General features: G+C 65.5%; 184 protein-coding genes, 3 tRNA genes and 8 pseudogenes (2 of these 195 cut by a window edge). 99 read left to right on the forward strand and 96 right to left on the reverse strand.

Annotated elements, in window-relative coordinates; translation table 11 throughout:
- Positions 1-123: the 5' end (the start) of a methyl-accepting chemotaxis protein gene (locus ACTT2I_RS15925; RefSeq protein ID WP_421098882.1), read on the reverse strand. Its footprint begins 2439 nt before the window's first position; the window shows 123 of its 2562 coding nt (coding positions 1-123); its start codon is at positions 121-123; its stop codon lies off the left edge, out of view.
- A gap of 199 nt (positions 124-322) precedes the next feature.
- The gene (locus tag ACTT2I_RS15930; protein WP_421098881.1) at positions 323-2512 is read right to left on the reverse strand and encodes a CocE/NonD family hydrolase; all 2190 of its coding nucleotides are present in this window, start codon (positions 2510-2512) and stop codon (positions 323-325) included.
- A gap of 618 nt (positions 2513-3130) precedes the next feature.
- Between ACTT2I_RS15930 and ACTT2I_RS15935 the strand changes: the two genes are divergently transcribed.
- The 3 genes from ACTT2I_RS15935 (at position 3131) to ACTT2I_RS15945 (ending at position 4114) form a co-directional block, all read left to right on the forward strand.
- Positions 3131-3274, forward strand: coding sequence for a hypothetical protein (locus ACTT2I_RS15935; protein WP_019183543.1), 144 nt, complete (start codon positions 3131-3133; stop codon positions 3272-3274).
- The gene (locus ACTT2I_RS15940) at positions 3271-3468 is read left to right on the forward strand and encodes a hypothetical protein (protein WP_421098880.1); all 198 of its coding nucleotides are present in this window, start codon (positions 3271-3273) and stop codon (positions 3466-3468) included. The genes ACTT2I_RS15935 and ACTT2I_RS15940 overlap by 4 nt, the downstream gene beginning before the upstream one ends.
- Positions 3469-3574: 106 nt before the next feature.
- Positions 3575-4114: a nuclear transport factor 2 family protein gene (locus tag ACTT2I_RS15945; protein ID WP_421098879.1), complete on the forward strand. Its 540-nt coding sequence runs from the start codon at positions 3575-3577 to the stop codon at positions 4112-4114.
- Positions 4115-4262: 148 nt separating this feature from the next.
- Here ACTT2I_RS15945 and ACTT2I_RS15950 read toward each other — a convergent pair whose 3' ends face one another.
- Positions 4263-4643, reverse strand: a complete 381-nt coding sequence (locus tag ACTT2I_RS15950; protein ID WP_088433629.1) for a winged helix-turn-helix transcriptional regulator — start codon at positions 4641-4643, stop codon at positions 4263-4265.
- Positions 4644-4726: 83 nt separating this feature from the next.
- Here ACTT2I_RS15950 and ACTT2I_RS15955 point away from each other — a divergent pair, with 83 nt between their 5' ends.
- The 6 genes from ACTT2I_RS15955 (at position 4727) to accC (ending at position 11692) form a co-directional block, all read left to right on the forward strand.
- Positions 4727-5794: an SDR family oxidoreductase gene (locus ACTT2I_RS15955; RefSeq protein ID WP_216359466.1), complete on the forward strand. Its 1068-nt coding sequence runs from the start codon at positions 4727-4729 to the stop codon at positions 5792-5794.
- Between the two features lie 169 nt (positions 5795-5963).
- A complete protein-coding gene (locus ACTT2I_RS15960) occupies positions 5964-8759 on the forward strand; it encodes a PAS domain-containing hybrid sensor histidine kinase/response regulator (protein WP_421098878.1) in 2796 nt (931 codons plus the stop codon).
- Positions 8760-8898: 139 nt separating this feature from the next.
- On the forward strand, positions 8899-9348 hold the full coding sequence (gene aroQ, locus ACTT2I_RS15965; RefSeq protein WP_286917181.1) for a type II 3-dehydroquinate dehydratase: 450 nt from the start codon (positions 8899-8901) through the stop codon (positions 9346-9348).
- On the forward strand, positions 9348-9770 hold the full coding sequence (locus ACTT2I_RS15970) for a lysozyme inhibitor LprI family protein (protein ID WP_286917184.1): 423 nt from the start codon (positions 9348-9350) through the stop codon (positions 9768-9770). The genes aroQ and ACTT2I_RS15970 overlap by 1 nt, the downstream gene beginning before the upstream one ends.
- A 55-nt stretch (positions 9771-9825) precedes the next feature.
- Entirely contained in the window at positions 9826-10314 is a 489-nt protein-coding gene (gene accB, locus ACTT2I_RS15975) for an acetyl-CoA carboxylase biotin carboxyl carrier protein (protein WP_019183531.1), read from the forward strand.
- 10 nt (positions 10315-10324) lie between these two features.
- Positions 10325-11692 carry an acetyl-CoA carboxylase biotin carboxylase subunit gene (gene accC, locus ACTT2I_RS15980; protein WP_019183530.1) on the forward strand — a complete coding sequence of 456 codons (1368 nt, stop codon included), beginning with the start codon at positions 10325-10327 and terminating at the stop codon, positions 11690-11692.
- A gap of 77 nt (positions 11693-11769) precedes the next feature.
- Here the strand turns inward: accC and ACTT2I_RS15985 are convergent, their stop codons facing one another.
- Genes ACTT2I_RS15985 through ACTT2I_RS15995 form a run of 3 tightly spaced genes read right to left on the reverse strand, consistent with a single transcriptional unit; the run spans position 11770 to position 13821 of the window.
- Complete coding sequence (locus ACTT2I_RS15985; protein ID WP_421098877.1) at positions 11770-12471, reverse strand: alpha/beta fold hydrolase; 702 nt, start codon at positions 12469-12471, stop codon at positions 11770-11772.
- Between the two features lie 19 nt (positions 12472-12490).
- Positions 12491-12862, reverse strand: a complete 372-nt coding sequence (locus ACTT2I_RS15990) for a hypothetical protein (RefSeq protein ID WP_088433623.1) — start codon at positions 12860-12862, stop codon at positions 12491-12493.
- On the reverse strand, positions 12859-13821 hold the full coding sequence (locus ACTT2I_RS15995) for a hypothetical protein (protein ID WP_088433622.1): 963 nt from the start codon (positions 13819-13821) through the stop codon (positions 12859-12861). The genes ACTT2I_RS15990 and ACTT2I_RS15995 overlap by 4 nt, the downstream gene beginning before the upstream one ends.
- Before the next feature lie 187 nt (positions 13822-14008).
- Here ACTT2I_RS15995 and prmA point away from each other — a divergent pair, with 187 nt between their 5' ends.
- The 7 genes from prmA (at position 14009) to purD (ending at position 21134) form a co-directional block, all read left to right on the forward strand.
- Positions 14009-14929: a 50S ribosomal protein L11 methyltransferase gene (gene prmA, locus ACTT2I_RS16000; RefSeq protein WP_088433621.1), complete on the forward strand. Its 921-nt coding sequence runs from the start codon at positions 14009-14011 to the stop codon at positions 14927-14929.
- Between the two features lie 30 nt (positions 14930-14959).
- Complete coding sequence (locus ACTT2I_RS16005) at positions 14960-15859, forward strand: DUF3426 domain-containing protein (RefSeq protein ID WP_421098876.1); 900 nt, start codon at positions 14960-14962, stop codon at positions 15857-15859.
- A gap of 114 nt (positions 15860-15973) precedes the next feature.
- On the forward strand, positions 15974-16249 hold the full coding sequence (gene fis, locus ACTT2I_RS16010) for a DNA-binding transcriptional regulator Fis (RefSeq protein ID WP_088433620.1): 276 nt from the start codon (positions 15974-15976) through the stop codon (positions 16247-16249).
- A 141-nt stretch (positions 16250-16390) separates the two neighbouring features.
- Positions 16391-17974 (forward strand): bifunctional phosphoribosylaminoimidazolecarboxamide formyltransferase/IMP cyclohydrolase, encoded by a 1584-nt coding sequence (gene purH / locus ACTT2I_RS16015; protein ID WP_421098875.1) that lies wholly within the window; start codon positions 16391-16393, stop codon positions 17972-17974.
- 17 nt (positions 17975-17991) lie between these two features.
- A complete protein-coding gene (locus ACTT2I_RS16020) occupies positions 17992-18846 on the forward strand; it encodes a hypothetical protein (protein ID WP_088433618.1) in 855 nt (284 codons plus the stop codon).
- Between the two features lie 122 nt (positions 18847-18968).
- Positions 18969-19754, forward strand: a complete 786-nt coding sequence (locus ACTT2I_RS16025) for a hypothetical protein (protein ID WP_421098874.1) — start codon at positions 18969-18971, stop codon at positions 19752-19754.
- A gap of 93 nt (positions 19755-19847) precedes the next feature.
- On the forward strand, positions 19848-21134 hold the full coding sequence (purD, locus tag ACTT2I_RS16030) for a phosphoribosylamine--glycine ligase (RefSeq protein ID WP_421098873.1): 1287 nt from the start codon (positions 19848-19850) through the stop codon (positions 21132-21134).
- Positions 21135-21234: 100 nt separating this feature from the next.
- On the opposite strand, the gene rpoH is transcribed toward purD, so the two are convergent.
- The 4 genes from rpoH to ACTT2I_RS16050 form a co-directional block, all read right to left on the reverse strand.
- Positions 21235-22110 (reverse strand): RNA polymerase sigma factor RpoH, encoded by an 876-nt coding sequence (gene rpoH / locus ACTT2I_RS16035; protein WP_019183519.1) that lies wholly within the window; start codon positions 22108-22110, stop codon positions 21235-21237.
- 448 nt (positions 22111-22558) lie between these two features.
- Positions 22559-26239 carry a hypothetical protein gene (locus tag ACTT2I_RS16040; protein WP_421098872.1) on the reverse strand — a complete coding sequence of 1227 codons (3681 nt, stop codon included), beginning with the start codon at positions 26237-26239 and terminating at the stop codon, positions 22559-22561.
- A 1-nt stretch (position 26240) separates the two neighbouring features.
- The gene (locus ACTT2I_RS16045; protein WP_421098871.1) at positions 26241-38570 is read right to left on the reverse strand and encodes an Ig-like domain-containing protein; all 12330 of its coding nucleotides are present in this window, start codon (positions 38568-38570) and stop codon (positions 26241-26243) included.
- A gap of 78 nt (positions 38571-38648) precedes the next feature.
- Positions 38649-40745, reverse strand: a complete 2097-nt coding sequence (locus ACTT2I_RS16050; RefSeq protein WP_421098870.1) for a hypothetical protein — start codon at positions 40743-40745, stop codon at positions 38649-38651.
- Positions 40746-41144: 399 nt separating this feature from the next.
- Here ACTT2I_RS16050 and ACTT2I_RS16055 point away from each other — a divergent pair, with 399 nt between their 5' ends.
- Positions 41145-41504: a helix-turn-helix domain-containing protein gene (locus ACTT2I_RS16055; RefSeq protein WP_088433613.1), complete on the forward strand. Its 360-nt coding sequence runs from the start codon at positions 41145-41147 to the stop codon at positions 41502-41504.
- A 15-nt stretch (positions 41505-41519) separates the two neighbouring features.
- On the opposite strand, the gene ung is transcribed toward ACTT2I_RS16055, so the two are convergent.
- The 5 genes from ung to rhlB all read right to left on the reverse strand — a co-directional run bounded on the left by ung (position 41520) and on the right by rhlB (position 46533).
- Entirely contained in the window at positions 41520-42239 is a 720-nt protein-coding gene (gene ung, locus ACTT2I_RS16060) for a uracil-DNA glycosylase (protein WP_293982546.1), read from the reverse strand.
- Positions 42236-43078, reverse strand: coding sequence for a response regulator (locus tag ACTT2I_RS16065; RefSeq protein WP_176987995.1), 843 nt, complete (start codon positions 43076-43078; stop codon positions 42236-42238). Before ACTT2I_RS16065 ends, ung begins: the two co-directional genes overlap by 4 nt.
- Before the next feature lie 7 nt (positions 43079-43085).
- The gene (ftsX, locus tag ACTT2I_RS16070; protein WP_088433610.1) at positions 43086-44036 is read right to left on the reverse strand and encodes a permease-like cell division protein FtsX; all 951 of its coding nucleotides are present in this window, start codon (positions 44034-44036) and stop codon (positions 43086-43088) included.
- A complete protein-coding gene (gene ftsE / locus ACTT2I_RS16075) occupies positions 44033-44719 on the reverse strand; it encodes a cell division ATP-binding protein FtsE (protein WP_088433609.1) in 687 nt (228 codons plus the stop codon). The genes ftsX and ftsE overlap by 4 nt, the downstream gene beginning before the upstream one ends.
- 104 nt (positions 44720-44823) lie before the next feature.
- A complete protein-coding gene (rhlB, locus tag ACTT2I_RS16080) occupies positions 44824-46533 on the reverse strand; it encodes an ATP-dependent RNA helicase RhlB (RefSeq protein ID WP_088433608.1) in 1710 nt (569 codons plus the stop codon).
- Between the two features lie 559 nt (positions 46534-47092).
- Here rhlB and trxA point away from each other — a divergent pair.
- Both trxA and rho read left to right on the forward strand, forming a co-directional pair.
- Positions 47093-47422: a thioredoxin TrxA gene (gene trxA / locus ACTT2I_RS16085; RefSeq protein ID WP_019183509.1), complete on the forward strand. Its 330-nt coding sequence runs from the start codon at positions 47093-47095 to the stop codon at positions 47420-47422.
- A gap of 222 nt (positions 47423-47644) precedes the next feature.
- On the forward strand, positions 47645-49423 hold the full coding sequence (rho, locus tag ACTT2I_RS16090) for a transcription termination factor Rho (protein WP_088433607.1): 1779 nt from the start codon (positions 47645-47647) through the stop codon (positions 49421-49423).
- An 81-nt stretch (positions 49424-49504) separates the two neighbouring features.
- On the opposite strand, the gene ACTT2I_RS16095 is transcribed toward rho, so the two are convergent.
- Positions 49505-52036 carry a glycoside hydrolase family 3 protein gene (locus ACTT2I_RS16095; protein ID WP_421098869.1) on the reverse strand — a complete coding sequence of 844 codons (2532 nt, stop codon included), beginning with the start codon at positions 52034-52036 and terminating at the stop codon, positions 49505-49507.
- Between the two features lie 386 nt (positions 52037-52422).
- On the opposite strand from ACTT2I_RS16095, the gene ACTT2I_RS16100 reads away from it, so the two are divergent.
- Positions 52423-53484, forward strand: coding sequence for a LacI family DNA-binding transcriptional regulator (locus ACTT2I_RS16100; RefSeq protein ID WP_421098868.1), 1062 nt, complete (start codon positions 52423-52425; stop codon positions 53482-53484).
- Here ACTT2I_RS16100 and ACTT2I_RS16105 read toward each other — a convergent pair.
- Entirely contained in the window at positions 53441-54718 is a 1278-nt protein-coding gene (locus ACTT2I_RS16105; RefSeq protein WP_293984669.1) for a sugar MFS transporter, read from the reverse strand. The genes ACTT2I_RS16100 and ACTT2I_RS16105 overlap by 44 nt on opposite strands.
- A gap of 421 nt (positions 54719-55139) precedes the next feature.
- Between ACTT2I_RS16105 and ACTT2I_RS16110 the strand changes: the two genes are divergently transcribed.
- From ACTT2I_RS16110 to ACTT2I_RS16120, 3 genes are all read left to right on the forward strand, one after another.
- Complete coding sequence (locus tag ACTT2I_RS16110; RefSeq protein WP_421098867.1) at positions 55140-58151, forward strand: TonB-dependent receptor; 3012 nt, start codon at positions 55140-55142, stop codon at positions 58149-58151.
- Between the two features lie 111 nt (positions 58152-58262).
- Positions 58263-59279 (forward strand): cupin-like domain-containing protein, encoded by a 1017-nt coding sequence (locus tag ACTT2I_RS16115; protein ID WP_421098866.1) that lies wholly within the window; start codon positions 58263-58265, stop codon positions 59277-59279.
- A gap of 250 nt (positions 59280-59529) precedes the next feature.
- Entirely contained in the window at positions 59530-61116 is a 1587-nt protein-coding gene (locus ACTT2I_RS16120; protein WP_293984665.1) for a sensor domain-containing diguanylate cyclase, read from the forward strand.
- 40 nt (positions 61117-61156) lie between these two features.
- On the opposite strand, the gene ACTT2I_RS16125 is transcribed toward ACTT2I_RS16120, so the two are convergent.
- From ACTT2I_RS16125 to ACTT2I_RS16155, 7 genes are all read right to left on the reverse strand, one after another.
- Complete coding sequence (locus tag ACTT2I_RS16125) at positions 61157-62011, reverse strand: hypothetical protein (RefSeq protein WP_421098865.1); 855 nt, start codon at positions 62009-62011, stop codon at positions 61157-61159.
- Positions 62012-62188: 177 nt separating this feature from the next.
- A complete protein-coding gene (aceK, locus tag ACTT2I_RS16130) occupies positions 62189-63901 on the reverse strand; it encodes a bifunctional isocitrate dehydrogenase kinase/phosphatase (protein ID WP_421098864.1) in 1713 nt (570 codons plus the stop codon).
- Between the two features lie 187 nt (positions 63902-64088).
- Positions 64089-66314 (reverse strand): NADP-dependent isocitrate dehydrogenase, encoded by a 2226-nt coding sequence (locus ACTT2I_RS16135; RefSeq protein ID WP_421098863.1) that lies wholly within the window; start codon positions 66312-66314, stop codon positions 64089-64091.
- Between the two features lie 304 nt (positions 66315-66618).
- Positions 66619-67122 (reverse strand): hypothetical protein, encoded by a 504-nt coding sequence (locus ACTT2I_RS16140; protein ID WP_019183498.1) that lies wholly within the window; start codon positions 67120-67122, stop codon positions 66619-66621.
- A 39-nt stretch (positions 67123-67161) separates the two neighbouring features.
- Positions 67162-67455 carry a LysM peptidoglycan-binding domain-containing protein gene (locus tag ACTT2I_RS16145; protein WP_070426094.1) on the reverse strand — a complete coding sequence of 98 codons (294 nt, stop codon included), beginning with the start codon at positions 67453-67455 and terminating at the stop codon, positions 67162-67164.
- 94 nt (positions 67456-67549) lie between these two features.
- Positions 67550-68368, reverse strand: a complete 819-nt coding sequence (gene queF / locus ACTT2I_RS16150; RefSeq protein WP_421098862.1) for an NADPH-dependent 7-cyano-7-deazaguanine reductase QueF — start codon at positions 68366-68368, stop codon at positions 67550-67552.
- A 169-nt stretch (positions 68369-68537) separates the two neighbouring features.
- Positions 68538-69866: a M20 family metallopeptidase gene (locus ACTT2I_RS16155; RefSeq protein ID WP_421098861.1), complete on the reverse strand. Its 1329-nt coding sequence runs from the start codon at positions 69864-69866 to the stop codon at positions 68538-68540.
- 229 nt (positions 69867-70095) lie between these two features.
- Between ACTT2I_RS16155 and ACTT2I_RS16160 the strand changes: the two genes are divergently transcribed.
- The 9 genes from ACTT2I_RS16160 to ACTT2I_RS16200 all read left to right on the forward strand — a co-directional run bounded on the left by ACTT2I_RS16160 (position 70096) and on the right by ACTT2I_RS16200 (position 86279).
- Positions 70096-71334 carry an efflux RND transporter periplasmic adaptor subunit gene (locus ACTT2I_RS16160; protein WP_019183494.1) on the forward strand — a complete coding sequence of 413 codons (1239 nt, stop codon included), beginning with the start codon at positions 70096-70098 and terminating at the stop codon, positions 71332-71334.
- A gap of 88 nt (positions 71335-71422) precedes the next feature.
- The gene (locus ACTT2I_RS16165) at positions 71423-74662 is read left to right on the forward strand and encodes an efflux RND transporter permease subunit (RefSeq protein ID WP_421098860.1); all 3240 of its coding nucleotides are present in this window, start codon (positions 71423-71425) and stop codon (positions 74660-74662) included.
- A 34-nt stretch (positions 74663-74696) separates the two neighbouring features.
- Entirely contained in the window at positions 74697-77822 is a 3126-nt protein-coding gene (locus ACTT2I_RS16170) for an efflux RND transporter permease subunit (RefSeq protein ID WP_088433595.1), read from the forward strand.
- A 241-nt stretch (positions 77823-78063) separates the two neighbouring features.
- On the forward strand, positions 78064-80172 hold the full coding sequence (locus ACTT2I_RS16175; protein WP_421098859.1) for a TonB-dependent siderophore receptor: 2109 nt from the start codon (positions 78064-78066) through the stop codon (positions 80170-80172).
- A gap of 121 nt (positions 80173-80293) precedes the next feature.
- On the forward strand, positions 80294-82471 hold the full coding sequence (gene yccS / locus ACTT2I_RS16180; RefSeq protein WP_088433594.1) for a YccS family putative transporter: 2178 nt from the start codon (positions 80294-80296) through the stop codon (positions 82469-82471).
- A gap of 143 nt (positions 82472-82614) precedes the next feature.
- Entirely contained in the window at positions 82615-83409 is a 795-nt protein-coding gene (locus ACTT2I_RS16185; protein WP_421098858.1) for an SDR family NAD(P)-dependent oxidoreductase, read from the forward strand.
- 84 nt (positions 83410-83493) lie between these two features.
- Positions 83494-85383 carry an MFS transporter gene (locus ACTT2I_RS16190; RefSeq protein ID WP_421098857.1) on the forward strand — a complete coding sequence of 630 codons (1890 nt, stop codon included), beginning with the start codon at positions 83494-83496 and terminating at the stop codon, positions 85381-85383.
- Positions 85384-85494: 111 nt separating this feature from the next.
- The gene (locus ACTT2I_RS16195; protein ID WP_088433591.1) at positions 85495-85854 is read left to right on the forward strand and encodes a CD225/dispanin family protein; all 360 of its coding nucleotides are present in this window, start codon (positions 85495-85497) and stop codon (positions 85852-85854) included.
- Positions 85854-86279, forward strand: coding sequence for a DUF2752 domain-containing protein (locus ACTT2I_RS16200; protein WP_293983297.1), 426 nt, complete (start codon positions 85854-85856; stop codon positions 86277-86279). Before ACTT2I_RS16195 ends, ACTT2I_RS16200 begins: the two co-directional genes overlap by 1 nt.
- A 4-nt stretch (positions 86280-86283) precedes the next feature.
- On the opposite strand, the gene ampE is transcribed toward ACTT2I_RS16200, so the two are convergent.
- From ampE to ACTT2I_RS16225, 5 genes are all read right to left on the reverse strand, one after another.
- Entirely contained in the window at positions 86284-87177 is an 894-nt protein-coding gene (ampE, locus tag ACTT2I_RS16205) for a regulatory signaling modulator protein AmpE (RefSeq protein WP_421098856.1), read from the reverse strand.
- 120 nt (positions 87178-87297) lie between these two features.
- Entirely contained in the window at positions 87298-88203 is a 906-nt protein-coding gene (nudC, locus tag ACTT2I_RS16210) for an NAD(+) diphosphatase (RefSeq protein ID WP_421098855.1), read from the reverse strand.
- 69 nt (positions 88204-88272) lie between these two features.
- Positions 88273-88662 (reverse strand): iron-sulfur cluster insertion protein ErpA, encoded by a 390-nt coding sequence (gene erpA / locus ACTT2I_RS16215; protein ID WP_019185327.1) that lies wholly within the window; start codon positions 88660-88662, stop codon positions 88273-88275.
- 54 nt (positions 88663-88716) lie between these two features.
- Complete coding sequence (locus ACTT2I_RS16220; RefSeq protein WP_088433587.1) at positions 88717-89178, reverse strand: bactofilin family protein; 462 nt, start codon at positions 89176-89178, stop codon at positions 88717-88719.
- Positions 89179-89182: 4 nt separating this feature from the next.
- The gene (locus ACTT2I_RS16225; protein WP_088433586.1) at positions 89183-89932 is read right to left on the reverse strand and encodes a DUF6776 family protein; all 750 of its coding nucleotides are present in this window, start codon (positions 89930-89932) and stop codon (positions 89183-89185) included.
- 145 nt (positions 89933-90077) lie between these two features.
- On the opposite strand from ACTT2I_RS16225, the gene ACTT2I_RS16230 reads away from it, so the two are divergent.
- Genes ACTT2I_RS16230 through ACTT2I_RS16240 form a run of 3 tightly spaced genes read left to right on the forward strand, consistent with a single transcriptional unit; the run spans position 90078 to position 94939 of the window.
- On the forward strand, positions 90078-90704 hold the full coding sequence (locus ACTT2I_RS16230) for a DUF4126 domain-containing protein (RefSeq protein ID WP_088433585.1): 627 nt from the start codon (positions 90078-90080) through the stop codon (positions 90702-90704).
- A 33-nt stretch (positions 90705-90737) separates the two neighbouring features.
- Positions 90738-92621, forward strand: a complete 1884-nt coding sequence (locus tag ACTT2I_RS16235; RefSeq protein ID WP_421098854.1) for an EAL domain-containing protein — start codon at positions 90738-90740, stop codon at positions 92619-92621.
- A 53-nt stretch (positions 92622-92674) separates the two neighbouring features.
- Positions 92675-94939 carry an ATP-binding protein gene (locus ACTT2I_RS16240; RefSeq protein ID WP_421099395.1) on the forward strand — a complete coding sequence of 755 codons (2265 nt, stop codon included), beginning with the start codon at positions 92675-92677 and terminating at the stop codon, positions 94937-94939.
- A gap of 1 nt (position 94940) precedes the next feature.
- On the opposite strand, the gene bfr is transcribed toward ACTT2I_RS16240, so the two are convergent.
- The 3 genes from bfr to ACTT2I_RS16255 form a co-directional block, all read right to left on the reverse strand.
- On the reverse strand, positions 94941-95411 hold the full coding sequence (bfr, locus tag ACTT2I_RS16245) for a bacterioferritin (protein WP_019185321.1): 471 nt from the start codon (positions 95409-95411) through the stop codon (positions 94941-94943).
- A gap of 124 nt (positions 95412-95535) precedes the next feature.
- The gene (locus ACTT2I_RS16250; RefSeq protein WP_088433582.1) at positions 95536-95742 is read right to left on the reverse strand and encodes a (2Fe-2S)-binding protein; all 207 of its coding nucleotides are present in this window, start codon (positions 95740-95742) and stop codon (positions 95536-95538) included.
- Between the two features lie 117 nt (positions 95743-95859).
- Positions 95860-96489 (reverse strand): RNA pyrophosphohydrolase, encoded by a 630-nt coding sequence (locus tag ACTT2I_RS16255; protein WP_088433581.1) that lies wholly within the window; start codon positions 96487-96489, stop codon positions 95860-95862.
- Between the two features lie 121 nt (positions 96490-96610).
- Here ACTT2I_RS16255 and ACTT2I_RS16260 point away from each other — a divergent pair.
- Positions 96611-96687: transfer RNA gene (locus ACTT2I_RS16260), tRNA-Met, on the forward strand.
- A gap of 49 nt (positions 96688-96736) precedes the next feature.
- Positions 96737-96811: transfer RNA gene (locus ACTT2I_RS16265), tRNA-Gln, on the forward strand.
- A 350-nt stretch (positions 96812-97161) separates the two neighbouring features.
- Here ACTT2I_RS16265 and rpsI read toward each other — a convergent pair.
- Both rpsI and rplM read right to left on the reverse strand, forming a co-directional pair.
- Positions 97162-97554 carry a 30S ribosomal protein S9 gene (rpsI, locus tag ACTT2I_RS16270; protein ID WP_019185318.1) on the reverse strand — a complete coding sequence of 131 codons (393 nt, stop codon included), beginning with the start codon at positions 97552-97554 and terminating at the stop codon, positions 97162-97164.
- A 2-nt stretch (positions 97555-97556) separates the two neighbouring features.
- Entirely contained in the window at positions 97557-97985 is a 429-nt protein-coding gene (rplM, locus tag ACTT2I_RS16275; RefSeq protein WP_017354548.1) for a 50S ribosomal protein L13, read from the reverse strand.
- Positions 97986-98166: 181 nt separating this feature from the next.
- On the opposite strand from rplM, the gene coq7 reads away from it, so the two are divergent.
- A complete protein-coding gene (gene coq7 / locus ACTT2I_RS16280) occupies positions 98167-98811 on the forward strand; it encodes a 2-polyprenyl-3-methyl-6-methoxy-1,4-benzoquinone monooxygenase (RefSeq protein ID WP_019185317.1) in 645 nt (214 codons plus the stop codon).
- Positions 98812-98928: 117 nt separating this feature from the next.
- On the opposite strand, the gene sugE is transcribed toward coq7, so the two are convergent.
- Positions 98929-99246 carry a quaternary ammonium compound efflux SMR transporter SugE gene (gene sugE / locus ACTT2I_RS16285; RefSeq protein WP_070472306.1) on the reverse strand — a complete coding sequence of 106 codons (318 nt, stop codon included), beginning with the start codon at positions 99244-99246 and terminating at the stop codon, positions 98929-98931.
- Positions 99247-99414: 168 nt separating this feature from the next.
- Entirely contained in the window at positions 99415-100209 is a 795-nt protein-coding gene (gene speD / locus ACTT2I_RS16290) for an adenosylmethionine decarboxylase (RefSeq protein WP_019185315.1), read from the reverse strand.
- A gap of 170 nt (positions 100210-100379) precedes the next feature.
- Between speD and crp the strand changes: the two genes are divergently transcribed.
- Both crp and ACTT2I_RS16300 read left to right on the forward strand, forming a co-directional pair.
- Complete coding sequence (gene crp, locus ACTT2I_RS16295) at positions 100380-101045, forward strand: cAMP-activated global transcriptional regulator CRP (RefSeq protein WP_088433580.1); 666 nt, start codon at positions 100380-100382, stop codon at positions 101043-101045.
- Between the two features lie 65 nt (positions 101046-101110).
- On the forward strand, positions 101111-101872 hold the full coding sequence (locus ACTT2I_RS16300; RefSeq protein ID WP_088433579.1) for a sulfite exporter TauE/SafE family protein: 762 nt from the start codon (positions 101111-101113) through the stop codon (positions 101870-101872).
- A gap of 49 nt (positions 101873-101921) precedes the next feature.
- On the opposite strand, the gene ACTT2I_RS16305 is transcribed toward ACTT2I_RS16300, so the two are convergent.
- From ACTT2I_RS16305 to ACTT2I_RS16345, 9 genes are all read right to left on the reverse strand, one after another.
- The gene (locus tag ACTT2I_RS16305; RefSeq protein WP_088433578.1) at positions 101922-102638 is read right to left on the reverse strand and encodes a haloacid dehalogenase-like hydrolase; all 717 of its coding nucleotides are present in this window, start codon (positions 102636-102638) and stop codon (positions 101922-101924) included.
- Entirely contained in the window at positions 102635-103429 is a 795-nt protein-coding gene (gene trpC, locus ACTT2I_RS16310) for an indole-3-glycerol phosphate synthase TrpC (RefSeq protein WP_293981251.1), read from the reverse strand. The genes ACTT2I_RS16305 and trpC overlap by 4 nt, the downstream gene beginning before the upstream one ends.
- Positions 103430-103492: 63 nt before the next feature.
- Positions 103493-104530, reverse strand: a complete 1038-nt coding sequence (gene trpD, locus ACTT2I_RS16315) for an anthranilate phosphoribosyltransferase (RefSeq protein ID WP_421098853.1) — start codon at positions 104528-104530, stop codon at positions 103493-103495.
- A gap of 32 nt (positions 104531-104562) precedes the next feature.
- A complete protein-coding gene (locus ACTT2I_RS16320; RefSeq protein ID WP_019185309.1) occupies positions 104563-105141 on the reverse strand; it encodes an anthranilate synthase component II in 579 nt (192 codons plus the stop codon).
- Positions 105142-105216: 75 nt separating this feature from the next.
- Entirely contained in the window at positions 105217-106692 is a 1476-nt protein-coding gene (trpE, locus tag ACTT2I_RS16325; protein WP_421098852.1) for an anthranilate synthase component I, read from the reverse strand.
- A gap of 167 nt (positions 106693-106859) precedes the next feature.
- Positions 106860-107792, reverse strand: coding sequence for a lipid kinase YegS (yegS, locus tag ACTT2I_RS16330; protein WP_293981816.1), 933 nt, complete (start codon positions 107790-107792; stop codon positions 106860-106862).
- A 270-nt stretch (positions 107793-108062) separates the two neighbouring features.
- Positions 108063-108545: a GNAT family N-acetyltransferase gene (locus tag ACTT2I_RS16335; RefSeq protein WP_421098851.1), complete on the reverse strand. Its 483-nt coding sequence runs from the start codon at positions 108543-108545 to the stop codon at positions 108063-108065.
- 12 nt (positions 108546-108557) lie between these two features.
- Positions 108558-109235: a ribulose-phosphate 3-epimerase gene (rpe, locus tag ACTT2I_RS16340; RefSeq protein WP_088433572.1), complete on the reverse strand. Its 678-nt coding sequence runs from the start codon at positions 109233-109235 to the stop codon at positions 108558-108560.
- 42 nt (positions 109236-109277) lie between these two features.
- Positions 109278-109607 carry a J domain-containing protein gene (locus tag ACTT2I_RS16345; protein ID WP_019185299.1) on the reverse strand — a complete coding sequence of 110 codons (330 nt, stop codon included), beginning with the start codon at positions 109605-109607 and terminating at the stop codon, positions 109278-109280.
- A gap of 143 nt (positions 109608-109750) precedes the next feature.
- On the opposite strand from ACTT2I_RS16345, the gene ACTT2I_RS16350 reads away from it, so the two are divergent.
- From ACTT2I_RS16350 to ACTT2I_RS16385, 8 genes are all read left to right on the forward strand, one after another.
- Positions 109751-110677 carry a phosphoribosylaminoimidazolesuccinocarboxamide synthase gene (locus tag ACTT2I_RS16350; RefSeq protein WP_293981808.1) on the forward strand — a complete coding sequence of 309 codons (927 nt, stop codon included), beginning with the start codon at positions 109751-109753 and terminating at the stop codon, positions 110675-110677.
- A 186-nt stretch (positions 110678-110863) separates the two neighbouring features.
- On the forward strand, positions 110864-111346 hold the full coding sequence (locus ACTT2I_RS16355) for an Mpo1 family 2-hydroxy fatty acid dioxygenase (protein ID WP_421098850.1): 483 nt from the start codon (positions 110864-110866) through the stop codon (positions 111344-111346).
- A gap of 359 nt (positions 111347-111705) precedes the next feature.
- Positions 111706-114534: a monovalent cation/H+ antiporter subunit A gene (locus ACTT2I_RS16360; RefSeq protein WP_421098849.1), complete on the forward strand. Its 2829-nt coding sequence runs from the start codon at positions 111706-111708 to the stop codon at positions 114532-114534.
- Positions 114534-114917 (forward strand): Na+/H+ antiporter subunit C, encoded by a 384-nt coding sequence (locus tag ACTT2I_RS16365; protein WP_019185295.1) that lies wholly within the window; start codon positions 114534-114536, stop codon positions 114915-114917. Before ACTT2I_RS16360 ends, ACTT2I_RS16365 begins: the two co-directional genes overlap by 1 nt.
- Positions 114914-116449 (forward strand): monovalent cation/H+ antiporter subunit D, encoded by a 1536-nt coding sequence (locus tag ACTT2I_RS16370; RefSeq protein ID WP_121040638.1) that lies wholly within the window; start codon positions 114914-114916, stop codon positions 116447-116449. The genes ACTT2I_RS16365 and ACTT2I_RS16370 overlap by 4 nt, the downstream gene beginning before the upstream one ends.
- Positions 116446-116952 (forward strand): Na+/H+ antiporter subunit E, encoded by a 507-nt coding sequence (locus ACTT2I_RS16375; RefSeq protein ID WP_088433567.1) that lies wholly within the window; start codon positions 116446-116448, stop codon positions 116950-116952. Before ACTT2I_RS16370 ends, ACTT2I_RS16375 begins: the two co-directional genes overlap by 4 nt.
- Complete coding sequence (locus tag ACTT2I_RS16380; protein ID WP_070472350.1) at positions 116949-117233, forward strand: K+/H+ antiporter subunit F; 285 nt, start codon at positions 116949-116951, stop codon at positions 117231-117233. Before ACTT2I_RS16375 ends, ACTT2I_RS16380 begins: the two co-directional genes overlap by 4 nt.
- Positions 117230-117643 (forward strand): Na+/H+ antiporter subunit G, encoded by a 414-nt coding sequence (locus tag ACTT2I_RS16385; RefSeq protein ID WP_421098846.1) that lies wholly within the window; start codon positions 117230-117232, stop codon positions 117641-117643. The genes ACTT2I_RS16380 and ACTT2I_RS16385 overlap by 4 nt, the downstream gene beginning before the upstream one ends.
- Before the next feature lie 75 nt (positions 117644-117718).
- Here ACTT2I_RS16385 and ACTT2I_RS16390 read toward each other — a convergent pair whose 3' ends face one another.
- Positions 117719-118675: a sodium:calcium antiporter gene (locus tag ACTT2I_RS16390; protein ID WP_421098845.1), complete on the reverse strand. Its 957-nt coding sequence runs from the start codon at positions 118673-118675 to the stop codon at positions 117719-117721.
- 100 nt (positions 118676-118775) lie between these two features.
- Complete coding sequence (locus ACTT2I_RS16395; RefSeq protein ID WP_421098844.1) at positions 118776-119384, reverse strand: hypothetical protein; 609 nt, start codon at positions 119382-119384, stop codon at positions 118776-118778.
- Positions 119385-119514: 130 nt separating this feature from the next.
- Here ACTT2I_RS16395 and ACTT2I_RS16400 point away from each other — a divergent pair, with 130 nt between their 5' ends.
- Positions 119515-120051, forward strand: coding sequence for a hypothetical protein (locus ACTT2I_RS16400; protein WP_421098843.1), 537 nt, complete (start codon positions 119515-119517; stop codon positions 120049-120051).
- Positions 120052-120057: 6 nt separating this feature from the next.
- Here ACTT2I_RS16400 and hmgA read toward each other — a convergent pair whose 3' ends face one another.
- Entirely contained in the window at positions 120058-121359 is a 1302-nt protein-coding gene (hmgA, locus tag ACTT2I_RS16405; RefSeq protein ID WP_421098842.1) for a homogentisate 1,2-dioxygenase, read from the reverse strand.
- 119 nt (positions 121360-121478) lie between these two features.
- On the reverse strand, positions 121479-122549 hold the full coding sequence (hppD, locus tag ACTT2I_RS16410) for a 4-hydroxyphenylpyruvate dioxygenase (protein WP_421099394.1): 1071 nt from the start codon (positions 122547-122549) through the stop codon (positions 121479-121481).
- 172 nt (positions 122550-122721) lie between these two features.
- On the opposite strand from hppD, the gene ACTT2I_RS16415 reads away from it, so the two are divergent.
- Positions 122722-123210, forward strand: a complete 489-nt coding sequence (locus ACTT2I_RS16415; RefSeq protein ID WP_088433561.1) for a MarR family winged helix-turn-helix transcriptional regulator — start codon at positions 122722-122724, stop codon at positions 123208-123210.
- 31 nt (positions 123211-123241) lie between these two features.
- On the opposite strand, the gene ACTT2I_RS16420 is transcribed toward ACTT2I_RS16415, so the two are convergent.
- The 5 genes from ACTT2I_RS16420 to ACTT2I_RS16440 form a co-directional block, all read right to left on the reverse strand.
- Positions 123242-124390: a hypothetical protein gene (locus ACTT2I_RS16420; protein WP_421098841.1), complete on the reverse strand. Its 1149-nt coding sequence runs from the start codon at positions 124388-124390 to the stop codon at positions 123242-123244.
- A gap of 120 nt (positions 124391-124510) precedes the next feature.
- Positions 124511-125119, reverse strand: a complete 609-nt coding sequence (locus ACTT2I_RS16425; protein WP_421588827.1) for a thioredoxin family protein — start codon at positions 125117-125119, stop codon at positions 124511-124513.
- Between the two features lie 8 nt (positions 125120-125127).
- Positions 125128-126630 (reverse strand): peptide MFS transporter, encoded by a 1503-nt coding sequence (locus ACTT2I_RS16430; RefSeq protein ID WP_088433558.1) that lies wholly within the window; start codon positions 126628-126630, stop codon positions 125128-125130.
- A 243-nt stretch (positions 126631-126873) separates the two neighbouring features.
- Positions 126874-127752 (reverse strand): tryptophan 2,3-dioxygenase, encoded by an 879-nt coding sequence (locus tag ACTT2I_RS16435; RefSeq protein WP_443096700.1) that lies wholly within the window; start codon positions 127750-127752, stop codon positions 126874-126876.
- Positions 127753-127823: 71 nt separating this feature from the next.
- Complete coding sequence (locus ACTT2I_RS16440; RefSeq protein WP_421098838.1) at positions 127824-128462, reverse strand: NAD-dependent dehydratase; 639 nt, start codon at positions 128460-128462, stop codon at positions 127824-127826.
- A 133-nt stretch (positions 128463-128595) separates the two neighbouring features.
- On the opposite strand from ACTT2I_RS16440, the gene ACTT2I_RS16445 reads away from it, so the two are divergent.
- The 3 genes from ACTT2I_RS16445 to ACTT2I_RS16455 are packed head-to-tail and all read left to right on the forward strand — an operon-like array spanning position 128596 to position 131404.
- Positions 128596-130158 (forward strand): diguanylate cyclase, encoded by a 1563-nt coding sequence (locus ACTT2I_RS16445; protein WP_421098837.1) that lies wholly within the window; start codon positions 128596-128598, stop codon positions 130156-130158.
- Positions 130159-130203: 45 nt separating this feature from the next.
- Entirely contained in the window at positions 130204-130734 is a 531-nt protein-coding gene (locus tag ACTT2I_RS16450) for an RNA polymerase sigma factor (protein ID WP_421098836.1), read from the forward strand.
- Positions 130735-130744: 10 nt separating this feature from the next.
- Positions 130745-131404, forward strand: a complete 660-nt coding sequence (locus ACTT2I_RS16455) for a hypothetical protein (protein WP_293979862.1) — start codon at positions 130745-130747, stop codon at positions 131402-131404.
- Positions 131405-131416: 12 nt separating this feature from the next.
- On the opposite strand, the gene ACTT2I_RS16460 is transcribed toward ACTT2I_RS16455, so the two are convergent.
- Positions 131417-132328, reverse strand: coding sequence for a DUF808 domain-containing protein (locus ACTT2I_RS16460; protein ID WP_088433552.1), 912 nt, complete (start codon positions 132326-132328; stop codon positions 131417-131419).
- Between the two features lie 181 nt (positions 132329-132509).
- Here ACTT2I_RS16460 and ACTT2I_RS16465 point away from each other — a divergent pair, with 181 nt between their 5' ends.
- Both ACTT2I_RS16465 and ACTT2I_RS16470 read left to right on the forward strand, forming a co-directional pair.
- Positions 132510-134150 carry an ABC1 kinase family protein gene (locus ACTT2I_RS16465; protein WP_172407541.1) on the forward strand — a complete coding sequence of 547 codons (1641 nt, stop codon included), beginning with the start codon at positions 132510-132512 and terminating at the stop codon, positions 134148-134150.
- Between the two features lie 284 nt (positions 134151-134434).
- On the forward strand, positions 134435-136537 hold the full coding sequence (locus ACTT2I_RS16470; protein WP_088433550.1) for a phosphoglycerol transferase I: 2103 nt from the start codon (positions 134435-134437) through the stop codon (positions 136535-136537).
- Positions 136538-136572: 35 nt separating this feature from the next.
- Here the strand turns inward: ACTT2I_RS16470 and ACTT2I_RS16475 are convergent, their stop codons facing one another.
- Both ACTT2I_RS16475 and ACTT2I_RS16480 read right to left on the reverse strand, forming a co-directional pair.
- Entirely contained in the window at positions 136573-138978 is a 2406-nt protein-coding gene (locus ACTT2I_RS16475; RefSeq protein WP_421099393.1) for a DUF3772 domain-containing protein, read from the reverse strand.
- Between the two features lie 127 nt (positions 138979-139105).
- Positions 139106-139354: a hypothetical protein gene (locus ACTT2I_RS16480; protein WP_088433844.1), complete on the reverse strand. Its 249-nt coding sequence runs from the start codon at positions 139352-139354 to the stop codon at positions 139106-139108.
- A gap of 183 nt (positions 139355-139537) precedes the next feature.
- Here ACTT2I_RS16480 and ACTT2I_RS16485 point away from each other — a divergent pair, with 183 nt between their 5' ends.
- The 3 genes from ACTT2I_RS16485 to ACTT2I_RS16495 all read left to right on the forward strand — a co-directional run bounded on the left by ACTT2I_RS16485 (position 139538) and on the right by ACTT2I_RS16495 (position 141856).
- Complete coding sequence (locus ACTT2I_RS16485) at positions 139538-140032, forward strand: lipocalin family protein (protein WP_293981496.1); 495 nt, start codon at positions 139538-139540, stop codon at positions 140030-140032.
- Between the two features lie 7 nt (positions 140033-140039).
- On the forward strand, positions 140040-141251 hold the full coding sequence (locus ACTT2I_RS16490; RefSeq protein WP_421098835.1) for an NAD(P)/FAD-dependent oxidoreductase: 1212 nt from the start codon (positions 140040-140042) through the stop codon (positions 141249-141251).
- A gap of 98 nt (positions 141252-141349) precedes the next feature.
- Positions 141350-141856 carry a hypothetical protein gene (locus tag ACTT2I_RS16495; RefSeq protein ID WP_088433546.1) on the forward strand — a complete coding sequence of 169 codons (507 nt, stop codon included), beginning with the start codon at positions 141350-141352 and terminating at the stop codon, positions 141854-141856.
- A gap of 82 nt (positions 141857-141938) precedes the next feature.
- Here ACTT2I_RS16495 and ACTT2I_RS16500 read toward each other — a convergent pair whose 3' ends face one another.
- Positions 141939-142373, reverse strand: a complete 435-nt coding sequence (locus tag ACTT2I_RS16500; protein ID WP_421098834.1) for a PepSY domain-containing protein — start codon at positions 142371-142373, stop codon at positions 141939-141941.
- 141 nt (positions 142374-142514) lie between these two features.
- On the opposite strand from ACTT2I_RS16500, the gene ACTT2I_RS16505 reads away from it, so the two are divergent.
- From ACTT2I_RS16505 to ACTT2I_RS16515, 3 genes are read left to right on the forward strand one after another with little or no spacing between them, the layout of a single operon-like run.
- Positions 142515-142814 (forward strand): PepSY domain-containing protein, encoded by a 300-nt coding sequence (locus ACTT2I_RS16505; RefSeq protein WP_088433544.1) that lies wholly within the window; start codon positions 142515-142517, stop codon positions 142812-142814.
- Positions 142814-143476, forward strand: a complete 663-nt coding sequence (locus ACTT2I_RS16510; RefSeq protein ID WP_123729931.1) for a response regulator transcription factor — start codon at positions 142814-142816, stop codon at positions 143474-143476. Before ACTT2I_RS16505 ends, ACTT2I_RS16510 begins: the two co-directional genes overlap by 1 nt.
- Positions 143473-144813, forward strand: a complete 1341-nt coding sequence (locus ACTT2I_RS16515) for a sensor histidine kinase (RefSeq protein WP_421098833.1) — start codon at positions 143473-143475, stop codon at positions 144811-144813. Before ACTT2I_RS16510 ends, ACTT2I_RS16515 begins: the two co-directional genes overlap by 4 nt.
- A gap of 94 nt (positions 144814-144907) precedes the next feature.
- Here the strand turns inward: ACTT2I_RS16515 and ACTT2I_RS16520 are convergent, their stop codons facing one another.
- Together ACTT2I_RS16520 and speA are read right to left on the reverse strand one after the other, a co-directional pair.
- Positions 144908-145231: a DUF6122 family protein gene (locus ACTT2I_RS16520; protein WP_088433541.1), complete on the reverse strand. Its 324-nt coding sequence runs from the start codon at positions 145229-145231 to the stop codon at positions 144908-144910.
- 94 nt (positions 145232-145325) lie between these two features.
- A complete protein-coding gene (gene speA / locus ACTT2I_RS16525; RefSeq protein ID WP_421098832.1) occupies positions 145326-147215 on the reverse strand; it encodes an arginine decarboxylase in 1890 nt (629 codons plus the stop codon).
- A gap of 192 nt (positions 147216-147407) precedes the next feature.
- On the opposite strand from speA, the gene speE reads away from it, so the two are divergent.
- Complete coding sequence (gene speE / locus ACTT2I_RS16530) at positions 147408-148262, forward strand: polyamine aminopropyltransferase (RefSeq protein ID WP_293981520.1); 855 nt, start codon at positions 147408-147410, stop codon at positions 148260-148262.
- 256 nt (positions 148263-148518) lie between these two features.
- On the opposite strand, the gene ACTT2I_RS16535 is transcribed toward speE, so the two are convergent.
- Complete coding sequence (locus ACTT2I_RS16535; RefSeq protein ID WP_176987925.1) at positions 148519-149424, reverse strand: aspartyl/asparaginyl beta-hydroxylase domain-containing protein; 906 nt, start codon at positions 149422-149424, stop codon at positions 148519-148521.
- Positions 149425-149977: 553 nt separating this feature from the next.
- On the opposite strand from ACTT2I_RS16535, the gene ACTT2I_RS16540 reads away from it, so the two are divergent.
- Complete coding sequence (locus tag ACTT2I_RS16540) at positions 149978-150631, forward strand: RIO1 family regulatory kinase/ATPase domain-containing protein (protein WP_070426140.1); 654 nt, start codon at positions 149978-149980, stop codon at positions 150629-150631.
- A gap of 29 nt (positions 150632-150660) precedes the next feature.
- On the opposite strand, the gene ACTT2I_RS16545 is transcribed toward ACTT2I_RS16540, so the two are convergent.
- A complete protein-coding gene (locus ACTT2I_RS16545; RefSeq protein WP_070472404.1) occupies positions 150661-150999 on the reverse strand; it encodes a P-II family nitrogen regulator in 339 nt (112 codons plus the stop codon).
- Between the two features lie 127 nt (positions 151000-151126).
- Here ACTT2I_RS16545 and ubiK point away from each other — a divergent pair, with 127 nt between their 5' ends.
- Positions 151127-151390 carry a ubiquinone biosynthesis accessory factor UbiK gene (ubiK, locus tag ACTT2I_RS16550; protein ID WP_088433538.1) on the forward strand — a complete coding sequence of 88 codons (264 nt, stop codon included), beginning with the start codon at positions 151127-151129 and terminating at the stop codon, positions 151388-151390.
- Positions 151391-151412: 22 nt separating this feature from the next.
- Here the strand turns inward: ubiK and yidA are convergent, their stop codons facing one another.
- Positions 151413-152252 carry a sugar-phosphatase gene (gene yidA, locus ACTT2I_RS16555; RefSeq protein ID WP_293982379.1) on the reverse strand — a complete coding sequence of 280 codons (840 nt, stop codon included), beginning with the start codon at positions 152250-152252 and terminating at the stop codon, positions 151413-151415.
- Between the two features lie 159 nt (positions 152253-152411).
- Between yidA and ACTT2I_RS16560 the strand changes: the two genes are divergently transcribed.
- The 4 genes and pseudogenes from ACTT2I_RS16560 (at position 152412) to ACTT2I_RS16575 (ending at position 156956) form a co-directional block, all read left to right on the forward strand.
- Positions 152412-153914, forward strand: a complete 1503-nt coding sequence (locus ACTT2I_RS16560) for a YifB family Mg chelatase-like AAA ATPase (protein ID WP_443096701.1) — start codon at positions 152412-152414, stop codon at positions 153912-153914.
- A gap of 59 nt (positions 153915-153973) precedes the next feature.
- Positions 153974-154589 (forward strand): annotated as a pseudogene (locus ACTT2I_RS16565) (ATP-binding protein); the annotation flags it as partial.
- Between the two features lie 404 nt (positions 154590-154993).
- A complete protein-coding gene (locus ACTT2I_RS16570) occupies positions 154994-156730 on the forward strand; it encodes a caspase family protein (protein ID WP_443096702.1) in 1737 nt (578 codons plus the stop codon).
- A 76-nt stretch (positions 156731-156806) separates the two neighbouring features.
- Positions 156807-156956 carry a hypothetical protein gene (locus tag ACTT2I_RS16575; RefSeq protein WP_293982466.1) on the forward strand — a complete coding sequence of 50 codons (150 nt, stop codon included), beginning with the start codon at positions 156807-156809 and terminating at the stop codon, positions 156954-156956.
- A gap of 16 nt (positions 156957-156972) precedes the next feature.
- Here the strand turns inward: ACTT2I_RS16575 and ACTT2I_RS16580 are convergent, their stop codons facing one another.
- Positions 156973-157923 (reverse strand): glutathione S-transferase family protein, encoded by a 951-nt coding sequence (locus ACTT2I_RS16580; protein WP_293982469.1) that lies wholly within the window; start codon positions 157921-157923, stop codon positions 156973-156975.
- Between the two features lie 162 nt (positions 157924-158085).
- On the opposite strand from ACTT2I_RS16580, the gene ACTT2I_RS16585 reads away from it, so the two are divergent.
- Positions 158086-158757, forward strand: coding sequence for a VOC family protein (locus ACTT2I_RS16585; protein WP_293982531.1), 672 nt, complete (start codon positions 158086-158088; stop codon positions 158755-158757).
- Between the two features lie 64 nt (positions 158758-158821).
- Here the strand turns inward: ACTT2I_RS16585 and ACTT2I_RS16590 are convergent, their stop codons facing one another.
- From ACTT2I_RS16590 to ubiA, 3 genes are all read right to left on the reverse strand, one after another.
- Positions 158822-158965: a hypothetical protein gene (locus tag ACTT2I_RS16590; protein ID WP_019185247.1), complete on the reverse strand. Its 144-nt coding sequence runs from the start codon at positions 158963-158965 to the stop codon at positions 158822-158824.
- A gap of 267 nt (positions 158966-159232) precedes the next feature.
- Positions 159233-160624 carry a short-chain fatty acid transporter gene (locus ACTT2I_RS16595; RefSeq protein WP_443096860.1) on the reverse strand — a complete coding sequence of 464 codons (1392 nt, stop codon included), beginning with the start codon at positions 160622-160624 and terminating at the stop codon, positions 159233-159235.
- 155 nt (positions 160625-160779) lie between these two features.
- Positions 160780-161673, reverse strand: a complete 894-nt coding sequence (gene ubiA / locus ACTT2I_RS16600) for a 4-hydroxybenzoate octaprenyltransferase (RefSeq protein ID WP_293982477.1) — start codon at positions 161671-161673, stop codon at positions 160780-160782.
- 158 nt (positions 161674-161831) lie between these two features.
- On the opposite strand from ubiA, the gene ACTT2I_RS16605 reads away from it, so the two are divergent.
- The 10 genes from ACTT2I_RS16605 to ACTT2I_RS16650 all read left to right on the forward strand — a co-directional run bounded on the left by ACTT2I_RS16605 (position 161832) and on the right by ACTT2I_RS16650 (position 174156).
- Positions 161832-161908 (forward strand) — tRNA-Arg (locus ACTT2I_RS16605).
- 162 nt (positions 161909-162070) lie between these two features.
- Entirely contained in the window at positions 162071-163249 is a 1179-nt protein-coding gene (locus ACTT2I_RS16610; RefSeq protein ID WP_443096703.1) for a tyrosine-type recombinase/integrase, read from the forward strand.
- Positions 163250-163321: 72 nt separating this feature from the next.
- Entirely contained in the window at positions 163322-163549 is a 228-nt protein-coding gene (locus ACTT2I_RS16615; RefSeq protein ID WP_443096704.1) for a hypothetical protein, read from the forward strand.
- A gap of 254 nt (positions 163550-163803) precedes the next feature.
- Positions 163804-164469 carry a hypothetical protein gene (locus ACTT2I_RS16620; RefSeq protein ID WP_443096705.1) on the forward strand — a complete coding sequence of 222 codons (666 nt, stop codon included), beginning with the start codon at positions 163804-163806 and terminating at the stop codon, positions 164467-164469.
- Positions 164470-164842: 373 nt separating this feature from the next.
- Positions 164843-165346 (forward strand): hypothetical protein, encoded by a 504-nt coding sequence (locus tag ACTT2I_RS16625; protein WP_443096706.1) that lies wholly within the window; start codon positions 164843-164845, stop codon positions 165344-165346.
- A 328-nt stretch (positions 165347-165674) separates the two neighbouring features.
- Positions 165675-166178, forward strand: coding sequence for a hypothetical protein (locus ACTT2I_RS16630; RefSeq protein WP_443096707.1), 504 nt, complete (start codon positions 165675-165677; stop codon positions 166176-166178).
- Positions 166179-166287: 109 nt separating this feature from the next.
- Positions 166288-166482, forward strand: coding sequence for a hypothetical protein (locus ACTT2I_RS16635; RefSeq protein WP_443096708.1), 195 nt, complete (start codon positions 166288-166290; stop codon positions 166480-166482).
- 756 nt (positions 166483-167238) lie between these two features.
- Complete coding sequence (locus ACTT2I_RS16640; protein ID WP_443096709.1) at positions 167239-172278, forward strand: hypothetical protein; 5040 nt, start codon at positions 167239-167241, stop codon at positions 172276-172278.
- Between the two features lie 430 nt (positions 172279-172708).
- Positions 172709-173665 carry a DUF932 domain-containing protein gene (locus ACTT2I_RS16645; protein WP_443096710.1) on the forward strand — a complete coding sequence of 319 codons (957 nt, stop codon included), beginning with the start codon at positions 172709-172711 and terminating at the stop codon, positions 173663-173665.
- Positions 173662-174156, forward strand: coding sequence for a JAB domain-containing protein (locus ACTT2I_RS16650; protein WP_443096711.1), 495 nt, complete (start codon positions 173662-173664; stop codon positions 174154-174156). Before ACTT2I_RS16645 ends, ACTT2I_RS16650 begins: the two co-directional genes overlap by 4 nt.
- A gap of 289 nt (positions 174157-174445) precedes the next feature.
- On the opposite strand, the gene ACTT2I_RS16655 is transcribed toward ACTT2I_RS16650, so the two are convergent.
- Positions 174446-174691, reverse strand: a complete 246-nt coding sequence (locus ACTT2I_RS16655) for a helix-turn-helix transcriptional regulator (protein ID WP_443096712.1) — start codon at positions 174689-174691, stop codon at positions 174446-174448.
- 140 nt (positions 174692-174831) lie between these two features.
- On the opposite strand from ACTT2I_RS16655, the gene ACTT2I_RS16660 reads away from it, so the two are divergent.
- The 6 genes from ACTT2I_RS16660 to ACTT2I_RS16685 all read left to right on the forward strand — a co-directional run bounded on the left by ACTT2I_RS16660 (position 174832) and on the right by ACTT2I_RS16685 (position 178776).
- Positions 174832-175518: a J domain-containing protein gene (locus ACTT2I_RS16660; protein WP_443096713.1), complete on the forward strand. Its 687-nt coding sequence runs from the start codon at positions 174832-174834 to the stop codon at positions 175516-175518.
- Positions 175519-175540: 22 nt separating this feature from the next.
- Positions 175541-175756, forward strand: coding sequence for a hypothetical protein (locus ACTT2I_RS16665; protein WP_062168854.1), 216 nt, complete (start codon positions 175541-175543; stop codon positions 175754-175756).
- A 23-nt stretch (positions 175757-175779) separates the two neighbouring features.
- Entirely contained in the window at positions 175780-176028 is a 249-nt protein-coding gene (locus tag ACTT2I_RS16670) for a hypothetical protein (RefSeq protein ID WP_239511228.1), read from the forward strand.
- A gap of 101 nt (positions 176029-176129) precedes the next feature.
- On the forward strand, positions 176130-177083 hold the full coding sequence (locus tag ACTT2I_RS16675; protein ID WP_443096714.1) for a toxin-antitoxin system YwqK family antitoxin: 954 nt from the start codon (positions 176130-176132) through the stop codon (positions 177081-177083).
- A gap of 90 nt (positions 177084-177173) precedes the next feature.
- Entirely contained in the window at positions 177174-177797 is a 624-nt protein-coding gene (locus tag ACTT2I_RS16680; protein WP_443096715.1) for a hypothetical protein, read from the forward strand.
- A 253-nt stretch (positions 177798-178050) separates the two neighbouring features.
- Positions 178051-178776, forward strand: a complete 726-nt coding sequence (locus ACTT2I_RS16685; RefSeq protein WP_443096716.1) for a MobA/MobL family protein — start codon at positions 178051-178053, stop codon at positions 178774-178776.
- A 174-nt stretch (positions 178777-178950) separates the two neighbouring features.
- On the opposite strand, the gene ACTT2I_RS16690 is transcribed toward ACTT2I_RS16685, so the two are convergent.
- The 11 genes and pseudogenes from ACTT2I_RS16690 to moaA form a co-directional block, all read right to left on the reverse strand.
- A complete protein-coding gene (locus ACTT2I_RS16690) occupies positions 178951-180417 on the reverse strand; it encodes a YfjI family protein (protein WP_443096717.1) in 1467 nt (488 codons plus the stop codon).
- A complete protein-coding gene (locus tag ACTT2I_RS16695) occupies positions 180417-180698 on the reverse strand; it encodes a hypothetical protein (protein ID WP_443096718.1) in 282 nt (93 codons plus the stop codon). Before ACTT2I_RS16695 ends, ACTT2I_RS16690 begins: the two co-directional genes overlap by 1 nt.
- Positions 180699-180802: 104 nt before the next feature.
- Entirely contained in the window at positions 180803-181036 is a 234-nt protein-coding gene (locus ACTT2I_RS16700; RefSeq protein WP_312917279.1) for a helix-turn-helix transcriptional regulator, read from the reverse strand.
- A gap of 190 nt (positions 181037-181226) precedes the next feature.
- Positions 181227-181766: a hypothetical protein gene (locus ACTT2I_RS16705; protein WP_312917282.1), complete on the reverse strand. Its 540-nt coding sequence runs from the start codon at positions 181764-181766 to the stop codon at positions 181227-181229.
- A 94-nt stretch (positions 181767-181860) separates the two neighbouring features.
- Positions 181861-183333, reverse strand: a pseudogene (locus ACTT2I_RS16710) (NAD-dependent succinate-semialdehyde dehydrogenase).
- Positions 183334-183556: 223 nt separating this feature from the next.
- Positions 183557-183826, reverse strand: coding sequence for a zinc-binding dehydrogenase (locus ACTT2I_RS16715; protein WP_443096719.1), 270 nt, complete (start codon positions 183824-183826; stop codon positions 183557-183559).
- 188 nt (positions 183827-184014) lie between these two features.
- Entirely contained in the window at positions 184015-184443 is a 429-nt protein-coding gene (gene arsN2, locus ACTT2I_RS16720; protein WP_312917336.1) for an arsenic resistance N-acetyltransferase ArsN2, read from the reverse strand.
- Positions 184444-184479: 36 nt separating this feature from the next.
- Positions 184480-184902, reverse strand: a complete 423-nt coding sequence (arsC, locus tag ACTT2I_RS16725) for an arsenate reductase (glutaredoxin) (protein ID WP_312917334.1) — start codon at positions 184900-184902, stop codon at positions 184480-184482.
- A pseudogene (locus tag ACTT2I_RS16730) lies at positions 184899-185249 on the reverse strand (arsenical resistance protein ArsH); the annotation flags it as partial. The pseudogene ACTT2I_RS16730 and the gene arsC, both read right to left, overlap by 4 nt.
- A gap of 2 nt (positions 185250-185251) precedes the next feature.
- A pseudogene (locus tag ACTT2I_RS16735) lies at positions 185252-185770 on the reverse strand (cyclic pyranopterin monophosphate synthase MoaC); the annotation flags it as partial.
- 8 nt (positions 185771-185778) lie between these two features.
- Positions 185779-186759, reverse strand: a complete 981-nt coding sequence (moaA, locus tag ACTT2I_RS16740; protein ID WP_312917365.1) for a GTP 3',8-cyclase MoaA — start codon at positions 186757-186759, stop codon at positions 185779-185781.
- 195 nt (positions 186760-186954) lie between these two features.
- Between moaA and ACTT2I_RS16745 the strand changes: the two genes are divergently transcribed.
- The gene (locus tag ACTT2I_RS16745) at positions 186955-187359 is read left to right on the forward strand and encodes a ribonucleotide reductase subunit alpha (protein WP_443096720.1); all 405 of its coding nucleotides are present in this window, start codon (positions 186955-186957) and stop codon (positions 187357-187359) included.
- Positions 187360-187403: 44 nt separating this feature from the next.
- Here the strand turns inward: ACTT2I_RS16745 and ACTT2I_RS16750 are convergent, their stop codons facing one another.
- The 11 genes from ACTT2I_RS16750 to ACTT2I_RS16800 form a co-directional block, all read right to left on the reverse strand.
- On the reverse strand, positions 187404-187730 hold the full coding sequence (locus tag ACTT2I_RS16750; protein WP_312917332.1) for a hypothetical protein: 327 nt from the start codon (positions 187728-187730) through the stop codon (positions 187404-187406).
- 363 nt (positions 187731-188093) lie between these two features.
- Entirely contained in the window at positions 188094-188882 is a 789-nt protein-coding gene (locus ACTT2I_RS16755; RefSeq protein WP_312917329.1) for a SapC family protein, read from the reverse strand.
- Positions 188883-188955: 73 nt separating this feature from the next.
- On the reverse strand, positions 188956-190680 hold the full coding sequence (locus ACTT2I_RS16760) for a putative porin (protein ID WP_443096721.1): 1725 nt from the start codon (positions 190678-190680) through the stop codon (positions 188956-188958).
- 49 nt (positions 190681-190729) lie between these two features.
- The gene (locus ACTT2I_RS16765; RefSeq protein WP_346481659.1) at positions 190730-191422 is read right to left on the reverse strand and encodes an energy transducer TonB family protein; all 693 of its coding nucleotides are present in this window, start codon (positions 191420-191422) and stop codon (positions 190730-190732) included.
- Between the two features lie 4 nt (positions 191423-191426).
- Positions 191427-191840: an ExbD/TolR family protein gene (locus tag ACTT2I_RS16770; RefSeq protein ID WP_312917322.1), complete on the reverse strand. Its 414-nt coding sequence runs from the start codon at positions 191838-191840 to the stop codon at positions 191427-191429.
- A 10-nt stretch (positions 191841-191850) separates the two neighbouring features.
- The gene (locus ACTT2I_RS16775; protein WP_312917321.1) at positions 191851-193662 is read right to left on the reverse strand and encodes a DUF2341 domain-containing protein; all 1812 of its coding nucleotides are present in this window, start codon (positions 193660-193662) and stop codon (positions 191851-191853) included.
- Positions 193663-193697: 35 nt separating this feature from the next.
- Positions 193698-195329 (reverse strand): ShlB/FhaC/HecB family hemolysin secretion/activation protein, encoded by a 1632-nt coding sequence (locus tag ACTT2I_RS16780; protein ID WP_443096722.1) that lies wholly within the window; start codon positions 195327-195329, stop codon positions 193698-193700.
- 205 nt (positions 195330-195534) lie between these two features.
- Complete coding sequence (locus ACTT2I_RS16785) at positions 195535-209037, reverse strand: filamentous haemagglutinin family protein (RefSeq protein ID WP_443096723.1); 13503 nt, start codon at positions 209035-209037, stop codon at positions 195535-195537.
- Between the two features lie 358 nt (positions 209038-209395).
- On the reverse strand, positions 209396-210418 hold the full coding sequence (locus tag ACTT2I_RS16790; RefSeq protein WP_312917313.1) for a FecR family protein: 1023 nt from the start codon (positions 210416-210418) through the stop codon (positions 209396-209398).
- Positions 210415-210954 carry an RNA polymerase sigma factor gene (locus tag ACTT2I_RS16795; RefSeq protein ID WP_312917310.1) on the reverse strand — a complete coding sequence of 180 codons (540 nt, stop codon included), beginning with the start codon at positions 210952-210954 and terminating at the stop codon, positions 210415-210417. Before ACTT2I_RS16795 ends, ACTT2I_RS16790 begins: the two co-directional genes overlap by 4 nt.
- Positions 210954-211718 carry an STN domain-containing protein gene (locus ACTT2I_RS16800; protein WP_443096724.1) on the reverse strand — a complete coding sequence of 255 codons (765 nt, stop codon included), beginning with the start codon at positions 211716-211718 and terminating at the stop codon, positions 210954-210956. The genes ACTT2I_RS16795 and ACTT2I_RS16800 overlap by 1 nt, the downstream gene beginning before the upstream one ends.
- A 191-nt stretch (positions 211719-211909) precedes the next feature.
- On the opposite strand from ACTT2I_RS16800, the gene ACTT2I_RS16805 reads away from it, so the two are divergent.
- Positions 211910-212149, forward strand: coding sequence for a hypothetical protein (locus tag ACTT2I_RS16805; protein WP_312917305.1), 240 nt, complete (start codon positions 211910-211912; stop codon positions 212147-212149).
- Between the two features lie 18 nt (positions 212150-212167).
- On the opposite strand, the gene ACTT2I_RS16810 is transcribed toward ACTT2I_RS16805, so the two are convergent.
- The gene (locus ACTT2I_RS16810; protein ID WP_312917301.1) at positions 212168-212491 is read right to left on the reverse strand and encodes a hypothetical protein; all 324 of its coding nucleotides are present in this window, start codon (positions 212489-212491) and stop codon (positions 212168-212170) included.
- A gap of 306 nt (positions 212492-212797) precedes the next feature.
- A complete protein-coding gene (locus ACTT2I_RS16815) occupies positions 212798-213418 on the reverse strand; it encodes a TetR/AcrR family transcriptional regulator (RefSeq protein ID WP_443096725.1) in 621 nt (206 codons plus the stop codon).
- 151 nt (positions 213419-213569) lie between these two features.
- On the opposite strand from ACTT2I_RS16815, the gene ACTT2I_RS16820 reads away from it, so the two are divergent.
- The 4 genes and pseudogenes from ACTT2I_RS16820 to ACTT2I_RS16835 all read left to right on the forward strand — a co-directional run bounded on the left by ACTT2I_RS16820 (position 213570) and on the right by ACTT2I_RS16835 (position 217115).
- Positions 213570-214415: a universal stress protein gene (locus ACTT2I_RS16820; RefSeq protein ID WP_312917297.1), complete on the forward strand. Its 846-nt coding sequence runs from the start codon at positions 213570-213572 to the stop codon at positions 214413-214415.
- Positions 214416-214601: 186 nt separating this feature from the next.
- Entirely contained in the window at positions 214602-215261 is a 660-nt protein-coding gene (locus ACTT2I_RS16825) for an alpha/beta fold hydrolase (protein ID WP_443096861.1), read from the forward strand.
- Positions 215262-215315: 54 nt separating this feature from the next.
- Positions 215316-216268, forward strand: a pseudogene (locus tag ACTT2I_RS16830) (alkene reductase).
- A 58-nt stretch (positions 216269-216326) separates the two neighbouring features.
- The gene (locus tag ACTT2I_RS16835; RefSeq protein ID WP_443096726.1) at positions 216327-217115 is read left to right on the forward strand and encodes an SDR family NAD(P)-dependent oxidoreductase; all 789 of its coding nucleotides are present in this window, start codon (positions 216327-216329) and stop codon (positions 217113-217115) included.
- A 75-nt stretch (positions 217116-217190) separates the two neighbouring features.
- Here ACTT2I_RS16835 and ACTT2I_RS16840 read toward each other — a convergent pair whose 3' ends face one another.
- On the reverse strand, positions 217191-217379 hold the full coding sequence (locus ACTT2I_RS16840; protein ID WP_443096727.1) for a hypothetical protein: 189 nt from the start codon (positions 217377-217379) through the stop codon (positions 217191-217193).
- Here ACTT2I_RS16840 and ACTT2I_RS16845 point away from each other — a divergent pair.
- The 8 genes and pseudogenes from ACTT2I_RS16845 to ACTT2I_RS16880 form a co-directional block, all read left to right on the forward strand.
- Entirely contained in the window at positions 217359-218051 is a 693-nt protein-coding gene (locus ACTT2I_RS16845; protein ID WP_443096728.1) for an alpha/beta fold hydrolase, read from the forward strand. The genes ACTT2I_RS16840 and ACTT2I_RS16845 overlap by 21 nt on opposite strands.
- Positions 218052-218106: 55 nt before the next feature.
- A complete protein-coding gene (locus ACTT2I_RS16850; protein WP_312917292.1) occupies positions 218107-218505 on the forward strand; it encodes a hypothetical protein in 399 nt (132 codons plus the stop codon).
- A 170-nt stretch (positions 218506-218675) separates the two neighbouring features.
- Positions 218676-219533 (forward strand): annotated as a pseudogene (locus tag ACTT2I_RS16855) (NADH:flavin oxidoreductase/NADH oxidase family protein); the annotation flags it as partial.
- Between the two features lie 36 nt (positions 219534-219569).
- Positions 219570-220412, forward strand: a pseudogene (locus ACTT2I_RS16860) (MDR family oxidoreductase); the annotation flags it as partial.
- A gap of 99 nt (positions 220413-220511) precedes the next feature.
- Positions 220512-221342: an alpha/beta fold hydrolase gene (locus ACTT2I_RS16865; RefSeq protein WP_443096729.1), complete on the forward strand. Its 831-nt coding sequence runs from the start codon at positions 220512-220514 to the stop codon at positions 221340-221342.
- 208 nt (positions 221343-221550) lie between these two features.
- A complete protein-coding gene (locus ACTT2I_RS16870) occupies positions 221551-222216 on the forward strand; it encodes an NADP-dependent oxidoreductase (protein WP_443096730.1) in 666 nt (221 codons plus the stop codon).
- 151 nt (positions 222217-222367) lie between these two features.
- Entirely contained in the window at positions 222368-223798 is a 1431-nt protein-coding gene (locus ACTT2I_RS16875) for a serine hydrolase domain-containing protein (RefSeq protein WP_443096862.1), read from the forward strand.
- Positions 223799-223892: 94 nt separating this feature from the next.
- Positions 223893-224757: pseudogene (locus tag ACTT2I_RS16880) on the forward strand (IS30 family transposase); the annotation flags it as partial.
- A 513-nt stretch (positions 224758-225270) separates the two neighbouring features.
- Here the strand turns inward: ACTT2I_RS16880 and ACTT2I_RS16885 are convergent.
- The 3 genes from ACTT2I_RS16885 to ACTT2I_RS16895 all read right to left on the reverse strand — a co-directional run.
- On the reverse strand, positions 225271-226626 hold the full coding sequence (locus tag ACTT2I_RS16885) for a Gfo/Idh/MocA family protein (protein ID WP_443096731.1): 1356 nt from the start codon (positions 226624-226626) through the stop codon (positions 225271-225273).
- A gap of 53 nt (positions 226627-226679) precedes the next feature.
- Positions 226680-229652 (reverse strand): TonB-dependent receptor plug domain-containing protein, encoded by a 2973-nt coding sequence (locus tag ACTT2I_RS16890; RefSeq protein ID WP_421098815.1) that lies wholly within the window; start codon positions 229650-229652, stop codon positions 226680-226682.
- A gap of 133 nt (positions 229653-229785) precedes the next feature.
- On the reverse strand, positions 229786-230686 hold the 3' end of the coding sequence (locus ACTT2I_RS16895) for a TIM-barrel domain-containing protein (protein ID WP_421098814.1). Its footprint extends 2459 nt past the window's final position; 901 of the gene's 3360 nt are visible here — the last part of the coding sequence; the start codon falls outside the window, past its right edge; it ends in the stop codon at positions 229786-229788.

Raw genomic sequence — 230686 nt, forward strand, 5'->3', positions numbered from 1 at the left:
GAGTTTTTGTGCCACGCTGAGACGACCGAGCCCGGCCAGCCGGGACGGCTGGGCCAGACGGAAGCGGAACCGGTCGCCCAGGCGGGCGACGAACAACGACAGGCGGCGGGGGACGGCCGACATCACGTACTCCAGGCGGAAGGACGCATCGGTATCGGCGGGTTTGGGATGAACTTTAGGGCCCATCCCAATGAGCAAACATGGCGTCGCCAGTGGCTCCCGTTGTAAGCGAGCCAGACGACGAAGTGATGACGGTCCTACGTCGAGCGCCCTGTTGCTGCATCCGTGGCTGGTCGGGGATGGGCGTGAGGCCCGGGCGGCGCTACCGCGGACTGCTTTCCGATGCGGAGGACGGGCCAGCCGCGACCCGCAATGGCACCCGGATAACGCTGTCTGAATGCCAGTCGATGCGTAGTGGTTCACCCGCATCGGCAACGGACTCGTTGCTCACGTCGCGTCCGGTCCCGTAGTTGACCTGCTGGCCCGGCCCACGTAGCACATCCACAACCACCAGCAGACGGCTTCCTGCAGCCATGCGACGCCCAGTCATGCGGGTGCGATCGAATGACAGCCGCGTCCACTTCCCGGGCGTAAGCAGTCTGCGCTTGGTCATGTCCTGCGCATAGCTTGCCCTGCCGATGTAGTAGCTCAGTTGCATGCGACGTCCATCGCGCATCACTTCATACAGCGAAATACCGAGGTCGACGTCGCGCTTGTTGATGCGGATCTTCAGATCCCCTGAAAAACTGCCGACGATGTCGGTGGCCTGCTCGAACTGCGCGCTGACAAAGCTCAGGCCGCTCTCGGCGGGCGCATCATCCTGGACGATGGGCCAAGGATAATAGCTGTGCACCGGCGCAGTGCGGTCGGAAAGATCGACCGTCTGACGGAGGTATCCAGCACGCCGGGGTGCTTGGCGAGTCAAGGGGTACCGGTCTCCCTCGCCATCGTGTGACAAATGTAGTGCCACCTGATCACCTCCCGCTTCAGCAAGCGAGTCCGCGTGCCACCACTGATCGGTGCCCATCAGCTGGTAGTTGACCCGGCCCGAAAGCAGCGCCGGAAGCGGAGCACCAGCCAGGACATGATCGAACCACTGGAAGGTGAGGGCCTGGGTATCGAACTGCGCCGAAGCATCCAACGTGTAGCCCCGCAACCGCATGGGCTTGCTCGCCGCCTGCGCGCCAAAATGATCGTACGGACCGATGAGCAGACGGTGGTCGGCTGCCGGGAGGTATCGGACATGCTCCTTGACGTACTGCAGCGCAGAGATCTGGCCGTCATCGTAGTAACCCGTGATCGACAGCGCTGGCACAGTGATACCAGCAAACTGCGCCCCGTAAGGCACCATGGCCTGCCAGTACGCGTCGTAGTCGGGATGGTGCAACCAGCGCTGGAGCCAGGGGTTGGGCATGCCATCCACTTGGTCAATCTCGCTGAAGGCACGACCGCTCTCGTACCAGGCATCGCTCAAGGCGTTCCACCGCTCGCGCTGGCCATAAATCTCCTTGTCGAGCAGTCGGTTGCTGGCGACATAGAAGGGCCATGCGTAGTTGGCGGTCAGGAAGATGTTGTTCTCCATCGGCAATCCGAGGCCTGGAATCGCGGCCACATAGGGCGCGATCGCCTTCAGTGCGGGATGCCGGTAGCTGGCCGCCGCCCACGCGGCGAACCCGGAGTAACTGCCGCCATACATCACTACGCGACCGTCATTCCAAGGCTGTCGGCTGATCCAGTCGATGGCTGCGTTCGCATCTTCGCCATCGTGTTCGTACGGGACGATTGGTCCATTGCCCAATCGTTTTCCGCGCGCGTCGACCACGACGCCAGCGTATCCCCGTGCGGCCGCCTGCACCGCCTCGTTCCGATTCTGTACTGGGTCGGCGTAGATGGTGAATACCATTGCGGCCGGCAGCGCAGCACGGGAAGTCCTGCGCGGGCGGGCCACGTGCGCGGAGAGGAACACGCCCCCGTCGGCGGCAATCATTGCTTTGTCGTCAATGAGAAACCGTCTGTCCTCGTCTTCGCGAATCAGCGCGGGCGAAAAGCGTTCGGCCATGCGGTAGGTCTTCACGAAGGCCGCCTGACGAATCAACTCGAGTGCATCCGCCCGCGCGATGGCGGCCTGCCCCGCGTGTGCCACGATGGCTTGGCGCAACCGACCATTCGCGCTGGGCAGGTCGGCAACGAACCAGTAATGCGTCTGCACGGCAGCCAGATCATCCAGCGTGGCAAACCAAGCGCGGAATGCAGCTGCATAGCTGGCACCTGCATCGCTGAAAGGCCCAGTCTCTGCTTGGGCAAACAACAGATATGGCACCCACCGCTGGGCGCGGGCTGCCTCCCCGTTCTCGACTAATGCACCCATCAGCGCGTGTATCGAGCGCGATGCGTCCGGGTAGCGCCCCGCGACCAGATGAAGTTGGCTGCGCTGTGCCTCCGTGAGTGATGCTTCCTCAGCGGGATCATCCTGCAGCAACGCGCACGCAAGCTCGGCTAGACCTGCGTCCATCCGCTCTGGCGCACCTGAGATACCCGCCGGCCAGGCCACGAGTGCGGCATCCGCCTTTGCTTGGGCAGGTCCCGCTACCAAGGCGAGAAAGAGGCAGGAGCATAGGCCCCAGGCGGAGGCGCGGCGACGCGGAGGAGGGTCGGTAATGGCAGCCAAAGCACAGTCCTTGTACGACAAGGGAACGTTGGCCAGCCGACGAGCATTGCTGACCAGCGCCGATGATCATAAGGGCATTGGCTCCCACCTGCCCCCTTCATCACCCTCTGTGGACGCCCTGCTTCGCCAGATCGAAAGATGCACACCGCGCTGCATGTCGATCCTCACAAGCCATGACCTAGCGTCGGACGCAGGAGCGGACCGGCCACCTGCCAACTTGACCCAGTCCGGCGTTGCCCGCGGGTGAAGCCACCCTTCCCGCGCGTCGTGAGAGAGTGGCGCCGCCAGCGGCCCTGCAGCGCATGAACGTGCGACAGTGAAGGAAGGGACAGCACCTTCACGGCGATTGCGCTGAACTAGCGCTGGGATCACGCCCGGGAGCTGCTGCAGGGCCGCTCGGACGCTGCCGCACCTCGGGCCGATCACGACGCACTACGCCACGCCGCACGGAGAGAGACCGCCATGAATGCCGCCTTCAAGATTTTTCTGCTCGCCGGTGCACTGCTGTACGGCCTGCCGGGGCTGGTGTGGTGGGTGAACCATCGGCGGGCCAAGCGCGCGCGGCTGGCCCAGGGCGCGATCAGCGTCGAGGTCCGCGCGCCATGAGCGGAAGCGGAAGCACCCAGCCGCGCCTGACGGACGAACAGCGGCAGATCCTGCGCGATATCAACGCCACGCGGCCGGTCAGCGACGAGGCCGCCAACTGGTCCGTCCGGGCCGGCTATGCCGCGCAGGCGGAAGATGGCGACATCGACCTGACCCAGGCCGGCCGCCAAGTGGTGGACTCCAGCACGCTGTAGCGGGCCGGGCGCACGCCCGTCATCCCGTGTCCCGGAGGTCCTCCGTCCGAATGACACTTGAAGGGCGTCCCAGCCCATGCGAAAAGTGGGGCCCGCTCTGGTCCGATTGAAGCAGGCACTGCCGATGAAACGCTTCCCCGCTGTTGTCGCCGCCATGCTCGTAGCCGCTGGCATGCTCGCGCCCCTGGCGGCATCCGCTGGCGAGGAGGCCGAAGACGCGGCCGCCCTCACCCGCACCATTACCGGGTTGGATGACCAGGTCTTCGACGCCTACAACCGCTGCGACCTGGAGACCTTTGCCGGCTACTTTTCGCCTACCGTCGAGTTCTATCACGACAGCGGCGGGGCCACCTTCGATCGCGACACGGTGGTCTCCAACACGCGCAAGTACATTTGCCACAAGGTCCGTCGCGAACGCGTTCCAGGCACGCTCAGGGTGTACCCGATCAAGAACTTCGGCGCGATCGAGGAAGGCGAGCACCGCTTCTGCGAGGTGGCGACCGGCAAGTGCGAAGGCAGCGCGAAGTTCGTGATGGTCTGGCAGCACAAGGACGGGCAATGGCAGATGACCCGGGTGCTGAGCTATGGCCATCGTGCGTTGACCGCGGCTGAAAAGGCGGCGCTGGAGACGACAGGACAAAAGTGAGGCCTGGCAGGGTCGGTCCGCACTGTCACAGCGCGCCTGAGGGCTTGCCGGTACCACACCGCACTGACCGCTGATTCTGTCAGGCCGCCACGGCATCGATCCGCTGGAGGGGAGCCGTACTCTGCCCGATCCGGCTGGCCTGCCCTGCTCAGCGCCGACGTGAGGTCGCGCGCGGCTGCAACGCGTCCAGGGCGCCAGCATTGCGGCGCGCCCAGTCGTAGATCAGTTCGATCGGTTCGACCAGTTGCCGCCCCAGCGGGGTCAATGTGTACTCCACCGAGGGCGGCACGGTGGGGTACTCGGTGCGCAGCACGATCCCCGCATGCTCCATGTCACGCAGTGTCTGGATCAGCATCTTCTTGGAGACGGCCGGCAGGCTGCGGTGCAGCGCGTTGCTGCGGGCGGTACCGTCATGCCGCACGGCCAGGGTGTGCAGCACCATCGAGGTCCACTTGGTGCTGAACAGCTCCAGCACCCGCCGGGGGGCGCAATCCTCTCGCCAGTGCTCTTCGGGAGTACCCGTTTTCATGTGTGGTTACCGTTTGGTGCCTTCTTTCGAGGCGTACCTCGATATCCTAAGGTGTGCGCCTGTAAAGCAATGAACGGGGCGACATCGTGAGGCAGAAAGCGTTGGTGGTCGGTGCAACGGGCATCGTGGGCAGTGCACTGATACAACGGCTGCTGCAGGAGGGCTGGGAAGTTCACGGCCTGGCCCGTCGGCCCGATTCGCTGCCCGCCGGCGCCCACGGCGTCTGCGCCGACCTGCACGATGCGCAGGCCACGCGCGCCGCGCTGTCCGGACTGGCACCCACGCACGTGTTCATCACCACCTGGTCCCGGCAGGCCAACGAGGCCGAGAACATCCGGGTCAACGGCGCGATGGTGCGTCACCTGCTGCAGGCCCTGGCGCCGGCTGGCACGGTGCAGCATGTGGCGCTGGTGACGGGCCTGAAGCACTACCTGGGACCGTTCGAGGCCTATGCGCAGGGCAACCTGCCGCAGACGCCTTTCCGTGAAGAACAACCGCGCCTGCCCGTGGACAACTTCTACTACGCACAGGAAGACGAGGTGTTTGCCGCCGCCGCCCGCGATGGCTTCCACTGGAGCGTGCACCGTCCGCACACGGTGATCGGCGCGGCGGTGGGCAATGCGATGAACATGGGCACGACCCTGGCCGTGCACGCGACGCTGTGCCGGCAGACCGGCCGCCCGTTCCAGTTCCCCGGTTCGCTCGCCCAATGGGAGGGGCTGACCGACATGACCGATGCCGGGCTGCTGGCGCGTCATCTGCTGTGGGCCACGCAGACACCGGCCGCCGCCAACCAGGCGTTCAACGTGGTCAACGGCGATGTGTTCCGGTGGCGCTGGATGTGGGGCCGGATCGCGGCGTGGTTCGATATCGAGGCCGTGCCCTTCAGTGGGCACGTGCGGCCGCTGGCGGCGCAGATGGCCGACGATGCCGCGCCCTGGTCCGCACTGGCCGCCACGCACGGTCTGGCAGAGCCGGATATCCATCGGCTGATCTCGCCCTGGCACACCGATGCCGATCTCGGGCGCCCGCTGGAGGTGATCACGGACATGTCCAAGAGCCGCCGGATGGGGTTCCTGGATTACCAGCCCAGCGACGATGCGTTCTTCGATCTGTTCGCCCGCCTGCGGGCGGCCCGCCTGATCCCCTGATCGAGCCGGAGCCACGGGCGACCGACGGGATTCAGCCCGGGCAGCGGGCGCGAACGGGGGGTGTTCCAAAGCGGCGCCCGGCAGCGATACCCTATCGTTGCCGCCCCGTGTCGCCTGCAGTACGGGCCCCCGGGTTCCGGAGCCGCCCCCCGCCGATCGCAGGTACCGCTTGAGTTCTTCACCTTCCCCCGGCTCCCACCGCGAGCGGGATTCCGAGCGCGTCAAGATGGCGCTGGCCGCCGGCGCGATCATCGGCACCTGGTTCTGGGACGTGGCCCGGGACAACCTCACGGTGGATGATGCCCTCGCCCTGGCCCATGGCCTGGACCCTGCCCTGGCGCGCACCGAACTGCGGCTGGAACAGGTGGTGGCCGCCGTTCACCCCGACGACCGCGCCGGTCTGGCCGATGCGATCGCCGAGGCGGTCCGCCGGGGCGGTCGCTATGCGCACCAGTACCGTACCCGCGGCCCGGACGGCGCGTACCGCTGGATCGAAGCGATCGGCCGGGTGGATCTCGATGCGCAGGGAGAGGCCATCGGCTTCCCCGGCGTGCTCATCGATATCGACGAACGCCGCCGGATCGAAGCCGAGCGGGACCAGGCACAGACCCTGCTGCGCTCCTTCGTCGAGGCAGCGCCCGGCGTGGTGTATGCCAAGGACCGCCAGGGCCGGATCCTGATCGGCAACCGCGGCACCACCGACCTCATCGGCCTGCCGCCGGAGGTGTACGTGGGCCGCACCGATGCCGAACTGCTGAACGACCCAGCCCAGGCCGCCACGGTCATGGCCACCGACGAGCGGGTCATGGCCAGCGGGCAGACCGAGCAGCTCGAAGAGGAAGTGAGCTTTCCCGACGGCCGGCGCGCCTACTGGCTGTCGACCAAGTCACCGTTGCGTGACGCCGACGGCACCGTGGTTGGCCTGGTCGGCACCTCGCTGGACATCACCGACCGCAAGGCCGCCGAGGCCCGCCACCTGGAAGTGGAGGAGCGCTATCGGCTGGCCGCCCAGGCCACCAACGATGCGATCTGGGACTGGCGGATCTCCGATGGCCATGTGATCTGGAACGAGGCGCTCACCACCCTGTTCGGCCATCCCCTGGCCGAGACCACGGCGCAGTGGTGGCTGGACCACATCCATCCCGATGACCGTGCGCGCGTCGATGCCGACATCCATGCGGTGATCGAAGGCGGCGGGACGGGCTGGAACAGCGAATACCGGTTCCGGCGCGCCGATGGCAGCTTTGCGCCGGTGCTCGACCGCGGCACCGTATTGCGTGGCGGCGTGGGTGAGCCGCTGCGGATGATCGGCGCGATGCTCGACCTGACCGTCCGCAACACCGCCGAAGCTGCGCTGGCCAAAAGCGAGGAACGCCTGCGCTTTGCCACCGAGGCCGGTGACATGGGCTTCTGGGATGTCGACCTGGTCCGCGATGAACTGATCTGGCCGGCACGGACCAAGGCGATGTTCGGCATCTCGCCCGGGGTGGCAGTGACGTTGCGCGACTTCTACGACGGCATCCATCCTGATGACAGCGAGGCAACCTTCGCGGCCTTCGCCGCTGCGGCCGACCCGGCCCGGCGCGCGCTCTACGACGTGGAGTACCGCACCGTCGGCAAGGAAGACGGTGTCGTGCGCTGGGTGGCGGCAAAGGGGCGTGGCCATTTCGAAGGCGACCGCTGCGTGCGGGTGGTCGGCGTGGCGATCGAGATCACGGCGCGCAAGCTCGCCGACGCACGCCTGCAGGAATTGAACGAACACCTCGAGAGCCGCGTGCTCGAAGAGGTCGCCGAGCGCACGCGCGTGGAAGATGCCCTGCGCCAAAGCCAGAAGATGGAGGCGGTGGGCCAGTTGACCGGCGGCATCGCGCACGACTTCAACAACATGCTCGCCACCGTGATCGGCCCGCTGGACCTGCTTGCGATGCGCATGGGCGACAGCGATCCGCGCGCCAAGCGCTACATCGACATGGCCATCGACGGCGCGACCCGGGCCGCGCAGCTGACCCAGCGCCTGCTGGCGTTTTCCCGGCAACAGCCCCTGCAGCCGGTGCCCTTGGACGTGAACCGGTTGATCGCCGGGATGTCGGACCTGCTCGTGCACTCACTGGGCAGCAACATCCGCCTGGAGACCGTGCTGGCCGCGCAGGTGTGGTGCACCTTCGCCGATGCCAATCAGCTGGAGAACGTGATCCTCAACCTGGCCGTCAACGCGCGCGACGCGCTGCCGGGCGGCGGGCGGCTGGTGGTGGAAACGGCCAACTGCCGGATCGCCTCTGCCGCAGACGCCGTGCGTGCCGACGTGCCCACCGGTGAGTACGTGCTGATCACCGTGGCCGACAACGGCGGCGGCATGCCACCGGAGGTCATCACCAAGGCCTTCGATCCGTTCTTCACCACCAAGAAGGTCGGCCAGGGCACCGGGCTGGGCCTGTCACAGGTGTACGGCTTCGTCCGCCAATCGGCCGGGCACGTGAAGATCCATTCCTCGCTCGGCAAGGGAACGACGGTGGCGCTGTATCTCCCGCGCCGGGAGGGGGAGATCGACGCGGGTCCTTCGACAGCACCCGCGGACAGTCGCCCGCTGAGCGGTGGCCGCGAGCTGGTCCTGGTCGTGGAAGACGAACCGGGCGTGCGACAGTTTTCCATCGAGGCGCTGGGCGAACTGGGCTACCGGGTCCTTGCCGCCGACGATGCGGCCGGCGCGCTCGCGCTGCTCGAGCAGCATCCGGACATCGCGCTGCTGTTCACCGATGTGGTGATGCCGGAGGTCAACGGCCGGCAACTGGCCGACGAAGCCCTCAAACGGCGGCCCGGCCTGAAAGTGCTGTTTACCACCGGCTATAGCCGCAATGCGCTGGAACACGATGGGGTGCTGGACCCCGCAGTCCACGTGATCGGCAAGCCCTTCACGCTGGAAGATCTGGCGCTGCGGGTGCGCGCGGTGCTGGCGGAGGTGCGGTGATCCCGACGCCGGCATGCCGTGCTGGGACAGGGATCGCACGCGAATTTCAAACAATCGCTTGAAACACGCATAACTTCGTCGAACTGGACACGATCCACCAGTTCCGCCAGACTCCGCCCTTTCCTGTTGTTCGGCACCCATGGCGAAACTGCTGGTCCTGCATGGCCCCAACCTCAACCTGCTCGGCACGCGCGAGCCGGGGGTCTATGGGCACACCACGCTGGCGCAGATCGACCAGGCCCTGCTGGCCCAGGCGCAGGCCGCCGGCCATGCCCTGGAGAACCTGCAGTCCAACGCCGAGCACGTGCTGGTGGACCGCGTGCAGGCGGCCCGGGACGACGGCACCGCCTTCATCCTGATCAACCCGGCCGCGTTCACCCACACCTCGGTGGCCCTGCGCGATGCGCTGGCCGCGGTGGATGTGCCCTTCATCGAGATCCACCTGTCCAACCCGCATGCGCGCGAGCCCTTCCGCCAGCACAGCTATTTCAGCGACAAGGCGGTCGGGGTGATCTGTGGGTTCGGGGCGGACAGCTATCGCTATGCAATGGATGCAGCGCTGACCCGGCTGGCGGCCACCTCCGCGTGATGACGCTGCTGCGTGTCCTCGCCAGCGTCGCGCTGTGGGGCTGCCTGTGCGGCGCCGCTATCGCCGCTGATCGCAGCGCGGAAGGCATCGACTGCGCACAGCCGAGCGGCACAATGGAATCGGACCTGTGCGCCTCGGATGTGGCCAGCGCGGCCGATACCGAATTGAACGCGGTGTACGCCCAGGCGCGCCAGCAGTTGCGCAGCCAGGCGGCCGAAGGCGCCTGCACGCACTGCGCCGATGCGGAAAAGCAGCTGATCCTGGCCCAGCGCGCGTGGATGCAGCTGCGCGATCACGATTGCGATGCGGTCTACGCCTTCAACGCCGATGGCACCTCGCGCAATGGCGCGCAGATGCACTGCCTCACCACCCTCGCGCGCGACCGTACGCGGCAGCTGCGCGATTTCTACGAACTGCTTTGACCCGAGCGCACTGCGCTTTCCCCTCTCCACTGACATCAAGACCACAGAGGCCCCTATGGATCTCCGCAAAATCAAGAAGCTGATCGACCTGCTGGAAGAGTCGAACCTCGCCGAAATCGAAATCAAGGAAGGCGAAGAGTCCGTGCGTCTGTCGCGCGCGCCCGTCTCCGGCTACGGCATGGTGCAAGCCCAGCCGCAGATGATGATGGCCCCGGCACCGGCCCAGGCCGCCGCCCCGGCGATGCCGATGCAGTCGCCGACCGAAGCCTCCACCGGTGGCACCGCCAAGGCCGGCAACGCCCTGCCCGATGGCCACGTGCTGCGCGCGCCGATGGTCGGCACCTTCTATGCCTCGTCCTCGCCGGACAAGCCGGCCTTCGTGTCGGTCGGCCAGGCCGTCAAGGCCGGTGAAACGCTGGCGATCATCGAAGCGATGAAGATGTTCAACCCGATCGAAGCCGATGTCTCCGGCACCATCGTCGCCATCCTGGGCGAAAACGGCCAGCCGGTCGAATTCGACCAGCCGCTGTTCGTGATCGGCTAAGGATTAGTCCATGCTCGACAAAGTCGTTATTGCCAACCGAGGGGAGATCGCGCTGCGCATCCTGCGCGCGTGCCATACCCTGGGCATCCGCACGGTGGCTGTGCATTCCACGGTCGACCGCAATCTCAAGCACGTGGCCATGGCCGACGAGTCGGTCTGCATCGGTCCGGCACCGTCCTCGGAGAGCTACCTCAACATCCCGGCCCTGATCGCCGCGGCGGAAGTCACCGACGCCCAGGCCATCCACCCGGGTTACGGCTTCCTCTCGGAAAACGCCGACTTCGCCGAGCGCGTGGAAGAATCCGGCTTCATCTTCATCGGCCCCAAGGCCGACACCATCCGCCTGATGGGCGACAAGGTGGAAGCGATCCGCGCGATGAAGGCCGCCGGCGTGCCGTGCGTGCCCGGCTCGGGCGGCCCGCTGACCGACGACATCGTGGCCAACACCAAGATCGCCCGTGAGATCGGCTACCCGGTCATCATCAAGGCCTCCGGTGGCGGTGGCGGCCGCGGCATGCGCGTGGTGCATGCCGAGGCTTCGCTGAAGGCGGCCATCGAGACCACCAAGTCCGAGGCCAAGGCCGCTTTCAGCAACGATCAGGTCTACATGGAGAAGTTCCTGGAGAATCCGCGCCACGTGGAAATCCAGGTGCTCGCCGACGGCCAGGGTAACGCCATCCACCTCGGTGAACGCGACTGCTCCATGCAGCGCCGCCACCAGAAAGTGGTGGAAGAAGCGCCGGCACCGGGCATCACCGCCGAGCTGCGCGATGAGATCGGCAAGGTGTGCGTGGAGGCCTGCATCCGCATCGGCTACCGCGGCGCAGGTACCTTCGAGTTCCTGTTCGAAGACGGCCGTTTCTACTTCATCGAAATGAACACCCGCGTGCAGGTGGAACATCCGGTGACGGAGATGGTGACGGGCATCGATCTGGTCTGCGAGCAGCTGCGCATCGCCGCCGGCCAGAAGCTGAGCATCAAGCAGAGCGACGTGGTGCTGACCGGCCACGCGATCGAATGCCGCATCAACGCCGAAGATGCTGAAACCTTCGTGCCGAGCCCGGGCCAGATCACCGCGTTCCATCCGCCCGGTGGCCCCGGTGTGCGCGTGGATACCCACATCTACAGTGGCTACCGCGTGCCGCCGAACTATGACTCGATGATCGGCAAGCTGATCGTGCACGGCCCGGATCGCGAGACCGCGATCGCGCGCATGCGCGTGGCGCTGAGCGAACTGGTCGTGGACGGCATCAAGACCAACGTCGCGCTGCAGCAGCGCATCATGCGCGACAAGGGCTTCCAGGCCGGTGGGCAGAACATCCACTACCTGGAAAAGCGCCTGGCCGAACGCAAGAACAAGTCGATCGCGTTGACCTGATCGCTTGTGTGGGACGCTGGACAGCAGAAAGGCGGGGATCTCCCCGCCTTTTTGTTTGTCTGCGGCTTTCGACCGCCCTACCCGAGCCCGCCCATGAACTGACGCACCACGTCGGCGGCAGCCTGTGGGTTCGCCTGCAGAAGCAGATGAGGGCCCGGCACGGTGTGCTGCTGCGCCTGCGGCAGCAAGCGTGCCCATTCGTGCTGCGCCCGCGCAGGCAGGAGGCGGTCATGCGAGGCGTGCAGACACAGCATCGGCACTGCGATGTCGGACAGGGCCGCACGCGCATCAACGTCGAGCACGGCACGCAGGCGCGCGCGCAGGACCGGAGCAGTGACCTGGGCCAGCGCCTTCCGCAGGGCGTCCCGCAACGCTGGCGTCGCCCAGCGACCCAGCAGCCACCATGACAGCGCTGGCGACGGCATGCCCCGCATCGGCACATACGGCAGCAGCGGGCGCAGCGCGCGCCCGGCGGGCCAATGCGGGCGGGCAAAGGTCGTGGAGAGGATCAGCCCCTGCAGTCGCGAAGGCGCAGCGGCGGCGATGGTCAGCGCCAACGGCCCCGAGAACGACTCCCCCAACAATACGAACGGCGCATCGCGCGGCAGCAGCGCCTGCACGAAGGGCAACAGCGCGGGGTAATCGAGAGGAACATCCCGCGGGTAGGCGATGACCGAGGTGGCCACGCCCCGCGCGGCCATCGCATCGAAGAAGGCGGTATGCAGCGTGCCGGTGGCATCCATGCCCGGCAATACGATCAGCGCAGGCAGGTCGAACACCGCTGCCCCTATCTGGCTGTCACTTGGCAGTATCCGCCGCAGTGACCTGCGAGTTCTTCACCGGCTCCACGCCCTGCGACGAGGTCGGGTCCACGATCACCATCGTTTCGGTGGAGCCATCCGGCCACACCACCTGGAAGGTGCTGCCGGTGGGCAACGAAGCGAACGGCATGCCACTCTGCGCGCGATACACCGCAGCGACCTGACTGGCACCGGCACGACGCACGTCGGCATCGGCCTTGACCGAGGTCAACTGCACCTTGGACAAGCTTCGGTAACGATCGTCGTAGGTATCGATCATCACCAAGCCCACCGCTCCGGCCGAGTACGCGACAAACAACGCGACCCAGAACCAGAATTTCGCACCGTGCAGGATTCGACGGTAATTCATCGCCCATTCCTCTGCTTGACCAGCTCTTCGACCAACACCTTCATTTTCCCCGCACCTTGCCGCGATACCGCGGCGTCATACACAAAAGTGGCAAAGTCCTGCCCACCGTCCTGCGAACAGATCCCTCCGTTCGCGCAGAAATTGTTCATCAGCACACTGTCCGGCCCGCAGGCCATGCCCAGTTCGCAAGCGGCCAGCCGCCAGGCCAGTTCACTGAACTGATCGCCGGCCACCATGCCGCTCATCGCACCATCACCGCTGGCGCGCTGGCCCATGCCCGGCGCCAGTGCCATGAAGGCTTCCGGATCACGCGAGTCCATGACCCGCTCGACCAGCCCGCGACGATAGGCCGGGGCGGTTTCCAGCGGATGACCTTCGGCAAACAGCGAAGCCTCGGCCGCCAGATTGCCGGCCTTGGCGGCCTGCAGGCGCTGGGTCAGGATCAACGAGCGGCCCAGATTGTCGCTGCTCACAAAACCGGCGCAACGTCGGGAAACCCGCTCACGCGCGGCGACCATCGACACCGAGGCTTTCATGCCCAGGCCGGTCAGTACATCGTTGTCGAGCCGGTAGCCCCCCGGATCCATCGCATACGTGGCGCAGTAGTCGTACACACGGCTGACCATCCAGCCGGCTTCCGCATTGCCGTTGGCGGCCTGCAGCTGCAGGCGCTGCGCATAGGCAAACAGATCGGTATCGCCTTCGATGTCGGCGCGCAGATCCAGCGGCAGACCGGACGCCACCGCGGTGCCACGCTCGCTGCCGAGCAGGCGCCGGGCCAGTTGCCGCGCTTCGGCCGGAACGGCGCTCGGCGCACTGGCGGCCTGCGGCTCATCCATGTGTGAAGCAGCCTGATCGGCATGCAGCACCCGGTCACCCGCGCGGTAGCCCACCACCCCCAGCAATGCCAGGGCCGGTACGACCAGCAACCAGGTTTTCAGGGTCGGCACGAGCGCCATGGGCAGGAGGTCACAGGCTGTCGGTCATGGACAGCAGAAATCCAAGTTTAGCAAGCAGCCGCAACACTGTCTGAACCGGCTGTCGGGCCGATCTTACCGGCTGGCGAGACGCCCTCACTGCGGTGGTGCCGGGACCATCGGCCCGCACTGGTCTAACATGCACGGTTTTCCGCCGGTCCCTGCCCCCATGCCCTTCCTGGAACTCACCCTGCACTGCACCGAAGCCACCCAGCCGCGCTATGAGAATGCGCTGGACGACGTGGGCGCGCTGGCGGTGACCCTGCTCGATGCCGATGCCGACACCAGCAACGAGCGCGCGATCCTGGAGCCGGGCGTGGGCGAGACCCCGCTATGGAACGACCTGGTGCTGACCGCGCTGTTCCCGGGGGACACCAACGCGCTGGCGCTGCTGGCCGCCCTGGACGCCTTCGACCCGGGCCTGGACTGGGCCAATGCCAGCTTCCGCGCCGTGGCCGACGAAGACTGGGAGCGCGCGTGGATCGACCAGTTCCAGCCGATGGCCTTCGGCGAGCGCACCTGGATCGTGCCGTGGAACCATGCGCTGCCAGACGCCGCTCAGGCCGAGGACGCCGCCGTGGTCCGCCTGGACCCGGGCCTGGCGTTCGGCTCGGGCACCCACCCGACCACCGCGCTGTGCCTGCGTTGGCTGGACGGCCTGGCCACCGAGGGTGCCCTGGCCGGCAACACCGTGCTCGATTTCGGCTGCGGCTCGGGCATCCTCGCCCTGGCGGCACTGAAGCTGGGCGCGGCCCGCGCGGTCGGCGTGGACAACGACCCGCAGGCGGTGATCGCCACCGGCGACAACGCCGAGCGCAACGGCCTGCAGGACCGTGTGCAGGTCTACCTGCCGGACGACGAGCCGCAGGCAACGTATCCGGTCGTGGTGGCGAACATCCTCGCCTCGGCGCTGGATGCCCTGGCCGATGTGCTGGCCGCGCGCGTCGCCCCGGGCGGCCGCATCGCGCTGTCGGGCATCCTGCACGGGCAGGAAGGTGAACTGCTGGAACGCTATGCCCCCGCCTTCGAGCAGCTGGCGGTGGCGCAGGACGGTGACTGGATGCGCATCACCGGCGTCCGCCGTGCTTGAATAGCCTGTCTCCTGCCCGGTCCCGTGCCCATGTCCGAGCCTCCGATGCCGCCGCGACGCCCGCTCGCCACGTTCCTGCGTCCGTCCGTGGAGGCTCCGGCCGATCCGGCTGAGCCGTCTTCCGTCGTCCATGACGAGGCGTCGGCGTTGCCGACGTCGCCCGTGCAGGATCGGATCGCACCCCTGGCGGTGGAACAGGTGATCGATGCCCAGCCGGTGCACGCGCCGCAGCGCCCGGCGCCGGCGCGGGAACTCGACCTGCCCCTCCGTTCCGGACGCGCGCCTGTTGGCGACGCTGGGCCAGCAGCCGCACTGCCTGCTGGCACAGCGACGCCATCGATGGCGTTGCCGGATGATGGGGGCGCCTCCACCGGGGACGCGGGAAGCACCGCCACGGCCGCCCTGCCGCCGGCCGAAGCGATCACCACGCCAAGTTTCCTGCGTCTGCCCGGTGCGCGCCTGCGCACGCCGCGCTGGCAATGGGGAATGGTCGCCGGGCTGGTCGCCCTGCTGCTGCTCCAGATCGCCGTGGCCGACCGTGCGCGGCTGGCTGCCGATGCCGGCACCCGCCCGTGGATTGCCGGGCTGTGCAGCGTGTTGCGCTGTTCGTTGCCGGCCTGGCGCGAGCCGGCGGCCTTCAGCATGCTCAGCCGTGATGTGCGCCCCGTGCCGGGCCAGGCCGGCGCACTGCAGGTGCAGGCGAGCATCCGCAACGACGCACGCTGGGCACAGGCCTGGCCGTCGCTGCGGCTGTCGCTGTCCGACGCCGATGGCCGCGTGATCGGCACCAATGTGTTCGCGCCGGCGGACTACCTGGAGCGCGCGACGGACCCGGCCGCCACGCTGGAACCGGGGCAAAGCGCGCAGATCGCCTTCCGTGTGCGGGAGCCTGCCGCGTCTACCGTCGCATTCACCTTTGAGTTCCTCTGAGGTGCCGCCGCAGCCGTCGGAGCGTGGCAGGCGGCCGACGCACGCGCTAGACTGACCCCATCACCATTCCGCCGTGGGCTGTTGTCCGCCCCGGCTCTTGCACCGGGAAACTCCTTGAACGCTGTCCTTTCTCGTCCTGACAACAGTCGTGGCGCGCCCAAGCCACCCCTGCGTGAACACGTGGCCCAGTCGGTCAGGCGCTACCTGCGGGACCTGGATGGCTGCGATGCGGACGATGTCTACGAGATCGTGCTGCGCGAGATGGAGATTCCGCTGTTCGTGGAAGTGCTCAATCACTGCGAAGGCAACCAGAGCCGGGCCGCGTCGATGCTGGGCATCCACCGCGCCACCCTGCGCAAGAAGTTGAAGGAATACGGCATCAGCACCTGATGCCGACCGGGCACGCGTGTCGTGCCTGGCGTGAGAAGGCCGGATCGAGCAGCCCTCGGTGCCGGCCTTCGTCGTTTCAGGGGCCATCCCCGCGCCACTGGCCTACAATATGGCCCCGCTCCGCTTCGATCTCCTGCCCCCATGAGTTCCGATCTGCTGCCCGTGCGCCGGGCCCTGCTGTCCGTTTCCGACAAAACCGGTCTGATCGACCTGGCCCGCGCCCTCGCTGCGCGCAACGTGGAGCTGCTTTCCACCGGCGGGACCGCCAAGGCGATCCGCGAGGCCGGCCTGGCAGTGAAGGACGTTGCCGACGTCACCGGTTTCCCGGAAATGATGGACGGCCGGGTCAAGACCCTGCACCCGATGGTGCACGGTGGCCTGCTCGGCCGCGCCGGGCTGGATGACGCGGTCATGGCCGAACATGGCATCGGCGCGATCGACCTGCTGGTGCTGAACCTGTACCCGTTCGAGTCGGTCACCGCCAAGGCGGACTGCACCCTCGAAGATGCCGTGGAGAACATCGACATCGGTGGCCCGGCGATGCTGCGCTCGGCGGCGAAGAACTTCGCCCGCGTGGCGGTGGCGACCGACCCGTCGCAGTACGACGAACTCCTGGCCGAATTGGACGCCAACGACGGCAAGCTGTCGGCGGCCAAGCGCTTCGCCTTCTCGGTGGCCGCGTTCAACCGCGTGGCCCAGTACGATGCGGCGATCAGCAATTATCTCTCGGCCGTGACCACCACCGACACCGCCGTGCCGGTGCGCGCGGAGTTCCCGGCGCAGATGAATTCGAGCTTCGTGAAGGTGATGGATCTGCGCTACGGCGAGAACCCGCACCAGAGCGGCGCGTTCTACCGCGACCTTTACCCGGTGCCGGGCACGCTGGCCACCTTCCAGCAGCTGCAGGGCAAGGAACTGAGCTACAACAACCTGGCCGACGCCGATGCCGCGTGGGAATGCGTGCGTCAGTTCGACGTACCGGCCTGCGTGATCGTCAAGCATGCCAATCCGTGCGGCGTGGCCGTGGGCGCTGGCAACGGCGATGCCTACGAGCTGGCCTACGCGACCGACCCGACCAGCGCCTTCGGCGGCATCATCGCCTTCAATAAGCCGCTGGACGCCGCCACCGCCAAGGTGATCCTGGACCGCCAGTTCGTCGAAGTGCTGATCGCCCCGGATTACGAGCCGGCCGCGCTGGAATACGCGACCAGGAAGGCCAACGTGCGCGTGCTGCGCATTCCGCACGGCGACGGCCGCAACAACTACGACACCAAGCGCATCGGGTCGGGCCTGCTGCTGCAGAGCGCCGACAACCGCGGCATGCGCCGCGACGAACTGACCGTGGTGAGCAAGCTGGCGCCGACCGACAAGCAGTTCGCCGATCTGCTGTTCGCCTGGAAGGTCGCCAAGTTCGTCAAATCCAACGCCATCGTCTACGCCAAGGACAACCGCACCATTGGTGTCGGTGCTGGCCAGATGAGCCGCGTGTACTCGGCGCGCATCGCCGGCATCAAGGCCGCCGATGCGAACCTGGTGGTGGAGGGCTCGGTGATGGCCTCCGATGCGTTCTTCCCGTTCCGCGACGGCATCGATGCCGCCGCGGCGGCCGGCATCAAGGCAGTGATCCAGCCGGGTGGCTCGATGCGCGACAACGAAGTGATCGCCGCGGCCGACGAACATGGCCTGGCGATGGTGTTCACCGGCGTGCGTCACTTCCGCCACTGATGCCTGGATCGACACGGATGTCGCCACTGCAACGCAACCGCCTTGCAGCGGTGGTGATCGCCACCGCTGCAGGGGTGCTGGGCTGCACCCGCACCAGTGACCCGGCGCCGCCGCCCGCGCCCGCTGCAGCGGCGACCGCCGCCCCGCTCGCTCACGTCAGCCGCACGGCGCGCCTGCAGGGCTTCCTGACCGAGCGCTACGGCAAGGCCGCCACGCTTTCGGGAAAATGGCGTGGCAGCTGGACCCAGGACGGCGACACCCGCCTCACCGATTGGCGTGTGTGTGCCGAGCAGCCGGTGGTCACGGGCGAGAGCTGGCAACAACTGGTGGCCGTCTGCGGATCACCGCTGGACGGCGCCCATCCCGACCCGGGCGCGATCGACTTCTTCGTGCTGCGCCCCGAGGCGGACCGCTTCGCCGTGGCCGCCGAGCTGACCGGGCAGAACTTCGGCAGCCAGGGTGAGCCCGGCACGGTGCAGATCGTCCGCGCCGGCAGCGACTTCTACGGTTTCCGCATCGAGCACGGCTGGTTCGGCCAGGGCTACGCGTTGATCACGCAGACGCTGGTATTGCCCGGCCCGAACGGGCTGGTGGACGCCGGCGGCGTGCGCAGCCATATCGACAACAGCGGTGCCTACGACTGCGACGATGCCGATGCCGAACCGGATTGCCAGGCACGTCTGTTCAACCTTGATTTCGCCCTGACCTTCGACAGCCGCGATCCAGCGGCGCGGCAATGGCCGCTGGTGATCGAAGAGACCGGCCTGGGCTGTGGCGGGCAGCCGGTGCGGCGCGAACATCGCTTCACCCTGGACCCGAAAACGTGGACGTATGCGTTCCCCGCGGCGCTTCAGCGCGAAGGGTGCGAGTGATGCGTTCGTGGGCACTGGCAGGTGTGGCGCTCGCGCTGCTGGCCGGCTGTGACCGCACACCAGCGGCATCGGAACCACGCAAACCGCACCGTGTGCTCAGAACCACGGTGCTGGTGGAGGACATGATCTACCTGCGCGGCGATGCCAACCAGCGCCTGCTGGCGTTTCTGCGCAAGCGCTACGGCGACGCCGCCCTGCTCGGCGCGCCATGGAAGGGCGACTGGGAGGACACCGAGGTTGAGGCACTGCGTCCGGTCACCCGCAGCGTGTGTGCGCGTGACACCGTCACCAGCGAAGGGCATGAGCAGACCCTGCTGGCGGTGTGCCAGACCCTTGATGACGCCGCCACAGTCGAACCCGGGCGGGTCGACCTGTATGTGCTGCGCCTGGGCAAGGACGATGACGAGGCGAGCCACGGCGGCGCGCTTGCCCAGCAGCTGGACAGCGACCCGCTGGTGGTCATCGCGCAGCGGCTGCAGCAACAGTACGGCCGCCACGGCGCACCCGGCACGGTCCAGATCGCGCAGCTCGGCCCGCAACGCCATGCCTTCCACATCACCCATGAGGAACACCGGCGAGGCCATCGGCGCATCTGGCGCAGTTACGTCGCCCTCCACAACGATCGCCTGCGCGATGTCGCCCAGTACCGCGACCACCTCGACAATCTTGCCCTGCACGGCTGTGGCGGCAAGCCGGCCGACTGCGGCGAGGGCGTGTTCGCGGTGGACTTCAGCACGACAGTGGGCGACAGCAACGCCGAGGATGGCTACTGGCCGCTGACGGTGCGTGCCAGCGGCCACGACTGCACGGGGCCGGCGACCGAGTACTACCACCTGATCTTCGATGCCCGGCAGCGTGCCTATCCGGTGCCGGACGATCTCCAGCGCGACGGCTGCGCGGACAGCTGAGGGCGTGGGTTGCCACGGCAACCGATCGCCCGAATGCGCCCGCCGCCCGCACCGCGTAAAATCACGTTCCTGCCCTCTTACGCGAGAACTGCATTGAAGATCCTGGTCATTGGCGCTGGCGGCCGCGAACACGCCCTGGCCTGGAAGCTGGCCCAGTCCGCGAAGGTCCGTGAGGTCATCGTCGCCCCCGGCAATGCAGGCACCGCCACCGAGCCCAAGTGCCGCAACGTGGACGTCAAGGTCACCGACCTGAACGGCCTGCTGGCGCTGGTCGGCACCGAAGGCATCGGCCTGACCGTGGTCGGCCCGGAAGTGCCGCTGGTGGCCGGTGTGGTCGATCGCTTCCGCGCCGCCGGTCACCGCATCTTTGGGCCCACCGCCGCCGCCGCGCAGCTGGAAGGCAGCAAGGCGTATGCGAAGGACTTCCTGGCCCGCCACAGGATCCCGACCGCGTTCTACGCGGTGCATACCGAGGTCGAGCCGGCGCTGGCCTACCTGCGCGAGAAGGGCGCGCCGATCGTGGTCAAGGCCGATGGCCTGGCCGCCGGCAAGGGCGTGATCGTGGCGATGACCCTCACCGAAGCCGAGGACGCGGTGCGTGACATGCTCTCCGGCAATGCCTTCGGCGATGCCGGCGCCCGCGTGGTGATCGAAGAATTCCTGGACGGCGAAGAAGCCAGCTTCATCTCGATGGTGGATGGTAAGACGGCACTGCCGATGGCGACCTCGCAGGACCACAAGCGCGTCGGCGACGGCGACACCGGCCCCAACACCGGCGGCATGGGCGCGTACTCGCCGGCCCCGGTGGTGACCGATGAAGTGCATGCGCGCGTGATGCGCGAGGTGGTCAACCCGACCGTGCAGGGCATGATCGCCGACGGCATTCCGTTCACCGGCTTCCTCTATGCCGGCCTGATGATCGATGCCAATGGCGCGCCGAAGGTGATCGAATTCAACGTGCGTTTCGGCGACCCGGAAACCCAGCCGGTGATGCTGCGCCTGCAGTCGGATCTGGTGGATCTGGTCGAAGCGGCGATCGACGAACGCCTGGACACCGTGGAGGCGCAGTGGGACCCGCGCCCGTCGCTGGGCGTGGTGATGGCAGCCTCGCCGTATCCGGAGACCCCGATCACCGGCGAGGTGATCCACGGCCTGGACGCGGTCGCCGCGACGGCCAAGGTGTTCCATGCCGGCACCACGCTGGACGCGCAGGGCCAGGTGCTCAGCGCCGGCGGCCGTGTGCTGTGCGTGGCGGCATTGGGCGGCACGGTGGGCGAAGCACAGCGCAACGCCTATGCCGGCGTCGGTGCCATCCACTGGACCCATGAGTTCCACCGGGGTGATATCGGCTGGCGGGCGATCGCACGCGAGCAGGGCTGAGCATCGAAGCGGGTCCCATCAAAGCGCTGGCGTCAGCGTCAGAAAGCAGAAAGGCCCGGCATCAGCCGGGCCTTTGTGCGTGACCGCGCCAGTCACTGCATCACGCAGTAAACAGCGCCTTCATCTTCTTCAGGGCGTTCGCCTCGACCTGGCGGATGCGCTCGGCGGACACGCCGTACTCATCGGCCAGCTCCTGCAGCGTCACCTTGCTGTCCGCGTCCAGCCAGCGACGGCGGATGATGTCGCGCGAACGCGCATCCAGCTCGGCCATGCCTTCGCGCAGCAACTGCAGCTGATTATCTTCGCTGTCCATCCGCTCGTACGCCATCGAAGGATCTTCTTCGTTGGCGCGCAGGTAGGCAGCCGGCGACGGCGGCGCATGATCGTCATCGTCATCGCTGGAGAGATCGAAACCGATATCGCGACCGGACAGGCGCGACTCCATCTCGAGCACTTCGCGCTCGGACACGTTCAAGTCCTTGGCCACCGCGCTGACTTCGGCCGCGTTCATCCAGCCCAGGCGGGTCTTGGACTTTCGCAGGTTGAAGAACAGCTTGCGCTGCGCCTTGGTCGTGGCGACCTTGACGATGCGCCAGTTCTTGAGGATGAACTCGTGCATTTCCGCACGGATCCAATGCACCGCGAACGACACCAGGCGAACGCCCATGTCCGGGTCGAAACGCTTCACCGCCTTCATCAGGCCGATGTTGCCTTCCTGGATCAGGTCGCCCAGCGCCAGGCCGTAGCCGTTGTAGCCACGGGCGACGTGCACCACGAAACGCAGGTGGGAATGGACCAGCTCGCGCGCGGCGTCCAGATCCAGCTCGTCGCGGAAGCGGCGGGCCAGATCCTGCTCGTCATCGACCGACAGCACCGGGATCTGGTGCACGGCACCGATGTAGGCGTCCAGCGAACCGAGCGCACTGGGAATCGGGAGATTGTTTGCCACAAGGGCAGTAGAGGTGTTCTGGCTCATAGCACTCATCTTAGCAGTCCCGGAATTGGACTGCTAAAGGGGAAAGAAGTTCCAGCGTTCTGTTCATGGGACGCTGGCACCGAAGACATCCCTAACGTACCGCGAAATGATGACAGTGGCGAGAGGCAGGAAATAGGAGATTTAATCCAATTAAATCAATTTGATAGAGGGATGAATTGGGCGGGCGCGCGTGTTTTCTGACTGAACAGGCCGGCGGGAAGCGCCCATTCAGCCCGGAAAGGTTGTCGGCAGTTCAGCCAGGCATGGCCTGGCTCTACCCGAAATCGCCCTTTTGCCCGGTCGTGCGATGGCGCCGCACCCGATCGCCCCACCGACGCCGACCGCCAACACCGCCATCGCCGGTAGTGCCACGCCATGCGTGGCAGGCCCAAACCGACCGAAGCCGCGCACCCACGGCCATGCGTGGCCGGCCCAACCCCACCGAAGCCTAGTAGTACCCCGCCATGTTCAGGAAGAACCCCTTCTGGTCGTACTTCAGCTCGGTCATGTCATCGCTGAACTCGGTGAAGTTGTAGCCCACCCCGACCTTGAAGTTCTCCCCGACCCGGCGGTCCACGCCCACCAGCCAACCCTTGCGCACGCCACCCTCGTGCACCTTCAACCAACGGTGCTCGGCCAGGCCTTCCCACTGTGCGAACAGGCGGTAGCGCAGCTGCAGCGCGGCGAAGTCGGCACGGCTGTCCAGCCACGCGCCCTCTCCCCGGCCCGTGCGGTAGTCGCCCCACCGCGAGGCCAGCTTGCCAGCCACTTCCCAGCGCGCGCCCAGCTGGCGGATGCCTTCAAGCGAGAGGATCTGAGAGCGCTGGTCGTACAGGTTGCCGCCCTCCTGCCCGAGCGAGGCCACATCGTAGAGATAGGTGAACTTGCCGAAGCCGGCCCAGCGGGTATTGTCGTGCGGGCGCCAGGCGAAGCCCATGTTGGTCTCCACCAGCTTGGCGTCGGCCAGGCGGTCGATGCGGTCTTCGGTATCGGCGTAGTTGGCGCGCAACGCGAAGCGCCAGTCTTCGTTGAGCTTGTACAGCAGGCGGTTGGTGGTCACCCACTGCTCGCGCTGTTCGGCGCCGCTGTCGCGGCGGTACTCCAGCTTGCTGTTCCACTGCGCCACCGCATCGGTGCGCCCGCCGCTCACGCTGTAGGCACGGCGGTCGACACGGCCCACGGTGGAATCCAGCTCACCGTCCATGATCGTAAAGCCCAGGTTCCAGCCCTGTGCGGGATTGAAATCCATACCGAAGGTATGCACGATGCCGGCGCTGTCCTGGCGACGGTCCTTCAGATACTGGCTCTCGTTGTAGACGTTGACCTGGTTGCTCAGCCGCCAGCGCTGGCCCAGCGTCCACCCGCTCTGCAGCCCGGTATCGAACAACGGATCGGTGCCGGTGCGGTCGGTGCTGTAGCTGTAACTGCCGTACAGACTGTGGTCCGGTGCCATGCGGTACTCGCCATCGACCTTGGCGCCGTGGCCGCGGCTGCCACCGCTGACTTCCGCACCGACACTGCTGCGGTCGCCGAACAGATACCGCGCGCCGAGGGTCAGCAGGTCATTCTTCTCGTAGGCACCGCCGTCATCGTCCAGCGTGACCTGGCCGGTGCCGTACACCTCCCACGAGGCCCCGAAGCGCTGGCGGTAACCGATCGCGGCCAGCAGTGCGTCCACGCTCTGCAGTTGCTGTTCTTCGCGCACGCGGCGGAGTTCGCCGGTCAGCTGGCCGTCGTTGCCCAGCCGCCACTCGGCGGTCAGCTGGCTCTGCTCCAACGCCAGGTCGCCCTGCTCGGTGCGGGTGTGGCGGCCGTACAGACTGAAATCATCGGTGAGGTAGCCCAGGAACTCGGCACCGTATTCCTGGATCGGCAGACCGGTGTCCTGGCGCGCGACCGAGAAGCCGGCATCGACATCGCGCCACCATGCGCCCAGGCTCCAATCCTGCGTGGTCCAGCCCAGCTCGCGCAGGTTGGCCCGCGCTTCCACGGCACTGGCGGTGCCCGAGCGCCGGCCTTCGTACGGGTTGCGGCGGATGAAGCTCAGGCCGCCGTTGTCCGAATAGAACACCGGGGCGGCGGTCGCATCGGTACGGGTCTGTTCCATCTTCAGATAGGTGCCGCGCCCGGCCTGCAGGGTGAGATCGGCGCCCTTCAGACTGTAGTTCTCGCCGCTGCGGTTCTCGTCGATCCAGGTACCGCCGATCGCCACGTGGTCGCCAATCCACTGCCGGCCACGCGCCCCGTAGGTCACGTCGTCGCTGCTGAAGCCGAGCGGCACGTATTCGTAGTCCACCAGCAGCAGCTGGTCGTAGCCATCGAGCGGCATGTCGCGGGTGATGCTGCGCACGTTCTCGCGGGTCAGCTGCGCCAGTGGCCGGGTCAGGATCAGCCGCCCCTGCAGATTGTCGATCTCGTAGTCCACGCCTTCCTGCAGGGTGGCGCGCGTTTCGGTGCGGCCGGTGGTACGGTCGCGCACTTCCAGCACCACCTGCTCCGAGCCGGGCAGCACATCGGTGTGGCGCAGGTAGTACAGGCTGCCGCCGGTGCCGAGGAATTCACTGTGGCCCGGCGCGGACTGCGCCTCCGAGCCGAACACCTTCAGCTGGGAGCGTGCTTCACCCAGCGGCGTGGCCTCCATCGAACGCCAGTTCAACGCGCCACCGTACAGCGAGCGAACGTACTGGCCGTACTCGGTGCCGGTGATGCCGGTGGCGTAGTTGCCCCACACGGCCTGGCTCTGGTCCCAGTCCACGCGCAGGTACAACCGCCCCTGCGTATCCACATCACGGTAGGTGGTGGAGTCATCGCCGTACACCGGGTAATACAGGTCCGGATCCAGGCGGCGGAACACGTCCTGTGCGTCGGCCTGGGTGAAATCGCGGAACAGATACTTCAACTCGCGGTCCTGGGTATCGGCCTGTGCGGTCACCAGGTATTTGCCGCGCAGCTTGCCCTTCAGATAGAACGCCAGCCGGCCTTCGCTGAGGAAGCTGTCGTTGTCGCGATCATCGGCGGCCAGGGGCTGCAGGTTGCCGCTGGCACTGTTCTTGGAGACGGTGACATCGGCGATGGCGACCACGAAGAGGTAGCGGCCGGTGACATCCACATCCAGCTGCCGCTGGGCCGATGGCGCATCGTGTGATTCCACACTGACGTCGTAACGGTGCTCACCGACCGGCTCCAGGAACTCGGCCGCGAACTTCTGCTCCAGATCGACCGGGAAGTCCTGGCCGTTGATGCGCACGCGGCTGTTGGGCTCCAGGTTGCGGCCGTACAGGCGCACGCGCGAGCCATGGATGGGAATATTCTGCAGGCGGAGCATGCTCTGCCCGTAGATGCTGTTGCTCAGTTGCAGGTCCTGCGCGCTGTCGCCATCGAGTGCCTGGCCGAGCGTCTTCTGCACGTTCTCGCGGGTGATCTGCAGGCCACGGTCGAAATCGGCCGGGGTGACCAGCTGGATGCGCTGGAGGCGCGTTTCATCGAAGGCGCCACCGGCGCCGTACGCACGCGCGACGTAGATCAGCTCATCGCCGGTGCGCAGCTTGATCTGCGGCGGCAACTCACCGCTCCATTCGGCATCGCCGACGTAATCGGCCGGCAGCTCGATGCGGGCCAACGGCGTGACCAGATCGGTATCGGTACCGCGATACAGCGTCACCTCCAGTTTCTGGATGAAGGAAGCGTAGTTGTTGTAGCTGTGGAAACGCAGCGGGCGGATCACCCGGCCGTTCTCGAATGGCACGGTGGCCGCGGCCTGCACGCTCAGGCTGGGCGGCACCATGGTCGGGTCTTCGGTCGCCCAGACCACGCCGCCGTTGGGCAGCTCGGCCATGAACTGCCCGCCGCGCGAAGCGACATCGGGCGTGACTGCCGGCGCGAGCGGCACGACGTTGGCGGCAGGAAGATCGGTGCGGCCGGGCAGCGGCAGCTCCGGTTCGCTGTCATCGCGGATGCGCAGCAGCAGCCCGTCATCATTGCGGCAGCTGTCGGCCTCGCAGCGTATTGGTGCGGGGGACGGCGCCGGTGTGACCGGCTGGGCAGCGGCCGGCAGGGCCAGCAGCAGCGCGCTGGCCAGACCGAGGCTGAGGCGGCGGGAGATCGGGCTCGGAATCAGGGTCATGTCCATGTCAGCGCCCCTCCCCGGTGGTGCGACCGGGACTGGCAGGCTCGGGGGGATCGCCCAGGCGCACGTGGTGCAGCACGCGGCCGTCGGCGCCCAGCACGTCCACCGTGGTTGCCGTGGCGATCGTGGCCGGCAACTGCGGTCCCAGCGCCTCACGCAGCGCCTGCGCACGTTGCAGTGCGAGCGCCTCGTGACCGGGAGCGGCAGTGAGTTGCAGGCGCCCGCCACCGCGTGCCACCAACGCCTGGGCGGCGGTGGCGATCACCGGCGCGCGGTCGGCATCCAGCCGCGCCGTGCCAGGGGCGAACAGTGCATCGCCCAGTTCGATCCGCGCCGGGCGCGATGCCGCAGCGACGGTCGGCGCGGACGGGCGCGATGCGCTCGTGCTCAATGCACCGTCGGGCATCCGGACACCGAAGTCAAAGCGCACCGGCAGCCCCGGGGTGATGCGGCGAACCAGCGGGTTGGGCGTGGTGAAGCGCGCGCCGGCAGGCAGCGTGGACGGGTCCACCTTGAGGATGAAGTTGCGCCCGCGCGCCTCGCCACCGGGGATGCCGACCAGGTGGTAGCGGCCGAAGGCATCGGTTTCCATCAGCAGGCCTTCCACCGCCGCGATGCGCACGCCGGGGATACCGCGCTCTCCCTCCTCCTGGATGCCATTGCCGTTGCGGTCGTCGAACACGCTGCCCACGATCAGGCTCTCATCGAGCAGCGGATCGGTGGTGATCTCCACCTCGGCCGAGGCGACGTTGCCGATCGTGCGGTTCTCGCCGTCGATGGCGGTGATGCGGTTGGTGTGCACACCGGTGCCGGTGCCCGCACCGACGCGCAGGTAGTACACCACCGTCGCCCGCTCACCGGCGGCCACATCGATGCCGTCGATGCGCAGCGGCTGTACCCCGCTGGTACGCGCATCGTTGTCGGCATCGATCACCGCAAAGCCACCGCGCACGAAGGTGAAGCCCGGCGGCAGCGTATCGAGCAGGGTGGCGCCGTTGGCATCCACTTCGCCAACGTTGTCGATGGTTACGGTGTAACGCACCAGGTCACCGATCTGCGCGCTGCGCTTGCCGGCCACCTTGGTCAGGCGCAGGACGGCCTGCTGGCCAGCGACGGTCACCGCCACGTTGGCCTCGGCACACAGTGGCGTCGGGATGGACACATCGCAGACCCGGTAACGGAAGCTGTCGGTGCCGGCGAAGTTGGCCGCCGGTGTGTACGTGCAGGTCCCGTTGGCGCACTGCACGGTGCCATGGGTGGGGGCCACGGCGACCTGCAGCGAGGCAGGATCCAGCGGCGCGGTGCGGGCACTGTCGTTGGCCAGCACGTCGATCACCAGCGGCGCCGAGGTGTCCGCCGTGACCGTGTCATCGACCAGGGTCAACACGTTCGGATCGACCACGACCGTGACCGTGGCGCTGGCGCACATCGCCGGATCGGCGACGTCGCAGACCTGGTAGTCGAAGCGCTGCTCGCCGGAGAAATTGGCCAGCGCGGCGAAGCGGATGCGGGCCCGCGGCAGCACCGTGGCCGTGCCGTACGGCGGCGGCGCGGTGATGGTCACCGTGACCGTATCCGGATCGATCGGGGTGCCATTGACGCGGTCGTTGCCGAGCACGTCGATCTCGATCACGCCGTCCTGCGGCATCTCCACCCGATCATCTTCGGCATCCACGCCCGGCTCGCCGGCGATGACGGTGACGCTCACGGTGCCGGTGTCGCAGACCGTGGGCTGGTTGAGCAGGCAGACCGTGTAGGAGGTGCTGTAGCTGCCCGGCGCCAGCCCGGCGGCGACGTCCACCCAGCCATCGGCGCTGAAGCTCAGTGCGTTGGTGGCGACCGGCGCGAAGCTCACCTGGCTCGGGTCCAGCGGCGCCGTGTTGAAGGTGTCGTTGGTGAACACATTGAGCAGCCGCGCGCGGCCAGCCGGACCGACCGGGCCGCCGCTGTCATCCACGGCCAGCAGCGCACCCACCGGCCCCTGCACACGCACCGTGGCGATCGCGGTGGTGCAGTTGGTCGGCACGCCGTCCTCGCACAGCTGGTAGGCCAGCTGCACCTGGCCGGGCTGCACGCCGGCGGCGACCATGATCTGCCCTTGGTTGTTCATCGTGTACCCGGGCGTGCTGCCGGTCAGGCTGGCCACCACGCTGCCCACCGGGGGTGGCGAGACGTTGTTGAAGCTGTCGTTCTCCAGCACCGAGCGGGCGATGGTGCCGCCCACGGCCGGATCCACCGGGGTGCCGGTGAAATCGTCGTTGACCGCCAGCACCACGTTGACCGAGCCGGCCAGCGTGAGCGTGACGCTTGCCGTACCGCATTGCGTGCCATACGGCGCAGGCAGGCACACCTGGTAGGTGAAGGTGACCGGCCCGGCGGTACCCGAGGGAGCGGTGTAGGTGAAGCTGCCATCCGCATTGAACACCAGGCCCGGCAGCGTGCCACTGGTCAGGGTGTAGAGCGCACCGGCTGCGGCATTGTCATTGAGGCCGACGTTCCCTGTAAGCGGCAGACCGGCAGGCACGCTGAAGCTGTCGTTCTGCGGTGCCGGGGTGATCACCACGGTCACGGTCGCGGTGGCGCAGTTGGCCGGCGCCGCCGCCTCACAGATCTGGTAGGTGATCGGCGTGGCGCCGGATGCCGTGCCCGCGCCGACGTTGATGATGCCGTCGGCGTTGATCGTGACCCCGGCAGGTGCGCCGACCAGGCTCAGGATCACATCGGCCGGCGCTGGCGGGCTGACCCCGTTGAGGCGGTCATTGGCCAGCACGCTGGTGGATGAGCTTGCACCCGGCAGGACATTGGTGAGCACGTCATCGCCGGCGACCAGGGTGCCATTGCTGATGTTGAGGGTGACCGTCGCCGTGCCGCAGGTGGTGGCGTACGGCGCGGGCAGGCAGGCTTGGTAGGTGAAGCTGACCGGGCTGGGGGTGCCCGCCGGCGGCGTGTAGGTGAAGCCACCATTGCTGGCTAGGGACAGACCCGCCGGCACGGGACCCTGCACGGTGTACAGCGCACCGGCGGGCATCGCGTCGTTGCTGGCCACGCTATTGCTCAGGCTCTGCCCCACCTGCACCGAGAAGGCGTCGTTCTGCGGGGCCGGACTGACCACCACCGTGACGCTGGCGGTATCGCAGTTGCCCGGCGCGGCCGCCTCGCAGATCTGGTAGGTGATCGTGGTGACCCCGGAGGTCGTGCCACTGGCCACCGTGATCGTGCCGGCCGGCGTGATGCTGAAACCGGCCGGTGCGCCGACCAGACTCAGCAGTACATCCGCCGCCGCCGGCGGCGATACGCCGTTGAGGCTGTCGTTGGCCAGCACGCTGCCACTGGAGGTGGTGCCCGGCGCGACCCCGGTGAGCGTGTCATCGCCGGCCACCAGCAGACCGTTGTTGATGTTGATGGTCAGGATCGCGCGGCCGCACAGGCTGCTGTCCGGTGCGGGCAGGCACACCTGGTAGGCAACGCTGACCGGCCCTGTCACACCGGTCGCCGGGGTATAGGTGAAGGTGCCGTCGGGGTTGAAGGTCAACCCCGTTGGCGCGGTGCCCTGCAGGGTGAACACCGCACCCGTCGGCGTGTTGTCATTGGCCGCGACGGTGTTGGCCAGGGTCTGCCCGGCCTGCACCGCAAAGGCATCGTTCTGCGGAGCCGGCGTGACCACCACGGTGACGCTGGCGGTATCGCAGTTGGACGGCGCGGCCGCTTCGCAGATCTGGTAGGTGATCGTGGTCGGGCCGGACCCCACGCCACTGCCGACGCTGATCGTGCCGTCGGGATTGAGAGTGAAGCCACCCGGTGCACCGACCAGACTCAGCACCACATCGCCCGGCGCAGGCGGCGAGACACCATTGAGGCTGTCATTGGCCAGCACACTGCCGCCCGAGGTTGCCCCGGGCAGCACGCCGGTCAGGCTGTCATCGCCCGCGCTCAGCGAACCGTTGTTGATGTTGAGGGTGACCGTGGCGGTACCACACAGGCTGCCGTTCGGCGGGGGCAGGCACGCGCGGTAGATGAAGGTCACCGGGCTGGAGGTACCGACCGGCGGCGTGTAGATGAAGCTGCCATCGGCGTTGAAGGCCAGACCCACCGGGGGCGTGCCCTGGATCGCCCAGGTAGCGCCCGCCGGCAGGCCGTCGTTGGTTGCCACGCTGTTGCTCAACGTCTGACCTGCCTGCACCGAGAAGGCATCGTTCTGCGGTGTGGGGGTGACGATGACCGTCACCGTGGCTGTCGCGCAGTTGCCCGGCGCGGCGGCTTCGCAGATCTGGTAGGTGAGCGTGGTCGAGCCTGCCGTCGTGCCGGTGGCAACGCTGATCGTACCGTTGGGCGTGATCGCAAAGCCGGCCGGGGCACCGACCAGGCTCAGCACCACGCTCGCCGACGCCGGCGGTGAAACACCATTGAGACTGTCGTTGGCCAGCACACTCGCCGCCGAAGTGGTGCCCGGAACCACGCCACTGAGGGTGTCGTTGCCGGCAAGCAGCGTGCCGTTGGCGATGTTGAGGGTGACGTTGGCGGTGGCACACAGCGACGTCGGGGCGGGCAGGCAAGCCTGGTAGGTGAAGATGACCGGGCTCGGCGTGCCGGTCGCCGGTGCGTAGGTGAACGATCCGTCCGGATTGAATACCAGGCCGGCCGGCAGCGGGCTCTGCACCGCGAAGATGGCGCCGGCCGGCATGCTGTCATTGCCGGCCACGCTGTTGCTCAGGGTCTGCCCGGCCTGCACGGTGAAGGCATCGTCCTGCGGGGTGGGGGTCACAACGACAGTGACAGTGGCGGTGTCGCAGTTGCCCGGCGCCGCTGCCTCGCAGATCTGGTAGGTCAACGTGGTGCTGCCCGATACCACGCCGGTCGCCACGGTGATGGTGCCTGCCGGGGTGATGGCAAAGCCGGCCGGTGCGCCCACCAGGCTCAGCTGCACGTCGCCCGGTGCGGGCGGGCTGACCGCGTTGAGGGTGTCGTTGGCCAGCACGCTGGCGCTGGAGGTACCGCCGGCAACGACCCCGCTGAGGGTATCGTCGGCGGCGACCAGGGTGCCGGTGTTGACGTTGAGCGTGACCGTCGCGGTGTTGCACAGCGCGGCATTCGGCGCGGGCAGGCAGGCTTGGTAGCTGAAGGTCACCGGGCCGGTGGTGCCGAGCGGCGGCGTATAGGTGAACGTGCCGTCGGCATTGAACGCCAGGCCGGCGGGCGCGGCGCCCTGCAGCGTCCACGTGGCGCCGGTGGGCAGGTTGTCGTTGGCGCCGACATTGCCGTTGCTGATCGTGCCGCCGACCTGCACCGCGTAGGCATCGTCCTGCGGGGCAGGCGCGATCACCAGCGACACCGTAGCGGTATCGCAGTTCGACGGCGCAGCGGTTTCGCAGATCTGGTAGGTCAGCGTGGCCGGACCGGAGGTGACCGTCACCGGCACGGTGATCGTGCCGTCGGCGGCGATGCTGTAACCGGCAGGTGCACCGACCAGGCTCAACTGCACGTTGCCCGGTGCGGGCGGGCTCACCGTGTTGAGCGCATCGTTGGCCAGCACGCTGGGCGTGGCTGCACCCGGGGCGATGCCGACGAAGCTGTCATCGCCGGCCACCAGTGTGCCGAGATTGACGTTCACGGTGGCCGTGGCGAGACCGCACACGCCACCATTGGGCGCGGGCAGGCAGGCCTGGTAAGTAAAGGTAACCGCGCCGGAGGTGCCTACCGGCGGGGTATAGGCAAAGCTGCCGTCGCTGTTGAACACCAGCCCGTTCGGCGGCGTGCCCTGCACGGCCCAGCTCGACCCGGGCGGCATGCTGTCATTGGTGGCAACACTGCCGTTGGCGATGCTGCTGCCCGCCTGCACGGCGAAGGCATCGTTCTGCGGCATCGGTGCGACCACGAAGCGGATCGCGGCGGTATCGCAGTTGGTCGGCGACGCCGCTTCGCACAGCTGGTAAGTCAGTGTCGTGGCCCCCGCGGTCACGCCGGCCGGCACCTGCACGGTGCCATCGTTGTTGATCACGAAGCCGGCCGGTGCACCGACCAGCAGCAGCTGTACCGCAGCGGCCGCCGGTGGACTCACGCCATTGAGCGAATCATTGGCCAGCACGCTCGGCGTCGCCGAGCCACCGCTGATCGGCGCGGCGAAGATATCGTCGGTGGCAACCACCGCATTGACCGCGATGTCCAGGGTTGCGGTCGCCGTGCCGCAGATGGCGGCATCCGGTGCCGGGAGACAGGCCTGATAACTGAAAGTGACCGGGCCGAGCGTGCCCGCCGGCGGGGTGTAGGTAAAGCTGCCGTTGCTGTTGAACACCAGGCCCTGCGGCGGCACGGCCACGCTCCAGCTGGACCCCGCCGGCATGTTGTCGTTGCCCGACACGGTGCCGCTGTTGGGTTGACCGGCCTGCACGGTGATCGTGTCGTCCACCGGCACCGGACGCACCACCAGCGCGATGGTGGCCGTGGCGCAGTTGTTCGCGGCGGCCGTTTCGCAGATCTGGTAATTCAGCGTGTTCGCCCCGGTCGGCGCGTTGCCCGCGATCGCCACCGTGCCATCGGGATTGATCGTGAAGCCGCTCGGCGCGCCCACCAGGCTCAAGGTGACACGGGCCGCGGGTGCCGGACTGACACCGTTGAGCGCATCGTTGTCCAACACGCTGGGCGTGGCAGCACCCGGTGCGATTACGCCGAAGCTGTCGTTGCCCGCGATCAGCGCGCCGTTGTTGATGTTGAGCGTGACCGCAGCGGTGCCGCAGAGGGCCGCGTTCGGGGCAGGCAAACAGGCCTGGTAGACAAAGCTGGTCGGGCTGGTGGTCCCAGCCGGCGGCGCATAGGTGAAGCTGCCATCGGCATTGAAGCTCACCCCGCCCGGCAGCGCGCCTGGCACGCTGTAGAGCGAGCCGATCGGCATGCTGTCGTTGCCGGACACGTTGCCGCTGATGGTCTGTCCCGCCTGCACCGCGAACGCATCGTTGACCGGTGCGGGCGCGACCACCAGGGTGACGCTGGCGGTATCACAGTTGGACGAGGCGGCCGCTTCGCAGAGCTGGTAGGTGAGCGTGGTGGGACCGGCCGCGGTACCGGTGGCCACGGTGATGGTGCCGTCGGCGGCGATGCTGAAGCCGGTCGGTGCGCCGACCAGTGACAGCAGCACGTCCGTCGCCACCGGCGTGCTGCCGTTGAGGGTGTCGTTGTCGAGCACGCTCGGTGACGGCACGCCCGGGGCGATCGGTGCCGCGACGCTGTCATCGACGGCGACCAGCGTGCCGCTGTTGACGTTCAGTGTCGCAGTGGCAGTCGCGCATACGCTGGCATCCGGTGCCGGCAGACAGACCTGGTAGGTGAAGCTCACCACGCCACTGAAGCCCTGCGGCGGTGCATAGGTGACGCTGCCGTCGGTACCGAGCACCAGGCCCGCTGGCGGCGCGCCGACGACCGTGAACAGCGCACCGGCCGGCGCGTTGTCGTTGGTGGCCACCGAACCGGTCACGCCCTGCCCCGCCGGCGTGGACAATGCATCGTCCACCGCCACCGGTGCGACCACCAGGCGGGCCGTGGCGGTCACGCAGTTGCCCGGCGCCGCCGCTTCGCACAGTTGGTAGGTCACGTTCTTGACCCCGGCCGGCGTTCCCGGTGCGACGGTGACCGCCCCTTCGGCGGTGATGGCCAGCCCGGCCGGCGCGGCCTGCAGCGACAACAGCACGTCGGCCATCGCAGGCGGCGTGGTGCCGTTGAGCGAGTCATTGGCCAGCACCGAGGTGGTGGCACCACCACTCACCGGGTTGATCGGCGCAGCACTGAAATCATCCGGGTTGGCGGCGAGCGTGCCGTTGCTGACGGTGATGAAGACGCGCGCGGTCGCGCACAGGGCGGCGTTCGGTGCAGGCAGGCAGACCTGGTAGGTGAAGTCGACCGGGCTGGCGGTGCCGACCGGCGGCGCGTAGGTGAAGCTGCCGTTGCCACTGAACACCAGGCCGGTCGGCACGGTGCCGATGACCGTGAACAGCGCCCCCGGCGGCACGTTGTCGTTGCTGTCGACGGTGCCGTTGAGCGTCTGTCCGGCTGGCGTGGAGAAGGTATCGTCGGTCGCCGAAGGCGAGACCACCAGGCGGATCGTGGCACTGGCGCAGTTGTTCGGCAGCACGGCCTCGCAGACCTGGTAGGTCAGCACCGTGGCGCCACCGACGGCGTTGCCCGGCACCGTCAGCAGGCCGTCGGCGTCGAGCGCGTAGCCCGCCGGGGCACCGACCAGGCTGAGCAGCACACTGCCCGCTGGCGGTGGCGTGGTGCCATCGAGCGCATCATTGGCCAGCACGCTGGTGGCCGTTGTGCTGCCCGGCGCCAGCGGCACGGCGCTGAAGTCATCGTCCCGCGCCAGCAGGGTGCCGGCATTGACGTTGATGGTGGCCGTGGCGGGACTGCACTGGGCACCGTCCGGCGCCGGCAGGCACACCTGGTAGGTGAACGTCACCGGCCCGATGAAGCCGCTGGGCGGGGTGTACTGGAAGCTGCCATCCGGGCCGAACTGCAGCCCGGCCGGCGTCGCCGTGGTCAGGCTGAACACCGCACCGGCCGGCGCGTTGTCGTTGCTGCCGACATTGCCAGCCAGCAGCTGCCCGGCCGGGGTGGAGAACACATCGGCCAGCGCCGAGGGCGCCACCAGCAACCGGATCTGCGCGGAGTCACAGTTGCCCGGCAATGCGGCTTCGCATAGCTGGTAAGTCAGCGTGACCACACCGGCAAGCACGCCGCTGCTGATCGTCACGGTGCCATCGCTGAGCAGCGTATACCCGGCTGGTGCGCCGACCAGGGTCGGCAGCACGTCCGCCGAGGCAGGCGGCGCTATGCCGTTGAGGCTGTCGTTGGTCAGTACCGAGGCGGTGCTGCCGCCGAGATCGGGAGTGATCGGCGTGCCGCGGAAGTCGTCGTCATTGGCGATCAGCGTGCCGGCGTTGACATTGATGGTGCCCGTCGCGCCCGCGCACACCGCACCGTCCGGCGCGGGCAGGCAGGCCTGGTAGGCGAATGTCACCGCGCCCTGGGTACCGGCCGGCGGCGCATAGGTGAAACCACCGTTCGGATTGAACACCAGTCCGGCCGGTGCGGTGCCGCTGAGGCTGAAGGTGGCGTTCGCCGGCACGTTGTCGTTGCCGGCCACGGTGCCGGTCAGCGCCACGCCCACGGGCGTGCTGAAGGTGTCGTTGACCGCCACCGGGGCCAGCAGCAGGCGCACTGCCGCGTTGGTGCAGTTGCTTGGCAGCGCTGCTTCGCACAGTTGGTAGGCGAGGTTGACCGCCCCGGCCGCTGCGCCACCCGGCACGGAGATCGTGCCGTTGCTGTTGAGCACATACCCGGCCGGCGCGCCGACCAGGCTCAGGATCACCTGCGCCGGTGCCGGCGGAACCGCACCGTTGATGGTGTCATTGGCCAGCACGCTGTTGGTGGTGCCGCCGGTGGCGGGATTGATGAGTGCACTGCGGAAATCATCGTCGTTGGCGACCAGCGTGCCCGCGTTGACGTTGAGGGTGACCGTGGCGGTATCGCACACGCCCGCCAGTGGCGCGGCCAGGCACGCCAGGTAGGTGAAGGTGGTGGTGCCGGTGTACTGCGCCGGCGGGGTATAGGTGAAGCTGCCATCGGTGTTGAACAGCAGCCCCGGCGGCGTCGTGCCGCTGACGGCGAAGGTGGTGCCGGTGGCGGTGTTGTCGTTCACCGCGACGTTGCCGCTGATCGGCGTCGCGACCTGCGTGGTGTACGCATCCGCCACCGCATCCGGCGCGATCACCACGGCGATGCTGGCGGTGGCGCAGTTGCTGGTTCCCGCCTGGCACAGCTGGTAGGTCAGGCTGGCCGGCCCGGCCGGGGCCCCGGCGGGCACCTGCAGTTGGCCGTTGCTGTCCAGCGTGTAGCCGGCCGGCGGTGCATTGATCAGCGACAGCGTGGCCTGTGCCGGCAGGATGGCGCTGCCGTTGAGGGTGTCATTGCCGAGCACGCTGGCGGTAAGTCCGCCGGCACTGGTCAGCGGCGCGGCAGTGAAGTCATCGTTGTTGGCGGCGATGGCGGCGGCGGCGACGTTGATCGTCACTGTGGCGGTATCGCACACGTTGCCGTTCGGCGCTGGCAGGCACACCTGGTAGCGGAAGCTGTCCGGACCGGTGAAGGCCGCCTGGGCGGTGTAGCTGAAGCTGCCATCGGCGGCGAGCGTGACGCTGCCATGCGCGGCTACCCCCAGCACGCTGAACTGCGCGCCGGCCGGGACGTTGTCGTTGGCTGCCACGGTGCCGGCCAACGCGATGCCCGCGGTGGCCGGGAACGTGTCATCGACCGCATCAGGGGCGACCACCAGCTGCACGTCGGCGGTGGCGCAGTTGGTCGGCGCAGCCTGTTCGCAGAGCTGGTAGCTGAAGCTCACCGCGCCGGCCGCCGCATCGGCCGGAACGGACACCTGCCCCGCCGCGTTGACGGTGTAGTTGGCCGGGGCACCGGTAAGCGCCAGCGTGACCGAGGCGGGCAACACCGCCGCGCCGTTGAGGGTGTCATTGCCGAGCAGGCTGACCGTGGTGGTGGTGCCTGGCTGCAGCGGTGCGGCGAACACGTCGTTGACCGCGGCGATCTGGTTGGCCTGCACGTTCACGCTGACCGTGGCGGTATCGCACGCCGTCGCGTTCGGCGCCGGCAGGCAGACCTGGTAGGTGAACGAATCCGGCCCGGTGGCGGCGCCCGTGGGCGTATACGTGAAGGTGCCATCGGCATTGACCACTGCAGTGCCGCGGGTAGGCGGGGCGCCCAGCGTGTAGGTCGACCCGCTGGCGATGTTGTCGTTGCCGGCCAGGCTGCCGGTGGCCGGTTGCCCGCCGCCAGGTGTGGTGACCGTGTCATTGACCGCGTCGGGGCGGACGATCAGGTTCGCGGTTGCCGTGGCGCAGTTGGCCGGCATCACGATTTCGCAGAAGCGGTAGGTCAGTGCCAGCGGGCCGGCGGCCGCCGTGGCGGGCACCTGGATCGTGCCATTGGCATTGATCCCGAATCCGGCCGGGGCGCCGATCAGGCCCAGCGCGACCTGCGCCTGGGGCACGGCGCCGCCATTGAAGGTGTCATTGCCGAGCACGCTCGGCGTCAGCCCGCCGGTGCCAGGCGGGAGCGCCGTGGTGAAGGTGTCATCGGCCGCCACCAGCGCGTTCGCATTGACCACGATCGCGGCGGTCGCGGTGGCGCAGACCGTGCCGTTCGGCGCCGGCAGACAGACCTGGTACTGGAACGAGGTCGCCGCGGCGATGCCACCGGCGGGTGCATAGACGAAGCTGCCATCGGCGCTGAGGGTGAGCCCGGCCGGCGGCGTGCCGATGGCGCTGAACGTTGCGCCGGTGGGGGCGTTGTCGTTGCTGGCTACATTGCCACTCAACGATGCCGCGCCACCGGTAGCGTTGAAGCTATCGTTCACGGCGGTCGGGCTGATGATCAGACTGGCCGTAGCGGTGGCGCAGTTGGTCGGCGAGGCGTTTTCGCAGATCTGATAGGTCAATGCGGTGGCACCGGCGGCGGCACCGGCAGGAACCGCGATCACACCCGCACTGTTGATGGTGAAGCCGGCCGGTGCACCCTGCAGCGCGATGATCAGAGTGGCGCCGTTCACCGGCGCGCCGTTGAGCGTGTCGTTGCCGAGCACCGTGGGCGTGTTGCCCCCGGTGGTCGAGGACACTGCCGTGGCGAACGTATCGTTGTTGGCGACCAGTGCGTTGGCCTGGACCGGCACGGCCGGTGTGGTGGCGCTGTTGTCGCCCGGGGTCGGATCGGTGGTGCCGGTGGGCAGCACCAGCGACACAGTGTTGGCCGGCACCGTGGCCGGGGTGCTGGTGGGTGCCGTGCCGTTGACCAGCAGCACCACGCTGTCGCCGACCCCGACGTTGACCTGCACGTTGATGGCATTGCCACTGCCATTGGCCTGCGCGCACGACGAGGCGGCCGTGGTGGCCTGGCAGGTCCAGCTGACGTTGGTGAGCAGCGGGGACACGGTATCGACCACGCTCACCGCCGAGGCAGCGGACGGGCCTGCGTTGTTGACCTGGATGCGGTATTGGACGGTACCGCCGGCGGCGACCGGCGTTGTGCTGAGCAGGGTCTTGGTGACGCTCAGCTGAGCCTGCAGGGCCAGTGCGTTGCTGTCGCTGGCGCTGTTGTTGCCCAGCGCAGGATCAGCGACATCGGTCGGCGCGGTGACGGTGGCGGTGTTGCTGAGCGGGTTGGGATAGCTCTGCGCCAGCAGCAGCGGCGGCGGCAGCAGCAACGCCAGCAGGGCCAACGTGCACGCGATGCGTGCCGAGGCGGTCCCTGCCCTGCTGTGTTTGCCGGTTGCTGCCATGCGCTCATCCTCGAAGCCAGTGGTCCTGTGCATCCCCGGCGCGGGTCGCCCCGCGCTATCCGCGTGCTGCACCGGGCGCTAGTACGCGCCCGGGTTGCTGCTGAAGCTGACCGGCACGCTGATCGTGGCCTGCCCGCCGTTGATCAGGTTCACGCCGACATTCACTGCGTTGCCGCCCACCGCGCCGCCACTGGCCACCGCGCAGGTACTGCCGCTGGTGGCGCTGCAGGTCCAGGCGCCACGCAGCGTGGTGCCGTTGGGCAGGCTGTCGGTGACCACGGCGTTGGTGACGGCATCCGGACCGTCATTGCGGACCAGCAGCGTGTAGGTGGCCGTTCCGCCCGGCGTGTAGCTGCCACTGCCGTCGGTCTTGGTGATCGACAGATCCGCCTGGCGCGTTCGATTGGTGATCCGGCAGACCAGCGTCACTGCGGTGGCGGTCATTGCCGGTGCCTGCAGGGTGAAGCTGCCGCCACTGCCGGAGGAAACCACCGTGTTGTTCTGGTCGGTGCACTGCCAGGTACTGGCATAGCGGGTGAGCGTGGTGCCGGCGGCAGCGGCCTCGGCCAGCGCGTAGCTGCCACCGGGGACGGTGATCACCGCGGCGGTGGCCCCGTTGTTGCCGACGTTGCTGGCCGAGCCGACCGTACTGCCGTTGTAGGTGATGGACAGATTGAACCGGCCGGTGTCGCTGGTCGGCTGCAGGTCCTTGACCAGCTGCAGCGTCGCCGCGCAGGCCTGGGTGACGCCTTCCACGGTGAAGATCGCCTGGCCGATGCGGATGCCGAGCAGGCCGAGAAGGTTGTCGACCAGCCCGCCAAGCACGGCGGTCAGCACCGGCGTGACCAGCCCGTTGACCTGCGTACGGATCGGGGTGAGCAACGCGTTGACGATGCCGTTGACCAGGTCCGCCACCGGCAGCGGCAGCGCCAGGCCGCCCAGCAGCGTGACCGTGGGATTGCCGCTGGTGACCTGGATGCTGAGCGAGTTGACCAGCGTGGAGACCATGGTCGCCGCACTGACGGTGCCGGCATTCAATGTCCGGGTCTGCGGATACGGACCGGTGAAACTCGCGCTCTGCAGCCCGGGCGTGGCGGTGGCGAAGCTGCGGATGCTCACCGTCAGCGGAATGGTGATGTCGGCCACCGGCGTGAGCAGGCCGAGAACATTGGCCGAGACCCGCACCCGCACGCTGAGCGAGGTCAGCGTGGCCGCACTCAGCGCGGTATCGGTCAGCACCGTCGTGCGGTTGAAGAACGTCGCATCGCTGATCTGGCCGACATACAGGTTCACCAGGCCCGGACGCGCCTGCAGCGTGACCGCGTTGCCGACCAGGTTGATCGTCGAGATCGCGCCTTCAGCGCGCGCGACATCGGCGTACACCTGCAGATGCAGGACATCGGCGGAGATGCTGGTGTTGGACAGGCTGACGCCGAGTAGATTGAGCCCGGTGAGCGTCGCCGAGAGCGTGCCGGTGTTCAACCCCTGCACCAGATCCAGATCCAGCTTGATGCGGATCGCCGCACTGTGGAACGCCGCACCGGCCGCACCGCAGCTGTAGACCGGCGGTTCCACCACCTGCAGCCACAGGCGCACGTTCGCCACGCCATTGAGGCCAAGCGCCGCGGTGTTGACCGTGATCGGGGTCGGCGTGGTGAGTACGTTGCGGAAGTTGTACAGCTGCACGCCACCGGTCAACAGATCCAGCACGTTCAGGCGCACGGTCGCCAGCGACCCGGTGGGCAGTGCGATCTGCAGGATATCGGCCAGGCGGATGCTGCCCCCCACACCCGCCGCGCCGAGCGGCAATGCGTTGAGGACATTGGCGGCCGCGGTCTGCCCGTCGGCCTGCAGGACCTGCACCATCGCCGCGCGCAGCTGGCCCAGCGTGATGTTCGCGTTGAGCACCTGGCTGGGATCACTGACCACCACGCCGCCGTTGAGCTGGGTCAGCAACGCGTTGAGATTGATGTTGGCCCCGGCCAGGTTGTTCCAGTCGGCCACGCTGAGATTGAGGGTAGTGCCCGGCAAGAGCGCGCCGAACAGCAGGTTGAGCAGGGGGCTCTGGGTGGAATCGATCGAGGCCAGCCGCGGGCCGGCACTCACACACGCGCCGGCGGTGCAGGCCGATTGCGCGCTGGCCGAAGAAATACCGGCAGTTAATGCGATCAGCATCACAAATAACAGCGATCCAGCCCTCAAGCTGAATCGCCGTAACGCCAACTTCACAACAGAAACTTTATCCATCGGCCATCCCCTGCGTCCGGGCCGAAGCGGTCTTTCACGGGCCGGTGGATACCGACCATGATCGACAGCGCATCGGCCTGCTTCCGATGTTTTGGATGTCCCGGCGCGTCATGGCCGGCTTGAGGGATTAAGTACGTGCACGCAGGGAAACCGTCAAACCGGCCACCTCGCGTGCAGGGGGAAGTTTCACTGTCGCCCGTGGGTTTATCGGCGGAGCGGTTGGAATGACAGGGGTCGTAAGCAGTTCTGTACAGACGGAAAAAAGAATCACTGCCCGGTAAGTATCGATAACCATCCACCGTTCAAGGAACGAGAAAGGGGAAGGCCATGTTGGCGATGTCGGATCGGATTCGCGCAGCACGCACCAGTGCAGGGATGTCACAAACGCAGTTGGCAGTGGAAACCGGGGTCAAGCGCAGCGCCGTCGCGCAATGGGAGCGCCGGGGTGGCACCCATCCGAGTGTGTCGCACCTGGCACATATCGCGGTCAGTACACGGGTGCGCTTCGAGTGGCTGGCTACCGGGCGCGGCGCGTGCAAGGCCAGCGGCGAAGAACTGACGGTGACCGCGCCCGCGCAGGACTACGTGCGCGACGATCTGGAAGGCAACATCCTGTCACTGCTGCGGCGCCTGCCACCACGCAAGCGGCAGGTCGCGCAATCCATCATCGAGATGCTGGCCGTGTAGCCCACGGCCGGGTGCCTACGCCGGCAGCTCCAGCGCGGCACGCGGTGGCAGCGACCAGTCGATGCGGTCGTGGCCACGACGTTGCAGGTACTCGTTGGTCATCGAGAAATGGCGGCAGCCCAGGAAACCGCGATGCGCCGACAACGGCGAAGGATGCGGCGCCTTGAGCACGCGGTGGCGGCCGGTATCGATGACCTTGCCCTTCTGCTGGGCGTAGCTGCCCCACAGCAGGAACACCAGGCCGTCGCGCTCGCGGTTGAGCGTGTCCACCACGTGGTCGGTGAAGCCCTCCCAGCCGCGCCGCTGGTGCGAGCCGGCATTGCCCGCTTCCACCGTCAGCACCGCGTTGAGCAGCAGCACACCACGGTGTGCCCACGGCAACAGGCAGCCATGGTCGGGCCGTGGGAGGCCCAGATCGGCTTCGATTTCTTTATAGATGTTCAGCAGCGACGGCGGCACCGGCACGCCCGGCATCACCGAGAAACTCAGGCCGTGCGCCTGGCCCTGCCCGTGATACGGATCCTGGCCGAGGATGACCACCTTGACCTGGTCGAAGGGCGTGGCATCGAAGGCGGCAAAGATCTGCGGGCCCGGTGGGAACACCTGGGCTCCGGCCGCCTTGCGCTGGCGCAGGAACGCGGAGAGTTCGCGCATGTCCGGGCGCAGCAGGTAATCGCCGATACGCGTCTTCCAGCTCGGTTCGAGCTGGATGCTGGGCACTACATCGTCATTCATCGCACTACAGGCTTGTCGTTGAGGCGGGACAGGCGCAACTGGAACAGCACCTTGGTGATGAGCAGCCGCTCTTCGATCGGCTTCTGCACCAGATCGTTGGCACCGGCCTGGAGCAGACCGGATTGGTTGTGCGGGTTGCCGTCACCGGTCATCACCAGCACCGGCAGGCGGCGCTTGCCATAACCGAAGTCCACGCGCACGCGCTGCACCACATCGCGGCCACTGAGTTCGCCCTTGAGCGTGACATCGGTGAGCACCAGATCGATGCGATGGCTGCTGCGGCCGAGCGACTCGGCGGTGAGCAGCGCGAACGCATCTTCGGCGGTCAGTACGTGCAGCACGTTCAGGCCCTGCCGTTCAAGCATGCGCTTGGTCGCCTCGGCAACGACGCGGCTGTCTTCGACATAGAGAATCGTCGCGCCCGGGATGGTCTCCGGCTGCACGTAGCCGCGGATGAAGGTGGCCAGGGCTTCATGACCGAGCGCCTTGTCGAAATAATCGGTGACGTATTCGGTGAAACGGCGCTGCTCCAGATGCTGCTGCGCGTCGCCGGAGACCACGATCACCGGCACGTAGGCCTGGCCCGCGGCGTCGCGCACGATGCGCGCCAGGTCGAGCCCGTCGCCATCGCTCAGCGTGAGCGACGTGGTGACCAGACTGACCGGGCCGGCATCCAGCGCCGCACGCGCCTCGGCGATGCTCGCACAGCCCACCACCTCCACCGCCGGCAGTTCGCGTTGCAGCACATCGGCAATCAACTTGCGGACCAGCCTGGAGCCATCGACGACCATGACGCGCGGTGCGTCGTCGGCCAGGTGCTTGAGGGCTTGCGGACGCATGCGGGCCTCAGGTTTCGGTCGGGCGGGTCTGGCGCAGGAAATGCCCGGTCACCAGCCAGGCGCCCAGCCAGCCCAGCACCACGGTGCCGAGCAGCACGAACGAGGAATGCAGCAGATCCAGGCCGTGCAGCACGAAGGGGCTGCCGTAACTCTGCGAGAGCGCGGCCAACGGCGGGCGCAGCGCCAGCCCGGCGGCGCCGATCAGTGCCAGCGCCACCGCACCGGCCCCCAGGCCGTACCACGCGCCCAGATACAGGAACGGGCGACGGATGAAGCCATCGCTGGCGCCCAGCAGCTGCAGCACGCCGATCTCATCGCGGCGGGCCTGGATGTCCAGGCGCACCGTATTGCCGACCACCAGCGCGGCACCCAGGCCGAGCAGGACCGACAGCACCTGCACCAGGCGCGTGCCAAAGCCGAGCCAGCCATCCAGGCGCTTGCGCCACAGCGCATCGTGCTGGACCAGATCGGCCTGCGGCAGGCCTTCCAGCGACTGCGCCAGGCGCGCGTCATCGGCGCCCTCGCCCGGGGTCACGATCAGCAGCGTCGGCAGCGGGTTGTCGTGCAACGCGTCGATCGCTTCGCCCAACCCGGCACTCTCGCGCAGCTCTGCCAGGCCCTGCTCGGGGGTCTGCACGGTGACCTTGGCCACATCGGCACGACCGCGCAGGGTCTCGGCGACCTGGCGGGCCGCATCGGCACCGGCGTCGGTCTTGAGGAACAGATTGATGTCGCGCGATTGCTGCACGCTGCCGGCGAAATGCTTGAGGTTGTCCAACGCGATCGACAGGCCCAGCGGCAGGGCCAGCGCCAGCGCCATGACCATCACCGTGAGCAGGGTTGCCCACGGCTTGCGCCAGGCGCGGCCGAGACTGAAGACCACGCTGTGGCCATGATGGTGCAGCCACACGCCGAAGCGCGACGGCGCGGCGGTTTCTTTGGTCACCGGAGTGTTCATTCGGCCAGGTCCTGCGGCGAGATGTCATCGACCAGGCGGCCGTGGTCCAGGATCAGCACGCGCTTGCGCATGCGCCGCAGCAGGGCCAGATCATGGCTGACCACCAGCACGCTGGTGCCGCGGTCGGGCAGCTCGGCGAACAGCGCCATGATTTCCGCTGCCAGGGTCGGATCGAGGTTGCCGGTCGGCTCATCGGCCACCAGCAGCTTGGGCTCGCCGACAATCGCACGGGCGATGCCGACGCGCTGCTGCTCACCGGCCGACAGCTGCGAGGGCAACGCTTTTTCGCGATGGCCCAGGCCCATGCGTTCCAGCACCGAGCGCACCCGCTTGCCGATCTCATTGCGGCGGGTGCCACGCAGGATCAACGGCAGGGCGACATTCTCGGCGATGCTGCGGTCCATCAGCAGGCGGTGGTCCTGGTAGACCGCACCGACCTCGCGCCGATGCCGCGGAATGCTGCCGCCGCGCACCTTCAGCAGGTTGCGCTCATTGAAGATCACCGCGCCGCGGCTGGGCCGCTCGTCGAGATGGATCAACTTGAGCAGGGTGCTCTTGCCCGCACCGGAATGACCGGTGACGAACAGCATTTCCCCGGGGGCGACATCGAAGCTGACGTCCACCAGTGCCTGGTGGCCGCCGGCATATTGTTTGCTGACATTGTCAAAACGCAGGACGCTCATCCTCTGATTATGCAGGACGAGGGTGGCGCGTAGGTAACGGCAACCTGAGGGGGGGCTGATCGGTAGCGCCGGCCAGCGGCCGGCACTACCTCAGCCGTCAGGTCTTACGAACCGGACAGCATCCGGCGGATCTTGCGGCCCAGGCGGGTCAGGAACGACGCGCCCGGATCGGCGGCCGGCGTGCCACGCATCGGCTTGGCGGTCACCTGCACCGGGGTCACCGGGCCGGTGGCTGCCGCGCCTTCGGCACCTTCGACCGGACGGCCATGGCGACGGCGACGACGCTTGCGCGGGGCGCGCTCGCCTTCCACGGCCGGGCTGCCTTCGGCAGACGGCGCGGCGCTCGGGGCCAGCTGCGGCTTGGCGGCGGCATCGGTGGCGACCACCGGCTGCTCGCCTTCCACGCGCGGCTTGCGCTCGCGGCGCGGCTTGCCGTCGGCACTGCGCTCACCCGGGGCGCGGCGCTCGCCACGACCACCGGCCGGCTTGCCGCCACGGCTGCTGCCACCGCCACGACGCTGCTCTTCAGCGGCACGCGCTTCGCGTGCCTCGCGGAAGATCTGGCCGACGCTTTCGTTCTCCTCGCCCTCGGCATCGCCCTCGCCTTCCGGCAACGGTGCACGCGGCGCGCGCGGGATCGGGGTCAGGATTTCGCTGGTGACCGGCTCGACCGGGATCTTCTGCTCGATGTACGCCTCGATATCCGGCAGACCCATCGCGTAGCGCTCGCAGGCGAAGCTGATCGCATCGCCTTCTTCGCCCAGGCGCGCGGTACGGCCGATGCGGTGCACGTAGTCTTCCGCATCGAACGGCAGATCGTAGTTGTAGACGTACTTGATGCCGTCGATGTGCAGGCCGCGGGCGGCGACATCGGTGGCCACCAGGATTTCCAGCTGACCCTTCTGGAAGCGGTTGAGCAGGCTCTCACGCTTCTTCTGCGGCACATCGCCGGACAGCACGCCGACGCGGTAACCGGCCTTTTCCAGCGAACGCGCCACGCGCTCGACGAACACCTTGGTGTTGACGAACACCATGGTGCGGGCGCCTTCGCTGCGCGAGAGCAGGCCCAGCAGCAGCGGAATCTTCTCTTCGTCGGCCGGGAAGTAGATGCGCTGGCGCACGCGTGCGGCTGTGATCGATTCGCTCTCCACCACCAGCTTCTGCGGCTCGTTCATGTGCTCGTAGGCCAGCTCCAGCACGCGGTGGCTGAGCGTGGCGCTGAACAGCAGCGTCTGGCGCGTGGTGCGCTCGGGCATGCGGCGCAGCAGGAAGCGGATGTCCTTGATGAAGCCCAGGTCGAACATGCGGTCGGCTTCGTCGAGCACGCAGATCTCGCAGGCGTGCAGCGAAACCACCTTGTGCTGCTTGACGTAGTCGATCAGGCGGCCGGGGGTGGCGATGATCACGTCCACGCCCTGCTGCAGGATCTCGCGCTGCTTGTCGTAATCCACGCCACCGTAGACCAGCGCAAAGCGCAGGCCGAGGTCGGAGCCGAACTTCACGGCGTCCTTGTGGATCTGGATCGCCAGCTCGCGGGTCGGGGCCAGGATCAGCGCGCGCGGGTCTTCCGGCTTGCGGTCGGCCAGCGCCGGGCGGGTCAGCAGGCGGTTCACCACGGCGACCAGGAAGGCCAGGGTCTTGCCGGTGCCGGTCTGGGCCTGGCCGGCGACGTCGCCGCCGGGCAGCGCGACCGGCAGGGTCAGCGCCTGGATGGGCGTGCAACGGGTGAATCCGGCTCCTTCAAGGCCGGCCTGCAGGGCCGGATGCAGCTCGAAGGAGGAGAAGGTCAAATCGGTCAGCGGTTTGTCGCTCATGAGTCCGTCTTGGTAAGGCCATCCCGGCAGAGGTGCGGGCTGGCTTGCAATCTTGGGGGGCACCGTCGCAAACGGCCCCTGCGCCGGGATTGGCGGGGCCGGACTCCAGGTCCAGGGCGCCGCACAATGCCCCAGTTTAGCGCAATGTCGGCGCCAAACCGGGCTCGCCCGTCGCACGCCGTCATGAGAACGCCCGCCCGGCGCGCCGTTGCCGTACGTAGCAGCGGCTGACATGCGCTCTGCACCCCGTATTCACCCGCCCTGCCGCCGGTTGAACGGGACCACCGGCCGGGCTGGAACCGTCGTCCCGGCCCCGCATATCAACCGGGATCGTCGCGATAACGCAGGTAGGCGATCACGGGACGCTTCTTTCCAACCAGCGTCTGTCCGCTCACGGCGATAGCGGTACACTGCGCCCCGTGAGCGTCCAGGCATCCGCCGAACGCACCGCTGGCCGCCCGCGGCCACGAGGCACCAGACGAGGGTGACGCCCGGTTGGCGTTGCCCAACTTCAACTTCCTCCGGCCCTGCCGGGTGCATTACCAGACGAGAAACCAAGATGAGCGACAAGGTTGTACATGTCGGCGACGCCGACTTTGATAGCGCAGTGCTGAATTCCAAGGAACCGGTGCTGGTCGATTTCTGGGCCGAATGGTGTGGTCCCTGCAAGATGATCGCCCCGGCGCTGGACGAACTGGCCGACGCCTACAACGGCCGCGCCAAGATCGCCAAGGTCAACGTGGACCAGAACCGCGCCCTGGCCGCCAAGTACCACGTGCGTTCGATCCCGATGCTGCTGGTGTTCAAGGACGGCGAAGTCCAGGCCCAGCAGATCGGTGCCGTCGGCAAGGCCCAGCTGGCCGGCATGCTCGACAAGGCCCTGGCCTGATCGCAGCGGGCAGCCGGCCCCGTCCGGCTGCCACGCGGGCCCGTCGCCCGCATGAATGACCCTGCCCCGCCCGGCTTGCGCGCTGCCGCGAGCCGGTGTTAGTGTCGGCACATCCGGCCGCATTCGCGCGCCGCATCTTCTGGACGCAGTTTCCTTCCAGATCCTTTCCCAACGTTCGCCGCCCTGCCGGGCGCTCGCACCTTCTAGCGAGGAATCCAGCACTTGTCCGATATCACTACTTCCGAACCCGGGAGCGCCGACGCGCCCGCCGAGAAGCGCGTGCGCAAGCCGCGCGTCGCCAAGGCCGCCGCCAACACCGCTGCCGACGCAGGTTCCCCCCCCTCACAACCCGCTCTGCCTCTGGCTGCCGCGTCTGACGCGCCGGCGCCGGCTGCTGCTCCTTCGGCAGCCCCGCAGGCATCGGCGCCGGCAGCGCCTGCCGGTGGCGACGCATCGCCCTCGCAGGGCGGTGGTCAGCAGGACACCGGCGACGGTGGCCAGCGCAACCAGAATGGCCGTCACCAGAACCAGCAGGGCGGGCAGAACCCGTACCAGCAGGGTCAGGGCCAGAACCAGGGTCAGGGCCAAGGCCAAGGCAACCGCCGCGACCGTTTCCGCAATCGCCGTGACCGCAACCGCGGTGGCGATCGCTACAACGACGACGGCATGCCGCAGGACAACGGCGAACAGCAGCCGTTCGTGCGCAGCCAGCAGGCCAACGTGCCCGAAGGCTTCCCGGTCTATTCGCTGAGCGACCTCAAGCGCATGCCGGCGCAGAAGCTGCTGGAAATCGCCGAGCAGCTGCAGATCTCCGAAGGCGTGGCCCGTGCCCGCAAGCAGGACGTGATCTTCGCCCTGCTCAAGGTGCTGACCCGCCATGGCGACGGCGTCGCCGCCGACGGCGTGCTGGAAATCCTGCCGGACGGCTTCGGCTTCCTGCGCGCGGCCGAAGCCAGCTACCTGGCCGGCCCGGACGATACCTACATTTCGCCCAGCCAGATCCGCCGCTTCAACCTGCGCACCGGCGACCACTTGTCCGGCCGCATCCGCTTCCCGAAGGACGGCGAGCGCTACTTCGCGCTGTCGATCGTGGACACCATCAATGGTGAGCCGCTGGAAGCGTCCAAGAACAAGGTGCTGTTCGAGAACCTGACCCCGCTGTTCCCGCGCAAGCGCTTCACCCTGGAACGCGGCAACGGTTCGTCCGAAGACATCACCGGCCGCATCCTCGATCTGATGGCACCGCAGGGCAAGGGTCAGCGTTCGCTGATCGTCTCCCAGCCCAAGGCCGGCAAGACGATGATGATGCAGCAGGTGGCCACTGCGATCACCACCAATCATCCGGACGTGCACCTGATCGTGCTGCTGATCGATGAGCGCCCGGAAGAAGTGACGGAAATGCAGCGCACCGTGCGCGGCGAAGTCATCAGCTCCACCTTCGACGAGCCGGCCGCTCGTCACGTGCAGGTCGCCGAAATGGTGATCGAGCGTGCCAAGCGCCTGGTCGAGCACAAGAAGGACGTGGTGATCCTGCTCGACTCGATCACCCGCCTGGCACGTGCCTACAACAACGTGGTGCCCAGCTCCGGCAAGGTGCTCACCGGTGGTGTGGATGCCAATGCCCTGCACCGTCCGAAGCGCTTCTTCGGCGCGGCGCGCAACGTGGAGGAAGGCGGCAGCCTGACCATCATCGCCACCGCGCTGGTCGATACCGGCAGCAAGATGGACGAGGTGATCTACGAAGAGTTCAAGGGCACCGGCAACAGCGAAGTGCACCTGAGCCGTCGCATCTCCGAAAAGCGCGTGTTCCCGGCAATCGACATCAACCGCTCGGGCACCCGTCGCGAAGACCTGCTGATCGAACCGGAACTGCTGCAGAAGATCTGGATCCTGCGCAAGCTGCTGCATCCGATGGATGAAATGGCCGCAATGGAATTCCTGCTCGACAAGATGAAGAACACCAAGTCCAACGACGAGTTCTTCGGTTCGATGAAGCGCTGACACGCGTTCCAGGCGAACAGAAAAAGGCCCCGCATCGCGGGGCCTTTTTCGTTGAGGGGGATGTCCGGGCAGCGCCCGGCGCTACGGGCAGCGCACCACGCCCGCCGCGTTGTCTGCATCCACCGATACGCGCACCTGGGTGAACGCCGCCGCGAACGGCTTGTCGGCGCTCACCACGAACGGCGCTTCCACCGCACCCAGGTCCACGCCCTGCTGGGCAAAGCACGCCAGCGGTACGGTCACGGTCTGCTTCTGCCCCGGCGAAAGCCTGGCCAGGACCGGCGCGATATCCACCCCTCCCTCGCAGCCGGTACCGCACTGCATGGTCACCTTCACCGGCGAGCCCGGGCGCTGCACCAGCTGCACATCGAACTGCAGCGCGCCGTGGTTGCGTGCCAGCGCGCCCAGGTTGCGCCGCGAGGAACTGCGTGCGATCAACTGCGCCGGCGCCAGCCAGGTCACTTCCTTGGCATCCTGCTGGGTATTGATCTGCACGGTGCGTACCTGCACTACCGGCGCGGCGGCCGGCCAGCGCAACGTGGCGTTGAGATCGTTGCCCAGCGGCTGGGTGGCACCGCCGGCCGCCACATGCAGCGCGAACGGCGGCGTGTCGGCCCGGTTGAAGATCGGCAGCGTGGTGACTTCGCCGCAGTTGTCCGGGTTGGCCTCGGGCAGGCGGTCGACCTTGCCCGGTGCGCGGTAGCTCAGGCCATGGCCGAGCGCGAACAGCGGCGGCTGCTTAGGGTCCGGGCGGTCGATCGGCGCGGGGCAGGGAACGCCCGGCCACGGGAAGCTCAGGCGCCCGCGGAAATCATGTGCGGGCTTGCCGTCCTTGCCAGCCACCAGCACATCGGTGATGCCCTTGCCCTCAGTGCCCGGCAGCCACGCGGCCACGAAGGCCTGCGACTGGTTGAGCAGGTCGTTGGTGTACATCGGGCGCCCGGAGAAGTAGACGGTCACCACCGGCTTGCCACTGGCCTGGGCAGCGCGCAGCACGGCCAGATCCTGCGGATACGCGCGGCTGTGGCTCACCGAATCAGAAGCCAGGATGTCGCCGTTGGTTTCGGCATAGGGCGTCTCGCCGATCACCGCCACCACGACATCGAACCGGGTGGGGTCCAGCGCCGTCGCATCGGCGCTGTAGGCAACCTGCTGGGTGCCCAGCTCGGCACGCAGCGCACCGAGCACCGAGTCGGCATGCGGGAAGTCGGCATTGCGGTTCTCGGTGCCCTGCCAGGTCAGCGACCAGCCGCCGGACTGGTCGGACAGGTTGTCGGCGCTCTTGCCGACCACCATGACCCGCGCATCGCGGCGCAGTGGCAACACCTTGGCATCGTTCTTGAGCAGCACCAGCGACTCGCGCACGGCCTGGCGTGCCAGCTCACGGTGCTGTACCGCGGCGACATCGCCGGCGTAGCGGCTGTCGGACGGCTTGTGGTCGAACAGGCCCGCGCGCAGCTTCACGCGCAGGATGCGGGTGACCGCATCATCGATGCGCGCCATCGGGATCTCCCCGCTCTCCACCTGGGCCATGGTGTTGGCGATGAACGCCTTCCAGTCGTCGGGCACCATCACCATGTCGATGCCGGCGTTGATCGCCTGCGCGCAGCTGTCGTTGCGGCACCCGGGTATCTGGGCAATACCGTTCCAGTCGGAGACGACGAAACCGTCAAAGCCCATCTTCTCTTTCAGCGCACCGGTCAGCAGGGCCTTGTTGCCGTGCATCTTGCCGTAGTCGACGCCGCCACTGCGGTCGTTCCAGCTGTTGAACGAGGCCATCACCGTCTGCACGCCTTCGCCGAGGGCGCCGTAGTAGCCCTGCCCGTGCACGTTGATCATCGTGGCCTTGTCGACCAGCGCCTCCCCCTGGTCGCGGCCGTTGTCGGTCGCGCCATCGCCGATGTAGTGCTTGGCGGTAGCGACGACATTGCCGTCGTCGCCAAAGCGCCCCTGCGCGCCCTTGACGTAGGCCTGGGCGAATGCGCGGATCACGTGCGGGTCGGAGGAGTAGCTTTCGTAGGTGCGGCCCCAACGTGGATCGTGCGCCACCGCCAGGGTCGGCGCGAACACCCAGTCGATACCCGTCGCGCGCACCGCGTGGGCGGTGGCCTGGCCGATCCGTTCGATCAGCGCGGCATCGCCGGCCGCGCCCAGCCCGATGTTGTGCGGGAACAGCGTAGCGCCGTACACGTTGTTGTGGCCGTGCACCGCATCGGTGCCCCAGATCACCGGGATCGGCGTGCGTGCATCGGTGGCCAGCGAGGCCGCGCGGTACGCATCGGCCAGCTGCAGCCACTGCGCCACCGTGGCGTGCTTGTCCATGCCCGGCCAAGAGCCGCCGCCATTGAGGACCGAGCCGATGTAGTACTGGCGGACCTCATCGGGCGTGATCATCTTGATCTCGGGCTGGGTCATCTGGCCCACCTTCTGTGCCAGCGTCATCTGCCCCACGATCTCCCGCACGCGCGCCTCCAGCGCGGCATCGGGCCCGATGGCGCTGGTCACGTGGGGCCAGTCCTGCAGGCGTTCACCGGTGGCCGGTGCGGCACCGGCCGTCGAGGCCAGCGCAGCCAACAGGCAGGTGGCGAGTATCGTCTTGTTGGAGCTGATCACTGGACATCTTCCTCTGATGAAATATGCGCGAACGGGACGGGCGTGACCGCAGCCGGGCACCGCCCGCGCCGCGATGTCGCGGGCCGGCGGGTGGCGATACCGCCTCGGTCAGCGCCCTGTCTGACAGCGCTGTCATATAAGCCCATGGCAACGCTGTCAACCGCCTGCGCACAGCGTTGCTGGCCAAGTCCCGCTGCAGCAGGGATCGCCGGCGAAGACGCTCGCCCACCGTCGCCTGAAGTGCTGCATCGCGGCATGGAAAACACGAACCCGCCACGCACGTCGCCGGCATGGCAACATCCGCCTGCATCGGCAACATCGATGTGACACACGCGCACTACCATCGGCATCTGCCCGCCCGCCCCTCCAAGAGGAACCCCCGCATCATGCGTAGTCGTATCGAGGATGTCGCCGCCGTTGCGGGGGTATCGATCAAAACGGTGTCCCGCGTGCTCAACAACGAGCCCAACGTGCGTGCGGAAACGCGTGATCGCGTGCTGGCCGCGGTGACCCGCCTCGGCTACAAGCCCAACCTCTCGGCGCGCAGCCTGGCCGGGCAGCGCTCGTACGCGCTGGCGCTGGTCTACAACAACCCCTCGCGCAATTACCTGATGGAAATCCAGAACGGGATGCTGGAGGCCTGCCACGCCAACCACTACAACCTGATCCTGGGCCCGGTCGGCACCGCGCGCCGCACGCTGCCGGACCTGGCCGCGCTGTTCGAGAATTCGCGCCCTGACGGGGTGGTGCTGATCCCGCCGCTGACCGACGACGCGGTGGTGCTGGCCTATCTGGAAGAGCACGAGATTCCGTATGCCTCCATTGCGCCGCGGCACCCCGAGGGCTGCATCGGGGTGCGCATGGACGAGACCACCGCGGTGGTCGAACTGATCGGCCATCTGGTCGCGCAGGGCCATCAACGCATCGGCCACATCAAGGGGCCGCGTGCGCATGGCGCCTGCCAGTGGCGTCACGCCGGCTATCGCCAGGCGCTGCGCCGCTACGGCATCGAGTACGACCCGGCGCTGGTGGTCAACGGCCAGTTCTCGTTCGAATCCGGCATCGACGCGGCCAACGCGCTGCTGGATCTGCCAGCGCCGCCGACGGCGATCTTCGCCGCCAACGACGACATGGCCGCCGCCGTGTTCCGCGTCGCCGGCCAACGCGGCCTGCGCATCCCGCGCGACCTGTCGGTGTGCGGCTTCGATGACACGCCGATCGCCGGGCATATCTACCCGGCACTGACCACCGTGCGCCAGCCGACCGCCTCGATGGGACGGCTGGCCACCGAGCAGTTGATCGACCGCATCCGCTCCCCGGAGGCCGGCATCATGGTCACCGTCGACCACGCGGTGCTGGTGCGCGAATCCACGCACCCCCCCGCGGCGCCGCTGAGCGCCTGCCTCAGGTGCTGTGGCGAGAACCGCGCCACGCATAGAAGGCAATGAACAGGTAGCACAGCATCGGCAGCAGGAAGGACACCTGCAGCCCGTGATGGTCGGCCAGCCAGCCCATCGCCAGCGGGATCACCGCGCCGCCCACGATCGCCATCACCAGCAGGCTCGATGCCTGCCCGGTGAGCGTGCCCAGGCGGGCGATCGCCAGCGCGAAGATGGTCGGGAACATGATCGAGTTGAACAGGCCGATGCTGACCACGCTCCACTTGGCCAGGTTGCCGCTGCCCAGCATCGTCACCGTGAGCAGCGCGATCACGATCAGCGCGAAGACTCCCAGCATGCGGCGCGGGTCCAGGCGGGTCAGCAGGGCCGCACCAAGCAGACGCCCGACCAGCGCACCGCCCCAGTACAAGGACACGTAACGCGTGGCTTCCTGCTCGGTCAGCCCCTCACCGATGCCGGGCATCGAGAGGAAATTGACCAGCACGCTGCCGATCGACACCTCCGCGCCCACGTAGAAGAAGATGGCCAGCACGCCATAGCGCAGGTGGCGGTGGCGCAACGCATCGCGCAGGCGGCCGCGGCCGGTGGCTGCCACGCCTTCCACGCCGGGAATGGCCGGCAGGCGGAACATCCAGATCGCCACCGCCAGCACGAACAGCGCCACCGCCAGGCCGAAGTACGGCAGCTGCACCGATTGCGCTTCGGCCGCGCGGTAGGCCAGCGCTTCGGCCTGCGGCAGCAGGGCCAGCTCATCGGCCGTGCGCGGCGCGGCCGAGAGGATCAGCAGACCACCGAACAACGGCGCAATGGTGGTGCCCAGCGCATTCATCGACTGCGCCAGCGTCAGCCGGCTGGAGCTGGTCTGTTCCGGCCCGAGCAGCGCCACGTAGGGATTGGCGGCGACCTGCAGCACGGTGATGCCGGTGGCCAGCACGAACAGCGCGCCGAGGAACAGGCCGTACACATGCGCCTGCGCCGCGGGCCAGAACAGCAACGCGCCCACGCCGGCAATGGCCAGGCCGGCGACGATGCCGCGCTTGTAGCCCACCGCCGCGACCAGGCGCCCGGCCGGGAGCGACATCAGGAAGTACGCACCGAAAAAGGTGAACTGGACCAGCATCGCCTGCACCCAGGTCAGCGCGAACGCCGCCTTGAGGTGCGGGATCAGGATGTCGTTGAGGCAGGTGAGAAAGCCCCACATGAAAAAGATGGCAGTGACCACGGCCAGTGCAACGCCATTGCTTTGCACGTGTTGTCCGCGGACGGCAGCAGGAGTGTCCATTGCATGTCCTTCCAGATTGGGAGTGCCGGCCAGTCGGCGGCCAGACATGGAACCTGCTTGGACTGCGATTGTCCAGCGCTGTCAGCCAACCACGCCACGGGCCGGTTACTGCGGCGGTGAACGTGCCCGAGCGACTTCGCGCAGTTTCGTTCTGCACTGCACAACGGATCAGCGTCGTCCATCGCGATGCCTACGTCCCGGCGAAATCAGGCGGCAGCGCCCGCGTTGCAGTGTTTCCGCTCCACACGGGGCCGATGCAGCTGCGATGCGGGAGGCGTGACGGGCGTCGAGGGAAGCGCACTGCGGATGACGTTTGTTGACAACGCTGTCAACCATGGCTCCAATCCGGGCCGTGCGCACTGGAACCCGCGCCGACACAACGCAGAACCGCCACGATCGAATTCCCTGGGGAGGGATCATCATGAAGACGTACAAGGCCGTACCCCGCAAGGCGATGCTCACCTCCGCACTTCTCGCTGTCCTGGCCGGTCCGGCCTGGGCACAGGATCCCGCGGCCCGAGAGACCACCACGACGGCCCCAGATGGCGTCGATCCCACCACGCTCGATACGGTGCAGGTCACCGGCATCCGTGGCAGCCTCACCTCGTCGATGAACCTCAAGCGCGACAGCCAGGGTGTGGTCGACGGCATCGTTGCCGAAGACATCGGCAAGTTCCCGGATACCAACCTGGCCGAATCGCTGCAGCGCATCAGCGGCGTCTCGATCGACCGCACCGCCAGTGGCGAGGGCTCGAAGGTGACCGTGCGCGGCATCGGCCCGGACTACAACCTGGTGCTGCTCAACGGCCGGCAGATGCCCGCCTCCAACCTCGGCGCCGGCGGCGCCGGCCTGAACAGTTCGCGCTCGTTCGATTTCGCCAACCTGGCCGCCGAGTCGGTGTCGGCGGTGGAGGTCTACAAGACCGGCCGTGCCGACAATCCGGCCGGTGGCATCGGTGCGACGATCAACATCAAGACGATGCGCCCGCTGGAGTCCGAACCGGTGATCAGCCTCGGCCTGAAGGCGGTCAACGATTCCTCCAACGACAACCTGCCGCGCACGCTGCAGGGCTCGAAAGTGACCGGTGAGCTGTCCGGCATCTTCAGCCAGACCTATGCCGATGGCCGCTTCGGCGTGGCGCTGAGCGCCAGCCACCAGGAACGCGACTCCGGCTTCAACCAGGCCACCGTGGCCGAGGGCTGGGCGACCTTCCGCGGCAACGAAGCCACCGACTGGCGGGGACTGCCGCTGCCGGGCCAGGGCTATTCGGACCGCATCACCAACCGTCCGGATCCCGACGATATCTACGGCCGCCCGCAGAACACCGCGTACAACGTCAATGGCGTACAGCGCCAGCGCACCAACGGCCAGGCTACGTTCCAGTGGAAGCCGGCCGACAACATCACCACCACGCTCGACTACACCTTCGTCGAGAACAAGGTGCAGCAGCAGCGCAGCGAGCTGTCGGTGTGGTTCAACTACGGCCCGGGCGACAGCACCTGGACCAACGGCCCGATCGCAGCACCGATCATCTACAGCGAAGACATGACCGGCTCGGACGTCTCGATGGGCGGAATGAAGCTGGCCACCAAGAACTCGATGGATTCGCTGGGCTTCAACGTCGATTGGGAAGTCAACGACGCGCTGGACCTGTCCTTCGATGTCCACAACTCCACCGCCGAATCGCAGCCGGACGGCCCCTACGGCTCGGCCGGCGTGCTCGGCGTGGCCGCCTTCGTCCGCGGCACCACCACCGTGGACTACAGCGGCGACCTGCCGATCATCCACATGGACCTGCCGCCGGGCGGTGTGCAGGCTTCCGATGCGCTGGTCACCGGCTCGGTCTTCCAGAACAGCTACAACAAGTCCAAGGTCGAGCAGTACCAGGGCCGCGGTACGTTCAAATTCGCGGACTACTCGGCGCTGGACTTCGGCGTCGGCTACACCCAGGTGGAAAACCGCTCGGCCTCGGCCATCATGCAGCGCAACAGCTGGGGCGGCCTGGGCGATCCGTCGGACTACGATGACAACATCTGGTACGCCGATAACATGAGCCGCTACTTCAAGGCGTTCTCCGGCCACAACGATCCGCGCATGACCGGCCGCTTCCTGGTCTTCGATTTCGACCGCCTGCGTGCGCAGGCGGCCGGGGTCGCCACCGATGCAGAACCGGCCTGCCCGACCTGCTATGTCGCCCCGACCGAGTACTCCGAGGACATCCGCACCACGGAGAAATCCAAGAGCGCCTACGCGCAGTACCGCACGACGTTCGACTGGTCGATGCCGCTGCACGTGGCAGCAGGCGTGCGTTACGAGCAGACCGAAGTGGAATCGCAGGCGCTGGTCCGCCTGCCGACCGGGATCAGCTGGGGCTCGGCCAACGAGTTCAATGTGACCTACGACGCCAACGGCACCTTCGTCGGCGGCACCGGCAAGTACAACTATGTGCTGCCCAACCTCGATCTGAAGCTGGACATCAACGAGGCGCTCGCGCTGCGTGGCAGCTACAGCCGCAGCATCGGCCGGCCGGGCTGGACCCAGATCCAGAGCGGCTCGCGGGTGGACGACATCGTGCGCACCCAGGGCGGCACCGGCTCGCGTGGCAACCCGGGGCTGGAGCCGCTGGTGTCGGACAACTTCGACCTGTCGCTGGAGTGGTACTACGGGGAATCCAGCTACGCCTCGGTCGGCTTCTTCCGCAAGAACATCAAGAACTTCATCAGCAACACCATCGTGCGCGAGAACACCGGCACCCTGCACACGCCGGTCGGCGGCGCGTACTGGAACGAGGCGCTGGGGTCGGGCTGCGGCGCGACCGACATGCCCTGCATCCGCGATTACATCTTCACCAACCATGCCGGCGACCCGGGCGTGACCTACACCGGCCGCAATTCGGCCGGGCAGATGACCGGTACCATCGTCGGCCAGCCGGGTGATCCGGTCGCCGGGTTCGACACCACCGTGCCGGCCAACCAGCACTCCGACCATCTGGACGGCTGGGAACTGGCGGTGCAGCACCTGTTCGGCCAATCCGGCTTCGGCCTGGCGGCCAACTACACCAAGGTGAAGTCCGGCCTGACCTTCGACAATTACAGCCTGGGCGACCAGTACCCGATGATCGGCTTGAGCGACTCGGCCAACCTCGTGGCGTTCTATGAAAAGAATGCCTGGCAGGTCCGTGCGGCCTACAACTGGCGCGACAAGTTCCTCAACGGCATCGGCGGCCAGGGCCCCAACCCGAACTACACCGAAGCCTACGGCCAGCTCGATCTCAACATCAGCTACGCGGTCAGCGACCAGCTGACGCTGAGCCTGGAGGCGATCAACCTGACCGACGAGACCATGCGCACCTACGCGCGCCATTCCAACATGCTGCGCTACGCCACCCAGACCGGCCCGCGTTACATGTTCGGCGTGCGCTACAAGTTCTGAGCCAGCCGCCCCCACCTGCAGCACCGGAAGGCCGCGCTCACCCCGCGGCCTTTCGCTTCCCTCACCCCCGCGCTACCGTGGGTGCCACCCGCCGCTGCCGCCAGGAAGCTGATGTCCACCATGCCCGGCCCGATCGAGGAACTGCGTGATCTGGATCCGGCGCAGCTGCGTGCGCAGTTGCCGGGTTGGACGACGCCGAAGGTGATCCGCGGGCTGGTGGCCGGGTGGCCGCTGGTCGCCGCAGCGACGCAGTCCGCACAGGCGGCGGTCGCGCATCTCAAACAGTTCGACCACGGCACGATGCCGGTCACCGCCACCACGGCACCGCCGGAGGCCAAGGGGCGTGTGTTCTATAACGCGGAGATGAGCGGCTTCAATTTCCGCCGCGAGCAGATCCCATTGAAGGTCGTGCTCGACACCCTGCTCAAGTACGCCCCTGCACCGGCGCCGCCGTCGATCTACGTCGCCTCGACCACGCTGGACAGTTTCCTGCCCGGCTTCCGCCAGGCCAATGCACTGGACATGGGCGTAGCCGATCCGCTGGCCAGCATCTGGATCGGCAACCGCTCGCGCATCGCCGCCCACCAGGACGTGCCGGACAACCTCGCCTGCGTGGCGGCCGGCCGCCGCCGCGTGACCCTGTTCCCGCCGGCGCAGGTGGGCAATCTGTATATCGGGCCCCTGGACTTCACGCCGGCCGGTCAGGCGGTCAGCCTGGTCGACTTCGCTGCACCGGACCTGGCCCGCTTCCCACGCTTCAGCGAGGCGCTGGCGCACGCACAGGTGGCCGAGCTGGGGCCCGGCGATGCCGTGTTCATTCCCTCGCTGTGGTGGCACCACATGGAAGGGCTGGACGCCTTCAATGTACTGGTCAATTACTGGTGGCGGCCGGTGCCGGCGTGGATGGATGCGCCGATGAACGCACTGATGCTCTCCCTGCTCGCCATCCGCGATCTGCCGCCGGCGCAGCGCGCCCACTGGCAGGCGCTGTTCCAGCATTACGTCTTCGAGGCCGATGATCACACCGCCGCGCACATCCCCGAGGCCGTGCGTGGCGTGCTCGGCCCGCTCGACCCGGCCGGCGCCGATCACCTGCGCGGCGTGCTGCGCAAGCGTCTGGAGCGCTGAGGCGCGCCCGCGGGTGCCCTTACGGGAGGCAGCGTGCCGCCACGGCGGCGCCTCACTTCACCCATGCAGGGGCGTTATCCGCAATAATCGCCGCCGCAAGAGTTGTTGACCGCCCGGGGGCGGGGTCGTCGAACGGCGAGCGCGGGACGCGCACCGGGTCGGCACTGTGTCGTGCGCTCCTGACTGCTTCGCTGCTGCCGTTCCACCCGCGTGTTCCGGTTGGTGCTGCACCCTGCTGCCCGTGACCTGCATGCGCCCGTTGTCCGCCCGCCTCAACCTCGGCACGTTGATCCTTGCCCTGGCCCTGCTCAGCGCCATCATCGCGCTGGCCAATACCCTGCATGCCAGCTACCGCGTGCAGCGCGAACAGCTGATCGGCAACACGCTGGAAGCCAACCGCGTGTATGCCAGCAAGCTTGCCGAATCGACCCAGAACTTCGTGCTGTCGGCCCAGCAGCAGGTTGCCTACAGCGCGACCCTGCTTGGTCAGCGCCGGCATGATCGCCCGGCACTGGAGGCCGAGGCTGCGCGCCTGCAGCTGCAGACCAACAGCTTCAATTCGGTTTTGATCGTCGATGCCGGCGGCACCGTGCTGGCCACCTCACCGCAGAGCCTGGCGCTGCAGGGTGTGCTGCTCAAGAGCGCCGGCAACCGCGATGCGCTCGCCCGCCGCGTGCCGTTCATCAGCGATCCGTACCAGTCGGCCACCGGCCGGCTGCTGGTGGCGATCTCGCACCCGATCTTCTCCACGCAGGGCGAGTACCAGGGCTACGTCAGCGGCACCATCTACCTGCGTCAGCGCAGCATCCTGCAGTCGCTGCTGGGCAAGCATTACTACCGTGATGGCTCCTACCTGTACGTGGTCGACCGCCACGGCCGCATCCTGTACCACATCGAGCAGGACCGGGTCGGCCAGTTCGCACTGGAGAACCCGGCCGTGCAGGCGGTCACCCAAGGCCACTCCGGCGCCCAGCAGGTACGCAACAGCCACGGCGTGCAGATGCTGGCAGGCTACGCACCGGTGCCGAGCGTCGGCTGGGGTGTGGTGGCCCAGCGGCCGACCACGGCCACGTTGGCGCCGCTGTCGCAGCTGATGTCCTCGGTGATCTGGAATGCGATCCCACTTGGCATCCTGTCGCTGCTGATCACCTGGTGGTTCGCGCGGCGCATCTCGCTGCCACTGTGGCAGCTGGCGCGCAACGTGCAGAACCGCGATACCGGCATCGCCATCCGCCACGTCACCGGCATCCGCGCCTGGTACTACGAGGTTGCCCAGCTCAAGAACGCCCTGCTGTACAGCTTCAACTTGCTGCAGGACCGGATCGGCAAGCTCAACCGCGCCAGCATGACCGATCCGTTGACCGGCCTGCAGAACCGGCGTGGCCTGCAGCAGGGGCTGGAAGACTGGCAGGCACGCGGGCAGCCGTTCGGCATCATCGCGCTGGATATCGACCGCTTCAAAACCATCAACGACCGCTTCGGCCACGCGGTCGGCGATGCCGTGATCCTGCGCATCGCGCAGCTCATGCGCGATGACGCGCGCGATACCGACCTGCTCTGCCGCAATGGCGGTGAGGAGTTCCTGATGCTGCTGCCGGGCATCGATGTCACCAACGCCGCTCGGGTTGCCGAGCGCCTGCGCGTGCAGGTGGCCGCTGAAGTCTTCGAGCAGGTTGGCACGGTTACGGTGTCGCTGGGCGTGGCGCACTACCCGACCTACCATGACGATCCGCAGCAGGCGCTGCGGCTGGCCGACAAGGCGCTGTACATGGCCAAGGAACAGGGTCGCAACCGCACCGTGGTGTATCCGCAGCCCGACAGCCCAAGCGTCGGTTGAGACGAGGATCGCGGGCAGCACGCCCGCGATCCGGTCAGGCTCAGCTGCCCAGTGGGGTGCGCAGGCGCGGGGCGTTGGGGTCACCGGCCAGCGTGGCCGAGCCGTCGCTCAGCAGATCCGGCGAGAACGCTGCGCTGTCAGCGCGGGTCGTCCAGGGAATCTGGCTGCGCGGGCCCGGCACATAGGCGCGCCAGTGCCTGAGATCATCGGTTGGCGTGCCGCCGATGGCGAAAGTCACCGGCACGCGCAGGGTGCGGTAGGGCTGATCCAGCGCCGCATCCTCGGCACTCTGCGGGAAGCGCCAGTTGCGCGCGGCATCCAGCGAGGCCTTGGCCAGGCCATTGCGGAATGCCTCCAACTGTTTCGGTGTGCCGGTACTGCGCAGATTGACCTGCTCGGCGACCCGGTCGACCACACGGCCGTCGCGATCGACCTTCAGTGCCAGATACACCGTTCCCTGGCCGCCATACCGGAACACTTCGCCGGGATAGCGCGGTGCTACCGTGCGGCCACGGCGGTCGGCGGCCCGTTCGGCATCGCTCTTGGCGGCTTCGAAGTGCGCGCTGACCAGATGCACGTTGAACGTCTCGTTCTCCCCCGGCCGGGCCACCACGCGCACGGTCATCCGCGTATCGGTCGGCACGGCAACGCCGTCACGCAGCTGCGGTTCGAACTCCCACTTCTGCACGGTGTCCCGCACCAGCGTGGCAACCGCCTCGGGAATCATGTCCTGCTTGTCGATCTCCAGCGTATTGATACGGCCGTCACTGCCAATGGCGAGGCTGCCCTCGATCCGCATGCCCATTTCCACCGGCACATCGGCGGGCGGTTTGGCCGCCTGCGCGGGCGCTGCCACCAGCGCCGCAGCCACGGCGAGTCCCTTGATGATGTCCATCCTGTTGTTTCTCCTTGTGCCATGCATCGTTATCGGTGGGAACAGCATAGCGAGCGCCGGTCACGTCACCAATCGAATCGGTGGATCCGTTGTGGTCTTGCCAGAGGCGCTGTCGCCCACGGCGACGGCGACGGCGGGTTTCCTTACAGCCTAGCCCAGCCATCTCCACGCTGCCAATCAGGCCAGCCGCAGCGATCCGGCATACGGCGGCGTGTCGGGAAACACACCGGCGGCGAATCCGGTCTGCAGCCGTTGCCACCACACCGGATCGAAAAGATGCGCGAAGTGTTCGCGCACCGCGGCCAGCTCGGGCGACGGCAGCCCCATGAACATCCAGAACCGCTCCGGAAACACATCGTGCGGACCGATCTGGAACCACGGCTCATCCGCCAGCGCTTCTTCTTCGTTGCGCGGGGTTGGCCAGGTGCGGAAGGTGCACTCCGTGACCAGACACAGCTCGTCGTAGTCATAGAACACCGCGCGCCCGTGCCGTGACACACCAAAGTTCTTCGGCAGCATGTCACCGGGAAAGATGTTGTTGCGCGCCATGTCGGTGATCGCCTGCGCGTAGTCGAGCGCGGCGATGCGACGGGCCTCGGCGGTCTGCTCGCGCAGGTAAAGATTGAGCGGACGGAATCGCCGCTGTACATAGCACAGTGCGATCACCAGCTCGTCGCCTTCCTCGTGCACGCTGCTGGCGCATTGGGTGAGCAGTTCCTCGCGCAGCGCAGCGGAGAAGCGCGCCCGAGGGAAACGCAGGTGCCGATAGGGCTGCGCATCAAGCAACCGGCCAACCCGGTCGAGATTGAACACCAACGCATACTTTTCTTCGACCTGGTGCCGGGTCAGGGTCTTGGGCCAGGCGAAACGGTCGCGGATCAGCTTGAACACCAGCGGATAGCTGGGCAGGGTGAACACCGCCATCACCATGCCGGGGGTGCCATCGGCGTGCGTCAACTGTTCGCCGGCCTGGTCCTGGAAGTGGCGGAAGAACGTGCGATAGCGCTCGGTCTTGCCCTGCTTGGCGCGCCCGAGCACGGTATAGATCTCATCCACCGGCTTGCCCGGCAGCAGGCTGCGCAGGAACACCACCGCATCGCCCACGGTCGCCAGATCCGCCTGGAAATAGCTGCGTGAGACACCGAACAGATGCGCGACATCGCGGCGCCGGCTCAGTACCGCGTCCACACGCAGGCCGCGCTCGTCATGGACCAGCGCGATGACGCAGGGCGAGAAGCGATGCTCGCCGAAGACACGCCCCACCAGATAGGCGCGGCGCTCCCGATAGAACACGGTATCGAGCAGCTCGATGCTGCGCACGGGGTAGTCGCCCCAGTGCGCCAGATCGTCCTGCAGGCGCACCGCGACCGCCGCGGCGCAGCGCAATTGGTGCGCATACGGCACGTCGAACCGATAGTCACCGAGAACGCGCATGAACGCGTCAGCAGGGCGCGTCGGTGAGAGGGTATAGCTGTGCCGTGCGACGGGATGGGTGATGGCATCGGACGGCTCCACATCCATCGCCATGAACTCGATCGCCCCGTCCACACCGCGGGTGGCGAACAACCGCCGCGCCAGCGTGTTGTAGAACGTCTTGTACAGCTCGGCATCGATCAACCCGGCCAGCAGCACGGCGTAGGCGGCGCGTATCTGCAGCCACAGCGCGCGCTCACCGATGTCGCCGGTGGCGACACGACGCAGGGCATCGACGGTCTCGGCGATGCACTGGTCGTACAGCCCGATGCGCTCCACGGCGTCCTGCCGGGCCCCTGCCCAATCGCGCTGCTCGAAGCGCAGCCGTGCGCGCCGGCTGATCGCCGCGAAGCGCGCATGGTAGTCCTCGAAGCCATCGCGGATCAGCCGCGCCAGCGCATCAGCGGGCGTGTTCATGCGATGCCCCGGACGGAGCACCACGGGCAGAACCGGCAGGAACAGCGAGCGCACATGCAGTCACTTCCAGGAAACCTGCTGCCACCATACGGCAGCGGCTGGTCGCTTGCCCAGCGGGGGCCCACAAAAAAAACCCGCGCCGAAGCGCGGGTTCTTCATAGATCACCGCCGTGGCGGGACCGCTTCGTTACAACGCAGCCAGCGCGCTGTTGAAGGTGCTGCTGGGACGCATCGCGGCGCTGGCCTTGGCCACGTCCGGACGGTAGTAACCGCCGATGTCGACCGGCTTGCCCTGCACCGCCGCCAGTTCACCGACAATGGCCTGCTCGTTGTCGGCCAGTGCCTTGGCCAGCGGCGCGAAACGGGCCTTCAGCGCGGCGTCGTCATCCTGCGCGGCCAGGGCCTGGGCCCAGTACAGCGCGATGTAGAAGTGGCTGCCGCGGTTGTCGATGCCACCGAGCTTGCGCGACGGCGACTTGTCGTTGTCCAGGAACTGGCCGTTGGCCTGGTCCAGGGTCTTGGCCAGCACGGTGGCACCAGCGTTGTCGTAGCGGTTGCCCAGGTGCTCCAGCGACGCGGCCAGGGCCAGGAACTCACCCAGCGAATCCCAGCGCAGGTAATCCTCTTCCACGAACTGCTGCACGTGCTTGGGCGCCGAACCACCGGCACCGGTCTCGAACAGGCCACCACCGGCCATCAGCGGCACGATGGAGAGCATCTTGGCGCTGGTGCCCAGTTCCATGATCGGGAACAGGTCGGTCAGGTAATCACGCAGCACGTTGCCGGTCACCGAGATGGTGTCCTCACCCTTGCGGATGCGGTCCAGCGAGAAGGCGGTCGCCTCCACCGGCGCCAGGATGCGGATGTCCAGGCCGTTGGTGTCGTGGTCCTTCAGGTAGGTCTCGACCTTGGCGATCACCTGCGCATCGTGCGCACGGTTGGCATCCAGCCAGAACACCGCCGGGGTGTTGCTCAGGCGGGCGCGGTTGACGGCCAGCTTCACCCAGTCCTGGATCGGGGCGTCCTTGGTCTGGCACATGCGCCAGATGTCACCGGTCTGCACGGCGTGCTCGAAGATCACCTTGCCGGCGTCGTCGGTGACGCGCACGGTGCCGTCGGCCGGGATCTGGAAGGTTTTGTCGTGCGAGCCGTATTCCTCGGCCTTCTGCGCCATCAGGCCGACGTTGGGCACCGAACCCATGGTGGCCGGGTCGAAGGCACCATGGGTGCGGCAATCGTCGATCACGGCTTGGTACACGCCGGCGTAGCAACGGTCGGGAATGACGGCCTTGGTGTCCTGCAGCTTGCCGTCGGCATTCCACATGCCACCGGAGTCGCGGATCATCGCCGGCATCGATGCATCGACGATCACGTCGCTGGGCACGTGCAGATTGGTGATGCCCTTGTCCGAATTGACCATGGCCAGGCCCGGGCGCTTGCCGTACTCGGCCGCCAGATCGGCCTTGATCGCTTCCTGGGTGGCTTCGGGCAGCTGCGGCAGGCGCGCGAACAGATCGCCGATGCCGTTGTTCGGATCGAAACCGGCCTGCTTGAGCACGTCGGCGTGCTTGGCCAGCACGTCCTTGTAGAACTCTTCGACGACCACGCCGAACATGATCGGGTCGGAGACCTTCATCATGGTGGCCTTCAGGTGCAGCGAGAACAGCACGCCCTTGGCCTTGGCATCGGCGATCTGCGCCTGCACGAAGCTGGCCAGCGCATTGCGGCTCATCACCGCGGCATCGACGATCTCGCCGGCTTTGACCGCGGTCTTTTCCTTGAGCACGACGCTGCTGCCATCGGCCTTGAACAGTTCGATCTTCAGGCTGCCGACATTGGCCAGCGTGGCCGACTTTTCGCTGCCGTAGAAATCACCGCCGTCCATGTGCGAGACATGCGACTTGGAGTCCTTGGACCACTTGCCCATGCGGTGCGGGTGCTTGCGGGCGTAGTTCTTGACCGACAGCGGTGCGCGGCGATCGGAGTTGCCTTCACGCAGCACCGGGTTCACCGCGCTGCCCTTGACCTTGTCGTAGCGCGCCTTGATGTCGCGCGAGACGTCATCGGTCGGCACATCCGGGTAGTTCGGCAGTGCGAAGCCCTGGTCCTGCAGTTCCTTGATCGCGGCCTTCAGCTGCGGCACCGAGGCGCTGATGTTGGGCAGCTTGATGATGTTCGCGTCCGGGGTGGTCGCCAGCTGGCCCAGTTCGGCCAGATGGTCGGCTTCCTTCTGGTCGTCCTTCAGATAATCCGGGAACAGGGCCAGGATGCGGCCGGACAGCGAGATGTCGCGGGTTTCCACGGCGATGCCGGCGGTGGCGGTGTAGGCCTCGACGATCGGCAGCAGCGACTGCGTAGCCAGGAACGGGGCTTCATCGGTGAGCGTGTAGAGAATCTTGGGCGTGTTCGACATGGGGGATCAGGGCTCTCTTGCAGATCTCGTGAATGATGGCCGACGGCAATGCCGGGCCGCGTGCAACCGTGTCGCGTGCAGGGCCTGGCACAGCGGGCCCGCACTTTCCCCGGGGACCGCGCCAACCAACGGCGCGCACGGCGGGAAACCCCCGCATTGTCGCGTTTTCAGCCCCCCGGAGCAAAGCCGTCCCATACGCAAACGTACTGGAACGCTGTGGTCCGGAAGACGCCCATAAAAAAGACGCAGCCTCGCGGCTGCGTCCATCGTGAGCCTGTTGCCGGGAGAGAGTCGGCGTCTAGGCTTACTTGACCTCGAACTCCTGCGGCGATCCAGCCGCCTTACCATCTACCGTGACTTCCGCGCGGTACTTGCCCGCCGGCCAGCCATTGGCATTCTTGAAGGAGATGTTGGTGGTTTCGGCACCGGTGGTATTGACCACCTGATTCTGCTCGCCGGCGACCTGCCCGTTCTGGAAGGTCAGCTTGGCCGCGACGTTGGCGTTGTTGGCGCTGCCGTCAGTGCGGATCGAGACGATGATGTCGTCCTTCGGCGCGAACAATGCGGCCGAGGTGACGGTCTTGTCCGCCGCGGCGGTCTTGCCGACGGTGACGGTCGAAACGGTCACGCCGGTGGCAGCGGTCATCGGCTGCGGCGCGGCTTCGGTCATCGGGGCCGGAGCGGCAGGCGCGGTCGCCGCCGGCTGCGCATTGTTATCGGCGGTGTCTTCTTTCTTCTTGCAGCCCGCCAAGGCCACGGTGGCCAGAAGCGCGGCGAGGACGGCAGTACTGATGGACGACTTCTTCATGGAGGTTGCTCCCTGTGTGATGGTGGGCAGTAAAGTGGATCAGGCTTTGGGCGGCAGTTTCAGTGTCTGGCCGGGCTGGATCTTGTCCGGGTCGTCCAGCACGTCGCGGTTGGCCTCGAAGATGCGCTTCCACGCATTGGCATCGCCCAGTTCCTGCTTGGCGATCTTCGAGAGCGAATCGCCCTTCTGCACCGTGTAGGTGCCTCCGACCTTCTCCGCGGTGGTATCCACCGAGGCGGTCACACCCGAGAAATCGACCTGATCGACTTTCTGCGCGGTGGTATCAACGCTGGCGCTGACACCGGAAAAGTCGACTTTCTTATCGGTACTCATCCATACACTCCCGTCTTGATTGACGACATGGGAGGCACGGTGTCACAGCCCTTGTTAATGCGGCATGGCGTGGATGTGAAGACGCGCGGAACGCCTACTGGCGCAGGTCGCGGACGGTACGTGCCGGGGCGGCGATGCCCGGGCTGGCCCGCCACGGGTTGATGTCCAGCCCGCCGCGGCGGGTGTACCGCGCTTCCACTTCCAGCCACTGTGGCTGGCAGCGCTGGGTGATCTCGCTGAAGATGCGCTCCACGCACTGCTCATGGAACTCGGCGTGTTCGCGGTAGCTGATCAGGTACTTCAGCAGGCCGTCGCGGTCGATCTTCGGGCCGCGGTAGCGCACGCTGACACTGGCCCAGTCCGGCTGGCCGGTGACCGGGCAGTTGGACTTGAGCAGCGCCGAACTCAATGTCTCGGTGACCACGTCATCGGCATCGGCGAACAGGAATTCCGGTGCCGGCGGGCCGTAGCGCTCGATGGCCACGTCGCGCTCGTCCAGCGATTCGCCCTCGGCCTCTTCCACCAGCGGCGGCACCCCCAACACGACCGTCACCACCGCCCCGGCGCAGGCCGACAGATCGCGGGTGATGCACAGGCGCGCGGCGGCGTCGTCGTCGAAGCGCGTGCTGTTGAGCGAGTTGAGGTACAGCTTGAACGACTTGGATTCGATCAGGTTCGGGGAGGTGCACGGCACGCTGACCGTGGCCACCGCCACGCGCGGCTTGCCGCGCCCGTCCAGCCAGCTCAGCTCATAGGCCTGCCAGCGGTCATGGCCGACGAACGGCAGCGCCGCCTCGTCCAGGCCGATCTCTTCGCGGGCGCCGCGGCGCGGGATGGGAAAAAGCAGACCGGGATCGTACTGCGACGGGTAAGCCACTTCGCGACCGAGGCTGGAGTCCTGGGGGGTATTCATGCCGCCATTTTACGCCGGTACGCAGGCGGCGTCCGGCGGCGAAACGAAAGGCCACGGCGACCGGGTGACGGCCTCCCCGGCCGGCGGGAGGATCCGAACCCTTCCGCCGGCGCCGGTTGTGGCCCCGGCCACCGGCCGGGACCTGCCGTCTGCCCGCCGTCGGCTGACGTCAGCCTGCGTCAGGCGCCGCCGCCGTCCCGTTGAGATAATCCAGGCTCACCTGCAGCAGCGCGCGCAGGCCTACGTCCAGCGCCTTCTCATCGAGCAGGAACTTCGGCGAGTGGTTGGCCGGGGCCGTGGCCGGATCGATCCCCTCGCCGGTGGAGCCGACGAAGAAGAACATGCCCGGCACCTGCTGCGCATACAGCGAGAAATCCTCGGCGCCCATCTGCAGCGGCGGCTCGTAGACATTGCCCTCGCCCACCACGGCCTGCAGGCTCGGCAGCATCCGCGCCGTCAGGGCCGGATCGTTGACCGTGGCCGGGTTGCCCTCGGACTCATAGATTTCGGTCTCTGCCTTGGCTCCGTGCGCGGCCGCGGTGTGCTCGGCCACGTTGCGCAGGTCGGCGAAGATCTGCTGGCGCATGCCTTCGTCGAAGGTGCGGATGGTGCCGACCATCTCCACTTCATCGGGAATGATGTTGTAGCGGATGCCGCCCTTGATCGCGCCGAAGGTCACCACTGCCGGCTGCTTGGACAGGTTGGCACGGCGGCTGACGATGGTCTGTGCGGTGCCGACCAGGTCGGCGGTGGCCACGATCGGGTCCACCCCGTTCCACGGGGCCGAGCCATGGGTCTGGCGGCCGATCACCTTGATCCCGAACCGGTCCGAGGCGGCCATCAGCGGGCCGCCACGCACCGCGATCTGGCCGGCCGGCACGCTGGAGAACACATGCAGGCCGAACACGGCTTCGGGCTTGAAGTCCTTGAACAGGCCTTCCTTGAGCATCAGCGCCGCACCGCCCTCTTCCGGCGGCGGTGCGCCCTCTTCGGCGGGCTGGAAGATCAGCATCACTTCGCCCGGCAGGTTCGCGCGCATCTTCACCAGCGCATCGGCCACGCCCAGCAGGGTGGCGGTGTGGGCATCGTGGCCGCAGGCGTGCATCACCCCGACGGTCTCGCCGCGGTAGGTGCTGGTGGCCTTGGAGGCGAATGGCAGGCCGGTCTGTTCGGTCACCGGCAACGCATCCATGTCCGCGCGCAGGGCGATCCGCGGGCCGGGCTTGCCGCCCTTGATGATGGCCACCACGCCGTGGTGGGCGATGCCGGTCTGCGGCTTCAGGCCCATCGCGCGCAGGCGCTCCGCCACCTTGGCCGAGGTGCGTTCTTCGCGGTTGGATAGCTCCGGGTGCTGGTGGAAGTCACGGCGCCAGTCGATCACCTGGGCCTTGAGGCGGGTCGCAGCGGCGGCCACTTCCGGGCGTTCGGCGGGGGCGGCGGCGGCCAGGCCGGGGGCGGCCAGCAGCAGGGCGGACATCAGCAGCGACAGACGGGGCATTGAAGGTCTCCACGGGTCAGAACGGCGGTCGAACCTGAATGTAGGGCATCGGCGCCGGTCGCGCTGTAACTTTCTGCCCCGGCAAACGTTCATGGATGGAACCTCACCCGTCACATCCGGTCTGATCGCCCGTCCCATCCGTCATGCATGAAAGGCCACGGGCGACGAGTATGCTTTGCGCCTAGCCAACCGGGCCCCCGCCCTCCGCCAGCCCCTCAGGAGTTATTGAATGTCGCGTTTCTGGAAGATCGTGCTGCTGGTGGTCGCAGTGCTGGTGGTTGCCGTGGTGGGTGTGCGCCTGATGGGCGGCAAGAAGGGCGACGCGGCGGGTGCGTCGGCGCAAGGGCGCCAGGGCGGGGATCCGGCCAACGCCGGGCCGGTCCCGGTCACCGTCATTGATGCGATCCGCCAGGACGTGCCGGTCTACGCCAGTGCACTGGGCACGGTCGCGGCGATGAACACCGTCACCGTGAGCCCGCAGGTCGGTGGCCAGCTGATCAGCCTGAACTTCAAGGAAGGCCAGGAAGTGAAGAAGGGCGACCTGCTTGCGCAGATCGACCCGCGCACCCTGCAGGCCAGTTACGACGAGGCCGCGGCGGCCAAGCGCCAGAACGAGGCCCAGCTCGCCACCGCCCGCTCCAACTACCAGCGCTCGAACTCGGCCGAGTACCGCCAGTACGTGGCCAAGACCGACCTGGATACCCAGCGCAACCAGGTGGCCCAGTTCGAAAGTGCCGTGGCCGCCAACGAGGCCAGCATGCGCGCCGCCCAGGTGCAGCTGCAGTACACCCGCGTGACCGCGCCGATCTCCGGCATCGCCGGTATCCGTGCGGTCGATGCCGGCAACATCGTCAGCGCGGGCACCGCGCTGGTGACGCTGACCCAGATCCATCCGATCCATGTCGTGTTCAACCTGCCCGAGCGCCAGCTGCCGGCGGTGCGCCAGGCCCAGGCCGCCGGCGCAGTGGATATCGCCGCGCTGGACCGCAACGATGCGCATGTGCTGACCGATGGCGGCAAGCTGGACGTGGTCGACAACCAGATCAGCAGCGACAGCGGCACCTTCCGCGCGCGCGCCCTGTTCGACAACGAAGACAATTCGCTGTGGCCGGGCCAGTTCGTCAACGTCCGCATGCAGCTGCGCACCATCGCCGGCGGCGTGGTGATCCCGACCCAGGCCGTGATGCGCGGCCCGGACGGCGAGTACGTCTACATCGTCAAGCCGGACAGCACCGTGGCCATGCAGACGGTCAAGAGCGGGGTGGAAGTCGGCGACAGCCAGGTGCAGATCACCGAGGGCCTCAAGGGCGGCGAGCGTGTCGTGAGCGAAGGCCAGTTCCGGCTCAAGCCGGGCGCCAAGGTCACCGCGCTCAAGCCGGGCGAGACCCCGGCCGCACCGACCGAAGCCGAGCTCAAGGCCGCCCAGCAGCAGGGTGGCGGTGGACGCCGCGGTGGCGGTCCGCGCTGATCGCGCCCGCCCCACGTTCCTGACGCCGGCCCAAGCGCCGGCGTTCGCCTGATCCAACGCAGCACGACGCACCAGCAAGGACCCGCCCGTGGGCTTTTCGACGATTTTCATCCGCCGCCCGATCGCCACCTCGCTGCTGATGGCGGGCCTGCTGCTGCTCGGCATCCTCGGTTACCGCCAGCTGCCCGTGTCGGCGCTGCCCGAGATCGATGCGCCCAGCCTGGTGGTGACCACCCAATACCCGGGCGCCAACGCGGTCACCATGGCCTCGCTGGTGACCACGCCGCTGGAGCGCCAATTCGGACAGATCTCCGGGCTGGAGATCATGACCTCCGATTCGTCGGCGGGGCTGTCCACGATCATCCTGCAGTTCTCGATGGACCGCGACATCGATATCGCCGCGCAGGATGTACAGGCCGCGATCCGCCAGGCCACCCTGCCCTCTTCGCTGCCCTACCAGCCGGTCTACAACCGGGTGAACCCGGCCGATGCGGCGATCGTCACCCTCAAGCTCACCTCCGACACGCGCCCGCTGCGCGACGTCAACAACTACGCCGACTCCATCCTCGCCCAGCGCCTGTCGCAGGTGCAGGGCGTGGGCCTGGTCTCCATCGCCGGCAACGTGCGCCCGGCCGTGCGCATCCAGGTCAACCCGGCGCAGCTGTCCAACATGGGCCTGACCCTGGAAGAGCTGCGCAGCGCGCTGACCCAGGCCAACGTCAACGCGCCCAAGGGCTCGCTCAACGGCAAGACCCAGTCCTACTCGATCGGCACCAACGACCAGCTGACCAGCGCCGCCGAGTACCGCGACACCATCATCAGTTACAAGAACGGCCGCCCGGTGCGCCTGTCCGATGTCGCCAACGTGGTCGATGGCGTGGAGAACGACCAGCTGGCCGCGTGGGCCGATGGCAAGCCGGCGGTGCTGCTGGAAGTGCGCCGCCAGCCCGGCGCCAACATCGTGCAGACCGTCGAACGCATCCGTGCGCTGCTGCCGCAGCTGCAGAGCGTGCTGCCGGCCGACGTGCACCTGGAGATCTTCAACGACCGGACCGAGACCATCCGTGCCTCGGTGCATGAAGTGCAGTTCACCCTGATCCTGACCATCGGCCTGGTGGTCGCGGTGATCTTCGTGTTCCTGCGCCGCCTGTGGGCGACCATCATTCCCTCGGTGGCGGTGCCGCTGTCGCTGGCCGGCACCTTCGGTGTGATGGCCTTCGCCGGCATGTCCCTGGACAACCTGTCGCTGATGGCGCTGGTGGTGGCCACCGGCTTCGTGGTCGACGATGCGATCGTGATGATCGAGAACATCGTGCGTTACATCGAACAGGGCAAGAGCGGCCCGGAAGCGGCCGAGATCGGCGCGCAGCAGATCGGCTTCACCGTGCTCTCGCTGACCATCTCGCTGGTGGCGGTGTTCCTGCCGCTGCTGCTGATGCCCGGTGTCACCGGCCGCCTGTTCCACGAATTCGCCTGGGTGCTGAGCATCGCGGTGACGCTGTCGATGCTGATCTCGCTGACGCTCACCCCGATGATGTGCGCCTACCTGCTCAAGCCCGACGCGCTGCCTGAAGGCGAGGATGCGCACGAGCGTGCCGCCGCCGCCGGCAAGACCACCGTGTGGTCGCGCACCGTTGGCCTGTACGAGCGCAGCCTGGACTGGGTGCTGGATCACCAGCCGCTGACCCTGGCGGTCGCCGCCGGTGCGCTGGTGCTGACCGTGGTGCTGTACATCGTGATCCCCAAGGGCCTGCTGCCCGAACAGGACACCGGCCTGATCACCGGCGTGGTGCAGGCCGACCAGAACATTGCCTTCCCGCAGATGGAGCAGCGCACCAAAGCGGTGGCCGAAGCCCTGCGCAGCGACCCGGCAGTGACCGGTGTCTCGGCCTTCATCGGCGCCGGCACCATGAACCCCACGCTCAACCAGGGCCAGCTGTCGATCGTGCTCAAGGAGCGCGGCGACCGCGACGGGCTGGATGAGATCCTGCCGCGCCTGCAGAAGGCCGTGGCGGGCATTCCCGGGGTGGCGCTGTATCTCAAGCCGGTGCAGGACGTCACCCTGGATACCCGCGTGGCCGCCACCGAGTACCAGTACTCGCTGTCGGACGTGGACAGCGCGCAGGTCGCGCTGCAGGCCACCCGCCTGACCGAAGCGCTGCGCCAGCGCCCGGAGCTGGCCGACGTGGACAACAACCTCTCCAACCAGGGGCGCGCGCTTGAGCTGACCATCGACCGCGACAAGGCCAGCGTGCTCGGCGTGCCGATGCAGACCATCGACGACACCCTGTACGACGCCTTCGGCCAGCGCCAGATCTCCACCATCTTCACCGAGCTCAATCAGTACCGCGTGGTGCTGGAAGTGGCGCCGGAGTTCCGCACCAGCACCGCGCTGATGAACCAGCTGGCGGTGGCCTCCAACGGGGCCGGTGCGCTGACCGGCAGCAATGCCACCAACTTCGGCCAGGTGACCTCGTCCAACTCGTCCACGGCCACCGGCATCGGCGCGCAGAACACCGGTATTCCGGTCGGTGCGGGCAACATCATTCCGCTGGCCGCGCTGGCCGAGGGCAAGGTCACCAGCACCCCGCTGGTGGTCAGCCACCAGCAGCAGCTGCCGGCGGTCACGGTGTCGTTCAACATCGCGCCGGGCTACTCGCTGTCCGATGCGGTCAAGGCGATCGAAGAGACCAAGGCCGGGCTGGACATGCCCTCGCAGGTGCATGCGCAGTTCATCGGCAAGGCCGCCGAGTTCACCGGCAGCCAGACCGACGTGGTGTGGCTGCTGCTGGCCTCGCTGGTGCTGATCTACATCGTGCTGGGCGTGCTGTATGAGAGCTACATCCACCCCTTCACCATCATTTCCACCCTGCCCCCGGCCGGCGTGGGCGCGCTGCTGGCGCTGATGGTGTGCGGGCTGCCGCTGTCGGTGGACGGCATCGTCGGCATCGTGCTGCTGATCGGCATCGTCAAGAAGAACGGCATCATGATGGTCGACTTCGCGATCGAGGCACGCCGCACCGGCGCCAACGCGCATGAGGCGATCCGCCGCGCCTGCCTGCTGCGCTTCCGTCCGATCATGATGACCACCGCCGCGGCCATGCTCGGCGCGCTGCCGCTGGCGCTGGGCACCGGCATCGGCTCGGAACTGCGCCGCCCGCTGGGCATCGCCATCGTCGGCGGCCTGCTGCTCTCGCAGCTGGTCACGCTGTACACCACGCCGGTGATCTACCTGTACATGGAGCGCTTCTCCGAGCGCCTGCGCCAGCGCCGCGAACAGCGCGCGATGCGTCACGGCCATGGCCCGGTGCAGGAGCCGCAGGCGTGATGATGAGCACCGCAGACTGCCGGCGGGGCGTTCGATGAACATCTCCGGCCCGTTCATCCGCCGCCCGATCGGCACCGCCCTGCTGGCCATCGGCCTGTTCGTGGTGGGGGTGATCTGCTACCTGCAGCTGGGTGTGTCGGCGCTGCCGAACATCCAGATCCCGGTGATCTTCGTGCATGCCAACCAGGCCGGCGCGGATGCCACCACGATGGCCTCCACGGTCACCGCGCCGCTGGAACGCCACCTCGGCCAGCTGCCGGGCATCGACCGCATGCGCTCGTCCAGCTCGGAAGGCAGCTCGCTGGTCTTCATGATCTTCCAGAGCGACCGCGACATCGATTCGGCGGCGCTGGACGTGCAGACCGCGATCAACTCGGCCCAGTCCGACCTGCCCGCCGGGCTGGGCACGCCGATGTTCCAGAAGGCGAACCCGAACGACGACCCGGTCATCGCGATCGCCCTGACCTCCGAAACGCAGTCCGCCGACGACCTCTACAACGTGGCCGATTCGCTGCTGGCCCAGCGCCTGCGCCAGATCACCGGGGTCTCGTCGGTGGATATCGCCGGTGCGTCCACGCCGGCGGTGCGGGTGGACGTCAACCTGCGCCTGATGAATGCCCTCGGCCTGACCGCCGATGACCTGCGCAATGCCGTGCGCGCGGCCAACGTGACCTCGCCGACCGGCTTCCTCACCGATGGCAACACCACCACCGCGATCATCGCCAACGACTCGGTGGCACGCGCCGCCGATTTCGCCCAGCTGGTGATCAAGACCGCCGACGATGGCCGGGTGATCCGCCTGCAGGACATCGCCAACGTCTACGACGGGCAGCAGGACGCCTACCAGGCCGCGTGGTTCAACCACAAACCGGCGGTGGTGATGTACGTGTTCACCCGCGCCGGCGCCAACATCGTGGAAACCGTGGACCGGGTGAAGGCGCAGATCCCGACCCTGCGCGACTACCTGGAACCGGGCACCACGCTCACCCCGTATTTCGACCGCACTCCGACCATCCGCTCCTCGCTGCATGAAGTGCAGATCACCCTGCTGATCGCGCTGGCGATGGTGGTGCTGACCATGGCGCTGTTCCTGCGCCGTCTGGCCCCGACCCTGATCGCCGCGGTGACCGTGCCGTTGTCGCTGGCCGGCGCGGCGCTGGTGATGTACGTGCTGGGCTTCACCCTCAACAACCTGAGCCTGCTGGCGCTGGTGATCGCGATCGGCTTCGTGGTCGACGATGCGATCGTGGTGATCGAGAACATCATGCGCCACCTCGACGAGGGCATGACGCGCATGCAGGCCGCCCTCACCGGTGCGCGCGAGATCGGCTTCACCATCGTCTCGATCACCGCCTCGCTGGTGGCGGTGTTCATCCCGCTGCTGTTCGCCAAGGGCATGATGGGCGCGTTCTTCCGCGAGTTCACCGTCACCCTGGTCGCGGCCATCGTGGTCTCGATGATCATCTCGCTGACCCTGACCCCGGCGCTGTGCAGCCGCTTCCTGAGTGCGCATGCCGATGCCGGTGCGCCGAGCCGCTTCGGCCGCCTGCTCGATGCCGGCCACGACCGCATGCTGCGGATCTACGTGAAGCTGCTGGACTTCTCGCTGCGCCACGCGCTGCTGCTGTCGCTGACCCCGCTGCTGCTGATCGGCGCGACGGTGTTCCTGTTCGGTGCGGTGAAGAAGGGCGCGTTCCCGCCCCAGGACACCGGCCTGATCTGGGGCCGCGCCAACTCCAGCGCCACGGTCTCCTTCGAAGACATGGTCAACCGCCAGCGCCGCATCACCGACATGCTGATGGCCGACCCGGCGGTGAAGACCGTGGGCGTGCGCCTGGGCAGTGGTCGCCAGGGCTCCAGCGCGCAGTTCAACGTTGAACTGAAGTCACGCAAGGACGGCCGCCGCGAGACCACCGCGCAGGCCCTGGCCCGCCTGAGCGCCAAGGCGGACCGCTATCCCGACCTGCAGCTGCGCCTGCGCGCCATCCAGGATCTGCCCAGCAATGACGGCGGTGGCGCCAGCCAGGGCGCGCAGTACCGCGTTTCGCTGCAGGGCAACGACCTGGCCCAGCTGCAGGAATGGCTGCCCAAGCTGCAGGCCGCGCTGAAGAAGAACCCGAAGCTGGCCGATGTCGGCACCGACGTGGACGCTGCCGGCCTGCGCCAGAACATCGTGATCGACCGCGCCAAGGCCGCCCGCCTTGGCGTGTCGGTCGGTGCCATCGACGGCGCGCTGTACGGCGCCTTCGGCCAGCGCCAGATCTCCACGATCTATTCGGACATCAACCAGTACAGCGTGGTGGTCAACGCCCTGCCCGAACAGACCGCGACACCGGGGGCGCTGGACCAGATCTACGTGCGCGCCGGCAATGGCCAGATGGTGCCGATCACCGCAGTGGCCGAGCAGGTGCCCGGGCTGGCACCGTCGCAGATCACCCATGAAAACCAGTACACCACGATGGACCTGAGCTACAACCTCGCTCCCGGCACCAGCATGGGCGAGGCCAAGGCCATCATCGACAGCACCGTCAACGGCATGCGCATGCCCGGCGACATCCGCCTGGCCGACGACGCCGGGTTCGGGTTCGATTCGGACCCGATGGCGATGCTGATCCTGGTGATGGCGGCGATCATCACCGTCTACCTGGTGCTGGGCATGCTGTATGAAAGCCTGATCCACCCGGTCACCATCCTCTCCACGCTGCCGGCGGCGGGCGTGGGCGCGTTGCTGGCGCTGTACGGCACCAATACCGAACTGTCGGTGATCTCGATGATCGCGCTGGTGCTGCTGATCGGCATCGTCAAGAAGAACGCGATCATGATGATCGACTTCGCCGTGGTGGCGCAGCGCGAACACGGCAAGACGCCGCTGGAAGCCGCACGCGAAGCCAGCATCGTGCGCTTCCGCCCGATCATGATGACCAGCATGGTGGCGATCCTGGCCGCGGTGCCGCTGGCGATCGGCCTGGGCGAAGGCTCCGAGCTGCGCCGCCCGCTGGGCATCGCGATGATCGGCGGGCTGCTGTTCTCGCAGAGCCTGACCCTGCTCAGCACGCCCGCGCTGTATGTGATCTTCTCGTGCCTGCGCGAGCGCTGGGTGGCCCGCCGCGCGCGGCGCCGTGAAAAGCGGGCGTTGAAGCGGGCCGCGGCCGCGCGGTGACGGCGGAACGCCTGCACTGAACGGGGTTCATGGAGGTAGGTGCCGACCGTTGGTCGGCACTTCGCCGGATTGACGCCTCCTGCCCAAAAGAGAACAATTCGCATCAGCCACGGTCCTGCACTGCCCCTCGCGATGCCCCGCTGCCGCTGACGCGGTACGCCTGACGACTCAGCCACCCCTCTTTTTCCGCCTTCTTCTGATCGCGGACGGTGTGCTGCTGTCCGCTGAGGACCCCCACAACATGCGCCAGTCTGTGTCTTTGCTCCCGGCCGTGGTGCCGGGCTGCCGTGCCCGTTCCCTGCGCCCGGCCCTGCTCGCCCTTTCCCTTGCCGCGGCCTGCACCGCCTACGCCCAGTCCGCACCGGATGGCGGCGCCCGGACGCGCTCGGCCACCGACCTGGATGCGATCAAGGTCACCGCCGAACGTACCCATACCGACACCGGCGCGCTGGGCGACCGTGCCGTGCGCGATACCCCGTTCGCGATCTCGGTGGTGGGCCGCGAGGACATCGAGAAGCGCCAGGTGGTCTCGCTGGGCGAGGCCTTCCTCACCGATCCGTCCGTGGTCACCCAGGTCAGCGCCTACGCCAGTGGCTGGAGCTCGCCGATCCGCAACCGCGGCATCGATCTGAGCTACGACAGCTACCGCGTCAACGGCCTGCAGGTCTCTTCGTGGGGCACCGAGTGGCCGCTGGAAGTGATGGAGCAGGTGGAACTTCTGAAGGGTCCCGGTGGGTTCATGTATGGCTTCGGCCAGCCCGGGGGCATCGTCAACTACGTGACCAAGAAGCCGACCGAGGTCACCCTGCTGTCGGCGCAGCTCGGCTGGCGCGAGGCGGGCATCGTCAGTGGTCAGGTCGATGTGGGCGGACGCTTCGGCAACGAGGATATGTTCGGTTACCGCTTCAATGCCTACCAGGAGAAAGGCGAGACCTTCAACGGTGGCGAGGTAAACCGCAAGGTCGGCGCACTGTCGCTGGATGCGCGTCTGAGCGACCGCCTCACCTGGACCTTCGACGGCGTGTTCCAGTCACGCGATCTCAGCAACGAGTCGCCGCAGTATTACTTCATCGGCTTGACCGAGCTGCCGCGCCCGCTCGCGGGCGACGTCGACAACAGCATCGAGGGCAGCTACTACGACACCCGCTCCAGCCTGCTCTCCACCGCGTTGAACTGGCAGATCAACAGTGACTGGAAAGCCAGCCTGAGCTATGGCGTGACCACCTCCTGGAACGACGTCAACAAGATCTTCGCCTATATCGACGACGTCAACGGCGATTACAACGTCAACACCTATGAGCTCGGCGGCAAGAGCGAGTGGAAGCTGGCCCAGGCGATCGTGCAGGGCCGCTTCCAGACCGGCCCGCTCTCGCACCAGGTCGTTGCCGGCGTCTCCCACCAGACCGGACTGGGTTGGGACCGCCCGTACGAATGGAACACCATCGGCCGTGGCAACCTCTATCAGCGCCCGACCCTGCGCCATGACGCGGTCGGCTCGCGCGTGCTCAGCCGCGGCAGCGAGACCGTACAGCAGGCGGTGTTCGTAAGCGACACCGTCAGCTTCGCCGATGGGTGGTCGCTGCTGGCCGGCGCGCGCTACAACGACTTCGAGAACAAGGGCGCGTACCACACCTATCCGGTCACCCCGACCTACGCCCTGATGTACAAGCCGGCCGATGCAGTGACGCTGTATGCCAGCTACGTCGAATCGCTGGAAGCCGGCAGCCGCGTGGGCAGCGATTACCTCAACGCCGGTGACGTGCTCGACCCGACCATCAGCAAGCAGTACGAGATCGGCGCCAAGATCGAGTACCCGCGCTGGAATGCCAACGCCGCCGCCTTCCGCCTTGAGCGCGGCGCCAACATCGACCTGCTCACCGCCGCCGGCAAACTGCTGGTGCAGGACGGCATCACGCTGTATGAAGGCGTGGAAGTCAGCGGCGACGTACGCCTGACCGATGCCTTCACTCTCGGTGCCGGCGTGACCTGGCTGGACCCGACCTACGACAAGCTCTCCCCCGGCAGCGTCGCCCAGGAAGGCAACCGCACCGCCGGCGCCGCCCGCTGGCAGGGCGTGCTGCACGCCGACTACAGCATCCCGCAGATCGACGGCCTGAGCGTGTACGCACTGGCCCGCTACTACGGTGACGTCTACTACGACGCCGACAACACGCTCAAGCTGCCGGACTACACCCTGGTCAACGCCGGGGTGGGCTACCGCATGCAGGCCGCCGGCCATCCCGTCACCTGGCGCGCCGGCGTGGAGAACCTGGCCAACAAGAAGTACTGGTCCAACGCAGGCGTGGGCCTGCCGCGCACCTTCGCGGTAAGCGTGCGGTTGGATATGTAACCGGCAGGCACGGGGAGTGCCGGCCGCAGGCCGGCACTCCCATCGCCGTTCCACCCTGCGCGGAGGTGTCCCCTTCACCCGCGACCCGCAATAATGGCGGCCTCTCCTGTGCCGAGCCGCCATGTCTTCGTTCGAAACCCGCGTCAGCCGCCTGTGGGCGCATGAAAAGGCCAGCTATGGCCTGCGGGTGTTCATCGCGCTGTCCGCGGCGATGGGGCTGTGCTGGTACCTGGACCAGCTGAGCGCGCTGCCCGGCGTGTTCCTGGGCATCATTGCCAGCGCGATCGCCGAGACCGACGACAACTGGTGGGGCCGGATCAAATCGGTGGCGCTGTCGCTGCTGTGCTTCGTCGCCGCTGCCGCAGCGGTGGTGCTCCTGTTCCCGCATCCGTGGTGGTTCATCACCGCATTGGCGGCGGCGACCTTCGGGCTGACCCTGCTCGGCGCGCTCGGCGAGCGCTATGCCTCCATCGCGCAGGCCACGGTGACGCTGGCCATCTACACGATGATCGGCCTGGAGCAGCACGGCGCAGCCGATCTGTCCCAGGCGATCAATGCGGTCAGCCACCTGCTGGCCGGTGCGGTCTGGTACGCCCTGCTCTCGATCCTGTGGACCGCGTTGTTCGCCAATCGCCCCGTGCGCGAGCGCGTGGCGCGCCTGTACCTGGAGCTGGGCCGCTACCTGCAGCTCAAGGCCGATCTGTTCGAACCGGTCCGCGATGCGGACGTGCAGAAGCGCCAGCTCGCCCTGGCCGAGCAGAACCGGCGCGTGGTTGAAGCCCTCAACATCGCCAAGACCGCGATCCTGGCGCGCTTTGGCCGCTCCGGCCGGCCCGGCGTGCAGTCCGGCCTGTACCTGCGCCTGTATTACATGGCCCAGGACTTCCACGAGCGCGCCAGTTCCTCGCATTACCCCTACGGCGCGCTGACCGAAGCGTTCTTCCACAGCGACGTGCTGTACCGCTGCCAGCGCCTGCTCGCGCTGCAGGGCGAAGCCTGCGCCAATCTCGGCCAGGCGATCCGGCTGCGCCAGCCCTTCCAGTACGGCGAGCGCACCAAGCAGGCCACCGCCGACCTGACCGATTCGCTGGCCTGGCTGCGCGCCCAGCACAACCCCCAGTGGCAGCGCCTGCTGGCCTCGCTGGAACTGCTGGGCCACAACCTGCAGAGCATCGAACGTCGCCTGTCCGAGGCCGAGAAGTCCGAATCCACCCTGGACAACGTCGACACCCGCCTGCGCGATACCAACCCGCACACCCTGCGCGAGATGGGCGTGCGCATCCGCCAGCAGCTCACCCCGGGCTCGGTGCTGTTCCGGCACGGCCTGCGCATGGCGCTGGCGCTGATCGTCGGTTTCGCCGCGATCCGCCTGTTCAACGCGCAGAACGGCTCGTGGGTGCTGCTCACCATCGTGTTCGTGTGCCGCCCGCACTTCGGCGCGACCCGCCAGCGGCTGGCGCAGCGGATCGCCGGCACCCTGATCGGCCTGGTGCTGACCTGGGCGTTGATGCAGCTGTTCCAGGACCTGCGCATCGAACTGCTGATCGCGCTGCTCTCGGCGCTGCTGTTCTTCTTCACCCGCAGCGATCGCTACCTGGTGGCCTCGGCGGCGATCACGGTGATGGCGCTGACCTGCTTCAACCTCATCGGCGATGGCTTCCTGCTGATCTGGCCGCGGCTGGTGGATACGCTGCTGGGCTGTGCGATCGCCGCAGCGGCCGCGTTCCTGATCCTGCCCGACTGGCAGGGCCGCCGCCTGAACCTGGTGATGGCGCGTGTGCTCGACAACTGCGCCAGGTACCTGCACGCCGTGCTCGGCCAGTACGGCAGTGGCATGCAGGATGACCTGGCCTACCGCATCGCCCGGCGCGACATGCACAACGCGGATGCGGCCCTGTCCACGGCGTTGTCGAACATGCTGCGCGAGCCCGGCCACGTACGCCGCAACCTGGATGCCGGCTTCCGCTTCCTGGCGCTCTCCAACACCCTGCTCGGCCATCTCTCCGCACTCGGGGCGCACCGCACCCAGCTGGACAGCTACGGGAAGGATCCGCTCGCCCTGTCCGGGGGGGAACGCGTCGAACAGGCGATGCAGCAGATCGCCAGCGCGCTCCAGCAGCGCCAGCCGGTGGCCGAGGATGCCAACGAGGGCGACCGCGCGCTGGCCGAACAGCTGGAGCAGATCCCGGAGGACACGCCCCCGCAGCTGCAGCTGATCCGCACCCAGATGGGGCTGATGCTGCGCCTGCTGCCCAAGCTGCGTGGGGCCGCCAACGAGGCGGCGCGTACGCTGCGCTGAGCCACCACGCCACGCACGCATGTGTTGCGGGTGTCGCACTGGTCCCCGGCCGGCATCACCCCGATCTCTGGGTCACGCCCATGGCATGGCCACGACAGACCGTCGGGCAGACTCTGGGTGCCTTCTCCACAAGGATCATCCCCATGCATCTGGATCTCACCGGACGGACCGCCCTGGTCACCGCCTCCACCGCCGGTATTGGCCACGGCATCGCCCATGGCCTCGCTGCCGCGGGCGCACGTGTTGTCGTCAACGGCCGCAGCGAGGCCTCGGTGGCCCGTGCGCTGGCCGACCTTCGCAGCGCCTTGCCGGACGCGACGCTGGACGGCATCGCTGCCGACCTGTCCGGGGCGGTCGGCGTGGACGCGCTGCTCGCGGCATTGCCGCCGATCGACATCCTGGTCAACAACGCCGGCATCTTCGGGCCGCAGGATTTCTACGAGACCGACGATGCCACCTGGGAGCAGTACTGGCAGACCAACGTGATGTCCGGGGTGCGCCTGTCACGGGCGTTGCTGCCGGGCATGGTCGCGCGGGGCTGGGGCCGGGTGCTGTTCCTGTCCTCCGAGTCCGCCCGCAACATCCCCGCCGACATGATCCACTACGGCGTCACCAAGACCGCCCTGCTCGGGCTGTCGCGCGGGCTCGCCAAGCGTGTCGCCGGCAGCGGTGTCACCGTCAACGCGGTACTGCCGGGCCCGACCCTGTCTGATGGTTTCGCGGCGATGATGGAAGACGAGCGCGCCCGCACCGGCAAATCGCTGGAGGTGCTCGGCCGCGAGTTCGTGATGGCCAATCGGCCCACCTCGGTGATCCAGCGCGCGGCAACGGTGGAGGAAGTAGCCAACATGGTCGTGTACCTGGCCTCGCCGCAGGCCTCGGCCACCTCCGGTGCCGCGCTGCGGGTGGACGGTGGCGTGGTCGACGATATCGTCTGAACGGTCGGCAGCGCCGCCCGACGGCGCTGCCATGCTCCGCCAACAGGGAGAGTGCTAGGCTGCGCCGGTTCGCAAGGAGTCTCCATGTCCGGCCATAGTCAGTTCGCTCTGCTCAGGCAACGCCGTTTCCTGCCGTTTTTCATCGTCCAGTCGCTGGGCGCGTTCAACGACAACGTCTACCGCCAGGCGATCATCGCGCTGTTGTTCTTCCTCGGCACGCCGATCGAAGAGCGCTCGCTGTACACCAACCTGGCGCCGGCGATCTTCATCCTGCCGTACTTCCTATTCTCGGCGCTGGCCGGGCAGATCGCGGAGAAGCTGGAGAAATCGCGGCTGATCGTGATCACCACGACCATGGAGATCGCGATCATGTCGCTGGCCGCGGTCGGCTTCCTGACCGAGAGCATGCCGGTGCTGCTGGTCGCGCTGTTCTGCACCGGCATGCAGTCCACCCTGTTCGGGCCGGTGAAATACTCGGTGCTGCCCTCGATCCTCAAGCCCGAGGAGCTGACCGGCGGCAATGGCCTGGTCGAGATGGGCACTTCGCTGTCGATCCTTACCGGCATGATCGCCGGCGGCCTGATCTTCGCGCTCTCCGGCAGCCATGGCCCGATCGTCGCCGCGACCGCCGTGATCGTGCTGGCCGTGGCCGGCAACCTCACCGCGCGGATGATCCCGAAGGTCGATGCCGGTGCGCCGGATCTGAAGATCAACTGGAACCCGCTGCCGGAATCGCTGGCGGTGCTGCGCATGGCCAAGAAGCAGAAGGCCGTGCGCAACGCGATTCTCGGCGTGTCCTGGTTCTGGTTCGTGGGCACCATGCTGACCTCGCAGCTGCCGACCTATGCCGAGGTCAACCTCGGTGGCGGCTCCCTGCTCTACATCTTCGCGCTGGCGCTGTTCTCGCTCGGCACCGGCACCGGCTCGCTGCTGTGCGAAAAGCTCTCCGGGCGCACCGTGGAAATCGGCCTGGTCCCGCTGGGCGCGTTCGGCATGACCGCCTTCATGCTCGACCTGTACTTCGCGCGGGTCGGTGAAGCCGCCGCCGCCGGGCTGTCGATCTGGCAGTTCGTGCAGGCCCCGGGCAGCGTGCGCATCATCATCGACCTGATCGGTATCGGCCTGTTCACCGGCTTTTTCGTGGTGCCGTTGTTCGCCCTGATCCAGAGCCGCACGGCCAAGTCGGAAATGTCGCGCGTGTTCGCCGCGCTCAACATCCAGAACTCGGGCTTCATCGTCCTGGCCGCCGGCCTGGGCCTGCTCACCCAGCGCGTGCTGGACTGGACCATCCCGCAGCTGTTCCTGGCGCTGGCGATCGCCAACGCCGTGGTGTCGATCTACATCTTCACGATCGTCCCCGAATTCCTGATGCGCTTCCTCAGCTGGGTGATGGTGCGCGCGCTGTACCGGCTGCGCCCGCACGGCATCGAAGCCAACGTGCCGGACGAGGGTGCGGCGCTGATCGTGTGCAACCACGTGAGCTACATGGACGCGCTGATCCTGTCGGCCACGATCCCGCGTCCGGTGCGCTTCGTCATGTACTACAAGATCTTCAACATCCCGGTGATGCGCTGGATCTTCCGCACCGCCAAGGCGATCCCGATCGCCGGCGCACGCGAGGATCCCGCACTGATGCAGGCCGCGTTCGATGAGGTGGACAAAGCGCTGGCCGAGGGCGAGCTGGTGTGCATCTTCCCCGAGGGCGCGTTGACCCGCGATGGGCAGATGGGGGCATTCAAATCGGGCGTGGAGAAGATTCTCGAGCGTCGCCCGGTGCCGGTGGTGCCGATGGCGCTGCGTGGGATGTGGTCGAGCATGTGGAGCCGGCGCGACACGCGCCTGGGCCGCATGCGCGTGCCCCGTCGCTTCCGCGCGCATGTCGAGGTGGTCGCCTCCGCACCGATCGCCGGCGAGGTCGCCGCGGCCGCACTGTTGGAGACGCAGGTGCGCCAGCTGCGGGGTGACCAGGCCTGAGTCCCGCCCTGCCTGCATGTAACCGTATACATGGACGCGGGCACATCGGTTAGATTACCGCCCGGGAGACCGCGCCCGTATCCACCCACCCAAGCAAATGGAGCTTCGCTGATGAATGCCACTGCCCCCCTGCCGCCCGCCCCGGGCAGCATTCCGAATCACCTGATCTGGTCGATCGTCGTCACCATCCTGGCGTTCTTCGTGTGCTGCCTGTCGTGCCTGAGCTTCCCGGGCATCGTTACCGGCGTGGTCGCGATCGTGTTCGCCAGCAAGGTCAACGGCCTGCTCAACCAGGGCGACCTGGAAGGCGCGCGTCGTGCCTCCAAGAACGCCAAGATCTGGGCGTGGGTCACCACCGGCTTCCTGATCGCCGGCGTGCTGCTGTTCGTGATCTCGCTGGCCTTCATGGGCGTGGACGGTTACATGGAACAGATGCAGCAGTTCCAGCAGCAGATCGAAAGCAACAGCTGATGATCGCGCTGCACGGCAAGCGCTGGTTGCTGGCGGCGTTGCCGCCGGCCGCCCTGGCGGCGGGCGCGGGGTTCTGGGTGCTGCGGCACTACGACCCCAACAGCGCCAGCAGTCCGTTTCCGCCGTGCAGCTTCCTGGCCGTCACCGGGTATTACTGCATCGGCTGCGGGTTGACGCGTGCGCTGCACGCGCTGGCCCACGGCGATGTGGTCACCGCGTTCTCGATGAACCCCTTGGCGATGCTGATGCTGGCCGTCGCCCCGCTGGTCATCGGCTGGGCGCTGGGCTGGCGCCCACGCGTGCTGCAGCCGTTGATCACGTTGTTGATGAAGCCCGCGTTCTGGCTGATCCTGCTGCCGGCGTACTGGATCGCACGCAACCTGCCCTGGGTACCGTTCACCTGGTTGGCACCGGGCGGGGCGTGAACCGCTAGGTCACCCAGCCGGCGATCACCAGCAACGCCAGCACCGCCATCCACAACAGCAGCATGCGCCACACCAGGCTCATCGCATCGCGCAGTTCCGGCAGCCGACGCCACACCGGCACCATGCCCGCATCACTGTAATCGTGCGCGTCCTCGCGCAGCTCGGCACTCACGCTTGCGCGTGCGACCGCGCCGAGAAAGTGCGTGGAGGCCGCCCATTGGTTGCCATGCGCCTCGCGCCACGCGTTGAAGGCCGTATCGAAATTGCCGACCAGCGCCATCGACAGCGACATCAGCTGCGCCACCGGCCATTCCAGCCAGGACAGCACCACGCGCGCGCCAGCGACCGCTTCCACGCTGGCCAGCGAGCGCATCGGGCCGACCGCCAGCAAGGCCAGCAGGCGATACAGCAGTGCGCCGACCGGCCCCAGCAGCAGGAACCAGAACAGCACCGCGAACCAGCGCCGCAGCGCGTTGAGCACAGTCGCTTCCACCAGCGAGGGCACGTCTTCGTGCAGGCTGCCGCCGGCCGATTGCAGCTGCGCGATCGCCACATGGCGTGCGTGGGCGTCATCAGCATCGATCACCGCCTCGACATCGCGGTCCAGATCGCGCGGCCCCCAGCACATCACCAGCACCAGCACGCCAAGCAGCAGTGACGGCAGGCCGTAGACCCGATCATCGAAGAGCCACTGGAGCAGGCCCAGCACCACGACGAACGGCAGCACCGCCAGCCAGGCGCCCTTGCGGCCACGCCAGACCCCGTCCTCGGCGGCATGCCGGTCCAGCCACTGCAGCCAGCGCCGGTAGAGGCCGAAGCGCCGCAACGCGACGGCCGCGCCCGGCGCGACATGGCCCAAGGCCAAGGCAACCAGCACGGCGACCAGGGTGGTGAACATGTAAGCCTCCGGCTCGGGACGTGGAACGCGCCGCTACTATGCCTTGCGGCCCGGCAATTCCCCGGGCCGTTGGTAATGTACCGCGCCGCGTGTTCAGCCTGCGGCAACGGCAGGCGACGGTCAGGCGATCTGCTGGCGGTACCAGTGCTCGATCAGGCTGCGCGAGATCGAGATCGGCGGGGACAGGCGGATGCCTTCGCCATCGTCTTCGACATCCCGGGCCAGAGCCGCGCCCACCTCTTCGGCGGTGAACCAGCGCGCATCTTCCAGCTCGCCGTTCACGGTGGGCACGTCGTCTTCGGCCGTCGCCGCAAAGCCCAGCATCAGCGCGCCGGGGAACGGCCACGGCTGGGTGCCCAGGTAGCGGCACTCGCGCACGCGCACCCGGCTTTCCTCGAAGACTTCACGGACCACGGTCTGTTCCAGCGCTTCACCGGGTTCGACAAACCCGGCCAGCACCGAATAACGGCGCGGCGCCCAGTTGGCCTGGCGGCCAAGCAGCAGCCGGCCCTGGTTCTCCACGGCGACGATCACGGCCGGATCCACGCGCGGGTAGTGTTCGGTCGCGCACTGCCCGCAACGGCCGACAAATCCCCCCCGGCTGAAGGTCACCGTGCCGCCGCACACCCCGCAGAAGCGGGTGCGCGACTGCCAGTAGGACATGCCCCGGGCATAACAGAAGGCGGTGGAATCGGCGATGGACCAGGTCGCGGCGGACTGCCGCAGGTCGACCCGCTGCGGGGCCGTCACCGACAACCCGGCGGCCTCCATCGAGAACCACGCCTGCTCACCGCGCAGGCCGAGGAAGATCGCGGTGCCGGGGCCACCGCCGAGTTCGGCGCCGGTCAGTGGCAGGGGCTGGCCATCGTTGCCGGCCAGCGCGGTGCCGTCCTGGTCGAGCACCAATACGCGCGCGTCCGGCCACAGCCGCAACAACGCATCGGCGTCATCGCGCAGGGTATCGGCGCGCTCCAACGGCTCGCTGACGAAGGCGAAACCGGAAAGCTGCGAAGGGAATCTGGACATCGCAAGAGCCTGCCCACATTCGGCGGGACTGGCAAGCGGCAACCGACCTACCGGCCGGTTGCGCGCACGTCACATGCTGAAACTGCTGCCGCAGCCGCAGGTGGTCTTCGCGTTCGGATTGCGGATCACGAACTGCGCGCCGGTCAGGCTTTCGGTGTAATCCACCTCGGCGCCCATCAGGTACTGCAGGCTCAGCGGATCGACCAGCAGCGTGACGCCCGCGGTATCCACCGCCAGATCGTCCTCGGCGCGGTTCTCATCGAACTCGAACCCGTACTGGAAGCCGGAACAGCCACCGCCTTCGATGTAGACGCGCAGGGCGAGGGCAGCATTGCCCTCATCCTGGATCAGCTCCTTGACCTTGGCCGCAGCGGCCTCGGTGAAGTTCAGCGGACGGTCCAGGGACTGGTAGTTCGGCGCGGCGGCGGGAGCGCCGGGCAGGGAAACAAGCGTGCTCATGCCCCCAGCATGGGGGTGCATGAGCACGGATTCAAGCTGTCGCGCGGGCGCGATTCAGGCCATCGCCTCGGCCAGCTTCTTGCGGGCCGCGGTGTCCTTGCCTTTGCCCTCGTCGGAGTCCCCGGACGGCGGCGGCAGGGCCATCTGCGCCGAGGTATGGATCAGGCGGCCGGTCAGCTGGGCGCCGGCGTGCATTTCCACCACCTGGTAGTGGATGTTGCCGGTGACCCGGGCGCTGGGGGTCAGTTCGACCCGCTCGGTGGCGTGCACATCCCCATCCAGGCGGCCGCTGATGACCACGACCTGGGCGCGGATCTCACCCTCGATGGCGCCGTGCTCGGCCACCGTCAGGGTGGCGTTGCTGGCGCCGTCCTGGGCGATCACCTTGCCCAGGATGGTGCCTTCCACATACAGGCCACCACTGAATTCCACGTCCCCGCGGATCACCACCTGCGCGCCGATCAGCGCGTCCACGACCAGATGTCCGTCGCGGTTGGACTTGTTGCTGCCAAACATGGGCTTACTCCCCTTCTTTTGCCGATGCCGCCGGTGCCCCGGCCTGTTTCCAATCGAATACCTGGGTGGCGCCCCCCGCGCCCGATCCCAGCGTGACCCGCACACGTTGCGGGGTGAAGCCTTGCGGCAGCATCACGCTGCCGGTGAGCTGCTGGAAGTACCGGAAGGAATAGTCCTGGCCCGGCACCTTGGTGCGCTGGTGCAGCTCATCCCAGCTGACCGAGGTCAGCTTGCCGTCCTTGACGCCTTCCACCGTGAAGCGCATCTGCCCCTGGCTGATCGCCCCGCGGTTCAGGTTCTGGGTCAGCACCACGGCGTACTGCCAGGTGCCGCCGGTCTCCGGCGAGAACTCCACCGAATGAGTATTCAGCCCCTTGCGCTGGCTGGTCGCTCCGACCAGGCGCTCATAGAAGGCCACGTCGGCGCGCAGGCCGGCGATCTCTTCGTCGCGCTCGCCCAGCGACGTCTGGACTTCGTTGTTGGCGGCGCGGCTGATGCGGTCGGAGGCCTGCAGGGTCGCCTGGCGCTGCTGGAGTTCGATGAGCTGCTGCTGGAGGCGCTCGTTGCGGGTCTCGGCGGCCTTGAGCTGGGTGCCGACGTCACCGCCGGGCGAGCCCAGCCAGGCGCCGAGCAGCACGGCGAGGATCAGCGACAGCAACCAGGCGCCGCCCAGCACCAGCAGGCGCTTGCGGTCCTGCACGGGCGGCGTGCCCGGCCGGCGGATCTGGATGCGGGAAGGTGTGGGCTTGTTCACGAAAGGCCCCTGTCTGGAACGACGGGCTAGTGTAAGTCAGGGAAAAGACCTTGTCCGCGCAGGGCCGGGATCGGGACAGTGGCGTTCATGGACGTCATCCCCGATAGTGTGCGCCTGTGCACATTCTGCAGCCGGAGCGCGTGCCATGACCGAAGCCCACCTGTTCGTGATCGGCATCCTGCTGGCCTGGCTGGCCGGCATCCGCGTGTACCTGACCGTGTTCGGCGTCGGCCTGGCCGGTCTGCTCGGCTGGGTCGACCTGCCGCCCGCGCTGCAGGCTACTGAATCGTGGTGGGTACTGGGCACCTCGGCCGCGTTGGCCATCGCCGAATTCTTCGCCGACAAGATTCCCGGGGTCGACTCCGTCTGGGATCTCGTCCAGACCCTGGCCCGGGTGCCCGCCGGTGCGTTCCTGGCCGCCGCGACGCTCTCGCCCAGCGGTGAGCTCAGCGGCACCGCACTGGTGGCCGGGGCCGGCGTCGCGCTGGCCAGCCACGGGCTCAAATCCGGCACCCGCGCCCTGCTCAACACCTCACCCGAACCCGCCAGCAACTGGATTGCCTCCGCGGCCGAGGACACCGTCGTGGTCGGCGGCCTGGCGCTCGCGCTGGCACACCCCTGGCTGGCGCTGATCCTGGTGGTGGCGTGCAGCCTGATCGGCGCGTTGATCGTGTGGATGATCTGGCGGACGCTGTGGAAAGGCATGCGCTGGCTGATGCGCCAGGCCGACAGTGGCCAGACGCAGGTCAAGCCGGGCACCCTGCCACGCTGAGGTGTGCCCCGCCTTCGGGCGTTCATCGCATAATTGCGGCGCAGACTGGGAGTACTGATGGCCGTTCATGACAACGTTGTTGCACCCGCCCGCGCCGTGCGCGCCGAAACGCCGCCGGCCGACCACTGGCAGCGCTGGCAACGCCAGGCCTCGCCCGCTCCCGTGGCGCACAGCAATGTCGTTGCGCTGAATCCAGCACCGTCCAGTCCACCGCCGTTGTTGCCGCCGGTACCCAGCGACGCCAGCGCGCTGGTGCCACCGGGCATCGATTCGCCCTACCGCGTGCTGATCGTCGAAGACGACCGCTCGCAGGCCTTGTTCGCGCAGAGCGTGCTGCACGGCGCCGGCATGCAGGCGCTGGTGCACAGTGATGCCGAAGGCGTACAGCAGGCCATCGCCGAGCATCGCCCCGACCTGATCCTGATGGACCTGCACCTGCCCGGGCTGGATGGCATGCGGCTGACCGCGCTGATCCGCCAGCAACCCGGCCAGCAGTTGCTGCCGATCGTGTTCCTCAGCGGCGACCCGGATCCGGAACGCCAGTTCGAAGTGCTCGACAGCGGCGCCGATGATTTCCTCAGCAAGCCGATCCGCCCGCGCCATCTGATCGCGGCCGTCTCCAACCGGATCCGCCGCGCCCGCGCCCAGGCCGCCTCGCAGGCGGGCAACGCGGGTGCGCCGGCGATGAACAACCCGGAGACCGGCCTGCCCACGCGCCATCACGTGATGCAGCAGCTCGCCACCTCGCTCGCGCACCGCGATCGCGGCGGCCTGTTCTTCATCGAGATCGCCAGTGCGCTGGGCCTGCGCGAGCGCTATGGCTATGCCGCCTTCGAACGGCTGATGACCCAGGCCGGTCAGCGCCTGGCCGATGCGGCCCAGCCGCACCTGCTGGCACGCCTGAACGACAACAGCTTCCTGGTGCTGGCCCGCGACGCCGACGAGGACACGCTGGATGCGATGGCGCATGCGCTGCGCGAACAGTTGTCCGCCCGCGCCTTCGTGATCCGCGATGAGGAATCGGTGCACCTGCGCGGCGTGGTCGGGCATGCCCAGCTGTCGCCGGGCTTCTCCGACGCGGGCAGCGCACTGGAAGCGGTTGAACGCACCACCCTGCAGGCGCGGCTGCTGACCGCTGGCGTGGCCGCCTACGTGCGCCGCGAGGACGTGGCCGCGCAGGAACATCTGGCGTTGCTGGAGGGGCAGCTGGAGCTGGCCTATCAGCCGATCGTCGCCGTGGCCGGTGGCAACACCGCGCAGTACCAGGTGCTGCTGCGGCTGCGCCAGGCCGATGGCAGTGTGCTGGCCGCCGGGCAGGTGATTCCGGCGGCCGAGGCGGCCGGGCGCATCGCCGATCTGGACCAGCAGGTGCTCGACCACGCACTGGGTCTGCTGGATCTGTATCGCCACGCTGCGCACCCCCTGCACCTGTTTGTCTCGCAGTCGCTGCGCACGCTGGCCCGCGATGCCTTCGGCGATTGGCTGCTGGAGTCGCTGGCGAGCCGGCAGATCGACGGCAGCGCGCTGGTCATCGATGTGCGCCTGCCCGATGCGCTGATCCACACCGTCACCCTGCAGCAGTTCTGCACGCGCATGCATGCGGCCGGCGTGCGCTTCTGCCTGAGCCAGTTCGAGCCGGGCGATGAAGCCAATGCCTTGATGGCGCAGCTGCCGTTGGCCTACGTGCGCATGGCCGCGCGCTTCTCCAACAGCCACACCAACCAGCAGACCCGCGACGAACTGCGCGCGGCGATCGATCTGGCCCACCGCGCCGGGCTGCGCATCATCGGCCAGCAGATCGAAGACCCGCAGGCTGCGGCTGCGATGTGGATCGGCGGGGTCGATTTCATCCAGGGCAACATGGTGCAGTCCGCCGGCAGCGAACTGAACTTCGACTTCCAGAACTCGGTGCTCTGAGCATGGGACGCCACGGACGGCCAGCCCCCTCCTCCACCCCGGCCTCGCTGTGGATCGCCGCGGTGGCCGCGGCGGTGTGCGCGACCGCCGGGGTGATGGCGCGGATCGGCGCCAACGGCCCGTGGATCGACATCGCCGCCGGCACCGGCGTGCTGGCGCTGCTCGCGGCGGTGCAGGCCGTACGCCGCTGGCGGCAGGCGCAGGACCAGCTCCACACCCTGCAGCAGCGCAGCGAGTCGCTGCTGCTGGAACGCGATCAGCTGCAGCAGCGCCGGCAGCAGCAGAACCAGCTGGAGCAGGAACTGCTCAGCGCCAAGCAGGCCGCCGAAGCCGCAGCGCTGGCCAAGGGTGAGTTCCTGGCCACGATGAGCCATGAGATCCGCACCCCGCTCAACGGCATCCTGCCGATGCTCGATCTGATCGCGCGCGGCCAGCTCGGCAGCGACCAGCGGCAGATGCTGCAGACCGCCGCGACCAGCTCGCAGCAACTGCTGCGCATTGTCGATGACATCCTCGATTACTCCCGGCTCGAGGCCAAGGGCCTGAACCTGGAGATCACCACATTCAACCTGCGCGAACTGCTCGAAGGGCTGGTGCAGTTGATGCAGCGCGCCGCCGATCCCAAAGGCCTGCAGCTGTCGCTGGAGCTGGACCCGGCGGTGCGGCTGTCGGTGCGTGGCGATCCGGTGCGGCTGCGCCAGGTACTGAGCAACCTGCTGGTCAACGCGATCAAGTTCACCGAGCGCGGCCAGATCCGGCTGCGCGTGCAGCGCCAGGGCGAGACCAACGCGCAGCACCAGCTGCGGTTCGAGATCGCCGACAGCGGTATCGGCATCGACGACGCCCTGCAGGCGCGCCTGTTCCAGTCCTTCAGCCAGGCCGACGCCTCCACCACACGCCTGTACGGCGGCACCGGGCTGGGCCTGGCGATCTGCAAGCGCATCATCGACCTGATGCACGGCCGCATCGGCGTGCATTCCACCGTCGGGCACGGCGCCACCTTCTGGTTCGAGATTCCGCTGCTCAAGGTGATCGGCGATCTGCCGGCTGTGGGCAACATGCGCCGCGCCCTGCTGATCACGCGTGATGCGGTGCTGGCCCAGCGTATCGAACGGGTGACCCAGCACCACGACCTGCGCCTGCACACCGTGGAGACCAGCGCCGAGGCGATCGACGCCCTGCGCGCCCCGCAGCGCCCCGGCATCGATCCGGCGCTGGCCTGGGTCATCGCAGACACCGACGGCCTGCGTCATGGCACCCAGGCGCTGCAGAAGGCGGTGGCCGGCAACGATCGGCATCCGGGCGCGCAGCTGCTGTGGCTGTATGGCGACGAGGCGCCCGCGCCGGAGTCGCTCGGCCCCGGGCCGGCGCTGTCGCGGCAGGGCGCCGACAGCGAACTGCACGCGCTGCTGCGCCCGGTGGTGCCCAGTGCGCGTCCGGCTGCGCTGCTGGCCGAGGTCGAATACGCCGGCTCACCCACGGCATTGCCGCAGTTCCCGCTGCGCGTGCTGCTGGTGGAAGACAACCGCGTCAATCTGCTGGTCGCCCAGCGTCTGCTGCAGGTGCTCGGCTGCGAGGTGGACACCGCCACGCAGGGCGAGCAGGCGCTGGAGGCGCTGCATGCCCGCCCGTTCGATGTGGTGCTGATGGATTGCCAGATGCCGGTGCTGGACGGCTACGACGCCACCCGCCGCTGGCGCGCGCACGAGGCCGCACGCGGCGCCGCGCGATTGCCGATCGTGGCGATGACCGCCAATGCGATGGCCGGCGACCGCGAACGCTGCCTGCAGGCCGGCATGGACGACTATCTGTCCAAGCCCATCAACCGCGAAACACTGCAGGCCGTGCTGGCGCGCTGGGGCAGTGCGATGAACGATGACGCGGCAGTGCAGCCACCGTCCCTGCCCGGGCAGATGCCTTCACCGCCCGCGGCAGCGTCGGCACGCGACGAGGCGCCGGCCCCGGTGCTCGATCAGGACGTGCTGGAGGAACTGCTGGAGGTCATTGGTCCCGATACCGCGCGCATCATCGGCGTGTTCCTGGATGACACGCCACCGTTGATCCGGCAACTGCAGGACGCCTCGGTCGCCGCGGATCTGGATCAGCTGCGCGCGTTGGCGCACAGCCTCAAGTCCGCCAGTGCGAATGTGGGGGCGATGGCACTGTCGGCAGCGGCCTGGCGGATCGAGCACGATGCCCGTGCCGGCACGCTGGAGCGCCCCGCCGTGGCGGTGGCGCTGTTGATCGCCGAGTTCGCGCGTGCGCGGATCGCGCTGGCCGGCTATCACGCCCGCCTGCGCGCCCCGCTGCAGGGCTGACTCAGTCTTCGATCTTGGTCAGCAGGTAGTTCGGTTCGCCGATGCGCTCGATCAGATCCAGCTGGGTTTCCAGCCAGTCGATGTGCTCTTCCTCGGACTCGAGGATCTTCACGAACAGCTGGCGGCTGACGTAGTCGCCGATCGAATCGGCATAGGCCACCGCTTCGCGCAGGGTCACCACGCCATCGCGTTCCAGACTGAGGTCGCACTGCAGGATCTCGGCCGGGTTCTCGCCGATGCGCAGCTTGCCCAGTGCCTGGAAGTTCGGCAGGCCTTCGAGGAAGAGGATGCGGTCGGACAGAATGTCCGCATGCTTCATCTCTTCGATCGATTCCTTGTACTCGTGATCGGCGAGCTCCTTCAGGCCCCAGTTCTTCAGCATCTTGGCGTGCAGGAAGTACTGGTTGATCGCGGTCAGCTCGTTGTAGAGGACCTTGTTGAGGAATTCGATGACTTTGGCGTCGCCCTTCATGAGCGTGCTCCTGCTGCGTGGAATCGCGGGCACTGTAGCGCGTCGCGTGGAAGCATGAAGGAACGCGAATCGTGCTCAGTTGCGGCCCGCCCCAGTTGCGCGCCCACGGCCAGCGTGGACGGCTTCAGGCGGCCTGCAGGCCCAGTACCGGCAGCGGCAGATCGTGGGTGGCGCTGAACTTGGCCAGCAGGTCGGCCGCCATGTCCAGGCAGGAACCGCAGGTAGCGCCGCAGCCGGTGCGCATCGTCAACTCCGACACGCTCACGACACCGCTCTGGGCGGCTTCGCGGATCTGATGGTCGGTAACCCCGTTGCAGATGCAGACGTACACGTGCGGACTCGGCAGGCAGGCCCGGATCGGCCTGCTGCTATTCCAATCGAAACGAGAATGGTTGTCAATTTCGAACCTGAATCATTCTCGATACGGTTCAGAGCCGCCGGGAATCGCTCAGACCGCGCCCGGCTCGCCCTTGGCCTTACGCGGCCAGTAACCGCCGCCACGCTTGGGTGTCGTGCGCTTGCGCGGGCGGTCGTGACCTGCCGCATTGCCCGGCATCCAGGCCTCCTGGGCGGACTTGGGCATCGATTCCACCCCGGTCCCGGCCACGCCCCGTGCCAACGGCGCCAGATGGCGCAGGGCACGCGCATAGACGCCGCGCTTGAACATCACCACGTGCTCCACGGGGTACCAGAAATCGACCCAGCGCCACTGGTCGAACTCCGGGCTGTCGGTATGGTCCAGGGTGACATGGGATTCGTCCCCGGCCAGCCGGAGCAGGAACCACACCTGCTTCTGGCCGATACAGACCTGCCGTTCATTGCGGCGGATGGCCCGTGCCGGCAGCCGATAGCGAAGCCAACCCGGCGTCGCCCCAAGCACTTCAACGTGCTCGGGCAACAACCCGGTTTCTTCCTGCAACTCGCGATACATGGCTTCGACAGGCGTCTCGTCGGTGTTCATGCCGCCCTGCGGGAACTGCCAGCCATCCCGGCGCACGCGTCGTGCCCAGAAAACCTGCCCATCCTGCCGCATCAGCACAATACCGACGTTCGGTCGATAGCCGTCCGGATCGATCACGATGCGGACTCCTAGAAAAATCTACTGATCGGGACTGTGCCACGCCCGCTGTCCACTCACAAGCGCGGTGAAAAAGTGTTGACAGATTCCAGATACATCTCCAGAATTACCGGCTCCCTGAGGCTATGTAGCTCAGCCGGTTAGAGCACAGCACTCATAATGCTGGGGTCGGTGGTTCGAGTCCACCCATAGCCACCAAGTTCGCTTGGTTTTTCAGGGAGAAAGTGCAATAATTGCACGCACATTTTGCCCCGTCGCCAAGCGGTAAGGCACCTGACTCTGACTCAGGCATTCGGTGGTTCGAATCCATCCGGGGCAGCCAAACAAACAGAAAAGGCCGATCGAAAGATCGGCCTTTTCTGTTTGTTTGGGCGTTTGTCCGGGCGCATAGCGCCCGGACCCCACACCTTGCGCAGCAAGGTGTGGGCGCCAGCCCTCCCCTGCCACATCCCCGCGCCTGACGGCGCGCCCCCTTGGACTCCAAGGGGGCTGTTCCACCAGCAAGAAGATGGGTGGCCGCCAGGTGCAACATGCAACGGGCACGCCCATCCGACGGCCAGGCCATCCGCGCAGGGGAAACCCAACCCCGGAAACGACAAAAGCCCGGCCGAAGCCGGGCTTTTGCGTACCTCCCAGGGGGATCCCGAAGGATCCCACGCCAGGCGCAATGGATCAGCGCTTGGAGAACTGGGTGGCGCGACGTGCCTTGTGCAGGCCGACCTTCTTACGCTCGACTTCACGGGCGTCACGGGTCATGAAGCCAGCCTTGCGCAGCTCGGACTTCAGGGTTTCGTCGTACTCGATCAGCGCGCGGGCGATGCCCAGACGGATCGCACCGGCCTGACCGGTGGTACCACCGCCAGCAGCGGTGACCATGATATCGAAGGTTTCGGTGTTCTTGGTCAGTTCCAGCGGCTGACGCACGATCATGCGTGCAGTCTCACGGCCAAAGAACTCGTCCAGCGGACGGCCATTGACGGTGATGTTGCCGGCGCCCTTGCGCAGGAACACGCGGGCGGTGGAGGACTTGCGGCGGCCGGTGCCGTAGTTTTGCGTGATAGCCATGATTAGATATCCAGAACCTGAGGCTGCTGAGCGGCGTGCGGGTGCTCGGAACCCGAGTACACCTTGAGCTTGCGGTACATGGCGCGGCCCAGCGGGCCCTTCGGCAGCATGCCCTTGACGGCGGTCTCGATGACACGCTCCGGGTGGCGCTCAAGCGCCTGGGCCAGAGTTTCGGTCTTCAGGTTGCCGATGTAGCCAGTGAAACGGTGATACAGCTTGTCCTGCAGCTTGTTGCCGGTGACGGCAATCTTTTCTGCATTGATGACAACCAGGTAATCACCGGTATCAACGTGAGGGGTGTAGACCGGCTTGTGCTTGCCGCGCAGACGGCGGGCCAGCTCGGTGGACAGACGGCCCAGCGTCTTGCCGGATGCGTCGACGAGATACCAGTCGCGCTGGACGGTCTCGGACTTTGCAGTGAAAGTGCTCATGAAAGAACTCTAGTAGGTCGGGCTCATTACGGCGCAGTACGGCCGGAACTCTGCCACGCGTTGTGAAGAGGCGGGATTGTACTGGCCATCCCCACCACATGCAAGTTGACCCCGATTCCGGCTTGGCACACCGGCCGCGGGGGGCGAGAATCGAGGGTCCCCCGCCGCGACACCGCCCGCCATGACCGCGCTCCGCCAGATCACCCCGCTCGACCACCTGCTGACCGAAGCCCAGCGGGCCCTGGATACGGTGTTCGGCAATCCGCCGGCCAGCCGCCCCTACCCCGCCGAAGGCACCCCGGACGTGCAGATGGCCGCGCCCGAGCGCCGCCACGCCGCCGGCCTGATGCGCATCAACCATGTCGGCGAAGTCTGCGCCCAAGGCCTGTACTTCGGCCAGGCCGCGGTCGCCCGCGAGCCGGAAACCCGCGCGCACCTGCTCGATGCGGCCCAGGAAGAGACCGACCATCTGGCCTGGTGCGCCCAGCGCCTGCGCGAACTGGACAGCCGTCCCAGCCTGTTCAATCCGATCTGGTATGCCGGCAGCTACACCATCGGCACCCTGGCCGGCCTGCGCGGGGACGGCTGGAACCTGGGCTTCGTGGTCGAAACCGAGCGCCAGGTGGAAGCGCATCTGGACGAACACCTGGATACCCTGCCCCCGGCCGACCTGCGCAGCCGCGAGGTGATCAAGGTGATGAAGATCGACGAGGCCCGCCACGCCGATCACGCCGAGCATGCCGGCGCGCGCAGGCTGCCCGCCCCGATCCCGTCGGTGATGGCGCTGGCCTCCAAGGTCATGAAGACCATCGCGTACCGCCTTTAAGCCTCCACCGCCAAGCCTCCCTCGCGCCGGGCGCATCTGGTGAGAAGCCCCCCGCCCTGAGTCAGAGGGGGCCGCCGCAAAGCAGCGGCGGCATGGGTGTTCCGTGAGTCGGGGGCGTTACCCCGAGACCAGCTTCAGGCCGATCACACCGGCCACGATCAATGCGATGCAGGCCAACCGCGACGGCGAGGCGCTGTCGCCGAACAGGAAGATACCCAGCATCGCCACGCCCAGCGCGCCGATACCGGTCCAGATCGCATAGGCCGTGCCGACCGGGATGGACTTCATGGCCTGGCTCATCAGGTACAGGCTGACCAGGGCGGCCGCGACGGTGGCCAGCGTGGGAAGGGGCTTGCTGAAGCCTTCGGAGTACTTCATTCCGATGGCGAAGCCGATTTCGAACAGACCGGCGACGAGAAGATAGATCCAGGGCATGGGGATTCCTTGGGTTAACAAAAGCAAAACGGCCCGGTGTTTTCACACCGGACCGTCGTCGGTAGCTGCCGTGGAACCAGGTTTTGCGCAAACACCGGTTCCACAGGGCGGGCCGTCCCGCCTGAACGAGGCCGCCCGGGCCAGGCCCGGACAACCTCGCGAAGTGCCTTACTCGGCCAGATTGCGCCCATGGAACAGCTCTTCGATCTCACGACGCAGCAGCGCCTCGATCTTCATGCGTTCCTTGAACGACAGGTTCTTGGCCTTCTCTTCGAACAGGTACTGGTCCAGATCGAAATCCTTCAGGTGCATCTTCGTGTGGAAGATATTTTCCTGATAGACGTTGACGTCGAACATCTCGTAACGCGACTTGATGTTCTTGGCCAGGAAGTTCTGGATCGAGTTGATCTTGTGATCGATGTAATGCTTCTTGCCCTTCACATCGCGGGTGAAGCCACGCACGCGGTAATCCATGATCACGATGTCCGATTCCAGACTCTCGATCAGGTAGTTCAGCGCTTTCAGCGGGGAAATCACGCCACAGGTGGCCACATCGATGTCCGCGCGGAACGTGGCGATGCCCTCCTGCGGATGGGTTTCCGGGTAGGTATGGACGGTGATGTGGCTCTTGTCCATGTGGGCGACCACGGCGTCGGAGATCAGCTCCTTGCCGGCCTGCTTCTTGTCGATCACCGGCTCTTCCGAGATCAGGATCGTCACCGAGGCACCCTGAGGGTCGTAGTCCTGGCGGGCCACGTTCAGGATGTTCGCGCCGATGATCTCGGCAACGTCGGTCAGGATCTGAGTCAGCCTATCGGCGTTGTACTCTTCATCAATATATTCGATGTAACGCTGGCGCTCCTCTTCGGTGCGGGCGTAACAGACGTCATAGATGTTGAAGCTCAGCGCCTTGGTGAGGTTGTTGAAACCCTGCAACCTCAGGCGAGGCAACGGCTTGACCACGGCGGTCGATCCTGTGTGTGGTGGGAAAGAAGTAATTATGGGGCAAAGTGATCGGGGGCGAAACTTGCATTGAAACGAGTACCTGTGCTCGGTTTGCCCTTAACAATTCGGATCGTTAAGCTCCCGGCACATAGCCGTGAATTCTTCATGAGCAATCGGAGCGCCTCAACGTGTCAACTGTGCGCCTTGCCACAAGTCCATTGGCCCTGGATATCGCAACAATCGATCGCTTCCTGGCCCACAGCCACCGCCGCCGTTATCCCGCCCGGACCGATGTGTTCCGTCCGGGAGATCCGGCCGGCACGCTCTACTACGTGATCAGTGGCTCAGTCTCAATAATGGCTGAGGAAGATGACGATCGTGAGCTGGTGCTGGGCTACTTCGGCTCGGGCGAGTTCGTCGGCGAGATGGGGCTGTTCGTCGAATCGGACCGGCGCGAGGTGATCCTGCGCACCCGTACCCCGTGCGAACTGGCCGAGATCAGCTACGAGCGCCTGCATCAGCTGTTCCTGGGCCCGCTCTCGGCCGATGCGCCGCGCCTGCTCTACTCGATCGGCCAGCAGCTCTCCAAGCGCCTGCTGGACACCAGCAGGAAAGCCAGCCGCCTGGCCTTCCTGGATGTGACCGACCGTATCGTGCGGACCCTGCATGACCTGTCCCGCGAGCCGGAGGCCATGAGCCACCCGCAGGGCACCCAGCTGCGCGTCTCGCGCCAGGAACTTGCCCGCCTGGTCGGCTGCTCGCGTGAAATGGCTGGCCGGGTGTTGAAGAAGCTGCAGACCGATGGGCAACTGCATGCCCGCGGCAAGACCGTCGTTCTGTACGGCACCCGTTGAGCCTGGCCTGCGTGGTGCCGGCCAGCGGTCGGCACTGCCTGCCGTTTTACCGCTAGGCTGTCGCCATGGAGCTTGGCAGCGAATTCTATTGGTTCATCCTGATCGGCCTGGGCGCGCAGCTGGTTGATGGCGCGCTGGGCATGGCCTTCGGGCTGGTGTCCTCCTCGGTGATGCTGAGCATGGGCCTGCCGCCGGCGGCGGTCAGCGCCAGCGTGCACACCGCCGAAGTCTTCACCACCGGCGCCTCCGGGGTGTCGCACCTGGCCGCCGGCAACGTGGATCGCCGGCTGTTCCTGCGCCTGGCCCTGCCCGGTGCGGTGGGCGGCGTGGTGGGGGCCTACGTGCTGACCCAGCTGCCCGGCGACGTGATCCGCCCCTTCATCTATATGTATCTGCTGGTGCTGGCGATCTTCATCCTGCTGCGCGCGGCCGGCCGGATGCTGCCGGCGCAGGAAGTGAAGCGGGTGCCGTTGCTGGGCTTCGTGGCCGGCCTGCTGGATGCCAGCGGCGGTGGCGGCTGGGGCCCGGTGGCCACCTCCACCCTGCTGGCACGCGGCGGCAAGGCCCGCACCACCATCGGCACGGTCAACGCGGCCGAGTTCGTGGTGACCCTCGCCGTCTCGATCACGTTCCTGCTGACCATGGGCGTGCAGTACCTGAACATCGTGGCCGGCCTGCTGATCGGCGGCATGATGGCCGCGCCGATCGCCGCGATTCTGGTCAAGAACGTCAAGGAACGCTGGGTACTGATCGCCGTCGGCGTCCTGGTGCTGGGCATCAGCCTCTTCCAGATCAGCCACGCCATCGTGCAGTGGCGCGCAGGCTAAGCCGGACGCGACACCGTTTCAGCCCCGTTCGGGCCCGTCGAGCGAAATATCAGACCGGATCGCCGGCGCGATCCACGCATCCCCAGTTGAGCACGGGGGTGCCCGGCGGCAGCACCTGGCGGAAGTACGCCACCCGCGACGCCTTGGGGTTCACGACCACCGGCGCCGTCGCGGCCAGCAGCAGCGGCAGGTCGGCGCTGCTGTCGGAGTAGGCGACGTCGATCTCGCCATAGCCGCGCTCGCGCAGCATCCGCATCTTTTCTTCGTTGTGGCAATGACGGGTCGCGATGACCGCGCCGAGGAACGGCCCGACCTCACTGCCGATCACCGGCACGCCCTGGTGGGCGACGAAGGCCAAGATCGCGCGGGCCAGCTCCGGCGGCGCGCCGGTGGCGACCACCACGCGATCACCGGCGGCGCGGTGGCGGGCGAACACCTCCAGCGCGACCGGCAGCAGGCGGCGGCGGATGTCGGCCTCGTGCTTGAGCACGTAACGGTCGATCACCTTGTTGAACTCGCGCGCCCGGTGCAGACCGAACGTGGCGATCCAGACATAGCCGGAAATGCCACGGCGGCGGGTCGGCAGGAACGCCACCAGCGGGCCGAGCAGCGGCGTGGCAATCAGGGCGGCCAGCAGCCGCAGCGGGTTGCGCTTGATCAGCCAGGCGAACAGATGGCTGCCGGAATCGCCGTCATACAGGGTGTGATCGAAATCGAAGACCACCAGCGGGGCGTCGTCGCGCGGCGTTGGGTAGATCGGTGTCATGCGCTGAAGAATAGCTGACGCAGGCCCTCACCGGGCTCTTCCACGCGCATGAAGGCCTCGCCGACCAGGAACGCGTTGACCCCGGCCTGACGCATCACGGTGACATCGGCCGGGCCGAGGATGCCGCTTTCGGTGACCAGCAGGCGGTCGCGTGGCACGGCCTGGCGCATGTCCAGCGTGGTCTGCAGCGAGACCTCGAAGGTGCGCAGGTTGCGGTTGTTGATGCCGATCAGCGGCACCGGCACCTGGATGGCGCGCTCGAGCTCGTCGATGTCGTGCACTTCCACCAGCACGTCCATGCCCAGCTGCATGGCCAGGTCGGACAGCTCGGCCAGCTGACGGTCGTCGAGGGCTGCCACGATCAACAGGATGCAGTCCGCGCCGAGCACGCGCGCTTCATACACCTGGTAGGCATCGATCACGAAGTCCTTGCGCAGCACCGGCAGCGTGCAGGCATCACGGGCCTGCTGCAGGTAGGCGTCGCTGCCCTGGAAGAAATCCACGTCGGTCAGCACCGACAGGCAGCTGGCGCCGCCGAATTCGTAGCTCACCGCGATGTCGGCCGGATGGAAATCCGGGCGGATCACGCCCTTGGACGGGCTGGCCTTCTTGATCTCGGCGATCACGGCCGGGTTGCCGGCGGTGATCGAGGCGCGCAGCGCATCGGCGAACCCCCGCACCGGCGGGGCCTGTTCCACGCGCGCGATCAGCGCCTCCAGCGGCACCTGGGCACGGCGTGCGGCGACTTCTTCGGCCTTGCGGGCCAGGATGGTATCGAGGATGTCGCTCATGTCATTGGGGTCCTGGAGGCCGGCCATTATCGGCCAGCCCCGCTGAATTCGGAAAACGTGGGCTCAGGCAGCCCCGCGGATGCGGCAAGTGGCTGCCACGTACTGCTCCATCCGCGAACGCGCACTGCCATCGGCCAGCACCGCACGGGCACGGGCCAGGCCATCGGCGATGCTGTCGGCGACACCGGCCACGTACAGCGCCGCGCCGGCATTGAGTGCGACGATGTCCAGCGCCGGGCCGGGCTGGTTGTCGAGCACGCCACGCAGCATCGCGATGGATTCCTCCGGGCTCTCGACCTTGAGGTTGCGGCTGGCCGACATCGCGATGCCGAAATCTTCGGGATGGATTTCGTACTCGCGCACCTTGCCGTCGCGCAGCTCGCCGACCAGCGTGCCGGCGCCGAGCGAGATCTCATCCATGTTGTCGCGGCCCCACACCACCAGCGCGCGCTCGGCACCGAGTTCGCGCAGCACGCGTGCCTGGATGCCGACCAGATCCGAGTGGAACACACCCATCAGCACGTTGGTCGCACCGACCGGATTGGTCAGCGGGCCGAGGATGTTGAAGATCGTGCGCACGCCCATTTCGCGGCGCACCGGCGCGACGACCTTCATCGCCGGGTGGTGCATCGGCGCGAACATGAAGCCGATACCGGTTTCGGTGATCGCGCGCGCGACCTCCTCCGGACGCAGGTCGATGATCGCGCCCAGCGCTTCGACCGCATCGGCACTGCCGGACTTGGAGGAAACACTGCGGTTGCCGTGCTTGGCCACCTTGGCCCCGGCCGCCGATACCACGAACATCGCGCAGGTGGAGATGTTGAAGGTGTGCGAGCCGTCGCCACCGGTACCGACGATGTCCACCAGATGCGTCTTGTCCTCCACCGGCACGGCGAGCGCGAGCTCGCGCATCACGGTGGCCGCGCCGGCGATCTCGCCGATGGTTTCCTTCTTGACCCGCAGTCCGGTCAGGATCGCGGCGGTCATCACCGGCGAGACGTCACCGCGCATGATCTGCCGCATCAGGTCGACCATTTCGTCGAAGAAGATTTCGCGGTGCTCGATGGTGCGCTGCAGGGCTTCCTGGGGGGAGAAGGTCATGCGGGGTCCTTTGTGATGCAGATGCGGCGCGCTCAGCGCTGCAGGAAATTCTTCAGCAGGGCGTGACCATGCTCGGTGAGGATCGACTCGGGGTGGAACTGCACCCCCTCGACCGGGTACTCACGATGGCGCAGGCCCATGATCTCTTCGATCGAGCCGTCTTCGTTCTCGGTCCAGGCGGTCATCTCCAGACACGCGGGCAACGTGGTCTTGTCGACCACCAGCGAGTGGTAGCGCGTGGCCTGGTAGCGGTCCGGCAGGCCGGCGAACACGCCCTTGCCTTCATGGCGGATCGGCGAGGTCTTGCCGTGCATGATGTTGGTGGCGCGGATGACATCACCGCCGTAGACCTGGCCGATGCTCTGGTGGCCCAGGCACACGCCCAGGATCGGCGTGGTCGGGCCGAGCCGGCGGATCAGCTCCAGCGACACGCCCGCTTCGTTGGGCGTGCACGGGCCGGGTGAGATCACGATGCGCTCGGGGGCGAGCGCGGCGATCTCATCGACGCTCAACGCGTCGTTGCGCACCACCTTCACCTCGGCGCCCAGCGTCTGCAGGTACTGCACGAGGTTGTAGGTGAAGCTGTCGTAGTTGTCGAGCATCAACAACATGGTCAGGGTCCGTCTTGAATGGGGAAGTGGCGTGCACGCAACCGTGCACGGGTCAGGCAGTTCGGCCGCGCGCCGTTACAGGCCCTTGGCCGCCTGCGCAACGGCGCGGAACAGCGCGCGGCCCTTGTTCATCGTCTCGTCCCATTCCTTGCCCGGGTCCGAGTCGTAGACGATGCCGGCACCGGCCTGCACGTGCAGGCGGCCGTCCTTGATCACCGCGGTGCGGATCGCGATCGCGGTATCAGCATCACCATGCCAGCCGATGTAGCCGATGCTGCCGGCGTAGACGTTGCGCTTGATCGGTTCCAGCTCGCGGATCACTTCCAGCGCGCGGATCTTCGGCGCCCCGCTGACGGTGCCGGCCGGGAACGTCGCGCGCAGCACGTCGGCGTAGCTCAGGCCCGGCTGCAGCTGCCCGGTGACTTCGCTGACGATGTGCATGACGTGGCTGTAGCGTTCAATCACAAACTGCTCGCCCACCTCTACCGTACCGGCCTTGGACACGCGACCCGCATCGTTGCGGCCGAGATCGATCAGCATCAGGTGCTCGGCGCGTTCCTTGGGATCGGCCAGCAGTTCGACTTCCAGCGCGTTGTCTTCTTCGGCCGTCGCGCCACGCGGGCGGGTGCCGGCGATCGGACGCACGGTGACTTCCCCGTCCTGCAAACGCACCAGGATTTCCGGCGAGGAGCCGACCACCTGCACGTCGCCCGTGTCGAGGAAATACATGTACGGCGAGGGATTGAGCGCACGCAGCGCGCGGTACACATCCACCGGGCGCGCCTTGAACGGCACGCTCAGGCGCTGGCTCAGCACCACCTGGAAGATGTCACCGGCGCGGATGTACTCCTTGGATTTATCCACCGCGGCGATGAAGCCTTCGCGGGTGAAGCCGGAGACGAAATCGTTCTCGTCCAGCACATCGCGGGTGATCGGCGCGGGGTAGCCGGCACCGGGCGCACGCAGCTTGGCGACCAGCGCATCCAGCCGCGCCTGGGCGTCCTCCCATGCACCGGGCTGACCGGGGTCGGCATGCACGATCAGGTACAGGCGGCCCTTGAGGTTGTCGAACACCGCCAGCTCTTCGGAATGCAGCAGCAGGATGTCCGGCGTGCCCAGCTCATCGCGGCCACGCGGCGGTGCCAGGCGCGGTTCGATGTAGCCGATGCACTCGAAACCGAACCAGCCGACCAGGCCCCCGGTGAAGCCGGGCAGACCGGCCAGTTTGGGCACGGAGTGGGCGCCACGCAGCGCCTCGACCTCGGTGAACGGGTCGGCGACCTCGCGGGTTTCCACCACGGTGCCGGACTCGCTGATGGTCAGCGTATGGCCGTGGAAGGCATACACCCGGCGGGCCGGCAGGCCGATGATGGAATAGCGCCCGAAGCGTTCGCCGCCCTCGACCGATTCAAACAGATAGGTATGCGGGCCGTCGGCGAGCTTCAGATACACCGAAAGCGGCGTGTCCAGGTCGGACAGCACTTCACGGACGACGGGGATGCGGGTGTGGCCTTCAGCGGCCTGCTGCTGGAACTGCTCGAGCGTGATCAAGACGACTTTCCTTCCGGGAAACGGCGGTGGCGGGACGGACGACGGCAACAGGCCACCATCGCCACCAACGGCGAGCGGAAGAAAGGGTATGCGGGGTCGTCAGAATGGACACCCGGCGACTGTACCGCATTGACGGCACCGGATGGAACCCGGCGCCGCCCCGCGCATCAGCCACGCGATAGCAGCGGGCTGTCCAGCGCCACATGCAGGTTGACCCGCCCCGGCACGCAGTCGATGCGGAAGTGCCGGGCCTGGACCGGTTCGCCATCCAGGTTGAGCGTCAGCGGCAGCTCGGCCTCGATCTCCACCCACGGCGCCTGCACACGTTCGGCCACCTGCTCCAGCGCGCCGCGCTTGCCGCCCTTGACCAGCGCGGCAAAGGTGGAGGCGACCTCCCCGCTCAGTTCGGGAATCACCGTGACATCCAGCAGGCCATCGTCGATCAGGGCCTCCGGGCACAGCACCTGCCCGCCACCGGCCTGGCGGCCGTTGCCCACACCCAGCGCGATGAAACCACCGGCCCACTCGAACCCCGGCGCCCGCACTCGCGCCTGGATCGGATCGATCCGCCCCAGCCGCGACACCCCGGTGACCAGGTAGGCCAGCCCACCGAGCACTTTTTTCAGCCCTTCATCGGTCTCCACCGTGACCTCGGTGCCGAAGCCGCCACTGGCCACGTTCGCGCACCACCACACCTTGCCGTCGGCATCGATGCGCAGCAGGTCGACCGGGCGCGCCGGCGCGTGCCTGATCAGCTCCAGCGCCGCCAGCGGTGCATCGGGAATCTCCGCCGCCGTGGCGAAGTCGTTGGCCGTGCCCAGCGGCAGCAGCCCCAGCGACGGCAGCGCGTCGGCCGGCTCCTCGCGGTGGGCCAGGGTTTCGGCCACCTCACTGAGGGTGCCATCGCCGCCGGCCGCGATGATCGTATCGACCCCATGCGCGATCGCCTCGGCCACATAGCGCTCGGCATCGCCCGATTCCCAGGTCACCCGCACCTCCAGCTGCACCCCGCGCTCACGCAGCGTCGCCACCGCCTCGCGCACATCCTCATTGCCGGTGGCCTTGCCGTTGAGGATCAAACGCCAATGGGGACGGCTCATGCGGTACTTCCTGGGAGTGGGGAAGCGAAGGCTAGCAGCGCGTGGCATGGCCGCCGGTGAACGTCATCAAAGCGTCACCGACGGTCCGGAGAATGAAAGGCCATAGCAAGGAAGATGGATGGAGGCAGGATCAGCCTCCCGCTATTCCCAGGGCCGTACCAGCAATGGTGCGGTCTTTTTTTGACCCGCCAGCAGCGCAGCCGACCAACGGTCGGCTCTACCGTGTTGGGTTGGCTGCGGCAGCCGACCAACGGTCGGCGCTACGGGTGCTCAGCCTTCGGCGAAGGTCCGCAACACCTCACCTTCCATCCGGTACACCGTCCACTCGCTCTGCGGCTTCGCCCCTGCGGCCTCGTAGAACTGGATCGCCGGTGCATTCCAGTCCAGCACCGACCACTCGAACCGCCCGCAGTTTTCCGCCACCGCGATGCGTGCGATGTGCTGCAGCAGCGCCTTGCCCGCACCGCTGCCGCGGCGCTCCGGACTCACGTACAGATCTTCCAGATAGATCCCGTTGCGGCCCAGCCACGTGGAGTAATTGTAGAAATACACCGCATATCCGATCGCGACGCCGTCGGCTTCGCAGATCAGCGCGTGCGCCTTCGCCGCCGGCCCGAACAGGCTCGCGCGGATGCCCGCTTCGTCGGTCTGCACCGACGACTCGGCCTTTTCGTAGAGGGCCAGCTCACGGATGAAGCGCAGGATCAACCCCGCATCCTCGGCGGTGGCCACACGGATGGTCACGGCAGCCACCGCTCCCATGGCTCAGCCCCGCGCCGCGGCGACGTTGCCGCGCATCTGCGCGATGATGTCCTGGTAGCTGGTCTTCGCATTAAAGATCGCCGAGCCGGCCACGAACGTATCCGCACCGGCCGCCGCGATGGCCCCGATGTTGTCGGCCTTCACGCCACCGTCGATCTCCAGGCGGATGTCCTTGCCGCTGGCATCGATCTTCTGGCGGATCGCGCGGACCTTGTCCAGCGCCGAGGGAATGAAGGCCTGACCGCCGAAGCCCGGGTTGACCGACATCACCAGCACCAGGTCCAGGTCATCAAGCACCCAGTCCAGGATGTCCACCGGCGTGGCGGGATTGAGCACCACGCCCGGCTTGCAGCCCAGCGAACGGATCAGCTGGATGGTGCGGTGCACGTGGCGGCTCGCCTCCGGATGGAAGCTGATGTAGGTCGCGCCGGCCTCGGCGAAATCCGGAATGATGCGGTCCACCGGCTCCACCATCAGATGCACATCGATCGGTGCGGTCACGCCGTGCTTGCGCAGCGCCTGGCAGACCAGCGGGCCGATCGTCAGATTCGGCACGTAATGGTTGTCCATCACATCGAAATGCACCCAGTCGGCGCCGGCCGCGAGCACGGTGTCCACTTCCTCACCCAGGCGGGCGAAATCGGCGGACAGGATGGAGGGAGCAATGATGCAGTTGGACATGGCCGGGACCTTCAGGAGGTTGAAAGGGGGCGCCGCGCGGAATCAGCGCTTGCGCAGGGTCTTGATGCGGTCGTAGGCGGCATTGAGCTGGCGCGACTTGCGCTCGGCCTGCTGGCGCAGCTCCGGGGCGGCGCCGACCACCTTGTCCGGGTGGTACTGGGACATCAGCCGGCGGTAGGCCAGGTCGATCTCGGCATCGGTCGCCTCGGAGGTCAGCCCCAGCTCGCGGTAGGGGTTCTCCCTGTTCAGCCGGAACCAGTCGGCATCGAAGGCATGCCCCAGCAGCAGCCCGAACGCGGCCCCGAACAGCGGATTGGGCCTGAACAGCAGGGCGCCAGCGATGAATCCGAGCAGTTTTCCGTACCAGCGCATGGTGGTCTGGGCAGCCGAGGCGACAAAGGATCCTCATTTTACGTCACAGCGGGCCCAACCCGCTTTACACTAGGCCGCCCGCTGTCTGTGCGGGCCCTCCGGGTCCCCTGGACAGCTGTCATGACGAAGCCTCAGGAGTGCCCGTGCCGACCACGTTGTTGCAATCCGATCTCCCCGGCCTGCCCTTGCGCCATCGCGGCAAGGTGCGTGATGTTTTCGACATTCCGCGCGACCGGCTCCCCGCCGGCACTCCGCCGGGGGACTACCTGCTGATGGTCGCGACCGACCGTCTGTCAGCCTTCGACGTGGTGCTGCCCGACCCGATCCCCGGCAAGGGCGAAATGCTCTGCCAGGTCTCGAACTTCTGGTTCGCCAAGACCGCGCACCTGATGCCCAACCACCTGACCGGCATCGATGTCGCCAGCGTGCTGCCCGAGGGTGTCGATCCGGCCCTGTACGCCAAACGCGCGGTGGTCACCCGCAAGCTCAAGCCGGTCCCGGTGGAGGCGATCGCCCGGGGCTACCTGATCGGCAGCGGCTGGAAGGACTACCAGCGCACCGGCAAGATCAGCGGCATCGAGCTGCCCGATGGACTGCGCCAGGCCGAACAGCTGCCCGAACCGATCTTCACCCCCTCGACCAAGGCCGCCGTCGGCGACCATGACGAGAACATCGATTTCGATGCGATGGTGAAGGCGGTCGGTGCGGACCTGGCCGAGCGCGTGCGCGATGCCACGCTGCGCATCTACGCCTTCGCCGCCGACTATGCGCGCGAGCGCGGCATCCTCCTGGCCGATACCAAGTTCGAGTTCGGTACCGATGCCGATGGCCGTCTGTACATCATGGACGAGATGCTGACCCCGGATTCCTCGCGCTACTGGCCGGCCGACGAGTACGAGGTGGGCACCAGCCCGCCGAGCTACGACAAGCAGTTCGTCCGCGATTACCTGGAGACGCTGGACTGGGGCAAGACTGCCCCGGGCCCGAGCATCCCGGCCGAGATCATCGAGCGCACCCGCGCCAAGTATGCCGAGGCGCTGCAGCGCCTGGCCGGCATCTCGGTCGACTGATTCGCCTGCGCCCCCGGCCGTGATGGCCGGGGGTCCCGGCCGTAGCGTCGACCGTTGGTCGACTGCCGCGGACGTTGGTGGCCTATCGCGTGCAGCACGAGGGGTAGCGTCTGGGTGAGAGCAAGCCGACCAACGGTCGGCTCTATCCGCCCGGGGCGGTATGCTCTGCGGATCCTGGGAGGGAACATGGCCACCACCACCGTCGCACGCCCGATCGACCGCTACTTCGCCAGCTATTCCGATGACCACCGCAATGTGCTCAACCAGCGCATCCATGTCGTGGCGGTCCCGGCGATCGCGTGGTCGGTGATCGCCCTGCTGTGGTGCCTGCCGCCGCTGATCACCTGGTTCCAGAACGGGATCTGGGCCGGCCTGGCGATGTTCGCCGCCTGGTGCTTCTACAACCGTCTTTCGCGCACGCTGGGTTACGGCATGCTGGCGTTCTTTTTCGTCATCGGCTGCGTGTGCCGCCTGCTGGAAGCCGAGATCGGGCTGGTGAACCTGTTCTGGCTGGCGTTGGGCGTGTTCGCCGTGGCCTGGGTCGCGCAGTTCATCGGCCACAAGCATGAAGGCCGCAAACCGAGCTTCCTGACCGATCTGGTCTATCTGCTGATCGGCCCGCTGTGGGTCCTGGCCAAGGTCTACCGCCGGATGGACTGGCGCTACTGACCAGTTTTTCCTGAACGAGCCGACGCGCTCACCGGCACTCCACGCCGCACCGTCCAGCATCGTCCCCAGTGGCCTTTCGAGCGACGGTCACCGTTCATCTTCGTGCACACCCGGGGGGTCCCGCAGCCCCTGCGATGTCTGGTTCCGGACCCGTTTCGAGCGGCGTCGGGAGGCCACAGTCGGCAAAGTCGAGGGCGGGCCTCCATACGGCCTTCGACAGACCCGAATGGGGCGTCGCGCTGCCCGGAAAAAATGAATCAGCGCACGTTACATGCAATTGAGGGCGTATTCGGGTGTATCGGCAGCAATTGCCTGCCTGTTAGACTGAACGACCTGCTCGTGAATCCCGCATTCCCTGCATGAATCCTAGTCTGCTCCTGCTGCTCGCCCTGCCCTTCCTGATGGCAGTGGCCGTCGCTTCATTCCGCCGCACCTCCCGCTCCACGGCCGCCTGGGTAGCCGCGGCCGCTCCGCTGGGGGGACTGGCGCTGTTGGCGACGATGACCCCGGCGATCATGGACGGCGGCATTGTCCGCAGCTACGGGGAGTGGATTCCGCAGATCGGCCTGGCCTTCTCGCTGCGCCTGGACGGCCTGGCCTGGATGTTCGCCGGCATGGTGCTGGCCATCGGTGCGCTGGTGGTGATGTACGCGCACTACTACCTCAGTGCCCGCGACAGCGCCCACCGCTTCTACTGCTACCTGCTGCTGTTCATGGGCGCCATGCTGGGCATGGTGCTGTCGGGCAACCTGTTGCTGTTGATGGTGTTCTGGGAGATGACCAGCATCAGCTCGTTCCTGCTGATCGGCTTCTGGTCACACCGCCAGGACGCCCGCGAGGGCGCCCGGATGGCGCTGGTGGTCACCGGCGGCGGCGGCCTGGCCCTGCTCGGCGGTGTGCTGCTGATCGGCCGCATCGTGGGCAGCTTCGAGCTGGATGCCGTGCTCGCCGCCGGCGATCTGATCCGCGCCAGTGCGCTGTACCCGTATGCGCTGTTCCTGGTCCTGGCCGGCATCTTCACCAAGAGCGCCCAGTTCCCGTTCCACTTCTGGCTGCCGCACGCGATGGCCGCGCCGACGCCCGTCTCGGCCTACCTGCACTCGGCCACCATGGTCAAAGCCGGCGTGTTCCTGCTGGCGCGGCTGCACCCGGCGCTGGCCGGTACCGACCTGTTCTTCTATACGGTCAGCGGCATCGGGGCGATCACCCTGCTGATCGGTGCCTGGAACGCGATTTTCCAGCATGACCTCAAAGGCCTGCTGGCCTATTCGACGATCTCCCATCTCGGCCTGATCACCATGCTGTTCGGCCTGTCCACGCCGATGGCGGTGGTGGCCGGTGTGTTCCACATCCTCAACCACGCCACCTTCAAGGCCTCGCTGTTCATGGCCGCCGGCATCATCGACCACGAGACCGGCACCCGTGACATGCGCAAGCTGGGCGGCCTGCGGCGGTTGATGCCGATCACCAGCGCGCTGGCGATCATCGCCTCGCTGGCGATGGCCGGCATTCCGCTGCTCAACGGCTTCCTGTCCAAGGAAATGCTGTTCGCCGAGGCGCTGACGGCCGGCGGCCCGGAGACCATGCGCGTGGTGATGTCGATCGCCGCCCTGCTGGCCGGTGTGTTCGGCGTGGCCTACAGCCTGCGCTTCGTGCACGACACCTTCTTCGGCAAGGGGCCGCACGACCTGGATCGCGTCCCGCATGAGCCGCCGCGCTTCATGAAGGTGCCGGTCGAGATCCTGGTGGTGGTCTGCGTCGCCGTCGGCGTCGCCCCGGCGATCACCATCGCGCCGGTGCTGCACGCCGCGGCTTCCTCGATCCTGGGCGCGGCGATGCCGGCCTACAGCCTGTCGGTCTGGCACGGTTTCAACACCCCGCTGATGATGAGCATCGCCGGCGTGATCGGTGGCATCGCGCTGTACTTCGGGCTGCGCCGCCTGATCGACCTGCATGCGGTGGTCAGCCGCAGCATCGGCCGCAACCTGTTCCACAAGCAACTGGACCTGGTGTTCGGCTTCGCCCACCGGCTCACCCAAGGCCTGGCCAACGGCAGCCTGCAGCGCATGCTGATGGCGCTGGTGGTGGTGGCGATCATCGTCGCCGCGGCACCGTTCGTGGCCAATCCGGCCTCGCCGAACTGGCCCTCGCCGCAGCCGATCCCCCTGTTGGGCTGGGCCCTGTGGCTGGTGATGATGGCCTGCGCGCTGGGCGCACTGTTCGTGTACCGGCAGCGCCTGCTGGCGGTGCTGGTGGTCGGTGGCGTGGGCCTGATGGTGTCGCTGACCTTCGTGTTCCTGTCCGCGCCGGATCTGGCCCTGACCCAGCTGCTGGTGGAGATGGTCACCCTGGTGCTAATGCTGCTGGGCATGAACTACCTGCCGATCCAGTCGCCACCGGAGAAGTCGGTCTGGCGCAAGCGGCGCGATGCGGTGATCGCGATCGTCGCCGGTGGCGGCCTGGCCGCGATGGCCTACACCGCCATGACGTTGCCGCCCAACACCATGGCCGGCGAGCTGCTGGCGCGTGCGCTGCCCGAGGCCTATGGCCAGAACGTGGTCAACGTGATCCTGGTCGACTTCCGCGGCTTCGATACCTTCGGTGAGATCACCGTGTTCGGCATTGCCGCGCTGGTGGTGCACGCCATGCTGCGCCGCTCGCGGATGGCGCCGGAACAGATCATGCCGGGCCCGCCGATCAAGCTGCCGGTGCCGGCCGATCTGGCCCAGATCATGTTCCCGCTGACCCTGACCGTCTCGATCTTCCTGTTCCTGCGCGGCCACAACGCACCCGGCGGCGGTTTCATCGCCGGCCTGGTGCTGGCCGTGCCGCTGCTGATCCAGTACGTGATCCAGGGCACCACGTCGGTGGAATCGCGCTTCGGCTTCGATTACATCCGCTGCATCGGTGCCGGTCTGCTGATCGCCATCCTCAGTGGCTGCGCTTCGATGCTGTTCGGGGTGCCGTTCCTGACCAGCGGCCATCTGGACCTGCATATTCCGTTGATCGGCGAGGTTCCGCTGGCCAGTGCGATCGGCTTCGATACCGGTGTGTACCTGGTGGTCTTCGGCGGGGTCATGCTGATGCTCTCGATGATGGGCACGATCAAGCCCTCGCGCACCCGCAATGCCCGCAAAGGCGAGATCGATCCCAACCGCCGTTCGGCAAAAACCGGGGAGATGCACTGATGGAACTGGCTCTGGCAAGCGCCATCGGCGTACTGAGCGCGATCGGCATCTACCTGCTGCTGCGCGCGCGCAGCTTCGATGTGATCCTCGGCATGACCTTCCTGTCGTATGCGACCAACCTGCTGATCTTCGCCGGCGGCCGGCTGGTGCAGGGCAAGGCGCCGGTGCTGCGTGAGGGCATCGACAGCGACCTGGGCAACTACACCGATCCGCTGCCGCAGGCACTGGTGCTGACCGCGATCGTGATCGCCTTCGCGATGACCGCCGTGAGCATCGTGCTGGCCATGCGCAGCCGCAGCGACAACCACAGCGACCACGTGGACGCACACGAAGAAGAAGAACTTCCCGCCGATACCGCGCCGGGCCGGGAGGGCGGCGCATGAACCATGCGGTGATCCTGCCCATCCTGATTCCGCTGTTCGGCGCGGCCTGTTCGCTGTTCGTCGAACACCGCCGCTACGGGCCGAAGGTGCAGCGCACCGTGGCGTGGACCACGCTGACCGCACTGGCGGCAGCGGTCGCGCTGCTGTTCGCGCAGACTGCCGACGGCAGCATCGCGGTGTACCTGCTGGGCGACTGGCCCTCGCGCCTGGGCATCGCGCTGGTGGCCGACCGCCTCTCGGCCTGGATGCTGGTGACCACGCTGCTGCTGGCCATCCCCTGCCTGCTGCATGCCTGTTCGGGCTGGGACCGGCGCGCGCCGCATTTCCATGCGTTGTTCCAGTTCCAGCTGGTCGGCCTCAACGGCGCGTTCCTGACCGGCGATATCTTCAATCTGTTCGTGTTCTTCGAGGTGATGCTGATCGCCTCCTATGGCCTGCTGCTCAGCGGCGGGCGCGGCCTGCGCATGCGCATCGGCCTGCACTATGTGGTGTTCAACGTCACCGCCTCGACCCTGTTCCTGATTGCGCTCGGCCTGCTGTACGCCTCGCTGGGCTCGCTCAACATGGCCGAGCTGTCCCAGCGCATCGCCGAAGTACCGGCCTCGCACCTGACCCTGGTCAAGGCGACCATGGGGCTGTTGCTGCTGGTGTTCTGCAGCAAGGCCGCGCTGATGCCGCTGTACCTGTGGCTGCCCGAAGCCTACGCCCGTGCGCCGGCCGCCGTGGCCGCCCTGTTCGCGATCATGACCAAGGTCGGCCTGTACGCGGTGCTGCGGGTCAGCACGCTGTGGTTCGGCGAGGGTGCCGGCCCGATGGCTGGCTACGGCAGCGAATGGCTGCTCTGGGCCGGTGTAGCCACGCTGGTGCTGGGTGGCCTGGGTGTCCTGGCCGCCGCCCGCCTGCGCGTGCTGATTTCCTACCTGGTGGTGGTCTCGGCAGCGACGCTGTTCATCGCCTTCTCGGTGCGCACCCCCGAAGTGCTTTCCGCTGGCCTGTACTACCTGCCGCACAGCACCTTCGTGGCCGCCGCACTGTTCCTCATCGCCGATCTGATCCGCCGCCGCCGTGGCGGTGCCAGCGATCGCAAGGAGGTCATCGCGCCGATGCCGGGCAAGGAAACGCCGGCGGTGCTGTTCCTGATCGGTGCGGTCTCGGTGGCGGGCCTGCCGCCACTGTCCGGCTTCCTGGCCAAGGCGGCACTGCTGGCCGGCATGCCGGCGCAGTACACCTGGGCGGTCTGGGCCGCCGTGCTGGGCAGCAGCCTGATGGTGATCGTCGGCCTGACCCGCGGCGGTATCCGCCTGTTCTGGCGGGTGCCGGTGGTCGAAGAAGGCGCCCCCAAACCGCGCAAGGCGCCCACGCGCACCGTGGAGCTGTTCGCCGCGGCGCTGCTGCTCAGCTACGGCATCGCGATGAGCGTGTTCGCCGGCCCGCTGATGCAGCACACCGATGCGATGGCCACCCAGCTGCTGCAGCCGCAGGACTACGTGGGTGAACTGCGCGCCACCACGCCGGAGATCCGCCAGCCATGACGCGCAAGCCTTCCCTGTACAAACGCGTGCTGCCCTCGCCCTCGCTGAGCGTGATGGTGGTGGTGTTCTGGCTGTTGATGTCCGACAGCTTCACCGTCGGCCAGATCGTGCTCGGCATGATCCTGGGCGTGGTGGTGCCGCTGTTCGCGGCGCGGCTGGACCGCGAGTTCGCCCGCATCGGCTCGCTCCGCCCGCTGCCCAAGCTGCTGTTCGTCACCCTGTGGGACATCCTGATCTCCAACATCCGGGTCGCGATCCAGGTGCTGGGACCGGAGCGCCGCATCCATCCCGGCTTCATCTGGCTGCCGCTGGATATCGCCAACATCCACGGCATCGCCGCGCTGACCAGCATGATCACGCTGACCCCGGGCACGGTGTCGGCCGCGTTGTCCGATGACCGCAGGTATCTGCTGGTGCATGTGCTGCACCTGGATGACCCGGACGCGCTGATCCGGCAGATCAAATCCCGCTACGAAGCCCCGCTGATGGAGATTTTCCCATGACCGGATACATGTTCATCCAGACCACGATGGTGGTGTGCATGCACGTGGTCGGCCTGGCCATGCTGCTGGCCACCTGGCGCCTGCTGCGCGGCCCGACCGTGCCCGACCGCATCCTCGCCCTGGACACCCTGTCGGTGACGGCGATCGCCGAGCTGATGCTGTTCGGCATGTACCTCAACTCGGCGGTGTATTTCGAAGCCGCACTGATCATCGCCATGCTGGGCTTCGGCAGCACGGTGGTGCTGAGCAAGTTCGTGCTGCGCCGGGACATCGTCGAATGATCACCTTCATCCAGATCGTGCTGTCGATCCTGCTGCTGTTCGGCTGCTTCTTCATCCTGGTCGGCGCGCTCGGCCTGGTGAAGCTGTCCACGTTCTTCAAGCGCCTGCATGCACCCACCAAGGCCAGCACCTTGGGCGTGGGCTGCGTGCTGGTCGGCTCGGTCTGCTATCACATCTTCCTCGGCGAGGACCCGCAGCCGCGCGAACTGCTGATCACGGTATTCCTGTTCATCACCGCACCGATCAGCGCGCACATGATGGCCAAGGCCGCGTTGTCGCTGCTGATGGAAACCCGACCGGACCTGCCGGGCCACAAGACCGCCAAGGAAGAACAGTTGCCGCCGCCGGAACCGCGCCGTGCGGACGAGGCCGATGAGGCGAAGGCCCCCGTTTCCCGGGACAGCCAGTAGCGCCGACCCTTGGTCGGCCGCCTGCATCGTACCGGAGGGCAGCCGACCCACGGTCGGCGCTGCGTCCTGCGACGGTCAGCCGCCCCAGATCAACGCCAGCTCCAGCGCGGCCCAACCGACGAACGCCACCACCAGCACCGCGCCTTCGCGCCGGCTGATGGTCAGGTCACCGCGCAGCATCGGGTAGAGCACGAGCACGAAGGCGATCGCCGCCGGCAGCTCCAGTTTGACGAACGATTCGGGCAGCGCCAGCGGGCGCAGCGCGGCCATGCCGCCGACCACCACCAGCAGGTTGAACAGGCTCGAGCCGATCACGTGGCCCAGCACCATGTCGCCCTGCCCACGGCGTGCCGCCGCGATCGCCGCAGCCACTTCGGGCAAGGCCGTGCCGATCGCCACCGGCAGCAGGCCGACCAGCAACGGTGACCACCCCAGCCCGGCGCCAAACACCGGCGCGGCCTGCACGATCCAGCGCGCGCCGACATACAGGCACACCGCCGCGAACAGCAGCCGCAGGAGGTTGAGGAACAGCCCTGTGCGGGTCATCGCGTAGCCGGCGATGCCCTCGCGCACCGGCTCGGATTCCAGCCGCGCGCGGCGCAGCAGGAACACCAGCAGGCCGACGAAGGCGAGCAGCAGCACGGCCCCTTCCCAGCGTGCGATCACGCCATCCAGACCGAACAGGATCAGCAATGCGCTGGCGCCCGCCAGGCACACCAGCAGCGGCGAGAGCAGCCGCGCACGCACCAGCAGCGGCGCGGCCAGCGCCGCCAGGCCCAGGGTCAGGCCGACATTGACGATGTTGCTGCCCACCGCGTTGCCCAGGGCGAGTTCTTCAGCACCGACCACGAAGGCGCGGGCATTGACCACCAGTTCCGGCAGCGAGGTGCCGAAGGCCACCAGCAGCAGCCCGGCCACGAACGGTGAGGCGCCCAAGCGCTGGGCCAGGCCCGATGCGGCCCGGACGATGGAATCACCGCCCAGTGCCAGCAGCACCAGGCCCAGCACGAACCAAACAGTGGCAGCGATCATCTGGTGCTCCCCGGAGACAGATCTGGGCCGATTCTAGGGCCAGCCCGGCCCGAACAGTGAAGGCCCGCCCCGTCGATGCGACCGGGGCGGTACCGGTGGCTCAGGAACAGCCTTCCACGTAGTCCACCTGCGGGGTCTTGCCGACGCGCCAGGCGGTCACGTTGCCATCGCCATTGATCTCGAAGTTGACCAGCGCGCCGCCCTCAGTGGCCGGGCGCACGCGCAGGTTGTGGCCCTGCGGATCGTACTTGTGCGGGGTCAGGTCGCCGCGGTCCGGGTACAGCGTCTGCAGCTGGCCCAGCGACATGCCGACCTTGCCGCCGCCGGGGGCGACGATGCGGTCGTTGCGCACGTCGTAGCGCACCAGTCGCTTGCCTTCGATCATGAAGATCACGTCCTCGGCCTGCGCGCCTTCGGGCCGCAGCGCATGGCAGTAGTCGTCAGCGACGTCCCCCTGCAGCGGTTCCTTCCAGGCCGCCCTGACCTCCTCCAGCGTGCTGCCCAGCGCCACCGGGCCGTAGCCATCCAGGCGTGCCGGCCCCTGCGTATCCGTGCCTGGCGCGGCCGTGCCAGGCGCTGCCGGCGCGGTGTCCGCCGCCGGTGCCGGCACGGCCGCCTCGGCATCGCCCGACGGGGTTTCCGGCGTGCGCTCGCACGCGGCCAAGGCCAGCGCCATACCCAGTGCGATCATGCTTCCCAGCTGTTTCATGCCTGCATCCTCCCGGTGAATGGGCGCAGCCTAGCGCGAACGCTGTGTGGGCGGGATGCAGGCTGTCGCTGTCATCCGCGTTTCACCTGCCGCGTTCAGGCTCGGCCTGCACCGCATCGACCCCGCCCCCATGCAACCGCAGAAGACCGATCTCGCCCGCACCGCGCTGCAGGCCCACCGTGCCCCGCTGGACATGCGCCAGCGCCGGCTGTTGATCCTGTGCGACGGCCAGCGTGACCTGGTCCAGCTGGGCCAGCTGGTGGGCCCGGAAACCCCGGCGATGGTGATCCAGCTGATCCAGAGCGGGTATCTGGTATCAAGTGCGGTCGCGGAGGCGGCCGTTGTCGCGCCTGCCACACTCGTGCCCGGCGTGATGCCCACCGTGGCGACGGTGCCCGCGCCGGTGACCGAACGCCGCCGCTCGCTGGTCGCCGCCCGGATCTATCTGCTGGATATCCTGGAACTGCAGCGCCATCCGCGCGCGGCAGCGCTGTTCCACACCCTGCAGCAGGCGCGCAGCGACGACGCGGTCATGGCGGCGCTGCACGCCGCGCTGGAGGCTCTGCCGGACCTGACCTCCACCGGCTATGCCGAACGGGTGCGGCAGCGGTTGCTGGAGGTGTTGCCGAAGGAACATGCCGACCGCGTCCAGATCGCGGCGGTTTGAGGCTGCTTACCCCGAGAAATTCGCCTTCAGGCCCTGCCAGCACTGCTGGTACCCACGCTGGCGGTGCACCGCGTCCATCGCCTGGGCGGTGGGGCGGATCACGCCGCGGGTTTCGAACATGAAGGCCATGGTGTCCTTGATCACGTCCGGCTTGCTCAGGTCGGCAGCGGAGGCTTTCTCGAAGGTCGCCGCGTCCGGGCCGTGGCCGCTCATGCAGTTGTGCAGCGAGGCGCCGCCGGGCACGAAGCCTTCGGCCTTCGCGTCGTAGGCACCGTGGATCAGGCCCATGAACTCGCTGGCGATGTTGCGGTGGAACCACGGCGGGCGGAACGTGTTCTGCGCGACCAGCCAGCGCGGCGGGAAGATCGCGAAATCCATGTTGCTGGTCCCCGGCGTGTCGCTGGGCGAATGCAGCACGAGGAAGATCGAGGGATCGGGATGGTCGTGGCTGATCGAGCCGATCGTGTTGAAGCGGCGCAGATCGTAGCGGTACGGCGCATAGTTGCCGTGCCAGGCGACCACGTCCAGCGGGGAATGGTCGATATCCGCACGCCACAGTTGACCATCGAACTTGGCGATCAGTTCGAACGCGCCATCGACGTTCTCGAACGCGGCATGCGGGGTTTCGAAGTCGCGCGGATTGGCCAGGCCGTTGGAGCCGATCGGGCCCAGGTCCGGCAGCTTGAGCAGCGCGCCGAAGTTCTCGCAGACGTAGCCGCGTGCGTCGCCATCGGGCAGTTCGACACGGAAACGTACGCCGCGTGGAATCACCGCGATCTGCTGCGGTTCGATCTCGATCACGCCCATTTCAGTGAGCAGGCGCAGGCGGCCGAGCTGCGGGACGATCAGCAGCTCGCCATCGGCGTTGTAGAAATAGCGGCCCTGCATGTCGCGGTTGGCGGCATACAGGTGGATGCCCACGCCATGGTGGGCGTCGGGCGAGCCGTTGCCCCCCATCGTGTACATCCCCTCGATGAAATCGGTGGGCGTGGTTGGCAGCGGCAACGGATCCCAGCGCAGCTGGTTGGGTGAGACCGCCCCTTGGGCGACGTCACCGCGCAGGTGTGGCTGGGCAAAGGGAGTGAATTCGCCGTGGGTCACCGCCGGGCGGATGCGGTACACCCAGCTGCGGCGGTTGCTGCCGCGCGGCGCAGTGAATGCGGTGCCGGAAAGCTGCTCGGCATACAGGCCATGGGCGACCCGCTGCGGCGAGTTCTGCCCCACCGGCAGCGCACCGGGCACCGCCTCGGTGGCGAACTCGTTGCCGAAACCGGTCTGATAGCCGCGCGATGACATCGGGTTGTTCATGGTCCTGCTCCGCCGGAGGCGTGGATGGCAAGGGAATACAGCCGATGGCACCCGCGCGGACGCGGAGGCCATCGTTGCAGCGTAACGCGGGCGGCTGCCGGTGCGTTACAGCGCGCGTCTTACAGCACGCCGCGCTTCATCTGGTCGCGTTCGATGCTTTCAAACAGCGCGGTGAAGTTGCCTTCGCCGAAACCTTCGTTGCCCTTGCGCTGGATGATCTCGAAGAAGATCGGGCCGATGCAGTTGGTGGTGAAGATCTGCAGCAGCTTGCGCTGCTTGGTCTCCGGGTCGGCATCGATCAGGATCTTGTTCTTCGCCAGGCGGGCCACGTCTTCACCGTGGTTGGGCACGCGCATGTCGATCACGTCGAAATACGTGTCCGGCGTATCCAGGAACTCCACGCCCTGGGCGCGCATCGCTTCCACGGTGTCGTAGATGTTCTCGGTGAAGCAGGCGATGTGCTGGATGCCCTCGCCCTTGTAGGCGTCGAGGTATTCGTTGATCTGGCTCTTCGGATCGGACGATTCGTTGAGCGGGATGCGCACGATGCCGTCCGGGGCGGTCATCGCCTTGGACACCAGGCCGGTCTTGAGGCCCTTGATGTCGAAGTAGCGGATCTCGCGGAAGTTGAACAGCCGTTCGTAGTAATCCGACCACTGCTGCATGTTGCCGAAATACAGGTTGTGGGTCAGGTGATCGATGAAGGTCAGCCCGAAGCCCTTCGGGCGCTGGTCGACGCCTTCGATCGGCGCGTAATCGGTATCGAACATGCTGCCGTGGGCGCCGTAACGGTCGACCAGGTACAGCATGCAGTCGCCGATGCCCTTGATGATCGGGGCCGCGACGGCGCGGGTCTCGGGCTTGAAGTCGATCGCTTCGGCGCCATTGCCCAGGGCCATCTGGTAGACCTCATCGCCCGGCTTCTTGAAGCGGATGGCGAAACCGCAGGCGCACGGGCCATGCTTCTCGGCGAAGTCCGAGGCGAACGACTCCGGCTCTTCGTTGACCAGGAAATTCACGTCGCCCTGGCGATAGACCGTGATCGCACGCTGCTTGTGGCGCAGCACGGCGGTGAAGCCCATCTTGCGGAAATAGTCGTGCAGTTCCGCGCCACGGCCGGCCGGGGCGGCGAACTCGACGAACTCGAAACCATCGATGCCCATCGGGTTTTCGAAGGTGGTGACCTGCATGCCCGGATCGGGTGCGAAGGACGCGGTGCTCGTTTGGCTGGTCATGCTGTGGCTCCAAAGCAGTCCGCATCGGAAAAAACCAGGTGCGGTAGGAAGGCAGACCCGCGAGAATGCGGAGTCCGGAACGTAGGTTATAGTTTCACATGAAACCACCATCAAGGTGCACCGCAGCATGAGCCCGCCCGATCCCAGCAGTCACAGCATCCGCGCATCGCACGCCCTGCTCGATCTGGAGCAGTTCCTGCCCTACCGGCTGAGCGTTCTGTCCAACCGCGTCAGCGGCAACATCGCCAAGCTGTATGGGGACCGTTATGGCCTGGCGATCCCCGAGTGGCGGGTGATCACGGTTCTGGCGCTGTACCCGGGCTCATCGGCCAGCGAGGTGTCCGATCGCACCGCGATGGACAAGGTCGCGGTCAGCCGCGCCGTAGCCAGACTGCTCGAACGGGGCTTCATCAAGCGTGAAACCCATGGCGACGACCGCCGCCGCTCGGTGCTGGCGCTGTCGGCCGCCGGGTTCGAGGTATACGAGACCATCGCCCCGCTGGTGATCGACATCACCCGCAAGCTGATGTCCGTGCTCAGCGAGGACGAAGAGCAGATGCTGGAAACGCTGATCCTGCGCCTGGCCGGCGAAGGCCTGCAGCGGATGGACGAGTAGCCGACGAGCGTGGGTCGTTGGCGCACGCGCCTCAGCTCAGGTGCTTGCGCCGCGCATGCACCCAGGGCGCGGCCAGCGCGCCGATCGCACCACCGGCGAACCCCAGCGAGGCCGCCACGGCGGCCGCTTCGATCGCCCCCGGCAGGGCCAGCACGGCAACCACCAGCAGCAGCGATGGCAACCCGATGAAGGTGGCCATGAAGTAACGCCAGCGCGGTGACCACGTACCGACCTGGAGCAGGCTGACCGGCATCCAGGCTTCGCCGGAGGCGTCCTGGGCAACCTTTGCCGCCACCTTGCCCAGGTCCGCTTCGACCGGCCCCTTGCCACCCCGCGCGGCGGCCAGCATCGCCGCCACCTCGTCGACCGCCGGGAAGCTGGTCGGCCAGGTCTGCGGAGCATTGACGCCATAGGCGGTCAGCAGCGGCACGCTGATCCACGGCGCCAGCAGCGGGCGCACCTTGCGACGATCCAGCACGCACCAGATCTGGGTCACCCCGTGCGCGGTCACGCTGTACAGCGCCAGCTGCGCCGCCGCCGGGTAAGGCAGCAGGTGCACGCGCGCGGCCATGCTGTCGTAGCCCATCTCACGCAGGAAGCCCGGGCGGGTGCGGCCTTCGTGCGCCCAGGCCAGGCCGAGCGCGCCGACCAGGTAGGCCTCGGCAGGATCCTTGGCGCCGGCGCTGGCGCGATCATCGCTGGCCAGGAAGAACGCCAGCGATCTGGGTTCTTCGACGTCGTGCTGGTCCCAGCGGCCGGCATCACCCAGCACGTGTTTGAGCGGCAGGCGCGCCGGGGCGGTTTCGTCCTTGCTGGCGTTCTGCAGGAACGGCACCACGCTCAGCACGAAGCCCTGCAGGTCCACCCCGCGCAGGCCGCTGCCCTGCCACTCGGCCGGCATCAGGCCGGGCAGTCTGCCCTGGCGTGCCAGCGCGTCCAGCTGCGCCTTCTGCTCGACCAGCTTCTGCACGGCGGCCTTGAGCAGCACGTTGTCGGGCACCGAGACCATCGGCAGGCGGTAGCGGATCGCACCCGGTGCCGGCGTCTCGCCCTCGGCCTCGCCATCGAACGCGTCCGGTGCGGTCTGGTCGTCCAGCAGCACATCGACCGGCGGCAGGCTCACGCCGGCCGGCGCATCGAGGGAAACATCGGTGGTGGTGTCACTGGTGCCCGGCTGCATGCGTCCAATTCCGTCGGTTGCCCGCCACGAACAGCGCGGCATGAGGTCCTTGGGGGTAGCGGCAGAGTGGCGCGGAAATTGAGGGCAAAAAAAAGGCCGCGGAATCCGCGGCCCTGTCGATCACGACGCCTTCGGTGGCGCCCATTGCTTCATGAAGGCGAAGAAGCGGCCACGGTCGTAGCCCTTCTTCTGCCCCTTGTCCGCTTCCAGCTCACCGGTGAACTGCGAGTGCAGCAGTTTGCCATCGGCATCGAGCACGAACAGGTGCGGGTAGCCCTTTACTGCCGGGAACTGGGACAGGAACGCCGCGTTCTCGTTGTCTTCGCTGTAGTTGACCTTCATCCAGACGTAGTTCGCATCGCGGAAGCTGCGGATCTCCGCATCCCCTTCGATGAACCCGTCCATCAGATGGCACCACGGGCACCACTCACCGCCCACATCCAGGATGATCCGCTTGCCGCCGCGCTGGGCCTCGACCTTGGCCGTGGCCAGATCGGCGACCGGGTCGCGTGCGGGATCGAACTGGGCGTTGAGCGCGGCGATCGCGGCGATATCCGCCGCGGCCGGGGTGTTGCCCGAGGCCACCGGTGCGCCGGGATCGGCGACCGGGGCCTTCTGCTCGGACGTATCCAGCGGCTGCGCGGGCGCAGCGGTAGGCGCCAACGACGGCGAACAGGCGGCCAGCAGGCCGGCCACGATCATCGACATTCCCGCCGCTTTCATGCGCATCGCAGACCTCACTTGACGCCGTGCATCAGCTTGTTGATCAGCGGCGCGACCAGGAACAGGACCACGCCGGAACCAATCAACGCCCAGAAGCCGAAGGTGTAGCCCTTCAAGGCCGATTCCACGGTCATGCCGCCTTCGCCGCTGACCACGCCGGCAAAGATGCCGGACATGTTGTTGCCGATGCCGGTGGACAGGAACCAGCCGCCCATGCCGAAGCCGACCAGGCGCACCGGGGCCAGCTTGGTCACCATCGACAGACCGATCGGCGACAGGCACAGCTCACCGATGGACTGGATGACGTAGACCATGAACAGGGTCCAGAACGGGATCTTGCCGTCCACGACCATGCTCGACAGCGCCACCATCAGCAGCGCGAACGCCGCACCGTTGAACAGCAGGCCCAGGCCGAACTTGCGCGGGATCGACGGGTTGGCGCGGCCCAGCTTGATCCAGATCCAGGCAATGATCGGCGCCAGGGTGATGATCGCCACCGAGTTGACCGACTGGAACCAGGCGGTCGGGAATTCCCAGCCGCCGAGGTTGCGGTTGACGATGTTGTCGGCCAGGAAGGTGAACGAGCTGCCGGCCTGTTCGAAGAACATCCAGAACATCACGTTGAAGGTGAAGATGATCAGCATCGCGATCACGCGGTCGCGCTGGACCTTGCCTTCGCGGATGCCTTCGACCAGCAGCAGGATCGCCAGCGCGATGAACATCACGCCCAGGATCCAGGCCAGTGCGGTGGCACCGGTGGAGAGCAGGAAGAAGGCGACCGGGATCGCCACGATCGCACCGATGAACACCATCACGATGCGGCCATAGCCTTCGGCACCGGCCGGCGGGGCGCCGATGCCCTTCAGGCCGGCACGGCCAACGTAGAACCAGGCCAGGCTGATCAGCATGCCGATGCCCGAGGCGATGAAGACCATCTTGTAGGACGGCATCGCCTTGGTACCGAACACGCTCTCGGCCAGGTACTGGGTCAGCACCGGGGCGATCATCGCGCCGATGTTGATGCCCATGTAGAAGATGGTGAAGCCCGAGTCGCGGCGCTCATCCTTCAGGCCGTACAGCTTGCCGACCATGGTCGAGATGTTCGGCTTGAACAGACCGTTGCCGATGATGATCGTGGCCAGGCCCAGCTCGAAGATCTCCTTGTTGGGCATGGCGACCATGAACAGGCCGGCGGCCATGATCACCGCGCCGGTCAGGATCGAACGCTGGTAGCCCAGCACCCGGTCGGCGACGTAGCCACCGAAGATCGCGGCGGCGTAGACCAGCGCCAGGTAGGCGCCGTAGGTCCGGCTGGCCGCGGCCTGGCCGGCCGAATCACCGTCGAAGAACTGCGCGACGATGTACAGCACCAGGGCCCAGCGGATCCCGTAGAACGCGAAGCGTTCCCAGAATTCGGTCATGAACAGCATCCACAACGGGCGCGGATGGCCCAGCGTGGTCTTGAACTCCGGCAACGCCGGATCGGGAACGGATTTCGCGGCGGCGTCTACGCTCATGCGGGATTCCTGGGTTCGGTGGAAGACATGCACGTCCGATGTGCGAAGGCAGCGCGGGAGAATCCCAGACCAACCACGTTCACGTCAAATACACGCTGATGTGTGCCGCTGGCAGCATGGTCGCTGAACTTGCATCTACAACTTCCGGCCAACGCCCGGCAGCGCAGCAACGGCGGGGCCTGCCGCACCGTACGGCGGATGGGGCAGGTAAATATGAATAGGCTTATTGCGGTCGGTGCCGGCTCAGGCGTCCGGCGGCATCGGGTCGTCGTTGCGGATCGTGGTGCGCACCTGGAACAGCTCCGGGAAGAAGGTCAGCTCCAGCGCCTGGCGCAGGAAGCCGACCCCGCTGGAGCCGCCGGTGCCGCGCTTGAAGCCGATCACCCGCATCACGGTGCGCATGTGGCGGAAGCGCCACAGCTGGAAGGCGGTTTCCAGATCGACCAGGTCCTCGCACAGTGCGTACTCGCGCCAGAACCGGTCGGTGTTCTGGTAGATCCGCTCGAACACCGGGTGCAGCGCATCGTCGGCCACGTGGGGCTGCTGCCAGTCGCGGCCCTGGTAGCCGGACGGCACCGGATGGCCGAAGCGGGCCAGGTAGCGCAGGAATTCCTCGTACAGGCTGGGGGCATCCAGTACCTCCTGCAGCTGGGCCTGGCCGGCCGGGTCGTGCGAGAACACCTGCAGCATCTGCGCGTTCTTGTTGCCCAGCAGGAACTCGATGTAGCGGTACTGCAGGGACTGGAAGCCCGAGGACGGGCCCAGCACATCGCGGAAGCCCATGTACTCCGAGGGGGTCAGCGTCTCCAGCACCGACCACTGCTCGGTGAGCTGGCGCAGCACCTGCTTGCTGCGCGCCAGCACCTTGCGGCACTGCCAGACCTCGTCGCGCTGCAGGAACCCGATCGCCGCGCGCAGCTCGTGCGCCAGCAGCTTCAGCCACAGCTCGGAGGTCTGGTGCTGGATGATGAACAGCATTTCGTCATGGTGCGGCGGGTTGGACAGCGGCTGCTGGGCCGACAGCAGCTGGTCCAGGCGCAGGTAGCCGCCGTAGGTCAGCCGCCCCTCCAGATCGGTGTGGATACCGGCTTCGAGATCGCGTTGGTTCTTGTCGACGGACATGGCAGGGACCGCTAAAGGGGCTGAAAGGGTAGCGCAGTGACCGGGTCGCCGCGCATCCGGCCGTCAGCGGCTCAGCGCTCCGCCAGATCGGCCGAACCCACGATCCTGACGCCGGGCGTGGGCACCAGCGCCGCCTCGACCAGCGCGGCGGCGATGTTCCCGGCCGGATTGATCCGCCAGGCGCGCGGCAGGAGCGGACCGAGCACGCCCAGCACCACACTGGCCAGATGCTCGCCGGTACGCCGTTCGGCACGCTCGCCCCCGATCAGCCCGGGGCGGACCAGGGTCAGCGAGGGGTAGCCCAGTGCACGCAGGTCCTGCTCCAGCCGCCCTTTGACCTGGTTGTAGAAGATCCGCGAGCCCGCATCCGCGCCCATTGCCGAGTTCAATGCGAAGGCATGCGCGCCATGGGCGCGTGCAAGCCGTGCCACCGCCAGCGGAAAATCATGGTCGACCCGTGCGAACGCTTCCTGGCTGCCGGCCTGTTTGATCGTGGTACCGAGCGCGCAGATCACGGCATCCACCGCCCACCAGTCGGCCTGGGCCGGCAACTGCGCGAAGTCCACCACCGGGTTGAGCAGCGCTGCATCCGTGGTATCCAGCGCGCGGCGGGTCGGGGCGATCACCGCATCGCAACGCGGGTCGTCCAGCAGTTGCCGCAGCACATGACCACCGACCAGTCCGGTCGCACCCACCAGCATCACCTTCATCGCACTCTCCTGCCGTCGCCGTGCTTACCATCCTGCCATGCATGACCGGTTCAAGGCCGGCCCCGCTGCGCCGATACTGTTCCCACCTCTCCACCGCGCCGGCCTCCGGCCGTGCCCTGCAAGGATCTGCCGCATGACGGACCCGCACGACACTCCCCCCAGCCCCGGCACCGCCGTCGGGCGGCTGCTGTCGCGGCGGCAGAGCGTGGGCACCGGGGTGGACGCCGCCGGCGAACCGGCCCCGGGGCCCAAAGGCGGCAGCAGCGCGATGCTGCAGCGGCTGTTCGCCGGCATCGATGCGCCCGAGCCGCTGCTGGCCGCGTTCGCCAATGGCATGTCCACCCTGCCCGGCGAACTGGGCGACATGGGCCTGCGCCTGCAGTCGGCGCAGCGCAGTGCCGACTGGGTCAGCTACGGCCGCGCGATGCGCCAGCTGATCGACAAGTACATCCGCACCATCGAGCAGGAAACGCCCGACGGCCAGCCCGACAGCCTGCGCCTGCGCGAGCTGCTGCGGCATACCGTCGGGGTGACCGTGGCCAGCCTGCTGCAGAACATGCCCGAGCTGCGCGAGGAGCCGGTGCAGCTGGCCGGTGAACTGCGCCACTGGCATCCGGGCCAGCCGCTGCAGCCGATCGAACAGCGCCTGCGCGAGCTCTCGCACCAGATCGGCGTGCGCAGCGATGGCTGGCAGGAGCAGCAGGAGCTGCTGCTGAGTCTGTTCGATCTGCTGTTGGACAATATCAGCGAGCTGCTCGATGACAGCAGCTGGCTGCACGGCCAGGTCCACGCGGTGCGTTCGCTGATCGGCGGCCCGCTGGACCGCGATTCGGTCGAACAGGCGCGCGCCAACCTGCGCGAGGTGATCTACAAGCAAGGGCTGCTCAAGCAGGGCATCGTCGAATCCAAAGCGGCGATGAAGAACGTCATGGGTGGCTTCATCGAACGCCTGGACGGCATGGCCGTGAGCACCGGCGAATACCATGACCGGATCAGCAGCTACGCGCTGGCGCTGAAGGAAGCCCGCAGCATCGCCGACCTCAACCAGCTGCTGCAGGACGTGCTGCAGGACACCGGGCGCGTGCAGGATCAGGCCCTGCAGGCGCGCGATCACCTGGGCAATGCGCGCCGCGAAGTGGAACAGGCCGAACAGCGCATCGCCGAACTGGAGCAGGAGCTGCGCGAGGTGTCCGGGTTGATCCGCACCGATCCGCTGACCGGCGCGCTCAACCGCCGCGGTCTGGACGAGCTGCTGGAACGCGAACTGTCGCGCGCCGCCCGCCACGGCCATCCCTTGGCGCTGGCCCTGCTGGATCTGGACGATTTCCACCAGACCAATACCCTGCACGGCCATGCCGGTGGCGATGCGGTCCTTCGCCACCTGGTGGGTGTCTGCCAGCTGCACCTGCGCAGCAGCGATGCCATCGCCCGGCTGGGTGGCGATGAGTTCGTCCTGCTGCTGCCGGAAACGCCGGCGGCGGACAGTATGTCCACCCTGCTGCGGTTGCAGCGCTCGTTGGCGCAGCGGCCGCTGCCGCTGGACGAACAGCGCGTGCCGGTGCATTTCAGTGCCGGGCTGGCGCAGTGGCAACCGGGCGAGCCAGCCGAGGCGCTGCTGCGGCGCGCCGATGCCTCGCTGTATGCGGCCAAGCGGGTCGGCAAGAACCGCGTCCTGGCGGCCGAGCCGCCGCGCTGAGCCCGCGCCTGTGATATTCCGCGCAGCGGCGCGAATCACCCGGGTATGGACATGACACGGCCCGGTACCGACACCGATCTGCGCCCGCGCTTCGCCGCGCTGCTGGAGCAGCACCGCGGCATCGTGCTGAAGGTGGCGCGCGGCTATTGCCGCCACCCCGAGGATAGGCTCGATCTGGTCCAGGAGATCAGCGTGCAGGCGTGGGCGGCGTTCGAGGATTTCGACCCGGCACGGGCGCGCTTTTCCACCTGGCTGTACCGGCTCGCGCTCAACGTGGCGATCTCGCAATGGCGCCGCCAGCAGCATCGGCAGCGCCACCACGCGCCGCTGGACGACGCGCTGCCCGCCGCCACCGCCGACGAGCGCGCGCCGCCCGAGCAGCGCCACGCCCTGCACCAGCTGGAGGTCGCCATCCATGCGCTGCCGCCGCTGGACCGCGCCCTGATGCTGCTGCACCTGGACGATCACGACCACCGGCAGATCGCCGAGGTGCTGGGCATCAGCGTCGCCAACGTCTCCACCCGCCTGCACCGCCTGCGCCAGCAGCTGCGTACGCGCCTGAACCCCACCGACTGAGAGCCCCGCCATGCAACCGGATGACCTCAAGCACCTGTGGAACAGCGTCGGCACCCCCACCGATGCGCAGGAAACCTTCGCGCTGGAGGCGTGGCGCAGCCATCGGCAACGCAGCGTTGAACGCCAGCTCGGCCTCTTCAGCCTGTGGCAGGGACTGCAACTGGTGGCCTGGCTGGCGTTGGCGGTCTACTGCGGCAGCCAATGGTGGCAGCAGCCACCGCTGGCGGTGATGCTCAGTGCGTTGGCGCTGCATGCGTATTGCATCGCCGTGATCATCGCCAGCATCACCCGGCTGCATCGCCGCCGGCAGTTGCAGCCGACGCAGACCGTGGTCGAGCAATCGCGACAGCTGGCCGCGCTGCGCCGGCACACCGCACTGACCGAACTGCTGCTCGGCCTGCCCTGGTGCTGGCTGTGGCTGGCGGTACCGGTGCTGGTGGCCTGGCAGGCCTGGGGCGTGGATCTGGGCACCTTCGCGGCGCCGTGGCTGCTGGCCTCGCTGGCGGCAGGGGCGCTGGCCATGCTGGCCGCGTTGATTCTTGCGCGTCGCTGGGTCCAGCGCGCACCGGGCTCGCCGTGGCTGCAGCGGGCGATCGATGCGCTGTCCGGCCGCCGGCTGGCCCGCGCCCGCGCCGAGCTGGAGGCCCTGCGCGGCTGGGAGCCGGCCTGACGCGCGTGCCCCTCAGTGCGCGGGCTTGGCCCCGCGCAGCTTCTGGAACCCGGTCACCGCCGCCAAGACCACCGCGCCGATCACCACCCCGACGATCACGTTGCCCAAGGCGTTGATCAACCAGCCCCAGCTGCCGTCACCGCCCATCTCCAGGATGGCGTGGTGCAGCGGCGCGATGCTGTGCACCAGGATGCCGCCGCCGACCAGGAACATGGCCGCGGTGCCGGCCACCGAGAGGAACTTCATCAGCCACGGTGCAGCGACCAGCAGCCCACGGCCGACCGCGGCCAGCGCCGCGCCCTTGCGCGACAGGTACAGGCCCAGATCGTCCAGCTTGACGATGCCGGCGACCAGACCGTAGACGAACACCGTCATCGCCAGCGCGATCACCACCAGCGCGCTGACCTGGTTGAGGAACGGTGCGCTGGAAACCACGCCCAGCGACAGCACGATGATCTCCGCCGACAGAATGAAGTCGGTGCGGATCGCGCCCTTCACCTTGTCCTTCTCCCACGCGACCATGTCCACCTTCTCGTCGGCCAGGGCCTTGGCCCGCTCGGCCTTGCGCTGCGCATCCTCGTCGCGCGAATGCAGGAAGCGGTGTGCCAGCTTCTCCACGCCCTCGTAGCAGAGGAACGCGCCGCCGATCATCATCAGCGGGGTGATCGCCCAGGGCAGCCAGGCGCTGATCGCCAGCGCGGCCGGCACCAGGATCGCCTTGTTGACCAGCGAGCCCTTGGCCACGGCCCAGACCACCGGCAGCTCGCGGTTGGCACTGACCCCGGTCACCTGCTGCGCGTTCAGCGCGAGGTCGTCGCCGAGCACGCCGGCGGTTTTCTTGGCCGCCACCTTGGTCAGCACCGACACATCGTCCAGCAGGGACGCAATGTCATCGAGCAACGCGAACAGACTGGCACCGGCCATGGTGGATCCAAAGGAGGAAGCGGGAGCGCCGATTCTGACCGATCCGAGCCCTGTCGCGGTAGCGGGTGCGGATTCACCAGTCCACCACTGCCACCCGGCCACACTGCCGGTGATCGTCGCCCCGGAGTCCTGCTTGAATACCACGCCCGTCGTCCCCGGTTCGCCGTCGCTGGTCAAGGGCATGAACCGCCGCAGCCAGATTCTGCGCCTGCTGTTGCGCTACCGTAATTCCGGCGTGTTTTCCGGCATGAACCTGGACGCAGGCGCGGTCCACGATGTGCCACCGGAGGGCAACCCGGAGCAGTTCGTCACCGACCTGGAGTCGCTGGGGCCGACCTTCGTCAAGCTGGGCCAGATGCTCTCCACCCGCCCGGACATGGTGCCGGTGGAGTTCGCCACGGCCCTGGAGCGCATGCAGGAGAACGTCGCGCCGATCCCGGTCGAGCGCGTCGCGGCGATCATCGAAAAGGAACTGGGCGCGTCGGTATCCAAGCTGTTCGCCAGCTTCGACCCGGTGCCACTGGGCTGCGCCTCGATCGCCCAGGTGCACCGCGCCGAGCTTCACGATGGCCGCCAGGTGGCGGTCAAGGTGCAGAAGCCGGAGGTCGCCGCGCAGCTGCGCTCGGATCTGGAGGTGCTGCGCAGCTTCGCGCTGGCCGCCGATCATCTCACCCAGGTCGGCCGTCGCGTGCGCCTGCGCGACTGGCTCAATGAGTTCGCCAAAACCCTGATGCAGGAGCTGGACTACCAGGCCGAGGCCGAGAACCTGCAGCGCTTCGGCCAGCACCTCAAGCCGTTCAAGCCGCTGTGGGTGCCGCAGCCGATCTGGGATTACTGCAGCCACCGCGTGCTGACCATGGAGCTGGCGCAGGGCGTGCGCGTGGACATGATCCCCGATGTGCGCCGCACCGAGCAGCCGATGGCACCGCTGGCCGCGGCGTTGATCCGCGGCTATGTCGACCAGATCTTCGTGCATGGGGAGATCCATGCCGACCCGCATCCGGGCAACCTGCGCGTCACCCCGGCCGGGCGCCTGGCGATCTTCGACCTGGGCATGGTCGCGCACATGCCGCCGCGCCTGCGCGAGCGCCTGCTGAAACTGCTGTTCGCCGCAGTGGACGGGCGCGGTGAAGAAGTCGCCGATGAAATCATCGGCATCAGCACGCGGCTGGAGTTCTTCGATGAGGAGCGCTATCTGCGCGAGACCGGGCAGATCATCGCGCGGTATGCCGCCAACAGCAGCTTCTCCGAGGGCCGGGTGGTGCTGGACCTGGTCCGCATCGCCACCGCCAGCGGCCTGCGCACCCCGCCGGAGCTGAGCCTGCTGGGCAAAGCGCTGTTGAATCTGGAAACCGTGTGCCGGCTGCTGTCGCCGGACCTGGATACCCGGCGCATCGTGGAGAAACAGCTGCAGCATGTGATGCGTGCGCGCCTGAAGAAATCGCTGTCGGCCGCCAACCTCGCCAGCGAGGCGATGGAGATGCAGCAACTGCTGCGCGATGGGCCGCGCAAGATGACCGACATCCTCGCGCTGCTCGCCGAGAACCGCCTGCAGATGAAGGTCACCGGGCTGGAAGAATCACGCCTGATGGAAAACCTGCAGAAGATCGCCAACCGCGTCTCTGCCGGCATCGTCACCGCCGCCCTGATTCTTGCCGCGGCGATGATGATGAAGGTCGATACCGGCTGGCATCTGTTCGGTTATCCCGCCATCGCGTTCACCTTGATGTTGATCGGCGTGTTCCTCGGATTGGGCATCATCCTCAGTGCGCTGATCTTCGATCGTCGTGCGCGCTCGAAGGAAGAGCGCGGGCACCGCTGACGCACCTGCCGCGCGTACCACGCATTCAGACACAACGGAAAACACCACGGATAACGCACGATGCACTGCAGCATCGTGCGCCCTTCTTCACGCGTGTTTTACGTCGCATATCGCAGTGCGATGCGTGTGTACGAATGTCGTTTTCAACAAACATTTCAGTCAGGTTCGTGCAGGCATGATCGAGTCATCGGCTTGTCATGCATGTGTGGTTGGGACAGCCGGTCGGATGGGACATACGTCGTCATGACGTCCATCACCACCTGTCTCCACTGCCAAAAGTGCTTATGCTCTGGATCCTGCTGCTGTCTCTGTTGCTGCTCGCCTGGCTGTTCCTCGCATCTGACAAATGGGTGTGGTGGAAGGCAAGCCTGATGTCATTGCTGCTGCTGACCCTCAGTGCGTGGTGGTTGATCAACAAGCTGTCCGGTGATGGTCTCAATGCCGCCACCCTGTACCACCTCGGTGCGGACATGGAAGGCGCCGGCATCGCCGATTTCAAGCACTACATCGCCGGCTTCATCGCACTGGCCCTGCTCTCGTTGTCCCCGCTGCTGCTGGCCCGCTTCCGTCGTCGGGATCGCCGGGCACATGGCAAGGCGGTGTTCGCCGGCTTCATGGCGATGTGGTTCGTCGCGATCGTGGTCAGCCCGCTCTACAGCGATGGCCAGCGCCTGTACCAGCAGATGCGCCCGGTCGACTACAGCATGGTCAAGGCCGAGTACCGCGTGCCACAGCAGCCGCTGACCAAGCCGCGCAACATCGTGTGGATTTACGGTGAAAGCCTGGAACGCACCTATCTCAATGAAACCACCTTCCCGGACCTGATGCCCAATATCAACCGGCTGGCCGCGCAGTCGCTGGACGTGCGCGGGCTGGTCTCGGCCGAGGGGGGTGGCTGGACCATCGCCGGGCTGGTCTCCTCGATGTGCGGCGTGCCGCTGACCACCGCCAAGGAAGATGAGAACAGCATGGGCCGCATGGGCAGCTTCCTGCCCGAAGCGGTCTGCCTGGGCGATTACCTCAAGCAGCAGGGCTACACCAATCACTACCTGGGCGGCGCCAACGGCCAGTTCGCCGGCAAGGGCCAGTTCCTGGCCACGCATGGCTTCGATACCGTGGACGACCTGGCCTGGTTCAAGAAGCAGAAGATCACCCGCGCGCACTTCTCGCCGTGGGGCGTGCATGACGATGTGCTGCTGGACAAGGCGTACGACCGCTTCGTGCAGCTCTCGCGCAAGGGCGAACCGTTCATGCTCACCACGCTGACCATGGACACCCATCATCCCGCCGGTCACCTGCCCGTGGCCTGCAAGGGCACCCGTTACCAGAGCGAGCACGGCAACATCGGCATGCTCAACGCACTCAAGTGCACGGACGGGCTGATCGCCAAGCTGGTTGATCGCATCCAGGCCAGCCCGTACGGCGAGGACACCCTGATCGTGATCGCCTCCGATCACCTGGCCATGCCGAACGATCTGAGCCATATCCTGGCCAAGCAGGACCGCGAGAACCTGCTGCTGTTCCTGGGCAAGGACATCGCCCCGCGCCAGTTGACCGCTCCGGCCGGCTCGACGCTGGACTCGGGCGCGACCCTGCTGAGCCTGATCGACCCGGCCATCGATTCGATCGGTTTCGGCCGCTCGCTGCTGCATCCGGAGCGCTCGGACAGTGCCAGCGCCGCGGTGTTCCGCGACAACGGCAAGGACTACCCGCGCTACCTCGCGTTCTCGCGCTCGCTGTGGCTGGGCGACAAAACCCGCCAGCTGCGCATCGATGACGACAACCAGGTGGTGATCGGCCTGCAGCATGTGCAGCCGCCGGTGCTGCTGGAGTACGACAAGCATTGGGATCTGAAGTCGGTCTACCTGGAGAACACCTCCAAGCAGTTCGATCTGGCCGACCCGTCCAATACGCTGGCCTACGTGGACCGCTGCACTGCGTTCGAAGACGGCTCGGCCGATGGCGACTGGTGCGCGATGCTGGTCAACCAGGACAAGGGCATCAAGCTGTTCCGCGATGACCAGCTGCGCGGTGGCGTGGCGGTGGATGGCCCGCTGGATCCATTCAACGGCCCGCGCCCGAGCATCCGCCAGGCGCACATGATCACGCAGAAGGGCCGCCGCACCCGCGCCGGCCAGTACATGGTGCAGCTGGTGACCAAGCAGTCACCCGACCGCGGCTTCTGGATCGAAGCGGTCTCCTCGCAGCGCAAGGTGGTGGTGGCCCAGCAGTGGGTGCAGCCCGATGCCGAGGGCCGCATCAACCTGAGCTTCGGCCTGGACCATGAGGTCGATGATCTGGAAGTGCGCGCCTGGTTGAACCACGCCGAGAAGCTGGCCGTGGATACCTTCGCGCTGGTGCCCTCGCGCCGCGGGAACCGCGGCTGACGGCCGGTGCCGACCATGGGCCGGCACCGGCTTCTTTACGCGTCCGGGTCCGGCTTGGCGGCCGGATCGCGCACCAGATGGATATCCGTCGGCGCCGACAGCGCGATCCCGGCAGCGGCAAACCTCTGCAGCATCGTGAAGTACAGTTCGCTGCGTGCGCCGTATACCGCACGCGGGCCCGACACGTAGGCGAAGCTGTTGATCGCGATCTGCCCATTGGCGATCGAATCGATGAACACCGACGGCGCCGGATCACTCAGCACGCCTGGGTGATCGGTGTACGCATCCAGCAGGATCTGCCGCAATGCGGCCACGTCGGTGTTCAACGGCACCGAGAACTGGATCTGGATCCGGCCCTGCGCGTTGCCCATCGTCATGTTGCGGATGGTCTTGGTGATCAGCTCGGAGTTCGGCACGATCAAGGTCGACTTGTCGCCCACCTGGATCTCGGTCGAGCGAACGCTGATCCGCTTGATGTCGCCTTCCTGGTCGCCCAGCTTGACCCAATCGCCGATCTTGACCGGCCGCTCGGCCAGCAGGATCAGGCCGGAGACGAAGTTCTGGGTGATCGCCTGCAGGCCGAAACCGATACCCACCGACAGTGCGCTGACCACCAGCGCCAGTTTCTCGAAGCCGATCCCCAGCGCGGTCAGGCCCCACAGCACCGCGGCGATGATGCCGAGGTAGCGGGTGACGGTGCTGATCGAGTTGCGCGCACCGGCGTCCAGTTCGGTCTTGGGCAGGTAGGTGTCGCTCAGCCAGCGCTGGAACGCCTGCATGACCGCCCATACCACCAGGAACACCAGCACCGCGTACATCACGGTGCTCGGCCTGAGGGTGGTCTCGCCGATCTTCAGCCCGCCGGACAGCGAATCCAGCCCACCAAGGAAGGCGTTGAGGTTGCCGAACGGTGCCGCCAGCGCCAGCAGACCGAGCAGGATCACACCGACACGCAGCACCGCCGACAGCAGCACGCCGGCCTGCTCCACCCGCGCCTCGCTCAGCCCGGTGGTCAACACGATGGTCTGCCCGGCACGGCTGCTGGGCGCCAGGGCCCAGGTGGCCAGGTCATCGGCGAACTTGAGCAACAGCGAGACGGCCATCAGCACCACTGCGCCCCAGACCAGTTGCTGGGCGACGAACAGCGCGAAGTTGAGATAGCCCAGCAGGGTGGCGATCACCGCCGCTGCCACGGCGATGTGGCCGGCCAGGCGGGCGAGCACGATCCAGCCGCTGCGACGGGGTGCGCCGCGTACCTTGCCATCGCCACCGGCGCGGGGATCGGCACGCGCTTCGGCTTCGGCAGCTTCGGCCGCCTGGCGGTTGTGCATGCGCGCCAGCGAGACCAGGATCGCGATGATCAGCCCCATGTAGGTCAGCGCGATCAGCCCGTCCACGGCGACCGTGGTCACCTCGCTGGTGCGTGCCGCACGGTCCAGGGCAACCAGCATGATGCTCAGCCAGGTCAGGCCGGCCGCGCCCCAGGCGTACTTGCGCAGGCGCCAGGCCGCGCTGTCATCCAGCGACAGCAGCCGCCACGACGGCCGCTTGGGCACCAGCAGGCAGGCACTGAGCGCAGCGATGAAGGCCGCCACGAAGGTGGCCACCTCGAAGGTCTCGGCCACCGACTGCAGACGCGCCGGGATCGCCCCGATCGCATCCAGTGATTCGATCAGCGCAACCGCGGCCAGGCCGGGCAGCAGCGTGCCGACCAGCAGCAGCCAGACCGCCAGCCCGGAGCGGCGCAGCCGTCCATCCGGTGCACGCTCGGAGGCGGCGAAGCGCCGGCCCAGCGCGCGCAGCCACAGCCGCAGCGGGAAGAACATCACCAGGGCCACGCCCAGGCCGATCAGCGGCGCGGTCCAGCCGTGCCTGGCGATCGCCTTGCGCGCGGTGTCCACGCCCATGTGGTACAGGATGGCCAGGCGATCCACATCAGCCGGCACATCCTTGGCGAAGCTGCGCCACAACGCGGGCGACAACGGCGAGGCGACTTTGCGGGTCAGCTGCTCGCTGAACTGGGTGACCCGCATCTTCTCGATGCGCTCGCCGAGCTGCTTGGCATCCACCGAAAGCAGTTTGGCGCGGGCGATCTGCGCGTTGATGTCGGCCTTCTGCTGGTTCAGCGCCTTGCGCTGCCGGCTGACTTCCGGCGGCTCGACGGTGCCTTCGGCCACCTCGCCGAGCTGGGACAGGCGCGCGTCCACCTGCTTGAGCAGCGGGTCCAGCGCACTCTGCAGGCCGTCCGCATCACGCTGGACGGCCAGGGCGCGGTCGGACAGCGTCTTGAGGGTTTCTGTGGTGGCCGCATCCTCCAGGTCGTCACTGATGGACCGGAAGGTCTTTTCGGCCTGGACCAGCTGCTTGGCAGGGTCCGGATCCGGATCGCCAGCCTGGGCCAGCGCGATCGGCGCGGCCCCCAGCCAGGCCAACAACAGCAGCCACGACAACGACCGCACCACACACGAAGAATGACGAAGCGACACGCCAGCACCAACGGTTCGCGCGGACCACCGCGCCTGCCCGCGACTATAAACCGGGCCCCGTTCAGAACAGGTATGCGGCCGCTCAGTACTTCAGGCGGAGCTCTTCGACCTGCGGCTGCAGGCGGGCGTACCAGTCCTGGAACTCTTCTTCGGTGATCTCTTCGGGCGCGTAGACTGCGATCTCGTCCCAGGCGTGATCGGTCGGCAGCGGCTGCCGCGGCCCGGCGCGCAGGGTGTAGGTCACCCCGTCATGGTCGACCACATCATCGGCCGTCTCCCGTTGTTGGCGGGCAAAGCCGGTTTCGCTCTTGAGCAGAATCACCTGGTACATCCGCATCTCCATCGCTGTTGAAAGAAGCGCTCATGGCGCTCCGCCCCAGCATAGCGCCGCCCACCCGGCCGCAGCATGACGCATCGACAACGCAGCGTTCTCGACCCCGTACTCGCCCCGGCTTCACCCGGCCGTGGCAGCAGGCCCGGCATCGTGGGGTCGCATTCCCACCAGCCGTTGCCCATGACCACACATCCCGACCTGAAAACCGTTCCCGACCTCAAGCTGCCGCGTTACCTGGGCACCTGGTACGAGATCGCCCGCCTGCCGATGAAGCACGAGCCGGAAGGCTGCACCGATGTGTCCGCGCATTACAGCCTGAAAGACAACGGCCATGTCGCCGTGGTCAACCGCTGCCGCATGGGCAACGAGATCGAGGAAGCCGAGGGTGAAGCCTGCCCGGTCGACAACGACACCGCGCGGCTGGAGGTCAGCTTCCTGCCCAAAGGCCTGCGCTGGCTGCCCTTCACCAAGGGCGACTACTGGGTGATCCAGATCGCGCCGGATTACAGCGTTTCGCTGGTCGGCAGCCCGGACCGCAAGTTCCTCTGGCTGCTCTCGCGTACCCCCACGCTCGACCGCACCACCCAGGAACACTACCTGGCGCAGGCGCGCCTGCAGGGCTTCGACCTGACCGAGCTGATCCAGACCCCGCATACCGGCCACCCCACCGCTTGAGGCTGCAATGGATCTGAAGAGCGGTTACCCGTTCTGGGCCGTGCGCAACGGCCTGATGCATGCGTTTCCACCGCTGGAAAACGATCTGAACTGCGAGGTGCTGGTGGTCGGTGGCGGTATCAGCGGTGCGCTGATCGCCGACGAGCTGTGTGCGCACGGCCATGATGTGGCGCTGATCGAACAGCGCGACATCGGCTGGGGCAGCACGGCGGCCAGCACCGCGCTGCTGCAGTATGAGATCGACACCCACCTGATCGACCTCGCCCAACGCTACGGTGAGGACGCCGCCGTGCAGGCCTACCAGGCCTGTGCCGATGCGATTCCGGCCATCTGCGCGGTGGCCGCGCCGTTCCGCGATGTGGACTGCCACCGCATGGCCAGCCTGTACTACGCGAGCAAGCGCGGGCATCGGGCCGTACTGGCCGAAGAGTGCGCGCTGCGTGCCAAGCACGGCTTCGAGGTGCGCTGGCTGGACAGCGAGGCGGTCGGGGACGAGTACGGCATCCGGGCGCCCGGGGCGATCCTCAGCGCGCTGGCGGCACGCATCGATCCGTACCGGCTGACCTATCGCCTGCTGATGCGGCTGCACACGCGCGGCTGCGGGGTCTACGACCGCACCGTGCTCGATACCCTCACGCCCACCCCGCGCGGCGTCACCGCCACCACCCTGGGCGGCGCACGCATCCGCGCCCGCCACGTGGTGCTGGCCACCGGCTATGCCGGACAGCGCTGGCTGAAGCCCTCGGTGGCGCGCAACCGCAGCAGCTACGCGTTCATCACCGACCCGATCCACCCGGATCTGCTCGGCCCGCTGCGCGAGACGATGGCCTGGGAATCGGCGCGGCCCTATCTTTACCTGCGCAGTACCGGCGACAACCGGCTGCTGATCGGCGGCGAAGACGACGCCATCGATCTCCCGGCGCGGCGCGACCGGCGTGTGGAGAGCAAGACCGGCAAGCTGCTCAAGAAGACCGCCAAGCTGTTCCCGCACCTGCCGCTGCAGCCGGCGTTCTCCTGGGGGGGCACCTTCGCCGAGACCCACGATGGCCTGCCCTTCTTCGGTCCGCACCCACAGTGGGGGCCGCGGGTGCTGTTCGCTATGGCCTACGGCGGCAACGGGATCACCTACTCCATGATCGGCGCCGGGCTGCTGCGGGCGCGGATCGAACGCCGCCGGCATCCGCTGGCCGAGCTGTTCGGATTTGACCGGTTGGGCTGAGTTCCCCTTGCAACGCACGCTATGACAGGCATCATTCAAACTACGGCTGCTAGCGTCAGCGCTGTCGGCCGTCCCGCCTGTCCGCTCCGGAGCCTCTCATGATCCGCCTGCTTCCCCTGCTGCTGTGCCTGTCCCTGCCCGGTGTGGCGCTGGCCCAGTCTGCTGCAGGCGCCACCGGCCCGCAGTCCGCCACCGGACTGGACCTGAGCATCCCGGACGCGCCGCTGCAGTACCTGAGCGATCAGTCCCTGCGCGGCGATCCGCCCGGCACCTTCTACGGCGACCGCACCGGCCGGCGCTCCACCGACCGGGCCGCCAATGGCATTGCCCATGTGACCGACGACAAGCTGCGGGTCAACGGCAGCTTCACCACCGGCATCGGCTATTCCGAGAATTACGGCAACAGCCATTACAACGCGGCCGAGCTCAATCTGAGCAAGAACTACACCACCGATGAGGGCAACACCCGCAACGTCAACGTCAACATCCGGGTGAGCGAGGGCAAGGGCCCCGGCTTCTTCGGTCCGTATGGCTATGACGGCTTCGGGGGTTACGGAGGTTACGGGCGTGGCCCGGGCTACTGGGATTACCCGGCGCGCTGGTAAGCGCTGCCGCCCCCAGGTACTTGTGAGGACGGCCGGGGAAACCCGGCCGTTCGTGCATCCAGCGCGCGGTGGCGTGGCCGGATCAGTCCCACCAGCCATCGCGCTTGCTGGCCAGCACGCGGCCATCGTGACCGCTCATGCGCACTTCCACGCGCTGGTTACGGGCATTGCGCGCATCCAGGGTCCAGGTGCCGCCATCGCGCTCGAGCGACTCGATCTGCGTCAGCCCGGCCTTGCCCGCCAGCGCCAGGATCTGCCCGGCATCCAGCAGCGCGCGGCCGTCACGCGGGTCGAAGATCTCGCCCTTGGTGTCATCGATGATCACTTCATCGACGGTGCCGTCCTTGCGGGTCACATCCGCCTCCCACACGCCATCGTCGTGCTCCAGCTCGTGCACCTGGGTGTAGCCGGCCGCGCTCAGCTTGGCCTGCACCTGGGCGGCGGACAGGTTGGCGGCGAACGCCGGGGTAGCGAACAGCGCAGCGGCCAGGGCGGTCGCGGCAATCATCGTCTTCATGGGAATCCTTGAGGGGGCGCCGGTCCATTCCGGCACCGCCAGTGTGGTCATCGCGCCTAACCGGACCATGAGCGCGACTGTTAGATACTGTTTAGACATCCCCGGTATACCGGTGGCCTGCCCTTTGCCCTGCGTGCCCGTATGTCCGCCCTGTCCCTGATGCTGCCCCTGCTGTTGACCCTGGCCCCGCAGGACCCGATGCGGGTGCTCGACGGTGGCAGCCGCCAGCAGGACAGCGTGCGCCAGGCGGTGCGCCAGGGCCGTTTCGTGCCGCTGGAACAGGTGGTCGCCGATGCGCTGCGGCGTTACCCCGGCAAGCTCATCGAGGTGGAACTGGATGACGACACCTACGAGGTCGAGATCCTCGGCCCGGACGGCGTGGTGATGGAGCTCGATTACGATGCCGCGACCGGCCGCCTGCTGAAAATGGAAAAAGACTGATGCGCGTGCTGCTTGCCGAAGATGACGCCCTGCTCGCCAGCCGCCTGCAGACGCTGCTGGAAGAGGCCGGCTACGTGGTCATCCACAGTGCGGAGGGCCGGGACGCCGAGTACCAGGGCCAGATCGAGGACATCGCCGCGGCCGTGGTCGATCTGGGCCTGCCGGGCCTGGACGGGCTGAGCGTGATCGAGCGCTGGCGCCAGGCCGGGCGGGACTTTCCAGTGCTGGTGCTGACCGCCCGCGCCCGCTGGCACGACAAGCTGGCCGGCTTCGATGCCGGCGCCGATGACTATTTGACCAAGCCCTTCCAGCCTGAAGAGCTGCTGCTGCGCCTGCGCGCCCTGATCCGCCGCAGTGCCGGCCACGCGCATCCGCGCCTGCAGTGCGGCCCGCTGGTGCTGGACGTCAATGCCGGCCGCTTCGAACTCGACGGTGCGCCGTTGGCGCTCAGCGCGCAGGAGCACCGCATCCTCAGCTACTTCATGCACCACCCGGACACCGTGCTGAGCCGTTCCCGGCTGGGCGAGAACGTCTACGAAGACGGTTTCGATCCGGACTCCAACACGCTGGACGTGCTGATCGGGCGCATCCGCCGCAAACTGGGCAGCGAGTTGATCCACACGCATCGCGGGCAGGGTTTCCGCCTGTCGGCGACGCCATGACCACCGGCTCGCTGCGCACCCGCCTGCTGGTGGCCGGTGGCCTGGGCCTGGTACTGGTCTCCGCACTGGCCACCTGGTGGTTGGGCGCGATGTTTGAACGCTCTGCGCGCACCGCGATGGACGAGCGTCTGGGCAATGATCTGATCGCGGTGCTGGCACTGGCCGAAAGCGATGCCAACGGCCAGCTGCACTGGCGCGACACCCTGGCCGACGAGCGCTACCGCCGTGTGTTCTCCGGCGACTACTGGCAGGTGCTGGACGCGCAGGGCCGCCCGCTTGGGCAATCGCGCTCGCTGTGGGACGACGCGCTGGCCGCACCGACCGCGCTGCAACCGGGGCCGGCGCAGGCTTTCGATGCCAGCGGCCCGTTGAAGCAATCCCTGCGCGTGCTGGCCCAGCAGGTCACCCTGCCCCGTGCCGCCGGGCCGGTGATCGTGATGGTCGCCACCGACCGCAGCCCGCTGGATGCACAGGTCGCCAGTTTCCGGCAGCGCACCGCGCTGGCGCTGGCCGTGCTGATCGCGCTGTGGTTCGGTGTACTGGTGACGCAGGTGCATTACGGCCTGCGGCCGCTGGCCGAACTGGGGCGCATCGCCGGGCAGGTGCGCAACGGCGAGAACGTGCGCTTCCCGCAGCAGGGCCTGGTCAAGGAAGTCGCGCCGCTGGCGGGCCAGCTCAACGCGCTGCTCGATCACCACCAGCGCATGGTGCTACGCGCACGCCGCAGTGCCGAAGACCTGGCGCATGCACTGAAGACGCCGCTGACCGTCCTCACCACCGAGGCCGAGGGCGACGGCAGCCACTGGCGCCAGACCCTGCGCAGCGAGAGCGCGCGCATGCAGGCCAGCATTGATCGTTACCTCGCTGCAGGCGTCGGTGCGGACAGCCAGCAGCGCACGCCGGTGGCGCCGGTGGTGAGCGCGCTGTGCGGCCTGATGCAGCGCGTACATGCCGCGCGCGAGCTGCGTTTTACCTGCGACAACAACGATGCCAGCGTGTTCGCCGGTGCGCGCGAGGATCTGGAAGAGATGCTCGGGAATCTGCTCGACAATGCCGGCAAGTGGGCCGCGCAGGCGGTACGCGTGGAGGTGGCACCGCTGCAGGGTCAGCTGCGCATCACGGTGAGCGATGACGGCCCCGGGCTTCCGGCCGAGCAGCTGGAGCGGGTACTGGAGCGCGGCGTGCGGCTGGATGAGCGCGCTTCGGGGAGCGGACTGGGACTGGCGATCGTGGCGGACATCGCCGAGAGCTACGGCGGAACACTGGTGCTGGCCAATGGCACGCCGGGATTGCGGGCGACGTTGACGTTGCCGGCAGGCTGGCCCACCACCGGGTAGAGCCGACCGTTGGTCGGCTGCTTTTCGCGAAGACCCTAACGCGCCCAAGCGCGCGCCAGCCGACCAACGGTCGGCTCTACCGGGGGCGGGTGGTTCAACGGGCCTGGTGCATCCACCAGCAATCTATCGCGTCGAGCACGATGTGGATCATCAGCCCGATCCCGAACAACCGCGTCTTCTTCGGTATGCACAGCCCCGCATACACCGCGATCGCCGGTGCGGTATGCAGCGGATGGAAGCCGATGCTGCAGCGGTTGGGGGCGTAGATCGGGTCGGCCAGCAGGTGGTCCAGATCGATGATCCAGCCCAGCAGCATCAGCACCCAGGCGGACATGAACCGCTTGCGCCAGAACATCCACGCCAGCAGCGCGGGGACGGCCGCATGCAGGAACAGATGAAAGATCGCGCGCGCGCTCATGCCGGTGTCGGGTGCCTTGGAAAGACCGCCGGGCAGCGCCCGGGGTAACAGACAGCCGGGTGAGGCCCGAAGGCCGTCACCCGTCGCCGCTGGTTTACGCCAGCGGTTCGTCGGACAGGTAGGTGTAGCCGGTCAGACCGGCTTCCAGTGCCTCGGACAGTTCCTGCGCGCGCTCGGGCGAGAGCTTCGCCGCCGCCACGCGCGCGGCGTAGCTCGCCCGCAGGTCGGCCAGGCTGTAGCCCACGTAGTCCAGCATCACATCGGTGGTGTCACCGCGGCGCTGCTGGGTGATCGCGTAGCCATCGGCATCGGCCAGCACTTCCACCGCATCCGTATCGCCAAACAGGTTGTGGATGTCGCCCAGGATTTCCTGGTACGCGCCCACCATGAAGAACGCGATGCGGTAGCTTTCGCCGGACTTCAGCGCATGCAACGGCAGCGAGGTATCCAGGCTTTCGTTCTCGACATAGGTTTTCACCATGCCGTCCGAATCGCAGGTCATGTCCGCGATGATGCCGCGGCGCTCGGGCTGCTCGTTCAAGCGCTCGATCGGCACGATCGGGAACACCTGGTCGATCGCCCAGGCGTCCGGGATCGATTCGAACACGCTGAAGTTGACGAAGTATTTGTCGACCAGGCGCTCGTTCAACTCGTCCAGCGCCGGGCGGTGGCTCTTCTCGTCATAGCTCAGGCGGGCGCGCACGGCATGGGCGATGGCGTAGAACAGGTCGTCGATGCGGGCGCGCTGCGGCAGGTCGATCTGGCCCAGCGCATAGCTGGCAAGGCCTTCGGCATGGAAGTGCTGCGCTTCCTGGAACAGCTCCACCGCCGGGCGCTCATCGAGCTCGGCATGGATCTCGCGCAGGTGGCGGATCGCCGCCGGCTCGTCGTCGTGCTGGTCCGGCACGCGGCCTTCCTGCGCCTCTTCCACTTCCGAGACGTTGGCGATCAGCACCGCGTGGTGCGCGGTCATCGCGCGGCCGCACTCGGTGACGATCCGCGGCGGGGTCAGGCCGTGCTCTTCGCAGGCGTTGGCCAGCGGCTGCACGATATTGCTGGCGTAGGAGTTCAGGCCGTAGTTGATCGAGCAGAAGCTGCGCGAGCGGGTGCCTTCGTAATCCACGCCCAGGCCACCGCCGACATCCACGTGGGTGATCCTGGCGCCCAGGCGCGAGAGCTCCACGAAGTAACGAGTGGCTTCGCGCATGCCGTTGGCGATGTCGCGCACGTTGGAGATCTGCGAGCCCATATGGAAATGCAGCAGGCTCAGGCAGTCGGCGTATTCGGTATCGCGCAGCGACTTCCACAGGTCCAGCAGCTGGCGCGGCGAGAGGCCGAACTTGGCCTTGTCGCCACCGCTGTTCTGCCACTTGCCCGCGCCCAGCGAGGCCAGGCGCATGCGCACGCCCAGGCCCGGCTTGACGTCCAGCGCCTTGGATTCCTCCAGCACCAGCTTCAGCTCGGAGGGCTTCTCGATCACGATGAAGGTCTGCAGGCCCAGCTTGCGGCCGATCAGGGCCAGGCGGATGTACTCGCGGTCCTTGTAGCCGTTGCAGACGATCAGGCCACCCGGGCGCGAGAGCGCCAGCACGGCCATCAGCTCGGGCTTGCTGCCCGCTTCCAGGCCGAAGCCCTCGCCGTGGTGGCTGGCCAGGGTGCCGGCCACGCCACGGTGCTGGTTGACCTTGATCGGGTAGACGGCGGTGTAGCCGCCCGGGTAGTCCCAGTCGCTCTGTGCCTGCGCGAACGCGGCCTGCAGCTTGCCCAGGCGCTGGCCCAGGATGTCCGGGAAGCGCACCAGCAGCGGTAGCTTGGCGCCGGCCTCGCGGGCGGCATCGACGATGTTCGGCAGCGATACCACCGGGCCGTCCTGGCCAGTCGGTCTCACCACCATGTGTCCTGCCTGATCCACGTCGAAGTAACCATCCGCCCAATGCGGAATCGAGTAGGTCTTGCGGGCTTGGTCGAGGGACCAATCGGTCATTTCAGTGGGCCTGGTTGGTAAAAAAGGGGGTGCATGATAACGCCTATGTGGCGACAGCTCCGTTATCATGCGCGCCCGCGCCCGTGCTCAGGCTTGAAACCTGAACGGGCCAACCCGTCCGGACGTGGCTTGCGCCACGCGGCACCGCCGCCAGCCCGGCTCCAACACCCATCCGAACAGGACTGCTATTCCATGACTGACAACAACAACTGGTACATCGAACACTTCGAGCGCACCGGCTCGGCCATCGGCTACCGCCTGACCGGCAAGCTGGATGAAGTGCAGTCGCCGTTCCAGAAGATCGAGATCTTCGCGACCACCGATTGGGGCAACCTGATGACCATCGATGGCGCCATCATGTTGACCAGCAAGGACAACTTCTTCTATCACGAGATGATCAGCCACCCGGTGCTGTTCACCCATGCCGCGCCCAAGCGCGTGGTGATCATCGGCGGCGGCGACTGCGGCACCCTGCGCGAAGTGCTCAAGCACCCGGGCGTGGAGAGCGTGACCCAGTGCGACATCGATGAGCAGGTCACCGTGATGGCCCGCAAGCACTTCCCGGAACTGTGCGATTCCAACGATGACCCGCGCGCCGAGCTGATGTTCGACGACGGCGTGGCCTACATGGCCAACTGCCCGGCAGGCAGCGTGGACGTGGTGATCGTGGACTCGACCGATCCGGTCGGCCCGGGCGAAGGCCTGTTCAACAAGGCGTTCTACGAGAGCTGCTTCAAGGCCCTGAAGGACGACGGCATCCTGGTGCAGCAGTCCGAATCGCCGCTGATGCAGCTGGACCTGATCAACGAAATGCGCACCGAGATGGGCAAGGCCGGCTTCGGTTCGTTCAAGACCCTGCCGTTCCCGCAGCCGTGCTACCCGACCGGCTGGTGGAGCGTCACCCTGGCCCGCAAGGGCGAGAGCAGCTTCGACTTCCGCCAGGCCGATTCGGCCGCCAAGTCGTTCGACACGCTGTACTACACCGCCGCGCTGCACACCGGCGTGCTGGTGACCCCGCCGTTCGTGGCGGCAGCCCTGAAGGGCTGATGCGTCAAGCGCCGGTGTCGATCGTTGCCGCGCTCTGCGCGGCCAGCCGACCAACGGTCGGCTCTACCGGTCGCCTTCGGCCCGGGTGTTGATCGGCCGGCCCCGGCAATGAAGGGGTAGGCACCGACCGTTGGTCGGTGCGCTCTGAAACCGCGATGCATGCGGACAAACAAAAAACCCGCGCTGGCGACAGCGCGGGTTTTTTGCGTTTCCGGTAGTGCCGGCCGCTGGCCGGCAACCCCCTGAACCCCTGGCCTCAGATCGCCCAGATTCCAGCAATCACCGCCACCACCAGGCCCCACTTGATCACCTGGTAGGCCACCACGCTGCGCTCGCGCAGTGCCTTGGCCTTCAGGCGCACCTTGTAGACGCTGCCGAAGGCCTTGTTGACGCCACCGGTCGGGTCACCCGGCAGGTTCGGCGAGGCACCACCGGCCAGCAGCGTGGACGCCACCGCGCGGTTGAACAGGCCCGGCAGGCCGAAGCGCAGCGGGCGGGCGATATCGCAGAACAGGATCACGCGGTCATCGGGGGTCTCGTTGTGCGCGTGGTGGATGTAGGTCTCATCGAACATCATCCACTCGCCATCGCGCCAGCTCTTCCTGATGCCGTCCACTTCGATGTAGCAGGCGTCATCGTTCGGCGTGGCCAGGCCCAGGTGCAGGCGCAGCGAGCCGGCGAAGGGATCGCGGTGCGGGCGCAGTTCGCTGCCCGAGGGCAGCTGGGCGAACATCGCCGCGCGCACGTCCGGCAGCGATTCCAGCAGCGCAGTGGTCTTCGGGCACAGCGCCTTGGCCGAAGGGTGCGAGGGGCCATACCACTTCAGGTAGAAGCGCTTCCAGCCGCGGCGGAAGAACGAATTGAAGCCGGCGTCGTTGAAGGTGCTGGAGGCGGCGATCTTGTCCGCATCGCGCAGAGCCAGCGCTTCGTCGCGGATCATCTGCCAGTTCTGGCGCAGCGGCTCGAGCTGCGGGAATTCCTTGCCCGGGTCCAGGAACGGGGTGGTCGGTACCTTCGAGAACGCGTACATGATCACGTTGATCGGGGCCATGAAGCTGGAGTGGTCCAGCAGCTGGCGCGACCAGCGCGCACGCACTTTGCCGCGGTAATGGATGTACAGCACGCAGGCGATGAACAGCCCTGCCAGCACGATCTTGATCATCAGTCTTCCTCCGGCATGGCCGGACCCGAAATGGTGGGGGCGATGCACGGCAGTGACCGGCATCGATAGGGCGGCAGGAGGCGGGGACGTGCCGGGGAGGGGCGGCCGCCGATGTCGCGAGCAACAGCATATGGTCGGCAGCGCCCGCGTCGCGGTCAAGCACGGGCTGAGCGGCATTCAGCGCGGCGTGGCGGACCGGGCCACCCCAGCAGAAGCCTGCGGCGCTCGCCTGCTCCCAGCACAGGCGAGCGCGCGGAGCCCCTGACGGTTCACCGAATGGCCCCCTGCGCGGGGCGCACGGCAGTCATGCCTGCCCTGCACTCTCCAGACTTGGCCACTAACCCGCTGATTAAAAACGAAATTACTCCAAACGATACAAGATTGTCCGCTTCAGCGTGACGAACTGTTCCACCCCGGGCTACGACATTTCTCCGACATCATCTGGATTCGTGTACTGGCGAGTACTAAAATTAACGAAATCTTAAGTTCCCCACAGTAAGCAGCACCGGTACGCCTGACGCATTGCGCCGACCGCCGGGTCGCACAGACCCCTATGAACACAATTGTTGCCTCGTGTGTCGATGACACCGCCCCCGCCGAGCTGCTCAAGCGCGGCGAACGCCTCCTGGAACCCGACGTCTACCGGACCTGCCTCAATGGCCAGCCGGCCGTGGTCAAGGATTACACCCGCTATCGCGGCACCCCGCTGTCGCCGATCGCCCGCCTCCTGGTCCGCCGCGAGGCGCGCATCCTGCAGCGCCTGAGCGGCTGGAAGCACGCGCCGGCCCTGCTTGGCACCATCGGTGGCCTCGCCCTGGGCATGGAATTCATTCCCGGCCAGACCCTGAGCGCGGCCCAGTCGGTCGGCATCGAGGTCTTCGAGCAACTGCAGTACGCCCTGACCCGCCTGCACGCCGCCGGCATCACCCACAACGACCTGCACGGCACCAACGTGATGGTCAGCGGCGGAGTGCCGGTACTGGTGGACTTCACCTCGGCCTGGCGCAGCCCGCGCTGGCTGCCGGTGCACCCGGTGTCGCGCCAGCTGCGCCGCAGCGACATGAAGAACCTGCTGAAAATGCGCCAGCGCCTGACCGGCGAGCGCCCCAGCGCCTCCGAGGCGGCCCAGGTGGCCGACCCGCGATGGGTCGCCGGCGTACGCGTGGCCTGGAAGCGCTTCTACCGCTGGTTCAAGGGCCACGCCTGACAGCGCGCGCCCGTGGGCAGGCCGGCGCGTTACAGCGCGTCGGCGTCCAGTTCACCGGTGCGGATGCGCACCACGCTGCCCAGGTCGTACACGAAGACCTTGCCGTCGCCGATCTTGCCGGTGCCGGCGGCTTTGACGATGGCTTCCACCACCTCCTCGACCTGGTTGTCGACGACGGCCACCTCGATCTTCACCTTGGGCAGGAAGTCGACCACGTACTCCGCCCCTCGGTAGAGCTCGGTGTGGCCCTTCTGCCGCCCGAAGCCCTTGACCTCGGTGACCGTGATCCCGGTGACGCCGCGCTCGGCCAGCGCTTCGCGCACGTCGTCGAGCTTGAACGGCTTGACCACCGCCATGACCATCTTCATCCGTCTGCACTCCTTTCTTTCAGGCTGCGAGGATAACGCCTGTCCGCCGGTGAACGCGATGCGCGCGGTCAGTGCCGCCGGCAGCGTGGCGGCTTATCCTTAGCGTATACCCCCGCGGAGCCGCAGCATGATCGACCTCAACCACCTCGATGACCTCGCCCGCCGCCTGAGCGACATGGTCCCGCCGGGCCTGCGCCAGTCGCGCGAAGAACTGCAGGCCACCTTCAAGACGGCGCTGCAGGCCGGCCTGGGCAAGCTGGACCTGGTGACCCGCGAGGAGTTCGACGTGCAGCGTGCCGTGCTGCTGCGGACCCGCGAAAAGCTGGAGGCGCTGGAGAAGGCGGTGGCCGAGCTGGAAGCGCGTGGCGGGTCGGCTGAGCCGCGCGAGTAAGCCGGGCTTGCGCTGACGCGCGTCAGGCGTCCTGCAGCACGAACCGCTCGATTGCCAGCGCCACGCCGTCCTCGGCGTTGGTCGCGGTCTCGAAGCGCGCCGTCTGCTTGACCGCCGGAATCGCGTTGCCCATGGCGACGCTGGTCCCGGCGAACTGCAGCATGGTCAGGTCGTTCTCCTGGTCGCCCACGGCCATCACGTTGGCCCGGTCCACGCCCAGATGCGCGGCCAGCTTCTCCAGGCTCGGCCCCTTGCCGGCCCGGTGGTCGAACACCTCGAGGAAAAACGGCGCGCTCTTGAGCACCGCGAAGCGGTCGGTCAGCTCCGAGGGCAGGCGCTGGATGGCGGCGTCCAGCACAGCCGGTTCGTCGATCATCATCAGTTTGATGAACTGCATGGCCGGGTCCATATCCGCCACCCGGCGATATGACAGTGGCACATTGGACAGGTGCGAATCGACCACGGTGTAGTGGCTGATGTCCTGGTTGGGCGTGTACATGCGGCGGCCATCGAGCGCCTGGAAGTGGATACCGAGTTCACGTGAGATCCGCTCACAGAACACGAAGTCCTCGAAACTCAGCGGAAACTCGACCACGCGCTGGCCGCTGCCGATGTTCTGGACCAGCGCGCCATTGCAGGCGATGCAGTAATCCTGCTCACTCTGGATACCCAACTGCTGCAGGAACGGCGCCATCCCCGACACTGGGCGACCACTGGCCAGCACCACTTGGACGCCCTGCGCGCGGGCGCGGGCGATGGCCTGCATGACCCGGGGCGTAAGCGTATGGGAGGGATCGAGCAGGGTCCCGTCCATATCGATGGCGACCAGTTCGATCGGGCCGGAGCGGTGGTGCATATCCATGGTGTTCGACGGCGTGGTGCGTGGGGGCATCCAGTCTAGCGGCAGTGCCGGGTACGGTGGCGGTGCTTGCCTACCCCGTGGCGCGGCAAGCGCTGATGGATGGGGTTATCCATGTGCTGCCATTGTGTTCGGCATGCCGCAGACCCCGGATACAACCGCATGAGCCTCGCGCTGGTGCACAGCCGTGCCCGCGCCGGCGTGAAAGCCCCTGCCGTGCGCATCGAGGTATTCCTCTCTGGTGGGCTGCCGCATACCCAGATCGTTGGGCTGCCTGCGGCGGCCGTGCGGGAATCGCGCGACCGCGTGCGCGCCGCGCTGATCTGCGCGCGATTCGAGTTTCCGCAGCGGCGGATCACCATCAACCTGGCTCCCGCCGATCTACCCAAGGAAGGCGGCCGATTCGACCTGGCCATCGCGCTCGGCATTCTCGCTGCCAGTGGCCAGATCGATGCGCAATCCTTGGACAAGTACGAATTCCTGGGCGAGCTGGCCCTCACCGGCGAGCTGCGCGGGGTCGACGGGGTCCTGCCTGCCGCGATCGCCGCCGCGCGGGACGGCCGCAGCCTGATCGTGGCTGCCGCGAACAGCGAAGAGGCCGCGCTGGCCCAGCATGCCGACGTACGCATCGCCCGCACCCTGCTGGAGGTCTGCAGCGCCCTTGAGAGCGGTACGCTGCCACCTGCCGTGGCCGCTGACCCACTGCCGGTCAGCATTCCCGACCTGCGCGATGTGCGTGGCCAGCTGCAGGCGCGCCGGGCGCTGGAAGTGGCGGCAGCCGGCGGGCATCACCTGCTGCTGCTCGGCACGCCCGGCTGCGGCAAGACGTTGCTGGCCTCGCGCCTGCCCAGCATCCTGCCGGCGGCCAGCGAGCTTGAGGCACTGGAGGCCGCCACCATCGCCTCCTGCAGCGGCCAGGGTATTGATGCAGGGCGCTGGCGACAGCGGCCCTACAGGGCGCCGCACCATACGGCCAGCGCGGTGGCGCTGATTGGTGGCGGCTCGCATCCGCGCCCTGGCGAGATCTCGCTGGCGCACAACGGGGTGCTGTTTCTGGATGAGCTGCCCGAGTGGAGCCGGCACGCACTGGAAGTCATGCGTGAGCCGATTGAATCCGGGGTTGCGGTGGTCAGCCGCGCGGCCCGCACCGAGCGCTTTCCTGCCCGGTTCCAGCTCGTTGCGGCCATGAATCCGTGCCCGTGTGGCTGGGCCGGTGATCGCAGCGGGCGCTGCCTCTGCACCGAGGAGGTCATCCGTCGTTACCGGGGGCGGGTTTCCGGCCCATTGATGGACCGCATCGACCTGCATGTCGAAGTGCCGCGGCTGGACCCGCGCGAGCTGCGTGATGACGCGCCGCTCGGCGAGGACAGCGCGAGTGTTCGTGCCCGTGTCGTGGCCGCGCGGGAGGTGCAGCTGCTGCGCAGTGAAAAGGCCAATGCACAGCTGCTGCCGTTCGAGCTGAGCGCGCATTGCCGGTTGTCGCGGGAGGATCAGCAGCTGTTGGAGGATGCGGTGGAACGGTTGCAGCTGTCGGCGCGCTCGATGCATCGCATCCTGCGGGTGGCGCGGACGTTGGCGGATCTGGGGCACGCGGAGGAAATCGAGACCGCGCATGTGGCGGAGGCGATCGGGTATCGGCAGTTGGATCGGGGTGGGGGGAGTTAAGCCTTCGGTATCTCCGAAAGGACACGTGAACAAACCACACCGCCAATGCATGGATGCGGATCTGCGCGCAGCTCGAGTTCCCGCAGCGCCGCATCACCATCAATCTTGCCCCGGTCGATCTGCCCAAGGAGGGCGGGCGATTTGATCTGGCCATCTCGCTGGGCATCCTCGCCGCGAGCGGTCCGATCGATGCGCAGTCCTTGGACCAGTACGAGTTCCTGGGCGAACTGGCCCTCATCGGCGAACTGCGCGGTGTAGACGGCGTTCTGCCTGCCGCGATCGCTGCCGCCCGGGACGGCCGCAGCCTCATCGTGGCCGCCGCGAACAGAGAAGAGGCCGCCCTGGCCCAGCAGGCCGACGTTCGCGTTGCCCGCACCCTGCTGGAGGTCTACAGCGCCCTTGAAAGCGGCACGCTGCCTCCGGCCGTGGCGACGTGCGCGGCCAGCTACAGGCCCGCCGGGCGCTGGAGGTCGCGGCGGCCGGCGGTCATCACCTGTTGCTGCTCGGCACGCCCGGCTGCGGCAAGACCCTCTTGGCCTCGCGCCTGCCCGGCATCCTCCCCGCTGCCAGCGAGCTGGAGGCGCTGGAAGCGCCACCATCGCCTCGTGCAGTGGCCAGGGCATTGATGCGGGGCGCTGGCGGCAGCGGCCCTACAGAGCGCCGCACCACACAGCCTGCGGCGGCAAGTGTGGATCCGCGACGACGTCCACCATCAAATGAGCAAGGGCAGCGCTGGCATTTTCCCGGGCGGTAAGAAGGCGGTTGGGTCCGCCAGCCCAGCTCTGCTTCACTGTTTCAAGAATCTACTGCTTGAGCGCTTATTTGTAATGGTCGGGTCGAAGACCTCGCAGCAGTGCGAAATCACGTGGATGGCGACGACTTACTCGATCCTTAGCTGGATCGCAACCCATCCGATGTGGCGGGAAAGACTGATGAGAAATCGCGTACTGAGAACTGGACGACGCGAGCATTGAATGTCAATGGGCGAGGTCACCACCTATCCTGATACGCTTCGGTGGATCGATTCCTTCGGAAGGAATACGATTAAGTAGGACCCATGCATGCAAAGGGAGAAGCGTATGCGCGACATCCGATTCCTTCTTAAGCCCCGCTATGGTCAAAGTCACGCTTTGGTCATCGGAATCAATCGCTATCGGAATGCTGGGCCTCTGGGTTACGCGGTCAACGACGCGAATGCCGTGTACGGCAGGCTAACGCGCGATTACGGGTTTCAGACTGAGAACGTTCAATTGCTCTTGGACGAAGATGCCACTTCTGAAGCTATTCGGCGGGCGTTCCTTCGCTTCGCTGATCAAGATTCGATCGGAATTGATGATCGAGTCGTCTTGTTCTTCGCCGGCCATGGAACCACTCGACGTGGAGTGCGTGGCGAGATCGGCTACTTGGTTCCGCACGACGGCGACTTGAATGATCTTTCGACTCTGCTTCGGTGGGACGAGCTGACTCGTAATGCAGAGATCATCGCTGCCAAGCACATGTTGTTTGTGATGGACGCTTGCTACGGAGGCTTAGCCGTCACCCGGGCCGTTGGTGCAGGCAGTGTTCGCTTTATCAAAGACATGCTGAAGCGAGTCTCCCGCCAGGTCTTGACCGCCGGAAAGGCAGATGAAACCGTCGCTGATGCTGGCGGGCCGCTGCCTGGACACTCTGTTTTTACCGGGCACTTTCTGCAAGGACTAGACGGGGCCGCCGCAACAGCGGACGGCGTGCTCACCGCTAGTGGCTTGATGGCGTACGTTTACGGCCGTGTATCGGCAGACGCCGGGTCATTCCAAACACCACATTTTGGTCATATCGATGGAGATGGCGACTTCATCTTCCGCATGCCGGAAGTGTCAGAGGCCGATGGCACAAGCGGTGAGGATGCACTGTTCGTGGTGCCGTACCCGGAAGAGTTGGACACGCGATCCGGTCTAGAATCCAAGGTCTCGCGAGCAAAGCACTTGCTGGCCCAGCCTGACCGTGCGATTGAGCTGCACGACTTTGTCATTGATGAGCTGAAGCGCTTTCTATCTGCAACCGCACAGGACAGTTTCAACCAGGATGTTTCATACAGTGATGAGGAGCTGACCCAGCGACTCGCTGCCTATGAGGAATGCACGCTGGATCTGTCGGTGATTGAGGCCTGTCTGGCGTACTGGGCGGGTGACGCACATCGACCAGTACTACGCAAAGTCCTGGCTCGCTCGGTTGACCGCTTGGAGGCGAGTAGTGGAATGGTCGTTTGGTCGAACCTTCGCTGGTACCCGCTTGTCCTGCAGTCATATTGCGCTGGTATCGCTGCCGTGGCGGCAGGGCGCTATGACACGCTGGCGGATGTTTTTTCGACTGAGATCCATACAGCTGAAGAATCTCGTCCGGCATTCCGCGCGGTGGCTGATGCAATCCTTGCGTTCACTCGCGCCGATCTGTTCAAACGCCTGCCGGGCTACGAGCGCCATCACACCCCTATGAGCGACTATCTTTTCAAGTTGCTTCAGCCGCGGCTTGACGATGCATTGTTCATTGGTCGTGCCTATGAGCACGCGTTTGACGAGTTTGAGGTTCTACTCGCACTCGCGACGGCACAGGCATATGGGAAAGAAGAGCGAAGCGTATGGGGCCCGGTCGGTAGATTCGGATGGAAGCATCGTCGCAGTTCAAAAGCGCCTCTTGAGGCCGCGTTCGTGCGCGCGCGCGATGAAGGTGAACAGTGGGCACCGTTCAAAGCAGGCCTATTTGGAGACAACCACGGGGGATTCATTAAGGCGGCAGAAGAGTACAGATCAGCTATCGCTCGGCTTAACTGGTTCTAGAATTTTGGCGCCGAGGCACGGAACGATGAGTGGTTCACTGCTCCGGATTCGTTACCACGGAACCGAATGAAAGCATGTGCACCGGCTGCAGGCGGCCTATCTCATCGAACTGATCGAGGGCGGCGCGATCCCCATTGCCTTCCGGGAGATGGACACGGAGCAACGCCAGCAGTTTGAGCGTCTGCTGGCATCTGTGCCGGTGGTGATCCTGGAACCAGCTCACTGACGGACTGGCAGCTACGTCAGTAGGCCCGCTCCGGCCCCACCGGCACGATCCCCGAGGGATTGAGATGCCGATGGCTTCCGTAGTAATGGTGTTTGATGTGCTCCAGGTTGACAGTATCCGCCACCTCGGGAATCGCCATCATCCGCGCCACGAACCCATGCAGGCCAGCGAAGTCCGCAATGCGTCGCACGTTGCACTTGAAGTGCACGTAGTAGACCGAATCGAAGCGGATCAACGTAGTGAACAAGCGGATATCGGCTTCCGTCATGACATCGCCCACCAGCCATTCGCGTTGCTGCAGTCGCTCGTCCAACCAGGTGAGCGTCTCGAACAGCGGCCCAACCGCCTCCTCGTATGCCTTCTGCGTTGACGCAAAGCCCGCCTTATACACACCGTTGTTGACGGTCGCGTACACACGCTCGTTGACGTGATCGATCTCGGCGCGCAGCGCAAGCGGATAGAAATCGCCGGCGTTGGCACCCAGTCCGTCATAGGCAGTGTTGAACATGCGGATGATGTCCGCCGATTCGTTGCTGACGATCTTCCCGCGCTCGCGATCCCAGAGCACCGGCACGGTCACCTTGCCGGTCATTCCCGGCTTGGCGGCGGCGTACAGTTCATGCAGATAGCGTGCACCGCGTTCGGGCTCGGGCGTCACCTCCGGGCCCGGTTCAAAATTCCAGCCCTGATCACCCATATGCCAATTGACCACCGAGACCGGCACCAGATCTTCCAGGCCTTTCAGCGCGCGCACGATGAGCGCGCGGTGTGCCCAAGGGCAAGCGAGACTCACATACAGGCGGAACCGCTCTGGCGCTGCTTTGACGCCATGCTCTCCGTTCGGACCTGCACTGCCATCGGCGCTCAACCAATCCCGGAAGGTGGAATCCTCGCGCTTGAAATGACCGTCCTTGTCAGCGGCACCCGCGGTGCCTTCCTGCCATGTTCCATCGACCAGCATGCCCATCGCGGGAGTACTCCTCTGATAGTGGTGTCTTGATAGTGGCAAATGCGGCTGCAATACCCGGTGATGGGCGCCTGCAGTTGGTGCGCGCTCTATGGCGTTCATCGCCGAGGCACATGCATCTACGGCAGAATGTCGACGTATCTACGTGAGACATCCATCGCCATGCGCATCCACCAGATCGACCTTCCCGTCTCCGATGTCGCCGACACCGTGGCGTACTTCCGCGATGAACTTCAGCTGCCGGTCGAGGGCTCGGCCGTGCGCATCGGCTGGAGCACCCTGCAGCTGCAACCCGCAGGATCGAACCCGGTCGGTGGCGTGCACCTGGCGTTCAACGTGCCGGCCAATCGCTTCGAAGCGGCCACCGACTGGCTCAAAGCACGCGCTACGCTGCAGCGCGATCTAAAGGGCCATGACCACTTCACCTTCGATGGCCGCTGGGATTCGGAGTCGATCTATTTCACCGGGCCGGACGGCCTGATCCTGGAGTTGATCGCGCGGCGGCGCTTGCCTGCGGGCGAGCGTCAGGGCGAGTTCCATGGCAGCGAGATGACCTGCATCAGCGAGGTCGGCCTGCCCGCTGAACACGTGGGCGAAGTGCAGGCGAAGGCCGAGGCGGCCTTCGGGTTGAATCCGTTGTCACAGCCCACGCCGCACTTCGCACCGCTTGGCGATGACGAAGGACTGTTGATCGTGGTCGATGCCACGCGCCGCTGGTTCCCCGAGCAGAAGGTGCTGCCGAATGCGCGCGGCATCTGCGTGGTGCTGCATGACGTGGTGCCTGGCGCGGTGGTCGAAGACGCAGCGTTTGGCTGGCACCTGCGCTCGGCCTGAGCAGGCCCGGACGAACGAAGCCCCGCCGGAGCGGGGCTTCAGTTCACACAACAGCCGGCTGGGCTCACTCTTCCTCGTCCTGCTGGCCGCCCTGCTGCTGGTTCTGGTTACGCTGCTGCTGCTCCTGCTGCTGTTGCTGCTGCTGGCCGCGGCCACCTTCCTGCTGCTCACCGCGCTGATTCGGGTTCTGCTGGTTCTGCTGAGCCATCTCGATTCTCCGGTTGCCGCAAACGGAATGTCGCGGTCGAGGCCATCCTCTGCAGCCCGAGGTTAACGACGTGTGGGCGTTTGTGTACGAATTCGTCAACGTCTCCACGCCAACGTTTTCTGCAGCTACAAACCCCATGTCGCAGTAGGCGTTGACCTGCATATGAACGGTTCGAATTCCCTTATGCCGCTCCCCACCCAACGCCTGCTCGCGCCACTGAACAGGGCCTCCATCAACCAAGCCGTGCAGATGACGCGCAGATGACGATCACGGCATCACCGGCGGCACGTAGGTCAACGTCATGCCGAGCAGCCACAGCAGGCCGAGCACCAACGGGATGTGCACCAGCAGCTGGATGAAGGTGAAGCCGACGATGTCGCGCGCTTTCAGGCCGAGCACGCCCAGCAGCGGCAGCATCCAGAACGGGTTGATCAGGTTCGGCAGTGCCTCGGCGGCGTTGTAGACCTGCACCGCCCAGCCCAGGTGCGCCTTCAATTCGTTGGCCGCCTGCATGACGTACGGCGCTTCGATGATCCACTTGCCGCCGCCGGAGGGCACGAAGAAGCCGAGCACGGCCGAGTACACGCCCATCACCAGCGCGAAGGTGTCGGTGGTGGCGATATGCACGAACAACGTGGAGAGACGATGGGCGAGCGTCTCATCGCCACTGCCGGTGGCGTGGGTGAGAATCATCGCGATGCCGCCGTAGAGCGGAAACTGGATCAGCACGCCGGTGGTGCTCGGTACGGCCTTGGCCACCGCGTTGAGGAAGCTGCGCGGGCGCCAGTGCAGCAGCAGGCCGAGCGAGATGAACAGGAAGTTGTAGGTGTTGAGGTTGGCGATGGCGGTCACCACCGGCTTGCTGGCGAACTCGCCGAACAGCCAGCCGAACGCGAGCAGCGACAGGAGCACGGTCAGCAGCGGGCTGTACTCCAGCCACTCGCCGGGGCGGGTGCGCGGCTGCAGCGGCTCGGCCTCGGCGCGGGCGGCGCCTTCGAAGTGCTTGGCGGTGCGGGCGGTGGCGGCACCGGGGGCGGTCAGCCAGGCGATCAGCAGCGAGACCAGAATCAGCGCGGCGGTCAGCGCGATCGACTGCCACAGGAAGATGGTTTCGGTGAAGGGCAGCACGCCGGTGATCTCGACCAGGCCGGGCGGCATGCTGGCCGGGTTGGCCTGCAGCTGGGCGGCCGAGGAGCTCAGGCCCATCGCCCAGACCGCGCCAAGGCCGAGATACGCCGAGGCACCGGCGGCGCGGTAGTCCATGTTGAGCGCTTCGCGACGCGCCAGCGCGCGCACCAGCAGCCCACCGAACACCAGCGAGAAGCCCCAGCTGAGCAGCGAGGCGAGCATACTGATCAGGCCAACATAGACCACCGCGCCACGGCCGGTCTTGGGCACACGGGCCAGCAGATCGATGAAGCGCGCCACGATCGGCGCGGTGGCGACCGCATAGCCACCGATGACCACGAAGGCCATCTGCATGGTGAAGGGGATCAGGCTCCAGAAGCCCTCGCCGAATGCGGTGGCGGTGGCTTGCGGGGTGGCGCCGAAGCCCATCGCGGCGGCGGCGACGATGACCACGCCGAGCACCGCGAACACGTACGCATCAGGGAACCACTTTTCCGCCCAGGCGGCCGAGCGCAGTGCCGCGCGCGCCATCCAGCCGTCCTGCACCACCGTCGATGTGTTCATTGCCCCCACCCTCCCCGATCATTCGATGGGAGGGATTCTGGGCGCTGGCCACGGCGCTGTCAGTCGCCTAATGGTCGTAGTGCGCGTTACCGGTAGCACCCGACCGTTGGTCGGGTGGCCCCTCAGCGCAGTACCAGCGACACCGCGATGCCGGCGAACAGCGCCGCACCGACCCAGTTGTTGTGCAGGAAGGCCTTGAAGCACGGGTCACGCTCGCGCTTGCGGGCGATCCAGAACTCGTAGGCGATCAGCCCGGCGGCCACGCCGACGCCCAGGCCGTAATAGAACCCAAGCCCGGCACGCAGGCCGACCAGCGCCATCGTGCCCAGGAACAGCGCATAGAGGATGCCCTGGATGACCAGGTCCAGATCCCCGAACAGGATCGCGGTGGAATGCGAGCCCATTTTCAGGTCGTCATCGCGGTCGACCATGGCGTACCAGGTGTCATACGCGGTGGACCACAGAATGTTGGCGCCGTACAGCAGCCAGCCGATCACCGGCACCTCGCCCTGCACCGCGGCGAAGGCCATCGGGATGCCCCAGCCGAAGGCCATGCCGAGGTAGACCTGCGGCAGGTGGGTATAGCGCTTCAGGTAGGGATAGCTGGCGGCCAGGAACACGCCGATGAAGCTCATGCCGATGGTGAGCCAGTTCAGGGTCAGCACCAGGGCGAAGGCGACGATCATCAGCCCGGCGAACAGCGCCAGCGCCTCGCGGCCGGAGACCGCCCCGCTGGCCAGCGGGCGGTCCTTGGTGCGTTTGACGTGCGGGTCCAGCCAGCGGTCGGCGTAATCGTTGATCACGCAGCCGGCCGAGCGGGTCAGCCAGACGCCGGCGGTGAACACGAACAGCGTCCACAGCGGCGGCAGCCCGCCGGAGGCCAGCCACAGCGCCCACCAGGTGGGCCAGAGCAGCAGCAGGGTGCCGATCGGGCGGTCGGCGCGCATCAGTTTCCAGTAGTGCCGCCAGCGCGACGGGGGCGCCGCCTCGGGCGCTTCAAAACGTTCGTAAGCCATCGGTAAAGGATACCGCCTGGGCTGGCCGGGCGCGCCGTCGCCCGGTGCATCGATGCAGGGGGCAGACCTGCGCGGCGTTTACGGATAGAATGCTCCTCCCGCGCCGCTTTGGCGGTCTGTGGCCCCATCAGGCGGCCCGGCGGGATGCAGGACACAACGCGCTCGTAGCTCAGCCGGATAGAGTAGTGGCTTCCGAAGCCATTGGTCGGGGGTTCGAATCCCTCCGGGCGCGCCAGATTGAAGTCCGAGCATGTCTCAGGATGTCCAAAACCCCAGAGAAATCTGGGTTTTTTCTTTATCCGTGGTCCAGTCAGGTCCGGGGGCATCTATTGCAATCCGGGGCATCCGGGGGCAAGTTCGGGGGCATCCAGACCCCCGAAATGCGGACATGCCCCCAATGGCCCTGACTGACATCCAAGTACGTAAAGCCAAGCCTGTTGAGAAACCCCAGAGACTCTTCGATGGCGGAGGGCTCTACCTTGAGGTCACCCCAGCGGGTGGCAAGCTTTGGCGGTGGAAGTATCGCGTTGCTGGAAAGGAAAAGCGGCTGGCCCTGGGTTCGTACCCCGAGGTGAGCCTGGCTGAAGCCCGTGAGAAGCACATGGTGGCGCGAAAGACTTTGGCTAACGGCATTGACCCTGGCGAGCAGCGGAAGCTCGAAAAGCTGGTTCGCAGCGGAGGCTCTGAGAACAGCTTTGGGGCGATCGCGCTGGAGCTTCTTGCTATGCGAACCAAGAAGAACGCTAAATCCACGGCTGTAAGGAACGGAAGGATCATTGAGAAGGATCTCAATCCTTACATTGGTGATAGGCCGATCAATGAGATTTCCGCTGTCGAACTGCTTGCTGTGCTGCGAAAGATGGAGAAGAGGGGTGCGGTGGAGACGGCGCATCGAGCCCGTGGCATTGCAGGAATGGTTTTCCGGTACGCAATCGCTACAGGTAGGGCAGAGCGAAATCCTGCTGTTGACCTGATCGGCGCGTTGGAAGCGCCTCAGACGACGCACTTCGCTAGCTTGACGGAGCCATCCGCGGTTGCGCCGCTTCTACGTGCCATTTGGGGGTACGAAGGTAGTGCCATAGTAACCGCCGCGTTGAAGCTCTCGCCGTTGCTATTTCCCCGCCCAGGCGAGCTGCGTAGCGCACGCTGGGCAGATATTGACCTTGATGCGGCGGAGTGGCGCTATGTCGCTACCAAGACCGACACACCGCACATTGTTCCGTTGTCCAAGCAAGCAATTGAAGTTCTCACTGAGCTGCGCCCTCTCACCGGCCGAGGCCAGTACGTTTTCCCAAGCCTTCATGGGAAAGGACGTCCGATGAGCGAGAACACGATAAATGCGGCCATACGCCGGATGGGGTTTGACTCAAAAACCATGACGGGGCATGGGTTCCGTGCAATGGCGCGGACTATTCTTGATGAGGTACTAGGGTTCCGTCCCGACTACATCGAGCATCAGCTTGCTCATGCGGTTCGCGACCCCAATGGACGCGCCTACAACCGCACTGCTCACTTGGGCGAGCGCCGCAAGATGATGCAGGAATGGGCAGACTATTTGGACAAGCTGCGAGCTTAAAAAGGTTGACTTGTGCCCAATGTCGCTTTGCCGCGTGGCGCAATTCGAACAGCGGTCTGCCGGAGTTTTTTGATGATTGTTTTTGTTCGGATAGTCAATGAAGGCGTCGAAGTGTTCCGCCCGGTGGATGCTAAGCGAGTTTCCGATCACGTGTTTGAAATCGTTGATGAATGGCAGGGTCTGGACGAGGTTTGGGAATTCAATCATGGTGATCGTGTGCTCTGTATTGACCATACCTTCCAGGATGGCTCGCAAGGTCTCCTTGCGGTTTCAGCTGTTCCACCAGGCCTCACCAATTGATGTGTCTGTTTCTCGATACGCCCTGTTGAAGCGCTGTGAGCATCTTCTCCTGCTCCTACGACTTCATGCGACCCATAGCGACCATTGATGCGGCCGCCCAGCCTGTCGCTGGGTCCGGTTGCATGCTGGCTTGCTAGACGGACCCTGCCGCCCTAGGATCGAGCCGTATCAAGGGGAAAGCACGCAACTCAGTGCTTTGTGGATGAGCCATTTAAGTGGACTCATGGGTCCGTCTATTGGGCAGTTAGCTGTCAATGAATATTTGCTATTACTGCGGGTTTGAAGCGAGCACAGCGGAGCATGTACCGCCGCAGGGAATATTTCCCAGACAGAAGGATTCGCCCGACGGAAAGGACTACCGAAAACAATTGATTACGGTGCCGTCTTGTGAGGAGCACAACACTGATAAGTCGCGTGAAGATGAGTACCTGCTTTACACTCTCGCGATGAGCCTGCCGTCAAACGAGGTAGCGAAGCATCAGTTCCTGACAAAGATCATGAGGGCAGTTAAGCGACGCCCGAAGCTCATGGAACGGCTGCTGACGGAGACTCAAGAGGTCGTCGTCCACGACACGGTCGCCGGCACGTGGGAGAAGACCATTGCGTTCCGTCCCGAGGAGTCACGCCTTATTGGCATGTTCACTTGCATAGCCAAGGGCCTCTACTTTCACGAGAAGCGTACTCCATGGCTTGGCGATGTAAGCGTCCTAATTGAGTTCATGCTCTCTTTCGACGATCTCGAAAAAAATGAGGACCAGCGCTTACTGGTAGAGAGACTGGACACATTCTTGGAAGGCCAACCATTGAGGGGCAACAATCAGGATGTCTTTGGTTACCAATTCGTCGAGGCTGATGGCAAAGTCCTAGCGCGGCTCCATTTCTACGGGAGTAGCAAGGTTACGGTAGCGTTTATCGTGTGACGGCTAACAATTCATTCAAGCCGAAGCCGCTTCGCGGCTCGGCTTAATTCAGGCGTTGAGCGTCCTCTTCTGGCCGCAGAGCATGTGCAGATTTTCATGCAGTCGGATTCTTGAATTGCACTCGTTCTTGTCGGCGGCCAGTGGTCGGGAGCATGGCAGCTCTTGGCCGCAGGGTGTCATGCGACCCAAAGCAGAATTCCCGCCGAGGAGCACGCTCCTCACCCTGCTCGGTCAGCTTATGAAACGGCTTGTTAGCCGGACCCAGCCGCCCTAAGATCGAGCTGTCTCAAGGGGAAAGCCCGCTATAAGGTGCTTTGTGGATAAGTCGTATAACCGGGCCCATTGGGCCGTCTATTAGATAGTTAGGCCGCGCATGGAAGATATCGAGTCGTTGACAATAGGCCAGATGCTTGCTCGCAGGTCATCCGCAGAGCAAGAGGCTTCAAGGCTGATCGGTCAGCTCGTCTTTTCCTTTTCTAGGCTCGTCAACAATTTGCATCTTTGCGTCGCGTGGCATAACGACGGCAAAGATTTAGATCGCTACGGAGACGCCGCAGGAGATCTTGCCGCAGCCGATCTAATCAAGAGAATTGAACGTCAAGCCGCTTCCCGCTTCGGAGAGGATTCAAAGAGACACAAGAAGTACAAATATTGGACTGCGCGGGCGCATAAGATTCGGGAGCAGCGAAACATCATCATGCACTCGCGCTGGTCAATTGAGCCATATGGACGCCACGCAGTTGCCATTTCAACTCCGATCTTTGTTGAACCAAAAAATGAGTTGGTGTACACGCTTGGAACTCTTGCAGATATATGCGCTGATTGCGAGCAACTCACTAACGAGCTGGCGCAACTTCGTACGGAACATCCGCTATAGTGCGCTCTAACAGATCATTCAAGCCGACATTGCTTCGCGAGTCGGCTTAACTCAGGTGTTAAATATCCGCTTCTGGCCGTAGGGCGTCATGCGATCCAAAGCACCCATTGGTGCGGCCGCCGTGCCTGCCGCTGGTTCTGGTTATACGCCGGCTTGTTGGCCGGCCCCAGCCGTCCTAAGATCGAGCTTAACCAAGGGGAAATCCCACCATACGTTGCATTGTGGGTAAGTCGTATTGCCGGCCCCAAGGGACCGTCCATCGGGTAGTTAGGCACCGCACACATGACAAGGGGGGGGCTACATGTCAGATTTGGCGCAGGAAAGGTCAGTGGATCAAGGAACTAACGTAGGTAGGTTCTTAGCCAACCGTGGTGTCATCGTGGTGAAAGAGAATCGGCCTGCGGGCCGCTGCAAGGGTGAGCACGGCGATTCGATATTCGCAGAGACATTGATCCTCAACGTGATCAAGGGAACCAAGAAGGACACCAGCTACGGGGTACGCTTGGAAAGGATCGACCAAGATGGCGACACTGACTCTGCTGTATTCTTAGATCACGATGAGTTGCCGGAGTTGATCAATGCTATTGACTTCATCACGCATACTGCCGTCGAGCTTTCCGGACAGGACCGTGATTACACTGAGGTCACTTACTCCACTAAGGACGGCGCAACGTTCGGCTTCTATCACAGCGACCAAGGACAGTTGGCCTTCTTGAAGCTCTCGGATCATCGCAGCTCAACTTTCTTACCCGTCAACCGACTTGGCGTTCTAAAGCAGATGCTCCAAGAGGCTCGAGCGCACTTGCAATCGTGCGGAGCATCCGATGATTAGCCAGTTTTTCCTAACAATAAATTAAAGCCGGTGCCGCTTCGCGGTGGGGCTTAACTACAGCGGTGTGCAGCTGATCTACCGCTCGCCAACGTTTAAGAGGAGGAAGCACGTGGCAACGGAAATCACCGGCACCTATACGGTCGTAATCGCTCCAAGCAAAGAGAAACTGTTGAGTGAGGTCAATAGCTTGATCGAGGCCGGCTGGACGCCTCAAGGAGGACTCAGCATCGAGTACCCAGCCAACGCTGCACTGCCTATGTACGGCCAAGCCCTAGTAAAGGGCATTACAAGCGGCGCAGGCTGAGCATGGCTTCCGCCAAGTGCCCCGTAAGCAAATACACGATTGAGCTTGCTCCGAGCAAAGATGCGTTGGTGCGGAAGGTCAATGAACGCCTTGCAACTGGATGGGAGTTGCAAGGGCCTCTTTCCATCAAGTATCCAAAGAAGGCTTTGCTTCCTATGTATGGGCAGGCGCTGGTCTGGAGAAAGGAGTCTGCCCCTCCCGAGCTTGCGGCAGGCAGCTCCGGCTGCCTCGGAGTCGTCCTTCTGTGTGCCGCCCTTCCCCCAGCAGCTATCCTTGCCGCTCATTTGCTTTAAGCAGTCGTCGTGGGCTAGCTAGCAGCGGCGTAACAATTTTAAGCCGAGGCCGCTTTGCGGCTCGGCTTAGTTCCGGCGTTGGTGGAGGTCCGTTCCTGGCCGCAGGGGGGGCATACGACCCAAAGCGGTAGTAGCGGCTTGCCATCTTTACGCCCGATTGCGGTGAGTCAAACGGTGCTTCGCGCGCTCACTTGAAGTTGCATCGTCTGCCCGGAGTTGCAGTCGGCCGCGAGCTTGTTTGAAGAGTGTGTTGATTCTTGCGCTGTTGAACGCCTTCACCAGCTAGGCTGGACCGGTGTCGTGCTGCTCCTCGCTGGACTGTCTGCATAGGGTTCCAGCTTCCGCGAAGCAGGACGCTAATCCTCTATGATTGTCTGCAGGAGGGGCCGCGCCGCGGCGGGAGCTTTAGTAAATGAGCAAGAGGGAAGTCACCCCGCGAGACCCGCTGCAGGGTACCCAGGTCATGAGCACAGTCGCCACTGGCGGCGGTGGCGGCGTCTTTCAGGCTCGTGTGGGCGCCCTATACTTGGGTAACATGCTTACGGGCTTGCCCACAGCCTTCTGCTTGCACGGCGCCAGGATCGAAGAACTGCGCTTTGAGGCCCGCTATACAGGCGCTCACACCGACGACGTCTACTGCCGACTCAGTGACACCAAGGAGAGTTGGCTGCAACTCGTCCAATGCAAGCGAGGCCTCAATGCCACGGCTGGCAACACAGACTTCATCGACGGGCTGCGGGGTGCCTGGCGCGACTTCCTCGGCATCGAGAAGAGCCATTTTGATCGCGCCTGTGACGTCCTGGTTCTTGCGACAATCGCCCCAGCGACGGCAGCCAACCAGGCAGCGAAACGTCTGTGCGAACTTGCTCGTGCATCAGCAGACATCGGTGACTACCTGCAGAAGGTGAACTCCCAGCTGTTCGACAAGAAGCACAAAGAAACTTGGGAAGCATTCAAGACGGTTTCGAAGGGCACGTTGACCGATAAGTACACCGAGGAGCTTGTCTTCCAGTTGCTCCGGCGGCTTCGTGTTGACATTCATGACCTGGGCACTGAGTCCTCACAGGAGGTCAGCCTCGTCCAGGCACTCTTGACCTCAGGGCAACCAGGCGACTCTGGAGCACTGGTATGGGATGGACTTGTCTCCTATGTGCAAGAACAAGGCATTACAGTAGGGACCGTCACTTGGACAACATGGTGTCGGACCGCCAAAGAAGGATTGCAAGCCGCAGTAAGCCGCCTGACTTCCGCGCGCGGACTGGGCATTGTTGCTGAGCGATTGACCGAGCGAGCTCTACTTCAGCTCTCCCTCATCTCGACAAGCCTACCCAATGGCGCGCACATCCCTCGAGGCGAGTGCGTAGGTCGTGTGTTGTCAGCGCTCGATGACCGCCAGCTCGTCATCATCACTGGCGGTCCGGGCGCAGGAAAGTCAGCGGTCGTCTCTGAGCTTGCTTCTTTGCTGCGTGAGTCCGGCCCATTGTTCTTCTTCAAGGCTGATGAGCTGGATGTCCCCACCTTGGCAGCAGTGCAGTCTCTGAACGGGCTTCAAGACCCGATGTTGGGCATCGAAACACTGCTGCGGACAGGGGCACCCACCATCATCATCGACTCGCTGGAGAAAGCTCTCGAGGCACAGAACCCAGGTGCGCTCGAAGAGCTGCTCACGCTTGTTCGCAAGAACAAGTCTTCGAGGCTCTGCATCACGACTCGCTCCTATGCTCTCAATGGCCTGCACACAAACTTCCTCTATAGCTTTTCCAGCCAAGTCGTAGACGTTCCACCACTCACGGACGCGGAGATTGCCGCTGCGGTAGCCGGAACCCCGCTCCATGAGTTTGTCGCCAAAGATTCAGGGGTAAAAGAGGTTCTGCGCACACCCTACTACCTTGAGCTTGCTTTCAAGTTCACCGCCGCTGGAACGGCACTACCAAGTGCCTCTGGAAATGACCTCAGGCGGGCACTTTGGATAGAGCGAATTGCACCCAGTAGAGGCCTTTTGGCCGCTATGCGCATGAAACGTCAAGCGGCCTTCGACCAAGTCTGCTACCTGCGCACCGAGCGCTTTTCGCAGTTCGTCGATCCTCCCCTGGACGCTGAAGCTGTCACGTCGCTCCTGCATGACGCTGTGCTCGTGAAGGACGAGGCCGACCGAGTGGCCCCGGCCCACGACGTCTTGGAGGATTGGTCGCTGTTCTTTCGAGTGGAGCGTGAGGTACGTTCTGCGGAGCGGGACTGGTCAGCGATGTTTGCAAGGCTCGGTTCACATGCGGGCATGCGGCGTGCCCTGCGCTCATGGACGGCTCAGAAATCGACTGAAGGCGACGATGACGCCTATGCACTCCTGGAGGCGTCGCTCAAGCCAGAATCAACGATTGCGCAGCTGTGGCGCGACGAGATAGCCATCGGGCTTCTGCGCTCTGAGCGAGTCGAGGAACTGGTCGATAAGCTTGGAAGCAATGATACCTTCGGCAGTGCGTCTCTGCTTCAGCGCCTGAGCCACCTGCTTAGGGTTGCTTGCAAGGGTCCGACCTCCCTCGATTACTCGCACTTGGCGGCCGACTCTGCGAACAAAGAACTTCTTGCCCGAGTCGGGATGGCCGCACCGGTAGGAAAGGCTTGGGACGTGATGACTGGGCTGGTTGCAAGGGCATTCCCATCGCTGCCGCCGGAGGCTCACTCATGGGTTGTCCAGCTCGCTGAGGATGCAGTTGCGCACGACAATGCTTGGCACAAGCCCAGTCCGCGTGTGAACGATGTTTTCAGCATAGCTGAGCACTATTGCTGGCGAGACAACGACACTTGGTACCGAGAAAATTCTGTAGGTAGGCGATTCTACGAGCTTCTGTGTCGCTGCTCTGGAGCTAACCCCGCCAAGTTCAAGGTGTTCATCGACGCACTAGTGAAACGGATCTCCGAGAACAGAGAAGGTCACAATGTCTACGCCGAGGAACGCTTGCAGTTCCTCACTGATATTAAGCACTGCAGGGAGCCCGTTTACTTCAATGCAGAGCTAGTTCGCACTGTGTTCTGGGCGCTCTACATCGAACCTGAGCCTCGAACCGAACGTGACTTTGGCATGATCGGCTGGGAGGCAGCAATGGGCCTCAGTGAGAGGACGTCCCACGCTTTTTTCCCTCCCTCTGTGCTGCAAGGGCCTTTCAAGTGGCTTTTGCTCTACTCCGCTGCCAAAAGCGTGCGTTTCGTCATCGATCTCTGCAATCACGCAGCCGCGGCATTTGCTAAATCACATCCGGAGGAAGTTACCGTTCTTCCGCCAGAGCATAGTCCGAATGGGCGCGCCCACATTCACGACTGGCGACTTTGGGCGGCCTATCGTGGCCACTCCGTTTCCAGCTATGTTTTGAACTGCGCACTCATGGCGTTGGAGGAACGACTGCTGATCGAGGCGGAGACGCAGCCGGAGTCTTTCTCCAAGGTTATTGAGTTCATCTTGGAGAGCGGTGAATCGAGCTTCACTACAGGCTTGGTCGCAGGCGTATTGATGGCTCATCCGAATCTTGTCACTGAGAAGCTGCTGCCGCTGTTCAGTTGCCCGCAGTTCTTCGTCGACGACATTGCACGTTACGTGAGAGAGGAGACTGCTCTGGCCATCTACGGTGGTCACGACGGCCTGGACGAGCAGAGGCAAAAGGAGCGCATCGCCAGTAATCGGTTACCGCACAGGAAGCAGCACCTAGAGATGCTCGTGCTTCAGTTGCAGATGATCCGCCCCGATCTCCGGAAGGGCATTTTCGCGATCCTCGATAAGCATATCGAAGATCTCAAACACACTGAAGGCGTGCCGGACGGTTGGCGGATGGGGCTCAAGCGCATGGACGCTCGGGGCATGAAGCTCGGCGACCCAGTTGAAGATGGGAAGTTCGTACCTCTGGAAATCGCGAACCTCGAACCAGAGCTGAAGCAAGTGAGCGACCAAGCGCAGTCAAGAGGTCAACTCATGAACCGGTTGGCGGCTGTCCGGCTTTGGATCGGAGCCGTGACGCAGCCAACGCTCACCTCGTCTCCGGGGGCCGCAGACCGCTTCTCCTCCTCGTCTGAGGTATACGAAGAGTTTCAGCGCCTTCTTGAAGAGGTTATGGGGCAGGAAGAGGATTTGCTGTTTGGGATGGACGACGGCCTCCCTTGCGCGCTGATTCAGCGTTGGCCTACGGACACCTCGGAAGCGCTCCAATGGGCCAAGGACTATCTCCTTGACGTCACCTCGAAGCGCTTGGAGAACGACGCTTGGGTCCGGCGTAGCCCCGCGACGGGCGAGTTGAGAGCCAAGACGCTCGTCTTGCTGGCAAGTGTAGACCCAGGCCATCCAAAGCTGCCTGAGTCCCTCGCCAACATCATTACGGAACCCGTCTGGACGATTCGCCGGGCAGGAGCCCTTGCAATTTCTGAGGTTCTGCGACCAAAGCAACCTCTGCTCGCCGATATACTGACCACGGCGCTGGCGCAATACGCTGAAGAGCTCGACATCGCAATCGGCGCAGCGCGAGGACGCGGGCGCGACTTCGTCGAAGAAGCACGGAACGCTACCTGCAAGAGATTGATGGCAGCCCTCACAGGCGGAAAGCTAGCATCTAGGCCTAGTCCTAGAAGCCTCGCTGCCATCAAAGAGTGGACGATCGCACTCGATGCCGCCAGCAGCGAGACGCCCGAGACTTGGAGAGTCCAAGCGCTTACAACGCTTGTCCGTCTAGTCGCCGATCAGGAAGGTAAGCCACGAGTTGACCGGTACGAATCAGACTATGTCGATTTCGAAGCGCGCTCGGCGGTGGGAGATCTTTTGGCGTCTGAGCTGCTAGTTCAAAGCAACGAGAAGACTCCAATCTTTGACACTCTTGATTACTGCATCGAGCACGGCCCAGAGATCAGTGAAAGGGTACTGGAGTCAACCCTTCGCGGGTGCATGAAGCAAGAGTACGCGAGCGCGGATGCTTTCTGGCGGGTATGGGACCGAGCCGCAGCGAGTGTTCTTGCAGACGATTCGTTGCGCGCGCCCTCGCGGCGCGTGTACAGCAAGAACGAGAAGCTGCTCGCCGTGCTGCTGTTTCGGTCCATTCCATGGACGAGTACCTTCCACGACTTGCCGCTGCTGCGCCGCCGCCCTAGCTTCGTCGCCAACTGCCTTGTCGCGGTAGGTGACGGTTTGCACGCGCTCGAACATTTACTTGCGCTAATGGCAGGTGTCGGAAGGGCAACGGCGGTCCCCTCTGCCTTAGGGCAACTGAGGGATGCGATAGCGAAGGCCCCGGCTACCCTGTTCAACGACGGAAGCAGCCTTTGGAACGCTGAGACTGTTTGCCAAACAGCGGTGCATGAGTATCGTCAGGCGCTCCTCCGAGACGTAACCCTCAGGCAGGCTACTCTGGAGGTGCTGGACAGGCTCGTAGACGCCGGTTCATCCCTGGCATTTCAGTTGCGCGACTACCTAGCGACATCGTCGCCGGCTATGCGTTCAACACCTCCAGTCCCGGGTTCAAGTGCATAGCTTGTCAAAATTCTGTCGGCCACAACAGCTAGCTGCCCGAAGAGTCAGCACTCTCAAAGGGCCGCTCTTGGCCGGTAGCCGCCGGTTGCCATATCAGGCATAACTGTCGGGCGGTATTGCGGTGCACCCTTTGATTGGAACTAATTTCAGACCCTTAGTACTACATCGAAGCGGGATCCCCCCTGCTTTGCGTGTGCGCCGCGCATCGGCGTATCGCTTCGAGTACTAGGCATGAAGGATAAATCCGAGTTCCTCTACTGCGTCTTCATCGTGGCTGCGGCCATCTTGTCGGCCGTGGCCCGTTGTTCCTTCACCCGCCCCGACCAATTCGGCCGGGATTCCTACGACTAAACCAACTATCCAGATAGACCCACAAGGCCCGGCACTGTCCGGGCCTTGTGCGTTATGCCGTCTATGAAAGGAGACCGAGATGCATCACGTTGAAACCATGGCCTATGCAGGCCAAGTCCCATGGCATGGCATCGGAAGCCAGTTGGCTCCAGGGCAGCCCATTGAGGTATGGCGCGAGCGCGCCGGCATGAATTGGTCCTTGGAAGAGGCTGAAGTGCGATTCGCCGCTGACGCCGAAGATCAGTATCCCGTTCGGGCGTTCCCCGGGCAGAAGGTGCTTTATCGCTCTGACACCAAGCGACCGCTGGCCGTGGTGTCCAAGCGCTATCAAGTAGTCCAGCCGCGGGAGATCCTGGAGTTCTACCGCGACCTGACACGGTACAGCGGCTTTGAGCTGGAAACCGCTGGGGTTCTTCGCGGCGGACGAAAGTTCTGGGCATTGGCCCGTACTGGACAGGGTGTGGCTCTGAAGGGCCAGGATCAGGTCAATGGCTACCTTCTTCTGGCTACGGCCTGTGACGGAACGCTGGCTACCACCGCCCAGTTCACCTCAGTGCGCGTGGTGTGTAACAACACTCTGCAGATCGCTGTTGGGGATCGAACCGGAGCCATCAAGGTGCCGCACCGCAGTTCCTTCGATGCTGACAGGGTCAAGAGTCAATTAGGCATCGCTGTTGAGGGCTGGCATGGCTTCGTGGAGCGGATGCGAGTCCTCTGTGAGACACCGGTGGACCCTGACGCCGTCGATGGGATGTTGCGTAACTTGCTTACGTATCCGGCTGCTCAGAATGGGAGGGCGGTCGTGAACGAGCAGGCTGTAGCCAAGGTGCGGGCGCTGTACGACGGGCAGGGGAGGGGCGCGAGCCTGAAAACCAGCAAGGGCACGGCGTTTGGCTTGCTCAATAGCATCACCGAATTCGTGGACCACCATCGGCGGGCACAGAGCATGGAGAACCGTTTGGATGCGGCCTGGTTCGGCCAGGGGGCTCTGCTAAAGCAAAAGGCATGGAAACAACTGATCGGGGAGGCCGCATGAACGCCTCGCCGCAGAAGCAGCGCCTGGAAGAGCTACCTGGCGGTTTGAACGAACGTGACAGCTCCGTCCTCTCCCAAGCATTGGAAATTCTTGAGAGCAGAGCAATGGTCAGTGGCCTTCTATTGGGAGATCCGGATGTTGCAGGCAGGTTCTTCCGCCTGCGTCTAGGGCATGAGATCCGCGAGCACTTCGAGGTAGCGTTCCTCAATGCCCGCAACCGCCTGATCGCCGTAGAAAGGCTGTTCTCAGGCTCCATAGATGGAGCTGAGATCCATCCGCGGATTGTCGTCCAACGTGCCTTGGCCCGGAACGCGGCAGCGGTCCTACTGGCTCACAACCACCCGAGCGGGCATTGCGAGCCATCAGAAGCGGATCGAGCCATCACCAGGCGATTGAAGGAAGTACTGGCGATGGTGGAGGTGAGGGTCGTCGACCACCTTGTGGTGTCGGCAAGCCAAGAAACCTCGATGGCTCAGCTCGGGCAGGTCTAAGGCGCGAACACCTAGGAGAGACCATGAAGATAATGGATGCGCCCCAGTCATCGACCAGGGCGGCACTGGCTCGTGCCAAAGCAGCTGATCTCGACCGACAGGCTCGGGAGATAGAGCGCGCTGCTGATGTTGGGAATTGGCGCCAGAGGGCGAGGATTAGGGAGGCTGCCAGCCGACTTCGTATGAGAGCGGGGGAGCACTTGGTTAAAGCGCAGCGGCTTGAAGAGCCACCCGAGGGATAGAGCTGGGCTGATTGATTCGTCAGTCTAAAGCGAGCCGAAAAGGGGGGCTAAAGATCAGCGTTGATTAGCAACTCGGATGCCCTGCACTCGAGGGCCTTCGCGATCTTCAGGATATTGAGGAAGGTGACATTCCGTTCACCGCGCTCAATCTTTCCCATGTGCGATCTATCTACTCCGGCAACGTCCGCCAGGGCTTCTTGGGACATTGCGAGTTCTTGACGGCGCACGCGTACTGCCTGGCCCAGGCGGACTAGGTCGTTATTGGTGCTTGCGGTTCCGGAGACTCTTGTCACGGACGGAATCGTCCGCCTATGATGCCCTTACGGCCACGGCATTTACGACCCTTTCTGGCGGTTGTCGTGGTGCCCTGTAAAGGGATGGGGCCGTTATGGGCGGGTGTGCCTCGACCTAGCTCCCATCAACGGAGAAACGGATGTCCGAAGAAAACCACTACGAAGTCCTCGGGGTACGCCCCGGGGCACCGCTCTGGGAAATAGAGCTGGCCTACAAGGGGCGGCGGAGCCAATACCACCCTGATCGGTATGCCGCGGGTGACGAGGCTGCCGTGGCATGGGCGACGGCCAAGATGCAAGCCGTCAACAAGGCGTACGCCGTCCTCAAGGACCCAGACCAGCGTGAACGCTTCGACCGTACCCAAGCGTCGGCCGGGTCTGCTGATCCAGGTCCTCGGACGGAGCGGGCCAAGGCCCCAGAGCCTCCACCGCTCCGCTCACTCCGAGAAGCACTGGAAGGGCTCGAGTTCAGCAACGAGCCCTTCGAACGCGTGTTCGTGGCTCCGCACATACCAAGGAAAAAGCTCCAGGGAGCCTTGGACAGCTACGGGGAGCGGCTGCGGGCCCAGGACGTTGTCGTGCTCATCGACGACACCGTGTTCGGTGGTGCCAGGGAGGGCGTTCTCATCACCGAAACCCAGATTCGGTGCAAGGCCAAGTTCGAGCAGGCTGAGATCCGGTTACTGGGTTGTCTGACCGAGATTACCGCCCACGGTGCGCACATCCGGATCCATGGCGAGCCCTACATCACATTGAGTGTTCCCAACGCCGATGACCTGCGACGGCTGTTCAGAGCCGTCAGCCACTACTTGCAAGAAATCAACTGATCTCAACCAACAGGGGAATGACATGAAGTACCTGATAGGCCTATACGGCGTGACCGTGCTGATCGCGGCCATATGTTTCGATATCTGGGGGCGCTATGCCTACAAGGGGTTCTTCTACAACCTCGGGCAGGGCCTTGTCTGGCCCGTAGTGGTCTTCCCGTCATTCGGAAAGCTGATCGGCGGTGTGGTCTGGATCGTGGTGATCTTTGCCTTGCTCGTCTTGGTGAAGAGGCGATAGGCATGGGATCACGAATCCGAAAGATGCTCACCGTTGCTCTCATTCCGCTGGCGCTGTGCGCTTGTACCAGCGAGCTGGACAAGGTCCGAGGCCAGTTCATAGACAACTGCATGAGCAGCGGCGCACCGAAGTCCAACTGCAGGTGCGCCATCGACAAGCTGCAGGACCACTACGGCGAGCAGGGTCTGGTGGCCATCAACAGACAGGGTTACCCACCTTCCGACTTCGCCGAGCAGCTGTTCGTTGCTGCGGGCCAGTGTCGGAACCCGTGATAGCGCCTGACGTCCTGGCCGCGAAGTAGGCCGTCGACAGTATCGCTCGTTACCTCTGGCGACCGAATGCCGGCCGCCCGAACATACAGACAAGGAATTCCATGAAAAGTATCAACTACGTTGCAGCCATGCTGGCTGCGCTTCTTCTTGGGGGTTGCAGCAAGCCAGTCCTGGACTGGCGCAACGCAGAGCTGAGTAACGGCAAAATCTACGAATCCGGCTCCAATGAACCCTTTGACGGACGGGTGACCGGTGTGCCGCACAAGCAGCTCGAACCGCTCCTTGGCTCTCTAAGAACCATCCTTCAGAACCTGAACACCAATCAGACCACCAGCATGACCGCACTGCTGGGCAACTTGAACTATGTCTGCGATGTGGATGTGGAAGAAGGATTGGTAGGCGGCCAGTACATCTGCCGCTATCCGCAGTCACAGGTCGTCGCCTACGAAGGTAAGCGGACGGACGGCGGTCTGGATGGGGAGACCGTGTTCCACACAAAGACGGGCAGTCCTGGCGTCATCCTGACGATGCAGAACGGTCGTGTGGAAGGGCCAATCAAGATCTACTTCGCCGAGAAGCCCGGGCAGCTCTCTTACCAAGCCATGGCTGTGAACAACGGTCTGGAAGGAGAAGCGATCAGCTACTACCTGAATGGTCAGGTCAAGGTAAAGGCCAACTTCAAAGGCAGCGTGCCTGTAGGGCTGTGGGAAGCCTACTGGGAGGAGAACGGAGCCGTCTCGGAGCGGGGCCTGTACGAGGGTGGAAAGCTGGTCTCACAGACGCGCTATCTGCAAGACGGCACCGAATACCTGACCGAACCGGAGATGTGGGCACTCCACCGTTCAATTTCGCAAAGCGATGATTTCGCTCTGACGCCCAAGCAGGAAGTTCTGCTTACAGAGGCGGAGAAACGATACAACGCAGTACGCCTGCTGACGCCGGCCCAACGCGAAGCGAAGTACCAAGCGGAGCAGGAGAGCATCCGGGCCGACAAGATAGCTCGCGGACTGGATCCGGACTGCTGGGTCTGTGACGGATCGGACAAAAGGAACTGACGGGGTAAAGAGGGTACATAGCGGGCGTGCCGATGCACGCCCGCTGCGTGCGCGTGTTTTGATTTTTGCCAAAGGATCTCAGGAGAGACGATGAAGAAGGTAGGTATGTTGGTAGGCGCCATGTGGGCCGCACTGGCGCTGGTGGGCTGCAAGAAGGAATCGACCCTCACCCAAGCAGGGGACATCAACCTTGCTGGATGCGAAGTGCCGGCGGGTTTGACATCTGCTCAGGCAGAAGCGGTTAGCTGCGCACCTGCGCAAGCAGAGCCGCAGATCACAGCAGGGCCCTCTGCAGCTGCTCCGGTGGAGAGTGTCATCAATGAAGCACTGGCTCGAGATGCCTTCATATTCAATCAGTCAGAGGAAGACGTCGAAGCTAGGCGCTTTGCCGAGGGTGACCTCAATGGCGACGGTGTCAGTGACAAGGCCGCGCTGTTCGTACTGCAGGCCACTGATGGCGGTAACGGTTACGCCACGCACCTGGCGGTCTTCCTCAAAGAAGGTAATGGTTTGACGTATGCAGACTCACTGCCTGTGTCGGGTTATGGGGAGGGAGTTCAGGAGTTCGCAGTGCAGGGCGGGATGGTTGTCATGAAGATCCTGGTACAGGGACCGGGTGATGCCACCTGCTGTCCCTCGGTGGAGAAGAATGTCAGCTACGTTCTTCATAACGGGAAGTTGATTGAGGCTAAGCCTGTCAGTGCGGCGTACTGATTGAACTACTGCTCGGAGCAGGGTGAGTAGTTTCTTACTCCTGGGTGCATAAGGTATGAGAGAAGCCGGCCACTAGTACTTACATGACTCCCCCCAATGACGTGCACTACATGCAATAGAAGGGAGGGGGGGAATGCAGAGCGCGCACTTACCGTTTCTCCAAAACCATCAGGCTAAGTAGCTTTCAAGCCACCCCACAGAGGCCAGTGACCAACGTCACTGGCCTTTTTCATTCCCGACATAGAGGTTAACCATGAAGATCTTCCATTTACAGCTAAAGACTGGCGCCAAAGGCAAGGCGGTAGGGCATAGTGACTACATACGTCGCGAAGGAAGGTATCGGTCACGGGAGGATCTGGTCGACGTTGGGTGCGGGAACCTGCCTTCCTGGGCAGAAGGAAGTGCTCGAGCGTTCTGGGCCGCAGCGGATGCACACGAGCGCATGAATGGTGCCGCGTACAGGGAGTTCATCATTGCGCTCCCAAATGAGCTTGTCGGCAGCGGGGCGAGGGACTTGGTGCACGATCTCATTTGTTACCTGGCAGGTGCGAAGCCCTATCAGTTCGCGGTCCATGCACCCGAGGCATCCCTCGAAGGGGGGATCAACTTGCACCTGCACTTGATGATTTCAGATCGCATGCCGGATGGGATCGATCGACCGGCGTCGCAGATGTTCCGCAGGTACAACCCTGACAGACCCCAAGCGGGCGGACGCAGGAAGGATGCGTGCGGAAGAACCAACATGCAGGTCAGTGAGAGCGTGATTGAAAGCCGGTGCATGGTTGCGAACATCATCAACGAGCACTTGGAACGCAATGGCATTGCGGAACGTGTTGATCACCGGACACTGAAAGAGCAGGGCATCGAACGTCAGGCTGAGCGTCACTTAGGAGCATTCCGGATTCGGGGGATGTCCGGAGACGAGCGGCTAGCCTACGTGAATGCCAGGCAAGCCATGCGCGGGCGAGGGAAGCTTTGAGAATGGTGGGGCGGGAGCCCGGAAAACCGTGCGACTTTGCCCCAGCTGGGGCAAAGTCGCATCGTGTGCATGCCCATTTTGTGTGAAAGTCCGAGGCCGCTGCCCCCTGGTGGTCACCAGAATAGATAAAGGCCGCCCCGTGAGGGGCGGCCTTTATTGTGCGGACGACTGGGGTCAGAGCGCCCCAGGACGATCAAAGAAGTCGGGGTTGAAATAAATCACGAACTTGCCAGTGCGGCCGTAACGGCGTTCACGTGCCACGCGGATGACGTTGTCCTCCTCCATCAGGTCCAACGCGGCCACAAAGCGGGCCTGATGGCGAACAGGGCCGTCCTTGCGAACGTCATTGCGGTATGCCGAGTTACGACCGCGGTCCCAGTACTTCGTGCGCATGTAGCCCAACAAGGCCCGGGCGTCCTTCTCGTCTTCCGGAAGGTCATTGTGGTCGCCGAAGTTCTCGAGGAACTCATCGTGATAGAAGCGCGTGACGTTGATGGCACGCTGCAGCGTCGCACGCTCTATCACCTCACCTTCGATACCCTCAAAGTGGTGGAAGATGCCGGCGATACGGCTGGCGATCTCCATGGTCTTGGAGGCCGAATCACGGATGCTGTGGTAGGCGCGGCCATTTGCGAGCTGCGGTTCGATGATGTCGTAGATCTCCTTCCACAGTGCCTTGGCATCGGTCGAGAAGCGCAGCACCTTCTTGCTGTAGTTGCCATTGGCATGGCGCTGGTCTCGGGCCTCCAAGAGCGCGGCCATGCGCTTGTGGAAGGCCAGAATGTTAGCGCCGTGCACCGGCTGCTCGTCAGTCAGCTCCGTGGCCGCACGGTAGCCCTGGGTCGACTCGGGATGGCAGAACACGAAGCGCGCAAGGAAGCCGGATGCGCGTGCCGTGCTGTTCTTCGTCTTCAGGAAGTCCTGGAACAGATCCTCCTGGATCATGAAGCTGAGCGTCAAGCGCGGATCCGTGACCTGGACCACCTCGTCGGCGCGGTCCAGCATGATCAGCGAAGGGGCATCCCACAGCTTGTTCAGGGTTGCCGAGTTGCGGAATGCACCGCTCTTAAGGAGCGTTGCTCCCTCATCGCTGAGCATGGCGATGGACTTGCCATCACCCTGCACGGCATTGATCAAGCCGCGCTCGGTCGCGTCCTGCACAATAATGCGATTGCATGCCGGCTTCACCGGCTCGGCTGCTTTGTGCACAGCAAAGCGCTGACGCAGCTCGGTGGTGTTATCACCCTTTGCGATGGTGCTGGTAATCAGGCGATTGATCGCCTTGCTCTCGACCTCCCAGAAGCCGTGATCGACTTCGTACTGCTCCGCCGCGACCTTGTACGCATTGGCATACGAGCGCTCGTAGTCGTAGATCGGCTTCATGACAAGCTTGTCCGTGGCCGTCTTGCGCTCGCCGGAGTCGGCAACCGTTGCCAGATACAGCGCGCAGGGCGTCGTGGCGGCATGCGGCAGCATGACATCGACATCGGACTGGCATGCGATCGACATGCCAGTCAGGAACGAAGTAGCGACCAGGGCATCCGGTGCCTGGATGGTCTCCATGGTTTCCTCAATGGCCAGGGCCACGGACTTGTAAAACTCGTTCACCGGGAACGGATAGGTAGGGATGCGCTTGTTCATTAGAGTGCCTTGTCGGTGCTGGAGGTGTGGGTGGTGGCGGTGGCGGCCTGCGCTGCCATGAGTTCCTTGAAACGGGCGGGGTGCAGCTTCAGGCCCATTTCGCCGAGCTTTTCCAAGATCGACTTCTGGGTCACGTTCTGCTGCAGGAGATCGGAGATCACCGGATACAGGAGCGAGAACAGCTGGCTCTTACGATGCTGTTCGTTCGGCTTGAGGCCGCGCAGGGCCTCGGCAATGCTGTCGGCGTGCGCTTGCACGTCGTCGTTGACGTCGTTACTCATAAGTTGGATCTTCAATAGGGGATGTGAGCTGCCACAGTCGTGGTCAGCTGGAGCAAGCGGTGCGTCTCGTGCCCGCTTGGAGCAGCCGCTAGCAAGTAGCGGAACTAATGCTCGGCTACACCTCCTCGGGCCTGCATCAGGCCACGGATGTAGTCATCGATCTCATGTTCGATGAAGCCGACACTGGAGCCCAAGCGGACGGGCTTGGGCAGATCGGGCTTGAAATAGGGCGACGTCTCGTCGATCCAGGTATAGAGGGTGCTGCGGCCCGCGTTAAGTCGGGCCGCAGTGACGCGTACGGGGATGATCCGCAGCGGTGAGGTGATGTCGCTCTTCATGTTCGCTCCTTCAGGTTGTATGCCTGGGGAGCGAAGCTAATATCTATCTAAAAATCAGTCAGTTACATAGCAGTCTGTAAATTTTTACAGCGGCTATTTGTCAAATTCTCTGCTTTGAGGATGTGCGCTTCTGGCAAACAGAGCGATGCAATCCGCAATGCGTCTGAATATCGAGGCAAGATCATTGCGGCTACTTCGCCTGCACTAAACGCCGAATGTCTTCTCGCTTGATGATTTCCCTGAACTTTCTTTCAGGATCCGCAAAGTTCGGTAGGCTGTCGGTGATCTCGTTGAACTTCCTCCTAAGGCCGGCCTTATCCCATCCACCCTTTGGAGGTTCTGCGCTGAGCATCTTAGTGGCGATATCGTCGAGAACCTTTCTAGCGTTTGCTCCCTTCGCAGAACCACCTAAGCTTCCATTCTTGCGCGCGGCGGCGCGCGGATCTTCTACGTCATCGCGGAGGTATGTGGCGTTCTTGGATGCGGCGAGGTAGCCAACCGCACGGGCTGCTTTTGTTAGAAAGTACCAAGCCTCCTCGCTATTTGGGCTGGCGCTCTTTGACTCTGCGAGCATTTGCTCCGCTTCCTCGATGTGCACCCGTCGAAGGAAGACAACGCTTGGATCGTTTGTGCCATGTGGAGAGTAGGTTGCAAGTGCCCCCACAAGGTCCTGGTGTGCTTCAGAGAATTTCTTTGGCTCGTGGATGATCTGTACTTCAAAGCTATCCATGAGAATTCCTTTTCATTGTTGGTTGGAAGATTATTTCTTGAGAATCCGAACAGCGGCGGGAGCGCAGCATGCGTCCCCCGCCGTTTACGTGGATTCAGAAGGAACCGTCAATATCGCTGATGACCAGAAGCTTTTCGTTGACGAACTTGGTCAATCCCAGGTCAATCAATTCATGGCCGTAACCTGAGTTCTTCACGCCGCCGAAGGGGATGTCAGCTTTCACGCCGGTCGGCTGATTGATGTAGACCATACCGGTCTCAAGTTGTCCGCCCACCCGCTTGGCACGGGCAACATCCTGGCTGAACACCGAACCACCCAGACCATACGGTTAGTCATTGGCCAGTTTGATGGCCGCATCCTCATCGGACACGCGATAGATCTGGCTGACCGGGCCGAAGAACTCCGTGTGGTAGGCCGGATTGTCCGGGCTGATATCGGTGAGGAGGGTAGGCTGGTAGAAGCTACCCTGCGTCGGAACTGGCTTGCCGACTGTCTCGGCCTTTGCGCCATGGCTAACTGCTGCTTCGACCTGTTTGGCCAGCCCATCGCGCGCACCCTGTGATGACAGTGGTGCCAGAGTGGTGCTCGGGTCCAGAGGGTCACCGGCCACAAGCTCGGCGACACCGGCTCGGTAGTGCGCCAGGAAGCTGTCGTAGATGGCGTCTTCGACAATGATGCGTTTGGACGAGACGCAGACCTGGCCTGCATTCCAGTGACGTCCGAACACCGCCCATTTCGCAGCCTTCTCGACATCGGCATCGGAGAGCACGATAAAGGCATCGGCCCCTCCTAGCTCCAGCGTGCTCTTCTTCAGGTACTTGCCCGCCAGCGCGGCGACGGACGAGCCGGCCCGCTCGCTGCCTGTCAGGGCCACACCTCGCACGCGAGGGTCGGCAATCACCGTCTCGACATCGTCGTGCGATACGAACAAGTTGGTTAGCAGTCCCTCGGGCGCGCCGGCATCCCGGAACAACTGTTCCATGGCGAGCGCCGATTGCGGCACGTTGGACGCGTGCTTGAGCAACACGGCATTACCGGCCGTGGTCTGCGGTGCGGTGATGCGAATGACCTGATAGAAGGGGAAGTTCCACGGCTCGATGGCGAACAGCACGCCGAGCGGCTCCTTGATCAGCTGAACATCGCCGTCAGCGAAGCCGTTGGCCTGCAATACGCGCGGTGCCAGTTGCTTGGCACCGAATTTCACGTAGTACTCAAGGATTTTCGCCGACAGCTCGACCTCTGCCTCGGCTTCGCCGATCAGCTTCCCCATCTCAAGGGTGAGGATTTCCGCGAAGCGGCGTGAGTCCTTGCGAAGTAGATCGGCAGCCCGCTGCAATACGGCAGCCCGCTCCGCCAGCGGGGTCGTCCGCCAGGAAAGGAACGCGGCATGGGCGCTTTCAATGGCGGCATCGATCGTAGCGGCATCGGCGACCGGAAAAGTCTTGATGGTTTGACCGCTGTATGGATTGACGGTGGAAAAACTCATTATTCGTTCCTTTGGGGGGAGGCGCGTTGTGGGGGCGTATCGGATGCTGAAGTGCGTTAGCGCTACGTGGTGCGATGCCATCGAAGCCAGGACAAACTATCTGCGTCGTAGCATTGATAACAATGACGCCAGCGGCGAGTTTCCGTGTAAAAAAATGCATAAGCGATTTTGGAATCGGGAGCAACGGACCGTTCTGTTGTCGGCGTTGCGCGTTGATCGCAACCACTGACTCAGCAGCGTCGGCCGCGCCTCCATCCGGCCACGACAAAGGCCTGATCGGAGAGTGTGCAGGTCCAGGTGGCGGCTAGATCATCCGTACGACGACCTTCCCCTTGGCACGACCACTCTCGACGTAGGTCAACGCCTTGGCGGTTTCGGCGAACGGAAATACCTGGTCAACGACGGGGTGGATTGCACCTGATTCGATCAGTGAAGTGATCTCGCGCAGTTGTGCTCCATGGGCTCGCATGAAGAGGAACGAGTAGTTGACACCACGCTGCTTGGCCACTATGAAACGGATTCGAAGTAGACCGAAAACCGGCGTTCCAAGCGCTTTGCTGGTGACGCTGAGCATCAATGAGCCTTCTACGAGTAAGGGGGCCGGAAGATCGGACTTTCGACTGCTTGTCGAACGCGGACGGTCCGACGCGTGAAGTACTAAGGTTACGGACTTTCCGTTCTGGAGGCATCAGTGCTACAGAACGCTGTAGCGTCGTTTGGGCTAGAGGGCCGGCCGGTATCGGCCATAAAGAGACGCCGACGCTATAAGTGCTTCATCATGAATTCCGCAGTTCCAGGACATAAGCCGGAGAACTGCTGAGACGTGCGGATTGATTCCGGCGCTGCCGCCCGGGGCAGACATCTGTAGCCCCAGCGTTCGAACAAGGCAACTGCCGTGGTCGTCATTAAAAACAGCTCGGTGATGCCAGCATTGGTCGCTAGCTGTTCTGCATGGCGCACCAGCACCGAGCCGTAGCCAAGTCCTCGATGGCCCTGCGCGACCGCCAAGGAACGTAGCAAGCCTGCCGGTGGATGCAGCTCTACACCCACTACACCGATGAGTTCATCTTCTTCGTAGAGACCACCGAAAACCCTACGCACACTGTCCTCAAGGTCGGTTACGGGCAGCGCGGCGTCCTTCAGCAAGGACAAGACAGCAACATTCACGGAAATTGTCTTGAAAGTTTTCATCGTCTGCTCTGCAACGGCTGCGCGTATCAGTGAAGATCAAGATGCGGGACTGTTCCCATGCTCACCGATGACCAGCTCGCCGTCTTCCTTTACGAAGGGATTGACTACCGCCGGCAGGATTGCAAGGACCACCTCTGACGGGCGAGCAAGTCGCACTCCTAGGTCAGTTTCCACGAACGGTCTGTTGATCAGGATGGGATGCGCCAGCATCGCGTCGATCAACTGATCGTCGGCAAGGTCCGCATCGTCCAGGCCGAGTTCAATGTAGGGCGTTCCTTTCTGGCGGATTGCTTCTCTCACGGTCAATCCAGCCTTGCCGATGAGCCCAGCCAATCGCGCCCTGGACGGCGTATCGGTCAGATAGTCGACGATCACTGGCTCGATGCCCGCATGCCTGATCAGAGCCAGCACATTCCTGGAGGTTCCGCGGCTGGGGTTGTGGTAGATGGTTGCCTTCATGCTCCGGCTCCTGCGGCCGCTTGAGGAGAGCTGGCGCCGGAGGCCGCCGCAAGAGCCGCCGCCGCTGCGTCCCCCTTGCGCTCACTGTAGCGATCAACCAAATAGTCACTGCGATCCCTGACCAGCAGCGTGAACTTCACCAGTTCCTCCATCACATCGACAACCCGGTCGTAGTACGTCGATGGCTTCATCCGTCCCTGTTCATCAAACTCCTGCCAGGCCTTCGGTACCGACGACTGGTTGGGGATGGTGATCATGCGCATCCAACGCCCCAGCACCCGCAACGCGTTCACTACATTGAAGGATTGCGAACCGCCGCTGATCTGCATCACCGCGAGCGTGCGGCCCCCAGAGTCTTGGGCGGGCGTGGCCGAAAACGTTCGAGCTCGCCGGCATCCATGCCCTGCGGGTGCGTCCACACGCCGCTCTTGCCGCCTTCCTTGAACAGCAGGCGGATGGCACTGATTTCCAGCGCCGGCTCGACCGGCTTGCTCAGGTCATACAAGGTCAGCAGGGCGGCATTGACGCCGGCCAGTGCTTCCATCTCGACGCCGGTACGCGCTTCGCTCGCGCACTCGCACCAGACCCGGATCGCCTGCCGTTCCGGCACCGGCGCGCAGTACACCCGCACCAGCTCCAACGGCAGCGGATGACACATCGGCATCAATGCCGAGGCCATCTTGGCGCCCTGCAGGCCTGCAATCTCAGCCATCACCAGCGCGTCGCCCTTGGGCAGGCGCCGCTCGACGATCAACGGGTAGGCAATCGGCCCGGCGATCAGCTCACCGACCGCCACCGCGCGGCGGCGGGTGATGCGTTTGTCGCGTACATCGGCCATGTGGAATGCCGCACTTATCTGCCCACTCATTGCTTGTTTCATCCTCCAATCGAGGCCAGGTGTGGGGTAAGCCCGGTCTGGCCGAAATGCAATCCATGCCCGGCCGCCTTGAGCCCAAGCTGGGTGGTGATGCGCGCCAGCAGTGCGTCCTGGTCGTCGTCGGATTGCAGCAACGGCCGCAGCGCCACGCCGAAGTCACCGAACAGGCACAGGCGCAGATCGCCACGCGCGGTGACCCTCAGGCGATTGCAGCCTTTGCAGAAGTCCTTTGAATACGGGGCGATGATGCCGACGCTGCCGCGATAATCCGGGTGGCTGAACTCGCGCGCCGGGCCGGCATCGGCACCGCGCTTGCGCTCACTCCAACCAGCAGCCAACAGCTGTTCGATGACCACATCGGCACGCAGGTGATGGCGCTCGTAGTACTCGCGGTTGTCGCCGGTGCGCATCAGCTCAATGAAACGCACGCTGATGGGGCGCTCGCGCAGGAATTCCATCCACGCCGGCAGCTCGTCATCGTTGAGGCCGCGCAGCAGCACCGCATTGAGCTTGATCGACTGCAGGCCCAGGGCCTGCGCGAGGTTGAGGCCCTGCATGATCTCTGGCAGGCGGTCGTGGCCGGTGATGGCATGGAAGCGCTCGCGCTGCAGGCTGTCCATGCTGACGTTGAGCGCGGTCAGGCCAGCGCGGTGCCAGCCCGGCAGGTGCCGTGGCAGCAGGCAGCCGTTGGTGGTGATGGCCACCTTGCGGATGCCCGGCACCTTCGCCACGGTGGCGATGATCTGCGGCAGGTCCTTGCGCAGGCTTGGCTCGCCGCCGGTCAGGCGGATCTTGTGCATGCCCAACGCGGCAAACCCGCGCACCAGTCGCTCGATCTCATCCACCGCCATGAACTGCGGGCGGCCGTCGGCTTGGTAACCATCGGGCAGGCAATAGCTGCAACGGAAGTTGCAGGCCTCGGTCAGCGACAGACGCAGGTATGGAAAGCTGCGACCGAAGCCGTCGGTGAGTTGGCTCAGGGCTGTTTCACCTTCTGACTCCACGTTTGCACGCTCGCCCGGCATGCCGGGATGCCCTCGCCTTTGTTGACAGGCTGCCAGCCTACGCGGGGCATTGCGACGATGGCATGACTTAAATCAATTCAGACCCCAGCCAGACCCTGCTCAGCTGTGGCAGCATGGCGCCTCAGTGGCTTCCTCCCTGTGAAAACAATCATGATGCTGAGTGATTTCGACGATCTACTGCGTGCCGCTTCGGAGCAGACCGAGCCACAACGCCTGTTGTTCGTCTTCGTCAAAGCCGACCTGCCTGAATCCCCAACCGCCGATCAACATTCGCGCCATGACAGCGGTGAAGGCGGCACCCTGAGCCCGGTGCTGTGCGTGGACAAGGCGCCACAGGAAATCGCCTCGTTTGCCGCGCTGGCCGCCGAGTCCGCAAAGACCGGCTTGGCATGGGATCTCGTATTCGTTGCCTCGCTGGATGGCCGCGCCGGCATTGCTCCCTCCAGTGATGAAGCCGCGCAGCCACTGCGTTTGATGGTCAATGCCGTCAATGACGGCCAGATCAGCCGCTTCGCCGCATTTGACCGCGATGGCGCGCCGGTGCAGTTCTACTAGCCCGCGGTTCCGACCGCGCGCAGCCTCGCCAGCCTGCAGCCCGGTCAGGTCGCAAGCTGCAGCAACAGGAAGAAGATCACCAGCACCGTGTTCAGCCCCCACGCCACGGTGAGGCCGCGTGCGGCCAAGCCATAGTTGGGGTTGTGCGCGCTGGGCGCGGCCCGCCACACCGTGGGGATGATCCAACCGGTGTAGAGCAGCAATACGGCGAACAGGCCGAGCAGCAGGCTGGTCTTGTCTTGCATCAGCGCCCATAGCGCCGCCGCCCAGAGCAGGTTGCTGGGGATCACCCCCTGCAGCCAGAACACACGCCACAAATGCGAGGGCGGCGACTTGTCGCCCGGGGTACTCATCGAACCGACAGCAGTCATGATCGGGACTCCTGAGTTGCGCAGCACTGTATCCGAGCTTGCACCCGCCAAGCGGCCGGGTCAAATCCGCTGGCAACCGAGGATGACCCCGCCCGCGAGGCTGAGGTTTGCATGTATTACCGCAGGTGCCCCTTGGCTCGGCGCCGATACCCCCGCGCCGGTACGGCAAACCGATACGTGCAGATCATGCCCTGGCGCGACAGCAGGCCCACCGCCGGCAAGCATGCCAGGGCGCTTGCAGGCATCCCTTCAAATCGCGCGTCCACGCCTAGGGCGTGGTCACCGGGCAGTCACCGTCAACCTTGCCGCCTGCAATCGGCAAGGACTGCGACGGCAGCTGCCCGGCGCCACGCGTGAACAGGATCAGTCGGTGGTCAGATCGGCGAACCGTGCCAGCGAGGCCAGGTGGAAGTGCACCGGTGCCAGCCAGCCTTGGCGATGCCACTGCAGCACGGTGGCGTCCGGCAGGGCTGCAAACCGCTCTGGATCGACCACATGGAAGCCCTGCAAGCTGTGCCTGCGGCCATCGGCGTGGGCCACATCGGCCTGCCGCGGCACCAGCACGCCCGCATCCGCCAGCGCTGCACTGAACGCGCGGGTGGCGGCATCTTCGCGGGTGAAGGCTTCGCAGAACTGCATGGCTTGGCGGGTGATCGCCGCGGGCTGGTCGCCTTCGAACAGCGGCTGGCCTTCCTCGCCTTCCTGCACCAGCATGTCCGCATCTGCATCGATGGCAAGCACATAGCCATCCGGATTACTGGTGCGCGCAAACACGAACGGATAGCGCCGCAGGTACGCCGGCACATAGGTTTCCGGCCGCCATTGGTCGGCAATGACGAAGCGGTTCTGCTCCGCTTCCAGGCCAAGCACGGCCACCGGCAGGTGGTCCGCACCGGCGAACACCATCGGGTAGGCCCGCGAGGCAGCGGCAAACTCGCCGATCATCAGCGGCACGGAATGGCTGTCAGCGGCAAACGCGGCATCGCCAGCGCGCAACCGCCAATGGCCATGTGCCTGCGAGGACAGCACCACCGGGTTGCGGTAAAGCATCGGCCAGGCGGGAGGCGTGCTGCCAGCATCACTTTCAACTTGCGCTGCCGATGCGTCTGCAGGCGGTGTCGTGTCTTGGTCGAGTACGGTATCGGTCGTCATTTTGCAGGTCCTTCCAGTTGTGATTTCGGGGCAGCAGAAGCTGCTTCCTCGATTGAGAGCGTGCGGACGCCGGTCAGAAGCCTGCGTTCACTTCCAGTTGGAAGACATCGATCGACAGCGGTGCGCCAGTCACTTCCTTGGCTGCCATCCAGCGCCCGGTCAGCCACACGTTCCTGTCGAACATGTAGGAGCCGCCCAGGTAGTAGCCCTTGGCATTGGTGCCGCCGAGATGGAAGTTGGAGTCGTTGTAGGCGTCGGGCAATGAATCCGCCTCCAGCCGCTTGTAGCCCAGGGCCAGGTTCCAATCGCCGGCCTGCTTGAGTGCCAACTGGCCAAACGTTGCCTGCGCCATATAGGCCATGTCACCGCTGCGGATGTCCTGCGGGCCCGCCACGCCATTCACCGGCGCAGCAAGGTTGGTGACGATGCCGCCCTGTGCGCGCTTCCACATTTGCTTGGGATCATAGGCAAGGTTCTTGATGGCGTGGCCCTCGACGCGCAGACCCATGCCGTCGAACAAGGGGGTTTCCCATGCAAGATTGAGGTCGAGCAGTTCGAACTCCGAGGCCAGTCCCACATACTGCGGCATCGGCGTATTGGCCGGATCAAGCGGGTTGACCGCGATGTTACGCAGCAACATCAGCGTATTGCCCTTCTGCATGAACGCCGGACGCGTCCAGTCGCTGCTGCAGTAATCGGCACCGGCATACAGCGCGCAGGGCTGCGAGTACTCACCGGCGATGTTGCGGAAGTCGTAGTAGCCCACGGCGGCGCGCAGCTTCTGTGCATCACCGAACTGCCAGTCCGCACCCACCTGCAAGCCATTGAGCCATTTGTTCTCGCTCTTCATCTTGTTCTGGCTGGTGCTGGGGAAGCTGTCGGAGGAATACTCCAGCGGCGTCAAACCCAATGTTGCGAACAGCGAAAGCCCATCACCACCGATGGGATGTGCGTACTTGATCGCCATACCGTCGAAATTGAGGTCGTTGGAGAACAGGGTATCGGTGGACCAGTACGGATTGCCGAAGCGGCCGCCTTGGATGTCCAGTCCCGCCAGCGGCGACCATGACAACCACGCCTGGTCCAACCACACGTCCTTCTTGCCCAAGCCGCCGCCGAGCGTCTGGGTAGTGGATACCGGGCCATTGTCGTTGCCGGTCGCCAGACGCACGCCGGCTCGGGTGTGCTCGCCCAGCTCAGCTACCACGCCAAGACGGGCGCGGATGCGCCAGGAATTGTTGCGGTCCTGGCGGCTGTTGCGCAGCGGCGGCAGGTCCAGGTTGGTATTGCCGTTGACGTCATAGCCATTGCCGGCATTGATGCGCGCCCAGTCCACTTCGATGTCGCTGTTGCGCTGGGAGTACAGACGGCTTTCGTTGCGCACGCGCACATCGCCCTGCACCTTCAGCCGCTGGGTCCACTCCGGCACCTGGCCAGGAGCGGCCCAGCGCTGGTCCTTGGCTTCGGCCATCACGCTGGCCTTGACCTCCTCGCGGATTTCATCGCGCACGCTCTGCGGAATATAGGGAACGCGTACATCGCCGGGGTGCGCCGCCACCGCCGTGGCAGTGGCAGCTGCCGGTGCGGCTTCACGCTGCGCTTCCAGCAACAGGGCTGCGCCAACCTCGGGCTTGAGCGCACCGCTGTCCATCAAGCCACGGATCAACTTGATCATGGTGCTGTCGCCGCCACCGGCCTGGGCGTGCGCAGCGCCGCTGGCAAGCACCAGCGCGACGCCGGTGGCGAGGGTGGTCGTGCGCAATCCGCGCAGCGCGGAACGGAAGGTAGAACAGGTCATCGGCTTGCTCGCAGAAAGGAAGAATCGGGAAAGAAAGAGATCGGGATGCTCATCCGGCCGGTCGGCGCCCCTGCACCAGTACCCGCGCAGGGAAGCTCAGCGATGCTGGCGGCCGCTCGTCGATGCGGCCGATCGCGCGGATCGCCTGCAGCACCGCTTCATCGGCTTCGGTGTTGCCGCTGCCGCGCGCGAGCTCGACGCGGGTCACCTGCCCGGCCTCGTCCAGCCAGACGTTGACGGTCAGCTGGAAGGCCAGGCGCTGCACCTTCGGGTCGCGCGCCACGGCCTGTTGCAGCACGTAGCCCAGGTAACGCCCGTAACTCGCGTTGCCGGCGCCACCGGCACCGACGCCACTGCGCCCGCCGCCGGAACCGGACTGGATACCGAAGCTGTCGCCGCCGGCCTGCGCGTCGGCATCCATCGTCACCGGGTCGGCGGTGTCGGGCGTCGGCGCTTCTTCGGTGGGCTTGGGCACCTCGTCCAGCGGCTCGGGCTCGGGCATGACCTCTTCAGGGGTCACCTCCGGCTCGGGCTCGGGCTCCGGTGGGGGCGGCGGCGGTGGCGGCGGCAACATCACCATTGGGATCTCGGCCACGGGCCGGCGCGTACTGGCGGTGTCCTTGAACAGCAGGTACCAGAGGAGCAACGCCACGGCCGCCAGGCCGACGAGCAACGCCGCCACGGGCCACCAGCGGCGCCACGCGGGCACGCTGTCACCGCTGCGGGAGTGGAGGGAAGTCACGCCCTCACCCCTGCACTTTGCCGGTGACCAGGCCGACCTGGGTCAGATCGATCTTGCGCAGCAGGTCCAGCACCTCGACCACGCGTGCGTACTGCACCTGCGCATCACCACGCACGATCACCGGAAAATCCGGGCTCAGTGCCTTCTCGGTGCGCAGGCGGTCTTCCAGCTCGGCCAGGCTCACCGGATAGGCGTCCAGGAAGATCTGCCCGGCGTTGTCGACCGTGATCGCCTTGGTCTTGGGTTTCTCCAGCGCCATGCTGGAGCTGGCCTTCGGCAGGTTGACCTCGATGCCTGGAATGGTGGCGTTGCTGGTGAGGATGAAGATCACCAGCACCACCAGCAGCACGTCGACGAACGGGGTGACGTTGATTCCTTTCTCGCGTTTCTTGATACCGAACCGCTTAGCCCTGGCCATGATGATCTCCTCAGGCCTGGACCGGACGTGCCGCGGTCGCCGGCGTGCTACGGTCGAACTCTTCGGCCAGGCGTGCGGTGAACTCGTCAACGAATACCGACATGTCGGCGGCAATGGCTTCAGCGCGTGAGGCAAGCCAGTTGTAGCCAAACAGGGCGGGGATGGCGACGCCCAGGCCGGCTGCGGTACACAGCAGCGCCGCGGCCATGCCCGGTGCCACCGAGTTGATGTCAACCGCACCCGCCATGGCAGCCACCGCGAACACCAGCATGATGCCGATGACGGTGCCGAACAGGCCGATGTAAGGCGCACCTTCGATCGTGGTCGAGAGCCAGTTCATGCGCTTGGACATGCGCTCGGTCTCACGCGTCACTTCGGCATCCATCGATGCGCGGATGGAGGTGATCGCAGCAGCGGTCAAACCGTGATGATGCGAACCGCGGCCATCCATTTCGTCCATGGCGATGCGATACAGGCGCCACAACGTGGAGCTTTCGCGGATCTCCGGCGCAAGCGTGCCGGTGCGTTCCAGTTCCTGCAGCGAAGCGACCGGCGCACCCGTCACCTTCTTGTACTGCGAGGTGAAGCTCTCGTTGGCCTTGGCCACGGTGCCGAAGTAGCGGCTCTTGGCGATCATGATCGCCCACGACAGCAGCAGCATCAGGCCGAGCACGATCACCACCACCCAGGCGTCGACCGGCATCGCCTTGAGGATAAAACCGAAGTGACTGACGCCAGCCGACTGCTCGTCCTCACCAAAGGCGATCAAACGCGACTCTGCGCCCTGCGCAGTGGCATCAGCCAACAACATTGTTGCCGGGCGTGCGAGCTTGGACACGCGCACTTCATCGACTACGCCAATAAACGGCTGCGCAGCGGGGATCGCAGCGGCATCGCCAAGCGCATCCGCAGCAACAATGTCACCACCGAGCAACGCTTCACCGGCCAATGCTGGCAAGGCTGCCTCCATCCGCACGGCTTCGCGGCCGCCGACGAACAAGGTCACCACCCCATCGGCGGCGGTCACCGCGATATGCGCCCATTGACCGTTCACCAGTGCCGGCACCGGCTGGCTTCGCTGCTGGTTCACCCGCACATACGGCACGCCGTTGTCCACGCCCACCAGCACTACATTGCCGCCCTCGCGGCGCGCATAGATGGCCTGGTCCGGGCCGATCTGGTCCGGCTTGACCCAGGCCGAGAAGGTCATTGCGCCGCCGGCGACAATGGCCAGCGACGGCGCACCCGGCAGGTGCAGCGGCGCTCCACCAAGTTGCGCGCCACGACCGATGATGGCGCCATCGGCCGGCTTGAACTCGCCACTCAAGGTGTTCACGTATGCGGTGGTATCACGCGCCTCGGCAGCGCTGTCAGCAAAGTGATAGACCGCGCTGTAGTCCGGATCGAATACGCGCTGGCCATTGCCTGCAGCCGGTGCGCCCGGGTTGCCGTAGTACATCCACAGCGTCTGCGCGGCGGTACCGCTGATCGTCGGCACGTCGACCCAGATCAACGCCATGCCAAGGTCCGCGTCGTACTGCTCGACCTGGTGATTGAGCACGGTGTGGCCATCGGCGCCGATGAAGCGCAGGTCCTTGCCCTCGGGTGCAACGCCATCGAAGGCGAAATTGCCGGTATGCAGGCGGATCAGCACGGGCGTGCGGCCAAGATTTCCGCCCAACGCAGCACCGTTCGGGCTGGCGTCCACGGTGATCGGCTTGCGGTACTTCCAGTCGGCCTGCCACCAGGTGGTTTCGGCATGCGCGACGTTGAGCATGGACATGCTCAGGCAGAACAACAACAGGGCAATGAAGCGTTGCATTGAAGGTATCTCCGGAAAGTCGTGGAATATCAGGATCAGTAACTGGCGCCGACGCTGAGATGCAGCCGGTTGGCGTCCTTGGTCGTTGTGGGGCCGTCGCTGAGCGTGCGGCCGTAATCGAGGCGGAGGTTGTAGTGCTGGCCGATGCGCAGGCTGCTGCCTACGCCGACGGCACTCATCGAGGCGCTGTCTGCCTGTTCGGGCAAGGGCTGGCGCAAGCCCAGCCAGGCGCCATCTACGAAGCCATAGAAACGCCAGTCCTGCAGGCCCCACAGGCCCAATGGCCGCGTGCGCCATTCCAGCGTGGCCAGCGCGCCGTAGTCGCCGATGCCTTCGGCCGAGCGGTAACCGCGGGTGGTGAACATGCCGCCAGCGGCAAACTGCTCGCCGGACACCAGCGGCTGGTCGGTCATCTGTGCCGACAGCCGCGCATACCACTGCGCGCCACTCTCCAGCGTATAGGTGTCGCTCAGCTCGAGCTTGAGGGCAAAGAAGCTGGGATCTGCATAGGCCCGCTTCCAGTCGAACTCGTCATCGCTGCTGCCATAGCCGAACATGCTGCGTGCACCGAACACCGCCTGCAGGCCGACGTTGAGCTGATGCTTGTCACCCTGGCGGAAGCCGCTATAGGCCAGCGTCAACGGTGCGTACTTCAGCGGCGCGAAGTTCGATGCCTGACCAACCATCGCCACGGACTCGTCCAGGTCCTTGAAATCGATTCCGGCCGAGAGCTGGTGCCACCATGCCCCGGTCATCGGCAAGGTATGGCTGAGCTTGACGCCAAGCGCATGGCCCTTGCCGGTGACATTCGTCTGCCCGGTGGAGACCACGTTGCTGTCCGAGCGGTAGCCGTTGAACTCCAGCATCCAGTCCGGGCTGCCGAGCGGCATGCCGTAGGCAGCGGACCATACATTTGCCTGATCCAGGTCCTGCGGCGCGGCAAAGAACGTCAGCGACGCAGTGTGCTCACGCTGCCACAGATTGTCGTGGCCGACGGTCAGGATGCTGCGCAGCGGCTCGGTATCGACGCTGTGATCGTTGTTGACCGTCGCGCTGTAGCGCCACGGCGATTTGTCGTCGACCTTGAGCTCCACGTCCATGGTGCCGTCGGCGGCACCCTGCTTGACCAGCGGCACCACCTGGCGCTTGCCGCTGCGATTGAGCTCGGTCAGCTGCGACTGCGCACGCTCGAAATCCGGAACAGCACCCGCCTGCAGGGCCGGCACGCGGGCGGCCAGACGCTGCGGGTCATTGTGCTCGGCACCGACTACCTTGACCTGGCCAATGCGGGTCTCGGTGACCTGCAGGATCACCACGCCGCCGGTAACCTGCTGCTCGGGCAGATCCACATAGACCGATTGGTAGCCTTTGCCCTGGTAGGCCTGCTGCAAGGCATCGCGCGCCGCTTCCACATCCTTCATGGTGCGGCCGGGGCCGAGATAGGCAGTCACCGCCTTCTCGATATCACGCGCCTGCAGCACAGTATTGCCTCGCACCAGGTACTCGTTGATGGTGACGCGGGCGGCTGCGGCCTGTTCCGCGGCCGGTGCAGCAGGCGTGGGATCCACCGTGGTCGCGGCTGCACTCTGCGCGCTGGCCTGCGGAATCACACACAACAGGAAGAACGGTAGCGGCGCCCAAGCCAGCGCCGGAAAATTTGAAGACATCAGTGGCTTCTCGATGCGGAAAGTGATGCCGATGCAGCGGATCCCCGGTGCGTACATCGGCCGACGCCACGTGCGGGCGCTGCGTATGCGGAAAGTGTGTGCATCAGCGGTAACAGCCGTATTGCACCTGCAAGGCAATTGCATGTGGCGAGACGTGCGTGGTCACGACCACGCACGTTGGCCACGCGGAGCGCGGGCATGCACATCACTGCCGCTTCGTCGTCGACGGTTCGAGACGGGCGCGTTGCTCGCTGCTCAAGCTGCCCATGCCGACCACCTGCACCACGCTGTTGGGGTCGTAACCGTCTTCGCGCTTCGGCGGTGCCACGCTGCTGGTTTCGTTGCCGAAGCCAAGCACCTGCACGCTGATCGTCGACGGCCGGGTCTGCTGCGTCTGCCGCTTGACCATGTCCTGCGCCGCCTGCACCGCGCTGTTGGCCGCGGCGCTGGCCGAGGTCAATGCACTGACGTTGACCACGGCGATCACCGGGATGCCCACCGCCTCGCCCTGCACCTGGATGTTGTCGGCATTCAATACCTGCAGTGCGGCCAGATTGACGTTGCCCGATACACGAATGCCCGCCTCACCGGCATCGATGGTGCCCAGCGGCGCGATCAGATCGATGTCGCCCGGCGGGACCTCGGAGATTGGATTGAGCGTGGCGATACCGGCACCGGTGTTCGGCGTGTTCGGCGACAGCGCCACATTGCCCATCGCGTCATAGACACGGCGCTGCGGCGTATAGACCACGGTGGTCTTGCTGCCACGACCGGCATTGATGTCACCCTCTGCCGACCAGGCCAGGATGTTGCCGCCGAAGGTGGTGAAGATGCGGCTCTGGCCCAGCAGTAGGCTGTCACGCGAATAGATGTTGATATCGCCCTCGCCCTGGGTCAGCACGCCGGAGCCCGCACCTGGGCTGAAGCCACCATCGACACCGACCAGGGTGCGCCCACCCGGCACCATCATGCTGATGTCACCGCCGAAGTCAGTGTGGATGCCTGCATCGTTCACCGTGTAGTACGGTACGTAGTAGCTGGGCTTTCCTGCGGCGATCCACTCGGCCTCGGTCAGGTAGGTTTTGCCAAGCACCGGCCGGCGCCGTGCCAAGCTGTCAACGTACTGATCGAAGTACAGCGCACTGCTGAACATGGTGAAGTCGCCTTCGTAGGCGATGTCCCTGCCTTGTGCGTCCTTGGACGGCAGCAGCGTGGCAATGGCCTCGCGGCCGCGCAGATAGCTGCCCTGGCGAGCGCCGTCCGCATCGTTGTACTCGCGACCGGCGGCCTTGAGTTCGGCGTAGTAGACATTGCGCAGGAACGCGCTCTGCTGCTCCACCGGCAAGGCTGCGAAGAAAGTACGCGCATCCATCGTGGCCGCATCGAAGTGCAGACCGCGTCCATTGGCACCGCCAAAGCGCGCACTCAGCCAATTGACCAGGTGCAGTTGGCTTTCCAGCTTGTATTCGCGGGCCAGGCTGCGATTGGCTGCAGTACCACCATTGGCCAGCGCGGTGGTGCGGGTCTGGTCCAGCTCCAGTTGCTTGTCTGCCAGGAAGCGTTCGGCACCGGCTTCGTCACCCGAATAGCCAAACTCGGCCCGCAGCCATTGCGCCAGGCTGACCACTCCGCCATAGACACGTACCACCTTGCCCTGCTGATCTGCCAGCGGCGCACCCGGATCGGCAAGATTGGCCGCATCCAGATAACGTGCCGCGAACGCCGACCAGTCGGCGCCGTGCTTGCCCATGCCAGCGGCCACCGAAATGCCGGCACCGCTGCTGCGGTCGCCCGGAACCACGTTGACCACCGGCCCGAGACTGCGCAGCTCGCCCTTGTCGGCCATGTACACATCACGACCGGCGCTGATGTCCAGCAGGCCGGGGCCGGCGATGTAGAACGTGCTGAAACGGATATCCCGCCCGGCCTGCACCACCGAGACGTCATCGGCACTGGTATGCACGATGAGGTTGCCGCGTGCGGTCGCGCTGGTGACTGCGATGGGCCGCTGCGGTGCCGATGGATCATTGCCATTGGCCTGTCCCAACCAACCCAGCGCTCCCGTTGTATTGCCGAAAAACGGGCTCTGGTTGTCGTAAGCGCCCAATGGCGTGCCGGAGTTCACGATGTCACGCCCGGCGCGCAGTGCTACCGCGCCGCCACCGTCGTACCAGTTGACGTCCGATACGATGCTGCCCATGCGCAAGCCAACCAGGTCACCGCGTACCGCGTAGTAGCGCGAAGGTATCTGACCCACATAGACGTGACCCGAGGCGGTAGGCGCGGTGAAGGTGAACAACGGATACACCTGACCGCTGCCATGCGGATCAGTCGCGTCCAGCAGCACGCTGGGAGCCAACGCGTTGGCGCTGACGTTGTGTAGGAACTGGCGCCCGTACCATAGTTTCGGACCCTGTCCAATAAAGCCCGGATTCCATGGATTGGACAGTGCGGTTGGATCAGCGCCGGAGGTCGAGAACGCGGTGCCGTTGGAATAGATCGAATCTGCCGCCAGCAGTTCCAGCTGACCGGTACCCTGCACCACAAACTGATCGGCCACCGGCGAAGGCGCCAGCACCACACCTGCCACGAAGCGTTCGTTGTTGGTGCCCATGATGGGCGACGTCCGCGCCTTGCCATAGAAGATGCTGCCGCTGGCCGCTGCCGCACGCAGCACCGAGGGATACACGTGATCACCATCGGTGGCCTGCGCATCGGTACGCACGGCCGGATCATTCATCGCCAGCGTCGGGGTGAGATTGCCACCTGCGGCGAGCAGGTCCACCGCTGTTGATGGCGTCCACAGCGAGAACCAGCTCCAGCCACCATCGCTGTAGGCCTGGCCATTGGCCTTGAACGGAGTTCCACCACTGACCAGCGGCACCCGCCCGGGGTCGACCACGCTGCCCAGCACCAGGTCGCCACGTGCATCCAGACGCGCGCCCGCATCGCCCAGCACCAGCACCGGACCGCCGCTACCGATGCCCACCGTGGATTGGAAGACGTCGTAGACACGCGATTCCTTGGCATCCTTGCCGCCGTAACGCAGCTCGACACCGCCTACCGCGCCCGACTCCAGCCGCAACGCACCGCGCAGGTTGGTGAAGCTGCCATTGAGTTCCAGGCGGTGCGCGTTGCCGCTGCTGAGCACGTTGGCGACCGGCACGGTGTTGCTGCCACTGAACACACGCAGCGCCGGATCCGCATTGAGGCCACCGCCGATGCGGATATCCAGATCACCGCCACCGGTCTGTACCAGCTCCCCATTGGCAGTAACACGGCCGGTGCTGGCCACCGCCAGATTCACGCCGCTGCTGCGCATCAGGAAGTACGAACCAACATCGCCGCGCCCTTGCAGCATGCCGGCGTCGCCAGCGGCTTCCAGCACCAGGTTGCCACCACCCAGCGTGCCGAAGCCGGTAAAGCCGACCTGGCGTGGCATGCCTACGTAGTTGTTGTAGTAGTTGGGCCCGTCGGTGGGCCGCACATAGGTTCCGAAGTTGATCCACCACGCGGTGGGCACGCCGTCGGCACCCCGCTGCACGCTGCCGCTGCCCTGGCGCCACAGCCAGTTGCCGAGCGACGCCGTCGGCAGCAAGCCCGGGGTGGCCACACCCAGGGTTTCGTAACGCAGGGTTGAGGACGGGCGGCCGAGGCTGTCGCCACTGATGTCACCGCCGGCACGCAGCAACAGGTTGCCTCCCGCTTCGGGATACCAGGCCTGGTACAGGCTCTGGCTGCCGCCGTCGACCAGGTGTTCAAACGCGCTGCCCTGTGCACCCAGCACCGTGCCAGCAACGCCTGCATCGCTCGTTGGCCTGTCACGCGACAGGTTATAGGGATCGCTGGCGGCACCGGCCGCCAACGAGGCCGATTGCGTGCCGGCGGTGTAGATGCCAAACAGCGAGGTGGTAGCGATGTCGCTGGCAGACACCAGGCGCAGGTCACCGGTGCCGGTGCGCACCACGCTGGCGATCTGTTGCCGACCAGGCTCAATGCTGAACATCGTATCCGGCGGCGTCGCCGGCGTATCGATCGCGGTCAGCTGACCGTAGCCGTAGCTGTCGAGCTCACTGACATCAGCGCTGAAGAAGCCATATGCCTGCAGCTCGGCCGTTTGATCGGCAGTGATCGACGTGCCGGACACAGGCATGAAGCTGAGCAGGTACTCGCCGAAGAAATCCACCACCAACTGCTCGAACCGGGCCAGATCGCCCCACAGGTAGGTGGCAGGCGAGCCGGTGCCGGGCACCTCGACCACCACCCCACCCTGCCCGTAATGCACGTCGGAGAAGCGCAGATCACCCTTGCTCGAACGCATCACGGTGAGACGATCGACGGCGGTTGTATCGGCGCCTGCAACCAGACTGATATCCCAGGACTGCGAGCCGGACTGCAGCATCGGCGCCACTGCCCAGATCCGCCCATGATTGCCATCGGCATCGGCCGGGCGCAGGTCGACGGTCTTGGCGCCACCGGGCAACTTCACATCGGTATCGCTGGGAATGAAAGCGCCCTTGGCCAACGCAAGGTCGGCAGCCAAGGTAACGATGTCCCCGACTGGCGGTGCCGGCAGCGCCACCCCGGCCGGCCAGGTCATCGCATCGATGCGGGCGGCCAAGGGCAGACGCATGCCAGCGGACAGACGCGTGCCCTGTGGCAGGGTGATCGCATCGGCCAGCACCGCGCCGGCGGCGAACAGCAGTGCGCCGGAGGCGTCGTGCACCGCTGCACTCAGCACCGTGCCCTTGGCCAATGCCAATGGCAACGCCAGCGTGGCCGCCGCAGGCAACTGCGTACCGGCAGCCATCTGCATGGCGGCAATCGGCAGGTCGTAGTTGAGCACCTTGCCGGAGTTGAATCCGGTGCCGGTGGCCAGGGTTACCAACCCACCATGCGGTACCACCACATCCGAACCAAACAGCTGGCGGCCGGCAGTCAGGTACCAACCACTGTCATCCAGGGTGCTGCCCAGCACGCTGCCGTCGAAGCCATCACTGATGCTGCCAAATACGTCCAGATCGCCCTGTGCACGGATCAGCAGCGAGCCGGCTTCGCCGGAACCACGGATCAGGCTCTGCTGGTTGTTCGGATTGACGCTGGCGTAGCGATGACCCGACAGATCGATATCGCCATCGACGTGCAGATTGCCATCGGCGTTTATCGAGGTGTCCGCCACCACTTCCACACCCGGCCGCAGATGGAACTGCTGCCCGTGCGTGCGCAGGCCGGCCAACTTGCGATCCATCAGGTCGGCATTGTTCAACGCGGCATTGATGAAGGTTCGGCTCTGGCCATCCAGACGATCCAGATAGGCCTGGTCGATGACCTGATAACTCTTGCCGTCGGTGGTGGCCTCACTACCCAGCGCGGCACTCGCATCGGTGATGAAAGCGTTGAGGTGGATGGACTTGGCACCGTCGATGGCAATGGTCCCGGCAGCATCGATGGCTACATCGTTGCCTCCAAGCCGTGGCGCATTCAGCGCCACGCTGCCGAAGTTGCTGTTGCTCCCGGCCACGCGCAGGTCCATGCGCGCACCGCTGTGCAGCGCCAACACACCCTTGCCCGAATCGATCTCGATCACCGCCCGGTTGGGTGCGTCGATGGTCTTGCCGTAGCTGTCCTTGCGCAGCACGTCGGCACTGGCATCCAGCACGGCGGTGCCACCCACCGTGACCCCATTGGAAGCAGCCAGACGGATGCTGCCGGCTTGCTCGCCACTGGCATCGATGGTGCCATTGACGATCAGCTGACCGTGGTCAAGCGCCACCGATATGTCGTGCGCCTTGAGCTCATCGCCGATGCTCAGGTCACCCTCGCCGATGCGGAAGCTGCGGCCGCCACTGACGCCACTGGCATTGAGGCGGGTATTGAGCCCGGCAAAATCCGCGATGAAGCGCCCCTGCAGGTCGATACGCCCGGCCGAGAACGGAACCTCGGTGCCACCGGCATCGTAGTGCCCGCTGCTGCTGCCCAGCAGCTGCCCGAACAGGCCAATGGTGCCGTGTTCGGCAAACGCGGACAGCTTCCCGCCGCGGTTGAACAACGCCGACAGGTCGACCTTCGCGCCTGCCGACTGGGTGACACCACCCGCGCGGCTGTCCAACACCACATCGCCGCCCCAGCTGTACTTGCTGGTATCGAAGAAGTCGATGCGACGACCAGCCAGATCCAGCTGCGCGCCATCGGCCAAGGTCACATCCCGCTGCGCCGACAGCGACAGCTTGCCGCTGGGCAGCAGCACTGCGGTATCCACCACTACGCCACCGTCGCGGCTGTCCAGCGCAATCTCCGCGCCCAGCGCCGATGCCAGCGTTGCGTTGTCCGGCGTGACCGGTTTTCCATTGCCACTTACATGGATATCACCGCCCGCTGTGATCTTGTTGACCGAACCCGCGCTGCCGGTCAACAGCGGCGTGCTGATGAACAGGTCACCGCCCTGGCGGTCGTAGGCCTTGGTCGTCGCGTTCCAGTCGCCCTGCGATTCGAATACCGCCAACGTGCCCTTGTTGTTGGCGGTCACACGCTCGCTTGCGTTCAGGTGCACCGAGGAAAAACCCAGTGCCAGCCGATCCTGCGCACGCACGGTATCGGGCTGTGATTTGGGGCCGAAGCCAAGCACGATGTCGCGTGCATCGACCACCAGCTGCCCGGTGCCGGTGCCCGGCCCACCCGCAACCACGCTGCCTGCCGGAGTCAGTGCCCCGCTCCAGATCAAGGTGTCGGTGTGGATGCGCGCAACATCACCGGCATTGCCATAGCCATAGATGGCCGGCGTGCCCAATACCAGCCGCTGCAGCGCGGATTTGCCGGTGACCGCATCGTAGGTGGACAGGCTGACGTCGCCAAAGAAATTGACCGACTCACGCGCCTTCAAGGACAGCGCTTCCAATGCCGGCGCGCCGGTGCTGGCATCACCGAGCAGCAGCCGACCCAGCACGTCCTGGTTGAGGGTCATGCCCGCGGGAAGGGTACCGTTCGCGTTGGCTGCGGCAATGGCCTCGGCGCTGCCAACATTGATGCCACCCACCGCCAACGTCAGGTTGCGGGTACCGTAGCGGACCGTGTCGCCGAGCACGAAGCGATTGTCGGTGGCGGTGGCGATGGTCCCTTCCGAATAGAGTCGGGTATCACCGATGCAACTCGCATTGACAGCACAAACACCGATCTCGATGGCGCCAGCACCATTGCCGTCGGAATCAGGCGCTTGCGGTGCAAGCAAATCCAGCTGCGCGTTGGATACCGCCAGCACCGAGTTCCTGCCCGGCTGGTAGACATAGCCCTGCTCGGCGCCGTAGCCCGATGCGCCGCGCCCAAGCGTATTGATGCCCGAGCCCTGCTCCAGGGTGATGCCACCGGCGGTGCGGCCGGTCATCAGGAACACATCGGCGGCCTGCAGTTGCGCGCCCTCACGCAGCACGATGCTGTTGCTGCCGGTGGCCGACATCGAGATGACATTGGCCGACTGCAGTGAGCCGGTGGCAGGGTCCAGGTAAGTGCTCCTCAACTGACCACCAATCTCCAGGCGCGAGGCAGCAATCGCATTGAGTTCACTGGCATGCACCGAAACGCCGTCGTAGCCGTCGGTGGCAGCCGCACCGTCGGCAAGGATTTCGTAGTTCGACGCACTCCACAGCCGCGCCACCGTGCCATTGCCATCCTTGCCCGGCGTACCCAGCACCGTGGCATCGAACTGCAGCGCAGGCTGATCCACCGCACCCGGTTGGCTGGGGCTGGTCAAGGCGAAGTTCACCGCCTTGGCGTCGCGTTCCAGCAGCGGCCGCGGTGCGCCTTCGCGCGCGGCCTGTTGCAAGGCGAAGCTGGCATAGCTGGTTTCGTTGTATTGCGAATAGCTGCGCAGCGTATCGGCGGAAGTCAGGATGGCCTGGGTAGGCAGCGCATCCACGGCGCCTGTATTGGCGATACCAAGCTGCGCCGACGTACTCCAGGAGCCATTGCGCATGCCCTGCGTCGTACCGAAGGCCGCCGCGCTGCTGGCCAGGCCGTTGAGCTCGACGCGGAACGCGCCAGGCAGCAAGGCATAGGTTGACGGCAGCAGCGTATAGGTACCAGCCGGCAGCCCGGGCACACCCGCGCCAATGGTGATCTGCCGGCCGATGGCCGGATCGCCGGCGCCCTTCTCCGCGCCAACCGGTGCATATCCGGCCTGCACGCCGGGCACGATCGCGTATACCGGATTGGTCTTCAGGCCCGGCAAGGTGAAGCCATCAACGCCCATCTGCACCAGCGGATTGAAGCGCGCATCGGTGGAACCGCCGCGGCCGGACAGGAAGGCCGCACCGGTAAGCTCGCCACCACCGGACAGGTCCAGCACCGCGCCAGCCTGCGCATTCACTGCATGCGCCTTGAACTCCACCTTCGGTTCCCAGCCGATACCACGGTAGTCGGCGTCCATGCCGTTGTAGTTGTAGGTCAGGCCGTCGACGGTACCGCCATAGGGCATCAACAGACCGTTGGCGCTGACCGAGGTGATGCTGCCTGGCAGCAGGTTGACCACGCTCGTATAGCCATTGCTGTTGCTGCCGAGCGTGATGCTGCCCAGCGGGGCACGCAGTACGCCGCCCTGGTTGATGGTCGCGGCACTGAACTCCATCGTGCCGAACACGCTGTACGGCATCGCCGGCAGTGCGCTGCCGATGCGCTCGATGGTGAGCGCGCGGGACGGGTCCAGCTCGATCTGGCGCACACCCCATTGGTTCAATGTCGTGTGCATGCCGACGCTGACATTGCCACTGCCGTAGATCTGCGCCGCCGCCAAGGTGGTGTCGCCCGGTGAGAACAGGCTGGCCTGCTGCAGGCGAAGATCGCCCTCGCTCTGGATGCGCACCTGGCCGAACGCGTCGCGTTCGACCGCCAACGTCGTAGCGGCGTTGAGTTTGATCTCACCACGGCTGCCGAAGCCCAGCATGCCGACGATATCGACCATGCTGCCGGCCAGGGTCAAGCTGGCGTCGTCCGCCACCAGCGGCACGCCCAAGGTCCCTGCGGCGGGTGAAACATTGCTGGAGCCGATGATCGGGTTCGGCATCAAGGTGTTGTCGCGCTGGCGACGGGCCGCGCCTGCGATGCGCAGATACGGCGCAGCCAGGTGCACCTGGCTATCGCGCGCCGCGTTGCTGGACAGGCCGATCGCGCTGGCAGTCAGGTACAAGGCCTGACGCATGCTCAGGTCGATGTCGCCATCCATGCTGAGCAGGCCATTGACGTATAGCGAAGCGGTATCGAAACCGCCCGCGCGTATCGCATCCACGCCATAGCGGGCATGACCATAGGCCAGGCTGGCATCCAGCTCACCCACGCCGACATCCGCGGCCAGCCCGCTGCCGCTGTAGATCTGTTCCAGCACCAGTTCACGTGGCACGCGCACGGCGTCGTCGACCAGTTCGCCCTTGGACGTCCAGCGATCTACCGGCCCGTAGATCGGCGTCTCCAGGTTCAATGCCAGCGTGCCGCCCATGGCACCGGCGCCGCCTGCGGCAGCGTTCAACGTGCCATCGATGAACAGGCCATTGTCCGAGCTCAAGGCAATCACGCCACCATGGCTGGCCAGCGTGGTTTCGCCCATGCCGGGCAGGTCGAGTACAGCCTGCGTACCCGATGCCTCCAGCCGCGCACCTTCGCGGACCACGACGAAGGCGTTTATCGCACCGATGTTCTGCGATGCCAGATTGTGCTTGGCACCGATTTCGATGGTGCCGCCGTCGAGCAGACGGCCATAGCGGCCAACCGCGTCATCGTTCGCGGTGAATGCCTTGCCGGAAACATCCAGCACGGCGTTGTCACCGATCCACACCGATCGTGCGGAAGGCAAGCCGGCCGGCAGGTTGGCGTCATTGCCGGTGCCAAAGTCACCACCCAACACCGAGATGCGACCGCCATTGGCCTGCAGGCTGCCTTCCAGCGTGATCTGGGCGTTGCCGGTCAGGGTGATGGACTGACCCGGATCGACACCGATGTGGCTGCCCTTGCCAAGCAACAGGTCGGCGGCGGTCAGTACCGTGCCTGCCGTCAACGCGAGACTCGCACCCTGCCGCAGGCTGACCAGGCCCTTGCCTGGCTGATCCTGCTGCAGCGGCGGCAGCCACAGCGACAAGGCCTCATCCGGATCGCCACCGCTGGTCAGAGCCCGTGCAGCCACCCGGTCGAACTGCAACAGCGGCATCGCCACATCGACACGCGCACCATCGACCACCACCACACCATCGCGACCGCTGACGCTGTAACTCTTGAAGCCGGACTGGAACAGCTTGCTGTCCAAGGCCAGGAACGACTGCACCGGCAGGTCACGGTGCCACGAAGTGCCCGGCGGAATGCGGGTGCCGTCGGGCATCACCAGCACGCGATCGGTGACGGTACCGGCGACATAGTTGTAGGTCTGCTGCGGGATCGGCAAGCCGGTGGGAAACACGTTGCCGGGGATGACATAGCCTGCGGGCAGATCGGTGATGGTCGCCAAGGTGGTGCCTGCGGGCAGGGTCTGCCCGGCGTACATCACCGGTCCGCCGTTGGCCAGCTGTACCGTCACCGGCAGCAGCCACGGCGCCTGCGTGGTCACCGTGTTGATGCTGTCCACCGAAGGCCGCAGCGTCGCCGGCATCGCCTGGCCACCCAGCACACGCGTCTGCACGACGCTGAAACTGACCGGAATGACCTCGCCCGGTTGCAGCACCACATCGGCGGCAAGGCGCAGCGGTAAATCGCTTTTCTCGCCCGCAGGCAGCTGCTCGATCGCACTGGCCAATTCACCGCCAATACTTACCAGCGTGCCGTGCTCGATGTTGAGCGCGCCGCCGCTCTTGACACCGTAGCCGCGGATGGCGCCATCGAGCGCAAGCACACCATTGCCCTGGTACTGGCCAGCCGCCAGCGTGACACTGCCGCCCTTGCCACCGGAGACGCTGCCATCCACCGCAACCGCGGCACCGGAGGACACGTCGATCAGGCTGCCTTCGCCCAGGCTGACGCTGCCACTGCTGCGCAGCATCACCTCGCCACCGTTGATGAAAGGCAGCCCTGCGATGGACTGCGGGTCCTGCCACTGGTTGTTCCAAAGCCCGCGCGCGTCCAACGTCACGCCATCGGCGATGTCGACCTTGCGCTCATAGCTGGCGGCCGCAAGTGCACCGATCGGCCGATCCTGCCAGGGGTCACCACTGGCCGTGTGCTGCACCAGCATGTTGCCCAGGCGGATGCTGCCGCTGCGGGCGGTAAGATCGGCATTCACCGTGACATCGCTCGCGTGCAACGCGATACCACCGCCAGCGGCGACAGTGAGCGCCTCATCCACGCTCACCCTGCCCAGCGCGTGGATGTCCAGCGCGGCGAACTTCTGTGCATTGAGCCAGGCCGCATCCAGCGTGATATGCCCGGCCTCGCCTGCAGTACCATCCGAACCAATCGAGACTTCATCGACAACCGCGCCCGGACCAAAGCGTAGCTGGCCGGTGTCCTTGTCGTAGAACGGGTCGTAGGTGCCGATGACCAGTTGGCCACCACGTGCAACGGCGGTCTGCGCCTGCTGATAGCCATCCAGCACGGCATCGCGTGCACGCGTCTGCCGGTCGCCCTGGAAGGTGGTGGTTTCGATCCCGCCCTCCAGCTGCGCCGACTGGGTGGCCACCACCACGCGGCCGGCATCGCGGCCGACCACATAACCATTCTCCAGCCGCTTGTCCGGGCCGATCACCGGGCTGTAGTAGTACTCGGTATTGCCCCAACGCGCATGCACATCCTCGAAACCACGGTAAAGCCCGGTGTACAGCAGATCGCCCGGCGCGCTTGAGGCGCTGTACAACTTGCCATCGGCACCCTTGAGGTGGGTCTGCTGGATATAGCCGGTCTGCACGTCGAGCGTGCCGCCGGACAGGTTGATATGCGAACCCGCCTGGGTGACCACACTGCCACCATTGAACTGCACCGTGCCGCCTTGCGCCGACCACTCGCCGATGCCGTGGCCGGTGACACCCAGGTAGCCGCCCACTTCCAGCAGGCCGCCTGCGGTATACCAACGGTCGGTTTCATAGCCATTGGTGCCGGCGGGCACCAGTACCAGATCACGTCGATCCAACCAGATGTTCTTGCTGTTGAGCGATTTGTCATCGCGGTTGAGCGATGCGTCGCGCTGCTCGTTGCCCTGCACGTTGATCTGGACGTTGTTCGCTTCCATCGCGATCTTGACGCCAACGTGGCCGGATACATCGATGCGTGCGCCGCGTTCAACTTCGGTGGCAGCGGCATCGACAAAGACCTGGCCACCGGTCGCCAGGGTGAGGCTGCCATCCTCGAAGCGCACGTCACCGCCACTGACGATCTGCACCAGCGACTGGTCGCGCCGGTGCAGGATGCCGTCCCCGGCCTTGTCCGATTCCTGCACCAGGGTCTCGCGCTGCACGTCCAATGCGGTGGTGGCGCTATCGTCCAGCACCACTGCGGTGGTGCTGCCCTGGCCCAGCGTCACGTCGCCATCGGCGTCACCGCGGGCGGTCTGCAGATGCACGGTGCCACGGGTGTGCACGGACGTGGTCGCGACCAGCGCGCCGTCCTGGCGCACATCATGGCCGGCCAAGGTGATGTCGCCGGTGGTTGCCTGGATCAGGCCCGTGTTGCTGACGACACCGGCGGCAGCCGCCGCATCAATCCCCCCGGTAACTGGCTTGCGCAGCGTGGTGACCACGTTGCCGCGCGTCGTCGAGGTCTGGTTCTGCTCGGTACCCATGCCCTTGCGGATCACGAAGGCATCACCCGCCGCCAACATCGTCTGTCCGTTGGCCGTGCTGATCTGGCCGTCGTTGTGCACCTGCCGACCAAGCAGCAGCACATAGCCACCACCCTCGGTCACCGACGAAGGAACGTGGGTGCTGATCTGCGCGCCACGCTCGACGATCACATCGCCGGTTGCAGCCGTATGGGTGAACGTAGTCGCGGTGGTGGTCAGGTCATTGGCGAAGGTGGGAATGAAGCCGTTGCCCTGCGCATCACCGTAGATGCCCTTGCCGAACTGCGCGTCGCTGATGTTGACTGCGGATGCGGCCAGGTTCTTTACATTGACCTGGCTGCTGCCATCGAATACCACGCCATTGCGGTTGATCAGCATCACCGTGCCTTCGCCCTGGATACGCCCCAGGATCTGCGAGGGACGACCGCTGGGGTCGTTGATGCGGTTCAGCAACGACCAACTCGCCTGCTGGTCGAAGTCCACCACGGTGTTGCGGCCGACGTTGAAGGTTTCCCAATTGAGGATGGCCTTGTCGGCGGTCTGCTGGATGCTGACCGTGGTGACGCCATCCTTGCTGCTCTGGGTTGCCGCATTGGCATTGTGCCAACCACGGGTCAGTGCATCGTCATCGATCTTCAATCCGCCTTCGCCGAGGCCGTCCGGCACCTGGCTTGGCCGTGCGCGTGCGGCGTCGCGCGCGGTCTGCTGCAGGCGCTGCTGCATTGCGATTGCCTGCGCGGCGGTATTGAGGTTCTCCAGCGATGTCTTCAGCGCATCGCGTGCCTGCTGCGCCTGCTGGTCGCTGCGTTGCAGGTTCGATGGCATGCCATTGGGAAGCCTGCCGGTCTGCGCTGCGGTCCGCTGCTGCGCGCCCTTGCCGGCAAACCAGGCGGGACTGAAGGCCTGCTGTGCACTGACGCCGCCGCTGACGCTGCCGGCCATCAGCAGCACTGCGATTGTCTGTGACAATACCCGTACCTGCGGCGCCCGCGTGGTACCGGGAACAACCGAACCATTGTGCTGCTTCACCATCGCCGTCACCCGTCGCAATATCGTTCGCTGATAAGGGCAAGCGCATATCCCCGCGCTGCAATACGAACCTGTTCCGACCGGAAGCGAGATTGACACTGCAATGCGTTGCGCTTGTTACGCTGGATAAGACCGCACTGGTTGGCAGCGACTGAACCGCTGTCATAGAAAATTCATGCAATGACGACGCAGCAGAAATTCAGCCGGACTTCGTCATGCCAATGTCATGCAGGGGTGCTCGAATCGAGCGCGACGCGTTGTTGCAGGCTTCACTGCGTCACTGCCTGCATGCTGCCGCTCAGCTGAGCAGAACCACACCACCAGGCATGTTGACCACCTTGGCGCCATAGGCATCCCGAACCAGATCGATGAAGGTATCGATGCGCTCGAGCGGAATGCGCGCCTGCACCCTGCGCTGCGGCAGTGCGCCACCGGCAAGCACGATGCGTCCGGTGCGATAGCGGTTTACCTCATCCACCACGTCCTGCAGCGGCTGATCATCGAAAAGCAGCCAACCATTGCGCCAGGCATCGATGGCGTCGGTAGCAACAGGCGCGACCGAAGCAATACGATCTTCCAGCAAGCGCGCCTGCCAGGCTGCTTCCAGCACCACCGTGCGTGCCCCGCGCAGCAGCTGCGCACGGCCCGCCAGACAGGTGATGCGGACATCCGTGCCGACGCAGCGCACGTTCACCCGTGCTCCGGGCGCTGGCAGCAGGTGCGCGCCAGCGACCGCGATGGTGAAGCCCTGCACCGCATCTGCCTGCAGCGCGAACTGCGCTTCGCCCTCGCTGACCTCGATGCCTGGCGAGCCGTCGGCAGGCCGGTTCATGGTGGTGCGTGCAGCCATCGTCACATCGACGTCGGCGATCTTCAGCGTGCGCAGTTCACCGGTGGCGGTGCGGTAGTCGGCGGCCAACGCCGAGAGCTCCGGCCACATGCCCAAGGGTGAGCGCACCACCATCCAGCCAGCTGCCGCAGCGGCGGCGCCGCCCAGGAATGCACGGCGGCGCAGGTTGACCGCATCCCGGGGACGGCGCCTGCCGCTGGCTGGTAGCGCTACGGTGACGGCTGCGCCGACCGGCGTTGGCGACGGCGCGGTGACCGGCGCCACGGCCGTCTGCATTGCCGGTGCCAGCGCCACCCACAGGTGTCGTACCTGCGCGAACGCCGCTGCGTGCAGTGGGTCACGCGCGCGCCAGCGTCGGAACGCCTCGGCGTCGGCGGCCGTCACCGGCCCGGTCTGCAGCCGCAGCAGCCAATCCTGCGCCTGCGCCTGCAGCTCAACGGGTATGTTCGGAACGCTGGATGTCGTGTTCATATCTTTCGTGACGGTTTTCCCGCCCCCGGACCGAAACGCTGTACCAGCGGACGGTCAAGTCGTCCCGCGCAATGTTGCAGCGCTTTCTTGAGATCCTTGCCGACCATGCGCGAGGAAACCCCGTGCTGGTCGGCAATGCTGTCAATGGGTTGTTGTTCAATGCGTGCGGCGATCAGGATCGCCCGCTGGCGTTCGGGAAGCTCGCGCAGGGCGGCGGCCAGCGCCTCCATCTCCGACTGGCTGAAAGCCACTGTCGCCGGGTCAAGATGGTCGGCAGCTTCGTCCATCAGCGCCTCCACCTCGGCACCCGTGAGCACACGGCTGTGGGCGATGCGCTGATCGGTGGCAGCGTTGATTGCCATCCGGAACAGATACGCCACCGGGTTGCGCTGCGGTTCGCTGCTGCCCATGCGCTCGACCCGAAGCCAGGTTTCCTGCAGTGCATCCAGCGCAAGGTCATCCGATCCAAGGCGCCGTCGCAGACGCTTGCGGAAGCCTTCATAGTGATCCAGGAAGAGACTGCGCAGACCGCTCATCAACGGCCCCGGCACGGCGGTGTCGCGCCGGGTGATTCCGGGAGCAGCAGCAAGGTGATCGGTTGCGGGATATCGGCAGGCAGGCCAGGCAACGGCAGATCGCGCAAGCGCTGCAGGAGGGTGCTGTCACGCTCCGGATCGCCGGTGGATTCCAGCAGTTCGGGTGCGCGTATGCGCTGATCCGCTGCGCCCAGCCAGAAGCGCAGGCTGGCACGGTAACCCCCGGGGCGGGTGAGCGGGTGGCCGCACAAGGCCTGCTCCAGCGAGCGCTGGATCACCCGCGCGCCGCGGCGACGATCCGGCTCGGACAGCAGCGCCTGCGCAGGCAGGTCTGCAGCTTCCTGCAACCTGCCATTGCCAACAGATGAAGACGGCACCAGGGTGAACGCACCGTTCCCAACGAAATGCGGTGCCAGTCCGGTCCCGTCCACTATCCGCTGCAATGCTTCCCGCCAACCGTAACGCCCCGATAGCGGGGCCGAGCGCAGCTCGCCCAGCAAGCGGGCATCTATCAGTACCGCCACTCCAGTGATCTCCCCATACAGCCGCAAGGCATCCGGCAATGACTGGCCCGGGATGTCGAAGGTGTAACCTTGCTGCTCGTTGCTACGGTCGGCATCCATTCCGTCCGCCGCCAACACAACAAGCGGCAGCCACAACCACAGCAGCAGCGCCCAGCCCAAACGGCGGCCATGATGCCTGCCCCAAGCAATCCTGCTCAGCCGTTCGTATCGGTCGTGTGTCCGGGTGTCATAAAACTGCATGCAAGACGCGCCAGCATCACAACGCCAAGCAGGTCACGGTAGGCCTGCTTCATTGCAGATCGGTGACAATCATGCGCCTCCCAAAACACTCAATCGCATGCACCGCCCTGGCCCTGCTGTGCATGTCATCGGCGGCTCCCTGGGCTGCATCAGCGCAAACCGGAGCGGCGCCAAGTTGCGTGGAGATAGAGGTGAACGGCGAGCGCATTCGCGATTACGAGTGCTTTAGCAGGCTGCTGAAGACAGAAGCAGCGAGTTCCGCAGCAACCGCCCCGCAGCTTTCCTCCGAGCAGCGCATCCGCCAGCCGCCTTCGGCGCTGGGGCTGGCCAATCGCGCGGCCACCCAACAACGCATGGGCAGCGCATTCGGTGTTTCCACCCAACCGCAGCGCCCGCCACCGGTCCCACTGCCGCCCCGTCCAGGCAATTGATCCAGTGCTGCCGCCGGCTCAGTGACGGGACGGGGCTTCCACTGCCGGTTGCAGTGATAGCCCAAGGTTCAAGGGCTGACGCATGTCGGCAGGCGGCGCTGATGGCAACAGCGCACTGTTCAAGAGCCCGCGCAGATCGGCATCCACGGCAGCGTCGCCCAGCGATACAAAACGGCTGTCGATGATCCGTCCGCTTTCATCTATCCACAATGACACCGTCAGTGTCGCCGTCGCTGCTTCGCCGCGCCCTGCAAGCCAGGCCTGCAAACGCTCCACGCGCGGGTCGTCCGCGCGTGCCAGTTGTTGCGCCAACCTCTCGCTGGCCTGGTTGGCATATGCCATCCAGTGCGCGGGTACAGCATCAGCAGCGGCCGCGGAGCCTGCCACGGCCAGTCCACCCAACACTCCCCAGCGGCACGCCTGCCGCCACCATTGGCGGACGCGCTGCGACCACCCTCCTGCATGTTCTGCCATCGCCGCGACGCTGCCTGCACCAAAGAAGAATAAAACCAACCGCGTAGCACAATGTACGCAGCAACCCCCGGTCCCCCGGACGGCAGCCACTATTACCGCGGCGCGTGACAGGACGATGGCGGCAGCTTGTATCCCGGCGAACAACGCATCACGTTGCCGTAGCGAAGTTGCGGGTCAGCCAGCATCTTCGAGCAGGCAGCGCACCAGTTTCTCAACCAAGCGGCTTACCTGCTTGCGATCGACCTCCGCCCCCACCGCACCGCGGACCATCACGCCGTTGAAGATCGCCGAGATCATGTTCATCCGCAGCTCCACCTCTGCCGCGTCCATCCCTTCTGGCAGGCCGACCCGATTGGACAGCGCCATGAACTCGCCTGTCACCACCTTGTCCGATTGGCGCAGGATGCGGCGGATGGCCGTATTGCGTGCGGCTTCGGCGGCGAGCTCCAGTTGCAGCTCCAAGTAGGCCGGGTCCAGGCAGCGGTCCACCGAGTCACTCGCCTGCCGCGCGACGCGGGTTGCCAGGCTGCCACCGCTTTCGTCTTCCTGCAGCTTGCGGGCCAGCTCGGAGAGGTTCTGTTCCTCGCGCTTGGCGATGGCCTCGACGATGGCTTCCTTGTTCTCGAAGTAGTGATAGATGTGCCCCGGGCTCATCCCGGCCGCCTTCGAGATCTTGGCGATGCTGGTGCCGTGGAAGCCATTGCGTCGGAAACAGGCGCTGGCCGCGTCCAGCACCTGCTGGCGGCGCGCCTCGCCCTTGTCCTGTCCCAGCGGAGCGCTGCTGCTCGCATTCATGAAGTGAACCTGGAGATGTCCCGATCGGATTGGCGCATGACCGCGGCCGCGTTGTGTAGTATGATCATTCTAACTAGAACGATCATTCTAATTCTGGTTTGAAGCCCGCATGGCCACCCCGCCACCGAGCCGAGCACAACAGAGCACGCCCATGACTACCCTGCTGAAAGACATTGCAGTGCTGTTCGACGCCAGTGAATCCGGCCAACAGATCCTGGATACGGCAACCCGCTTGGCCGGCGGCCATGGCTCGCATCTGATCGGCATCACCGCTCTGGCCCAGCAGCCGGCAACCCTGCAGGCAGGTTTCGCCAAGGGCGAGGCACTGCATGAAGTCATCGTCCGTCACCAGTCGGTGATGGCCGCGCGTGCGCTTCAGCTCGGGCAGAGCTTGAACGATGCCTTGAATCGTCATGAGGTAAGCGGCGAACTGCGGGTGATATCGCATGCCGAGTCCAGCAGTGAATCTTCACTGCATGCCTTGTACTGCGACCTGCTGGTGGTCAGCCATCCGAACATCCCGGCCTCGCCACTGACCTGGTCCGCACCGCAGATCCTGCAGCAATCCGGCATACCCATCCTGATCGTGCCGCGTGACTGGGCGGATAAACCCATCGGGAAGAAGGTACTGGTCGCATGGAACGGCAGCCGGCAATCACGCCGCGCCATTGCCGACGCGATGCCGATGCTCATCAAGGCCGAAGAAGTCACCTTGCTGATCATCGATGCCGAACGCAACGCCGAGCTGCACGGCGACGAACCGGGCGCCGACATGGCCGCCTATCTCGCCCGCCATCACGTGAGAGTTGATCTGCAGCGCGTCACCTCCGCAGGTGTTCCCATCGCCGAGGTGATCGTCGCGCATGCACAGGACGCGCAGTGCGATATGGTGGTGTTTGGTGCGTATAGCCGCCCAAAACTTAGTGAAGCGCTGTTCGGCGGCGTGACCCGGACCCTGCTTGCGGAGGTTCCAGTTCCGCTGTTCGTTTCACAATAGCTGCAACGATCACGTCACTGCGTAGAACAACAGCTGGGCGCACACGATCAAGCAGTGCGTCAGGCCAAACCAATCTCCTGCTGACTCTCCTTCAGCGGGGATGCCTCCCGGTCTCTCCCCCGACCGTGGAGTCCTGCAGTCCCTTGGACTGCGCGAATGTCGCGATGACGTCCGCGCCGGGAGGTCATCCTCTACAACGGCCGCGGCATCGCCTCTTCGACCGGCACGCCTCGCAGCCGGATCGAGGACATGGCGGACGATATCGCCTTGGTGATTCGGGCTTTGCAATTGCCACAGGTTGATTTGCTGGGATTCTCAATCGGTGGCTTCCAAGTTCAGGAAGTCGCGCTGCGTCATCCGCAGCTGGTCCGCAAGCTTCTCCTTCTTGGGACAGGGTTGCGGGGTGGTGATCCGAAGATGGAGCTCAAGGTGTTGGGTGTTGCACCCAATCCGGTACCGACTGCAGAGGACTTCCTCTATCTGTTCTTCGGCCGCTCGGAGGCCGCCAAGCAGGCTGGATTGGCCTTCTGGCAGCGTCGCCACCAGCGCTTGGAGCAGGATCCGCCCAGCTCCATGGAAGTCGCCCAAGCGCAAGCCGAAGCACATGCCGCCTACCTGCAGCCGCTGCCGGGCTTGAAGCCTTACGCCTTCCTGAGCGCGATCACCCAGCCGACCCTGATCCTCAATGGCGTCCAGGACGTGAGGATCCCGACGATCAACTCCTGGCATCTGTCACAGAACATTCCCAACGCACAGCTCTTGATCTACCCCGACGCTGGGCACGGCGCTCAATTCCAATATCCCGAACGCTTCCTGAAACACGCGACCCAGTTCCTGGACGAGTGATGCCGTTGCGCATCTCCCATTTCCGCCTGACCAATGACAGCACAGCAAACCACTATGACTGACAAATCGATTTTCGAGCCCTACAACCTCGGCCCCCTCAAACTCTCCAACCGCATCGTGATGGCGCCGCTCACGCGCAATCGTGCAGGTCCCGGGCTGGTTCCCAGCGAGCACGCGGCCACCTACTACAGCCAGAGCGCCTCGGCCGGCCTGTTGATCACGGAAGCTACCCAGATCTCAGCACAAGCGCAGGGCTACCAGGACACTCCCGGTCTCTACACGCAGCCCGCGCCGCGACCAAGGTCTTCGTCAACAACGGATTTGCCGATGTGTCGGAGCCACGCTCGCTTTCACTGGACGAGCTGCCGGGCATCATCAACGATTTCCGCCAGGCCGCTGCCAACGCGATCGAAGCAGGTTTCGACGGCGTGGAAATCCACGGTGCCAATGGCTATCTGCTTGAACAGTTCATCAAGGACGGCGCCAACCAGCGCACCGACGCCTACGGCGGCTCGATCGAGAACCGCGCACGCCTCTTGTTGGAAGTAACCGCCGCAGTAATAGAGGAAATCGGTGCCGATCGCACTGCCGTACGTATCTCACCGGTATCGCCAGCCAACGGCATTTCCTGCAGCGATCCACAGCCGCAGTTCGACTACGTCGCCGAGCAACTCAGCGCTCTTGGCATCGTTTATCTGCACGTGGTCGAAGGTGCCACCGGCGGTCCGCGCGATGCCGTGCCGTTCGATTTCGATGCGTTGCGTAGCCGCTTCAAGCACACCTACCTGGCCAACAACGGTTACGACCTCGAATTGGCCAACGCGCGCTTGATCGGTGGAAAAGCCGATCTGTTCGCCTTCGGACGCCCGTTCATCAGCAACCCCGATCTGGTCGAACGACTGAAGGCCGGCGCCCCTCTGGCTGCGCTGAACCCCGCCACGCTCTATGGCGGAAGCGCCGCAGGCTACATCGACTACCCGGCCCTCTCCAGTTCCAGCACCCCTTAACAGGCCCCCACGCTGCAACTAGCGGCATGGAATCACCTTTCAATTCAGAGATACTCTCATGACTACTCGTACCACTGTTCTCATCACCGGCGCCTCGACCGGCATTGGCGCCACCTATGCGGAACGCTTCGCACGCCGCGGCCACGACCTCGTACTCGTTGCCCGTGATAGGGCGCGCCTGGAAACGCTCGCTGCGCGCTTGCGCAAGGAGACCGGCGCTGCCGTCGACATCCTCCCGGCCGACCTGACCCAACCTGGTGATCTAGCCGCAGTCGAAGCGCGCCTGCGCGAAGACGCCAGCATCGAGACTCTGATTAACAATGCCGGGGCCACGCTGTCCGGTCCGTTCATCAACCAGGCGACTGACGATGTCGCCCGCCTGGTCGCCCTCAACACCACGGCGCCAGTGAGACTGGCCAGTGCCATCGCGCCGCGCCTGGCGGAGGCCGGCAAGGGTGCAATCGTCAATATCGGCTCGGTGGTCGGCTTCGCGCCCGAGTTCGGCATGTCGGTCTACGGTGCGACCAAGGCCTTCGTGCTCTTCCTTTCCCAAGGGCTGAGCTTGGAACTCACCCCGAAGGGCGTCTACGTTCAGGCCGTGTTGCCTGCTGGAACGCGTACTGAGATCTGGGAGCGCGCGGGTATCGACGTCAACACGCTTTCCGAGCTGATGGACGTGAATGAACTGGTGGATGCTGCACTGGTCGGCTTTGACCGGCGCGAAGGCGTCACGATCCCGCCGCTGCATGATGCCGCACGGTGGGATGCGCTGGATGGCGCGCGTCAAGGGCTGCTTTCGGACCTTCGGCAGGCACACGTGGCCGAGCGCTACAAGCCCGCTGCGTGATCTAGGTCGCTCTCACCTCTCTCGGAACCCTCCTGCGAAGTTCCGGCCGCTGGACCAGCACCCTTGGTCAACACCTCAACAGGTATCCACATGACCGACACGCATCTCTCCACGCCCACGTGCTTCGCCGATGTCGGCGGTACGCGATTCGCGTACCGCCGCTGGGGCAATGCCGATTCCGCACAGCCACCACTGTTGCTGCTGCAGCACTTCCGCGGCGGCATGGACCATTGGGATCCGTTGATGACCGATGGCCTTGCCCATGGCCGCGAAGTCATTCTCTACAACGGCCGTGGCGTTGCCTCATCCAATGGCCAGCCGCGAACCCGCATCGAGGACATGGCCGATGATGCAGCCGCCTTCGTTCGTGCGCTGGGTTTGCACAAGATCGACGTACTAGGGTTCTCGCTGGGCGGATTCCAAGCGCTGGACCTGACCTGGCGTCATCCCCAACTGGTGCGCAAGCTGATGCTGCTTGGCACCGGCCCGCGCGGCGGCGCCCCGGATATGGAGCCGCAGGTGCTGACCACGGCGCCAAGGCCGGTTCCCACCTTCGAAGACTTCGCGTACCTGTTCTTCGGCCGATCGGAGCAGGCCAAGCAGGCAGCGCATGAGTTCTGGCAGCGTCGGCATCAGCGTGTCGACCAGGATCCACCGTCCTCACCCGAAGTCACCGAGGCCCAGATCGAGGCCAACATGCTGTACCTACCCAGGCTGTCGGAAGACGACCCCTTTTCCTACCTGCGCGAGATCCAGCAGCCGACCTTCATCCTCAACGGCGTGAACGATGTGATGGTCCCAACCGTCAACTCGTTCTACATGGCCCGCAACCTGCCGAACGCACAGCTTTTCATCTACCCAGATGCCGGGCATGGCGCACAGTTCCAATGCGCGCAACGCTTCCTGCATCACGCGGTTGGGTTCTTGGACGAGTGACAGCCCCTACACGCACCGCCCCAGATCCAGGTTTCCGCATTCAAAGGCACCTGCCATGCTCAAGTTCAAGTTTCTGCTGTGGGCATTCGCCCAGCTCCTAAAGAGACAGATCAAGCGCAACCCCGACTGTGCGCGCTACATCGCTGACAAGCGTCTGGTATTCCAGATTCGCACCGCATCGAACGTGGGTCGCCACTATGTGATCGGCGATGGCACGCTCCGCTCACGAGCCGGGCTGGCAGCGAATCCCCAGTTCACCCTGAACTTCACCGATGCCGCGAAGGGCTTCGCGATCCTGTCTGCCAAAGACAGCCAAGCCGCATTTCTGCGGGGTCTGGGCAGTCAGGACTTGACCATCAGCGGCGATTTTTCGGAGGTCATGTGGTTCCAAGGCCTGACCGCGTTCCTGCAGCCGCCGAAAGTCGTCTCTCCTTATGATCGCACCGCGTTCTGAGCTCGTCATGCAAACAAATCTGCTGAGTCACCCCCTTCACCTGCCCAATGGCAGCGTGCTGCGCAACCGCCTTGTCAAAGCGGCTATGAGCGAGACCTTGGGCACCTATGATAATCGCCCCACACCGGATCTGGTTCGGCTTTACAAAAGGTGGGCTGCGCGGCGTGGGGATGATCATGACTGGCAATGTCATGATCGACCGCCGCGCGCTTGGCGAACCGGGCAACGTGGTAATCGAGGACGAGGACGACTTGCTTGTCCTGCGGCAGTGGACACAGGCGGCCACCGGGCAAGGGACGGCCATTTGGGCACAGCTCAATCATCCAGGCAAACAATCGACCAAGGGCCTTAACGCTTACAACCTAGCCCCCTCGGCTGTGCCGTTCCGCGAGGACATGGCGGCATTCTTCGCGACCCCGCGCGAGGCCACAGCATCGGAAATCCAGGACATCATCAAACGCTTCGGGCGCAGTGCAGCCATCTGCATGAAGGCCGGGTTCAGTGGTGTGCAGATCCACGGGGCTCATGGCTATCTGATCAACCAGTTCCTGTCGCCGCACCACAATCGCCGCAGCGATGAGTGGGGCGGTAGTCCCGAGAAGCGGCGCCGCTTCGTGCTGGCCGTCTATGCGGAAATCCGCAGCCAAGTTGGCACCGATTTCCCCGTGGGAATCAAGCTCAACTCGGCCGACTTTCAACGTGGTGGCTTCACCGAAGAAGAATCGATCGAGACGATCCGCGCACTGGCCGACGCAGGCATCGACCTGATCGAAATCTCCGGCGGCACCTACGAGGCACCCGCCATGAACGGTGCAATGCAAGACCCCAAGAAAGCGTCTACCGAAGCCCGGGAGGCGTACTTCCTCGAGTTCGCCGAGAAGGTGCGCGCCACCGTGAAACTGCCGCTGATGGTCACTGGCGGTTTCCGTACGGCCGCTGGCATGAATGCTGCCCTTCGCTCCGGTGCGCTGGACCTGATTGGCTTGGCGCGACTGCTAGCAATCGACCCCGACGCTCCCTCGGCCTTGCTGCAAGGGCGCGACAGCCTGCAGCAGGTGCGTCCGATCAGCGGCCAGGCGTCGGTCATCCGCCAGTTCCCGCTGATTCCAGGCATCGACTTCGCCGGTGTCGTCGAGTCATCGACCTATCCCGGCATCGTGGCTGGCGATCATGTGTTGGCCAATGGATGGGGACTGAGCCAGACCCACCACGGAGGCTTTGCCCAAAAGGCGCGAGTGAGCGGTGATTGGCTGGTCAAGATTCCCGATGTTTTTTCGACCAAGGATGCCATGGCCATTGGCACCGCCGGTTACACCGCCATGTTGTCTGTGCTGGCGTTGGAGCATGGCGGCCTGACACCCGAGCGCGGGGACATCCTGGTTACCGGCGCCAATGGCGGTGCCGGCTCGGTGGCGATTGCCCTGCTGTCCAAACTCGGTTATCGCGTGATCGCCTCGACCGGACGTCTTGAGGAAGCCGACTACCTGCGTGCACTGGGAGCAGCCGAGATCATCGACCGCCAAACACTGTCAGAAGCAGGCGCACCGATCGGCAAGGAGCGCTGGGCCGGTGCCATCGACTCGGTTGGCAGCCATACATTGGCAAACGTCCTGGCGCAGACCCGCTATCGCGGCGTGGTTGCAGCCTTCGGGCTCGCACAGGGCGCGGATCTGCCGGCCTCGGTCCTGCCTTTCATCCTGCGCAACGTCACCTTGGCCGGCATCGACTCGGTCAATGCACCCCAGCCGGTGCGGCTGCAGGCGTGGTCGCGTCTGGCCAGCGACCTGGATCTGGACAAGCTTGCACGGACCACCCAGATGATTGGCTTGGCAGGGGTTACTCAAATCGCCAGCCAGATCCTCGCAGGGAAGGTTCAAGGGCGCACTATCGTCGATGTGAACGCCTGATCGCCAACGCGGGGAGCTTGAATCCCCCACCATTTGCCGCATCACACGAAACGCCTTGAAATGGCGATGACTCTTATCGAAGCCCCTCCAGGATTGAGCATGCCTTACATCGATACCCCCAACCGATCGATTGATGTCGACGGGACTGCTTTCGCATACCGGGACCTGGGGCCGCGCACTGACGTGCCACTGGTCTTGCTCAACCACTGGGGCGCGGTCCTGGACAATTTCGATCCAAGTATCGTCGATGGGCTGTCCCGCAAACATCGCATCATCGCCCTCGACTACCGGGGGATCGGTGCTTCCGGTGGAACGGCACCCATGACCATCGAAGCGATGGCAAAGGATGTGATCACTTTGATACACACACTGGGTTTCGAGAAGGTCGACCTGCTCGGCTTCTCTCTCGGCGGATTCGTGGCGCAGGACATCGTACTGAAAGCCCCTGAGCTAGTACGCCGACTCATCCTGACTGGCACTGGGCCAGCAGGCGGCGAAGGCATCGATCAGGTTGGAGCAGTCTCCTGGCCGTTGATGGCCAAAGGCTTGCTGACGTTGCGGGATCCAAAGACGCACCTGTTCTTCACCTCCACGGTCCGTGGTCGTCAAGCTGCGGCCGCTTTCCTGGACCGGCTGAAGGAGCGCAAGGCGGATCGGGACAAGGGGCCGACACCCAGCGCTTTCCTGCGGCAGTTGAAAGCCATCAAGGCCTGGGGCCGGCAGGCGCCTCAGGATCTAGGCAGCATCAGCATCCCCGTGCTGATTGCAAATGGCGATAACGACATCATGGTGCCCACCGTGAACAGCCATGACATGGCACGACGCATACCGGGCTCGCAACTGGTCATCTACAAAGACGCCGGACATGGGGGAATCTTCCAGTACCACGACGAGTTCGTATCCAAGGCACTGGCCTTCCTCAAAGACTGAAAGTTCCGATCAGGGTTCAGCGCCATCGCCTAAAAGTACTGGCCACCGCACCGACAGCAAACATCAGCCCGGACACGGGAACTCGACCTGAGGCCGTTCAAGGAAAACGAGCAATCCCATCGATCCGAGCGTCAATACTCAAGACTGCCCGACGCAGGCAGATCTGCCTGAATCACACTCGTTCAAAACTCTGGAGAGAAGTTCCCTCATGAAAGCCTTCCTCATTGATCGCTACGGAAAAAAAGAAACCGGTCGCATCGCCCAGATGCCAGAGCCCGAACTTCGGGACGATGAAGTCCTAGTCAAGGTCCAAGCGGTGGGCGTCAACGTTCTGGACGCCAAGATCAAAAGTGGTGAATTCAAACTCATCCTGCCCTATCGCATGCCCCTCGTGTTAGGTCATGACGTCGCCGGCGTGGTTTTAAAAGTCGGCCCAAGCGTGCGGCAGTTCAAGCCAGGTGACGAGGTTTATGCGCGGCCAGACGACTTCCGGATCGGCGCCTTCGCAGAGTTCATTGCCGTCAAGGAAGCCTCACTTGCTCCCAAGCCTATAAATCTCAGCATGGAGGAGGCGGCCTCCATCCCGCTAGTCGCACTGACCGCCTGGCAGGCCTTGGTCGAAGCCGCCAAACTGAAGAAGGGGCAGAAGGTGTTCATCCAGGCAGGTTCCGGTGGCGTGGGCACGATTGCCATCCAGCTGGCTAAGCATCTGGGCGCAATCGTCGCTACGACCACCAGTACCAACAACGTCGAATGGGTCAAAGCACTCGGCGCGGATGTCGTCATCGACTACAAGACGCAGGACTTCGCAACCGAGCTAAACGACTACGACGTGGTGTTGAACAGTCTGGGCAACGACGAGCTCAAAAAGTAGCTGCAGATCCTCAAGCCAGGCGGGCACCTCGTATCCATCTCCGCCCCCCCCCACCCCTGCCTTCGCTGTCGAGCGAGGGCTCGCTTGGCCGCTACAACAAGTACTACGCCTGCTGAGCCGCGCCATACGGAAGAAGGTATCAATCGTGCTCATGTTGTTGGTCCCATCCGCATCCGCGCAGGAGCTGACGCCAGAGGTCCAATCTCGGATTGCCAGGGTGGAACAGGGCCTTTCGAGTCGTGTAGTCGTCAAGGACGCACCCGACCAAAAGATGTCGCTTGCCGCACGCATGGCTTTCCATGACGTTCCTGCGGTCAGCATTGCCCTCATCAACAACGGGCGCGTCGAGTGGGCACGCGCGTACGGCGTGCTCGATGTGGACCGCCGGCGTCCTGCTACGACCGAAAGCCTGTTTCAGGCTGGCTCGGTCAGCAAGTCGATCAGTGCGCTAGGCGCGTTACGCCTGGTCGAGCAGGGAAAATTGTCTTTGGACGGTTCTGCGAACGAGCAGCTGGGCAGCTGGAAGATTCCGGACAACCGCTTCACCCAGCAACGTCCTGTCACGTTACGCGACCTGCTCAATCACAGTGCGGGCATGAACATCCATGGCTTCAACGGCTACGCTCAGGGCGAAGCAGTACCTTCACTGCTGCAGGTGCTGGATGGCGTGCCGCCAGCCAACTCCGAACCGGTCCGCGTAGAGGCTATACCCGGAACCGAATGGAAGTACTCCGGTGGCGGCTACACCGTTGTTCAACTGATGATGGCCGAAGCTTGTGGGAAGTTGTTTCCCGAGCTGATGCGGGAGCTGGTCCTGGGCCCGTTGGATATGAAGGACAGTACCTTCGCCACGACCTTGCAGCCGATTTGGAAGACACGGGCAGGGATTGGACATCACACCAACGGTGAGCCCGTCTCTGGCGGCTGGCATGTCTACCCCGAATCGGCTGCGGCCGCGCTCTGGTCCACACCGACGGATCTGGCCAAGGTGGTAATCGATATCCAACAAGCGCAGTCCGGCAAGCCCGGCAAGGTACTGTCCAGTGCGATGACTACCATGATGCTGAGCCGCGGGTTGGGCGAGTATGGCTTGGGGCTGTATGTTGAAAAGCTGGGTGAGGGCATCAGCTTTGCGCATTCAGGGGGCACCGACGGGTTCCGCTCACAGCTGTACGGCTACACCCACACCGGACAAGGCGTGGTGGTGATGACCAATAGCGACAACGGCGCCGCCCTGATCGACGAGATTCTTGTGAGCGTTTCGGCCGAATACGGGTGGCCAGAGTTCCAGATTACTGAAAAGGTCGCGCTCCCATCCGACCCGGTCGCCAACGCGAAGCTCGTGGGTAATTATATTCTCGTAGACAAGCCTGCCCAAGTCGTTGCCGAGGGCGATCATCTGTATCTCCGCAGCGAGTTGTTCGGCGAGCGGCCGATGCAGCTTTTTGCGCAATCAAAGAACCAGTTCTTCATGACAGCACAAGACATGACGGTTGAATTCCAGCAGGTCGGTAACGACAAAGCGAAAAGTTTTTCGCTGAAGCGCGGAAATAACACCTACATCGCCACCTCGGCGCGATAGGGGGTAAGCCACTGCCCAAGGTCTGCTTCTGGCCGCGGATTCAATTGATCGATGCAACACACTAGGGCTGCCATAGGCAGCGGGAGTGTTGCAGATGAAGTACCGACAGCGGATACACTACACCGATAGCCAGAAGTCGCTGATGTGGGATCGCTGGCAGCGCGGCGAGTCCCTGCACCAGATAGCAGCGCTGTTTGATCGACATCACAGCTCGGTCCGAGGAATCCTTTCGGAGTCCGGCGGCATTCGCCCCCCATTGCGGAGGCGTTCGACACGGACGCTGAGCTTGGCTGAGCGCGAAGAGATATCCCGTGGCATCGCAGCTGGGAGGTCTATGCGTGCAATAGCAGCCTCACTGGGCTGAGCCCCGTCGACAGTCAGCCGCGAGCTGCAGCGCAATCATGGGACGCAAGGTTATCGAGCAAATCAAGCCGACGAGCGCGCTTGGGAGCGGGCTCGGCGACCCAAGCTCTGTAAGCTCACAACTCATCGAGCCTTGGCGAAGATGGTGGCCGGCAAGTTGCGGCGACAGTGGTCACCAGAGCAAATCGCTGGCTGGCTGAAGCACCTGTATACAAACGACATGAGCTGCCAGGTGTCCCACGAGACGATCTATCGCACGTTGTACATCCAGTCTCGCGGCGCCCCTTAAGCAGGCGCTTTTGGCGCATTTGCGCCGGACCCGCGGCATGCGTCGCTCGCGCCACCACACACAGAAAACGGCTGATCACGGCAGGATCAAGGACACGATATCGATCAGTCAACGTCCCGCCTCAGTCGAGGATCGAGCGATCCCTGGCCACTGGGAAGGCGACCTGCTGTTTGGCGATCGTGAGAGCCAGATTGCGACTCTGGTAGAGCGGAAGACGCGGTATGTAATGCTCGTTAAGTTGGATGGAAAAGACACTTCCACCGTAGTCAAAGCGCTGATCAAAAATGCGCGCCGTCTCCCTCGGGAGGCCGACCATGGCGGTTGGCGTCGATGATGGTGCGTGGGCAGATTCTTCTGGCAACAGGTTTCGAGCTACACAAAAGTCTGCACATGCTCTTAGGTTGGGTCGTCCGAGTCGGCGCGAAGAGGTGCACTGAGCCGCTAGGGCGACCCGCCCGTCAAAGAGGCGCGCAAAATCGGCGCTGCGCAGCGTATTGATCGGCTGACTGGTTCCGGGTGATGCTGGTTGCTTATGGTCAATTCAGCAAGAATTACGTCTTGCGGATTGCAACCCTTGTCACAAGATCGACTGGGGGCATGCGTGGGGGCATTTTGATTTTTAGTTTTATTGAAAGTTAATTATAATCAGATGGATGGTTGATTTATTCGAATCCCTCCGGGCGCACCATCCTTGCCACTTCCCCGTGTTCATTGCTGCGCATGCGCTGATCGCGCCCAGGCTGGGCCGCGCCATCGCCTGGCCGACCGGGTCAGGGATGGCCGGTACGCATCGGTACCGGCCATGCGACGTCAGTCTTGCTCAGTACGTCCCATCAAACGCAAAGATCGGCTTGCGCTGCTTCCACAGCCCGGCGGTGAAGTCCGGGAACTCCAGCGTCTGGAAGCTGTTGGCGATGGACTGCTCGGACAACGGCGTGATCGCGCTCCAGGTGACCGCGTCGTAGATGTCGATCGGCATCGGTGCCTTGGCCTTGAGGGCCTCCACGAAGGCATGGATGACGAACCAGTCCATGCCACCGTGGCCGGCGCTGGCCGCGGTATCGGCATGCTGCTTCCACAGCGGGTGCTCGTACTGGTCCTGGTAGGCCTGGAACGGTTCCCACTTGTGCGGCGGGCTGCGGCCTTCGATATGGATGGACTGGTTCACATCCATCCACAGGCCCTTGGTGCCCTGCACGCGGAAGCCCATCGAGTACGGGCGCGGCAGCGAGGTGTCGTGCTGCAGCAGGATGGTTTCGCCGTTCTCGCAGGCCAGCGTGGTGGTGACGATGTCGCCGAGCTTGAAGTTCACCTTGGTGCTGGGATGGGTGGTGCCGCCGCTCTTGGCCACGGTGTACTCATGCAGACCGCGCGCCTTGCTGGCAAACGCATTGATGTGGGTGAAGCGGTTCCCACGGTTGATGCCGGTGTACATCGCGCACGGGCCGATGCCGTGGCTGGGGTACAGCTCACCGTTGCGCTTCACCGAGTGCTCGGTGCGCCAGCGGGCTTCGGACCAGCCCTTGGCGCCGAACTCCACGCCGCTGTCATAGGGCTGGCTGGGGTCGCCGGAATTGAACTTCACCCCGCGCAGGTCGTGCTGGTAGCCGCCCTGCAGGTGCACGAGTTCGCCGAACAGGCCTTGCCGCACCATCTGCAGCGCTGCCATCACGTCGCGGCGATAGCAGACGTTCTCCAGCAGCATGTAGGGGGTGCCGGTGGACAGCTGGGTCTTGAGCACATCCCAGTGGTCCTGCAGGGTGATGCCGGCCACCACTTCGCAACCCACCGCCACCTTGGCCTGCATGGCCGCGATCGCCATCGGTGCGTGGTATTCCCACGGCGTGGCGATGATCACGCCGTCCAGGCCGCGCTGCTCGATCAACCGCTTCCAGGCGTTGACGTCGCCATCCTGGCCGTACGCCTTGGGCGCCGGTTTGCCGGCCTTGGCCACCATGTCCATGCCGCGCTTGAGCATGATCGGTTCGATATCGCACAGCGCGACCACCTCCACGTCATCGCGGCGGACCAGCTCTTTGAGCAACACCTGGCCGCGCATGCCGGTGCCGATCAGGCCCAGCCGCACCTTGCGCGCGCGTGCCCAGGCGGGCGTGTTGGGCAGCAGGCTGGTGGCGGCGACGGCCGCGCTGGCGGCGATGAATTCTCTGCGTTTCATGGACAGTACCTCGTGTGAAGATCGCGCCGGCCGGGACCGGCGCGGGGGAAGCATCAGAACTTGTAGCCGACGGTGAGACTGTAGCCGCGACCGAAGATGGTGGCGTAATCGCTGGAATCGCCCAGGAAGCTGTTCGGGTCATAGAACGGCAGACGGTCGAACAGATTCTTGATGGTGAAGCCGACGTTCCAGTGCTCGTCAGGACGCCAGGCCACGCTCAGGTTGGCGGTCCACCACGACGGCGCACCATCGCACTTGCTCTGCTCCACCGGCAGGTAGCCGGCGGTGCAGGTCTGCGGGTTGTTGTCTTGCTCGTCGATCTGCTGCAGCGCCCACTTGGTGCCGCCGACGTAGTTGACGAAGACGCTGGTGGTGACCTGCTTGTAGCTCCAATCCGCGTTCAACGTGGCGCGCAGGCGGGGGTTGTTGTAGTAGCCGACCAGGTCGCCGTAGTACCAGCCGCTTTCGTCATCCAGGTAGGAACGGTTGCGGTTGGCAATGGTGGCAGCCACGCCAATGTTGAGGTTGCCCCATTCGCCCAGCGAGAAGCGGCTGCGCGCGTCGATGTCGAAGCCGTCGATCAGGGTCTTGCCGCGGTTCTTGTACTGGCCCACCACGCTGGCCACGTTGCCCACGCTGTAGCCGGGCAGCGTGCCAGGGCAGGCAACGCCGCTGGCCGGGTCGGCGCACATCGCCGCCAGGGCGGCCAGGTTGGCGCGGTCGCTTTCGGTGATCGGCGAACGGCTGGAGGAAATGATGTCTTCGTCGCGGGTGAAATCCGGGGCGACGATTTCATTGCTGCGGTAGATGAACCAGTAATCGGCCGACACCGACAACCATTGGGTCGGCTCGTAGACGAAACCGAGCGTGGTGATCTTGGCCTTCTCCGGCTTCAGATCCGGGTTGGGCTGGGTCATGCGCGCCACGGTGCGGCTGCAATCGGTATTGAGCAGGGTATTGCCCAGGTCCACGTCACCGCCGCGCTGCGACTTCAGCAGCAGGTTGGCGATCGCGTTGGTCTCGTTGCAGCGCACTTCATCACGGTAGCCCCCCAACTGGGCGAACACGCCGCCGTTGCCGGACTCGGCCAGGCTGGGCGCGCGGAAGCCGGTGGAGTACGTGCCGCGCAGCATCAGCTGGTCGAACATCTGGTACTTCAGGCCGATCTTCGGGGCCAGGTTGGCGCTGAAGTCCGGGTACTTGTCCACGCGCAGTGCGGCGTCCAGTTCCAGCTTCTCGGTGAGCGGCGCCACCGTCTCGGCGAACAGCGCATAGGTGTTGCGCTTGCCGTCGAACCACGAGCCACCCTGCTGGGTGATCAGGCCGTTGGCCGCGTCCGGGTTGCCAGGCGTGTAGAAGGTCTCGCGGCTGGCGTTGAAGCCGAAGGCCGCACGCACTTCGCCGGCCGGCATCTGGAACAGCGGGCCTTCGATCTTGCCATCCAGGGTATGCAGGCGCGTCCAGGACTGGATATCGAAGGTCGGGAACGCTTCGCGGATCAGCGCGGCGTTGGCCTCGCTGATCTCGCCGAACTTGTAGGCCGGGTGGTCGGAAATGATGACGCGGCCAGTGCCCGGGTCGATGGAGTACGGGCCAAAGGCCTTCTCGAAGCCGGCCAGGTTCACGTTGGTGGTCTGGTAGGTGACCGAGTGGCTGCCCGCAGTGGCGAAGGCGGTTTCCCAGTTCCAGTCGCCAATGTCACCGCGCAGCCCGGCCACCACGCGGTAGCTCTGATCGGTGTTGCGCTGGCCGAAGTGGTTGGCGCCCACGTCCTGCAGCAGGTACTGCAGGCCGACCACGCCACCCATCAGTGCCTTCAGCTCGGGCGAGGCGTGGTTGTACTCGTTGTTCGGGCCCAGATACGGATACAGGAACTGGTTGACCGTGGTGCCGGTGTTGCGCGAGAACCAGCTGGTCGGGTTGCCGGTGGTGGTGCCGTAGGCGCGCGGCGTGCCACCGTTGGCGGTCAGGTCGATGTCGGTGTAGGTCGCCTCGGCGAAGGCTTCGGTGCTGTCGCCGATCAGGAAGTGCGCGTTGACGTAGGCAGTGTTGCGCTCGGACTTGGCGCCGGCGTCGATCTCGTTGTTCATCCACGTCTCCCAGATACAGCGCGGGCCGGCCGCTTCGCTGGTGAGCACGTTGTTGCAGCCCGGCGCGGCTTCCTGCACGCGGCGGCCGGTGACCGGATCGAACGCGAAATAGCTGCCCGGATTGAACTCGCCCGGCTTGCTGCCGGTGCCCAGGCGCAGGTTAGGCAGGTAGTTGGGGTTGTTGACGTAGTACTGGTCGGGCCGCTTGTCGTAGAAATCGCTCAGCGGAATCGCATCGCGCCGGTACAGGTTCACCGAGGCATAGACGTTGTAGCGGTCTTCATCCAGGTCGCCGAAGCCGGCGGTGATGCTGCCCTGGTGCTCACCGTAGGAGCTGATCCGCGAGGATCTGTCGGTGGTGAGGTTGATCTCCGCGCCCTGGTAGGAACGCTTGGTGATCACGTTGATCACACCGGCCACCGCATCTGTGCCGTACACCGCCGACGCGCCGTCGGTCAGCACTTCCATGCGCTCGATCGCCGCGGCGGGGATCGCATCGATGTTGACGAACTGGGTCTGGAAGCCGGCCGGCGCTCCGTAGTAGGACAGGCGGCGACCGTTCAACAGCACCAACGTGCCCTGCGCGCCGAGACCGCGCAGGTTGGCCTGCGAGGCGCCGTCCGAGCCGGTGAACAGCGAGCGCGCATCCTGCTGGCCCGGGCGGGCGGCCGGCAGGTTGTCGAGCACCTGCAACAGCGTGCGCGCGCCCATGTTCTCGATGTCCTGCTTGCTGATCACCTGCACCGGCGAGGCGGTTTCCACATCACTGCGGCGGATGTTGGAGCCGGTCACCTCGATGCGCGACAGTTCGGTGGCTTTCGTACCCGGCGTTGCGTCCTGGGCGCTGGCACTGCCGACCACCGCAACGGCCAGGCCGAGTGCGATGGACAAGGGGGTGGCGGTGATGCGGCGATGGCGATGGCGTTCGGTCAACATCTTTGGCTCCTTGTTCGATCCGCAGCGTGGGGCTGGCGGTGGATGGGTGTTTTCGGGCAAACGTCCCCCGTGCCACGGCCAAGCGGCCGTAGACGGGAAACGGGAGAGAGCGGTGGTTCGAAAGGCGGTTCGGTTACGGCGACACGATGCTGGCGGTATCGCCCTCCTGTCCGATCAGGGCGGCATTGGCCCAGTTGCCACAGACCTGCGCGGGGTGATCGCCCTGCGCCCCGAGCGTGCGCAGGCTCAGCCGCTGCAGGCCGCGCACGTCCAGCTCCGGTTTGACCACGCCGGGTGCGTTGACCAGGCCGCTGTCGTACAGCAACCGACCATCGCCCCAGACCTGGAACTGCATGCCGCCGGCGGTGCGGCATTGATCATCGATACCCAGATCGGCGCGCAGCAGGCGCCAGCTGCCGCCCAGCTGCAGGTCGATCCGGCTGCTGGCGTCGACGCCCAGGCCGCGGCGGAAATGCAGGCCGTTCATGCGCATCCCGGCCTGCCCACCGAAGGCATGGTCGGTGGCGACGCTGGCCTTCAACGGCGCCGGCAGCGGCAACGCGGACAGATACAGCTGCTGCGCCGGGCCGTCCGGCTGCGGATGCTCCAGCACGTGGAAGGTGGACAGCACGATCGGGCCGACATCGCGCGGCTGCAGCGCATCCACCGCACGTGCCACGCTGCCCTGCGCAGCCGTCACCATCGGATCGGCACCGCTGGCGCCATCACCTTCCGGGTTCTGCGTGCTCAGCACGCGGAAGCGCAGCAGGCGGCCGGCGTGGGCGGGGAAGTCGATCTGCTGCATGCCCTGCTGCAGGGTCAGACGACCGCGCTTGATCGGTTCGCCCCACTCGCCGTTGCTGTCGGCCATGTAGATCTCGTAATCGCGGATCTGGCTGTTCTTCCAGTGCTGGTCGTTGCGCGGCGCCAGTTCGATGCCGTCGATCAGCTTGCGTTCGCCGAAGCCGAGCACCCACTCGTGCGCGCCGGTCTTGACCGCCTGGTTGCGCACCGTGCGGAACCACGTGGCCGGA

The sequence above is a fragment of the Stenotrophomonas sp. PUT21 genome (assembly GCF_052232875.1).
Lineage (GTDB): Bacteria > Pseudomonadota > Gammaproteobacteria > Xanthomonadales > Xanthomonadaceae > Stenotrophomonas > Stenotrophomonas maltophilia_N.

What these genes read in the sequence shown, in the direction of transcription:
- ACTT2I_RS16160 (WP_019183494.1), top strand. Translation starts at nt 70,096, where the DNA reads ATGTCGCGTTTCTGGAAGATCGTGCTGCTGGTGGTCGCAGTGCTGGTG.
- ACTT2I_RS16020 (WP_088433618.1), top strand. Translation starts at nt 17,992, where the DNA reads ATGTCGCCACTGCAACGCAACCGCCTTGCAGCGGTGGTGATCGCCACC.
- bfr (WP_019185321.1), bottom strand. Translation starts at nt 95,411, where the DNA reads ATGAAGGGCGACGCCAAAGTCATCGAATTCCTCAACAAGGTCCTCTAC.
- ACTT2I_RS16840 (WP_443096727.1), bottom strand. Translation starts at nt 217,379, where the DNA reads ATGGGCAAGGCCATCGGTCATCAACGGATCCCAATGGTCCATGCCGCC.
- ACTT2I_RS16835 (WP_443096726.1), top strand. Translation starts at nt 216,327, where the DNA reads ATGACTACTCGTACCACTGTTCTCATCACCGGCGCCTCGACCGGCATT.
- ACTT2I_RS16390 (WP_421098845.1), bottom strand. Translation starts at nt 118,675, where the DNA reads ATGATCGCTGCCACTGTTTGGTTCGTGCTGGGCCTGGTGCTGCTGGCA.
- ACTT2I_RS16800 (WP_443096724.1), bottom strand. Translation starts at nt 211,718, where the DNA reads ATGCAGTTTTATGACACCCGGACACACGACCGATACGAACGGCTGAGC.
- ACTT2I_RS16770 (WP_312917322.1), bottom strand. Translation starts at nt 191,840, where the DNA reads ATGGCCAGGGCTAAGCGGTTCGGTATCAAGAAACGCGAGAAAGGAATC.
- sugE (WP_070472306.1), bottom strand. Translation starts at nt 99,246, where the DNA reads ATGCCCTGGATCTATCTTCTCGTCGCCGGTCTGTTCGAAATCGGCTTC.
- ACTT2I_RS16850 (WP_312917292.1), top strand. Translation starts at nt 218,107, where the DNA reads ATGCTCAAGTTCAAGTTTCTGCTGTGGGCATTCGCCCAGCTCCTAAAG.
- ACTT2I_RS16715 (WP_443096719.1), bottom strand. Translation starts at nt 183,826, where the DNA reads ATGCTCAGCGTCACCAGCAAAGCGCTTGGAACGCCGGTTTTCGGTCTA.
- ACTT2I_RS16510 (WP_123729931.1), top strand. Translation starts at nt 142,814, where the DNA reads ATGCGCGTGCTGCTTGCCGAAGATGACGCCCTGCTCGCCAGCCGCCTG.
- erpA (WP_019185327.1), bottom strand. Translation starts at nt 88,662, where the DNA reads ATGAGCACGCTTGTTTCCCTGCCCGGCGCTCCCGCCGCCGCGCCGAAC.
- rhlB (WP_088433608.1), bottom strand. Translation starts at nt 46,533, where the DNA reads ATGAGCGACAAACCGCTGACCGATTTGACCTTCTCCTCCTTCGAGCTG.
- ACTT2I_RS16185 (WP_421098858.1), top strand. Translation starts at nt 82,615, where the DNA reads ATGCATCTGGATCTCACCGGACGGACCGCCCTGGTCACCGCCTCCACC.
- accB (WP_019183531.1), top strand. Translation starts at nt 9,826, where the DNA reads ATGGATCTCCGCAAAATCAAGAAGCTGATCGACCTGCTGGAAGAGTCG.
- ACTT2I_RS16560 (WP_443096701.1), top strand. Translation starts at nt 152,412, where the DNA reads ATGAGCCTCGCGCTGGTGCACAGCCGTGCCCGCGCCGGCGTGAAAGCC.
- ACTT2I_RS16455 (WP_293979862.1), top strand. Translation starts at nt 130,745, where the DNA reads ATGCAACCGGATGACCTCAAGCACCTGTGGAACAGCGTCGGCACCCCC.
- hppD (WP_421099394.1), bottom strand. Translation starts at nt 122,549, where the DNA reads ATGCAGGTCACCACCTTCGAAAACCCGATGGGCATCGATGGTTTCGAG.
- ACTT2I_RS16535 (WP_176987925.1), bottom strand. Translation starts at nt 149,424, where the DNA reads ATGATCAAGATCGTGCTGGCAGGGCTGTTCATCGCCTGCGTGCTGTAC.
- speE (WP_293981520.1), top strand. Translation starts at nt 147,408, where the DNA reads ATGACTGACAACAACAACTGGTACATCGAACACTTCGAGCGCACCGGC.
- ACTT2I_RS16495 (WP_088433546.1), top strand. Translation starts at nt 141,350, where the DNA reads ATGATCCGCCTGCTTCCCCTGCTGCTGTGCCTGTCCCTGCCCGGTGTG.
- ACTT2I_RS15970 (WP_286917184.1), top strand. Translation starts at nt 9,348, where the DNA reads ATGACGCTGCTGCGTGTCCTCGCCAGCGTCGCGCTGTGGGGCTGCCTG.
- ACTT2I_RS16875 (WP_443096862.1), top strand. Translation starts at nt 222,368, where the DNA reads ATGTTGTTGGTCCCATCCGCATCCGCGCAGGAGCTGACGCCAGAGGTC.
- ACTT2I_RS16445 (WP_421098837.1), top strand. Translation starts at nt 128,596, where the DNA reads ATGACGGACCCGCACGACACTCCCCCCAGCCCCGGCACCGCCGTCGGG.
- ACTT2I_RS16345 (WP_019185299.1), bottom strand. Translation starts at nt 109,607, where the DNA reads ATGCGCTGGTACGGAAAACTGCTCGGATTCATCGCTGGCGCCCTGCTG.
- yidA (WP_293982379.1), bottom strand. Translation starts at nt 152,252, where the DNA reads ATGGATATGCACCACCGCTCCGGCCCGATCGAACTGGTCGCCATCGAT.
- ACTT2I_RS16450 (WP_421098836.1), top strand. Translation starts at nt 130,204, where the DNA reads ATGGACATGACACGGCCCGGTACCGACACCGATCTGCGCCCGCGCTTC.
- ACTT2I_RS16300 (WP_088433579.1), top strand. Translation starts at nt 101,111, where the DNA reads ATGGAGCTTGGCAGCGAATTCTATTGGTTCATCCTGATCGGCCTGGGC.
- ACTT2I_RS16370 (WP_121040638.1), top strand. Translation starts at nt 114,914, where the DNA reads ATGAACCATGCGGTGATCCTGCCCATCCTGATTCCGCTGTTCGGCGCG.
- ACTT2I_RS16425 (WP_421588827.1), bottom strand. Translation starts at nt 125,119, where the DNA reads ATGCGCATGAAAGCGGCGGGAATGTCGATGATCGTGGCCGGCCTGCTG.
- ACTT2I_RS16395 (WP_421098844.1), bottom strand. Translation starts at nt 119,384, where the DNA reads ATGAAACAGCTGGGAAGCATGATCGCACTGGGTATGGCGCTGGCCTTG.
- ACTT2I_RS16105 (WP_293984669.1), bottom strand. Translation starts at nt 54,718, where the DNA reads ATGGACACTCCTGCTGCCGTCCGCGGACAACACGTGCAAAGCAATGGC.
- ACTT2I_RS16810 (WP_312917301.1), bottom strand. Translation starts at nt 212,491, where the DNA reads ATGGCATATGCCAACCAGGCCAGCGAGAGGTTGGCGCAACAACTGGCA.
- aceK (WP_421098864.1), bottom strand. Translation starts at nt 63,901, where the DNA reads ATGAACACGCCCGCTGATGCGCTGGCGCGGCTGATCCGCGATGGCTTC.
- ACTT2I_RS16790 (WP_312917313.1), bottom strand. Translation starts at nt 210,418, where the DNA reads ATGAACACGACATCCAGCGTTCCGAACATACCCGTTGAGCTGCAGGCG.
- aroQ (WP_286917181.1), top strand. Translation starts at nt 8,899, where the DNA reads ATGGCGAAACTGCTGGTCCTGCATGGCCCCAACCTCAACCTGCTCGGC.
- ACTT2I_RS16570 (WP_443096702.1), top strand. Translation starts at nt 154,994, where the DNA reads ATGCGCGACATCCGATTCCTTCTTAAGCCCCGCTATGGTCAAAGTCAC.
- nudC (WP_421098855.1), bottom strand. Translation starts at nt 88,203, where the DNA reads ATGTCCAGATTCCCTTCGCAGCTTTCCGGTTTCGCCTTCGTCAGCGAG.
- ACTT2I_RS16140 (WP_019183498.1), bottom strand. Translation starts at nt 67,122, where the DNA reads ATGAAGAAGTCGTCCATCAGTACTGCCGTCCTCGCCGCGCTTCTGGCC.
- ACTT2I_RS16420 (WP_421098841.1), bottom strand. Translation starts at nt 124,390, where the DNA reads ATGCAGCCGGGCACCAGTGACACCACCACCGATGTTTCCCTCGATGCG.
- ACTT2I_RS16320 (WP_019185309.1), bottom strand. Translation starts at nt 105,141, where the DNA reads ATGTTGTTGATGCTCGACAACTACGACAGCTTCACCTACAACCTCGTG.
- ACTT2I_RS16155 (WP_421098861.1), bottom strand. Translation starts at nt 69,866, where the DNA reads ATGCCCCGTCTGTCGCTGCTGATGTCCGCCCTGCTGCTGGCCGCCCCC.
- ACTT2I_RS15995 (WP_088433622.1), bottom strand. Translation starts at nt 13,821, where the DNA reads ATGGCGCTCGTGCCGACCCTGAAAACCTGGTTGCTGGTCGTACCGGCC.
- queF (WP_421098862.1), bottom strand. Translation starts at nt 68,368, where the DNA reads ATGAATACCCCCCAGGACTCCAGCCTCGGTCGCGAAGTGGCTTACCCG.
- ACTT2I_RS16750 (WP_312917332.1), bottom strand. Translation starts at nt 187,730, where the DNA reads ATGACTGCTGTCGGTTCGATGAGTACCCCGGGCGACAAGTCGCCGCCC.
- ACTT2I_RS16440 (WP_421098838.1), bottom strand. Translation starts at nt 128,462, where the DNA reads ATGAAGGTGATGCTGGTGGGTGCGACCGGACTGGTCGGTGGTCATGTG.
- ACTT2I_RS16400 (WP_421098843.1), top strand. Translation starts at nt 119,515, where the DNA reads ATGCAACCGCAGAAGACCGATCTCGCCCGCACCGCGCTGCAGGCCCAC.
- ACTT2I_RS16055 (WP_088433613.1), top strand. Translation starts at nt 41,145, where the DNA reads ATGTTGGCGATGTCGGATCGGATTCGCGCAGCACGCACCAGTGCAGGG.
- ampE (WP_421098856.1), bottom strand. Translation starts at nt 87,177, where the DNA reads ATGTTCACCACCCTGGTCGCCGTGCTGGTTGCCTTGGCCTTGGGCCAT.
- ftsE (WP_088433609.1), bottom strand. Translation starts at nt 44,719, where the DNA reads ATGAGCGTCCTGCGTTTTGACAATGTCAGCAAACAATATGCCGGCGGC.
- ACTT2I_RS16195 (WP_088433591.1), top strand. Translation starts at nt 85,495, where the DNA reads ATGAATGCCACTGCCCCCCTGCCGCCCGCCCCGGGCAGCATTCCGAAT.
- trpC (WP_293981251.1), bottom strand. Translation starts at nt 103,429, where the DNA reads ATGAGCGACATCCTCGATACCATCCTGGCCCGCAAGGCCGAAGAAGTC.
- ACTT2I_RS16305 (WP_088433578.1), bottom strand. Translation starts at nt 102,638, where the DNA reads ATGACACCGATCTACCCAACGCCGCGCGACGACGCCCCGCTGGTGGTC.
- ACTT2I_RS16645 (WP_443096710.1), top strand. Translation starts at nt 172,709, where the DNA reads ATGCATCACGTTGAAACCATGGCCTATGCAGGCCAAGTCCCATGGCAT.
- ACTT2I_RS16865 (WP_443096729.1), top strand. Translation starts at nt 220,512, where the DNA reads ATGCCTTACATCGATACCCCCAACCGATCGATTGATGTCGACGGGACT.
- ACTT2I_RS16065 (WP_176987995.1), bottom strand. Translation starts at nt 43,078, where the DNA reads ATGCGTCCGCAAGCCCTCAAGCACCTGGCCGACGACGCACCGCGCGTC.
- ACTT2I_RS16640 (WP_443096709.1), top strand. Translation starts at nt 167,239, where the DNA reads ATGAGCACAGTCGCCACTGGCGGCGGTGGCGGCGTCTTTCAGGCTCGT.
- ACTT2I_RS16515 (WP_421098833.1), top strand. Translation starts at nt 143,473, where the DNA reads ATGACCACCGGCTCGCTGCGCACCCGCCTGCTGGTGGCCGGTGGCCTG.
- hmgA (WP_421098842.1), bottom strand. Translation starts at nt 121,359, where the DNA reads ATGAACAACCCGATGTCATCGCGCGGCTATCAGACCGGTTTCGGCAAC.
- ftsX (WP_088433610.1), bottom strand. Translation starts at nt 44,036, where the DNA reads ATGAACACTCCGGTGACCAAAGAAACCGCCGCGCCGTCGCGCTTCGGC.
- ACTT2I_RS16705 (WP_312917282.1), bottom strand. Translation starts at nt 181,766, where the DNA reads ATGGATAGCTTTGAAGTACAGATCATCCACGAGCCAAAGAAATTCTCT.
- ACTT2I_RS16100 (WP_421098868.1), top strand. Translation starts at nt 52,423, where the DNA reads ATGCGTAGTCGTATCGAGGATGTCGCCGCCGTTGCGGGGGTATCGATC.
- ACTT2I_RS16520 (WP_088433541.1), bottom strand. Translation starts at nt 145,231, where the DNA reads ATGAGCGCGCGCGCGATCTTTCATCTGTTCCTGCATGCGGCCGTCCCC.
- ACTT2I_RS16685 (WP_443096716.1), top strand. Translation starts at nt 178,051, where the DNA reads ATGAAGATCTTCCATTTACAGCTAAAGACTGGCGCCAAAGGCAAGGCG.
- rpsI (WP_019185318.1), bottom strand. Translation starts at nt 97,554, where the DNA reads ATGGCTATCACGCAAAACTACGGCACCGGCCGCCGCAAGTCCTCCACC.
- ACTT2I_RS16230 (WP_088433585.1), top strand. Translation starts at nt 90,078, where the DNA reads ATGACCGAAGCCCACCTGTTCGTGATCGGCATCCTGCTGGCCTGGCTG.
- ACTT2I_RS16615 (WP_443096704.1), top strand. Translation starts at nt 163,322, where the DNA reads ATGATTGTTTTTGTTCGGATAGTCAATGAAGGCGTCGAAGTGTTCCGC.
- ACTT2I_RS16845 (WP_443096728.1), top strand. Translation starts at nt 217,359, where the DNA reads ATGACCGATGGCCTTGCCCATGGCCGCGAAGTCATTCTCTACAACGGC.
- ACTT2I_RS16690 (WP_443096717.1), bottom strand. Translation starts at nt 180,417, where the DNA reads ATGAACAAGCGCATCCCTACCTATCCGTTCCCGGTGAACGAGTTTTAC.
- ACTT2I_RS16870 (WP_443096730.1), top strand. Translation starts at nt 221,551, where the DNA reads ATGAAAGCCTTCCTCATTGATCGCTACGGAAAAAAAGAAACCGGTCGC.
- ACTT2I_RS16775 (WP_312917321.1), bottom strand. Translation starts at nt 193,662, where the DNA reads ATGCAACGCTTCATTGCCCTGTTGTTGTTCTGCCTGAGCATGTCCATG.
- ACTT2I_RS16680 (WP_443096715.1), top strand. Translation starts at nt 177,174, where the DNA reads ATGAAGAAGGTAGGTATGTTGGTAGGCGCCATGTGGGCCGCACTGGCG.
- ACTT2I_RS15935 (WP_019183543.1), top strand. Translation starts at nt 3,131, where the DNA reads ATGAATGCCGCCTTCAAGATTTTTCTGCTCGCCGGTGCACTGCTGTAC.
- ACTT2I_RS15930 (WP_421098881.1), bottom strand. Translation starts at nt 2,512, where the DNA reads ATGGACGCAGGTCTAGCCGAGCTTGCGTGCGCGTTGCTGCAGGATGAT.
- ACTT2I_RS16190 (WP_421098857.1), top strand. Translation starts at nt 83,494, where the DNA reads ATGTCCGGCCATAGTCAGTTCGCTCTGCTCAGGCAACGCCGTTTCCTG.
- ACTT2I_RS16585 (WP_293982531.1), top strand. Translation starts at nt 158,086, where the DNA reads ATGCGCATCCACCAGATCGACCTTCCCGTCTCCGATGTCGCCGACACC.
- ACTT2I_RS16590 (WP_019185247.1), bottom strand. Translation starts at nt 158,965, where the DNA reads ATGGCTCAGCAGAACCAGCAGAACCCGAATCAGCGCGGTGAGCAGCAG.
- arsN2 (WP_312917336.1), bottom strand. Translation starts at nt 184,443, where the DNA reads ATGAAAACTTTCAAGACAATTTCCGTGAATGTTGCTGTCTTGTCCTTG.
- ubiK (WP_088433538.1), top strand. Translation starts at nt 151,127, where the DNA reads ATGATCGACCTCAACCACCTCGATGACCTCGCCCGCCGCCTGAGCGAC.
- ACTT2I_RS16200 (WP_293983297.1), top strand. Translation starts at nt 85,854, where the DNA reads ATGATCGCGCTGCACGGCAAGCGCTGGTTGCTGGCGGCGTTGCCGCCG.
- ACTT2I_RS16125 (WP_421098865.1), bottom strand. Translation starts at nt 62,011, where the DNA reads ATGGACATCATCAAGGGACTCGCCGTGGCTGCGGCGCTGGTGGCAGCG.
- purH (WP_421098875.1), top strand. Translation starts at nt 16,391, where the DNA reads ATGAGTTCCGATCTGCTGCCCGTGCGCCGGGCCCTGCTGTCCGTTTCC.
- ACTT2I_RS15990 (WP_088433623.1), bottom strand. Translation starts at nt 12,862, where the DNA reads ATGAATTACCGTCGAATCCTGCACGGTGCGAAATTCTGGTTCTGGGTC.
- ACTT2I_RS16500 (WP_421098834.1), bottom strand. Translation starts at nt 142,373, where the DNA reads ATGAAGACGATGATTGCCGCGACCGCCCTGGCCGCTGCGCTGTTCGCT.
- ACTT2I_RS16755 (WP_312917329.1), bottom strand. Translation starts at nt 188,882, where the DNA reads ATGACGACCGATACCGTACTCGACCAAGACACGACACCGCCTGCAGAC.
- ACTT2I_RS16795 (WP_312917310.1), bottom strand. Translation starts at nt 210,954, where the DNA reads ATGAGCGGTCTGCGCAGTCTCTTCCTGGATCACTATGAAGGCTTCCGC.
- ACTT2I_RS16040 (WP_421098872.1), bottom strand. Translation starts at nt 26,239, where the DNA reads ATGGACATGACCCTGATTCCGAGCCCGATCTCCCGCCGCCTCAGCCTC.
- ACTT2I_RS16890 (WP_421098815.1), bottom strand. Translation starts at nt 229,652, where the DNA reads ATGTTGACCGAACGCCATCGCCATCGCCGCATCACCGCCACCCCCTTG.
- arsC (WP_312917334.1), bottom strand. Translation starts at nt 184,902, where the DNA reads ATGAAGGCAACCATCTACCACAACCCCAGCCGCGGAACCTCCAGGAAT.
- ACTT2I_RS16005 (WP_421098876.1), top strand. Translation starts at nt 14,960, where the DNA reads ATGTCCGAGCCTCCGATGCCGCCGCGACGCCCGCTCGCCACGTTCCTG.
- ACTT2I_RS16665 (WP_062168854.1), top strand. Translation starts at nt 175,541, where the DNA reads ATGAAGTACCTGATAGGCCTATACGGCGTGACCGTGCTGATCGCGGCC.
- coq7 (WP_019185317.1), top strand. Translation starts at nt 98,167, where the DNA reads ATGACCGCGCTCCGCCAGATCACCCCGCTCGACCACCTGCTGACCGAA.
- rpe (WP_088433572.1), bottom strand. Translation starts at nt 109,235, where the DNA reads ATGTCCAACTGCATCATTGCTCCCTCCATCCTGTCCGCCGATTTCGCC.
- ACTT2I_RS16625 (WP_443096706.1), top strand. Translation starts at nt 164,843, where the DNA reads ATGGAAGATATCGAGTCGTTGACAATAGGCCAGATGCTTGCTCGCAGG.
- ACTT2I_RS16490 (WP_421098835.1), top strand. Translation starts at nt 140,040, where the DNA reads ATGGATCTGAAGAGCGGTTACCCGTTCTGGGCCGTGCGCAACGGCCTG.
- ACTT2I_RS16175 (WP_421098859.1), top strand. Translation starts at nt 78,064, where the DNA reads ATGCGCCAGTCTGTGTCTTTGCTCCCGGCCGTGGTGCCGGGCTGCCGT.
- ACTT2I_RS16120 (WP_293984665.1), top strand. Translation starts at nt 59,530, where the DNA reads ATGCGCCCGTTGTCCGCCCGCCTCAACCTCGGCACGTTGATCCTTGCC.
- ACTT2I_RS16580 (WP_293982469.1), bottom strand. Translation starts at nt 157,923, where the DNA reads ATGGGCATGCTGGTCGATGGAACATGGCAGGAAGGCACCGCGGGTGCC.
- ACTT2I_RS16415 (WP_088433561.1), top strand. Translation starts at nt 122,722, where the DNA reads ATGAGCCCGCCCGATCCCAGCAGTCACAGCATCCGCGCATCGCACGCC.
- rplM (WP_017354548.1), bottom strand. Translation starts at nt 97,985, where the DNA reads ATGAGCACTTTCACTGCAAAGTCCGAGACCGTCCAGCGCGACTGGTAT.
- trpD (WP_421098853.1), bottom strand. Translation starts at nt 104,530, where the DNA reads ATGACCTTCTCCCCCCAGGAAGCCCTGCAGCGCACCATCGAGCACCGC.
- rpoH (WP_019183519.1), bottom strand. Translation starts at nt 22,110, where the DNA reads ATGAGCCAGAACACCTCTACTGCCCTTGTGGCAAACAATCTCCCGATT.
- ACTT2I_RS16675 (WP_443096714.1), top strand. Translation starts at nt 176,130, where the DNA reads ATGAAAAGTATCAACTACGTTGCAGCCATGCTGGCTGCGCTTCTTCTT.
- ACTT2I_RS16385 (WP_421098846.1), top strand. Translation starts at nt 117,230, where the DNA reads ATGATCACCTTCATCCAGATCGTGCTGTCGATCCTGCTGCTGTTCGGC.
- ACTT2I_RS16545 (WP_070472404.1), bottom strand. Translation starts at nt 150,999, where the DNA reads ATGAAGATGGTCATGGCGGTGGTCAAGCCGTTCAAGCTCGACGACGTG.
- ACTT2I_RS16700 (WP_312917279.1), bottom strand. Translation starts at nt 181,036, where the DNA reads ATGAAGAGCGACATCACCTCACCGCTGCGGATCATCCCCGTACGCGTC.
- ACTT2I_RS16760 (WP_443096721.1), bottom strand. Translation starts at nt 190,680, where the DNA reads ATGACCTGTTCTACCTTCCGTTCCGCGCTGCGCGGATTGCGCACGACC.
- ACTT2I_RS16465 (WP_172407541.1), top strand. Translation starts at nt 132,510, where the DNA reads ATGAACCGCCGCAGCCAGATTCTGCGCCTGCTGTTGCGCTACCGTAAT.
- ACTT2I_RS16480 (WP_088433844.1), bottom strand. Translation starts at nt 139,354, where the DNA reads ATGTACCAGGTGATTCTGCTCAAGAGCGAAACCGGCTTTGCCCGCCAA.
- yegS (WP_293981816.1), bottom strand. Translation starts at nt 107,792, where the DNA reads ATGAGCCGTCCCCATTGGCGTTTGATCCTCAACGGCAAGGCCACCGGC.
- yccS (WP_088433594.1), top strand. Translation starts at nt 80,294, where the DNA reads ATGTCTTCGTTCGAAACCCGCGTCAGCCGCCTGTGGGCGCATGAAAAG.
- ACTT2I_RS16650 (WP_443096711.1), top strand. Translation starts at nt 173,662, where the DNA reads ATGAACGCCTCGCCGCAGAAGCAGCGCCTGGAAGAGCTACCTGGCGGT.
- prmA (WP_088433621.1), top strand. Translation starts at nt 14,009, where the DNA reads ATGCCCTTCCTGGAACTCACCCTGCACTGCACCGAAGCCACCCAGCCG.
- ACTT2I_RS15950 (WP_088433629.1), bottom strand. Translation starts at nt 4,643, where the DNA reads ATGAAAACGGGTACTCCCGAAGAGCACTGGCGAGAGGATTGCGCCCCC.
- accC (WP_019183530.1), top strand. Translation starts at nt 10,325, where the DNA reads ATGCTCGACAAAGTCGTTATTGCCAACCGAGGGGAGATCGCGCTGCGC.
- ACTT2I_RS16360 (WP_421098849.1), top strand. Translation starts at nt 111,706, where the DNA reads ATGAATCCTAGTCTGCTCCTGCTGCTCGCCCTGCCCTTCCTGATGGCA.
- ACTT2I_RS16745 (WP_443096720.1), top strand. Translation starts at nt 186,955, where the DNA reads ATGATGCTGAGTGATTTCGACGATCTACTGCGTGCCGCTTCGGAGCAG.
- trxA (WP_019183509.1), top strand. Translation starts at nt 47,093, where the DNA reads ATGAGCGACAAGGTTGTACATGTCGGCGACGCCGACTTTGATAGCGCA.
- ACTT2I_RS16025 (WP_421098874.1), top strand. Translation starts at nt 18,969, where the DNA reads ATGATCTACCTGCGCGGCGATGCCAACCAGCGCCTGCTGGCGTTTCTG.
- ACTT2I_RS16610 (WP_443096703.1), top strand. Translation starts at nt 162,071, where the DNA reads ATGGCCCTGACTGACATCCAAGTACGTAAAGCCAAGCCTGTTGAGAAA.
- ACTT2I_RS16170 (WP_088433595.1), top strand. Translation starts at nt 74,697, where the DNA reads ATGAACATCTCCGGCCCGTTCATCCGCCGCCCGATCGGCACCGCCCTG.
- ACTT2I_RS16460 (WP_088433552.1), bottom strand. Translation starts at nt 132,328, where the DNA reads ATGGCCGGTGCCAGTCTGTTCGCGTTGCTCGATGACATTGCGTCCCTG.
- ACTT2I_RS16815 (WP_443096725.1), bottom strand. Translation starts at nt 213,418, where the DNA reads ATGAATGCGAGCAGCAGCGCTCCGCTGGGACAGGACAAGGGCGAGGCG.
- ACTT2I_RS16660 (WP_443096713.1), top strand. Translation starts at nt 174,832, where the DNA reads ATGTCCGAAGAAAACCACTACGAAGTCCTCGGGGTACGCCCCGGGGCA.
- ung (WP_293982546.1), bottom strand. Translation starts at nt 42,239, where the DNA reads ATGAATGACGATGTAGTGCCCAGCATCCAGCTCGAACCGAGCTGGAAG.
- ACTT2I_RS16505 (WP_088433544.1), top strand. Translation starts at nt 142,515, where the DNA reads ATGTCCGCCCTGTCCCTGATGCTGCCCCTGCTGTTGACCCTGGCCCCG.
- ubiA (WP_293982477.1), bottom strand. Translation starts at nt 161,673, where the DNA reads ATGGCTTACGAACGTTTTGAAGCGCCCGAGGCGGCGCCCCCGTCGCGC.
- ACTT2I_RS16375 (WP_088433567.1), top strand. Translation starts at nt 116,446, where the DNA reads ATGACGCGCAAGCCTTCCCTGTACAAACGCGTGCTGCCCTCGCCCTCG.
- ACTT2I_RS16620 (WP_443096705.1), top strand. Translation starts at nt 163,804, where the DNA reads ATGAATATTTGCTATTACTGCGGGTTTGAAGCGAGCACAGCGGAGCAT.
- ACTT2I_RS16695 (WP_443096718.1), bottom strand. Translation starts at nt 180,698, where the DNA reads ATGAGTAACGACGTCAACGACGACGTGCAAGCGCACGCCGACAGCATT.
- ACTT2I_RS15940 (WP_421098880.1), top strand. Translation starts at nt 3,271, where the DNA reads ATGAGCGGAAGCGGAAGCACCCAGCCGCGCCTGACGGACGAACAGCGG.
- ACTT2I_RS16115 (WP_421098866.1), top strand. Translation starts at nt 58,263, where the DNA reads ATGTCCACCATGCCCGGCCCGATCGAGGAACTGCGTGATCTGGATCCG.
- ACTT2I_RS16885 (WP_443096731.1), bottom strand. Translation starts at nt 226,626, where the DNA reads ATGAAACGCAGAGAATTCATCGCCGCCAGCGCGGCCGTCGCCGCCACC.
- ACTT2I_RS16430 (WP_088433558.1), bottom strand. Translation starts at nt 126,630, where the DNA reads ATGAGCGTAGACGCCGCCGCGAAATCCGTTCCCGATCCGGCGTTGCCG.
- ACTT2I_RS16135 (WP_421098863.1), bottom strand. Translation starts at nt 66,314, where the DNA reads ATGTCGAACACGCCCAAGATTCTCTACACGCTCACCGATGAAGCCCCG.
- ACTT2I_RS16380 (WP_070472350.1), top strand. Translation starts at nt 116,949, where the DNA reads ATGACCGGATACATGTTCATCCAGACCACGATGGTGGTGTGCATGCAC.
- ACTT2I_RS16435 (WP_443096700.1), bottom strand. Translation starts at nt 127,752, where the DNA reads ATGTCCGTCGACAAGAACCAACGCGATCTCGAAGCCGGTATCCACACC.
- ACTT2I_RS16365 (WP_019185295.1), top strand. Translation starts at nt 114,534, where the DNA reads ATGGAACTGGCTCTGGCAAGCGCCATCGGCGTACTGAGCGCGATCGGC.
- ACTT2I_RS16045 (WP_421098871.1), bottom strand. Translation starts at nt 38,570, where the DNA reads ATGGCAGCAACCGGCAAACACAGCAGGGCAGGGACCGCCTCGGCACGC.
- ACTT2I_RS16110 (WP_421098867.1), top strand. Translation starts at nt 55,140, where the DNA reads ATGAAGACGTACAAGGCCGTACCCCGCAAGGCGATGCTCACCTCCGCA.
- ACTT2I_RS16820 (WP_312917297.1), top strand. Translation starts at nt 213,570, where the DNA reads ATGACTACCCTGCTGAAAGACATTGCAGTGCTGTTCGACGCCAGTGAA.
- ACTT2I_RS16145 (WP_070426094.1), bottom strand. Translation starts at nt 67,455, where the DNA reads ATGAGTACCGATAAGAAAGTCGACTTTTCCGGTGTCAGCGCCAGCGTT.
- ACTT2I_RS16670 (WP_239511228.1), top strand. Translation starts at nt 175,780, where the DNA reads ATGCTCACCGTTGCTCTCATTCCGCTGGCGCTGTGCGCTTGTACCAGC.
- ACTT2I_RS16540 (WP_070426140.1), top strand. Translation starts at nt 149,978, where the DNA reads ATGAACACAATTGTTGCCTCGTGTGTCGATGACACCGCCCCCGCCGAG.
- speA (WP_421098832.1), bottom strand. Translation starts at nt 147,215, where the DNA reads ATGACCGATTGGTCCCTCGACCAAGCCCGCAAGACCTACTCGATTCCG.
- ACTT2I_RS16780 (WP_443096722.1), bottom strand. Translation starts at nt 195,329, where the DNA reads ATGTCTTCAAATTTTCCGGCGCTGGCTTGGGCGCCGCTACCGTTCTTC.
- ACTT2I_RS16355 (WP_421098850.1), top strand. Translation starts at nt 110,864, where the DNA reads ATGGCCACCACCACCGTCGCACGCCCGATCGACCGCTACTTCGCCAGC.
- ACTT2I_RS16220 (WP_088433587.1), bottom strand. Translation starts at nt 89,178, where the DNA reads ATGTTTGGCAGCAACAAGTCCAACCGCGACGGACATCTGGTCGTGGAC.
- ACTT2I_RS16050 (WP_421098870.1), bottom strand. Translation starts at nt 40,745, where the DNA reads ATGCTGATCGCATTAACTGCCGGTATTTCTTCGGCCAGCGCGCAATCG.
- ACTT2I_RS16595 (WP_443096860.1), bottom strand. Translation starts at nt 160,624, where the DNA reads ATGGCGCGCGCGGCACTGCGCTCGGCCGCCTGGGCGGAAAAGTGGTTC.
- ACTT2I_RS16470 (WP_088433550.1), top strand. Translation starts at nt 134,435, where the DNA reads ATGCTCTGGATCCTGCTGCTGTCTCTGTTGCTGCTCGCCTGGCTGTTC.
- ACTT2I_RS16485 (WP_293981496.1), top strand. Translation starts at nt 139,538, where the DNA reads ATGACCACACATCCCGACCTGAAAACCGTTCCCGACCTCAAGCTGCCG.